This window comes from Paenibacillus sp. 1A_MP2 (genome assembly GCF_052244825.1).
Classification (GTDB): domain Bacteria; phylum Bacillota; class Bacilli; order Paenibacillales; family Paenibacillaceae; genus Paenibacillus; species Paenibacillus vandeheii.
On record NZ_JBQQCS010000001.1, the window covers coordinates 3169574 to 3400259 of the forward strand.

At 44.7% G+C, this 230686-nt stretch carries 189 protein-coding genes, 24 pseudogenes, 2 riboswitches and 1 other annotated feature (1 of these 216 only partly in view); of the genes and pseudogenes, 167 read left to right on the forward strand and 46 right to left on the reverse strand.

All coding sequences use genetic code 11. The features are described 5' to 3' along the window. Positions 1-233 precede the first annotated feature (233 nt). The 3 genes from ACTWJ7_RS15585 to ACTWJ7_RS15595 are packed head-to-tail and all read left to right on the forward strand — an operon-like array spanning position 234 to position 1646. Positions 234-683: a carboxymuconolactone decarboxylase family protein gene (locus tag ACTWJ7_RS15585; RefSeq protein ID WP_301877441.1), complete on the forward strand. Its 450-nt coding sequence runs from the start codon at positions 234-236 to the stop codon at positions 681-683. 37 nt (positions 684-720) lie between these two features. Further along, entirely contained in the window at positions 721-1323 is a 603-nt protein-coding gene (locus ACTWJ7_RS15590; protein ID WP_443145603.1) for a sigma-70 family RNA polymerase sigma factor, read from the forward strand. A gap of 17 nt (positions 1324-1340) precedes the next feature. Further along, a complete protein-coding gene (locus tag ACTWJ7_RS15595) occupies positions 1341-1646 on the forward strand; it encodes a hypothetical protein (protein WP_443145604.1) in 306 nt (101 codons plus the stop codon). A gap of 175 nt (positions 1647-1821) precedes the next feature. Here the strand turns inward: ACTWJ7_RS15595 and ACTWJ7_RS15600 are convergent, their stop codons facing one another. Beyond that, positions 1822-2466 (reverse strand): spore coat protein, encoded by a 645-nt coding sequence (locus ACTWJ7_RS15600; RefSeq protein ID WP_435874143.1) that lies wholly within the window; start codon positions 2464-2466, stop codon positions 1822-1824. Positions 2467-2597: 131 nt separating this feature from the next. Between ACTWJ7_RS15600 and ACTWJ7_RS15605 the strand changes: the two genes are divergently transcribed. Together ACTWJ7_RS15605 and ACTWJ7_RS15610 are read left to right on the forward strand one after the other, a co-directional pair. After that, a complete protein-coding gene (locus ACTWJ7_RS15605) occupies positions 2598-3131 on the forward strand; it encodes a hypothetical protein (protein ID WP_301877436.1) in 534 nt (177 codons plus the stop codon). Between the two features lie 34 nt (positions 3132-3165). After that, positions 3166-3864 carry a DUF1361 domain-containing protein gene (locus ACTWJ7_RS15610; protein ID WP_301877435.1) on the forward strand — a complete coding sequence of 233 codons (699 nt, stop codon included), beginning with the start codon at positions 3166-3168 and terminating at the stop codon, positions 3862-3864. 98 nt (positions 3865-3962) lie between these two features. Here the strand turns inward: ACTWJ7_RS15610 and ACTWJ7_RS15615 are convergent, their stop codons facing one another. Both ACTWJ7_RS15615 and ACTWJ7_RS15620 read right to left on the reverse strand, forming a co-directional pair. Next, the gene (locus ACTWJ7_RS15615) at positions 3963-4085 is read right to left on the reverse strand and encodes a hypothetical protein (protein ID WP_443145605.1); all 123 of its coding nucleotides are present in this window, start codon (positions 4083-4085) and stop codon (positions 3963-3965) included. Continuing rightward, on the reverse strand, positions 4079-4924 hold the full coding sequence (locus ACTWJ7_RS15620) for an alpha/beta fold hydrolase (RefSeq protein WP_443145606.1): 846 nt from the start codon (positions 4922-4924) through the stop codon (positions 4079-4081). Before ACTWJ7_RS15620 ends, ACTWJ7_RS15615 begins: the two co-directional genes overlap by 7 nt. Before the next feature lie 166 nt (positions 4925-5090). Here ACTWJ7_RS15620 and ACTWJ7_RS15625 point away from each other — a divergent pair, with 166 nt between their 5' ends. Then, positions 5091-5684: a TetR/AcrR family transcriptional regulator gene (locus ACTWJ7_RS15625; RefSeq protein WP_079349321.1), complete on the forward strand. Its 594-nt coding sequence runs from the start codon at positions 5091-5093 to the stop codon at positions 5682-5684. A 98-nt stretch (positions 5685-5782) separates the two neighbouring features. Here ACTWJ7_RS15625 and ACTWJ7_RS15630 read toward each other — a convergent pair whose 3' ends face one another. Both ACTWJ7_RS15630 and ACTWJ7_RS15635 read right to left on the reverse strand, forming a co-directional pair. Further along, on the reverse strand, positions 5783-6463 hold the full coding sequence (locus ACTWJ7_RS15630; protein WP_443145607.1) for a serine hydrolase domain-containing protein: 681 nt from the start codon (positions 6461-6463) through the stop codon (positions 5783-5785). A gap of 14 nt (positions 6464-6477) precedes the next feature. After that, complete coding sequence (locus ACTWJ7_RS15635; RefSeq protein ID WP_443145608.1) at positions 6478-6762, reverse strand: hypothetical protein; 285 nt, start codon at positions 6760-6762, stop codon at positions 6478-6480. Between the two features lie 310 nt (positions 6763-7072). Here ACTWJ7_RS15635 and ACTWJ7_RS15640 point away from each other — a divergent pair, with 310 nt between their 5' ends. The 6 genes from ACTWJ7_RS15640 (at position 7073) to ACTWJ7_RS15665 (ending at position 12011) form a co-directional block, all read left to right on the forward strand. Next, complete coding sequence (locus ACTWJ7_RS15640; protein WP_301877431.1) at positions 7073-7663, forward strand: hypothetical protein; 591 nt, start codon at positions 7073-7075, stop codon at positions 7661-7663. A gap of 169 nt (positions 7664-7832) precedes the next feature. Continuing rightward, positions 7833-8900: an ankyrin repeat domain-containing protein gene (locus tag ACTWJ7_RS15645; protein ID WP_301877429.1), complete on the forward strand. Its 1068-nt coding sequence runs from the start codon at positions 7833-7835 to the stop codon at positions 8898-8900. A gap of 297 nt (positions 8901-9197) precedes the next feature. Next, positions 9198-10502, forward strand: a complete 1305-nt coding sequence (locus ACTWJ7_RS15650) for an SPFH domain-containing protein (protein ID WP_079349318.1) — start codon at positions 9198-9200, stop codon at positions 10500-10502. A gap of 2 nt (positions 10503-10504) precedes the next feature. Then, positions 10505-11245, forward strand: a complete 741-nt coding sequence (locus ACTWJ7_RS15655; RefSeq protein ID WP_079349317.1) for a hypothetical protein — start codon at positions 10505-10507, stop codon at positions 11243-11245. 105 nt (positions 11246-11350) lie between these two features. Next, on the forward strand, positions 11351-11665 hold the full coding sequence (locus ACTWJ7_RS15660; protein WP_443145609.1) for a hypothetical protein: 315 nt from the start codon (positions 11351-11353) through the stop codon (positions 11663-11665). Positions 11666-11834: 169 nt separating this feature from the next. After that, positions 11835-12011 (forward strand): hypothetical protein, encoded by a 177-nt coding sequence (locus ACTWJ7_RS15665; protein ID WP_301877426.1) that lies wholly within the window; start codon positions 11835-11837, stop codon positions 12009-12011. Positions 12012-12066: 55 nt separating this feature from the next. Here the strand turns inward: ACTWJ7_RS15665 and ACTWJ7_RS15670 are convergent, their stop codons facing one another. The 3 genes from ACTWJ7_RS15670 to ACTWJ7_RS15680 form a co-directional block, all read right to left on the reverse strand. Then, on the reverse strand, positions 12067-12300 hold the full coding sequence (locus ACTWJ7_RS15670) for a hypothetical protein (protein ID WP_443145610.1): 234 nt from the start codon (positions 12298-12300) through the stop codon (positions 12067-12069). Between the two features lie 133 nt (positions 12301-12433). Continuing rightward, positions 12434-12787 carry a hypothetical protein gene (locus ACTWJ7_RS15675; RefSeq protein ID WP_301877424.1) on the reverse strand — a complete coding sequence of 118 codons (354 nt, stop codon included), beginning with the start codon at positions 12785-12787 and terminating at the stop codon, positions 12434-12436. A 285-nt stretch (positions 12788-13072) separates the two neighbouring features. Further along, entirely contained in the window at positions 13073-13243 is a 171-nt protein-coding gene (locus ACTWJ7_RS15680) for a hypothetical protein (protein WP_301877423.1), read from the reverse strand. A gap of 165 nt (positions 13244-13408) precedes the next feature. Between ACTWJ7_RS15680 and ACTWJ7_RS15685 the strand changes: the two genes are divergently transcribed. The 4 genes from ACTWJ7_RS15685 to ACTWJ7_RS15700 all read left to right on the forward strand — a co-directional run bounded on the left by ACTWJ7_RS15685 (position 13409) and on the right by ACTWJ7_RS15700 (position 16109). Further along, a complete protein-coding gene (locus tag ACTWJ7_RS15685; protein WP_443145611.1) occupies positions 13409-13624 on the forward strand; it encodes a helix-turn-helix domain-containing protein in 216 nt (71 codons plus the stop codon). After that, positions 13624-14214, forward strand: a complete 591-nt coding sequence (locus ACTWJ7_RS15690; protein ID WP_443145612.1) for an MmyB family transcriptional regulator — start codon at positions 13624-13626, stop codon at positions 14212-14214. Before ACTWJ7_RS15685 ends, ACTWJ7_RS15690 begins: the two co-directional genes overlap by 1 nt. Before the next feature lie 126 nt (positions 14215-14340). After that, positions 14341-15294, forward strand: a complete 954-nt coding sequence (locus tag ACTWJ7_RS15695) for an aldo/keto reductase (protein ID WP_443146382.1) — start codon at positions 14341-14343, stop codon at positions 15292-15294. 230 nt (positions 15295-15524) lie between these two features. Next, positions 15525-16109: a cupin domain-containing protein gene (locus tag ACTWJ7_RS15700; RefSeq protein WP_024630529.1), complete on the forward strand. Its 585-nt coding sequence runs from the start codon at positions 15525-15527 to the stop codon at positions 16107-16109. Between the two features lie 379 nt (positions 16110-16488). On the opposite strand, the gene ACTWJ7_RS15705 is transcribed toward ACTWJ7_RS15700, so the two are convergent. Further along, positions 16489-17376 carry a LysR family transcriptional regulator gene (locus tag ACTWJ7_RS15705; protein ID WP_024630527.1) on the reverse strand — a complete coding sequence of 296 codons (888 nt, stop codon included), beginning with the start codon at positions 17374-17376 and terminating at the stop codon, positions 16489-16491. Between the two features lie 112 nt (positions 17377-17488). On the opposite strand from ACTWJ7_RS15705, the gene zwf reads away from it, so the two are divergent. The 5 genes from zwf (at position 17489) to ACTWJ7_RS15730 (ending at position 23426) form a co-directional block, all read left to right on the forward strand. Beyond that, positions 17489-19006 (forward strand): glucose-6-phosphate dehydrogenase, encoded by a 1518-nt coding sequence (gene zwf, locus ACTWJ7_RS15710; RefSeq protein ID WP_301877420.1) that lies wholly within the window; start codon positions 17489-17491, stop codon positions 19004-19006. Between the two features lie 39 nt (positions 19007-19045). Further along, on the forward strand, positions 19046-19711 hold the full coding sequence (gene fsa / locus ACTWJ7_RS15715) for a fructose-6-phosphate aldolase (RefSeq protein WP_024630525.1): 666 nt from the start codon (positions 19046-19048) through the stop codon (positions 19709-19711). A 59-nt stretch (positions 19712-19770) separates the two neighbouring features. After that, entirely contained in the window at positions 19771-21189 is a 1419-nt protein-coding gene (gndA, locus tag ACTWJ7_RS15720; protein WP_024630524.1) for an NADP-dependent phosphogluconate dehydrogenase, read from the forward strand. A 283-nt stretch (positions 21190-21472) separates the two neighbouring features. Next, positions 21473-22579, forward strand: coding sequence for a metallophosphoesterase (locus ACTWJ7_RS15725; protein WP_301877419.1), 1107 nt, complete (start codon positions 21473-21475; stop codon positions 22577-22579). A 253-nt stretch (positions 22580-22832) separates the two neighbouring features. Next, positions 22833-23426 carry a 5' nucleotidase, NT5C type gene (locus ACTWJ7_RS15730; protein ID WP_301877417.1) on the forward strand — a complete coding sequence of 198 codons (594 nt, stop codon included), beginning with the start codon at positions 22833-22835 and terminating at the stop codon, positions 23424-23426. 31 nt (positions 23427-23457) lie between these two features. Here ACTWJ7_RS15730 and ACTWJ7_RS15735 read toward each other — a convergent pair whose 3' ends face one another. Next, the gene (locus ACTWJ7_RS15735) at positions 23458-23703 is read right to left on the reverse strand and encodes a helix-turn-helix domain-containing protein (protein WP_443145613.1); all 246 of its coding nucleotides are present in this window, start codon (positions 23701-23703) and stop codon (positions 23458-23460) included. Then, entirely contained in the window at positions 23601-24338 is a 738-nt protein-coding gene (locus ACTWJ7_RS15740) for an AraC family ligand binding domain-containing protein (protein WP_443145614.1), read from the reverse strand. Before ACTWJ7_RS15740 ends, ACTWJ7_RS15735 begins: the two co-directional genes overlap by 103 nt. 138 nt (positions 24339-24476) lie before the next feature. Between ACTWJ7_RS15740 and ACTWJ7_RS15745 the strand changes: the two genes are divergently transcribed. The 10 genes and pseudogenes from ACTWJ7_RS15745 to ACTWJ7_RS15790 all read left to right on the forward strand — a co-directional run bounded on the left by ACTWJ7_RS15745 (position 24477) and on the right by ACTWJ7_RS15790 (position 36650). Further along, complete coding sequence (locus ACTWJ7_RS15745) at positions 24477-27188, forward strand: alpha-L-rhamnosidase (protein WP_301877413.1); 2712 nt, start codon at positions 24477-24479, stop codon at positions 27186-27188. Between the two features lie 194 nt (positions 27189-27382). Then, positions 27383-27778, forward strand: coding sequence for a VOC family protein (locus ACTWJ7_RS15750; protein ID WP_079349305.1), 396 nt, complete (start codon positions 27383-27385; stop codon positions 27776-27778). A gap of 47 nt (positions 27779-27825) precedes the next feature. Next, the gene (locus tag ACTWJ7_RS15755) at positions 27826-28359 is read left to right on the forward strand and encodes a GNAT family N-acetyltransferase (RefSeq protein WP_301877411.1); all 534 of its coding nucleotides are present in this window, start codon (positions 27826-27828) and stop codon (positions 28357-28359) included. A 176-nt stretch (positions 28360-28535) separates the two neighbouring features. Then, positions 28536-29585, forward strand: a complete 1050-nt coding sequence (locus tag ACTWJ7_RS15760) for an acyltransferase (protein ID WP_443146383.1) — start codon at positions 28536-28538, stop codon at positions 29583-29585. A gap of 177 nt (positions 29586-29762) precedes the next feature. After that, positions 29763-30323, forward strand: coding sequence for an AAA family ATPase (locus ACTWJ7_RS15765; RefSeq protein ID WP_079349302.1), 561 nt, complete (start codon positions 29763-29765; stop codon positions 30321-30323). A 23-nt stretch (positions 30324-30346) separates the two neighbouring features. Further along, on the forward strand, positions 30347-30652 hold the full coding sequence (locus ACTWJ7_RS15770; RefSeq protein ID WP_079349301.1) for a hypothetical protein: 306 nt from the start codon (positions 30347-30349) through the stop codon (positions 30650-30652). A gap of 30 nt (positions 30653-30682) precedes the next feature. After that, on the forward strand, positions 30683-31474 hold the full coding sequence (locus ACTWJ7_RS15775; RefSeq protein ID WP_079349300.1) for a class I SAM-dependent methyltransferase: 792 nt from the start codon (positions 30683-30685) through the stop codon (positions 31472-31474). 576 nt (positions 31475-32050) lie between these two features. Next, positions 32051-32890 carry a BglG family transcription antiterminator LicT gene (licT, locus tag ACTWJ7_RS15780; protein WP_024630513.1) on the forward strand — a complete coding sequence of 280 codons (840 nt, stop codon included), beginning with the start codon at positions 32051-32053 and terminating at the stop codon, positions 32888-32890. A 366-nt stretch (positions 32891-33256) separates the two neighbouring features. Continuing rightward, a pseudogene (locus tag ACTWJ7_RS15785) lies at positions 33257-35172 on the forward strand (beta-glucoside-specific PTS transporter subunit IIABC). Positions 35173-35207: 35 nt separating this feature from the next. Continuing rightward, a complete protein-coding gene (locus ACTWJ7_RS15790; protein ID WP_079349297.1) occupies positions 35208-36650 on the forward strand; it encodes a 6-phospho-beta-glucosidase in 1443 nt (480 codons plus the stop codon). Between the two features lie 169 nt (positions 36651-36819). Here the strand turns inward: ACTWJ7_RS15790 and ACTWJ7_RS15795 are convergent, their stop codons facing one another. Together ACTWJ7_RS15795 and ACTWJ7_RS15800 are read right to left on the reverse strand one after the other, a co-directional pair. After that, positions 36820-37623 carry a S8 family peptidase gene (locus ACTWJ7_RS15795; protein WP_443146384.1) on the reverse strand — a complete coding sequence of 268 codons (804 nt, stop codon included), beginning with the start codon at positions 37621-37623 and terminating at the stop codon, positions 36820-36822. Continuing rightward, positions 37533-37979 carry a S8 family serine peptidase gene (locus ACTWJ7_RS15800; RefSeq protein ID WP_443145615.1) on the reverse strand — a complete coding sequence of 149 codons (447 nt, stop codon included), beginning with the start codon at positions 37977-37979 and terminating at the stop codon, positions 37533-37535. Before ACTWJ7_RS15800 ends, ACTWJ7_RS15795 begins: the two co-directional genes overlap by 91 nt. Positions 37980-38199: 220 nt before the next feature. Here ACTWJ7_RS15800 and ACTWJ7_RS15805 point away from each other — a divergent pair, with 220 nt between their 5' ends. From ACTWJ7_RS15805 to ACTWJ7_RS15855, 11 genes and pseudogenes are all read left to right on the forward strand, one after another. Then, a complete protein-coding gene (locus ACTWJ7_RS15805; RefSeq protein WP_443145616.1) occupies positions 38200-38736 on the forward strand; it encodes a GNAT family N-acetyltransferase in 537 nt (178 codons plus the stop codon). Between the two features lie 173 nt (positions 38737-38909). After that, positions 38910-39769: pseudogene (locus tag ACTWJ7_RS15810) on the forward strand (Cof-type HAD-IIB family hydrolase). Between the two features lie 33 nt (positions 39770-39802). Further along, a complete protein-coding gene (locus ACTWJ7_RS15815; protein ID WP_079349293.1) occupies positions 39803-40063 on the forward strand; it encodes a hypothetical protein in 261 nt (86 codons plus the stop codon). Positions 40064-40392: 329 nt separating this feature from the next. After that, complete coding sequence (gene fabD / locus ACTWJ7_RS15820; protein WP_079349292.1) at positions 40393-41598, forward strand: ACP S-malonyltransferase; 1206 nt, start codon at positions 40393-40395, stop codon at positions 41596-41598. Positions 41599-41891: 293 nt separating this feature from the next. Next, on the forward strand, positions 41892-42950 hold the full coding sequence (locus tag ACTWJ7_RS15825) for an AMP-binding protein (RefSeq protein WP_443145617.1): 1059 nt from the start codon (positions 41892-41894) through the stop codon (positions 42948-42950). Then, positions 42926-47302, forward strand: a complete 4377-nt coding sequence (locus tag ACTWJ7_RS15830; protein ID WP_443145618.1) for an aminotransferase class III-fold pyridoxal phosphate-dependent enzyme — start codon at positions 42926-42928, stop codon at positions 47300-47302. Before ACTWJ7_RS15825 ends, ACTWJ7_RS15830 begins: the two co-directional genes overlap by 25 nt. Positions 47303-47670: 368 nt before the next feature. Further along, complete coding sequence (locus ACTWJ7_RS15835) at positions 47671-49179, forward strand: condensation domain-containing protein (RefSeq protein WP_443145619.1); 1509 nt, start codon at positions 47671-47673, stop codon at positions 49177-49179. Then, positions 49160-52975, forward strand: a complete 3816-nt coding sequence (locus tag ACTWJ7_RS15840; protein ID WP_443145620.1) for a non-ribosomal peptide synthetase — start codon at positions 49160-49162, stop codon at positions 52973-52975. Before ACTWJ7_RS15835 ends, ACTWJ7_RS15840 begins: the two co-directional genes overlap by 20 nt. Beyond that, positions 52972-53778, forward strand: coding sequence for a condensation domain-containing protein (locus ACTWJ7_RS15845; RefSeq protein ID WP_443145621.1), 807 nt, complete (start codon positions 52972-52974; stop codon positions 53776-53778). Before ACTWJ7_RS15840 ends, ACTWJ7_RS15845 begins: the two co-directional genes overlap by 4 nt. 38 nt (positions 53779-53816) lie before the next feature. Further along, entirely contained in the window at positions 53817-63638 is a 9822-nt protein-coding gene (locus tag ACTWJ7_RS15850) for a non-ribosomal peptide synthetase (protein WP_301877400.1), read from the forward strand. A gap of 203 nt (positions 63639-63841) precedes the next feature. Then, positions 63842-64024, forward strand: a complete 183-nt coding sequence (locus ACTWJ7_RS15855; RefSeq protein WP_024630505.1) for a YjfB family protein — start codon at positions 63842-63844, stop codon at positions 64022-64024. Between the two features lie 101 nt (positions 64025-64125). Here ACTWJ7_RS15855 and ACTWJ7_RS15860 read toward each other — a convergent pair whose 3' ends face one another. The 4 genes from ACTWJ7_RS15860 to ACTWJ7_RS15875 form a co-directional block, all read right to left on the reverse strand. Continuing rightward, positions 64126-64860 (reverse strand): HAD family hydrolase, encoded by a 735-nt coding sequence (locus tag ACTWJ7_RS15860; protein WP_301877398.1) that lies wholly within the window; start codon positions 64858-64860, stop codon positions 64126-64128. Between the two features lie 69 nt (positions 64861-64929). Continuing rightward, a complete protein-coding gene (locus ACTWJ7_RS15865) occupies positions 64930-65979 on the reverse strand; it encodes a zinc-dependent alcohol dehydrogenase (RefSeq protein ID WP_301877397.1) in 1050 nt (349 codons plus the stop codon). A 34-nt stretch (positions 65980-66013) separates the two neighbouring features. Continuing rightward, a complete protein-coding gene (locus tag ACTWJ7_RS15870; protein ID WP_079349288.1) occupies positions 66014-67252 on the reverse strand; it encodes an aspartate aminotransferase family protein in 1239 nt (412 codons plus the stop codon). Positions 67253-67341: 89 nt separating this feature from the next. Then, a complete protein-coding gene (locus ACTWJ7_RS15875; protein ID WP_301877396.1) occupies positions 67342-68550 on the reverse strand; it encodes an MFS transporter in 1209 nt (402 codons plus the stop codon). 549 nt (positions 68551-69099) lie between these two features. Between ACTWJ7_RS15875 and ACTWJ7_RS15880 the strand changes: the two genes are divergently transcribed. Continuing rightward, on the forward strand, positions 69100-69792 hold the full coding sequence (locus ACTWJ7_RS15880) for a pseudouridine synthase (RefSeq protein ID WP_301877395.1): 693 nt from the start codon (positions 69100-69102) through the stop codon (positions 69790-69792). 92 nt (positions 69793-69884) lie between these two features. On the opposite strand, the gene ACTWJ7_RS15885 is transcribed toward ACTWJ7_RS15880, so the two are convergent. Next, on the reverse strand, positions 69885-70799 hold the full coding sequence (locus ACTWJ7_RS15885; RefSeq protein ID WP_301877393.1) for a DMT family transporter: 915 nt from the start codon (positions 70797-70799) through the stop codon (positions 69885-69887). Further along, on the reverse strand, positions 70796-71647 hold the full coding sequence (locus ACTWJ7_RS15890; RefSeq protein WP_301877391.1) for an AraC family transcriptional regulator: 852 nt from the start codon (positions 71645-71647) through the stop codon (positions 70796-70798). Before ACTWJ7_RS15890 ends, ACTWJ7_RS15885 begins: the two co-directional genes overlap by 4 nt. 212 nt (positions 71648-71859) lie before the next feature. Here ACTWJ7_RS15890 and ACTWJ7_RS15895 point away from each other — a divergent pair, with 212 nt between their 5' ends. After that, positions 71860-71997, forward strand: a complete 138-nt coding sequence (locus ACTWJ7_RS15895; protein ID WP_301877390.1) for a hypothetical protein — start codon at positions 71860-71862, stop codon at positions 71995-71997. Between the two features lie 69 nt (positions 71998-72066). Here ACTWJ7_RS15895 and ACTWJ7_RS15900 read toward each other — a convergent pair. Then, positions 72067-73319: pseudogene (locus tag ACTWJ7_RS15900) on the reverse strand (cytochrome P450). 390 nt (positions 73320-73709) lie between these two features. Between ACTWJ7_RS15900 and ACTWJ7_RS15905 the strand changes: the two are divergent. The 3 genes from ACTWJ7_RS15905 to ACTWJ7_RS15915 all read left to right on the forward strand — a co-directional run bounded on the left by ACTWJ7_RS15905 (position 73710) and on the right by ACTWJ7_RS15915 (position 75260). Beyond that, the gene (locus ACTWJ7_RS15905) at positions 73710-74306 is read left to right on the forward strand and encodes a hypothetical protein (protein ID WP_443145622.1); all 597 of its coding nucleotides are present in this window, start codon (positions 73710-73712) and stop codon (positions 74304-74306) included. 69 nt (positions 74307-74375) lie between these two features. Further along, the gene (locus ACTWJ7_RS15910; protein WP_079349281.1) at positions 74376-74921 is read left to right on the forward strand and encodes a PadR family transcriptional regulator; all 546 of its coding nucleotides are present in this window, start codon (positions 74376-74378) and stop codon (positions 74919-74921) included. Positions 74922-74960: 39 nt separating this feature from the next. Then, entirely contained in the window at positions 74961-75260 is a 300-nt protein-coding gene (locus ACTWJ7_RS15915) for a Dabb family protein (RefSeq protein WP_079349280.1), read from the forward strand. A gap of 144 nt (positions 75261-75404) precedes the next feature. Here the strand turns inward: ACTWJ7_RS15915 and ACTWJ7_RS15920 are convergent, their stop codons facing one another. Next, positions 75405-76028: a YczE/YyaS/YitT family protein gene (locus ACTWJ7_RS15920; RefSeq protein WP_079349279.1), complete on the reverse strand. Its 624-nt coding sequence runs from the start codon at positions 76026-76028 to the stop codon at positions 75405-75407. Positions 76029-76404: 376 nt separating this feature from the next. Here ACTWJ7_RS15920 and ACTWJ7_RS15925 point away from each other — a divergent pair. The 6 genes and pseudogenes from ACTWJ7_RS15925 to tyrS form a co-directional block, all read left to right on the forward strand. Then, positions 76405-77078 (forward strand): annotated as a pseudogene (locus ACTWJ7_RS15925) (HAD hydrolase family protein); the annotation flags it as partial. 80 nt (positions 77079-77158) lie between these two features. Beyond that, positions 77159-77797 (forward strand): sugar O-acetyltransferase, encoded by a 639-nt coding sequence (locus tag ACTWJ7_RS15930; protein WP_301877383.1) that lies wholly within the window; start codon positions 77159-77161, stop codon positions 77795-77797. 290 nt (positions 77798-78087) lie between these two features. Beyond that, complete coding sequence (locus ACTWJ7_RS15935) at positions 78088-79404, forward strand: nucleobase:cation symporter-2 family protein (protein ID WP_301877382.1); 1317 nt, start codon at positions 78088-78090, stop codon at positions 79402-79404. Between the two features lie 349 nt (positions 79405-79753). Further along, positions 79754-81226: a protein adenylyltransferase SelO gene (locus ACTWJ7_RS15940; protein ID WP_301877381.1), complete on the forward strand. Its 1473-nt coding sequence runs from the start codon at positions 79754-79756 to the stop codon at positions 81224-81226. 103 nt (positions 81227-81329) lie between these two features. Continuing rightward, complete coding sequence (locus ACTWJ7_RS15945; RefSeq protein WP_301877379.1) at positions 81330-81791, forward strand: Imm63 family immunity protein; 462 nt, start codon at positions 81330-81332, stop codon at positions 81789-81791. A gap of 155 nt (positions 81792-81946) precedes the next feature. Beyond that, positions 81947-82168 (forward strand) — a binding site (T-box leader). A 119-nt stretch (positions 82169-82287) separates the two neighbouring features. After that, on the forward strand, positions 82288-83547 hold the full coding sequence (gene tyrS, locus ACTWJ7_RS15950) for a tyrosine--tRNA ligase (protein ID WP_079349273.1): 1260 nt from the start codon (positions 82288-82290) through the stop codon (positions 83545-83547). A gap of 155 nt (positions 83548-83702) precedes the next feature. Here tyrS and ACTWJ7_RS15955 read toward each other — a convergent pair whose 3' ends face one another. The 4 genes and pseudogenes from ACTWJ7_RS15955 to ACTWJ7_RS15970 all read right to left on the reverse strand — a co-directional run bounded on the left by ACTWJ7_RS15955 (position 83703) and on the right by ACTWJ7_RS15970 (position 85908). Continuing rightward, positions 83703-83984, reverse strand: a complete 282-nt coding sequence (locus ACTWJ7_RS15955; protein WP_301877377.1) for a YxcD family protein — start codon at positions 83982-83984, stop codon at positions 83703-83705. Between the two features lie 5 nt (positions 83985-83989). Then, positions 83990-84496: a hypothetical protein gene (locus ACTWJ7_RS15960; protein ID WP_024630485.1), complete on the reverse strand. Its 507-nt coding sequence runs from the start codon at positions 84494-84496 to the stop codon at positions 83990-83992. A gap of 98 nt (positions 84497-84594) precedes the next feature. Then, a pseudogene (locus ACTWJ7_RS15965) lies at positions 84595-85160 on the reverse strand (PadR family transcriptional regulator). 184 nt (positions 85161-85344) lie between these two features. After that, positions 85345-85908 (reverse strand): beta-class carbonic anhydrase, encoded by a 564-nt coding sequence (locus ACTWJ7_RS15970; RefSeq protein WP_079349272.1) that lies wholly within the window; start codon positions 85906-85908, stop codon positions 85345-85347. 227 nt (positions 85909-86135) lie between these two features. Between ACTWJ7_RS15970 and ACTWJ7_RS15975 the strand changes: the two are divergent. From ACTWJ7_RS15975 to glnA, 20 genes and pseudogenes are all read left to right on the forward strand, one after another. Further along, a pseudogene (locus ACTWJ7_RS15975) lies at positions 86136-87649 on the forward strand (carboxypeptidase M32). 146 nt (positions 87650-87795) lie between these two features. Next, positions 87796-88800 (forward strand): ABC transporter substrate-binding protein, encoded by a 1005-nt coding sequence (locus ACTWJ7_RS15980; protein WP_301877374.1) that lies wholly within the window; start codon positions 87796-87798, stop codon positions 88798-88800. 30 nt (positions 88801-88830) lie between these two features. Continuing rightward, positions 88831-89624: pseudogene (locus tag ACTWJ7_RS15985) on the forward strand (ABC transporter ATP-binding protein). A gap of 38 nt (positions 89625-89662) precedes the next feature. Continuing rightward, a complete protein-coding gene (locus ACTWJ7_RS15990; protein ID WP_443146385.1) occupies positions 89663-90454 on the forward strand; it encodes an ABC transporter permease in 792 nt (263 codons plus the stop codon). A 458-nt stretch (positions 90455-90912) separates the two neighbouring features. Then, positions 90913-91890, forward strand: coding sequence for an aromatic acid exporter family protein (locus ACTWJ7_RS15995; protein WP_079349269.1), 978 nt, complete (start codon positions 90913-90915; stop codon positions 91888-91890). Between the two features lie 75 nt (positions 91891-91965). Next, a pseudogene (locus ACTWJ7_RS16000) lies at positions 91966-92525 on the forward strand (outer spore coat protein CotE). A 625-nt stretch (positions 92526-93150) separates the two neighbouring features. Continuing rightward, a pseudogene (locus tag ACTWJ7_RS16005) lies at positions 93151-93887 on the forward strand (putative amidoligase domain-containing protein). A gap of 200 nt (positions 93888-94087) precedes the next feature. Further along, a pseudogene (mutS, locus tag ACTWJ7_RS16010) lies at positions 94088-96889 on the forward strand (DNA mismatch repair protein MutS). Positions 96890-96910: 21 nt separating this feature from the next. Then, a pseudogene (gene mutL, locus ACTWJ7_RS16015) lies at positions 96911-99120 on the forward strand (DNA mismatch repair endonuclease MutL). A gap of 17 nt (positions 99121-99137) precedes the next feature. Beyond that, positions 99138-99923 carry a class I SAM-dependent methyltransferase gene (locus ACTWJ7_RS16020; protein WP_094937262.1) on the forward strand — a complete coding sequence of 262 codons (786 nt, stop codon included), beginning with the start codon at positions 99138-99140 and terminating at the stop codon, positions 99921-99923. Next, a pseudogene (miaA, locus tag ACTWJ7_RS16025) lies at positions 99907-100853 on the forward strand (tRNA (adenosine(37)-N6)-dimethylallyltransferase MiaA). Before ACTWJ7_RS16020 ends, miaA begins: the two are co-directional and overlap by 17 nt. A gap of 248 nt (positions 100854-101101) precedes the next feature. Next, positions 101102-101323 carry a hypothetical protein gene (locus ACTWJ7_RS16030; protein WP_301877370.1) on the forward strand — a complete coding sequence of 74 codons (222 nt, stop codon included), beginning with the start codon at positions 101102-101104 and terminating at the stop codon, positions 101321-101323. A gap of 234 nt (positions 101324-101557) precedes the next feature. Further along, a complete protein-coding gene (hfq, locus tag ACTWJ7_RS16035; RefSeq protein ID WP_017687918.1) occupies positions 101558-101800 on the forward strand; it encodes an RNA chaperone Hfq in 243 nt (80 codons plus the stop codon). Between the two features lie 168 nt (positions 101801-101968). Further along, a complete protein-coding gene (locus ACTWJ7_RS16040; RefSeq protein WP_301877355.1) occupies positions 101969-104632 on the forward strand; it encodes a PBP1A family penicillin-binding protein in 2664 nt (887 codons plus the stop codon). A gap of 284 nt (positions 104633-104916) precedes the next feature. Next, positions 104917-105480 carry a DUF402 domain-containing protein gene (locus ACTWJ7_RS16045; protein ID WP_024630470.1) on the forward strand — a complete coding sequence of 188 codons (564 nt, stop codon included), beginning with the start codon at positions 104917-104919 and terminating at the stop codon, positions 105478-105480. A gap of 109 nt (positions 105481-105589) precedes the next feature. Continuing rightward, positions 105590-106561 carry an AAA family ATPase gene (locus tag ACTWJ7_RS16050; protein WP_024630469.1) on the forward strand — a complete coding sequence of 324 codons (972 nt, stop codon included), beginning with the start codon at positions 105590-105592 and terminating at the stop codon, positions 106559-106561. A 120-nt stretch (positions 106562-106681) separates the two neighbouring features. Further along, positions 106682-107967: pseudogene (hflX, locus tag ACTWJ7_RS16055) on the forward strand (GTPase HflX). Between the two features lie 84 nt (positions 107968-108051). Further along, positions 108052-109305, forward strand: coding sequence for a methionine gamma-lyase family protein (locus ACTWJ7_RS16060; RefSeq protein WP_285080109.1), 1254 nt, complete (start codon positions 108052-108054; stop codon positions 109303-109305). Between the two features lie 83 nt (positions 109306-109388). Further along, positions 109389-109802 carry a MerR family transcriptional regulator gene (locus ACTWJ7_RS16065; protein WP_024630466.1) on the forward strand — a complete coding sequence of 138 codons (414 nt, stop codon included), beginning with the start codon at positions 109389-109391 and terminating at the stop codon, positions 109800-109802. Between the two features lie 129 nt (positions 109803-109931). Next, positions 109932-111260: a type I glutamate--ammonia ligase gene (gene glnA, locus ACTWJ7_RS16070; RefSeq protein ID WP_024630465.1), complete on the forward strand. Its 1329-nt coding sequence runs from the start codon at positions 109932-109934 to the stop codon at positions 111258-111260. A gap of 218 nt (positions 111261-111478) precedes the next feature. Here the strand turns inward: glnA and ACTWJ7_RS16075 are convergent, their stop codons facing one another. Continuing rightward, positions 111479-112138 (reverse strand): CatB-related O-acetyltransferase, encoded by a 660-nt coding sequence (locus ACTWJ7_RS16075; RefSeq protein ID WP_301877352.1) that lies wholly within the window; start codon positions 112136-112138, stop codon positions 111479-111481. A gap of 380 nt (positions 112139-112518) precedes the next feature. Here ACTWJ7_RS16075 and ACTWJ7_RS16080 point away from each other — a divergent pair, with 380 nt between their 5' ends. Continuing rightward, positions 112519-113820: an aldehyde dehydrogenase gene (locus tag ACTWJ7_RS16080; protein WP_301877349.1), complete on the forward strand. Its 1302-nt coding sequence runs from the start codon at positions 112519-112521 to the stop codon at positions 113818-113820. A 111-nt stretch (positions 113821-113931) separates the two neighbouring features. On the opposite strand, the gene lexA is transcribed toward ACTWJ7_RS16080, so the two are convergent. Then, positions 113932-114558, reverse strand: a complete 627-nt coding sequence (gene lexA, locus ACTWJ7_RS16085) for a transcriptional repressor LexA (protein WP_024630400.1) — start codon at positions 114556-114558, stop codon at positions 113932-113934. Between the two features lie 315 nt (positions 114559-114873). Here lexA and ACTWJ7_RS16090 point away from each other — a divergent pair, with 315 nt between their 5' ends. The 8 genes and pseudogenes from ACTWJ7_RS16090 to ACTWJ7_RS16125 all read left to right on the forward strand — a co-directional run bounded on the left by ACTWJ7_RS16090 (position 114874) and on the right by ACTWJ7_RS16125 (position 121906). Further along, positions 114874-115251, forward strand: coding sequence for a LysM peptidoglycan-binding domain-containing protein (locus ACTWJ7_RS16090; RefSeq protein ID WP_301877348.1), 378 nt, complete (start codon positions 114874-114876; stop codon positions 115249-115251). 96 nt (positions 115252-115347) lie between these two features. Beyond that, on the forward strand, positions 115348-115557 hold the full coding sequence (locus tag ACTWJ7_RS16095; RefSeq protein WP_079349256.1) for a DUF896 domain-containing protein: 210 nt from the start codon (positions 115348-115350) through the stop codon (positions 115555-115557). Positions 115558-115684: 127 nt separating this feature from the next. Then, entirely contained in the window at positions 115685-116197 is a 513-nt protein-coding gene (locus ACTWJ7_RS16100; RefSeq protein ID WP_024630397.1) for a hypothetical protein, read from the forward strand. Positions 116198-116225: 28 nt separating this feature from the next. After that, positions 116226-117031 (forward strand): annotated as a pseudogene (locus ACTWJ7_RS16105) (HAD family hydrolase). 581 nt (positions 117032-117612) lie between these two features. Continuing rightward, the gene (locus ACTWJ7_RS16110) at positions 117613-118542 is read left to right on the forward strand and encodes an ABC transporter permease (RefSeq protein ID WP_373456214.1); all 930 of its coding nucleotides are present in this window, start codon (positions 117613-117615) and stop codon (positions 118540-118542) included. A gap of 12 nt (positions 118543-118554) precedes the next feature. Further along, positions 118555-119423: pseudogene (locus ACTWJ7_RS16115) on the forward strand (carbohydrate ABC transporter permease). Between the two features lie 70 nt (positions 119424-119493). Further along, positions 119494-121125: an ABC transporter substrate-binding protein gene (locus tag ACTWJ7_RS16120; protein WP_285080103.1), complete on the forward strand. Its 1632-nt coding sequence runs from the start codon at positions 119494-119496 to the stop codon at positions 121123-121125. A 106-nt stretch (positions 121126-121231) separates the two neighbouring features. Further along, a complete protein-coding gene (locus ACTWJ7_RS16125; RefSeq protein ID WP_079349253.1) occupies positions 121232-121906 on the forward strand; it encodes a GntR family transcriptional regulator in 675 nt (224 codons plus the stop codon). 89 nt (positions 121907-121995) lie between these two features. Here the strand turns inward: ACTWJ7_RS16125 and ACTWJ7_RS16130 are convergent, their stop codons facing one another. Then, positions 121996-122541, reverse strand: coding sequence for a cupin domain-containing protein (locus ACTWJ7_RS16130; protein ID WP_301877345.1), 546 nt, complete (start codon positions 122539-122541; stop codon positions 121996-121998). A gap of 178 nt (positions 122542-122719) precedes the next feature. On the opposite strand from ACTWJ7_RS16130, the pseudogene metH reads away from it, so the two are divergent. The 27 genes and pseudogenes from metH (at position 122720) to ACTWJ7_RS16265 (ending at position 150139) form a co-directional block, all read left to right on the forward strand. Then, positions 122720-126159, forward strand: a pseudogene (metH, locus tag ACTWJ7_RS16135) (methionine synthase). A gap of 74 nt (positions 126160-126233) precedes the next feature. Continuing rightward, a complete protein-coding gene (gene rnz, locus ACTWJ7_RS16140) occupies positions 126234-127175 on the forward strand; it encodes a ribonuclease Z (RefSeq protein WP_301877343.1) in 942 nt (313 codons plus the stop codon). Positions 127176-127530: 355 nt separating this feature from the next. After that, complete coding sequence (locus ACTWJ7_RS16145) at positions 127531-128340, forward strand: TIGR01457 family HAD-type hydrolase (protein WP_024630388.1); 810 nt, start codon at positions 127531-127533, stop codon at positions 128338-128340. Between the two features lie 7 nt (positions 128341-128347). Beyond that, positions 128348-129169 carry an Fpg/Nei family DNA glycosylase gene (locus ACTWJ7_RS16150; protein WP_079349248.1) on the forward strand — a complete coding sequence of 274 codons (822 nt, stop codon included), beginning with the start codon at positions 128348-128350 and terminating at the stop codon, positions 129167-129169. Beyond that, complete coding sequence (locus ACTWJ7_RS16155; RefSeq protein ID WP_301878393.1) at positions 129159-130007, forward strand: deoxyribonuclease IV; 849 nt, start codon at positions 129159-129161, stop codon at positions 130005-130007. Before ACTWJ7_RS16150 ends, ACTWJ7_RS16155 begins: the two co-directional genes overlap by 11 nt. Positions 130008-130027: 20 nt before the next feature. Continuing rightward, a complete protein-coding gene (locus ACTWJ7_RS16160; protein WP_301247800.1) occupies positions 130028-130366 on the forward strand; it encodes a cyclic-phosphate processing receiver domain-containing protein in 339 nt (112 codons plus the stop codon). Continuing rightward, the gene (locus tag ACTWJ7_RS16165) at positions 130366-130683 is read left to right on the forward strand and encodes a thioredoxin family protein (RefSeq protein WP_024630384.1); all 318 of its coding nucleotides are present in this window, start codon (positions 130366-130368) and stop codon (positions 130681-130683) included. Before ACTWJ7_RS16160 ends, ACTWJ7_RS16165 begins: the two co-directional genes overlap by 1 nt. Beyond that, positions 130680-131458: pseudogene (locus ACTWJ7_RS16170) on the forward strand (ABC transporter ATP-binding protein). Before ACTWJ7_RS16165 ends, ACTWJ7_RS16170 begins: the two are co-directional and overlap by 4 nt. Positions 131459-131464: 6 nt before the next feature. Next, positions 131465-132513, forward strand: a pseudogene (locus ACTWJ7_RS16175) (SAM-dependent methyltransferase). A gap of 180 nt (positions 132514-132693) precedes the next feature. After that, on the forward strand, positions 132694-134172 hold the full coding sequence (locus ACTWJ7_RS16180; RefSeq protein ID WP_301877340.1) for a serine/threonine protein kinase: 1479 nt from the start codon (positions 132694-132696) through the stop codon (positions 134170-134172). Positions 134173-134198: 26 nt separating this feature from the next. Next, positions 134199-135221 (forward strand): SAF domain-containing protein, encoded by a 1023-nt coding sequence (locus ACTWJ7_RS16185; RefSeq protein ID WP_024630380.1) that lies wholly within the window; start codon positions 134199-134201, stop codon positions 135219-135221. 71 nt (positions 135222-135292) lie between these two features. Beyond that, complete coding sequence (locus ACTWJ7_RS16190; RefSeq protein ID WP_301877338.1) at positions 135293-136006, forward strand: hypothetical protein; 714 nt, start codon at positions 135293-135295, stop codon at positions 136004-136006. After that, positions 136003-136218: a hypothetical protein gene (locus ACTWJ7_RS16195; RefSeq protein ID WP_443145623.1), complete on the forward strand. Its 216-nt coding sequence runs from the start codon at positions 136003-136005 to the stop codon at positions 136216-136218. The genes ACTWJ7_RS16190 and ACTWJ7_RS16195 overlap by 4 nt, the downstream gene beginning before the upstream one ends. Before the next feature lie 104 nt (positions 136219-136322). Continuing rightward, the gene (locus tag ACTWJ7_RS16200; protein WP_443145624.1) at positions 136323-136832 is read left to right on the forward strand and encodes a hypothetical protein; all 510 of its coding nucleotides are present in this window, start codon (positions 136323-136325) and stop codon (positions 136830-136832) included. A gap of 7 nt (positions 136833-136839) precedes the next feature. After that, entirely contained in the window at positions 136840-138666 is a 1827-nt protein-coding gene (locus tag ACTWJ7_RS16205; protein WP_301877336.1) for an ATPase, T2SS/T4P/T4SS family, read from the forward strand. Next, positions 138656-140722, forward strand: coding sequence for a hypothetical protein (locus ACTWJ7_RS16210; protein ID WP_301877335.1), 2067 nt, complete (start codon positions 138656-138658; stop codon positions 140720-140722). Before ACTWJ7_RS16205 ends, ACTWJ7_RS16210 begins: the two co-directional genes overlap by 11 nt. A 59-nt stretch (positions 140723-140781) precedes the next feature. Beyond that, positions 140782-141267 (forward strand): hypothetical protein, encoded by a 486-nt coding sequence (locus ACTWJ7_RS16215; RefSeq protein WP_063562843.1) that lies wholly within the window; start codon positions 140782-140784, stop codon positions 141265-141267. Between the two features lie 16 nt (positions 141268-141283). Beyond that, entirely contained in the window at positions 141284-141682 is a 399-nt protein-coding gene (locus ACTWJ7_RS16220; protein ID WP_301877334.1) for a hypothetical protein, read from the forward strand. Beyond that, complete coding sequence (locus ACTWJ7_RS16225) at positions 141679-142230, forward strand: hypothetical protein (RefSeq protein WP_443145625.1); 552 nt, start codon at positions 141679-141681, stop codon at positions 142228-142230. The genes ACTWJ7_RS16220 and ACTWJ7_RS16225 overlap by 4 nt, the downstream gene beginning before the upstream one ends. Then, on the forward strand, positions 142217-143200 hold the full coding sequence (locus ACTWJ7_RS16230; protein ID WP_443145626.1) for a hypothetical protein: 984 nt from the start codon (positions 142217-142219) through the stop codon (positions 143198-143200). The genes ACTWJ7_RS16225 and ACTWJ7_RS16230 overlap by 14 nt, the downstream gene beginning before the upstream one ends. 132 nt (positions 143201-143332) lie before the next feature. Next, positions 143333-144883 carry an ABC-F family ATP-binding cassette domain-containing protein gene (locus ACTWJ7_RS16235; RefSeq protein ID WP_024630371.1) on the forward strand — a complete coding sequence of 517 codons (1551 nt, stop codon included), beginning with the start codon at positions 143333-143335 and terminating at the stop codon, positions 144881-144883. Positions 144884-145007: 124 nt separating this feature from the next. After that, positions 145008-145117: riboswitch (TPP riboswitch) on the forward strand. Between the two features lie 355 nt (positions 145118-145472). After that, a complete protein-coding gene (locus tag ACTWJ7_RS16240; protein WP_443145627.1) occupies positions 145473-146024 on the forward strand; it encodes a thiamine phosphate synthase in 552 nt (183 codons plus the stop codon). A 4-nt stretch (positions 146025-146028) separates the two neighbouring features. After that, a complete protein-coding gene (gene thiO / locus ACTWJ7_RS16245) occupies positions 146029-147258 on the forward strand; it encodes a glycine oxidase ThiO (RefSeq protein WP_301877329.1) in 1230 nt (409 codons plus the stop codon). Then, positions 147255-147458 carry a sulfur carrier protein ThiS gene (gene thiS / locus ACTWJ7_RS16250; RefSeq protein ID WP_079349231.1) on the forward strand — a complete coding sequence of 68 codons (204 nt, stop codon included), beginning with the start codon at positions 147255-147257 and terminating at the stop codon, positions 147456-147458. The genes thiO and thiS overlap by 4 nt, the downstream gene beginning before the upstream one ends. A gap of 3 nt (positions 147459-147461) precedes the next feature. Continuing rightward, the gene (locus ACTWJ7_RS16255; protein ID WP_301877328.1) at positions 147462-148229 is read left to right on the forward strand and encodes a thiazole synthase; all 768 of its coding nucleotides are present in this window, start codon (positions 147462-147464) and stop codon (positions 148227-148229) included. Further along, positions 148226-149275 (forward strand): MoeB/ThiF family adenylyltransferase, encoded by a 1050-nt coding sequence (locus ACTWJ7_RS16260; RefSeq protein WP_301877327.1) that lies wholly within the window; start codon positions 148226-148228, stop codon positions 149273-149275. The genes ACTWJ7_RS16255 and ACTWJ7_RS16260 overlap by 4 nt, the downstream gene beginning before the upstream one ends. 174 nt (positions 149276-149449) lie before the next feature. Next, on the forward strand, positions 149450-150139 hold the full coding sequence (locus tag ACTWJ7_RS16265) for a response regulator transcription factor (protein ID WP_301877326.1): 690 nt from the start codon (positions 149450-149452) through the stop codon (positions 150137-150139). A gap of 134 nt (positions 150140-150273) precedes the next feature. On the opposite strand, the gene ACTWJ7_RS16270 is transcribed toward ACTWJ7_RS16265, so the two are convergent. Further along, a complete protein-coding gene (locus ACTWJ7_RS16270; protein WP_053780904.1) occupies positions 150274-150774 on the reverse strand; it encodes a C40 family peptidase in 501 nt (166 codons plus the stop codon). 282 nt (positions 150775-151056) lie between these two features. After that, positions 151057-151698, reverse strand: coding sequence for a thiamine diphosphokinase (locus ACTWJ7_RS16275; RefSeq protein WP_301877325.1), 642 nt, complete (start codon positions 151696-151698; stop codon positions 151057-151059). Positions 151699-151885: 187 nt separating this feature from the next. On the opposite strand from ACTWJ7_RS16275, the gene ACTWJ7_RS16280 reads away from it, so the two are divergent. Both ACTWJ7_RS16280 and ACTWJ7_RS16285 read left to right on the forward strand, forming a co-directional pair. Beyond that, positions 151886-152554: a trimeric intracellular cation channel family protein gene (locus ACTWJ7_RS16280; RefSeq protein WP_024630362.1), complete on the forward strand. Its 669-nt coding sequence runs from the start codon at positions 151886-151888 to the stop codon at positions 152552-152554. Between the two features lies 1 nt (position 152555). Beyond that, complete coding sequence (locus ACTWJ7_RS16285) at positions 152556-153026, forward strand: low molecular weight protein-tyrosine-phosphatase (protein WP_301877324.1); 471 nt, start codon at positions 152556-152558, stop codon at positions 153024-153026. A gap of 157 nt (positions 153027-153183) precedes the next feature. Here ACTWJ7_RS16285 and ACTWJ7_RS16290 read toward each other — a convergent pair whose 3' ends face one another. Beyond that, positions 153184-153918: an alpha/beta hydrolase gene (locus ACTWJ7_RS16290; protein ID WP_301877323.1), complete on the reverse strand. Its 735-nt coding sequence runs from the start codon at positions 153916-153918 to the stop codon at positions 153184-153186. Between the two features lie 255 nt (positions 153919-154173). Here ACTWJ7_RS16290 and pdhA point away from each other — a divergent pair, with 255 nt between their 5' ends. From pdhA to ACTWJ7_RS16335, 9 genes and pseudogenes are all read left to right on the forward strand, one after another. Then, positions 154174-155241: a pyruvate dehydrogenase (acetyl-transferring) E1 component subunit alpha gene (gene pdhA / locus ACTWJ7_RS16295; RefSeq protein WP_024630359.1), complete on the forward strand. Its 1068-nt coding sequence runs from the start codon at positions 154174-154176 to the stop codon at positions 155239-155241. Between the two features lie 105 nt (positions 155242-155346). Continuing rightward, positions 155347-156324, forward strand: coding sequence for an alpha-ketoacid dehydrogenase subunit beta (locus ACTWJ7_RS16300; protein WP_024630358.1), 978 nt, complete (start codon positions 155347-155349; stop codon positions 156322-156324). Positions 156325-156499: 175 nt separating this feature from the next. Further along, positions 156500-157821, forward strand: a pseudogene (locus tag ACTWJ7_RS16305) (dihydrolipoamide acetyltransferase family protein). A 3-nt stretch (positions 157822-157824) separates the two neighbouring features. After that, positions 157825-159240 (forward strand): dihydrolipoyl dehydrogenase, encoded by a 1416-nt coding sequence (gene lpdA / locus ACTWJ7_RS16310; RefSeq protein WP_024630356.1) that lies wholly within the window; start codon positions 157825-157827, stop codon positions 159238-159240. 326 nt (positions 159241-159566) lie between these two features. Beyond that, positions 159567-160361, forward strand: coding sequence for a thymidylate synthase (thyA, locus tag ACTWJ7_RS16315; protein WP_024630355.1), 795 nt, complete (start codon positions 159567-159569; stop codon positions 160359-160361). Between the two features lie 207 nt (positions 160362-160568). Beyond that, entirely contained in the window at positions 160569-161057 is a 489-nt protein-coding gene (locus ACTWJ7_RS16320) for a dihydrofolate reductase (RefSeq protein WP_301877317.1), read from the forward strand. Positions 161058-161682: 625 nt separating this feature from the next. Next, complete coding sequence (locus tag ACTWJ7_RS16325; RefSeq protein WP_024633996.1) at positions 161683-163170, forward strand: glutamate synthase subunit beta; 1488 nt, start codon at positions 161683-161685, stop codon at positions 163168-163170. A gap of 300 nt (positions 163171-163470) precedes the next feature. Beyond that, positions 163471-163938 carry a ferric iron uptake transcriptional regulator gene (gene fur, locus ACTWJ7_RS16330; protein ID WP_024633997.1) on the forward strand — a complete coding sequence of 156 codons (468 nt, stop codon included), beginning with the start codon at positions 163471-163473 and terminating at the stop codon, positions 163936-163938. A 124-nt stretch (positions 163939-164062) separates the two neighbouring features. Then, positions 164063-166408 (forward strand): type IA DNA topoisomerase, encoded by a 2346-nt coding sequence (locus ACTWJ7_RS16335; protein WP_301877316.1) that lies wholly within the window; start codon positions 164063-164065, stop codon positions 166406-166408. Between the two features lie 90 nt (positions 166409-166498). Here ACTWJ7_RS16335 and ACTWJ7_RS16340 read toward each other — a convergent pair whose 3' ends face one another. Both ACTWJ7_RS16340 and ACTWJ7_RS16345 read right to left on the reverse strand, forming a co-directional pair. Further along, the gene (locus ACTWJ7_RS16340) at positions 166499-167263 is read right to left on the reverse strand and encodes an HAD family hydrolase (protein ID WP_301877315.1); all 765 of its coding nucleotides are present in this window, start codon (positions 167261-167263) and stop codon (positions 166499-166501) included. A gap of 43 nt (positions 167264-167306) precedes the next feature. Continuing rightward, complete coding sequence (locus tag ACTWJ7_RS16345) at positions 167307-168227, reverse strand: ArsR/SmtB family transcription factor (RefSeq protein ID WP_024634000.1); 921 nt, start codon at positions 168225-168227, stop codon at positions 167307-167309. Positions 168228-168428: 201 nt separating this feature from the next. On the opposite strand from ACTWJ7_RS16345, the gene ACTWJ7_RS16350 reads away from it, so the two are divergent. From ACTWJ7_RS16350 to ACTWJ7_RS16370, 5 genes and pseudogenes are all read left to right on the forward strand, one after another. After that, the gene (locus tag ACTWJ7_RS16350) at positions 168429-169628 is read left to right on the forward strand and encodes an MFS transporter (protein ID WP_443145628.1); all 1200 of its coding nucleotides are present in this window, start codon (positions 168429-168431) and stop codon (positions 169626-169628) included. 83 nt (positions 169629-169711) lie between these two features. Continuing rightward, a complete protein-coding gene (locus ACTWJ7_RS16355; protein WP_079349217.1) occupies positions 169712-170437 on the forward strand; it encodes a phosphonate ABC transporter ATP-binding protein in 726 nt (241 codons plus the stop codon). Positions 170438-170575: 138 nt separating this feature from the next. Further along, a complete protein-coding gene (locus ACTWJ7_RS16360) occupies positions 170576-171778 on the forward strand; it encodes a hypothetical protein (RefSeq protein WP_301877311.1) in 1203 nt (400 codons plus the stop codon). Beyond that, on the forward strand, positions 171771-172469 hold the full coding sequence (locus ACTWJ7_RS16365) for a response regulator transcription factor (RefSeq protein WP_024634004.1): 699 nt from the start codon (positions 171771-171773) through the stop codon (positions 172467-172469). Before ACTWJ7_RS16360 ends, ACTWJ7_RS16365 begins: the two co-directional genes overlap by 8 nt. After that, positions 172466-173964 (forward strand): annotated as a pseudogene (locus ACTWJ7_RS16370) (sensor histidine kinase). The gene ACTWJ7_RS16365 and the pseudogene ACTWJ7_RS16370 overlap by 4 nt, the downstream one beginning before the upstream one ends. A gap of 64 nt (positions 173965-174028) precedes the next feature. On the opposite strand, the pseudogene ACTWJ7_RS16375 reads toward ACTWJ7_RS16370, so the two are convergent. After that, positions 174029-175256 (reverse strand): annotated as a pseudogene (locus ACTWJ7_RS16375) (glucose-1-phosphate adenylyltransferase). Positions 175257-175451: 195 nt separating this feature from the next. Here ACTWJ7_RS16375 and glgB point away from each other — a divergent pair. The 3 genes from glgB to ACTWJ7_RS16390 all read left to right on the forward strand — a co-directional run bounded on the left by glgB (position 175452) and on the right by ACTWJ7_RS16390 (position 180692). Continuing rightward, positions 175452-177473 carry a 1,4-alpha-glucan branching protein GlgB gene (glgB, locus tag ACTWJ7_RS16380; RefSeq protein WP_301877304.1) on the forward strand — a complete coding sequence of 674 codons (2022 nt, stop codon included), beginning with the start codon at positions 175452-175454 and terminating at the stop codon, positions 177471-177473. Next, on the forward strand, positions 177470-178912 hold the full coding sequence (glgA, locus tag ACTWJ7_RS16385) for a glycogen synthase GlgA (protein ID WP_301877303.1): 1443 nt from the start codon (positions 177470-177472) through the stop codon (positions 178910-178912). Before glgB ends, glgA begins: the two co-directional genes overlap by 4 nt. Positions 178913-178985: 73 nt before the next feature. Next, positions 178986-180692 carry a NosD domain-containing protein gene (locus tag ACTWJ7_RS16390; RefSeq protein WP_301877302.1) on the forward strand — a complete coding sequence of 569 codons (1707 nt, stop codon included), beginning with the start codon at positions 178986-178988 and terminating at the stop codon, positions 180690-180692. An 88-nt stretch (positions 180693-180780) separates the two neighbouring features. On the opposite strand, the gene ACTWJ7_RS16395 is transcribed toward ACTWJ7_RS16390, so the two are convergent. Together ACTWJ7_RS16395 and ACTWJ7_RS16400 are read right to left on the reverse strand one after the other, a co-directional pair. Beyond that, the gene (locus ACTWJ7_RS16395) at positions 180781-182532 is read right to left on the reverse strand and encodes an alpha-glycosidase (RefSeq protein WP_301877301.1); all 1752 of its coding nucleotides are present in this window, start codon (positions 182530-182532) and stop codon (positions 180781-180783) included. Between the two features lie 243 nt (positions 182533-182775). Further along, entirely contained in the window at positions 182776-183951 is a 1176-nt protein-coding gene (locus tag ACTWJ7_RS16400; protein ID WP_079349210.1) for a M20 family metallopeptidase, read from the reverse strand. A 181-nt stretch (positions 183952-184132) separates the two neighbouring features. Here ACTWJ7_RS16400 and ACTWJ7_RS16405 point away from each other — a divergent pair, with 181 nt between their 5' ends. From ACTWJ7_RS16405 to ACTWJ7_RS16415, 3 genes are all read left to right on the forward strand, one after another. Next, a complete protein-coding gene (locus ACTWJ7_RS16405) occupies positions 184133-185596 on the forward strand; it encodes an ABC transporter substrate-binding protein/permease (protein ID WP_301877300.1) in 1464 nt (487 codons plus the stop codon). Beyond that, complete coding sequence (locus ACTWJ7_RS16410) at positions 185583-186305, forward strand: amino acid ABC transporter ATP-binding protein (protein WP_024634013.1); 723 nt, start codon at positions 185583-185585, stop codon at positions 186303-186305. The genes ACTWJ7_RS16405 and ACTWJ7_RS16410 overlap by 14 nt, the downstream gene beginning before the upstream one ends. Before the next feature lie 284 nt (positions 186306-186589). Then, positions 186590-186786: riboswitch (cyclic di-AMP (ydaO/yuaA leader) on the forward strand. Positions 186787-186788: 2 nt separating this feature from the next. After that, the gene (locus tag ACTWJ7_RS16415) at positions 186789-187457 is read left to right on the forward strand and encodes a 3D domain-containing protein (protein WP_079349208.1); all 669 of its coding nucleotides are present in this window, start codon (positions 186789-186791) and stop codon (positions 187455-187457) included. A 179-nt stretch (positions 187458-187636) separates the two neighbouring features. Here the strand turns inward: ACTWJ7_RS16415 and ACTWJ7_RS16420 are convergent, their stop codons facing one another. Then, positions 187637-188425: a polysaccharide deacetylase family protein gene (locus ACTWJ7_RS16420; protein WP_079349207.1), complete on the reverse strand. Its 789-nt coding sequence runs from the start codon at positions 188423-188425 to the stop codon at positions 187637-187639. A gap of 154 nt (positions 188426-188579) precedes the next feature. Here ACTWJ7_RS16420 and ACTWJ7_RS16425 point away from each other — a divergent pair, with 154 nt between their 5' ends. From ACTWJ7_RS16425 to ACTWJ7_RS16445, 5 genes are all read left to right on the forward strand, one after another. Continuing rightward, positions 188580-188927, forward strand: a complete 348-nt coding sequence (locus ACTWJ7_RS16425) for a prenylated flavin chaperone LpdD (protein WP_079349206.1) — start codon at positions 188580-188582, stop codon at positions 188925-188927. 128 nt (positions 188928-189055) lie between these two features. Further along, complete coding sequence (locus tag ACTWJ7_RS16430) at positions 189056-189727, forward strand: PspA/IM30 family protein (protein WP_024634017.1); 672 nt, start codon at positions 189056-189058, stop codon at positions 189725-189727. Positions 189728-189821: 94 nt separating this feature from the next. After that, positions 189822-190223: a DUF350 domain-containing protein gene (locus tag ACTWJ7_RS16435; protein WP_024634018.1), complete on the forward strand. Its 402-nt coding sequence runs from the start codon at positions 189822-189824 to the stop codon at positions 190221-190223. Between the two features lie 23 nt (positions 190224-190246). Further along, positions 190247-190753 (forward strand): DUF4178 domain-containing protein, encoded by a 507-nt coding sequence (locus ACTWJ7_RS16440; RefSeq protein ID WP_079349204.1) that lies wholly within the window; start codon positions 190247-190249, stop codon positions 190751-190753. Between the two features lie 11 nt (positions 190754-190764). Further along, positions 190765-191511 (forward strand): DUF4247 domain-containing protein, encoded by a 747-nt coding sequence (locus ACTWJ7_RS16445; protein WP_024634020.1) that lies wholly within the window; start codon positions 190765-190767, stop codon positions 191509-191511. Between the two features lie 110 nt (positions 191512-191621). On the opposite strand, the gene ACTWJ7_RS16450 is transcribed toward ACTWJ7_RS16445, so the two are convergent. Then, positions 191622-191912 (reverse strand): HNH endonuclease, encoded by a 291-nt coding sequence (locus tag ACTWJ7_RS16450; RefSeq protein ID WP_079349203.1) that lies wholly within the window; start codon positions 191910-191912, stop codon positions 191622-191624. Positions 191913-192083: 171 nt separating this feature from the next. Between ACTWJ7_RS16450 and ACTWJ7_RS16455 the strand changes: the two are divergent. Both ACTWJ7_RS16455 and mobB read left to right on the forward strand, forming a co-directional pair. Then, a pseudogene (locus ACTWJ7_RS16455) lies at positions 192084-193351 on the forward strand (molybdopterin molybdotransferase MoeA). Positions 193352-193357: 6 nt separating this feature from the next. After that, a complete protein-coding gene (gene mobB, locus ACTWJ7_RS16460; protein ID WP_079349201.1) occupies positions 193358-193900 on the forward strand; it encodes a molybdopterin-guanine dinucleotide biosynthesis protein B in 543 nt (180 codons plus the stop codon). 196 nt (positions 193901-194096) lie between these two features. Here mobB and xerS read toward each other — a convergent pair whose 3' ends face one another. Then, the gene (gene xerS / locus ACTWJ7_RS16465) at positions 194097-195188 is read right to left on the reverse strand and encodes a tyrosine recombinase XerS (protein WP_443145629.1); all 1092 of its coding nucleotides are present in this window, start codon (positions 195186-195188) and stop codon (positions 194097-194099) included. 175 nt (positions 195189-195363) lie between these two features. On the opposite strand from xerS, the gene ACTWJ7_RS16470 reads away from it, so the two are divergent. After that, positions 195364-195852: a GNAT family N-acetyltransferase gene (locus ACTWJ7_RS16470; protein ID WP_301247761.1), complete on the forward strand. Its 489-nt coding sequence runs from the start codon at positions 195364-195366 to the stop codon at positions 195850-195852. A 151-nt stretch (positions 195853-196003) separates the two neighbouring features. Then, positions 196004-196897: an aldo/keto reductase gene (locus ACTWJ7_RS16475; protein ID WP_301877293.1), complete on the forward strand. Its 894-nt coding sequence runs from the start codon at positions 196004-196006 to the stop codon at positions 196895-196897. Positions 196898-197338: 441 nt separating this feature from the next. On the opposite strand, the gene ACTWJ7_RS16480 is transcribed toward ACTWJ7_RS16475, so the two are convergent. Continuing rightward, entirely contained in the window at positions 197339-198217 is an 879-nt protein-coding gene (locus ACTWJ7_RS16480) for an aminoglycoside phosphotransferase family protein (protein WP_301877292.1), read from the reverse strand. 372 nt (positions 198218-198589) lie between these two features. Between ACTWJ7_RS16480 and ACTWJ7_RS16485 the strand changes: the two genes are divergently transcribed. From ACTWJ7_RS16485 to ACTWJ7_RS16530, 10 genes are all read left to right on the forward strand, one after another. Beyond that, positions 198590-198865, forward strand: coding sequence for a phosphopantetheine-binding protein (locus tag ACTWJ7_RS16485; RefSeq protein WP_079349196.1), 276 nt, complete (start codon positions 198590-198592; stop codon positions 198863-198865). Between the two features lie 7 nt (positions 198866-198872). Beyond that, positions 198873-200243 carry a hypothetical protein gene (locus ACTWJ7_RS16490; RefSeq protein ID WP_301877290.1) on the forward strand — a complete coding sequence of 457 codons (1371 nt, stop codon included), beginning with the start codon at positions 198873-198875 and terminating at the stop codon, positions 200241-200243. Between the two features lie 22 nt (positions 200244-200265). Continuing rightward, positions 200266-200892 carry a hypothetical protein gene (locus tag ACTWJ7_RS16495; RefSeq protein WP_443145630.1) on the forward strand — a complete coding sequence of 209 codons (627 nt, stop codon included), beginning with the start codon at positions 200266-200268 and terminating at the stop codon, positions 200890-200892. Between the two features lie 2 nt (positions 200893-200894). Further along, complete coding sequence (locus ACTWJ7_RS16500) at positions 200895-201371, forward strand: hypothetical protein (protein ID WP_443145631.1); 477 nt, start codon at positions 200895-200897, stop codon at positions 201369-201371. Continuing rightward, positions 201343-202518: a radical SAM protein gene (locus ACTWJ7_RS16505; RefSeq protein WP_024634099.1), complete on the forward strand. Its 1176-nt coding sequence runs from the start codon at positions 201343-201345 to the stop codon at positions 202516-202518. The genes ACTWJ7_RS16500 and ACTWJ7_RS16505 overlap by 29 nt, the downstream gene beginning before the upstream one ends. Positions 202519-202578: 60 nt before the next feature. Further along, entirely contained in the window at positions 202579-203562 is a 984-nt protein-coding gene (locus ACTWJ7_RS16510) for an ABC transporter ATP-binding protein (protein ID WP_094936151.1), read from the forward strand. After that, positions 203559-204395 (forward strand): ABC transporter permease, encoded by an 837-nt coding sequence (locus ACTWJ7_RS16515; protein WP_443145632.1) that lies wholly within the window; start codon positions 203559-203561, stop codon positions 204393-204395. The genes ACTWJ7_RS16510 and ACTWJ7_RS16515 overlap by 4 nt, the downstream gene beginning before the upstream one ends. Next, positions 204380-205183 carry an ABC transporter permease gene (locus ACTWJ7_RS16520; protein ID WP_301877286.1) on the forward strand — a complete coding sequence of 268 codons (804 nt, stop codon included), beginning with the start codon at positions 204380-204382 and terminating at the stop codon, positions 205181-205183. Before ACTWJ7_RS16515 ends, ACTWJ7_RS16520 begins: the two co-directional genes overlap by 16 nt. A gap of 66 nt (positions 205184-205249) precedes the next feature. Beyond that, positions 205250-205453, forward strand: coding sequence for a hypothetical protein (locus ACTWJ7_RS16525; protein ID WP_443145633.1), 204 nt, complete (start codon positions 205250-205252; stop codon positions 205451-205453). A 62-nt stretch (positions 205454-205515) separates the two neighbouring features. Then, positions 205516-206292 (forward strand): hypothetical protein, encoded by a 777-nt coding sequence (locus ACTWJ7_RS16530; protein ID WP_443145634.1) that lies wholly within the window; start codon positions 205516-205518, stop codon positions 206290-206292. 85 nt (positions 206293-206377) lie between these two features. Here the strand turns inward: ACTWJ7_RS16530 and nrdF are convergent, their stop codons facing one another. Genes nrdF through nrdI form a run of 3 tightly spaced genes read right to left on the reverse strand, consistent with a single transcriptional unit; the run spans position 206378 to position 209814 of the window. After that, entirely contained in the window at positions 206378-207340 is a 963-nt protein-coding gene (gene nrdF, locus ACTWJ7_RS16535) for a class 1b ribonucleoside-diphosphate reductase subunit beta (RefSeq protein ID WP_301877284.1), read from the reverse strand. 43 nt (positions 207341-207383) lie between these two features. Then, positions 207384-209468, reverse strand: a complete 2085-nt coding sequence (gene nrdE, locus ACTWJ7_RS16540) for a class 1b ribonucleoside-diphosphate reductase subunit alpha (RefSeq protein WP_301877282.1) — start codon at positions 209466-209468, stop codon at positions 207384-207386. Further along, positions 209455-209814: a class Ib ribonucleoside-diphosphate reductase assembly flavoprotein NrdI gene (nrdI, locus tag ACTWJ7_RS16545; protein ID WP_301878391.1), complete on the reverse strand. Its 360-nt coding sequence runs from the start codon at positions 209812-209814 to the stop codon at positions 209455-209457. The genes nrdE and nrdI overlap by 14 nt, the downstream gene beginning before the upstream one ends. 416 nt (positions 209815-210230) lie before the next feature. Between nrdI and ACTWJ7_RS16550 the strand changes: the two genes are divergently transcribed. From ACTWJ7_RS16550 to nspC, 14 genes and pseudogenes are all read left to right on the forward strand, one after another. Further along, entirely contained in the window at positions 210231-210959 is a 729-nt protein-coding gene (locus ACTWJ7_RS16550) for a response regulator transcription factor (RefSeq protein WP_301877281.1), read from the forward strand. Between the two features lie 28 nt (positions 210960-210987). Beyond that, positions 210988-211833, forward strand: coding sequence for a sensor histidine kinase (locus tag ACTWJ7_RS16555; RefSeq protein ID WP_301877280.1), 846 nt, complete (start codon positions 210988-210990; stop codon positions 211831-211833). Next, positions 211830-212483 carry a response regulator gene (locus ACTWJ7_RS16560; protein ID WP_024634089.1) on the forward strand — a complete coding sequence of 218 codons (654 nt, stop codon included), beginning with the start codon at positions 211830-211832 and terminating at the stop codon, positions 212481-212483. Before ACTWJ7_RS16555 ends, ACTWJ7_RS16560 begins: the two co-directional genes overlap by 4 nt. 179 nt (positions 212484-212662) lie before the next feature. Then, a complete protein-coding gene (locus ACTWJ7_RS16565; RefSeq protein ID WP_301877279.1) occupies positions 212663-214021 on the forward strand; it encodes a right-handed parallel beta-helix repeat-containing protein in 1359 nt (452 codons plus the stop codon). Continuing rightward, positions 214018-214605: a nitrous oxide reductase accessory protein NosL gene (locus ACTWJ7_RS16570; protein ID WP_367620501.1), complete on the forward strand. Its 588-nt coding sequence runs from the start codon at positions 214018-214020 to the stop codon at positions 214603-214605. Before ACTWJ7_RS16565 ends, ACTWJ7_RS16570 begins: the two co-directional genes overlap by 4 nt. Before the next feature lie 25 nt (positions 214606-214630). Beyond that, complete coding sequence (locus ACTWJ7_RS16575; RefSeq protein WP_079349182.1) at positions 214631-215452, forward strand: ABC transporter permease; 822 nt, start codon at positions 214631-214633, stop codon at positions 215450-215452. Beyond that, positions 215445-216158 carry a heme ABC exporter ATP-binding protein CcmA gene (ccmA, locus tag ACTWJ7_RS16580; RefSeq protein ID WP_301877278.1) on the forward strand — a complete coding sequence of 238 codons (714 nt, stop codon included), beginning with the start codon at positions 215445-215447 and terminating at the stop codon, positions 216156-216158. Before ACTWJ7_RS16575 ends, ccmA begins: the two co-directional genes overlap by 8 nt. A gap of 11 nt (positions 216159-216169) precedes the next feature. Further along, positions 216170-216736, forward strand: a complete 567-nt coding sequence (locus ACTWJ7_RS16585; protein WP_301877277.1) for a TlpA family protein disulfide reductase — start codon at positions 216170-216172, stop codon at positions 216734-216736. Positions 216737-217262: 526 nt separating this feature from the next. Further along, positions 217263-218633, forward strand: a complete 1371-nt coding sequence (locus ACTWJ7_RS16590) for a cytochrome ubiquinol oxidase subunit I (protein WP_301877276.1) — start codon at positions 217263-217265, stop codon at positions 218631-218633. After that, positions 218630-219646 carry a cytochrome d ubiquinol oxidase subunit II gene (locus tag ACTWJ7_RS16595; protein ID WP_301877275.1) on the forward strand — a complete coding sequence of 339 codons (1017 nt, stop codon included), beginning with the start codon at positions 218630-218632 and terminating at the stop codon, positions 219644-219646. The genes ACTWJ7_RS16590 and ACTWJ7_RS16595 overlap by 4 nt, the downstream gene beginning before the upstream one ends. A 69-nt stretch (positions 219647-219715) precedes the next feature. Next, positions 219716-221553, forward strand: a pseudogene (gene cydD / locus ACTWJ7_RS16600) (thiol reductant ABC exporter subunit CydD). After that, positions 221550-223282 (forward strand): annotated as a pseudogene (gene cydC, locus ACTWJ7_RS16605) (thiol reductant ABC exporter subunit CydC). Before cydD ends, cydC begins: the two co-directional pseudogenes overlap by 4 nt. Before the next feature lie 762 nt (positions 223283-224044). Beyond that, entirely contained in the window at positions 224045-225283 is a 1239-nt protein-coding gene (locus ACTWJ7_RS16610) for a saccharopine dehydrogenase family protein (protein ID WP_094936163.1), read from the forward strand. A 1-nt stretch (position 225284) separates the two neighbouring features. Further along, complete coding sequence (gene nspC / locus ACTWJ7_RS16615; protein ID WP_079349174.1) at positions 225285-226412, forward strand: carboxynorspermidine decarboxylase; 1128 nt, start codon at positions 225285-225287, stop codon at positions 226410-226412. 94 nt (positions 226413-226506) lie between these two features. Here the strand turns inward: nspC and ACTWJ7_RS16620 are convergent, their stop codons facing one another. Beyond that, positions 226507-227280 (reverse strand): SDR family NAD(P)-dependent oxidoreductase, encoded by a 774-nt coding sequence (locus ACTWJ7_RS16620; RefSeq protein ID WP_301877271.1) that lies wholly within the window; start codon positions 227278-227280, stop codon positions 226507-226509. Between the two features lie 109 nt (positions 227281-227389). On the opposite strand from ACTWJ7_RS16620, the gene ACTWJ7_RS16625 reads away from it, so the two are divergent. Together ACTWJ7_RS16625 and ACTWJ7_RS16630 are read left to right on the forward strand one after the other, a co-directional pair. Next, the gene (locus tag ACTWJ7_RS16625; RefSeq protein ID WP_301877270.1) at positions 227390-227746 is read left to right on the forward strand and encodes a MerR family transcriptional regulator; all 357 of its coding nucleotides are present in this window, start codon (positions 227390-227392) and stop codon (positions 227744-227746) included. A 121-nt stretch (positions 227747-227867) separates the two neighbouring features. Next, positions 227868-228740, forward strand: a complete 873-nt coding sequence (locus ACTWJ7_RS16630; protein ID WP_079349171.1) for a YitT family protein — start codon at positions 227868-227870, stop codon at positions 228738-228740. Between the two features lie 105 nt (positions 228741-228845). On the opposite strand, the gene ACTWJ7_RS16635 is transcribed toward ACTWJ7_RS16630, so the two are convergent. Both ACTWJ7_RS16635 and ACTWJ7_RS16640 read right to left on the reverse strand, forming a co-directional pair. Next, positions 228846-229664 carry a MerR family transcriptional regulator gene (locus tag ACTWJ7_RS16635; RefSeq protein ID WP_301877269.1) on the reverse strand — a complete coding sequence of 273 codons (819 nt, stop codon included), beginning with the start codon at positions 229662-229664 and terminating at the stop codon, positions 228846-228848. 20 nt (positions 229665-229684) lie between these two features. Continuing rightward, positions 229685-230221, reverse strand: a complete 537-nt coding sequence (locus ACTWJ7_RS16640) for a GNAT family N-acetyltransferase (RefSeq protein WP_301877268.1) — start codon at positions 230219-230221, stop codon at positions 229685-229687. A 267-nt stretch (positions 230222-230488) separates the two neighbouring features. On the opposite strand from ACTWJ7_RS16640, the gene ACTWJ7_RS16645 reads away from it, so the two are divergent. Further along, positions 230489-230686, forward strand: partial view of a cation diffusion facilitator family transporter gene (locus ACTWJ7_RS16645; protein ID WP_301877267.1) — the 5' end (the start) only. 699 nt of this gene lie beyond the right edge of the window; 198 of the gene's 897 nt are visible here — the first part of the coding sequence; the start codon lies at positions 230489-230491; its stop codon lies off the right edge, out of view.

The following is a 230686-nucleotide window of genomic DNA, read 5'->3' on the forward strand; positions in this document are numbered from 1 at the left end:
TTAAAATGACAAACAATACAGCGGACACCTAACATAAATACGGAATTATCTGCTTATACATAACGTTTTGCGTAAACTATATCCATGATGGGCAAGCTTCATTGAGGTTACTCATCTTACATAGTTGAGTTTTATGCTGTTTCAAATATGCTGAAGATTTTTTATAGAAAATGTCACAGATATGAGTCTTGATTTGTCTTAAGGTTGTAGACCAAAATGCGGAGGCGAATGAGATGAATTTAAGAGTGAATTATAGAGTGGCTAATTCGGGTGCTTTCAAAGCAATGATGGCATTGGAGCAGCATGTTTCGGGTCAGTTTGAAGATAATAAAGTGTTATATGAGCTGTTGAAAATCCGTGTGTCGCAAATCAATGGCTGTGCGTTTTGTCTCGATATGCATGCCAAAGATCTGATGAAGCTGGGAGATTATGCCGATCACATTTTGCTGCTGAGCGTGTGGCGCGAGGTACCTTTGTTTACGGAAAAAGAACGTGTTATGCTGGAGCTGGCTGAAGCTGTAACGCTTGTTTCGGAACAAGGCGTACCACTTGAATTGTTTGAAAAAGTGAAGGAACATTTCAGTGATGCTGAACTGGTGGATCTGATCATGGCGATCAACACCATTAATAGCTGGAACCGGATCGCAATTACAACAGGGATGTATCCTGGTTGCTTTAATTAAGTAAAGTTACGACCATCTGCCAGAGGAGGCCATTCTCATGAAATTGGATTCCCTCATCAATGAGCCAGAAGTGTCTTCTCTGGAAGTTGGTGAATTGTATATTCGTTATAAAGCCTACGCCTTTTCCATTGCTTACCGCATGCTCGGTAGTGTGGTGGAGGCTGAAGATTTGGTGCAGGACTGCTTTGCAGAGCTTCAGAGCAAGTCTCTTGATAATATCCGTAATCCTAAGTCCTATATTGCTAAACTAGTCGTAAACCGCAGTTTGAATCTGCTGAACTCTGCCCGCAATCAAAGGGAAAGTTATGTTGGAGAATGGCTCCCTGAGCCGATGAGTGACGGTGGAATAGGGAACGTTCCGGAAGCAACGATGGAGCAGAAGGAGATGATTTCCTACGCTTATCTGGTTATGCTGGAGCAACTCACCCCAATAGAGCGTGCTGTTTTTGTACTTCGTGAGGCGTTCCAGTATGAGTATGCGGAAATAGCAGATTGGCTGAGAAAATCCGAAAGCAATTGCCGTCAAATTTTTAGCCGGGCCAGACGTAAGCTTCCCGATCGTCTTCCCCGCTGGAACATCGTTCTGCTGATTATGCTGCCAAAGAAAAATTGCTGGCTCGTTTCACAACCGCTTTTCTAAATTATGATGTCTCCGAGATGCTGGAGCTGCTGGCCGAGCAGCCTGTATTTACTGCAGATGGCGGTGGACGTGTGCATACGGTCATGAGAACGATGAAAGTTCGTAAAGGTGTACTCGCTTTGTTGACCTCTCGCCGGGTGCTTACCCGATTGCGAGAACGAGATTGGGTGCACACATTCATCAATGGAGAGCCTCACCTTGCATTACTGGATAACGGTCAGTTGTCCGAAGTTCTGTGTCTCAAGCTGGACTCTCCAGGAGAGCGGATTGAGGGATTCTATCTCGTTGTGAATCCGGACAAACTTACATCGGTATCGACATAAAATACATTCTTGGAATGGAGCAAGAAGCGCTGAATGCATGCTAAAGCGGCACATCCATTAGAGAGGAGTGCTGCTTTTTTCACTTCTGGATCAAAGCCGTAGCAGCACAAAGAACAGCATCTTACAACCTTGGGGGTTGAAGATGCTGTTCTTTGTTGTTCTGGCTTATTTTAAATTAATGAAGAGGTGGTTTATTGTTCGTTGGCATTTGAGGTGCACCGGTTGCTGGGACATATGCTTGAAGCATCTGTGTCGTATCATTTGCATTCAGTTGAGGCACTTGATAATAAGCATGTTGATTTTGATACATGAAAATCTCGTAAGCCATCTCGATAAATTGTTGTACCTGCGAAGCAATAACTCGGCGTACGGTCCCATTCGTAATTTCAGGAGCAGACATGGCCAGCAGAGAGGCATGTGACTTGATCAATCCCAGCATATGACCACTGATGCCTGCATCTTTGACATCGGCTAGTGATTGATTCGGCTTTTTCGGTGCAGATGGCTTGAGGCCATATACGGGCGGAACGATGTTTGGAATCATGTAGGTTGCCGTCTCCTCATGCGGTTTCTGTCCAGTTGAGAAACATTCTGCCGTCAGATTGTACTGGGACAGCATGAAATTGTACTGACGATCAAGAAGTTGAAGCAGTTCAGTGTCCTGTACAAACGTTCTGAAAATCATGTATTGATCCAGCACGTTGATGGCCCCTGACAGAATTTCATGCATATCGAACATTTCATGTCCGCCATGGTTCATTTGAGGTGTGAAGCCTGGATTTGCGTTGTTTGCAGGTTGCATTCGGTTTGAAGGCTGCATTGAATTTGAATTCATGGTAAATTTGATTCTCCTTTGGGAAGTGGTATGATCCTAGTATGGTCTTCAACAGTAAATTTATGTAATGTGTTTTGGTTTTAAGCAAAAATAGAGACAGGTACGGTGGTGGTTGGATGGAAACGGACTGGAATGTTCCAAAAGCGTTATTCGTTAAGCATTATGGGAGCGCTGTACAGATGCATCGGAGTGGTGTTTATGCACAATATAAACAATGGGATGTGCCTCAAGAGCTGGAGCAGACATGGATGGAAGAAAGAATAGGTCAGTTAACCTCTGAATTATCTATCATGAACTGGGACGCGGTTGATGAGCTTACGTCGATTGCCAGATATCATGCTAATCCGCTGATTATCACTGCAATCACAGCATTTGCTTCAAGACAACTGACGAGTGCGGACAGTATGGTTCGTCTGGTGTATGCGGAACGTTTGATTGAGTTGATCAAGCGATATGAATCGATTATTCCGGTAGATGAGCTGCGGGAAGCCTATCAATTGACAATGAACTTGTTGGAGGATGTGGTAACCAAACCGTTGGTGCTTGATCCAGGACATGAACTACAGCAATATGGGTTAAAGGATAAGCGTGGGCTGAATTTGCGTGTGGAAAAGAACAGGGAAGAGATTATCCGATATTTTCGGAACTAAATGTATTTCATTGAATCAAGTGAGGTAAATATCATTGAGAAAACTGAATTATATCAAAATATTGATTTTCCTTAGTGTGGTCACGGTGGTGACCCTCGGTTTGTATTATGCAGCTGCAGATTGGTTGGATCAGCGCTATTTTCGCTTCCTGATCTGGAACCTGTTTTTGGGCTGGATTCCTTTTGTATTCTCCTATGTGGCTTATGGCTTCAGCCATGCCAAATGGAAAGGGGCGACATGGTTTGCCGTTGCAAGCGGACTGCTCTGGCTATTGTTCTTCCCGAACTCGTCCTACATTGTAACGGATCTCGTTCACCTGACGGCACGCAGTTCCCGCTATTATGGCGGAGGGGATGGATTGGACTACAAGTACTGGTATGACTTAATTGTGCTCTTGATGTTCGTTTGGACGGGCTTGTTGCTCGGATTCCTGTCGATGTATCAGCTTCAGGAAGTGATTCATCACAAAATGGGACGATGGTTTTCGTGGATTTTTGTGCTGGTAGGATGTGCTCTGGGTAGTTATGGTGTACTGCTGGGACGTGTGTATCGACTGAACAGCTGGGATGCGTTAACCAATCGTGAAACGCTGGTCAAAATTATGCATGAGAGTGTAAGTCGTCCGTCACTCGCTTTCTGTATGTTCTTTGGCACGTTTATTCTAACGATCTATGCAACGCTATACTATTTAATCAATACGAAATCTCCACATGCAAGGAAGACAGAGGTGTGATGTATATTTTGAAGGGGCTGTCCCAAAGTCATGAACATGACGGGACGCCCCTTTTGGTTTAATGAACACAGTTCACACTATTGGACAAGATTCTCCATTTATTTCTTATATGCTACTAAATCCAGAATGGTCTGCACAACCAGCTCGGGTTCATCATGAATAATCATATGACTGCTTTTCGTGGCAATGAGAAGCTGGCTATTCTCTGATATGTTCAACATATTACGCTGTCCCGATTTCCAGATGGATTCCAGTTCCTCTCCAACTTCAACTGAAAGTCCTGCCTGAGCGTAGTCTTGAGGGAGCCCGCGTGCAATGATTCGTACAGGGATTGATCTGAGCTTTTGCCCCCTAATGGCATCTTCTGTTGTATAGGCAAGAGTGGCTTCTCTCTCCTTGGCATAAAAAAGGAGGGGGTTGCGATTACATTGATAAACGCATCCCGATCTTGCTCTGCAACAAGCCCCTCAAGCATAAAGTTTGGAAACAGCCTGAAGCTCCCGAACAACTTCAGTAAGGATAAGAAGGAAGCAGGCGGGTTACCATGAAACTGAGCTTGTTCCAACAGGACTTTCGTATTCTTTTCGTCATCCTCAGGTCTCGCATCAATCAGGACAAGCCCCTGGATCTCTCTTATGTAGGTCTGTGTAAACAGCCTCGCATACATTCCACCCAGAGAATGACCAACCATAATATATGGTCCGCGGATGCCTTCTTTCTCCAAAGCATCGTGCAGCTCCTTAACGATGTTTGCGCCTGTGCGTTCTGATGGTGCAGACTCACTCCATGCATATCCCGCGCGATCATAAGTAACCACGGTTGCATGTTTTGCCAGTTCAAGTGGAATTTCTCTCCAAGACAAACTAGTCTCGCCACTGCCGGCCTCCATAATGATGGTTGGAGTACCGTTACCCTGTTGATGAATATGAAGCTTGTATCCTCCTGTTTCTACTAATCTTCCAGGAGGCGGATAATCTTCTCTGGCGTGATTAGAGGCATACCATTCATAGATGAAGCCTGCGCTCATAACGAATAGGACTGTAATGAATATTATAAGCATAAATTTTAGTGCTCTCCATTTTTTGGTGCGTGGCTTGTCTGAAACGCTGGTGTGGATCATATGCTAAGTCCTCTCTATAAATCTGTTCTTTTTAATACAAAGTATTAATAAAGGTTATTATAGCACTTTGTATTATAAAAAGAGAAGCTTGGTGTATAATGAAACTATGCCAAAAATCGTAGATCATGAAAAACAAAGAATAATCGTTGCTGACGCGGCCATTCGTGTCATCCGGGATAACGGACTGGATCATGCTACCGTACGAAATATAGCGAAGGAAGCGGGTTTATCTGTAGGTTCCATGAGGCATTATTTTGCCACACAGGCTGAACTCTTTGCCTTTTGTATGAACCTTTTTGCCGAAAGGGTGCAACAGAGAGTAGAAGCTTTACAGATGACTGATTCTGTATTGCAAAATATGAAACATTTGCTATTTTCCTTTCTTCCTTTGGATGAAGAAAGGAAAATAGAAATGGAGGTCTGGTTCTCTTTTTCAGCTAAAGTGCTGGTTTATCCCGAATTGCAGAAATTAAGTGATCAGATGCATCAAGGAATGTATCGGTCTGCTCAATTAGTAATTCAAGAATTGCAGAAACAGGGGATGACATGTACGGGAATGGATACAGAGATTGAAACAGAAAAGTTGTATGCCTTGATTGATGGACTTGCCATTCATATGTTGATGCAGCCAGAAAGGCTAACTGTTAAAAAGGTAGAGAACGTGATTGAACAACATTTGAGCATGCTTTGTCACGCATAACCGGAACTGAAATAGTGAATGAAATAACCCCATAGTTACCGGTTCGTGCCGGGTAAGCTATGGGGTTATTTCGAATGAATCAAGATCAAAGAAACTGTCTATAAGAGTTTCGCCAATTGAGGTGCAATCAATCTTGGGAACACATCGAGTGGAGGTTTTTCCTTCTTTCGTTTGTCGTTAGTGAGCACTGCAACGAGTTCCAGAGCCGGGACGATATATACAAATTGACCTCCAAATCCACGGGCATAGTAATAATGGAGTATGGGAGTGGGCTTTTCTGTAATCCCAGCCTCAGCCTCAGAAGTTTCGCTGGTATAGGCATCCACCCACCAGTGCCAAGCGTAACTACCATGATTGGGTGGGGTAACCGTAATGGCAGGCCTTGTAGAGCGGCTAACAAGATCGTTCGATATCAGCGACTGTCCGTTCCACATGCCTTGCTGCAAAAACAGCTGACCGAATTTTAACAAATCCCTCGGCAGCATCTTTAATCCGAACCCACCAGTATGTACACCCTGTGGGTCACTTTCCCATTCATACTCTTGAATCCCCAACGGGCCAAATAGATAACGTTCCGCGAACTCGGCTACGGACATCCCTGTACTTTGCATGAGGATGGCAGACAAGATCTGTGATACCCCGGAATTGTATTCCATATATGTGCCTGGCACATGACTTAAGCGTTGCTCCAGCGCAAAATTCACCCAGTGATCCGTACGTGTCATGCGCGGAAATGAATTCTGTCCACCAAACTCGTCCCAGTTGAACCCAGCTGCCATAGTTAATAACTGCTCTAACGTAATTTCCGGTTTACGTGGGTCAGGATCTGACCCCAGCTGTGGAAAAAGGTGGAGATTGGAGTAGACGCTTCGGGCAGCCAGCCGTGATCCATTGCAATACAAATGAGCGCCGACAGCACACTTTTGGTACATGAATTCACTTTGGCAATATGAGTTGCTGCTTCGAGATTACGGTAGTGCTCGTATATGATTTCGCCACGTACGCTGACAAGACAACTGCGCAGATCCAGCGGCGGGATGGTTTGCTGTAACATGGATGGTATGGATGAAGGGTTCATAGTGTCCTTTCTTAATTGGGACATATCCCATAAATTGAGTGTCGTTAGAAAAAGGTTTGAGCCATTATTTTATCACACGATTTAATAAGTTCTCAATGTATAACCTCAGACTCCGGCATTAGTTAAAACTGGACCACAGACTGATTCAGATGTTCGTGTTTATTGATACACTCGGTGCAGCAAATAAATGGGGGTATTTTACAGCAAAAAGGGATATTAACTTTGGTTCAGAAGGTTTGGCATACCGATAAAAGAAATTACATATAGTGTACCTGATTAATCCAAAGTAATGTTCCATGCAAAGGAGCAAATGGTTGTTCATGAGACGCTCATAGGTCCAATGATCCTATCCTTCTCTGAATCAAGAACGCTTGGAACATTTCAATCGGTGAGCGCAATTGGCATGTTGATCAGCAGTCTGTGCATTGGCATGTTCACCCTAAGTAAAAAATATTCAAAAATACTTGTTTGGGGTCTGATTATATCCGGATTGTCCTTCTCCCTTTTGGAATTTACAACAAATATATATTTCATTATCCTTGCAGGCTTCCTGTTTCTGTCCTCCCTGCCCTTTGTCAACATGAGTGCAGATGTATTGGTGCGTAATAACATATCCAACGAGAAGCAAGGCAGGGTGTGGGGCATCATCGGCGTTTTATCGCAATTAGGCTTTATCGTTTCCTACAGTATCGCAGGATTTTTGGCAGACCATGTCTTTAACCCATTGTTGGAGGAAGGTGGAGCGCTGGCCTCGACCGTAGGATCATACATCGGCGTTGGTCCGGGAAGGGGCATTGCGTTCTTGTTTATTATTGCAGGCGTGTTTGTTATCGTTATTGCAGCCATCACTTCCCAACTTAAATCCATTAAGGGGTTGGAGAAGGGCATTGATATAAAGTAGATGATAGCCCCGGAACTTTATGTTTCGGGGTTGGTTTGAGCTTTAGGACAAGAACCTGATTTTGGTAGAGGCTTTGTACAGATGAAAAGGTTAGCAGGTATACTATGAATAATGAGCATTACAGGACTTATAGTCGTGTAAATATTTAACCAGAGGGAGGTTATTACCTTTGTTCAAAATCGGAAATCAAGGAACGTTTGAAACGTTGCCTGATCACGCCATGGCGATTTATAAGGGAGACGTTACTGGTGTAGAAGAACTCATAAACCAGGGTATGGAGCTTGAAAAAGTGATTACGCTCAGCAAATACATAGCTTTGACACCACTGGATATTGCCCTAATCACCAATCAGCAGGCAGTGGTCAAGCTTTTGGTGGAGCGCGGAGTGAACCTGAATGTGAAGGATAATCCAGCAATCCTCAAGGCGGCCAGATACTGCGGGGAAGATACGGTTCGATATTTGCAGAAGCATGGAGCCAAATTGAATGGACTTAATCATGTGAAGTCGAGTGCGTACGACGAGGCATATTACGGTAACAAAAAGAACATCCCAGTGCTGAAGGACCTCGGACTGGATATTCGAAAATATGGTGGAAAAACGTTACGAAAAGCCGTTTCGAATCACGATATGAAGATGGTCCAGTATTTGCTGGACGAGGGCGTGGATATCAATTACAACGAGTCCGCTATGGTGTATCCATACAAGGCGACACCCCTTACAGTAGCCGCTCGTAACAACAATATGAAGATGGTTCGTTATTTGGTAGAGCATGGAGCGGATGTAACCATTCAAGAGAAGGATGGGGAGCGGGCGTATACGATCGCCATCAGTCAGAAAAATGAAGAAATGGCAGAGTATTTGAAATCTCATGAGCCGCAAGACTTTCACAATCTAAACAACAAATTGCATGCACTCAAATCGTACAAGCTACCTGATGAATTAATCCGTTTTCTAACGGAAGGTCAGCGTAGAATCGACTTGCCGGGCAATCCGTGCGGCGTGGGATACATCGAATTCTTCCATCTGATCGATACCGTGGAAATGAAGTTGGGCAGACAGAAACTGCTGCGCATATCCTCTGACGTGGATCAATACTCCCATATTCTGATCGTCTGGAATCCAAGCAAAAAAATGATTGGCTACGTAGACATTGAACATCAGGAGCATGGAACGATTTCCACGTTCGAAGCGTTCATGGGCGATGCCGCATCATATATGGAGAATCTCCTAAATTAACTGGAGGGCCTCCGCCATCACAAGAACCTCTTGCATATTGTCGATATACAGGAGGTTCTTTAATGTCTCTACCATTCATGTATAGGAAAAATATCTCATGAAATATGAACTATACTAGTGCGAAAGGAGGTTATAAATGGTAAAATAGCAATGCCCAAACATGAAAAAACATTTTTGTTGAAAGATTAGCAGGTAAGTAAGCTATGAAATGATTTAATTTTAGATTGTTAGCAAGCGATTGTTATACGATTGTTTCAATGAAATTATAGTATTCTACTACTGGAGTGAGGAAGAGAAATGGCCATTATTGACGTAATCAAGTATGACGGTTCACCTGATGTATTTGCTTGGAAGCACCCTGAGAGTGAATTGGGAACATGGACCCAGTTGATCGTGAATCAATCCCAACAGGCGATCCTCTTTAAGGATGGAAGGGCGCTTGATATGTTTGGGCCAGGAAGACATACGCTAAGTACGGCGAATATCCCGATCTTAAACCGCCTCGTTAACCTTCCGTTCGGAGGTAAATCACCTTTTGCAGCAGAAGTGTGGTACGTCAATCAAGTAAGCGCATTAGACGTGAAATGGGGAACAGCAAATCCAATTCAGATACAGGACCCAAAATATAATATTATCGTTCCAGTGAGAGCATTTGGGCAGATGGGTATAAAAATAGCGGACTCTCGCAAATTTCTTGTCAAACTTGTGGGAACGCTGCCTGAATTTAACCAGGTTAATATGGTCAATTATTTTCGTGGGCTAATTATTATGAACATTAACTCCATGCTGTCCTCCTATCTAATACATAGAAAAGTAAGTGTACTGGAAATCAATGCTTATATCGCCGAAATTTCACGGCATTTTGCTGATACGATCACATCTGCTTTTGAAGAGTTTGGTATTGAGTTAATTAACCTTTATATCCATAATGTCAATCTGCCTGAAGAGGACTCTTCGGTCATTCGATTGAGAGAAGCGTTGGCACGCAAAGCCGAAATGGATATTATCGGGTACACCTATCAACAGGAGCGTTCATTCGATACGCTTGAAGGTGCAGCCAAAAATGAAGGAAGCATGCAATCGGATATTATGGGTGCTGGGCTTGGAATGGGGATGGGGGTTGGACTGGGAGGATCGTTCAGCAGCGAGATGTCCCAGATGTCCAAAGTGATGGCTACTACGGAAACGCCTGCTATACGTATATGCAAGCATTGCAGTCATCCGAACCAGGAGCATAGTTCGTTTTGCAGCAAATGTGGCAATTCACTTGCCGAAAAATCAGCAACCACCGGTTGTAACAACTGTGGACATGCCTTGCAGAAAGGGACCAAATTTTGTCCCAATTGTGGTGACAAATATCATGCATGCCCATCCTGTGGGGCGGATAATGCGGAGAATGCTTTGGCATGTATTCATTGTCACGAACCGATGCCTAGTCCATGCCCCAAGTGCAATCATATGAATTCGGGTCAAACTAAATTTTGCGGCAATTGCGGCTCCAGTCTGTCCTTGAAATGCAGCCAATGTCAACATGAAGTGAAGCCCGGTCAGAAGTTCTGTCTGGATTGCGGAAACAATCTGCAAGATGGAGGGCAGGCATAGTTATGGTTAAACGGAGCAATCTTCTCATTTTAAATGCTATCTATCTGATCTGTATGCTGTTATCCTCAGTCGTTTCTTTTACGGTCTTTAGTCATGCCATTGTATCGCTTTCTTTCTGGATGAATCTTGTGGCTTCTTATGTCGCGATTACGGCGATTTGGATTTATGTAAGGCATGTCATGCTACATATGGATCGCTTTAAACGATTTGTCCCTGGTTACACAGCTATAGGTATCGTGTTGGTGATTTATCTGATTTGTGTGATGATGTACTCCCTGTTTACAGGATCAGCAGATCATGGTCTCCGCTGGTTCGTTTTGTTACATACGGTAACCCTAGCGCTGGCAGTAATTCTATGTGGAATTATATTGATCTATATCCGGAGTGCAAGTCATCATCAAGCAGATGAACAAATGAAAACGGCTAACTTGAGATCCATCGAAAATGCTTTGCAACAGTTGCTCCATACGATGGAGGATCATTCCATCCTGACTATGGAGGAGGACAGAAAGGCGGTTCAATCATTAGTTGAACTGGTAAAGTACAGCGACCCAATCACTCCTGTTTCACTTGAGTATAGTGACCGTCAGATACTAAACGATATTGAATTGTTGAACGGTGAAATTGCTACACAGTATGCGGCAGGAGGATTGGTAAATAGTGAACGTCTCACTTCGCAACTGTCCAGGTTAAAGTCCCGTTTGAAAGAGCGGAATCAACAGATCATGACAAGCAAATCATAAATTCATAGGAGGAAAAGCTGTGAAGAGATTTTTTGGAGTTATATTCATTATACTTTCATCTCTGACAATCTTGTTATCTTTAATAATAATTCCCAGGGAACCGATATGGCTATTATCGGTACGATTATTCTTTTTATACCCGGAGTAATCGTACTTGTTACAGGAATTAAAATGTGTAGACGACCTAAATTCCATCCTAAGGCTGATCATTATCAATATCATTACGACAGTGACGAGGAGTATGATGAAGAAGGGTATTATGAGGATGAATACCACGATCATGAATACCACGATCATGAATACGAGCAACCGCAAGAACCTGTATCTGTGAATTGTTCGGGGTGTGGAGCCAAGGTAAAGGTATATCCGAATTTGTCTGCGGACTGTGAGTATTGTGGAACAACGATGAGACTCTCCTAGCCTTACATAATAGACACCATGACTAATTTTGCTGATACGAGTTGTAACATCAGTTTTGCTCTATTTGTTATTTGGGGAATGAAGATGAGAGTGTTTTTTTGGACTCTTTTTATGTTCTTTGCAATTGCTATGCCGATCAGACTTCTTATGGAAGAGAATCTCATCGAAATTGGATATGGTCGTTGTTGTTGTCCGGGATGTGGGGCCAAGACGAAGGTATATCGGAAGCAATACACGGATTGTGAGTATTGTGGAACAACTGTTGAAGCATCGTAAAATGATTCAGAATGGATACGAAAAAGATAAAAGTCTGATTCCTACATGGAGTCAGGCTTTTATCTTTTAGCCCGTTTTGCGGATAAAAGTAAGAGAAAAAATCTCTTGTCTCATTCACCCTGAATCTAAAAATCTCTCGTGACGTTCAAACACCTCCCCAGCTCCTTGCGATTAACCTTTATAGCAGTTGTCTGGTCCATTCCTGGTTGTGATTCCAGTTGATCCAACAATCCAACAAGGGCGTTATAAATTTCTTCACGTTCCATTGTTTCAATAAAGTTAGCTTTGGCGTCCAACTGATAAACCGTCTCGGTGTACTTCTCTACTAATGACATCAGTTGTTTCTGTATAACGCCCAATCGCTCATATTTTGACTTAATCTTCGATTTTTTTGAGGTGTTGTTTGTAAGTTTGAGCTACTTTTTTGGCATGCGCTGCTTTGATGTGATCCCGTCCGTCCCAGTCTCGAAAAAGGGTTCGTTAGATTCTCTGCTAGCCCTCCGGTTTGCACGGTTTACTGATCTCGAGTTCAAGCCCGGATGCGGCCTCTTCTGCTGGCAAACTGGTTAACCAAAGTTTCGACAGTTTCGGGATTTCTTCCGGGTCAGGGAATTGTTCTCTGCTGAATCCAAACAAGTCATATGTACTGAAGTCCTGTAACGCCTTCAAATGTTGAATGGATTCAAGATGAATCAGATTGCCTGGTTTGCCCCACAAACGCAATTCCGTAAGTTCCGGATAACGTTTCACAAGGGGTGCCAAATCCAGCTCAGTGATTTCTCTAATATGTAATCCGTCAAGGCGTGGAATCCCGTTGATAAGTGGCAGACCCGCTGCAACATTCAAGCTTAACCACTTTCCATATGCATCAATACGAAAGGCCAGGAGACGGCTTTCCTGTGAAATTTAGACTTTTTATCTTGGTATTCAAAGTGAAAGTTCCAATCCGCTGACATCGATGACGATTTTGGTCAAATGACTCTTACTGAGGTCCGGCGACTTTTGACCGTGGTTCGTGATATGGAATTCAATATCGGCTCCTTGTTAAGGAATGGTATCAGTGATTCCGAATATCCGTCCATTTGAATATCTGTCAAACACGACAGTTTGGCTAGTTCTGTCACATCTTCTTCAGACTGTGGCCTGAAATTGCTGATTTCCTGTCCAGTCCAATTGCAGGATTGCGGCAAGCTGGCGTGGCCCCTTACTCCCGGTTTCTTTCAGGCCAGTAACCTGGCAATCGGCATATTGTTGTAAATTTTCGACGTATACACAGTAAATGTCTCCGATCGTTGGGACCATGATGTGCTCCTTTCGTTCTGCATGAATCAATGCTAAGCTTCTTGTAAACTAAGGATTTTGCAGAATGATAATAAAAGAATGATATCAAAGGCGTCTAATCACATCGATTTTGGATAGAGCCGTAATTGAATCCATAGAAATCTAAATATCTAAGGGAGGTTATTTATGACTACAGGTATTAGCCGAAGCAAAACACTGGGTGAATTTTTGAAATCTCGGAGGAGCCGGATTCAGCCAGATCAAGCTGGAATCAGCGGATCGTATGGACAGCGCAGAACGCCGGGATTAAGACGTGAAGAAGTTGCTGTACTAGCAGGTGTCAGTGCAACTTACTACACCTGGCTTGAGCAGGGAGAGAGGTTAACGCGTCTCGAGAGGTGATGGAAAGTATAGCGGGTGCGCTCCAATTAAGCGAGGAGGAGAAGGACCACCTATTTCGCTTATGGGACCCTAATGCAGAGCATGAATTTCCTGCCTCCTATTCACATCTCGAAGAGGGATGGCAGAGCATCATTAGTCAACTTGCATACCCTTCTTTTATTACGAATGAAAGGTCTGAAGTACTTGCATGGAATGAGGCAGCGAATGAAAAACTGTTCGCCTTTTCCTCGATGAACGTGAACGACCGTGTCATGATGCGAATGTTATTTCTGGATGCAACGCTCCGAGAACGTATGCATAATTGGGATGAATTTGCACGGCATTCGGTAGCGGTGTTTCGTACGTATTATGACAAGTATCCGGGTGAACCTGAGTTTTCCAAAATAGTTCAACAGTTGAACGAGGACAGCACGGATTTTCATAGCATTTGGAGCCTACACCAAATAAAACAGAAAAAAGTCAACCGGATCTATCTCGAAACAACAGATCGGGCGGATGGCATTGCCTATGCCTATGATATCTTTTCCATGAGCAATCTCAACGAACAGTCAGGTATTCATTGTTGTGTGTACATACCCGTTATGGAGTGACAGTAACGATCAGGGTGGTAATTCTAGTACTAGCATAAACAGACTGTGGTTGGGCCTCCGTTCTTGAAATAGAATGAGTACAAGTTCAATATCTTTCTATTTAATAACGAAAGAGGGAACCGCATGATTAAGACAAGAACGTTGGGAAGCGATCATTTGCAAGTATCCGGGCTTGGGCTGGGTGTAATGATGATGCCAGACAACCAAGATTTGGTGCATACAATTCATGGTGCGTTAGATGCAGGCGTAACGATGTTCGATACAGCCGATTTGTACGGTGAATATGAAAAGCAGCAGTTTGGAGGCAACGAGAAATTGCTTGGGCGTGCGCTTAAAGGGCGAAGAGCCGATGCTATTGTAGCGACCAAGTTTGGTATAACACATACCCAGGGTCCCAAGGGAGATCCGGCGTATATTAAAAAATCAGTGGATGCCAGTCTGTACAACCTGGGGATGGATTATATCGATCTCTATTATCAGCATCGTCCTGATCCCAATACTCCAATTGAGGAAACGGTGGGAACACTTGCCGATCTGGTTCAACAGGGGAAGATCCGATATATAGGTCTGTCTGAAGCGCCTACGGAGACGATTCGTCGTGCGAATGCCGTTCATCCAATCACAGCGCTCCAAACAGAGTATTCATTGTGGAGTCGTGAGCTCGAAGATGAGATTTTGCCACTGCTAGGCGAGTTGAACATTGGGCTTGTCCCTTACAGTCCGTTAGGGCGTGGTTTCCTGACAGGCCAGATCCAAACGATAGACGACCTGCCGGAGGACGATTATCGTCGTCATTATCCACGTTTCCAGGGTGAGAATTTCCAGAAAAATCTGGAGGTCGTGCGCCTGATCCAGGAGCTGGCTATGCAAAAAGGGTGCACTGCCTCTCAACTTGCACTCGCCTGGTTACTTGAAAAAGGAGAACATATCGTTCCGATTCCTGGTACTCGCAGTTTGGAGAGAGTTCACGAGAATCTTGGTGCTCTGCAGGTTTCTCTCACCATTGATGAATTGGCAGAGATTGAACGGATATCTCCGAAAGGATTTGCCGCCGGAGGAAGATACCCGGGAAGTGCTTAAGATATAGCAAGCTATAGATAAAGCACTTAACGCCCAGACCTGTTTTCAACAGGAAAAGGGCGTTTTTGTGTTTTACTTGAGAGTGAAGTTCTTCACTTGAACCTGATCGACAGATGAAGCTATACATTCGGATAAAAATTGAAATACAATCGTGTCCACGGTATTATCTCCGCGTATTAACGCATACAGTACAACAATGAGATGTGCGCCTATAAGGAGGAAACAGCGGTATGATTAATCCGATTCTGCAATCCCCGAATGTTCAACTGGCAGCCGATTCGACAACGGTTTTAAATTATCAGCGTGACTCGCGTAATTATATTACCCAGTTGTTTGGGGAGCAGTTGCCTACGATCAAAAATGGATTTTTCAACGTACACATGAGTAAAGGTATCATCGTTCAGCCACACTGGCATACCAATGTGACAGAGATGGTCGTTCTGATCAACGGTGAAGTTACCACCTCTGTCTACGACCCCTTTAAGCGGGAGCGGATAAGTTATCACTTGAAGCCTGGTCAAGTTTCGATATTCCCTCAAGGGTGGTTTCACTGGTTTGTGGCGGAGACCGACGATGTGCATCTGTTGACGATTTTTGATCAACCTACACCGGACATTGTGCTTGGGGCTGATTTTCTGGCTGCAACACCGCCTGAAGTTGCACATCGTGCATACTGCATTGATGAGGAGGCGTATGCAAAGGCAGTGGCTTCCATCAAGAATGACGCTATTTTGGGTCCGCCAATTGGATGCGTGGATTCTGTTTCCGATCAGGCGATCAAAGCTTCCAAATCATCCAAGAACTCAAAGGGATAACGATATAATTCCTTCTCCAATGAACGCATTCAGGCCCACGACCGGGAAATTCGGTTGTGGGCTTACGTTTTGTTCCAAATTAACACGGTCAGAATTCTCTACCTGCTGTGGAGTTTGAGGAATATGTGCTTGACCCCAATGTGTTTATGACCTGGGACCAACTGTTTGCTTTGATTCCTGGAAGAATTGAGGAAAGACTAAGAGAACTCGAAGTATGACATTGAATCCGTTTTTGATGTGAATGAAGAGGTGGAGTTATTTCAATGGATAATTTGATTTTCTTTATGATAATTTCTCGTTCGTCATTTTACATATGTATATAATAAAAGTGCTTCATCATCCGTATGGGTGATGAGGCACTTTTTGTTGACCCGAGAGTCTAATCGCATTTAAAAATGAGATCCATAAATCGGTTCGCTGCCAGGGAAATCGGCATATTCCGCTTTGTCATGATGCCTACATGGGATGGAGGCAGGGGAACATCCAGCTGAATTTCGAAGAGAGAGCCTTCCTCCAGCTCTTTGGAAATAAACTCACGGGTTACATACGATATGCCCAATCCTCGACGTGCAAATTCAATTAACAAATCCACACTGCCGACTTCAATCTCGGGTTTGAGTGTATAGCCATAGCTGTTGAACAATTCCGTAATCGCCATCCGCACCCGGCTGTTCCGGGAGAAGAGAATCAATTGATGCTCCAGGAGCATCTCCAGTGTCATGACTTTATCCTTCAGCTGAGCATAACGTTCACCCGCAACAAAGCAGTCCTTGAGCTGAATACTTTCCCGAACTTCCAGCTGCGGATCAACGATGGGCATTCGAACAACACCCAGATCAATTTTTCCTTCTTTCAGAAACGTGATGACTTCCGGCGTTGTTCCATGACTCAGATGCAGCTTGATGTTAGGATATAGGACATGAAATTCTTCCAGATATGCCAGCATGTAATGCTTAAACAATGAATCACTGCCGCCAATCCTCAGTTCTCCGTTGTCTAAACTCTTCAGGGCGGCCATTTTCTCCTCCGCCAGCGAGATCAGAATCTGGGATTGTTCGATATAGGAATACAGACTGACACCTTCCTGTGTCAGTGCAACTCCCTTGGAATTCCGGTAAAACAACGTGAGGCCAAAGCTTTCCTCCAGCTGTTTGATAGCATGGCTAACGCTTGGTTGAGTGATATATAGCGCTTTGGCAGCTTGAGTCAAACTTCCTGTTTTGGCAGCCCAGTAAAATACCTTATATAATTCATAATTTGTTGTCATAGATATGGTCTATAGCTCCTGTGAAATATATTAATTACTTGTATGGCTATGAAACGTATTATAGTGTAACTACAGCAAAGATACCAGAGTTACTTGGAAGGAGAACAGTGAGATGGAACCAACGACCATTATTTTATTTGGTGCGACTGGCGATTTAGCCAAAAGAAAAATATATCCAGCCTTATATAATTTATACATTGAGCAGAAACTCCCGGAATCCTTCTCGCTGATTGGCTTGGGACGCAGAGAGTGGTCTGATGAATTCTTTCAGGCACAAGTGGAAAAATCATTGAATGAATTTTCCAGACGCCCGGCCGATCCTAAAGTTGTGAAGTCATTCGTGCAGGCTTTCCGCTATAGTGTATTGAATATAAGCCATAAGGAAGATTATATAGAGCTGTTAAAATTGGTTGAACAGAGAGAGGCTGAACTTGGCATTCCATCCAATCGTTTATTTTATCTTTCGGTTGGTCCAGAATTCTTTGAACCGATTGCAGCGAACATTCAGGAAAGTGGACTTGGATCTACAGCGGGCTGGAAACGTCTTGTGATCGAGAAGCCATTTGGTCATGATCTGCAATCGGCTCGTGATCTGAATCGCAAATTAAGCGAGGCGTTTACCGAAGAAGAGATTTATCGAATTGACCATTATTTGGGCAAACCGATGGTACAGCGTCTTGAAACCCTGCATCAAAGCAATCCGATCATGAAGGCACTGTGGAACAACCGCTACATCTCCAATGTGCAAATCACCGCTAATGAGACTGTTGGTGTGGAAGAACGGGCATCCTATTATGACCATGTAGGCGCCGTGCGGGACATGTTCCAGAATCATATGCTGCAATTGCTCATGATGATGGCGATCCAGCTTCCGTATAACAGCACCACGGAAAAAGTCGGTTTGAAGAAAAAGCACATCATGGAATCGATACAGCCTTTGCAAAAGCAAACTGTGGGTGCAAGTGTTATTCGCGGACAGTATGCTGAAGGAAACATTCAAGGCAAATCCGTTAGCGGATATGCAGCTGAACCGGGTGTTGCCGAGAATACGATGAATGATACTTTTATTGCTGCAAAATTACAGATTGATGACTTCTTCTGGCGCGGAGTACCTTTCTATATCCGTACAGGCAAACGAATGAAGGAGAAATCAACTCGTATCGTCATTGAATTCAAGGAACCATCCGGACAGGCCAACGTGGTTAACGGTTCCAAACCGAACCTGCTTGTGATTGAGATGAGCCCTGACCAGAGCATGACACTGCAGCTGAATGCGAGCGACCCGCAAAACAAAGGAGAGTTCAAGCCGGTTCATATCGATCTGTCACCAGATCGTGAGGATCTGGCCGAAGCTTATGAGAACTTGATTCATGATGCATTGCATGGAGATCCAACGTTCTTTGCCCACTGGGATGAAGTAGAACTGTCCTGGGCATGGGTGCAACCTATCTTGGATGCTTTCCAGGAGAATTTGCTCCCACTTCATTTGTACCCTGCAGGAAGCTATGGACCTGTAGAGTCGGATGCTATGCTGGCTGCCGAAGGGCACCACTGGTGGTTTGATCAACCTGCCGATCAGCAGGCCGAAGTTGCAACTGAAATTCCTATGGCTGTTAATGCAAACCTGTAACATCAAAAAAACAAACATATCCCTTGGAGGTAATTGAATATGAAATTTTTCATCGATACAGCAAACTTGGTAGACATCAAAAAAGCGTATAAAATCGGCGTACTGTCCGGTGTAACAACAAATCCGTCATTGGTAGCCAAAGAAGGCGTGAAATTTGAAGACCGCATTGAAGAAATTTTGCGTGAGGTACCTGAAGTTGAATCCGTATCTGCGGAAGTAACACCAGATGCGATCACAGCCGAAGAGATGATTGCTCAAGCTGACGAACTGATCAAAATCAATAACAACGACAAAAACATCACAATCAAGCTGCCAATGACACTTGCAGGACTGGAAGCTTGCCGTTACCTGACCAAAAAAGGTGTAAAAACTAACGTAACGTTGATCTTCACAGTGAACCAGGCGCTGCTTGCTGCTCGTGCCGGTGCAACATATGTATCCCCGTTCCTGGGACGTCTCGACGACATCTCCGAAGATGGCGTGCAATTGGTTGCCAAAGTTGCTGAGCTGTTCCGTACACATAACCTGGATGCACAGATTATTGCGGCTTCTGTAAGACATCCGGACCACGTTACACGTGTAGCAATGGCTGGAGCACATATTGCTACTGTGCCATTCTCCGTCATTGAACAAATTTCCAAACACCCGCTGACAGATCAAGGTATGGATAAGTTTGCAGCTGACTGGAAAAAAACGGTTCAGTAATAAGGATTGTTGATCTCGAATTTTAACCTACTATATATAAAGAGTATTGGGAGGACATAATGAGTAAACAACAGATCGGTGTCATCGGACTTGCAGTAATGGGTAAGAACCTTGCTCTCAATATTGAAAGCAAAGGATTCTCGGTAGCGGTTTTTAACCGTTCCCCTGAGAAAACGAACGATCTCTTAAAAGAAGCTGAGGGCAAAAACCTGACAGGTGCGTTCACCATTGAAGAGTTCGTAGCTTCTCTGGAATCCCCACGCAAAATCTTGATTATGGTTCAAGCGGGTAAAGCAACGGACGCTACGATTGAACAACTGCTGCCACACTTGGACGAGGGAGACATCATCATTGATGGAGGGAACGCATACTTCCCTGACACCCAACGTCGCAGCAAAGATCTGGAAGCCAAAGGTTTCCGCTTCATCGGTGCGGGTGTATCCGGTGGGGAAGAAGGCGCATTGAAAGGCCCAGCAATCATGCCGGGCGGACAACAGAGTGCATATGAGCTTGTTGAACCAATCCTGACAGCCATTTCGGCTAAAGTGGGCGACGATGCTTGCAGCACATATATCGGACCAGATGGTGCTGGACACTATGTTAAAATGGTGCACAACGGTATTGAATACGGGGATATGCAGTTGATCGGTGAAGCGTATCACTTGCTCAAAGACGTGCTGAATGTTTCTGTTGAAGAACTGCATGAGATCTTCTCCGAATGGAATCAGGGTGAGCTGGACAGCTACCTGATCGAAATCACCGCAGACATCTTCTCCAAATACGATCCGGAAACGGGTAAACCAATGGTTGATGTCATTCTGGATGCAGCCGGACAAAAAGGAACAGGAAAATGGACTAGTCAAAGCGCGCTGGATCTGGGCGTACCTTTGTCCATGATTACGGAATCCGTATTCTCCCGCTTCCTGTCTGCGATGAAAGACGAGCGTGTGGCAGCGAGCAAAATCCTGAATGGACCTGCAACTGAAGCATTCTCCGGTGACAAAAAAGCATTCATTGAGAATGTGCGCAAAGCGCTGTTTGCAAGTAAAATCGTATCCTACGCACAAGGCTTTGCCCAAATGCGCGCTGCTTCGGACGAGTACGGCTGGGATTTGAAATATGGCAACATCGCGATGATCTTCCGTGGTGGCTGCATCATCCGTTCGCAGTTCCTGCAAAACATCAAGGAAGCATATGACAAAGACGCAGAACTGAAAAACCTGCTTCTGGATCCATACTTCCAAAACATTGTTGAATCCTACCAAGGCGCATGGCGTGAAGTCGTTGCTGCTGCGGTAACTCAAGGAATTCCGGTTCCTGGATTCTCCAGCGCGTTGTCCTACTATGACAGCTACCGTACAGAGCGTTTGCCTGCGAACTTGTTGCAAGCACAACGTGACTACTTCGGGGCTCACACCTTCAAACGTGTGGACAAAGAAGGTTCATTCCACTTCCAGTGGATGGATACCAACGAATAATTCGTAATGTATGAACAGCCGACCCTGTGTCCGTTCATGAGTTCAACTCATGTTTGGATACAGGGTCGGCTTTTTTGTGCTGCATGTGATTAATGTATTCCTATTAATGTCCGTTTATGAATGCTTGGAATTTAAGTATCAACAAATTGTAATAAAATGTACGTATCTATGATTCTAAACAGATGTTTTGACCCCCTTAACTACGTTATACTTGTTCAAACGGATAGGAAGCTTTCTAACTGAATTCAGCAATCAACTTATTGACGTGGAGGTTAACCGGGGCATGTTTGTACTTACAGGCATATTGTTTTTGATTGTATATGGTTTATTAGTGTTTTACATAGGGCGGAGCGGCTGGAGCTGGATGAAGCCTGTCGTCTCAGCGAGATTCCGTTGGTTTTACATCGTTGTGCTTGTCTTCTTTGCAGTATCCTTCATCCTGGCACGGTTGTTTGGAAGTTTCTCCTTCCTGAGCATAATCGGCTCATACTGGCTGGCTATCTTCTCATTGCTGTTAATGATCTTGCCGGTTGTTCATTTGACGTTATGGATTCTTAGACTGACAAGAATTCCAAGACATCATGCCCACAAATGGGCGGGTGTGGTTACACTTGTATTGTTGCTGTCTACACTGGGTTACGGTATCTATAACGCCTATAGTCCAGTTGTCAGGCAATATAATATTCAGATTGATAAAAAAGTGGAAGGTGTCGACAGCCTCAACATAGTTATGGCTGCAGATATGCACTTCGGACTGCTGTCTGGTCCTGCACACGCCAAACGTATGGTGGAGGAAATTAACGCACTGAAGCCAGATCTAGTGCTATATCCTGGTGATATTATCGATGACAACTTGGATATGTACCTCAAGAGTGGGATTGCGGATATTATCAGTGGCATTCAGGCTCCTTATGGAGTATATGCCTCACTGGGTAATCACGATAAATTCAATGGTCCGATCGAGGATTTAATTGCCGCACTGGAGAAGAGTAATATGCAGGTCCTGTATGATGAAAAGATTACCCTGGACGATAAGATTACTCTGATTGGGCGTAAAGACCGGACCGAGAAGGATCGGGCAGAAGTAGCAGCGTTGATGCAGGATACAGACCTGAGCAAGCCTGTGCTAATGATGGATCACCAGCCTTATGATTTGGATATTGCGGAGCAGAATCATGTGGATTTGGTTGTGTCCGGTCATACCCATCGAGGTCAGATCGCACCCGCTCAGTTTATTACTAAGGCCATATACGAGAATGATTGGGGTTATCTGCAAAAAGGGTCTATGCACTCTATCGTGACCTCTGGATATGGCTTCTGGGGTCCTCCGATTCGCACGAGCAGTCGATCCGAGATTGTACAGATTAACGTAACCTTCCAACAGAAATAAGGTTGTTGGCCTGAGCGAGTGGTGTAAATAGGCTACAATTTTTCTGCTTAAATCGCTGTATCTGACTCACTTCGCGCATTGCTAGAGGGAAGTGAGTTAGCGAAGCAGCCCGAAAATCTTATCCACATGTGGACAGGTTTCTGGGCTGCTTTGTTGTTGATCTCCCCAACAACGGTAGCAGCAGCTTTTTTTGTAAAAGATGGCTTCATAACATCGATGATGATATACTGTGATCCTATTGGAGGGGATAAAGATGAAGAAACCTATTATTGCTGTAGATATGGATGATACGATATGTCATCTGGTCAAGCGAGCCATATACCACAATAACATCAACTTTCCAACTCATCCGCTGCGATACGAGGATATGGTGCACTGGGATACATCCCATATTCGCCATCCGGAATGTACACATGATGTATTTTACGGTCGGCCAGGACTGTTTGAGGAACTGGAGATTTATGACGAATATGTGGTGGAAGAGGTGGAAAAGCTCCATCTAGCCTATGATCTGCTTATACTAACGGCGGCTGAACCCAAGACAGTTGTTGAGAAGTGGAATTGGCTCCAGAAGCATATGACATACATATCTCCAGAACAGTTTATAACCTGTAAACGGAAGAATCTGATTAATTTCGATTTGTTAATTGATGATGGAGCGCATAACCTGATACCTGCGATGAATGACGGAAAAAAAGTCATTTGCATCCCTCATCCATGGAATGTAAACGAGCGGGAGCAACATCAGTTTCCGTTAATGACCTCATGGAAAGGTGCAAAGGCATATGTGGATCGTCTGCTTGAAACAGAACATGAGCAGAGCAAGCTAGAATCGGTAAAGAGATGAACCCAGGGAATGGAGCAGAAGGCAGGAACACTTAATTCGATGGTTTAGCTCTGAAGTTCCTGCGATAACCCTGCGGGGTTTCTCCCGTAATGCGTTTGAAGACGGCGTAAAATGAATCTACATCCCGGTAGCCTACAAGTTCAGCAATTAAACTGACTTTATGTTGTGAATTCTTCAGCAATTCACAGCTTTTTGTATGCGCAAATGTTGCAGATAGGCACCAAACGTCCGCCCGGTGTGGGTCACGAACATACGTCCAATATGTCTTTGACTCCAACCGGAGATATTCACGAGTTCGCTTAGACGGATTCGTTCGTTAACATGTTGGTCCAGGTAATGAAGGATGTGTTCCATATCAGTTGTATTTTCCTTCTCATTGCAGGTGATTTGATGAATGTGTCTGTAGGTCGTTACGACGAGTTGACTAACGAGCGTATAAAGGATCGTGGATGAGCCGATTCCCGGAACGGCAGATTCGCGGTACAGCTTTACCATTAATTCTTCCATCCGTTGACTGTAATCAGTGATAGATACATAAGGAACCCGATTCTTTTCCAGATCTGTCAGATGGTTTCGAATCTCTGCCTCCTGAATAATGATGGACAGGGTGTGGATCAGTTCAGAATTGAACAGACAGTTATAGATAATCAGTGGATGCTCTGATACATTCGCTGTAGCCGGACGGAATACATGAGGAACGCCAACCGGAATGACAAACAGCATACCTTTGTGTACCGGAATAATATCTTCACCGATGTGATGAAAGCCCTTTCCTTCTGCCACGTAACTGTATTCAACAAATTCATGTGCGTGAAAGGGAACCACAAAATCCTCGGAACACCGGTTCACGAACAGCTTCAGATTATTCTGGAAAAAGGATTCGCTCTTGAACAGCTGGACGGTAGAATTCATAAGATAGCCTCCTCCGTTGAGAATGACCAGATAACCGGGTTAAACAGTCCTCTTCGCCAGGTATTTCCGAATACAGAATCGATATAATTATATCGTAACCTTGAATTGGAAACCACGATGGAAAGGGATGTTTCTCTGATGTTGATTGTAAATCATCTGCGTTGTGAGTATAAAATAAATCCGATTGGACTAGATATCACGTCTCCCAGAATAAGCTGGCATTTGCAATCCGATCGCAGAAATTGTGTACAGTCAGCTTATCAAATTCAGTTGTCACGAACAGAAGATTTGGACCAGATTGAATGGGATTCCGGCAAAATGAGCTCTGACCAGTCCATTCATGTTGAACTGGATCATTGGGTACCCGAAGCACGAACCCGCTACTATTATCGCATTCGTGCCTGGGATCATGCAGGAGATGAATCGAACTGGTCGGAGACAGCGTATTTCGAGACGGGATTCATGGGTAGTAAAGATGCCTGGCAGGCGGATTGGATTACAGTAGATCCATCCTCTCAGCAGGAGGAGTCTTGCCCACGACTGCGTACCTTGTTTGAACTGAAAAAACCTGTTGCAGCGGCAAGAATATATGTAACTGCACTTGGATTGTATGAACTTCATCTGAATAATCAGAGAGTTGGCGAAGCATACTTCACCCCGGGCTGGACCAGTTATGGGAAGCGGTTGCAATATCAGGTTTATGATGTAACTGATCAGCTTCAGAATGGACAGAACCTACTCGGTGCTTATCTGGGTGATGGTTGGTATAAAGGACATTTGGGATGGGATAAGAGGCAGAAGATCTACGGAGCAGACCATGCTTTACTGCTGGAACTTCATGTTCATTATGGGGATGGTTCGGAGGAACGCATTGTATCGGATCAAGACTGGGAGAGCGCGCCCAGTGCCATCCGCATGTCGGATATCTATATGGGTGAAACGTACGATGCTCGCCTGGAGTCCGAGTGGACAGATTCATCCTCAACGCCATGGTCACCCGTACGTGTGCTGGATTATACGAAAGAGATCATTGTTGCTCAGGAGAATGTGGCGGTAATGCAAGTACAGGAGTTGAAGCCGATCGCTTTGCTGACAACACCTCAAGGAGAGCGTGTGCTGGACATGGGACAGAACATGGTCGGCTGGATGAGATTCAGCATTCAGGGTGAGTCGGGTCATACGGTTGAATTACGACATGCCGAGATTTTGGATCATGCAGGTAATTTCTATACAGAAAATCTCCGTAGTGCCACTCAGTGCATCCGCTATACGCTAAAAGGAAACGGTGTGGAGACGTATGAGCCGCATTTTACGTTTCAGGGATTCCGTTATGTGAAGCTCATCGGGTTCCCGGATCACGTTAACCTGGAGGATTTCACAGGAGTTGTGCTGCATTCCAATATGGAGTGTACAGGTCACTTCAAGAGCTCTAGTCCTTTGGTGAATCAGCTTCATCACAATATATTGTGGGGGCAAAAAGGAAACTTTCTCGACGTTCCGACAGACTGTCCACAGCGGGATGAGCGACTAGGCTGGACAGGAGATGCACAGATGTTTATACGCACGGCCTCCTATCTGATGAACACAGCACCTTTCTTTACCAAATGGCTGCGGGACCTGGAAGCCGATCAGGGAGAAGATGGAGGTATTCCCTTCTTTGTTCCTGATCTGAGGAGTCCGATGTCTGAGGGATGGGGAGACACCAATCATTCTTCTGCCGCCTGGGGAGATGCTGCTGTCATCTGTCCATGGACGATCTACGAGATGTATGGGGATGTTAGGCTGTTGGCTGAGCAATATGACAGCATGAAACGCTGGATTAATTACATTCATGCTCAAGGGGAGAATCCTTACTTGTGGAATACAGGTTTCCACTTTGGCGATTGGCTCGGGCTGGATTCCAAGCCGGATAGCTATATCGGGGCCACAGACAAGGATTTCATAGCGACAGCATTTTATGCCTACTCTGTTTCTCTTACACGGAAAGCGGCAGAGGTGTTGGGGAAGAAGGAAGATGCAGTGTATTATGATAATCTTCATGACAACATTGTTGCTGCATTTCAGGATGAATTCGTGACACCTGCGGGCAAACTTGCCGTCCCCACACAGACAGCGGATGTACTTGCTTTGCATTTTGACCTCTTGGATGCTACAGCTCGGAAACGTACCATTGATCAATTGGGGAAACTGGTTGCGGACGCAGGGAACCATCTGACCACCGGTTTTGTGGGAACACCTTATCTGAATCCGGTACTGAGTGATACGGGACATCATGATCTGGCCTATACGCTACTCTTTCAGGAGGATTATCCATCTTGGTTATACCAAGTGACACAAGGTGCGACTACAGTGTGGGAGCATTGGGACGGAATCCGGGAGGACGGAAGTCTGTGGAGTGCTGATATGAACTCATTCAACCATTATGCATATGGAGCCATAGGAGAGTGGTTATATCGTTACGTTGCAGGGATTAATACGGATGAACATCAGCCTGGATTCCGGATTGTGCACATCAAGCCCAAACCAGGACCTGGACTGGAGTGGGTGGAAGCAAGTTTCGAGACGATGTACGGTTGTGTGACATCAAACTGGTATCGTCTTGAACATAACGAGATGGAAGTTCATGTGACGTTTCCTGCCAATACAACGGGTACAATCCTTCTTCCTGGAGCAGATGTACAGACCGTTCGGGAGAAAGGGAAAGCTTTGGACCAAGTAGCGGGTATTCATGATTTTCAAGCGCAGGGAACCGATGTACGAATTGCGCTGGGATCAGGAAGCTATCAATTCACTTACAAGATGCTTGGAGCGGATCAGGAAGTCTATGCACAACAGACGGAATCAGTATAACGGGTATGATTAGAGGAATCCGCCAACAGGATCGTGAACTAATATAGTAGCGAAAGCTGGACCTGAGTAGAGGATCTGCATACGCAGGTTCTCTTTTTATACTTGGATAAAGATACTGTTCTTCAGAAGAAACCGTTCTTCAGATCGATAAGAGGATCATAAGTTATTAATGCAATGAAGGGAGATTAATCAATTTGACGAGTGGAAAAATACTGGGCATTGCATACAATGTCATTCCTGTGACAAATGTAGAGCAGTCAGCAGCATGGTTTGTGAACCATTTTGGATTCAATATCAGGCAGCCTAGAGAAGGCTATATTAGCCTATTTAGAGACAATAGACCGATTCTCGATTTGATTGAAAGTGATCATGATTCCAGAGCCGTATTTCAAGTGAGGCAGAAAAAGAGATGGGTAATCACTTTTTTTACTGACGATATCATCAAACTCCATACTGAACTCACTGCTGGTCATGTCCGTGTTGGCAAAGTTAGTGATGAGGGTGTATACGGGAAGTTTTTTACTTTCGAGGATTTGGACGGTAATCTGTTCGACGTCTGGGAGCATCATGACTGTGAATTAGTATATTAGGTTGAAATAGCTGGGCAATCAATATGAGTGAGGAGGACGTGCGTAAAATGAGCAAAGAAAAAGTTAGACTAATCAAACCTTCAGCAGAATATAAAGAAACGTATATGGCATTTTATGAAGACTGGGTTGCAAGCGGAGAATCGATGGTACCGTGGGTCATTTCGAAAGAGCCCTACCCTTTTGAAGGGATGTTAGCTTTTTTGGAACGTAGTGAACAAGGCATTAATATACCGGAAGGCTGGGTTAGGGACAGTACATATTGGCTCGTGACGGAAAGTGATCGAGTGGTTGGAGCCGTGAATATACGACATGAGCTGAATGAGAAGCTGTTTCATAGCGGAGGACATATTGGTTACGGGATTCGTCCAGGCGAGCGGCAAAATGGATACGGTGCCGAAATCCTCAAGCTGTCCTTGGAAATCACGAAAGATCTCGGGATCACGAAAGTGCTGGTTGTATGTGACGCGCACAATGAGGCATCCAGAAGAGTTATTCTTCGTAACGGAGGGATTCAGGATCAAGACTATGTTGAGCCTGATGGGAATATCGTAGAGCGGTTCTGGATAGGTGATGTCGAATAATGTTGAGAAATGTTGTGATTTAACGAAAATAATATGGATTATGATTGTAATACCCACGTCTGCTGATTTAAAATAAAGGGTAGAATCTGGATTGCGGCCGGAAACTACCATTCTATCAGGCATAAGTGAGGTTTTATTATGAATCATCCGGTTAATCGGCCCGGCGTATTGAGTATCTGGATCTCTATCGTGCTTTTGCAATCATGGCTGTGGTTGCTATTCATGCGACTTCAACGGCAGTTGCCCATTATCCCAAGCACACGCTGGATCATGACTTTTATTATTTTTGGAACAGCTTTCTGCAATTCGCCGTACCCGCATTTCTGTTCCTCTCCTCGCTGGTGTTGTTCTACAATTACAGCTCCAAGATGAAGGAAAAGGGCTGGATGCCCACTTTTTATAAAAAGCGATTATTTTATGTTTTTGTGCCTTATCTGGCTTGGTCACTCATTTATTTTATCGTCAAGCAGTGGCTAGCAAACAAAGAGCCTTTGGCACATGTGAAGCAGTTCTCGGAGCAATTGTTAACCGGTACTGCACACACGCATCTATATTTTTTTCTAATTATTTTGCAATTTTATGTGGTATTTCCACTGCTTCTTTCGTTAACACGTTATCGTTTATTTAATCAATATTTACCGTTGTTCTTTATTGCGGCACAGGCAGTTTTTTACGCCCTGCATCTGCAGTTTCATTTCTCACGGATGGGGAGTTTGCTGCCAAGTTACTTGATTGTTATTGGATTCGGTGCCTGGATTGGGTTGAACTTCGATGCAGCAATGAAGAAACTGTTCTCCTACCGTTATGTGTTGATCGCTGCATTGTTGAGCGGAGGGGCCGTCTTTATTTATGGCAACACATATGTAAAAACGACTTTCGCCGCATCTCCGGCGCTAACCTATACGCTGCTATTTCTTTTCCGTAATCTGTTTACTCTTTCGGCCTGCTTGCTCTTGTTAATGACATGTGAACGAATGGGCGCTTGGAAACAGAGCAGATCTAATCGGGCAACTCGCATTTTGAACTCTTTGGGCACGGTGGCGTTTGGTGTATTCTTAATACACCCATTAGTACTGTTGTTCTGGAGAAGAGAACTCACCGTGGAGCTCGCTCCACATTTTAGCCTTGGCATTATGCTTTCTTATGTTGTAGCAATACTGCTCTCATGGATTATTGCCATGGGACTCCGACGTATGAAGTGGGGATGGGTTCTGATTGGACGTTAATGTGGGCACACTGTGAAACGATGAATATAAAGTAAAACCGAAAGAGAGATTTCAAGCCCTGAACTTTCAGTGGATGGCTTGAAATCTCTTTTTATTTGTCCACGAGGCGTTATTATGGATTAATGTCCATAAAATTCAAGTAATGGAATACATGTAACTGAAGTCAGGAGTGGTGGAATGAAGTTTATCATTATTTTTGGTCCACAGGCTGTAGGGAAAATGACGGTTGGTCAGGAATTGGAGAAGATCACTGATCTGAAATTGTTTCACAATCATATGACGATTGAACTGGTGTCGCCCTATTTCAGTTATGGTACGCCTCAAGGAAAGAGGCTTGTTAACCTGTTCCGTCAGGAGATTTTTGAAGAAGTGGCGAGGAGCGAGCTGCCCGGTTTGATTTTTACATTTGTATGGGCTTTCGATATGAAAGAGGATTGGGATTACATTCGAAAAATCAGTGCGTTGTTCGAGTCCGGAGGTGCTGAGGTATGCTATGTTGAACTGGAAGCTGATTCGACGGAACGTCTGGTTCGTAATAAAAGCCCACATCGGCTGCTGCACAAAGCAACGAAGCGGAATGTCGAATGGTCCGAGCAGGATCTGATTTCGAGCATGGAGAAATATCGATTGAATTCAGAGCCCGGAGAAATTACGCACGAGCATTATTTTCGAATCAATAACACGCATAAGAGTGCGACAGAGGTTGCTCAACTCATCCAAGAACGATTCAAACTGTAATTGAAAGAGGAGGCGAAAAAGGCATGTACTTTATTTTGGCTTTAGTAGTAGGAGTTGTTCTCTGTCTTCTGTTCCCATATGGTACGATTCTGGCAGGTGCTATTATATTTGCACTTGTTGCAGACAATTATCGTCAGACCATGAGTATGCGCGAGGATATTCGATCCATCAAGCATCATCTGGGACTGATGAACAAGGGTGAAGCGGAAGAATACAAGATAGATGAACAGTTGACTAATGTCGAACACTTGGATTCGGATCAGTTGAAAGTAATTAATCGCAGGATTGAAGCAGAGTTGGAGAAGGAAAGCCGCAACAATAAATCATGATGAAACGATTACACGAAAAGGGGGACATGAATGACTATTCATATAGATAATACTGAAGAATACGATAACCCTGCGTTATACGATCAGGAGAATAATGCATACCTTGAAGATGTGAAATTCCTTTCCCAATGGGCTGCATATACGGAGGGCGTGATTATTGATATCGCATGTGGTACAGGAAGAGCGACTATTCCATTAGCAATGGAAGGTCACCGTCTGGTTGGTATAGATATCCATCAAGGTATGTTAGAGGAAGCCAGAAACAAGACAGCTGATCTCCAGGTAGCTATTGAGTGGGTGGAACAGGATTGTACCAAACTGCAATTAAATGTGGTAAGCAGGCTGATCTACTCCATTGGCAATTCGTTTCAACATTTCCTGACCAATGAAGCCCAGGATGGATTGTTATCCTCAGTGAACAAGCATTTGGAGATGGGAGGTCTCTTTATTTTTGGTACACGCTTCCCGAGCACAGAGGAATTGTTGCAACCTCCGATTGAAGAATACTGGAGAAGCTATGTCGATAGTGAAACCTATAATGCTGTCGATGTATATACCGTCAGCCGATATGATTCAGTCCAGCAGATCCAGCACTATACTACAACAAGGAAGACGAAGGATGGAAATGGAAATATCATTAGTGAAAAAGGGACCAATATCCGTTTAAGATATACATATCCCCAAGAGATGGAGCGTCTATTACGTACAAATGGATTCAAAATACTACATCTCTACAAGGATTGGCATGGTACACCGCTAACTGAAGAATGTTATGAAATGATATATGTCTGTCAAAAATGTGAGCAAAGCGTGACGAAATAAAAATAATTAATTTTTTGTATGAAATTTTTCATTATTCGGACACATGAAGCCCTCTAAAATAAAGGGCTTTTTTTGTATATTTTTGATCCGAATTCAACTTGATTTTAAGAAGCATATAAATAAAAAAAAGGTAAATAAGTGCAAGCGTTTTCTGTCTGAAATGAAGCGGAATTATTTATGAACGTATCTATCAATTTTGGCTTCTATGCACAAAGTCAAGGGCCAGTAAAAGGTGTCTAATACAGACAGGTATTGAAATTAAGGAATTGGCGTTCCGGGTGTCAAGTATAATTCTCTGGATAAGGCGTCATGCTAAGGGAGTGGTCTTGATGGAAAGGCAGGAAAATACAGCTTGATTATACGCAAACAGAAAAAAATACAAAGCAGCTGAACAGATTCATTTAGACGTTCAACATGTGGTTTGTTAGCGATAAGGCATCATCGATTTTTTTGTTGCACATTGTAGAAAAATGTAATACCATGAACGCACATTAGTTAATATTGAAGTGAAAAGGCAAGGCCAGTGACCTCGTTGAAGGTACGGTTTGCCTTTTTCTGTATATTGGAGTGGATAAAGTGAAGATCGAGAAGGTGTTAAACAATAATGCTGTAGTTGCGATTAAAGACGAACGTGAGGTTATTGTCATTGGACGGGGCATTGCTTTTCAGAAGCGAGCTGGCGATGATGTGTCCGAGCAGCATATTGATAAGATATTTACTTTACAGAATGAAGATATCCAGGAAAATTTCAAGGCATTAATCGCGAGCATACCACTGGAATACATGAAAGTGTCTGAGGAGATTATTGCCTATGCCAAGCTGAAGCTGGGGAAAAAGCTCAACGAGAGCATCTATCTGCATCTGACAGATCATATTCATTTTGCCATTGAACGTTATCGTAACCATCTGCCTATCCGTAATGGATTGCTTTGGGAGACCAAGCAGCTTTACAAGGATGAATATGAGGTAGGGCTGGAAGCGCTGAATATGATTTGTGATCAGTTTGGTGTGCTTTTGCCGGAAGATGAGGCGGGTTTCATGGCACTTCATTTTGTAAATGCGGCACTAAACGAAGAGATGCCTAACATCCGAAGCATGACTCAAGTGATGCAGGAGATTTTGACGATTATTAAATATCATTTCAAAATGGACTTTGACGAGAACTCACTGAATTATTATCGATTTGTGACCCATCTGAAGTTTTTCGCCCAACGGCTGGTGAAAGGCAAGCATTACAAGAGCAACAACGACGATGAGTTATTTGAGATGATTCAGAAGAAGTATCCTGAAGCGCACAAGTGCTCGGAGAAAATTCGAAAATTCATTGAAAATAACTACACGTATCAACTGACTAACGAAGAAATGATGTACTTAACCATTCATATCGAACGCGTGGTACATGCCACATCAGAGTAACGATATTACAAAATAAAGATTCTTAAAAAAACGCTTGCAAAAGTTCAGAAGTTATTATATTATGAATTCATAAAGTAAGCGCATACATCAATCGGATTGTAACTGTTCAATCAGGCAATTCCGATACTTCCGACCACTCTGGGTCCGTAAAGATGGGTTGCAACTTACTTTAAGATGAAGTTGTTAGTGTAACAACTGAATATCGCTGTGTACAGCCTTACAGGGTTGCAACCGTTAAGGGCAAAACCTGAATTGCTGAATAACATGACTTATTTCCGAATTATCGGGAACGTTATGTATGTTCAGTAGTTCAGGTTTTCTTTGTTTCACAAGCATCGGGAGTCTACTTAGAGAGGGAGAATTACTATGAACTACGATCAACTGGCCAAAGACATCTTGTCTGGTGTAGGGGGAGCCAAAAACGTAAACAGTGTATTCCATTGCGTAACCAGATTGCGTTTCAAACTCAAAGATGAAAGCGTTGCTAAAACGGAGGAACTTAAAAATCTGCCAGGTGTTATTACCGTTATGCAGAGTGGTGGACAGTATCAGGTCGTTATCGGCAATGAAGTGCCGGATGTATATAAAGCAGTTGTTAAGGCAGGTAATCTGCCTGCTGAAGGACAGGTTGCAGAGGAACAGGAAGATTTGGGTAACAAGGGAGTTTGTTCAGTCGTTTTATCGACATGATCTCTGGTGTATTCACACCTCTGCTCGGACTACTCGCTGCGACAGGGATGATCAAAGGTTTTACAGCGATGTTTATATCCTTTGGATGGATAACGAATACATCAGGAACGTACCATCTGTTGAATGCAACGGGTGACTGTCTGTTCTACTTCTTCCCGGTATTCCTTGGTTATACTGCGATTAAGAAATTTGGCGGATCACCGTTCCTGGGTATGGCGATTGGAGCTACGCTGGTTTATCCAACGCTATCCGGGTTATCTACGGGAGATCCACTGTACACCCTGTTCGCAGGTACATTGTTTGAATCACCCATTCACATTACGTTCCTGGGCATTCCTGTTATTCTGATGAACTATTCATCATCGGTTATTCCGATTATTATCGCTACATTCTTTGCTGTAAAAATAGAGAGATTCTTCAAAAACGTCATTCCTAAAGTGGTTAGTACGTTCCTGGTTCCATTCTTTACATTACTTGTTATTGTTCCAGCAACATTCCTTGTAATTGGTCCAATCTCTACTTGGGCAGGTCAATTGATCGGTGCAGGAGCAACAGGCATCTATGAATTAAGCCCGCTCGTTACAGGTTTGGTCATCGGTGGTTTGTGGCAAGTGTTTGTACTGTTCGGTCTCCACTGGGGATTGGTGCCGGTTATGCTTCTAAACCTGAGCACGTCTGGATCCGATCCGGTGGTAGCGATGTCGTTTGCCGCTTCCTTTGCTCAAATTGGTGCAGTATTGGCTGTCATGTTAAAAACGAAAAATGCCAAATTGAAATCGTTAAGTATTCCAGCCTTCATTTCAGGTATTTTCGGAGTCACCGAGCCAGCCATTTACGGCGTGACGCTTCCGCTGAAAAAACCGTTTATCATGAGCTGTATTGCAGGTGGTATTGGTGGAGCCATCTTAGGGTTCTTCGGGTCTAAAATGTACATGTTTGGTGGACTTGGCGTATTCGGGTATCCAACCTTTATCAACTCAGCCACTGGCGTTGATTCCGGATTCTACATGGCACTTGTGGCAACAGCGGTTGCGTTCATACTTGGTTTTGTTCTTACCTACATCGTTGGATTCAAGGACAAAGTAGAAGCAACGCCAGTGTCTGCTCCAGCACCTGTGCTTGATCCAAATCCGAACAACAGATTCGAAATTTTCAGCCCAATGGCTGGTGAAGTGGTTGAACTGAAAGAAATCAACGACGTTACATTTGCTGGCGAGCATATGGGTAAAGGGATCGCCATCCGCCCAACCAGCGGCAGAGTGGTATCCCCGATTAATGGAGTTGTGCAAACCGTGTATCGTACGAAACATGCCATTGGATTGGTCACGGATGATGGTGTTGAGATGCTGATTCATATCGGACAGGATACGGTACAACTGAAAGGCCAACATTTCAATGCTCATGTGAAAGACGGCGACCGTGTAAATGTAGGGGATCTGATTATGGAATTCGATCTGCAAGCCATCAAGGATGCCGGATATGAGACGGTTACACCCATTATTATTACGAATACGTCGAATTATCTGGATGTCGTGGGAACCAAAGATGCCGTTGTGAATGAAAAAGACAAATTGCTTACAGTGCTCAGTTAATTGAATGTTTTCAATACGAATAGGAGGAATAGCCGATGTTTGAAAAATTAACAGCCTTCCCGGAGAATTTTCTCTGGGGAGGAGCAACGGCAGCGAATCAGCTTGAGGGAGCATATCTTGAGGGTGGCAAAGGATTGACTACCGTTGACCTGATTCCAACAGGTGCCAATCGATTCCCTATTGCGATGGGAAAGCTGGATTCTTATGACCCGAAAGCGGGGGAGTTCTACCCTTCCCATGAAGCAATTGATTTTTACCATCGGTATAAAGAAGACATTGCCTTATTCGCGGAAATGGGATTTAAGTGTTTCAGAATGTCCATTGCCTGGGCACGGATATTCCCAAATGGTGATGATGTTGAGCCGAATGAGGCAGGATTGCAATTTTACGATGATGTCTTCGACGAATTATTAAAATACAATATTGAACCCGTGGTCACCATCTGTCATTTTGATGTTCCAGTGCATCTGGTCGAGACTTACGGCGGATGGAAAAACCGCAAGATGATTGGATTTTTCGAGACTTATGCAAAGACGCTGTTCAATCGTTACAAGGACAAAGTGAAGTATTGGATGACGTTTAATGAGATCAACATGCTGCTGCATCTACCATATATCGGCGCGGGTATTGTACTTCAGGAAGGCGAGAACAAAGACCAGGTTCTCTATCAGGCAGCCCATCATGAACTTGTGGCAAGTGCCCTTGTCGTTAAGGCTTGTCATGAAATAATCCCCGGTGCTCAGATCGGTTGTATGCTTGCTGCTGGGATGGTCTACCCTTACACATCCAACCCAGATGACGTATGGAAAGCGATGGAGCAGGATCGGGAGTCCTTCTTCTTCATCGATGTTCAGTCCAAGGGAGCTTATCCAGGTTATACCAAGCGTTTCTTCAGAGAACATGAGATCCTGATTGATATGCAGCCAGAAGATGAACATATTCTCTTGCAAAATACGGTCGACTACATCGGTTTCAGTTATTATGCCAGTCGCTGCACAAGCGCGGATCCAGAGATTTTAAAGGATTCGACGGAAGGCAATGTATTTGGCTCGGTGAAGAACCCTTATCTTCAAGCATCGGAGTGGGGATGGACGATTGATCCCAAAGGACTTCGGATTACATGTAACCAGCTGTATGATCGCTACGGTAAACCGTTGTTTATTGTGGAAAACGGACTTGGCGCTACGGATGTATTGCTGGACAATGACACCGTTGAAGATGACTACCGCATTGAATATCTGAATCGTCATTTTGCCGAGATGGCTGAAGCCATTCAGGATGGAGTTGAGCTTCTGGGCTACACCAGTTGGGGACCCATTGATCTGGTCAGCGCAGGTACCGGGGAGATGAAGAAACGGTACGGCTACATTTATGTAGACCGAAACAATGATGGGACGGGCACACTTCGCAGAGTGAAAAAGAAAAGTTTCCATTGGTACAAAGAGGTTATCGCCAATAATGGCGCGCAATATTTCTGATTTGAGGTGTTGCTGCTTTTGAATAGACAAAGAGCAGTCTCGTTGACACGGGATTGCTCTTTGCTTTTCAGGATGAATTTGACCCATGATGTGTGTGGTTTTTTAATTTTTTTGTTCGTGAACATAGAAGAGGCTTTGCTTAATCCAAACATCAACGGATGTAGATGCATTAGGGGACTTGCAGACTTTGATAGGCATTCAGTCGCCCATATGTCCAGTAGATCCCGGAGCCTGATACAGGTTCCGAAGCGAAGCATAATGCATCCCGAATCTGAGCATTCGTTTTGCCCTGTGCAGCCAGCAGAGCCGCTACTCCCGCTACATGGGGAGCAGCCATGGACGTTCCACTAAGATAAGCATAAGAGCCACCCAGGTATGTGGACAAGATGGAATCCCCTGGCGCAGCCATATCTACCCAGGATCCATAATTGGAGAAATTGGATTTGAGGTCGGAAGGATTGGTTGAAGCTACTGCAATGACGTTGGGATAAGACGCGGGCACGATCGGATACGAAGTATTATCATTACCTGCTGCTGCGATGATGACAGCGCCTCGATCCCATGCATACTGCACAGCAGCCTGAAGAAAGGCTTCTCCCGTAGGCCCGCCGAGACTCAGGTTAACGACTTGAATACCATTGTTGGCGGCGTAAACAAGTCCGTTTCCGACGTTGCCCGTTGTACCTTGTCCATTGTTATCGAGTACACGGAGCGGAACAATGGAAGCAAGCGGTGCAGCACCTGCAATGCCCACTCCATTGTTGGTAATGGAAGCGGCGATTCCGGCAACATGCGTGCCGTGCCCGTTACCATCTTCAGGGATATTGTCGTAATCAACATAATCATAACCAGGCAGGATCTTGCCAGCGAGCTCGGGGTGATTCAGTTGTACGCCTGTATCAATAATCGCGATTTTGACCGAACGGTTACTCTGGGAAATATCCCAGGCAGCGGGAGCATTGATTTTTTGCAGGTTATATTGGTATGGAAAAAGGGGTCATTTGGCGAAAACGATGACTGAAGATAATAGTTGGGTTCAGCGTGTTCGATCAGCACATGATTCTTGTAATGCTTTAACATACGGTGCATTTTCTTTCTTGATTCGATGCGATACCATCCCAGACCTTCATACGTTTCGGCTACGCTGCATTTTGCTTTTTTATGCAAGGTGTTTATCTCGTCGGCTGTCGTACCTTCCTTGAACTTAATTAACAACTGCTTTGGCGCATGGGGATGAAACTTCTTGGTTGCGCGTTTATCTTCCACATAGCGATAGACAAACCCCAACGCAAGCAGGACTGCAGCAGAGATCCCTAGCGATAACCACATATGTTCTTCCCCCTCGAATTTGATTGATGACACGCCTTATAGTATGCGAACCCTATCAGATCGCGCGGGCTTTCTTCTATTTTGGTTAGTAGCTTAGATAGATTGATAGGGAAGGTTAAATTCGGTAAGATGAGAAGCAGAGGGCGAACATGCGTCTAAATGGGTTCGTAGATGGAGTTGTCATCAGACTCGAATATAACGAATAAGGAATGTGGTTTTTTTGGCACAGTTTCAGATAAAACCGAGAGTTATCGCTATTCAGGAGCACCTGATGAATGATGCAATTGATTTTGCCATGCGTGTACGCAGAGAAGTGTTTCCAATGATAGATCATGAGAGAATACCTACTGACTTGGAGCAATTCAGAGAACATTATCTGGATTCAGCCGATACGATCTTTCTTGTTGCCGTCATGGAAGACAATCGGATTGTGGGTTCCATTGGTATCCTGCCGTATGATGGGCGCATCGAAGCAATGGCAGGACGATACCCTTCGCAGTCTACGGCGGAAATTGTGAAATGCTATGTGGATTCAGAGTATCGCAGATATGGCATCGGTTCACTTCTCGTGAGAGAACTGGAGAAGGTGGTGGCAGAACTGCACTATACAACGTTGTATTTACATACGCATCGCTTCTTGCCTGGGGCCGTCGATTTCTGGAAACGTCAAGGGTATACGGTTATTGCTGAGCAGGACGATGACTGGCAAACCGTACACATGGACAAGTCAGTAGGCCAGTTATTTCAACTAATATAAGCCTCAGCAAGAGACTGCAAGATGGAATGACTTGAAGTGTATGCGGATTCCTTTGTGGGCTGACACAGAAACAATGCCTGTCGGCACTCGCGGAAATTATAATGAAGTAGAATAGCTGGATTTTAAATGGTTTGATATAACATAGACAAGCTACATGATGGGGGCAAACGCAGATGAGCACAACGAATCGAAAGATTGTTTTTATAGATATTGATGGCACACTGGTAGATGATGACGGCAACATTCCGGTGTCTGCACAACAGGCGTGCAAACAGGCGCGTGAAAATGGACATCTGCTCTATTTATGTACAGGACGATCGAAGGCCGAAATCTATGATTCTATTTGGGACGTAGGATTTGACGGTCTGATCGGTGCCGGTGGAGGATATGTTGAGTTTGGTCAGGATGTGTTATATCACAAAAGGGTAACAGCTGAAGACGTTCGGCATATGGTCGATTTTTTCAATGAACATCAGATCGACTTCTACCTGGAATCCAATTCGGCCTTGTACGCCAGCGCCAATCTTCAATCTCATCTGGAACGTCGCATCTATGGTGATGTGCATAATGATCCCCATGCCAGAGAGAAAAAGAACAAAAGCCACATCCGTTTATTGCCGGGTTGACGTATGGCGAAGCGGATTTATACAAGGATGACGTAAACAAGGTTTGTTTTCTGGAAAGCTCTACGATTCCATTCGACCGGATCAAGCAGGAATTCGAAGGCAAATTCGAAGTCATTCAGTGCACCGTGCCCATCTTCGGTGAAGGCAGTGGCGAACTGATGATCCCGGGCATTCATAAAGCCATTGCTATTGCGGATTTGTTGGAGCATCTGGGTATGTCCCGTAAAGATACCCTCGCCATCGGGGATGGCATGAATGATGCCGAGATGCTGGAGTTTTGCAACGTAGGGATTGCGATGGGAAATGCCAAGCCAGGTCTCAAAGCCATTGCAGATGATATAACCGGAACAATTGAAGAGGATGGTTTGTACCACAGTTTTGTGAAATATGGATTGATTGAGTTCTGATTAACCTTAAACAGAGTGGAAGAGGTGGCATAGATGTCGGAAGGAATAAAAGTTGAGCTGGAAGTTAGTGCATTCGGTCAGGAAACCGTTCCATCGTACGACGATTCGTTTCGTAAGCATGAGATTGCAAGAACTCGTATTTTACCTAGAGAAACAACATTGGCACAGCTTGAAGAAATGGTAAAGGAAATGATGGCGGAGATTAAAGTGGACTTTCAACAACCAGAACAGTTGTTAGCCAAAGTAACCCTGAGAGCCAATGAAACAGACGGGATACTGAAATATTTGGGTTAAGGCAGCATCTGTTTCATGAACAATGTTTTAGGCTCAGGATCGTTCATAAACAACCCTTCTCCATGAGTTAAACATATGAGCATTTTGCATAAATCCAAAGAGCGTCTTTTAATCAACAATACCTAAATCGAATGATGCAAAATGCTGGAATAAGAACGTAACAGGCATCTCCACGACAGGAGATGTCTGTTTTCGTTAACCCTCCAATTTTTTTATCATTGCATAACTTAAAATGAAAGTTTATTATATTTTTGAAAACAAGGGATTATATGGCTGGAAAAGAAACTTGAATAAACGAAATATAAAGTTGAACAAATGGGGGATGCTGGATGAGTAATTTAGCTTTACTGTTTCCTGGACAAGGTTCTCAGATTGTTGGGATGGGTAAGAGTTTTTGGAACCATTTTGATGTAGCTAAGAATCGATTTGAAGAAGCCAGCGACGCTATTTCTTTCGATTTAAGAAAGTTGTGTTTTGAAGGCAGCATGAATGATTTGACACTGACTATGAATGCTCAACCTGCCCTCTTAACTGTTAGTGTTATTGCTTTTCAAGTTTATATGCAAGAAATAGGCGTGGAACCCACTTTGTTGGCAGGTCATAGTTTAGGAGAATACTCGGCTCTTGTATGTGCTGGTGTTCTTTCTTTTCATGACGCCATTAAGCTTGTGAGACAAAGAGGCATCATTATGAACAATGCAGATCCGCATCAGCAGGGTACTATGGTAGCTATTTCTCAGATTAAATTAGAATCACTTCAAAAAATATGTGAAGAAGTTTCAACACAAGAACACCCTGCATGTGTGGCTTGTATGAACTCTGACCAGCAATTTGTCATTTCAGGACATCGTCAATCCATACAACAAATAATAAAAATGACGGAATCCATGGGCACTAAACATTCTTATTTGAACGTAAGTGGTCCTTATCATTCTCCTATGATGCAAATTGCAGGGGATCAATTTAAAGCAGAATTAGATCAAAAACAATATAAACAAGCTAAATATCCTGTTATTTCCAATGTTACAGCAGCACCGTATCAGCCTGATCTACCCGTCGTTGATTACTTAAATAGGCAAATGACTATGCCTGTAAGATGGTTAGAGTCTATGCTGTATTTGCTTGAACATGGGATTACAGAAGTGATCGAATTGGGGTCTAAAAATGTATTAGCAAGTCTGATGAATAAAATAACTAACAGGATAGTTCCATATTCATTAAATCAACCTTCTGATCTAATCATGCTTACGAATACAAATGAAAGAAAAAATAAGTTGTTAAATATACGTAAACATATATTATCTGAATTGATGGTGACCTCACTCATTTCACGGAACTATAACAAAGATTCCATAGCTTATACCCAAACGGTAGAACCCTTATTTCTAAAATTACAAAGGGTAAAAGAACAAGTAGACAACCATGAATATGAACTTAGTGAAGAAGAAATAAATCATTCCATGCAGATCTGTCATTCAATTCTCTCTGCGAAACAAATTACAAAGAATAAAACTTCATTGATTAATGCAATCTAATGTAAATAATACCAATGCTGTTATTTTGAAAAGTTTGTAAAACGTTCCAGGCTACCTCTTAAAAAGGTAGCCTTTTTGTCGTTTAGACAGATTAGTTTATAGTTTGAATTTGATGGGTATCCTCATTTTTTGTCATAAATATGTAAAAAATGTATTATTTAATTGCTAAATATTTTGTATTTTTTACATTACTATACTTGTTATTACATATATTACTATGGTAAAATTTCCTTGGAAATATGTGTAATTAAAATAGGTAAGCGTGAATGAGATGATAGATTTGGAGGAGACATATGTATACAAATCAATTTCTAACGTTAGTAGATGTCATACAGGACAGAAGTAAGATTACGGACCACGGTATACTTTTTATTGATGCGGATAAAATCGAAACCTTTATATCGTACAGTCAATTATTTAATGAAGCACTAGGATATTTGGGTTATTTACAAGAAATAGGGATTAAACCAAAGCAAGAGATTATTTTTCAGATCCAAGAGAATAAACGATTTTTAGTGGCATTCTGGGCTTGTATTCTTGGTGGAATGATACCTGTACCTGTAAGTATTGGTGAAGATGAAGAACAAAACTTGAAAGTGTGCCGTATTTGGGATTTGCTAAACAACCCCGTCATGATTGCATCTGAGAAGGTGTTGGATAAAATGAAAAAGTTTGCTTTAGAACATGAATTACTGGATTTTCATCATCAATTAGAAGCTAAAACGGAAATTATACAAGATACAGTCTATGATTATACAGATGTAACCTGTTATGAGCCTAAACCAGAAGAGCTGGCATTTATTCAATTTTCCTCTGGATCAACAGGTGACCCGAAAGGGGTTATGCTCACGCATCGAAATTTAATTCACAACGCTAGTGCTGCTATAAATGGTACAAAAATCAGTTTAAGCGATAGCTTTCTCTCCTGGATGCCCCTTACCCACGATATGGGGTTAATTGGATTTCACCTCGTCCCCCTCGTGGCAGGTATTCATCAGTACCTGATTCCAACTGAATTATTTATTCGAAAACCGATTCTATGGATGAAAAAAGTAAATGAACACCAAGCAACCATACTCTCCTCTCCTAATTTTGGATATAAGTATTTTTTGAATTTCTTTCGCGAAGAAAAAGCTGAGGGGTGGAACCTGTCATGTGTAAGAGTCATCTATAATGGGGCCGAGCCTATATTACCCGAAGTGTGTCATGAGTTTTTAAATGTATTGTCAAAATACCAATTGAAGAACACGGCCATGTTTACTGTATATGGATTGGCTGAGGCCTCTGTTGCTGTTGCTTTTCCCCTGAAGAAGAAGAATTTACTGCGGTGTACCTGCACCGGGATCATCTGAATTTCGGAGAGCATGTGATTGAATTAGACAAAAAAGATGAACACGTGGCGTCATTTGTCGCAGTTGGCAAGGCTGTGGATTATTGCCAGCTTAGAATCTGCGATGAGGAAAGGAACCTTCTTCCCGATTTTGTTATCGGCAAGATTCAAATCAAGGGGGATAACGTCACCCAAGGTTATTATAATAATCCACAAGAAACGAAGAAGTTATTGACGCATGATGGATGGGTGAACACAGGGGATCTCGGTTTTATCATGCAGGGCAATCTCGTTGTAACAGGGCGGGAAAAAGACATTATTTTCATCAATGGTAAAAATGTATACCCCCATGACATTGAACGTGTAGCGATTCAGCTGGATGACATCGAACTCGGAAGAGTTGCTGCTTGTGGTGTCTATGATCCGAATAGTGAAAGTGAAGAAATTGTTGTATTTGTAGTTTATAAAAAAAAGATTGAACACTTTCTGCCTCTCATTAAAGAAATAAAAAAACACTTATATGTACACGGAGGATGGAGTATCAAACAGGTACTGCCCATCAAAAAATTACCCAAAACAACAAGTGGCAAAATACAGCGATATCAGCTAGCCAAGCAATATGAAGCAGGTAAATTCTTAACAGAGTCCACATTTATTCATGAACGGATCATGAATGATAAAGCCAAAGAAACGGCTCCTGTCTCTGTTCGAGTTTTAGAAACAGAATTAATTTCATTATTTTCTGAAGTGCTGCTGGGGAAGAAGGTTGAACTTGAAGATAGTTACTTTGATATGGGGGCAACTTCATTAGAACTGGCTCAAATCGCTGAACGTATAGAACAAAAATATGGAGAAGAGCTTGCTGTTACTGACCTCTTTACATATCCCTCTATAACTGAATTAGCAAGATATTTGGCTAGAAGCCACGGCGAAACCATGCGCGAAAACCATATTATGAAAGAGGAGACATCAACAAAAGATGTTGCTGTTATCGGCATATCTTTGAACGTTCCGGGAGCATCGAATACGAATGAGTTTTGGAGCATTTTAGAAAAGGGCACGTATAACATTCATGATTATCCCGAAAGTCGGGTGAAAGACGCAGCTGATTATTTACAATCCATCCGAAGTAAGATGGATGAAACTCAATTTATCAAGGGTGGTTATTTTGATCAAATTGATCAATTCGATTATTCATTCTTTGGTCTAACACCGAAAACAGCACAATTTATGGACCCGAATCAAAGGCTATTCTTGCAAACCGCTTGGCATACGATTGAAGATGCAGGATATGCAGGCGAGGGCATCAATGGACGAAATGTAGGCGTATATGTGGGTTATTCGAAAGTTGGATATGACTATGAACGGCTTGTAACGGCTAATTACCCCGAAGAGCTCAAAAATTATATCATTGGAAATTTACCCTCTGTACTGTCGAGCAGAATCGCTTATTTTCTAAACCTGAAAGGTCCAGCGCTTACGATCGATACGGCTTGTTCTTCTTCACTCGTTGCTGTTCATATGGCATGTAAAGGGTTGCTCGCTGGAGATTGTGAAATGGCACTAGCCGGAGGCATCCGAACGGCATTATTACCGATAAGTATTGGATTGGATATGGAATCTCCTGACGGGCTAACAAAAACGTTTAGTGGAAATTCCGACGGTACCGGGTTTGGTGAAGGTGTTGGAGCTGTCCTGTTGAAACCATTGCAGCAAGCCATTAACGATGGCGATCATATCTATGGTGTGATTAAAGGGAGTGCGATTAATCAAGATGGCAGGACTGTGGGAATCACTGCACCTAATCCTGAGTCACAGACCAATGTGATTGAACAGGCATGGAAAGACGCAGGGATTTCTCCTGAAACGCTGCATTTTATTGAAGCACATGGCACAGGGACGAAATTAGGTGATCCCGTTGAGTTCAATGCGCTCCGTAAAGCTTTTGAGAAATATACAGATCGGAAGCAATTTTGTGCAATCGGTTCTGCCAAAACAAACATTGGGCATTGTTTCGAAGCAGCGGGAATAGCTGGATTAATCAAATCGCTCCTCATGTTTCAACATAAGAAAATCCCACCATTGGTGCACTTTGACAAACCTAATCCGTTGGTTAAATTTGAAGCTTCACCTTTTTATGTCAATCAAGAAGCAATGGCTTTTGGTGAAGAAGACAAGCCTTTACGCTGCGGGGTTAGTTCTTTCGGTTTCAGCGGGACGAATGCGCATGTGGTGCTCGAAGAATTTGTCCCTTTGCAGATCGAACATCCAAAAACTGCTCAAGAGCCTAATCTATTTGTCCTATCTGCTGTCAATGAACGAGCACTTGATGACCTGATTAAAAGTTATCATCAATATATAGACGATCACCGTGATGTTTCCATTCAACAAATTTGTTATACAGCGAGTACAGGAAGAGCTAATTTGGATTATCGGTTGGCCATCATTATAACCAGTACACAAGAACTAAGCCAAAAATTAAAACAAATCGCACGTGGAGAGGGTAAGCTGACCGATGTTTATTTTGGCTATGGAAAAAAAGACAAAACGCTTATCTCCGATCGTCTATATGATCAGGTAAAGGTAGAATCATTAAATCAATTCGGTGAGTTGTTTACCCAAGGGGCAGTGATTGATTGGGAGAAATTTTATGGACATGAGTTTATACCAAAAATTCCATTGCCGTTATACCCGTTTGAACAGAAGAGGTGTTGGATTGAAGTCAAGCATCCGATACCAACTGGGTACATTTCAGAGAGGAATGAGGTTCATATGGAGAGGTATACAAATGATATTGAATTAAAAATTAAAACAAGCATAAGTCGTGCTTCTGGATTGAAATTGGATGAGTTAGATATGCATGCTCATTTTCTCCAAATGGGGTTGGATTCCATCATTCTTGTGCAAATTCAGAAAGAAATTTTGGACATGTTCAGTTTGAATATCCCTATGGAGATGTTTTTTGATAACCTTACGAATATTAATCATCTGGTCCAATACGTGTCTGAGAATACGAAGGACAGCGTCGTGATTGAAAATATAATTGATAAACCTGATCAGGAACACAATGGAAATCATGCATTTGCAAGCAATACGGGCACGTTACAATCTTCCGCCAATATTTCAGAGCAAATCAAGATTTCGGCCATTCAGCTGATGGAATCACAATTAAAGAGCCTTAATTTACTGTTAGGTGAATCAATTGATACCGTTCCACCATCTCAAATCGAAGGTAAACATGATGAACTCAAAGAGTTCAAAGTAGTCAAAGAACTTAAAGCAATCAAACCAGTGACGGAATCAAAGGATGCCAAACCATTCATACCGTATCAATCATTGAAAATTCATGAAGAGAGTGGATTTACACATCTTCAGAACCAGTATTTGGAACAATTTATTGCAAAGTACACAGCAAGAACCAAAGGCTCGAAGTTAAAAACAGATCAAACTCGTTTGGTTCATGCGAATAATCGTAATGTATCCGGATTCCGTTCTTATTGGAAAGAACTTGTGTATCCCATTATTTCGGTACGTGCGGATGGCACCAAGTTATGGGATATGGATGGGAACGAGTATATGGATCTGACTATGGGATTTGGTGTAAATCTATTCGGTCATCATCCACCGTTTATCCAAAATGTAATGGCAGACAGCATTCAGGAACAGCTACCTCCACTAGGTCCGATGTCAGATCTGGCAGGCGACGTCGCAGAAAAAATCTGTGAGCTGACAGGAGTAGAGCGTGTCGCATTTTATAATTCAGGAACAGAGGCAGTCATGGTCGCGCTGCGCTTGGCGAGAGCGGTTACGGGCCGTTCCAAAGTCGTATTGTTTTCAGGATCATACCACGGAACGCATGACGGTGTGCTGGGTGTAGCGAACCCTGAGAATGCCTTATCGTCTGCTCTTCCCATGGCTCCAGGTATTGTAAATAGCTATATGGATGATTTGATTATTCTTAATTATAACCATCCACAAACACTCGATATCATTCAAAGTCTCGGTGATGAGTTGGCGGCTGTGCTCGTAGAACCAGTGCAAAGTCGAAGACCGGATATGCAGCCAAGACAATTTTTACAGGAGCTACGAGAGATTACGAAACGATTTGGAACTGCTCTTATTTTCGATGAGGTCATCACTGGATTCAGAATTGGTTTGGGTGGGGCGCAAGAATGGTTTGGCGTTCAAGCAGATCTGGTTACGTATGGGAAAGTGATCGGCGGCGGGATGCCGCTTGGCATCGTCGCAGGCCAAGCGGAATTCATGAATGCAGTGGATGGGGAATCTGGAATTATGGCGATCAGTCCTATCCGGAGGCTGCGGATAAGAAAACATTTGTCGGCGGAACATTTTGTACACACCCGCTTACGATGAGGGTAACGTTAACGGTTCTGGATTATCTTCAATCCCAGGGAGAAGGCTTATATAAGGAATTAAACGAAAAAACAGATTATCTGGTAAACGAGTTAAATGAGTTTTTCAAAACCTCCAATGTGCCAATACAAATGGTAAACTACGGATCGTTGTTTAGATTTATTTCTTTTGGCGATTTGGAGTTGTTTTTCTACCATTTAATTCATAAAGGTTTATATATTTGGGAAGGTCGAAACTGTTTTATATCGACCGTTCATACCCTGGATGACATGAATACCATTGTTAGAATCGTGAAGGAAACGGTGCATGAACTTCGCGAATTTGGATTTATTCCGGGTGACTTGCCTGTTCGGGAATATCAACTTTCGTTGGATCAAAAGCATCTGTTATTAACTTCACTGCATGGTGAAGTTGCGAATGCTGCATTAAATCAAAGCGTTATTTTAAACATGACAGGCTACGTAGAACCCTCAGTACTGAATGAGGCCGTGAATCAGATCGCTCAGAGACATGATGCTTTGAGAACGGTTATTCATGTAGATCGTGAAACACAACAAATTAGACCTGCAATCGAATTTCAATGCACATGTGTTGATCTCTCAGAGCATATTCACGAGAATCAAGAACTGGAAGTCTCCAATTGGTTATCTAATGATGCGAGTGAAGCATTCGATCTAAAATCTGGGGAGCCTTTATTTAGAATCACTTTGCTTAAAAAGGCAACGAATCAATATCTTATGGTGCTTACATTCCATCATATTATTGCAGACGGTTGGTCGATTGCTGTATTCATTCAAGAGTTGGAACAAACCTATTCCGCTCTTGTTCGAGGAGGACAAGTTTCATTACCTGAGGCTACTCCATTTCATGAATATTTAACATGGCAAGAGCTTGAATATCAAAAAGGTTCATTTACCCAAGGAATTCAGTTTTGGAAAGAGCAATTTTCCTTATCATTTCCCACAATAATGTTACCAACGGCGCAGTCCGGGGACACTCAGAAAGGATATTCAGGTGCAAGATATTCCATGAAGCTGGACCGTTCATTAGCAGAATCACTGCGAACGCTGAGTATGAATAATAAGAGTAGCTTGTTTGTAACCATGTTTGCAGCATTTCATGTATATCTGCATCAACTCACGGGTCAGTCTCAACTTGTGATCGGCGTCCCTACGGCGGGCCAGTCCCATATGAATAAACATGCACTGATTGGAAATTGCGTTAATATTGTACCTGTTTACAATACCTTGCACATGGAGCAATCCATTATAGACAATATGCTTCATATCAAAGAAACGTTAGCTCGGGTAATGAAATACCAGCATGTTCCCTTGTCAATTGTATCAGAGCACCTTTCCAACATGACAGCGCCGGATACCCGCATTTTATTTAATATGGATAGAACGATCCATCATCTTCAATTTGAACATATCGAGACTGAATTTATGTCGTATCCCATTAAACATATTCCTTATGATTTATTCCTTAATATTACCGATGTTAGCCGTGAATTGTACCTGGATTTTGATTATAATACTGACCTCATTGGACATGAGATGATGAAATTATGGTCAGAAGGGTTTATGGGTCTGCTGCAACATATGACTAGTCATCCAGAGACTGAAATTGCGTCTTTGACATTATTTTCATCGGAACAACAAGATCAATTACATGGAATGTACAGTCGTCTGGCCTATGAGCGCGTTCTTGGCGGTAAACATTCAGCCGTGTTCGAAGATCCGGCCAATGATACGGAGAGACAGCTGGCGTTGATCTGGAAGGAAGTATTATCCGTGGATCAGGTGGGAGAAATGATCATTTCTTTGATCTCGGGGGAACTCGCTAAAGGCGACGTTGATGCTTTCAAAGGTGCATGAGCAGTTCCAACATAGAATTTCGATTGTTCAATTTTTTGAGAATCAACATCTGAAGGAGCTTTCCAGTCTGATTTCAGGCGAGCAAGAGGATACGTTCATGCCGATTCCAGCTTTGGAAATTAAAGAATTCTATGAAACATCCGCTGCACAACAGCGAATCTATTTTCTGGATCAATTTGAGCCGAATAGCGTTTTTCAAAACATGTGCGGCCACATCACGGTCACGGGAAATATAGATGAAACTCAAATGATGTCATCATTGGAAAAAATGGTGCAACGTCATGAAGCATTTCGCACCAGTTTTCATCTCATTGAAGGAGAATTGTACCAAAAGATTGCCCCTTCGGTTGATTTTGAAGTGAAAAAGTCTCAAAAAAGTTCGGCTCAATTTGAACAAGATGTGAAGACGTTTGCCAAACCCTTTGACTTATCCATGGCACCATTAATCCGGGCTGAATTCATTCAAGTCGATCATGATCATGCAGAAATACTCATCGAGATGCATCATATTGTATCCGATGGTTACTCTGTCGGTATCCTTGCCAATCAACTTCTGGATGATTATGACGGAAAAAATACGCCGACGATTGAAGTTGAATACAAAGACTTTGCAGCTTGGCAGAAAGAATGGATGGCGGGAGAAGCCTATAAACAGCAAGAAAAGTATTGGCTGGAGCAATTCCAAGGGGAGCTACCAAACCTTAATCTGCCTACTGATTTTGTTCGAACCCCTCATTTAACTTCGGCAGGGTCAAGAGTGTCATTCGTTCTGGATCAACATTTGAAGCATTCGCTGGAACAGTTGGCTAAACAAACTGAAACCACTTTGTTTATGTTACTATTGGCCGCTTATAATGTGCTGCTTCATCATTATTCGGGTCAAGAAGATCTGATTGTAGGTACGCCAACTTCAGGAAGAAACCATCCTGATGTCGAAAACATGATAGGTGTCTTTATTCAGACGGTAGCCATTAGATCACAGCCGGCAGGCAATAAATCGTTTCGATCCTATCTCGAAGAAATTAAAAAACTATCCCTGGATGCATTGGATCATCAGGACTATCTTTTTGACAATCTCGTAGAGAAGTTAAACATGCATCGGCATACAACAGGGACAGCGCTATTCAATACGATGTTTATCTTTTTGAATACAGAATTGAATGCAAGACAAAAAACGGATTACACGTTTAAAGTGAGAGAATTAAATGTGGGCATATCGTTGTACGATCTTATGTTTATTGTTGAAGATGACAGCGAATGCCTGGAAATGCACTTTAATTATAAAACGGAACTATTCGAATGGGACACCATCGACAGGATGAAAACGCATTTGCTCCACATTCTCAGAGACATTGTGAACGAACCGGATGTTCACTTGTCAGACATTCAGATGATGTCTGAACGTGAGCAGAATCTTGTTTTACATGAATTTAACGACACAACGATAGATTATTCACGCGATAAGACCATCCATGAATTATTTGAAGCGCAGGCGGAACGAATACCAGATCAATTAGCTGTTGGGTATGGGGATCAGCGATGGACGTATCGTCAACTGAATGAACGGGCGAATCAGCTGGCGCGTAAATTAAGAGCTGAAGGGGTACAAGCGGAGCAAGCAGTAGGTATCGTGACCGATCGTTCCATTGATATGATCGTTGGCATCTTTGGAATTTTAAAAGCGGGAGGGGCATATGTACCCATTGATCCGGATTCTCCGGAAGAGCGTATCCGGTATATCCTGCATGATTCAGGAGCAACGGTGGTAGTCACCCAAAGGCATCTTCAGCATGTTGTATCTTTCCATGGCACAACGATTAATTTGAATGATGAATCAACCTACGCAGCGAATCTGTCGAATCTGGAGTCAGCAGGAGATTCCAAGCAGTTAGCTTATGTGATCTATACTTCGGGTACAACTGGAAAGCCAAAAGGCGTGATGATCGAGCACCGTCAGGTGCATCACTTAGTCAAAGCATTGTATAGCCAGGTTATTGAGAATCAGCATCAACATTTGCATATGGCTTTACTTGCGCCTTACTATTTCGATGCATCGGTCAAGCAAATTTTTGGCGCACTACTATCCGGGCATTCCTTATTTATAGTGAACAAGGAAACGATACTGGATGGACAAAATTTGATGAATTACTATCAACAACACCAAATTGATGTAACAGACGGTACGCCCGCACATTTGAAGTTACTATTAAAAGCCAAACATGTTCACGGGATATCATTAAAATACATGCTGATTGGTGGAGAGGCACTCTCTCAGCAAAGTGTGGTTGATTTAACATCCTTATTTTCGTTCTACCACATTACGCCACCAACTATTATCAATGTATACGGTCCAACAGAATGCTGTGTGGATGCTGCTACTTACCGTGTAACTCCAGAGCAGCTTGTTATCGGAAATAACCGGGCTTACGTACCGATTGGTCGAACATTAGGAAATAATCGGCTGTATGTGTTAGACCAACAGGAAAAAGTACAGCCTGTTGGCATCGTAGGAGAATTATGTATTGCCGGCGATGGGGTAGGCAGAGGCTACTTGAATTTACCTGAGCTGACCGCAGAAAAATTTGTGAGAGATCCGTTTGTCTATGGAGAAAAAATGTACAAGACGGGCGATCTGGTAAAGTGGCTTCCGGATGGCAATATCGAGTATTTAGGACGAATGGATCACCAAATCAAAATTCGCGGATATCGGATCGAAGTAGGGGAAGTCGAAGCAGCACTGTTAACTATAGAGAGTGTGGAAGAGGTCATCGTCATTGCACAAGAAGACAATCATGGGGACCCATCTTTGTGTGCTTACTTCACAGCGGTTAATACGCTTACGGTTAGAGATTTGAAAGAAAGTCTTTCTGCTATTTTACCGAGTTACATGGTCCCAGCCTACTTTATACAGTTAGATCAGATGCCACTGACATCAAACGGGAAAATGAATCGCAGGTTGCTTCCGCTTCCGGAAGAAAATATACAAACGGGAAGCGAATATGTAGAACCCCGAACATCGATGGAGAAACAGTTGTTGCCTATTTGGCAAGACGTGCTTGCCGTGAAAAAAATCAGTATAAAAGATAATTTCTTTGATGTAGGAGGTAACTCTTTACGAGCGACAAAACTGGTGTCCGCAATCAATCATAAACTTAATGTCAGTATGTCGGTAAGAAACGTCTTTGAATGGCAAACGATTGAACAGATGGCTCCGTTCATTGGAAATATGGAGCGAAGTGTATTGATTACCATTCCCAAAGCGGAGGAGAAAGAATATTATCCCCTTTCTTCGGCGCAAATGAGAATGTACATTATGAGCATCAAAGGCGGTAAGGAACTCACTTACAATATGTCAGGCATCTTTATGATAGAAGGATCGCTTGATCGTATGAGGTTAACAGAAGCCTTTCAACACTTGATTCGTCGTCATGAATCTCTTCGGACGGCATTTAAAATGATACACGGAGAGCCTAAACAAATGATATATCCTGAAGTGAATTTTGGAATGGAATGGTTCGTATCCTCGGACGAAGATATCGAAGACCAAATTCTACAGTTTGTTCGCCCATTCGATCTGGGTCAAGCCCCTCTGATGAGAGTGGGTCTTATTGAACTCCAGCAGGAGCGTCATGTATTGCTTGTAGATCTGCACCATATTATTGCAGACGGGTTATCCATCAACATTCTAATGACCGAGCTTAGCCAATTGTACAAGGGAGATGAGTTTTCCCCCTTCGAATCCAGTACAAGGATTACGCGGAATGGCAGCAAACTCAACTTCAAAGTGACGAGATGAAAAAGCAGGAGAAGTACTGGCTTGATGTCTTTAGTGGAGAGATCCCCCTTCTGGATCTGCCTACAGATTATGAGAGACCTGAAATCCTGAGCAATGAGGGAGATTTATTCGAAATTGCAATGGAAGAAGAACTCTTTACAGATTTTAGAAAGATGGAAGTTCTGACAGGAACGACGCTTTACATGATTATACTTGCAGCCTATACCATTTTATTATCCAAATACAGCGGCCAAGAAGATATCATCGTTGGGACGCCGATCGCAGGAAGGACCCATGCGGAATTGGAGCCGGTTATGGGGATGTTTGTGAACACACTTGCGATTAGAAACTATCCTGAGGGAGAAAAAACATTTACAGAGTACCTGCTTGAAGTGAAAGAACATATGTTAAGCGCTTATGAGAATCAGGATTACCCGTTTGAGGAATTGATCGAGAGAGTTCATATAACCAAAGATGTCCGCCGAAATCCGTTGTTTGACACCATGTTTGTATTGCAAAATACCGAGGCATCAGAGATTCAAATGGAGGGCGCAACCTGTAAACCTTATGCTCAAAATAATAAAGTATCCAAATTCGATTTAACCTTATATGCCACCATTTTGGAAAATGGACTGGAAGCCGCTTTTGAATACAGCACAACATTATTTGAGAAAACAACGATTGAAGCGATGTCCAAAAATTTATTATTAATATTAACAGCCATTTGCCAAAATCCTCATATTGAAATCAGCAAAATAAAATTGGTTGAAGAATTAATGAATCGGGATACGTTAGCAGATTTGATTGAAGTGGATTTTTTCTAATATATACCTACAAATTATAAATGTGATCGGGGTGCCGTATGTCTATTTTTAAGAAACAAGAAATGTATTGGGCAAATCGCTTTGAAGATGATGATTATCTGGTTCATTTGCCTTATTGTAAAACGACTTCAACGCACATAGACGATACACAGCATCAGAAGTATATATATAAGCCTTTGTCAACCCACGTGTCACATCAAATCAAGTCCATCTCGAAAAACGCTCCAATGGCGATTTATACGATATTACTAACTGGAGTTACGTGTCTGTTATATAAATACACCAATGAATCCAAAATGATTGTTGGCATGCCAACGCTGGAAGAAAAGAATAATGAACTTTCACTGTCCAATAAATATTTAATATTAAAAAATAATATCGATCGTACGATGTCATTTAAATACGTATTTAATCAAGTGAAGGTAAGTTTAAGTGAAGCCATCCAGCATCAACGATTACCCTTCAGAAAGATGGTCGAACATTTAAACGTTCAATATGATTCGAACCAGTTACCTATGATCCATTCGATGGTTTCTTTGAAAGAAATTCATCCAAACTTGGATGAGAATAACGTAAAAGCAGCGACAATGTTTCATTTTGATCTGGAGAACGATGGTGTTCAATTGAAACTCGCTTATGATGAAGAGCGTTATGATCGAGATTATATAGTCCAAGTTATAGAACATCTGGACCAATTGTTTTCTGTCATGTTGAGCCAGCCTGATTTGGAATTAAGTGAAGTGGAGATGCTTTCAGAGTTTCATAGAAACCAATTGTTAGTTGATTTTAACGATTCGGCCGCGGAGTATCCAAAGAACAAGATGATACACCAATTAGTTGAAGAGCAGGTAGAACGAACACCGGAGCATGCAGCTGTGGTATTTGAGAACAAACAGCTCACGTACAGCGAGCTAAATCAACGAGCAAACCAATTGGCCCGGACACTTCAATCCAAGGGTGTGCAGGCGGGTCAGTTGGTTGGGATTATGGCAGAACGCTCACTTGAGATGATCGTAGGTTTACTCGGGATTTTAAAAGCCGGAGGAGCCTATGTTCCTATTGACCCGGAATATCCGGAGGAGCGTGTTCATTTTGTACTAGATGATTCCAAAGTGAACCTCTTGCTACTGCAAAGTCATATACAGAAGCCGGCACATTTTGCGGGGACATGCATCATTCTTGATGATAAACAGAGCTACCACACCAATGCTTTGAACGTGGAGACTGAAACGAGTTCAACTAACTTGGCATATGTGATCTATACATCAGGCACAACAGGAAAACCGAAGGGCGTTATGATTGAACATAACAGCATTGCAAATTCTCTTCAGTGGAAATCGGAATTCTATAAATTCACTACAAAAGATCGGGTATTAATGCTGAATCCATTCGTTTTTGATTCATTTATTACCCATTTCTTTGGTCCGATTATATCTGGATCCACGGTGTATTTGTTAGATCAGCAACAATGTAAAGATGCTGTAGCAATCAATGCATTAATTAAAAGTCAGGAAATCACGCACATCCAAAGCCCACCCAGTTTTTTGATGACTCTATTGGATCAAGTAAACGCAGAAGACTGGGCTTCCATGAAAAATGTGGTTGCTGCGGGAGAGAAGATTGTTCCTGCCTTGATACACAGATTGCAGCACATCAAACCGCACATTGAAGTTTGCAATGAATATGGTCCAACCGAAAATAGTGTCGTATCAACGGTTCTTTCTATCACCTCCGTTGATCAAGATATTTCTATTGGCAAGCCTATTGCCAATAATAAAGTCTATATTTTAGGGGAACAAAATGCATTACAGCCTATTGGAGTACAGGGAGAATTATGTGTAGCGGGAGCAGGGCTCTCCAGAGGTTACTTGAACCGTCCAGATCTGACGGCGGAGAAATTCGTAGATGATCCATTTGTTATGGGAGCGAAAATGTACAGAACGGGTGACTTCGCAAGATGGTTGCCCGATGGGAACATTGAATATATAGGAAGGGTGGACCATCAAGAGAAAATTCGTGGATACCGGATTGAACTTGGCGAAGTGGAGACTGCCCTTTTAAACATAACCCACATACAAGAGGCCATCGTCATGGCCAAAGAAGATGAAACAGGAACAAAGCAATTATGTGCATACCTGGTCGGGAAGGAAGCAATAACGCTAGGAAAACTTCGGGAAGAGCTGTCCCAGCAGCTGCCAAACTATATGATCCCGTCCTATTTTATACAACTGGATCAGATGCCACTCACCTCAAATGGGAAAATCGACCGTCAAGCGCTGCTAGTTCCAAAAGAAAATATGTTGAAGGGAACGGATTACGAAGCACCACGAACGATTGCTGAACAACAACTCGCATCCATCTGGGAAGACGTACTTGGTGTTGAGAAGGTTGGGGTTATGGATAATTTCTTTGAGCTCGGAGGGGATTCGATTAAATCCATTCAAGTTTCTTCGAGATTATATCAAGCGGGCTATCAGGTTCAGATGGATCATTTGTTTAAATATCCAACCATAGCAAGTTTAATTCCCTATGTCCAACCGATTAGTGCGATGTCCGAGCAGGGAAGCATTACTGGTAAAGTGATGCTGACTCCAATTCAGCATTGGTTTTTTGAGCAATATAAAGTAGATGCCCATCACTATAATCAATCGGTTATGTTATATCGGAAGGAAGGTTTTCACGATGCAACACTTCGTCGTGCATTAAATAAGCTTAGTAAGCATCATGATGCCCTTCGTATGGTGTACCGCCAAACGGAACAGGGATATGAAGGATGGAATGAAGGGGAGGAAAAAGAACCTTTATACACGCTTGAAGTAATGGACTTTAAGACATTAGCAGAACCATCTCAACAGATAGAGAATAAAGCCAATGAAATTCAGAGCGGGTTCAAATTGGATAGTGATCCCTTGATGAGGTTAGGCTTGTTCCAATGTGCAGATGGAGATCATCTATTAATCGTTATTCATCATTTGGTCATCGACGGAGTTTCATGGCGAATTTTGATCGAAGACCTCTCTAGAGCATATGAACAATTAAGTCAAGAAGAACCAATTCAGCTTCCGCAAAAAACAGGTTCATTCCAATTATGGGCAGAAAAAATCCATTTGTATGCGGACAGTGAAGCGATAAAACAAGAGCTTGAATATTGGAATGAAATAGAACAGGCAGTATATAAGCCGTTGCCTAAAGATGACAGACAGGATTATGCACTGGAAAAAGACAGTGAAGAAATAACTGTGGAATGGACAGCAGCAGAAACGGAGCAGTTATTGAAACAGGCGAATCGTGCCTATAAAACGGAAATTAACGATTTGCTGCTTAATGCATTAGGCATGTCTATTCATCAATGGACAGGCGTGGATAAAGTTCTGATCAATCTGGAAGGGCATGGAAGAGAGCAGATTATACCAGATCTAGATATTACACGTACGATCGGATGGTTTACGAGTCAATATCCTGTTGTACTGAATATGGAAGCCAGTTCAAAAATGTCTCGTCTCATCAAGACAACCAAAGAAAGTCTTCGAAAGATCCCCAAAAAAGGCATTGGTTATGGTGCTCTAAGGTATCTAAGTGGAAATCAGAAAGAGGCTCCATTCACCTTGAATCCTGAGATCAGTTTTAACTATTTGGGACAATTTGATCAGGATCTTCGGAATAGTGCGATGCAGATATCACCTTACTCGGGCGGAGCGACAGCAAGCGAGAACCACAGAAGAAATCATCTTATTGATATTAACGCCTTAATTGTGGAAGGGAAATTGTCGGTGTCACTTCGGTATAGCCGCACACAATTTCGAAAAGAAACGATGGAGCAATTGACGAAATATTTCAGAGATTCTCTGCAAGAAATAATAATGCATTGCGTGACAAAAGGGGAACCTGAGCTCACACCAAGTGATGTTTCGTTAAAAGGAATCACGATTGAAGAATTGGAAGGATTTATCCATCAATCTGAACACATCGGAGAAATCGAAGATATATATGCTTTGTCGCCCATGCAAAATGGCATGTTTTTTCATCATCTTCTCCATTCAAATTCTGAGGCTTATTTTCTTCAAACGACACTTGATCTTCATGGGGCATTAGACGTAGAAGCATTCTCGAAGAGTGTGGATCATATGATGCAGCGGAATTCCATATTCAGAACGAACTTCCACAGCAAATGGAAGAATGAACCACTGCAAGTCGTATACCGTCATAAAAAGAATGGACTTATATACGAAGATTTGCGTGAAATGAATGAAGACGATCGTGAAGCATACGTGGCATCCTATACAAGAGAAGATAAAATAAAAGGTTTCGACTTGTCTCAAGATGTATTAATGCGTATCTCGATCTTGCATACCCATGATGAAACATATCGTTTTATTTGGAATTATCATCATATTTTGATGGATGGATGGTGTCTATCTCTTGTAATACAGGAGTTGTTTGACGGATATTTTGCTATACAAGAACAACGAAAACTTGAGGACAGGGTACCGATCCCATACAAACAATATATAGAATGGCTGGAAAAACAAGATCATGAGCAATCTTTGAAATACTGGAGTGACTATTTACAAGACTATGATGAGCAAACTACGTTGCCGAAAGACAATACAATAACGAATCGTGATGAATATCGTTCAGAGAATATTATTTTTACACTAGGTACAGAATTAACCGGGCAATTGGCACAAGTGGCCAGTCAGAACCAGGTTACGCTGAATACGTTAATGCAAACAGCATGGGGAATGTTACTTCAGAAATATAATGACAGTGAAGATGTTGTATTCGGAAGTGTGGTATCCGGCAGACCTGCCGCAATCGTCGGTGTTGAGAGCATCATTGGCTTATTCATCAATACAATTCCCGTACGTATTCAGGCCCAAGGAAACGAGACCTTCATAGAGATGATGAAGCGTAATCAGGAACAAGCTGTCGCTTCGCATCATTACGAAACGTATCCATTATATGAGATTCAAACGGTAACTCAGCAGAAACAAAATTTGATAGATCATATCTTGGTGTTTGAAAATTATCCCGTACAAGGCATTACGGAGCAGTTTGGGGATCAGAAGAAGACGGCTCTTCAGATTACCAATGTAGAAGCGGATGAACAAACGAATTATGATTTTAACCTGATTATCAAACCAGGAGAAGAAATGAAATGGATGTTCTATTACAATGCTAACGTCTATGATCGGGCAGGTGTAGAACGCATTCGAGGTCATTTGATTCAAATAATGGAGCAAGTGATCAACAATCCACATATCCGTATCGATGAACTGGAAGTCATTACAACCCAGGAGAAATCACAAATATTAGAAATTTTTAATGATTCCTTGGCTGACTATCCATTGGACAAGACGATTCATGGGCTGTTTGAAGATCAGGCGTTACGAAGACCTGAACAAGTGGCGGTTGTATTTGAGGATCAACAGTTGACCTATAAAGAACTGAACGAAAAAGCGAATCAATTGGCAAGAACGCTGAAAGTCAAAGGAATTCAGACGGATCAGCTCATTGGAATCATCGCTGAACGATCACTCGACATGGTCATTGGAATTCTCGCGATTTTGAAGGCTGGTGGAGCATATGTGCCTATTGACCCCGAATATCCAGAGGATCGTATTCGCTATATGCTTGAGGATTCCGGAGTAGATGTATTATTGCTGCAGAGTCATTTACAAGAACGCATATCTTTTGCAGGAGAGGTTGTCTGCCTGGATCGACCTGAGTTTTATCATGAAGATCATTCAAACTTGGGAACGATTGGTACAGCAACGGGCTTGGCATACGTTATTTATACTTCGGGAACGACAGGTAAACCGAAAGGTACGTGTATTGAACATAAAAATGTTGTTCGTTTATTGTTCAATAGTAAAAATTTGTTTGACTTTAATGCATCAGACACATGGACGTTATTTCATTCCTTTTGTTTTGATTTCTCGGTATGGGAAATGTATGGAGCGGTGCTCTATGGCGGTAAATTAGTCATCGTACCACAAATGACGGCCAAAAGTCCGGAACAATTTTTACAATTGTTAAAAGATGAACAAGTGACGATATTGAATCAAACGCCAACATACTTCTATCATCTTCTTCAAGAGGAACGGAAAGATCATGGAGAAGAATTAAAGTTGAGAACAGTGATTTTTGGAGGAGAGGCCCTCAATCCAGCGTTATTAAAGGACTGGAGGACTAAATATCCATTCATCCAGTTGATTAATATGTATGGGATAACCGAAACGACGGTTCATGTAACCTATAAAGAAATAACCGAAATTGAAATATTTGAAGGAAAGAGTAATATTGGAAAACCAATCCCTACGTTGCAAACGTATATTTTGGATAAACAACAACGGATTCAACCGATTGGCGTTCGGGGAGAGTTATATGTAGCAGGTGAGGGGCTTGCCAGAGGTTATCTGAACCGACCTGATTTAACAGCAGAGAAATTCGTAGATAATCCTTTTGTTACAGAAGGGAAAATGTACAGAACAGGAGATGCCGCGCGATGGCTGCCGGATGGAAATATTGAATATCTGGGACGGATCGATCATCAAGTGAAAATTCGCGGTTACAGAATTGAGCTTGGTGAAATCGAAACAGTGCTATTGAGAATAGACTCCATTCAAGAAGCGGTCGTTATTGCTCGTGAAAATGATGATGGATCAAAGCAATTGTGTGCGTATTGGAAAGGTGATAGCTCGTTAACAGCAAAGAAAATCAGAATGGCATTATCCCAGGAAATCCCTGATTATATGATTCCGTCCTATTTTGTTCAATTAGAACATGTACCGTTAACATCTAATGGGAAAATTGACCGAAAAGCCTTGCCATCTCCAGAGAAAAGCATGCAAATAGGAACAGAATATATGGCGCCGCAAAACGCTATAGAACAAACGATAGTCTCTGCATGGGAAGCTGTGCTTGGCATTCAAAAGATCAGCATATCCGATAATTTCTTTGAACTCGGGGGCGACTCCATTAAATGTATTCAAGTTTCCTCTCGTCTGCTTCAAGCTGGATATAAAGTGGATATGAAGCATTTCTTCACCTATCCGACCGTTGCGGAGTTAAGTGTACACGTTACATCAGTAAGCACGGCTTCTGACCAAGGGGAAGTTACGGGACAAGTCATACTGACGCCAATTCAGCGCTGGTTCTTTGATCAGAATATGGTGGACGCACATCATTACAACCAGGAAATGATGTTCTATCGAGAAAAAGGCTTTGATGTACAGTTCATTCACAACGTGATGAATAAGATTCTGAAGCAACATGATGCTCTTCGCATCGTATATCGTCAGGTGGCTGAAGGCGGATATGAAGCGTGGAATCGAGGGGGAGAGGAAGGAGAATTATTCAGTCTTGAAATCGTTGACCTTAAGAGAGAAGTAAATCCTGCACCAATCATCGAAAATAAAGCGAAAGAAATTCAGAGCAGTATAGATCTGTGTCAGGGGCCGTTAATCAAACTGGGCTTGTTCCAATGTGCTGAAGGAGATCATTTACTTATTGCCATTCATCATTTGTTGGTAGACGGGGTTTCATGGCGTATTTTATATGAAGATATTCAGGCAGGACATGACCAATTCTTAAGAGGTCAAGAAATCCAGATTCCACGGAAAACGACTTCGTTTAAACAATGGGCAGAACAATTGTCTATGTTTGCAGACAGCGCCTCGATGGAGCAAGAGAATAACTATTGGCGTCGTGTGGAGAAAGGGGAAATAAGTCCGCTGCCTAAAGATTTTGATTGTGATGAGACAATCGGAAAAGAAAGTGAAACGATAACCATTCAGTGGACAGCTGCGGAAACCGAGCAATTATTAAAGCAGACACATCGTACGTATAATACGGAAATTAATGATATATTGCTAACGGCATTGGGAATGGCTATTCATGATTGGACAGGCATGGAAGAAATCGCAGTAAATCTGGAAGGGCACGGTAGAGAAGCTATCATTCCGGACTTGGATATCACACGCACAGTGGGATGGTTTACGAGTATGTACCCAGTCATTCTTAAGATGGAAGCTGGGATTGATGTATCAAGGAGGATTAAGACCGTCAAGGAAGGACTGCGTCAGATCCCAAATAAGGGCATTGGTTACGGGATTTTAAGGTATTTGTCACACGGAGATGAAGGATTCATTTGGGAGAAAAATCCCGAGATCAGTTTCAATTATATGGGACAGGTGAATCAAGATTCGGACAAGGATGGAATTAAATTCTCATCTTATTCTAGCGGACCATCCGTAAGTGAGAACAACAAGAGACCGTTTGTACTTAATATCAATGGTATTGTTATTGAGGGAAGGTTATCACTGACCATTAACTATAGTCGAAGACAATATCGACGGGAAACGATGGAGCAACTGGCTTGTTTCTATAAGGATACTCTTAATAAAGTAATTGAACATTGTGTAATGAAGGAACAAGTCGAACTTACACCAAGTGATATTTCCTGCAAGTCATTAACCATGGATCAACTGGATCAAATCGTGGAACAAACTCGGCATATCGGTCAAATCGAAAATGTATATCCACTAACACCATTACAGAAAGAAATGCTGTACGAAAGTGAACGAAATCCAATATCGGGAGCCTACTTTGTGCAAATCATGTTTGATATGCGTGGGGATTTCGATGTTGCCTCTTTTGCACAGAGCCTGGATCAATTAATGCAAAGGCATGCAATATTGAGAACTAATTTTTATAGTCATTTCACGGATATTCCTTTACAAATTGTTTATCAAGAGAAGAGATTTGAATTTAACTATGAAGATGTAATCGATATAAATGAGGTGCAACGTAAAGCATATGTTGAAGATTATATAGAGCAGGATCAGGCAAGAGGCTTTGATTTACAACAAGATTCTCTAATTCGTATGTCTGTTTTACGAACCAAGCATGAGGAATACCGCGTCATATGGAGCTTCCACCATATTTTGATGGATGGCTGGTGCATGTCTCTTGTAAGTAAAGAGATTTTTGAGAATTACTTTGCGATACGGGAGAACAGAAAACCTGAAATGACTCTATTAACGCCGTATAGTCACTTTATTGAGTGGTTGGAACAGCAAGATAATGAAGGAGCAATAACCTATTGGAGTCATTACTTGGAAGGTTATGAAGGGCAAACGAAATTGCCCGGAGAAAGAATCAAAGCGAAGCATGCGAGACAAGATTCCAGAACACTAAACTGTTATTTAGATGATGGTTTAATCCAGCAAATGAAACAGGCTGCGGAGCAGCATCAGGTTACCATGAGTACGTTAGTGCAGACCGCCTGGGGTGTATTGCTGCAGCAATATAATGAAAGCAACGATATTGTATTTGGCAGTGTTGTATCGGGCAGACCGCCTGTCATTCCTGGCGTCGAAAGCATGATTGGATTATTTATTAATGCAATCCCTGTTCGTATCCACTCTAAGGGTGAAGAATCGTTTATATCCCTAATGAAAAGAAACCAAGCACAAGCTGTTGATTCACATGCGTATGATACGTATTCGTTATATGATATTCAAAATCTAACCGAGCAAAAGCAACCTCTGATTAACCATGTGCTTGTCTATCAGAATTTTCCTGAGAAAGATCGGATGGAGAATTTGGGTGAAAAAGGCGAAAGACCGCTTGAAATTATGAATGTCCAGGGTAAAGAGCACAATAGTTTTGATTTTACGTTGATCATAAAACCTCATGAGAACATGAAGATCATATTGATGTACAATGCTAATGTGTATGGCTTATCCACTATGCAACAGATTCAACAAGATTTTATTTCCATGATGAAACAAGTGGTCACGAACCCGGAAGTTAAAATAAACGAACTTGGATGGATTACGATGGGGCGTATGTAGACCACCTAAAAGTAAATGAATGATTCAATAGTCCTGAATGATTATTGAATCATTCTCTTATGTAATTCAGCGCTCACGATTTTGGGGTGGAAAATCACCTTAAAAGGCCTGAGCGTTTGTATCCTTCTTTCAACATTTGCACCTAGTTGTCCGATATATAATAAGTACGCCCAAATGACTGGAAAACGAAAGGAGTGCAGAATATGGATATTGCAGCATTATCAATGGCCATGAGTCAAGTCTCAGTGGCGCAGTCGGCGAGTTTGCAAGTTATGTCCATGTCGAAAGACATGGCAGAGCAGCAAGGTCAGCAACTAACAGAAATGTTAAAGTCGGTTCCGGCTCCTCATCCCAATCTGGGTGGCAGTCTGGATATTTCGGTTTAAAATGATCATCTGAGTAACCGTTCTTCGTTAAACTTGCAGCAAGCAAAGCCCAAACAGCTCCAATTCAATGAATTGAAGCCGTTTGGGTTATTTATTTTGTCTCAGTTCTTCGTCAAAATTGGTGATCTGCCTTCAAACGGCAGCGTATCCTTAAGGGTCCATAACTCATCATAACTGGAGATCTGAAGATCGGCTTTGGACAAGTCCTGATTGCCTGATCCCGGATTGTGATATCCGATACAGTGCATGCCTGCACTCTTGGCAGCCTGGACGCCATTACGCGAGTCCTCGATCACAAGACAATTCGATGGGGATACCCCAATCATTTCAGCTGTGGTCAGAAAAATATCTGGTGCTGGCTTTCCGTGAGCGACTTCTTCACCTGTCATTCGTACCTCAAAGTATTTTCCAAGTCCGGTCTTGTCCATGATCAGATCAATCAGTGCACGTGGAGATGAAGAAGCAACGGCTATCGGAATGTGCTGCTCATGCAGCCAGCTTAACCAGCGTTCCACGAAAGGCATGGCCGTCAGCTTCGGATGGGCCAGCATCGTCTGCATCACATTATGTTGATGGTAGGCGAGGGCTTCTTCTACGGTAGCCGTCAACTGGTGCTTGTCCAATACTTGCCGCCACATTGATTCCAGTGTAACTCCAACATAGGTGTGATGTTCTGCCTCTGTCATCATTGCGCCAAAATGGGCAAAGGAGTTGCGCTCAATCTCGAAATAAATCGGTTCGCTGTCAATCAGTACGCCATCCATGTCAAAAATGACCGCTTGAATGATGCCATCATTCGCCTCTGCCAATCCGCCAAACTCCTTATTTGCTACCATGTTGTATTCCTCCTCCAGGATTCTAAGCAATTATCTCTAATTTATCTCAATCATGGCGAACATTCCACTTTAGTAACTGGAATCGCTCGACTGCAGCACCACTTTGATGGCATGGGAAGAGGCTTGAAGTGTGCGTCCCTGAATATCGCAGCCGAGTGTGCGGAACGCCTCTTCGTAATCCTCCAACGGGAAGGAATGGGTGATGATTTTTTTCGCCGGAATGATCTGCTGCTCAATCATGTAATGTGCTGTTGCGAATGTGCCTAGGGAGTCGATGGAGCCAATGATTTTCAGGCTGCGGTCTACAACTTCCTTGGGATTGAAGGACGTGTTTCCATCTCTCAGACCGACCAGCATGAGATAACCGCCGCTGGCGAGCTGCGAAAGCACCTGTGTGCCTACGACGCCTGTCGTATCCACAATCATATCAACCTGATTGGTTGTAGGTGCCAGCGATTCTATTGCATTTTCAAAGGATGAATGAACCTCCCAGCGTTCCGGTGCAATCGACCCTGCAATAGCCAGGCGTTCTTCGGAGATGTCGACGAGACAGCCAGTTACGCCTTTGGAAGCGAGAGCGTAGCTGTATAGAATGCCAATCGGCCCCGCACCGAGAATAATCGTTCTGAAATTCGGCAGCAGATGGATCTGATTAATGCCCGTAAGCATGCAGCTCAGCGGTTCAGTCAGGGTCGCTTCCTCAAAGCTCACATGGTCCTTCAATTTGTACAAAAAGCGATCCTCAGTTACATAATAATCTGTAAATGTACCGTCAGCACTCACACCTGTCTCCGTAACCGACTTATGTGTGCAATGGTTTTGTCTGCCTGTTCTGCACATATCACATTGTCCGCAATAATAGGTAGGGTCAATGACAACCCGGTCGCCCGGCTGCAGTGTCGTTACAGCAGAGCCCACCGCAATGACTTCCCCGGCAGACTCATGACCAAGAATGACGGAAGGAACCGCATGATATTTACCGCTGACAATACCGAGGTCGGTACCGCATACTCCAGTCGCCCGAATTCGAACCAATACCTGATTGTCTCTTGTGATTTCAGGAACAGGTCGTTCCTCAAGCGCTACATCCCATGCCGATTTGTATACCAATGCTAACATGTTAAAACCTCCTTATAATAATATGAATTACGTACTAATGAACGCTGGCAAGCACCGAGTCCAGTCGCTCTACAATTTCAACCAATTCGTCTTCGGTAGTGGTAAGTGATGGTCTGACCTTAACGACGTTCCCGAAGCCGTAACGTGATCCTCTTAAAATCAGGCGTTCATCCGTGAAGGCACGGTCGATAATGGCGTTGGTTTTATCCGTATCCGGTTCGTTATTGTCACCGACCATTTCCAGGCCCCACATCAGCCCGACCCCGCGAGCTTCACCAATGCTTGGGTACTTCATCGCCAAATCCTGCAGCAATCCGCCCAAAATTTCACCTTTGCGTTTTACGTCATCCAGAAATCCGGGTTCGGATACAACCTCCAGGGTAGACTTGGCAGCGGTAACGGAGATCAGATTGCTTCCTGAGGTGAAGGAATGTTCATGCTTTTCAAGCACATTCAATCGGGACTGCATCAATACCGCAGCAACAGGTACACCGATTCCGCCAAGACCTTTGGCGAGGGTAATCATATCAGGCTGAATATCGAACAGTTCACTGGCGAACATGTACCCGGTACGTCCGATCCCGGTCTGCACTTCGTCAGCAATAAGAATGATGTTGTACTCATCACACAGTTTACGCAGGCGTTTGAAGTATCCCGCAGGAGGGATAATATTGCCGCCATTGCCGAGGATCGGTTCAATGATCATGCAGGCGACTGAGCCGGAGCTCGCATATTCTATGGCATCGGAGATAGCTTCAACACATTGATATCCGCAGTCTCCGCTTGAAGATTTGAATGGGCAGCGATAGCAGTATGGTGCAGGTACATGAACAGAGTTGGGAACAGCCGAATTTGGAAACCGTTTCCGCCGGAAGGCATTTCCCGAAATCCCGGTTGCAAATTGGGTCTGCCCATGATGGGACAGATACAGGCTGATAATGTCTGTGGATTGCGTGTATTTTTGTGCAATTTTGGTGGCACATTCATTGGCTGTTGAGCCCGTAATATCCCGCATCCATCCGGCATTAATGTCGTTTGGAGCATATTCAATCAGATGATCTAGCACTTCATCCACATACGGTTCTGTGAAGGAGGAAGACATATGCGTCAGATTGCCGACTTGTTCCTGAATTTTGCTCACGACATGCGGGTGATTGTAGCCCAGTGAAAGATTGAATGTACCGGATACACCATCCAGATACTCAACGCCTGCATCGTCAATCAACTTAATCCCTTGTCCGGTTCTGAAACGGTTTTTGGTTAAAGTTTGCATACGATTCCCTCCATAAATGTAATGTTCTAGCCTGACGAAGATCAAAAATTCCGGATTACGCAGGCATCACCCCTCTCAAGAAGCAGCGTTTAGATCTCTTTGCTTGGATGTGCGAGAGTCCTGCTTACGGTGCTATTCCTGACGTTCCAGAGCTGAGAGAGAATAAGGGTGAAGAGTAGTATCAGACAAAATCCGGCTAGAATCCAGATCGTATTCACTACAGGCCATGCGCTCATGCTCCAACCCGTTACATATTGCAAGATGGCACCACCAATACCGCCCGATGCAATCAGGATGCTGGTTGTTCTCTCGGTCATGCCGGGAATTAAAAGGTTGGCATAGACTAGGGCGATACAGAACAGCCCTGACATGAATAATCCAGTTCCGAAGATCAGTACATACGTTGCCCATTGGCCTGTCACGAACACCATGGCGACCGCGAACAGAAGTGTACCCACCGTACTCCAGATCAGAAAAGGCATATAGTTAACGGCTTCTGCAATTTTTCCAGAGAATAGACGGCCGATAATCATCGCAATCCATAGAATGGACACACTCAATGAAGCGACAGACTCCTGCAGCTGCAATCGTTCCACAAGGATAGAAGGCAGGAAGTTCATCAGCCCTAGCTCCAGCCCCATATAGATGAAGAAAAAGATGACGAATATCGTTAGCAACCCCAGATGTTTTCTGGAATACCTGGCTCTGCCTGCTGTATGTGAAGCTGTATTTTCACCGGCTTGTTTCAGATAAGAAGCGGCTGAGGTGGGCATGGTCACCCATAATAGCATGAGAACAAGGGATAACGCGGAAACGGTATAAAACGTGAGATGCCACAGGTCAAGCCAGATGTATAAGGCAGCAACTGCCGGAATGAGGAGTGCGCCCAGAGCGAAAAACACATCAAGCTTGGACATTGCGACCGCTTTTTGATTTTCAGTAAATTCTATCGTGAATGCACCAACGGAGGGCTCAATGATGCCTGAGCCAAAGCCAACGAGAATGGTCAGAAGAAGAACCACACTCCAGGATGGTAAAAATCCGAGAACAGCATAAGCCGCCACAATACAGATCAGTGCAATGGTCAACATGGATTTTCGACCGATGCGGACAGTCATGGAAGGAGCGACGAGCACCCCGACAAGAAAACCGAGGAATTGCAAAAATAACAAAAATCCGCCATCACTGTAACCACGCTCATAATGTGTCAATAAAACGGGTAGAAGTGCACCGAGCACAACGCTGGTTATACCGATTAACAGATAGAAACCGCAGCTTAAAGCGAAAATTCTTCTCATGAGTTATCCTCCTAAGATGGATATAAATTTTATATTTTGTAATAAATGTTTCTTTGATATATAACTTATACCATAATTATGCAATTGTACATGCTTTTTATTGTAAAATAATGTTAAATTTTGACGAATGTATGAGCTTACTCACACAATGTTCACCCTAAAACGATTTCGTGTCGAATGGGGTGAAGGAGAACAAATGATGTATTCCACGATAGTTGTATTGGAGTACAAAGTTTACTGGAGGAAAGTCTTCATAAGCATGGGTTCCAACCGGAAAGATGAAGAGTGATAGAAGTGAGAAGTGAGAAGTGAGAAAGAACGTAGTCGCTGGGCTGATTTGCGATCCTCTGGAGTCGGTATATTTCAAAATTCAATTTGGATTTCCGATGTACTCTCGTATAACAATTCATTGCTTCGTTTCAATATAAGTGAGATGATGTGGGATGAAAATCAGTACAAGGTACTGACCTATTGTACGAAGTAAATTACATGAGGATATGAATTCGCTAATGAAACAGCGGTAATATTACAGATGAGAAGTGGTGAAACATGCGCATTAACAAATACATAAGTGAAACGGGATACTGTTCCCGCAGGGAAACAAACCGATTAATTGCAGCCGGGCGTATTACAATCAATGGCGAAGTATGCGAAAAAGGAGCGGATGTTGAGTCAGAGGATATCGTGCTCATTGATGGCAAGGAAATTCCTCATGACGATAGTGAGCCTGTCTACCTTATGCTTAATAAACCGATGGGTATTGTCTGCACAGCAGCGAAACAGGTGGAGGGAAACATTATTGAGTATGTGAATTATCCATCGCGCATTTTTGCCATCGGCAGATTGGACAAAGCTTCAGAGGGTTTGATTTTGCTTACGAACGACGGAGGTATTGTGAACAAGATGATGCGTTCGGAGCATAACCACGAGAAGGAATATGTGGTGACAGTAGATAAACCCGTGACAGAACAATTCGTTCGGGCGATGTCGCAAGGAGTAGAGATTCTGGATGTGGTGACAAAGCCGTGTGAGGTGTATAAGCAGAGCGAGAACGTATTTCGTATCATATTGACTCAGGGGCTTAATTTGCAAATCCGCAGAATGTGCAAAGCCCTGGGTTACAGAGTGCTCAAGCTGGAGCGCATCCGCATTATGAATGTTACACTGGATGGAATGGAACGTGGACAATGGAGACATCTGGAGGAGCAGGAATTGGAACACCTTTTGTCCATGTTGGACTAAGAATTGAATTCAAATCATGTCTCTGGCACAATGAAGAGAGGCACTAATCCATCGTGGATTCAATGCCTCTTTTTGTTGAAAAGTTCAATGGGCTAGTCTAACAGGTTAAGTGTTTTTTTGCTTCGTACTTTCTTCTCTGAAACAAACGATCCGAGTAACGTTAGCAGCGTTCCAAGCAGTGTTATCCAGGTAATTCGTTCGTGCAGTATCAGAGCGGAAGCGATCAGGGTAATGACAGGTACCAAATAAATGTAGACACTTGTTTTGACGGCTCCCAGCAGATTCACTGCCCGGTTCCAGGTAACAAAACATAAGGCCGAGGCACCCAGCCCGAGAAAAAGAAGGTTTGAGAGGTTGGCCATGTTCGCGAAGCGTCCGAGATCGAAGTGAAATTCAAATAGGAACAAGGCTGGCAGCATGAATAATAGTCCATAAAAGAATACTTTGCGTGTAGCACCGATGGTGTGATACGGAAGTTTACCAATTTTTCGCATGAGTACAGAGTATATCGCCCATACAGCCGGTGCCACGAAAGCGAGCAGGTCTCCCAGCGGATTCAGTTGCAGGATGACACTGCCGTTGAGTCCAATCAGGATGATGCCGGTCAAGGCAATGCCGAAGCCCACAATAAACCGCCTGTGCAATCTCTCTCCATCCAGGAAGAAATGTGCGAGGACCGCAGTGAAGAAAGGGGCAATGGAGACAATAATGCCTACATTGGAAGCAAGTGTGTACACCAGTGCAATATTTTCAATGAGAAAATATAACGTGACCCCGCATAATCCAGCCCCGATAAACAGCCCTTCTTCTCTGAAAGACGTCATTCGCATTGAACGCGGATAGATCAGGAGCAGTACCACATAGCCAATCAGGAAACGAAAAAACAGAATTTCAACAGGCGTAAAGTCAAACAGTAGAACCTTGGTGGAGATGAACGTTGTTCCCCAGATCAGGATTGTAAGCAAGGCCAGCAGATGTCCGGTGGAGACTTTGTTCGGATCTGTCATGACATCTCATCGGTGGAGCGTTTTGATTCCACATCATGGTTGAAAATGCGTCTGTATTGCTTGGGTGTCAAGCCGATCAGCTTTTTGAAAAAATTCGTAAAATGACTCTGATCGCTAAATCCTGTTTGCGATGCGACCTCAATCGGGAGCTGTCCTTGTTCCAGTAACCGTTTAGCCTGATTTATGCGAATCGTTTCCAGGTAGCGGTAGGGAGATATTCCTTTTTGGCGAGTGAATAAACGCAACAGATGGTATTTGCTTAATCCTGTTAACTCCACCAATTGGTTCAGCGTAATACTCTCCATGTAATGAGACTCTATGTACTCGCATATGCGTCTGATCTCGATGGTGACGTCCTGGGCGGAAACGGGCGGTTCAGCATCCGCATATTCTCTTAGCAGCTGTTCCAGCAGAAAGAGTAACAACTCTTCTTTGTAGAAGTCGGATTGCTCTTCCAAAATCATCTGATGAAGCTCATGTAAGGAAGCAACATGTTCACTCTGGTAGAGGACAGGGGAAGTAAATCGGGGCAAGTAATCTTGTCTGGTAATTTCCTGTACATATTGGCGCATGATTTCAGGCTGAATGTTGATGCAGCGATAATCCAGGGTTCTGCCGTCCACCTGTTCGCAGGCATGGGGATCATGCGGATTAAAAATAATCATGTCTCCTGTGTTCAGTAGATATTCTTCGTTATTACATACGAGATGTCGTTTACCTTGCTCAATAAAACCAATGACGTAATAGTCATGAAAGTGATTGGGGAATTTCTGCATAATGCCTTCAAATTGATAGGCTTCAAGCTGCAGATCGGGATCAAACACAACGGTTCGCACTTCTGGAGTCACCTGCTGCACCTTCCTTCTGGTAAGTTAATGCCATTATAATATGAAAAGAAGGAACTTTCTTGGACGATATTGCTCGCTCCGTCATAGGTGGAAACGCATATAAAACCAACGTACCCGCTGCCTTCAAGGCATTGGAGCACATTGGTTTCGATGAAGTCCGACCAACAAGCTCTTAATGCAATGTGGCAAGCGCTTCTGGTGTAAAAGCTTATTTGGCAACTATGCTAAGCTGGTCCATCTATGGGGTGACGTATCGCTGGAATTTGGAAGAAAGACAGCAATCCCCGACTGAATTGGCCGAGGAGGTAGTTCCTTTTCTGTTGAACGGGGCCGGAATACTGAATAAATAACGCCATAGAAAAAGAGCAGATGATCTGCTCTTTTTCTTGTTATCTATAAGAAAATTCTACAGGATTGCATTACTTATATAGTTTAAGCGGCAAATGATTTAAGGATTGTCCGACGGCAGCTGGAACAAGGTTGTCCTCCAGAATAAATCCCTCCACGTTCTCAATGCGTGAGAAGGTCTGAATGAAGGTAGAGAGTGCGATTTTGGCCTCTAACCGGGCAAGTGGTGCGCCAAGACAGAAGTGTGTGCCATACCCAAAAGAAATCTGTTTGTTATTGTTGGAGCGATGAATATTGAATGTGAATGGATCTTCAAATACGCGTTCATCCACATTGGCTGCACTCATCCATGCAACAATGGCATCTCCTTTTTGAGATCAATCCCCAGCAGGTTGTTGTCCTTTTTGACCATACGATCCATCTTACTGATGTTGAAACGATATCTTAGCATCTCTTCCACCGCGTTCGGAATCAGCTCGGGATTTTTTCTTAACTCAGCATAGACTCCTGGTTGGTCATACAACATGGCATAGAACGAATTGGCGAGCAGGATACTCGTCGTTTCTACACCAGCACCCAATATAAACATCGTTGTCCGTACGATCTCTTCATCTGAAAAGTGGTCGCCATCTACCTCTGCCCGGATGAGATCAGATATGATATCTTCTCCCGGATTTAATCTTTTGGCGACAACGACAGGATACAGGTATTTGAAATATTCTTCTCCGGCCGTTTTTTTCATTTCGTTAATTTCAGCAAAGGTGGCATGGGTGGAGGGCAGAAAGAGCTGGTTAACCCATTCCTTGAACAAATGATGATCCTTCGAGGGAACGCCCAGCAGATCTGACATGATCATGACGGGGAATACGCTCGTATATGCCTCGACGATATCCACGACAGGTTGATGAGCAAACTTGGCTACCAGTTGTTCGGCAAGTGCCTGAATCCGTGGTTCCCATAACCGCAAGCTTCTTGGCGTAAATGCGTTGGCAAGTAATGATCTCCGTTTACGATGTTCCGGTGGGTCCACATTATGAATATCCAATCGATCCGGGATATGATGTTCCCCTTCGTTGTTGTTATCATCCTCGCTGATATACCCTACATTAACAATGGTTCTTTGGCGTTCACTGGAGAAATGCTCATGGTCATTAAGGACCGTTTTCACAAGATCATACCCAAATACATGCCATGAATCGGACGCTTCATTATAAACGACAGGGTCTTGCTTCAGCATGTGGCGATACCAATGGTGAGGACTGAATTCGTCTTCCTTGGACTCAAAGTCGGTCATTTCGGATAAAGAAATAATCGGGTTGCTCATTCCTTACGCCTCCTTGGTTCGAAGATTGGGTGAATCTGATCAAGAGGTCCTGCTTGATCGGATAGCAGATAGGGAGCGGGCCATAATATCTGTCTTCCTAAACTATCCTTGTTGACAAATATAACAAACCAGAATACTTTAATTCAAGTATAATAAATAGAAATTTGATTAATGAATCGAATCCAACAACCGTTACAAGCATGATGAAAACTGTCTCCACTGAAATCACAGCCGGACTTCAAGCGCAAGTTCAATCCCAGAGCTTAGAGAGTGTGCTAAACAGTATGCAGGTTCCTGCGGACCAATCCAAACAGATTGTGGAGGCCACGATGGGGAAAGTTTCCTCCAATCTGGTTATGACCAATCCGCAGCCAGCAGGAATGCAATCAGATGGCCCCAATGTTTATCACCATGGCACTCTATGTAGGAGCGATGATCTATTCCATGCAAAGTGTGGGCGGATTAAGATCATTGCAACAACAGATGGGAAAATGGAAGGCTTTTTTCTCCCTTCGTCTGGTTAATCTGCTCATCTCACTGATCGCTCCACTGATTGCCATAGGCATATATTTTATGGTTCAAGGGTATGGGATGGAGACATTTATGAAACTATGGTTACTACACAGCGTTCAGCTGTTCGTTTGCATTGAATTTACAAGTATCTTTATCATGCTGCTGGGTCAGGGAGGCATGCTGATTAACTTGCCGATTCTGCTCAGTCAGACGATTGCTAATGGCACAACCATGCCTCCCGAGATGATGCCAGGATATTTCAAATTCATGAGCCATATCACACCGATGTTCTATTCGACTCATCTGGACTACAATATACTCTTTGGTGGGGAAAACCTCGGATTACGGAATGGGTTTGGCGTTGGTTGGTCTTGCAGCATTGGCAATCAACATCGTAATTCATCAGTTCAAAAGTGCCCGCCAAACCGATGCTATGAAGGAGACTGTACAACAGTCTGTTATGGTTTAAAATAGAGAGAGAGGGCTGGTTCGTTGTGCTTCACTGTACTCGCCCTCTGGATTAGCAGAAATGGGGGCAGTCACATGTCGATTCAAATTTTTATACTTGGTACGTTAAGCGAGGAACAGTGCCATCCCTATGATATTAAGAAGAGAATTCTTAAACATCTGGATCAAACCGATGCCAAAGTAACGGAAGGCACGATTTATTATAATTTTGAAGTATTGCTGAAGAAGGGTCTGATCGAGAAAATCGAAATTATACAAACCGATAATCGACCAGATAAAACAACTTATGGTATCACTGAAAAAGGACGAGATGCCTTACAAGAGGGGATCTACGCGGCTTTTCAAAAATTCACGAACGTGCAATCCCTCTATGCAGCGCTGGTCAATCTGGATAAGGTGGACTTACACAAGATTGCATATCTGATTGAGGATATTCTTCGTAAACTGGAAAAAAGAATTGCTTATATTGAACGTGAAAGACCAGAGATTGAAGAGTTCGAGGTGGATTTGAAAGAAACATTGTTATTAATGAAAGATCATGCCTACCACTCCATTCAGAACGATATCACCTGGCTGCAGAAGCTGCTGCATCATGTTCAGAGCAGAGCTTTGAAGAAATAGGCAAAACACTTAAGAAATGTAGACAGGAGGAATGAAGAAATGTTCGAACATTTGGTTGTATTTAAATTCAACGATAAAATTACACCTGAGAAGCAGCAAAAATTGGTGAATCAATTATTGTCCCTGAGGGAAGAGATTCCGGGAATCACAGCATTGACTGCGGGAATTAACGTGACTGAGGAGACCGATAATATTCAAGGTTATACACTTGGACTAAGAGTTACTTTTACAGATCAGGAAGCTTTGCGTTCCTACGGTCCCCATCCTGCCCATCAGGCATTCGTAGCTTCGCTCGAAGGTTGGGTGGAAAATGTGATCGTAGTCGACTACCCAATCTAAAAGTTGGTTTCTGGGTGCCGAAAGCTGGAAGACATAAATAGCGTCACAATCGAAGTCGCCAATAGGCGACTTTTATTATTTTGGGGAAGGACCAAATGGTGGCTCAGATGTGTACACACATATCCATTTGAATATACAATATTTCTATGATTTCTGGGCTGTAATGACGTTATTACGATTCAATCTTTTCATGAAAAAATGAAGGATGGCTCCACCGAAACATACAGTCAATACGGTTCCGATCCCAATGGGCCCTTGAAACAAAAAGGCGAGAATCAAAAAAACAATATAGATCAACGTTCTGGAGTACATCACACTTTTTTTCGTTAAGAGCTGAATGATGACCATTAGATGATCGACGGGTATACGAGCAAAGCGAGCACGTAGATACATAGCTGTACCCCATCCGGAAACAAGCATGCCGACAGTAAAATAAATGAAGTTGACAAAGTGTCCTACCTGAAGCCAGTGTCCAATAACCCAGAGCCAGGTATCGATACACAAACCTGTTGCAAAAGCAGTAAGCAATCCCTTGAATTCAGGTTTCTGTCTAATGAGGACAGCATTGAGAAAAATCATGATCAGGGCAAGCAAAATCTCCCAACTTCCTACAGTAAGCCCCACATGCACGGATAACCCCACCAACAAGGCATCAAAAGGAGAGACGCCAAGCCCGGCCGTTATGGTTAATGAGATGCCCAGGGACAGAAGGATAATTCCGGTCCAAAAGTCAACAATTCTAGGTGATCTAAGTATAATACGATTCATGCCAGAGCGTGACATCCTTTCCAATAAGCACTTTTCTATATAATAAATCAGTTTTTATATGTTGTAAATGCAACATTTCACACCTCTTTAGGACAAAGGTTTACTCATGAATATCAGATAAGTTGATCTAACTACCTAAAAATAGATAAGAGAGATGGTGTTGACATGGAACCAGTTACATGAAATACACTGATGTTGTAGCAGATCGGCTCCCTGGGATTGACAAAGCGTGCCTCTCACTACATTATTTTATAGACACTTTATAAATAAACATTATAAAGTATGTATATATTCTTCTTACTTCTGAACTTATTTGAGAGGGCGGGTATGGGGTGGAATAAATGACACTACATTCTGGCAGCCACTAATTGGAGGAACCGGAAAACAATGTGAGCGTGTGGAGAAATTGTTCGGGAGCACGGAAAGGGAATCTGGATTCTTGGAGACAGTGCTGCCCGAATCAAGAAGGACAGAAAGGTTGTGAAGGAATTCAGCATCGAGCGGGATATCGCTCTGAGCGCTATAGAAGAGATTCAGCGATTCGCTGATAACATGACCATAATTGTATGCGCGAGCGATGCTGCATATGTGCATTCTTCCATTCCTGAAGACATGTACCAGGTTATTAAAGGCTCCTATGAACATGTCATTAAAATCGGTTCCTTCTCAGAAATCGATAGCCCGCTCATTAAAATTACGGTGTATGATCCTGAAGAGAGGAGTAGTGCACTGAGAAAGCATGTTGAATTAACGCTGGATGGACAAATCTACATCGTGGATTCAGAAGCAAGATGGCTTGATATTACGGCACTGCACACACATAAAGGCGAGACGGTAAAAAAACTACAAGAAATGTTGGGCGTAACAGCTGAAGAAACAATGTCATTTGGGGATGGAGAGAATGATGTGGAACTGATGGCAATTGCTAAATATAGCTATGCTGTTAGTAATGCCTGTGAAAATACTAAAAAAGCGGCAAGTTTCATTACCAAATCTAATCAAGAGAATGGAGTTCTTATTACGATTCAAAAAATGATGGACCTGTTCTAGATTTATGCCGTTACGAAATAATATTTATGTGATCGGAATCATACTGAATTTCAAAAAAAAGAATAACAGGAGCTGAAAAAATGACTGAAGAAGAACGGATATTGAAGGGGATTTTATTTAGTCCAAGTGATTCGGAATTGAAAGCGCTGAAACGGCGTTCGCATAACCTAAGCAATCAATATAGCCGTACATTTGAGGATCAAGTCGAGGAACGAGAATTGTTATTGAAGGAGCTGCTTGGTCGAAAAGGACAGGGCTGCTTCATGCAAGGACCGATTTTCTTTCATTATGGAGTGCATACCGAAATCGGTGATTATTTCTTTGGCAACTACAATCTCACCGTTCAGGATGATGCGAAAGTCACCATTGGTAATCATACGAGTTTTGGGCCCAATGTGACCATTGTTACGCCAATTCATCCATTCATCGCTTCGGAGCGCCGGCAGATGCTGGATCAACACGGTACACCCAAATCTCTTTGTTACGCCAAGCCTGTCACTATTGGAAACGATGTATGGTTATCTGCTAACGTAACTGTATGCGGTGGGGTAACGATTGGAGACGGATGCGTAATTGGGGCAGGCAGCGTCGTGACGCAAGATATCCCGGAGAACTCTTTTGCGGCAGGTGTACCGTGCAGAGTCATTCGTAAAATCACTGAATCAGACAGTATGCGATACAAACCGGAAATATTAGCGGATTGTCGTGTGATAGAATAAATGTTTTGAGGTAGGAATGTTGGCCCCTGTCATGGAGCGAACCATTTCTGCCTCTTTTTAATCCTGCTGGAACACTGTGTCACCCTTTACGTGTAATTTAACATGACATGAAATGAGCGTGAGCTACTTTCACTTTGTATAACATGCCCAAAAACATCGATTCTCTTTATATCCTCCAACAATCTTATGTTATGAATCATGGAACTTCCCCCAATTGTTTATATAATGTGAATCAACATAACATGATTTGCAGCGGTAACTGGATTCTAAATTACAGGGGGCAGGTTGGGATGAGAGAAACCAAGAGAATGAGGATTTTTTCACTGGGAATTCAGCACGTATTGGCGATGTATGCCGGGGCCATTTTGGTTCCGCTTCTTGTGGGAAGGGCGCTAAATCTGACTGCTGAACAGCTCGCGTATCTGGTATCTATTGACTTGTTAACCTGTGGGGTTGCAACCTGGCTTCAGGCACGCAAAGGAAAGTATCTGGGGATTGGATTGCCGGCGGTGCTGGGAAGCTCATTTGTTGCCGTGACACCCATGATTGCGATTGGCTCACAATACGGGATCCCGGCCATTTACGGTTCCATTATCGCAGCAGGGATATTCATCGTCATATGTGCTGTCTTCTTCAGTAAAATTGTCAAACTGTTTCCTCCTGTCGTAATCGGCACGGTGGTAACCATTATCGGTCTGGCGTTGATTCCAACTGGTATCAAGAACATGGCGGGTGGAGCAAACAGCGAGAATTTCGGAAGTCTGGATAACTTGGCGCTTTCATTCGGTGTGTTACTTTTTATTCTCATACTAAATCGCTATGCTCGCGGTTTTGTTAGATCCCTCGCAGTTCTCCTCGGCATTATTGTGGGCACCCTTGTTGCTGCTATAATGGGGAAAGTGAATTTCGCTTCCGTGCAGGAAGCCTCCTGGTTTCACTTGCCGCAGCCGTTTTATTTTGGATGGCCTACCTTCGAATTGGGCCCTATTATTACAATGATTATCGTAGGTACGGTTGTTATTATTGAGTCGACAGGTGTATTTATGGCTCTAAGCAAAATCTGTGATCAACCGATTAACGAGAAGGATCTGGCGCGAGGGTATCGTGCGGAAGGTTTAGCGTTTGTCCTTGGCGGTATTTTCAATGCCTTTCCGTATAACACATTTGCCCAGAATGTCGGTTTGGTTCAGCTCTCCAAGGTGAAAACGACCAATGTGGTTGTTGCGGCCGGAGGCATCCTGATTTTTCTCGGGCTCATCCCCAAAGTTGCGGCATTTGCAACGATTATTCCCAGCGCGGTGCTTGGAGGGGCAACGGTGGTTCTGTTCGGCATGGTGGTCTCATCCGGGATTAAAATGCTGCAACATGTCGATTTCGGCAAGCAATCCAATCTATTGATCGTTGCTTGTTCGGTTTCCCTTGGTCTTGGTGTAACTGCTGTTCCTGATCTATTTGCCCAGCTGCCTCAAAGTATTCGCATTATTGTCGGTGATGGCATTATCACAGGTAGTCTGTGTGCTATCCTGCTCAATGTCTTCTTTAACCTCGGATTCAAAAAGGAGAGTCTGCCGGTACAGCCCGTTCAGGCCCAAGAATCACATACTTGATTTAGTTTTGTTTACAGGCTTGTGACTCACAAGAATGGACCCAAGGCGGTTTCAACTGCGGTGGAATGACGGATTCTGACTCATTCACCAAAGAAACCTCTTGGGTTTTTAGTATGATTGGGATTGGGAAACAATATCGGGTGGGGCCATTCAACAGTCATCGTATAAATCACGAAAGTTACTGTAGGATGAATGCAAAAGGGATATAAATATGCTAAAGTTTCATCATGAACATGTTACATGTTCTTTCTGTTGAATTTCCATGCGACTACATAAATGAGCATTGGTTCACAAGGCTAAAATAAAATCAGGGATGTACCCTGGTTACAGAAAAGGAGTTGTGATCACCATGCAACAAGAAACGCAGAAAAAAGGATGGCATTTTGACAATAGTTATGCGCATTTGCCACAGGTTTTTTTTACAAAGCAGGGAGCGGTACCTGTTCAATCACCAAAGATGATCATCTTCAATACATCACTTGCTACCAGCTTGGGATTAAATGCTGAGGCGCTCAATAGTACTGAAGGAGCGGAGGTCTTCGCAGGTAACCTGATTCCGGAAGGAGCCGAGCCTCTGGCTCAGGCATATGCGGGCCACCAGTTTGGCAATTTTAACATGCTTGGTGATGGACGGGCTTTGCTGCTGGGAGAGCAGCTTACGCCGCAAGGCGAGCGAGTGGATATCCAGCTCAAAGGTTCGGGAAGAACCCCTTACTCTCGCGGAGGTGATGGACGTGCTGCCGTTGGGCCAATGCTGCGGGAGTATATTATTAGTGAAGCGATGCATTCACTGGGAATTCCAACCACGCGAAGTTTGGCAGTCGTTTCGACTGGAGAAAACATTATACGTGAAACAGAACGACCTGGTGCAATCCTGACGCGAGTGGCTTCAAGCCATTTGCGTGTAGCAACCTTCCAATACGCTGCCAGATGGGGATCAATCGATGATCTCAAAGCATTGGCTGACTACACACTGCAACGGCATTTTTCGGATATCGCCGAAGCCGACAATCGTTACCTCCTGCTGCTTCAGGAAGTGATTAAGCGACAGGCATCACTTATTGCCAAGTGCCAGCACGTTGGTTTCATCCATGGCGTAATGAACACGGATAATATGGCGATTAGTGGTGAAACAATCGATTATGGTCCTTGTGCTTTTATGGATGCTTATAATCCAGCGACGGTATTTAGCTCCATTGACACACAAGGCCGTTATGCCTATGGCAATCAACCGTATATTGGTGGCTGGAATCTGGCTCGGTTTGCCGAGACGCTTCTGCCATTGCTGCATGAGGATGAAGAACAGGCCGTACAAATCGCGCAGGATGCTATTGCTCAATTCTCTGAATTGTATCACCACCACTGGCTTTTGGGCATGCGGAGCAAGTTGGGCTTGTTTAATGAAGAGGCTGAGGATGAAGCGCTAATCAGGGATCTTCTTGAATTGATGGAGAAGCATAGTGCCGATTACACGAATACGTTCGTGGCGCTGACCTTTGACACACCGCTCAAGGGCTCACTATTGTTGGAAACTCCAGAGTTTGAGCAGTGGAATGAGCGCTATACGGCAAGATTGGGAAGACAGCAGCAAGGAAAAGAAGCATCACAACAATTGATGAGGAACAGCAACCCGGCGGTCATTCCCCGTAATCATCGGGTGGAAGAAGCGTTGGAACAAGCGGAGAATCACGGGGATCTCAGTGTGATGGAGAAGCTTCTTGCAGTGCTTTCAAACCCGTTTGCACACTCTCCTGAACAGGCTGAATACGCAGAATTGCCTGCTCAGTGCAATACCTCCTATCAGACGTTCTGCGGGACCTGATTGAAGAAATGCTGGGAAGAGGCTGCCATTTGGCAGCTTTTTCATTATCATGCCAACGCATACAGCGAATAAACGATGTGAAACTTTTCGAGGTGGTGAGTATATGTCCGACATACAAAGCAAACCAGAGATTGCAAAAACGTTATTACAGTTGCTTGAGCGTACATCCTTCCACAGGGAACAGTTGGAAAACTATGTTAACCGCTTGTTTGAGGCCTTTAAATGGGAAGGCGTTCCTTATGTAGAAATCGAAAATGATGTGTATGTTGTTCGAATATACGAGCGGGGTATTGTCATGCTGGAGAAACGGCTGAACCAGACGGATGAAGTCATCTACTGGCTGCTGGAGGATATCATTTTTACGGCGGCGCATGTAGAATTGCTGGAACAGCATGGTGTGGATAATAAACAGATATACTTGAACTATACGGGCGAAGTGATGCAAGAACTGGAACGAAGTGTTGAGAAGGCTTTCCAACAGATTGGTAATCCATACTTACATTGGCATAAGACGGGTAAACGACAGGAGCTGGAGAGGCTGAAACCAGGAGGTGAGCGTCTTTAATAATGGTTTTAGGCATATGAATATGATCACGGGAAGTTGACATGATGACTTTATAAGTCTGGAGCAGGCACTGATCTGATGTTCTATCTTAAGTTTGCTTACTTGCTCTTGCAATGATATTAACGTTCGGCTATACTGGCTATAAATTGAATACATGAATTACGTTGATAGAGCGCAGTAGCGGCTTTGTCCCTGTTACAGAAAGTCAGGGGTTGATGGAACCTGATACATACAAGGGCTGCGAATTACACTCTGGAGTACTTGGGTAATGCCAAGCGGAATGGCAAACGATATTTTGCCGAAAGCGGTATGGACAGCGTGTAAGCTGTTGTCTGTGCAAGTTGGGTGGTACCACGGTTATGATAATCGTCCCTATGTCTATTGAAGACAAGGCGGCGATTTTTTTGTGTCCAAAAAAGCCTCGCCCGGCTTAGCTGCTTGTGAATTAACGTAGATCATGGCCTAATACCAATGCATAGAGAAGGGGTTGTTTGTTTTGAATATTATTGATGAACTGGAATGGCGCGACGCCATTAACCAACAAACGGATGCGGAGGGTCTTCGTGAGCTAACCGAGACGACATCGGTATCGCTGTACTGTGGAGTTGACCCAACAGGAGACAGTATGCACATTGGACATTTGATTCCGTTCATGATGCTAAAACGTTTCCAACTCGCCGGCCACCGCCCGGTCATTCTGATTGGTGGGGCAACAGGAACTATTGGTGATCCAAGTGGTCGTCAATCGGAACGTTCCCTGCAAACGATGGAAGAGGTACAAGCGAACGTAGACGCGCTGACTGCCCAAATGAAAAAGCTCTTCGTAACCGATGGCGACAATCAGGTACGCATGGTCAACAACTACGACTGGACGCATAAAATCAATGTAATTGAATTTTTACGTGACTACGGTAAAAACTTTAATCTGAACACGATGCTGGCCAAGGACGTGGTTGCGAGCAGACTGGAAGACGGCATTTCGTTTACCGAGTTTTCCTACCAGATTCTCCAATCGCTCGATTACCTGCACCTGTTCCAACATGAGAATGTACAGCTGCAAATCGGCGGTTCCGACCAATGGGGCAATATTACAAGTGGCCTAGACCTCATCCGTAAAAAGGAAGGGTCCGAAGCGAAAGCCTTCGGTCTGACGATTCCGCTGATGCTCAAATCCGATGGAACGAAATTCGGTAAAACCGCAGGTGGAGCCATCTGGCTTGATCCAAATAAAACGACTCCATTCGAATTCTACCAGTTCTGGGCAAATACGGATGATCGTGACGTGATCAAATACTTGAAGTACTTCACGTTCCTGAGCAAAGAAGAAATTGAAGCCTTGGCTGAAAAGGTAGAAACGGAGCCGCATAAGCGTGAAGCACAAAAGGCTCTCGCTGAAGAAATGACGAAGTTTGTTCACGGTGACGATATGCTGGAGCAGGCGAAACGCATTACCGCCGCACTGTTCAGCGGCGACATTCGTTCCCTTACAGCAGACGAAATCGAGCAGGGCTTCAAGGAAATGCCGACCTTCGAGACCGATGGAGAAGCGAAAAATATTGTAGACTGGCTCGTGGACCTTGGGCTTGAGCCATCCAAACGTCAGGCGCGTGAGGATGTCACCAAAGGGGCTATCTCTATGAATGGTGAGAAAGTTACGGAGCTGGAATTCACGGTCTCTGCGGAGCACGCAATCGGCGGTAAATTCATCATCATCCGCAAAGGCAAGAAAAACTACAGCCTGGTGAAATTGAAGTAGCAAGAGGATTACAGAGTATGATTCGGGGGAAGGTAGAGGCGAAAGTTAAATCTTCTTCCCCAGCAACACAAAAGGACCGTCCCCATTCATGTCAGTGACATGATGGAGACGGTCCTTTATGCATGCCATCCGCAAATGGCTTATTAGTTATTAATTTATTGATTCACAATCGCTGCTGTGATTTCTTCATCCAGATCAAGTCTTACATTCTCACGGTAAGCCCGAATGTCGTATTCACTGTGCAGGTAGCGCAGGATGGCTTCAATCATGTTGGATTCGACCAAGTATTGACTGCGGCCTTGAATCCAGACTTCAGCGGAATATCCCGTATCTTCTTCCCAGCTCAGTTCCACATTGACATCGGTTGGGCGTACACCCTTGCGTTCCGCCATGTGAATACAAATCGCGTTTACAATTTCATCCATGCTTAGAACCATAGAGATTAGTACCGTCCGTTTCTGTTGCGATCATCATCATCACGATCATTTTTGCGGTCATAGCGACCATCGGCTGCCGGTTTACGGCGATTCGTAATGGCTCTGAACAGGGCCATCGCGAGCATCACGATCAGCATAATTGCAGCGACGTTTACGAGTAATCCGAGAATGTTACCCAGTGCTCCCATACCGCCGAACAATCCACCAAACATCATACCAGCCAGACCGCCCAGCATCATGCCTTTCATAAATCCACCGCCACCGCCGAAGAATCCGCCACGGTTGGTTGTAGCTGCTCCAGTGCTGGAGTTGTTATTCGTATTTGATTTGCTCACATTACTGTTGGAATCGGACTTCTTAGGTGTGTTAGTAAAGCTTTTTGTTCCCGATTTGAAACCGCCACCACGTCTAGCATCGGCAGAATCCGGATTTGCGACTCCGACTGTTGCGAACAATAATGTAAAGGCCATGAAAACCATCATAAGATGTTTGATTCCGAATTTTTTCTTCATTGTAAAGATCGTAACCCCCGATTAATTTGTTTGAATCACCCAAAATTGGGCCTTACTCAAGTAATACGGTCAACTTGCAGGAACGTTTCAAAATTTGTTTAATTTTCTGAATGAGTTGGACAAGGGTCCTGAATAGCGGCCTGACCATCGAGTAGTTGAGTAACCCAGTTACACCATTCGATGCCCGTTTGTGCGTTCATCAACCCTTTTTGTACCAGAATGTAGCTTCCGAATTCCCGACTGCCTACTCGCAAATTATCCTGAGGGATACGGGACTTCAAATCCTCGAAATAACGGATGCGTTCCAAAAACCAGTTTTTGCGTTCGTTCAGAATGCGTCTCATGCTTCCATCTTCCGCAATGCCTACACATAAAATACGCAGATTGAATTCGTCACGCGTAACCGGAGCGGTTACGGGAGTGATCATCCAATCCAGCAGTTTTTCAATACCTTTTTCCGTGACTGCATACATTTTTTGTCCGGTTTGTCAGACTGTTGCACCCAGCGGGAGGCTAAAAGCTCATCGTTTTCCATTTTGGAGAGGAGGGGATAGATCTGACTGTGTTTAGCCTGCCAATGTGGCTGGATTTTCAGCATTAGATCATAGCCTGATGACTCCTCGCGGGTAAGAAGCCCGAGCAATCCGTAGGAAAGTATGTTCATGCACATGTCTCCTTAATATTAGGGCTGGGCCAGCAAAAACAATAAAAATTGCTTTCTTTGACCGCTTTCATAAAAGTGTACACTGAAACTGTATGGTTTGACAACCTGACAGAACAACTGCCTCAATTTAGACAAAAAGAGTGCGGACCCGGAGGTCCGCACCCAAACCATTTAAGAGAGATGTCTATTGCCCATAGCCCTCTGCGACAAGATCAAGTTCACCTGTATAGGAATCGATGACCATGCCGTGTACGGGTACATTGGGCGGAAGCAATGGATGTTTCTTGATCACTTCCACAGTATGTTTTACCCCTTCTTCAACGCTGTCAAACCCGCGCAGCCACTTTTGCAAACGAATACCCGAGTTCTCCAGCGTGCTCATGACTTCCTCAGACACACCCCGTTCGACCATATGTCCAATCATGGTCTCAGCGTGTAGGGAAGCCATACCGCATTCCGTATGACCAACAACCAGTACTTCATCAGCACCAAGCTCATAGATGGCGACAAGAACACTACGCATAACAGACCCGAAAGGCTGAGAGATAATTGCGCCAGCGTTTTTGATAATTTTCACATCGCCATTCTTCAGGTTCATGGCCTTGGGCAGCAATTCCACCAGACGGGTATCCATACAGGTGATAATAGCCATCTTTTTGGTTGGAAACTTGCCAGCCGTATACTTTTCGTATTCTTTAGTCTCGACAAATGTTTTGTTGTAAGCCAGAATCTCTTGAATGTTGTTCATGTCCATTGCCTCCTGTTATCCAATACGATGAGCACAGCCACTTGCATCCAATGCAGCTTGTCCTACGTCCTTTGGTTTTATTTAGTTATATCACGGTCAGCAAATTGCATTATTCCGCGATTTAGAGGAATAATGCAATTTGCATCTGTTAAAAGTTGATTATACGCATTGCAAAAAGTATCATCAATAGGGAATCCAACATTTTTTTGAAGAGGTGAACGTTAACAATGGAACAACAAGCACAGCAACAGCTGGAATCCTTCCGTAATTTGGCTCGCAAAATCAAGAGTTACCATGAAGCCATTGGTTTGCTTCACTGGGATCTGCGCACAGGTGCGCCCAAAAAGGTGTACCAACACGTTCGGAAACACTTGGAATGCTGTCTACCGAAGCATTTAAGCTGCAAACCTCGGCTGACATGAAATCTTACCTGGATACATTAACAAGTCCAGAGGTGCTGGAACAGCTGGAAGATATCGACCGCCGTCAGGTGGAAGATTGTCAGAAAGAATATGATCGCAGTCAGTCCGTCCCGCCGGAAAAAGTACAAGCGTATACCGTACTTACCGCCAAATCGGAAACGGCTTGGGAAGATGCCAAGCATAATAGCGATTTTGCAGGGTTCTCTCCTTACCTCACCGATATTGTGAAGCTCAAGCAAGAGTTCATAGACTACTGGGGTGTGAAAGATACTCGTTATGATACCCTTCTTGATATGTATGAGCCGGAACTGACCGTTGAAAAGGTAGATGCGGTATTTGCCCGTCTCAAAGCACGTTTGGTTCCCCTGCAAGAGAAGATCAATGCGTCGGGCAATAAGCCGAACACGGAGTTCCTGAACCAGCTGTTTGACAAGGAACAACAGGAAAAATTCAGTCTGTTTATTCTGGGACAAATGGGTTATGATTTCGAAGCTGGAAGACTCGATGAGAGTGTTCACCCGTTCGCAACGGGCCTGAATCCGGGTGATGTGCGAATCACGACGAACTATTTGCAGGATGATGTGACGAGTGCGGTCTTCAGTTCACTGCACGAAGGCGGACACGCCCTGTATGAACAAAATATTGACGACAATCTGGCCGGTACTCTTCTTGCCGAAGGGACGTCCATGGGTATCCACGAATCCCAGTCGCGCCTTTGGGAAAATATGATTGGCCGCAGTCTTCCATTCTGGACGCGCTATTATAAAGATTTGCAACAGCACTTCCCTCAATTAAGCGAGGTGAAACTGGAAGACTTCTACCGGGCAATTAACCGGGTGGAAAGCTCTCTGATCCGGATTGAAGCCGATGAGCTGACGTACAATCTGCACATCATCATTCGTTATGAAATTGAGAAAATGCTGTTTAACGAAGGCCTGGAAGTCAAGGACCTGCCAGAGACCTGGAATGCCAAATACAAGGAGTATCTTGGTGTGGTGCCGCCGAATGATGGTATGGGTGTGCTTCAGGATGTTCACTGGTCGGGCGGTGACTTTGGTTACTTTGCTTCTTACTCGCTCGGCAATATGTATGCTGCACAGATTCTACATACACTGCGCAAAGAAATGCCGGAGTTCGATGCCCATATTGCCGAAGGTAACCTGATTCCCATCAAGGAATGGTTAACTGACAAAATTTATCGTTATGGCAAAAGTCGTACACCTTCCGAATTGATTGTGGCCGTAACGGGTGAAGAGTTGAACCCGGACTATTTGGCAGACTATCTGGAAGCAAAATATACCGAGATTTACAAGCTGTAGGACAGCTATAACATCAACATATAATTTTGAAGAGCGGGGCAGAATTGCCCGGCTCTTCTTTTGCATGCAAGTTCTTAACCTTTTGTTAGGCATCAGCATATCCATAGTAGAGAGAACAGCTGAAACCAGTGAAGGAGGGAAATATCATGAAATACACGCCATGGTTCATCCGGGCCATCGTCATTTTGCTCATTATCATTGTGGCTCTCACCAGCTGCAATAAAGATAAGGATGTAAACAAAATTACGATTGGTGAAGTCACACGTTCTGTATTTTACGCACCGGAGTATGTGGCTGTGGCCCAAGGTTTTTTTGAGGAGCAGGGGCTTGAAGTGGACATTCAGACGACGGCTGGCGGAGACAAAACGATGGCAGCATTACTTGCTGGCTCAGTAGACATCGCATTGGTTGGAGCAGAGACGTCTATTTATGTCTACCAACAAGGCGCAGAAGATCCGGTTATTAACTTTGCTCAGCTTACACAGACGGACGGAACGTTTCTGTTTGCCCGTAATCCCGATGGCGAATTTAATTGGGATCAACTGAAACAGAGTACATTCCTTGGACAAAGAAAGGGTGGCATGCCTCAAATGGCAGGCGAATTCACGCTGAAAAAACATGGCATCGATCCGCAGAATGATCTGGAATTGATTCAAAATGTGGATTTTGCCAACATTGCTTCTGCATTCGCTTCAGGGACGGGGGATTACGTACAGCTGTTTGAACCTCAGGCGTCCATCTTTGAGAAAGAGGGTCGCGGCAAGGTTGTAGCCTCATTTGGAACGGAAAGTGGCCATCTGCCTTACACGGTCTTCATGACCAAACAAAGTTATATCCATGATAACAAGGACATCGTTCAGAAGTTCACAAATGGCTTGCAAAAAGCACAAACTTGGGTAGATTCCCATACGGCTGAAGAAATCGCTGAAGTGATCAAGCCCTACTTCAAAGATATTGATCCGGCCATTTTGGTAAGCAGTGTGAACCGTTACAAGGAACAGGGCACATATGCAACCGATCCAGTCATTGATGAGGATGAATGGAATAACTTGCTGGACGTTATGAGTGCTGCGGGAGAACTGAAACAGCGGGTGGATTCTCAAACGATTGTCGATAACTCCTATGCTAAACATGCAGCATCAACGAAGTAACCAGGTATTCAGGAAAGGACGTGAGCATGTATGCCTGAATCCGAAACGGTGATCAGACTGGAAGGGATTTCGCAAGTCTATGTCAGCGAGCGCGAAGCATCATTGGTTATCGAGAATTTGAATCTTCAGGTCGAACAGGGAGAGTTTGTTAGTCTTGTCGGCCCAAGCGGATGTGGTAAAACTACATTGCTGTCGATCATCGCCGGGCTGCTCACACCGACCGCTGGCGAGGTCAAGGTTAAAGGGAAACGCATCGAAGGTCCATCTGCCCAGATCGGCTATATGCTGCAACAGGACTATCTGTTTCCGTGGCGTACCATTTTGGATAATGCCCTGATTGGGCTTGAACTGACAGGTACCCTTAATGAACAGAGTCGTGAGCGTACGCGTGAGCTGTTGGCAGGTATGGGGCTTGCTGGCACCGAAAGCCAGTATCCTTCCGAGTTATCCGGGGGCATGAGGCAACGGGTGGCTTTGGTACGTACACTGGCTACGGACCCGGAATACTGTTGCTGGATGAACCCTTCTCCGCACTCGATTATCAAACCAAGCTGCAGCTGGAGGATCTGGTTTCGGACACATTGAAGAAATCCGGCAAAACTTCGGTGCTTGTCACCCATGATCTGTCGGAAGCTATTGCCGTCAGTGATCGCGTCATTGTGCTGGATCGCAATCCGGGTCGCATTCGGCGAGAGTTCATCATTCCAGAAGATTTGCGGAATGCACAGCCTTTTTACGCAAGGGAGCAGCCAGGGTTCAATGAGCTGTTTCAGGCGTTATGGAGTGAACTGGATCAGTCCGGAGGAGGTGAGAAGAACGGGTGAATCAGACGAATCAGAAGCAGGAAATGCGTGATGATTGGATGAGACAGCTGCACCAAAGTCATATTCAGCATGTTGCCAGATGGCGACATAAAGTGCTGGCGGTGCAGCTGTCCATGCTGGTGTTTATGTTTTTGCTGTGGGAACTGGCGGGAAGGCTGCGCTGGATTGATGTGCTTTTGTTCAGTTATCCCAGCAAAATTTTTAATCAGATCTGGAAGGACATCGTCAGTGGAGAACTATGGGCGCATGTCGGGGTAACCGTAGGGGAAACGGCAGTCGGCTTTTTGCTGGGGACACTCGTCGGAACACTGCTTGCGGTTCTGATCTGGTGGTCTCCTTTTTTGTCCAAAGTGCTTGATCCCTATATGGTTGTGTTCAACAGCATGCCAAAGGTCGCGCTGGGTCCCATTTTTATCGTCATGTTTGGTGCAGGATTTACGGCCATTGTCATGACGACTTTGTCAATTACAGTCATTATTACTACACTTGTTGTGTATAACAGTTTTAATGAAGTAGATCAGAACTATATTAAGGTTATCCGTACGTTTGGTGGCGATCGCTCCGAAGTTTTCACCAAAGTAGTATTGCCCGCTTCCTTCCCAGCCATTGTCTCTACCTTAAAAGTAAACGTGGGGATGGCCTGGGTCGGTGTAATTGTGGGTGAATTTCTGGTCGCCAAGCAGGGGTTGGGCTATCTGATCATCTATGGATTTCAAGTATTCAACTTTACCCTTGTTTTATCGAGCCTGCTCATTATTGCCGCTGTCGCCACAGCGATGTACCAGCTCGTTGTATATGTAGAACGCAAGCTGCTGGCAGGACGCAGATAATGTTGTGAAGCATGCGCGTGTATAAAAAACCATTCACAATATGTATACAATTTCACAAGAGGTGTCACGTTGCCCGAACCCGTAAAATCAAGTACCATACAATTACGAATATTCCGCGCAGTCCGGAATGAATGCGACGATTGGAGAAGAGGGCCTAGAGGCTTTTCGTCGCATCAATCAAATTGCCAGCGTCCCTCATCCGGGGGCGCGTTATTGTGACCGACATGCATGCGCATGTCGGTTGATGCCGTTTATGAGTTTAATAGGTCATTGAGATATGCTGTTCTTGCAGATACAATTCTTTTGATTAGAGAAGAAATGGTTTTTGGCAGGATGTGTAATACTATGGATATGATATAGAACAGTAGACGCTATTAGGCAGTGGACAGGCGTTCACATGGATAGGTATGGCTCGCTTGCTTTGACATTTTTGCAGCTTAGAGGAGAGGGAATGTTAGATGGGTTTTAGGGTAATTAAAACCGCAATCGCCGCGCTGATGGCCGTGCTGATTGCGGACTGGTGCGGCTTGCCTGGACCAACATCAGCTGGCTTGCTAGCCATTCTTGGCGTTGATGTAACACGAAAAAGAAGTATTCGCACCATATCTGCCAGATTCTTCGCTTCCGTAGTGGGGCTTTTATTTGCAAGTGTACTTTTTCACTTTCTTGGTTTCCATTACTGGGTATTGGCAGTCTACATACTAATTGCGTTTCCCGTTATCGTTCGAGCCGGATTCAAGGAAGGCATTGTGACGGGATCTGTCGTAGTGTTCCGGGTATTTGGCGGCGGTGAGATGGATGTTCATGTGGTTTTGGTACAAATTGGACTGCTGCTGATTGGTCTCGGTTCCGCGATGGTTGTCAATCTGGCCTATATGCCGGCTGCGGACCCGCAGATGCTGCGTATTCGCAAAAGAATTGATGAATTATTCTCGGTCATCTTCAAGGAGTTTGCAGCTACACTGCGCAATCCGAATGAAGTGTGGGCAGGAAAAGAGCTGATTGAAGCCGATAAGGCTGTGCTAGGCGGCATTGAAGCAGCCAAACGCTCGTTGGAAAATCAGGTCATCCACCCGAACGAGGGATGGAGTGTTTACTTTTATATGCGCAAAACGCAACTGGATTCCATCCAGCATATGATGCATCTCGTATCCCAGATCTATCAGAAGATGCCGCATGCGGAAATGGTATCGGAGCTGTTCGACCAGCTCAGTCAGGATGTACTCACTGAATCTTACACCGGACGTACAGAAAAACTTCTCGCAGATGTGCAAGAAGAATTCAAACGAATGGAGTTGCCGGATACAAGGGAAGAATTCGAGATTCGTTCCGCGATTCTCCAGCTGTGCCGGGAACTCGCGCTGTATCTGAAAATAGCCAAGAAGGACAAAGCACCGTCTCCGATATCGGACCGGTCCCAATCTACAAATGAATAATAGAAAATAGTTGTCACCCTAGACGGATGCCCTGCATACACTTGTAAAGAATGATTGTATGGAGGAGGTTTAAAGATGTCATTGAGTCATAAACATCAATGTAGAGAGATCATCACGAAGGCGATCTGCGGCAAAGGTCGTAAGTTCTCTACCGTAACACATACCGTGACTCCGCCACATGGTCCGACCAGTATTTTGGGGGCTTGGATTATCAACCACCAATATGAAGCCGTATCAGCGGGGGACGGAATTGAAGTTATTGGTACTTACGATATCAACATTTGGTATTCCTATGACAAAACTCACAGACGGATGTAGCCAAAGAAACGGTGTCGTATGTAGAACATGTGCCTTTGTCCTATCTGGACCCGAAACACCGGGCCACCACGGTAGAGGTATCTGCGGATGCAACGCAGGAACCAAGCTGTGTGGAAGCCACGGTGTCGGCAGGTGGAGGCAGCGTAATTATCCGGGTAGAACGGGAATTCGCTGTTGAACTGGTCGCCGAAACCAAAGTTTGTGTGAAAGTGTGCACGGATGGCTGTGGAGATTATGAAGACAAGGATTATGACTTCGGCAGTGGAGATGGAGATTATGACGATCTCGATCCCGACTTGCTTGACGATGAGCTGTAAGCTTAGCGTTCTTGATTCATTAACTTAAGGTATCATATGCGCCGCGAGCGGCAGTGAAGAGGGCGTAAGCCCTCTTTTTTCATTTTGGGCGAGAAACGGGAGGATGGACAGGATGAATGTGATGGAAGAGGCCGAGGAGGCGGTGCGCCGATATGAACGCATGCTCCCTCGCGAACGGACAGATCGCCTGAAACGATCCGGGATTGAAGTGCATGCTTCGCGAGGCAGGCGTGATCGAGAGTTGGGATTGCGTGTTCGTTACGATGTAGAGATATGCTGTCTGCAAGCGATCCGTATCAAACGTAGGGACACCAGCGGTATGGGTGGAGCGCAAGAAAGTGTGCTGGATCGTGAAGCCGCATCAACGTTGTTCAGACGTATTGAACGGCTTGCAACCAAAACCTTGTATACGGTTGGACTGGATCACGGCGCAGTAAGACTGGAAGCCTCGGGAAAGAGCGGTTGTGCAGTCATTTCGATTGATCCAAGGCCATGGAAGGGCATGACTGATCTCTCTGCCATGTATCGTGCAGGCTGGAAGCAGCTTCAGACTGAGCTGGATGAAGAACTGCATCATAATGCAGCCCCGATACTTGGAATGGACCCCGAGTTCCTGCTTGTGCAGATGCCAGAGTCCAAAATCGTGCCCGCCTCCAGATTTCTCGAACGAACAGGCGTAGCTGGCTGCGATTCCGTGACGATTGGTGGACGACGAATATATCCTGTAGCCGAACTGCGACCTGCCCAAGCTCTGAACCGCGTGAACTGCTCGCTCATCTGATGAGAGCCTTTGCGGCCGCATCCCGAAGTATTAGTGATCATTCGCTGATCTGGCAGGCAGGGGGAATGCCCCAGCGCGGATTGCCACTCGGTGGACATGTTCATTTCAGTGGCGTTACGTTAAACGGAGAGCTGCTGCGTGCACTTGACAATTATCTGGCATTGCCACTCGCCGTTCTTCAGGACCCCCGAGGTTCTGGCAGACGTCCACGCTATGGGGCATTGGGGGATTTTAGGCTGAAATCCTACGGTGGATTCGAATACCGCACTTTACCTAGTTTTCTGGTATCTCCTCTGGTTGCCAAAGGTGTTGTTGCTCTGGCTGGTCTTATCGCAAAAGACTATCAGCAACTGCGTCAACGTCCATTGGCGAAGGCGGCTATTCATACTGCTTTTTATGAAGGGAACCGTGAGGTGATGCAAGCGTATATTCCGGCATTGCTGGATGACCTGACGAAAATGGATGGTTTTGAACGTTATGAACAATACGCGGCTCCTTTAATTAGCCAGCTAAGACAGGGTAGGACATGGGACGAGAGTCGGGATATACGTAAACTCTGGAATATTCGAGCAGGTTCATGAAGAGTGGGCACTTTTTTGGTATAATGAGAAATAAGTCGATTTTGATCATCGTTACGGAAGAAATGGAACAGCAACCTGTGAGGGACGCGGCGGATGGCCGAAACATGAGGCGGTGGCACGAATCAGTTGCCTGACCGCCTTATTGCTCCTTCCGGTACAGCGTCTCTTCCTGACAACATTGGAACGGATGGAGGATACTCATGGCTCAGTATACGCCAATGATTCAACAATATTTGCAAGTGAAGGCCGAAGCGCAGGACGCTTTTCTTTTTTTAGATTAGGTGATTTCTATGAATTGTTCTTTGAGGATGCGGTCAATGCTTCCCGTGAGCTTGAAATCACATTAACAGCTCGCGCTGGAGGTGGAGAAGATAAGATCCCGATGTGCGGCGTGCCTTATCATTCGGCTGACAATTACATACAGCGCTTGATTGAAAAAGGATACAAAGTGGCCATCTGTGAACAGATGGAAGATCCAACGGTAACCAAAGGCATGGTACGGCGTGAAATTGTACGAGTCATTACACCGGGAACGGTGATGGAAGGCAAGACATTGGGGATAAGTCCAATAACTATATGGTTTGCCTGACAGGAAACCAGAACACACTTGCACTGGCTGCCTGTGACTTGTCTACTGGGGAACTCTACGTGACCTCAGTTCCATACTCCCAAGAATGGCTCAAGGATGAAATCGGGATCTACGAACCTTCGGAACTGGTGGGGATGCTGCGCTGCTGGATACGGTGGCTACCCAGGCATCTCCAATTGGTCGACCTGTGGTGTACACGCCGTGGACGAAGAGTAAAGAAGATTTGGTGCGTCAGCAATTCGGCGAAGCGGTATGGGCACGTCTGGAGCCTGAACGCCAAGCGTGTATAGCGCGTCTTTTCTCCTATTTAAGTGAGACACAGAAGCGTTCACTCGGACAATTGACACAGGTTTCAACGTATGAGCCTGACCACTTTATGATACTGGACCCGTTTACTCGGCGTAACCTGGAACTGGTGGAAACCGTACGTGAGCGTTCCAAAAAAGGTTCGCTGTTATGGCTGCTGGACCGCACAGAGACGTCCATGGGTGCACGAATGCTGCGTCGTTGGGTTGATAAACCCTTGCTGCAAAAAGGAAAAATCAATGAGCGTTTGGAAGCGGTAGATACACTGTATAACCAGTTTATATTGCGGGAAGATCTGCGTGCTGAACTCAAAGACATCTATGATCTGGAACGTCTGGTGGGTCGAATTGCCTTTGGTAACGCTAACGGACGGGATCTGAATGCACTCAAGCTGTCATTGGACAAAATTCCGGGGCTGCGTCAGTATTGTGCAGATTCGCCTTCCACAACGCTGCAGCACATTGCTAGTGTTATGGATGATTGCAATGATTTGCGAGATGCAATCGGTCAGGCAATCGTTGATGAGCCGCCTGTGTCGGTACGAGATGGTGGCTTAATTCGCGAGGGGTATCATGAGAGGCTGGACGAGCTCCGGGAAGCATCGGTGAATGGCAAGCAGTGGATTGCAGAGCTGGAAGCCAGAGAGCGCGAAGCGACCGGCATTCGTTCTCTGAAAATCGGTTACAACAAAGTATTTGGATACTATATTGAAATTACCAAGTCGAATCTGGCTTCTTTGCCGGAAGGCCGTTATGAGCGGAAGCAGACTCTTGCCAATGCCGAGCGTTATATTACGCCCGAACTGAAAGAGAAGGAAACACTGATTCTCGAAGCGCAGGACAAGATGGTCGATATTGAGTACGGCTTGTTCGCGGAATTGCGTGAACGGCTCAATCAGGAAATCGCCAGGCTGCAGAAGTTGGCTGAGCTGGTCGCTGAGATTGATGTGTATCAATCCTTTGCGGTCATCAGTGCAGAGCGCAATTTCGTAAAGCCTACATTGACTGATGGGTATGATCTGGTCGTGGAACAGGGACGTCATCCGGTGGTTGAAGCGGTGATGCGAGATGGAGCTTTCATCGCCAACAATACTGCAATGCAGAAGGACGAGGCGCACATTCTGCTGATTACCGGTCCGAATATGGCGGGGAAAAGTACGTATATGCGGCAGGTGGCACTGATTTCGATTCTGGCTCAGATTGGCTGTTTTGTGCCGGCAGGACAAGCTGAAGTGCCGATCATGGATCGCATTTTCACACGAATTGGTGCAGCAGACGACCTCATTGGCGGGCAAAGTACGTTTATGGTGGAGATGGCTGACATTCAGGTGATGACGGATAAAGCAACACCACGCAGTCTGATTATTATCGACGAATTGGGACGTGGAACATCCACTAGTGAAGGTATGGCCATTGCTCAGTCCGTTATTGAATATGTGCATGATATCATTGGCTGCAAAGCGCTTGTATCCACTCATTTCCATGAGCTTGCTCATCTGGAAGAGAGTCTGGACAAGTTGGCGAATTACTCCATGGCCGTTCAGGAGAGTGGGGACAAGGTTAATTTCCTGCGCAAATTGATTGCCGGGGCTGCCAGCAGCAGCTATGGGATCTATTGTGCACGGCTTGCAGGTCTGCCAGACAGCATCATTGAGCGGGCGAATGGCTTGCTGCACGGTTTCGAACATGCGGCAGCCCAAGTTGCAGTCGGCAGCGAATATGCAGGGAATAGCAAACAGCAGATTGGCGTTGATGTGCGAGGCGGTGCGGAGTTCCAAGCTGCAGATCATTCGTCATTGATCCGGGAGAGCGAGTCTGCGGTACCTGCCGAGTTCACAGTTTCGAGTGAAGATTCAGCAGGTAAACAAAACGACAAGAAACAAAATGGCAAGCAGCAGTCGGGCTCCAAACATGCGGACGTGGTTCAACTGTCCATATTTGGTGATGACGAGCCAAGTGTAACTCCGAAACCGGATGTGGTTGCGGTTGACAAGCCCGCCCGGGAGTTTATCCGTCATATGAAAGATATTGATGTCATGAACATGACGCCGCTTCAAGCGATGCAGATATTGAATGATCTTAAGTTGAAGGCACAGCAACTATCCTGAGTATAGGGGAGGGGAAAACCTGTGGCGAAAATACATGTACTTGATGAACATATTGCCAACCAGATTGCGGCAGGTGAGGTCGTTGAACGGCCTGCTTCAGTTGTCAAGGAGTTGTTGGAAAACTCGGTAGATGCAGGTGCCACCAAAATTGAAGTAACAGTGGAAGAGGGCGGCCTGCTCAGCATTCGTGTCAAAGACAACGGTTCCGGTATCGAGGCTGAGGATATGGAAACAGCCTTTTATCGTCATGCAACCAGCAAAATAGCCCAGGGCCGCGATTTGTTCCAAATCACAAGTCTTGGATTCCGTGGAGAAGCCCTGGCGAGTATTGCCGCTGTATCTAAGGTAGAAGTGTTATCGGCCAGTGGAAATGACGGGCGAGGGCGCCGTATCGTAATTGAGGGCGGCAAACTTTGCTCCCATGAGGATGCAACCTCACCTCAAGGCACAGAGTTTGCAGTGAAAGAACTATTTTTCAATACGCCTGCCAGACTTAAATATATGAAAACGATCCAGACCGAGCTGGGTCATATCTCGGATGTACTTTACCGAATGGCGATGTCTCATCCAAACATTTCGTTTAGGCTGCGTCATAATGAGAATGTGCTGCTTCAGACGCTGGGGAACGGGGATCTGCTGCAAGTGGTGGCAGCGATCTATGGTACAAGTGCTGCCAAAGCGATGCTCCCGATCCAGGGTGAAAATCTGGATTATCGTGTGAGCGGGCTCATCAGTTTGCCGGAATGGACTCGTGCCAATCGTGGCGGCATGTCAACCATTGTGAATGGACGATATATTCGGAATTACGGTCTCAATCAGGCTATTCTAAAGGCGTATCATACCTTGCTGCCTATTAATCGGTATCCGCTTGTCGTGGTGCAATTGGAAATGCATCCGTCCCTGGTCGATGTGAACGTACATCCGGCGAAGCTGGAAGTTCGTTTCAGCAAGGAAGCAGAGCTGTACGAGTTTGTTGAAACTACACTGCGAGGTATATTGCGGCAGGAAGTGCTTATTCCACAGGTAACCAAGCAGCAAATCAGACGTGGAGACAACAGTTCCTTTATTCAGGAGCAATTCCTCTTTCCAAGAGGTCCTTTGAAGGATGAAACCGAATCGGCAGGTTATGGGCAACAAGGTCCGTTGGGGAAACAGCCTGAGCTTGGTAAATTGACTCCTGAGGATGATGATCTGGATGCTCCGGCCGATGTGCAATCAGGTCCTGATGGAAATGGTATGGGTCAGATGTTACCGTTGCCTGAAGCTCCACCTGAGATACCGCCCTCCTATGATCCATTTGGGATGATAAGCGGGGAATCAGGATCTAATGTACTGAAGCATAATTATAGTGATAACGAAAATTCCCATAGCGGTCCAGCTTCTGCTGTGAGTGGAAATAACGGTGCTGCTGAAGATCGTGCTTCGCAAGATGCCGCACCTTCCGTAGAGGATAATGGGCCATCTGCTCCTGCTACACAGGGTGCTGTTTCTGCCTATCGTTCCCATTCGGTGAATTCTCCGGTTAGAGAAGGTCGTTCATCTTATAATCCGTCTGCGCTGGGTGCAAAAGGAGAGCGGAGCTGGAAGGCTGCAAGTTTACCGGACCCGGCAAGACTGGCATCTGCTGTTAAATCAGATGTTTCGATGCCTGCATTTCCTGAATTAAGCCTGATTGGACAGCACCATGGGACGTATTTGATTGCCCAAAATCAAGACGGTCTATATCTGATCGATCAGCACGCGGCTCATGAACGAGTGAATTATGAGTATTACTACGAGCAGTTTGGCAATCCGGCTCAAGCTTCGCAGGAGCTGCTGCTGCCCATTACACTGGAGTTCACACCATCCGAGACCGAAAAGCTCAAAACAAGACTGGCTTGGTTCGAGCAGGCAGGTGTGTATTTGGAACATTTCGGCGGACAGACCTTCCGGTGCGTTCCCATCCGTTCTGGTTCCCCAAAGGGGATGAGAAGGACATTATTGAAGAGATGTCAGAATGGGTTCTGAGTGAACGTAGTATTGATGTTGCCAAGATGAGAGAAGCGGCGTCCATTATGTGCTCCTGCAAGGCTTCTATCAAAGCCAATCAGAAATTGACGGATCAGGAGGCGGAAGTATTGATTCAGCGTCTTGGTTCCTGCCGTCAACCATATACTTGTCCACACGGGCGACCGATTGTGGTGTCATTTTCAACCTATGATCTGGAGAAATTGTTCAAACGGGTCATGTAGCTATTTAGGAGGAAGTTATGTATATTACAACCGGTGAAAAGGAAGCAGGCCACCTTGTGGAACGTGCACGAAACCTTGCGGAAACAACGGGAGGGACCTATATATCGCGCCAAAAAATGTCTTTGCCTGCACTGGTCGCACATTATGGGATAGATGAGGTTCTGGTTGTACTTCAGGGTAAAGTACGTTTGTTTCGTCCGGATTCACCGCTGCTTGAGTTCCACCCCAGTATGGGATTTGTACGCGCCAAACGTGTGTTAAATGGAGAGGCTGACCCGATGCTGGAGGCGGGGGCTGTACTTGAAGGGGATACCGTTATCGACTGTACAGCAGGATTGGGCACGGATGCACTGGTATTCTCGGTTGCAGTAGGCAAAAGTGGCCGAGTGATTGCATGCGAAAGTTCCCTTCCGCTTTATACGCTGCTAGTAGAGGGAATGTCCCAATATGAGAGTATTAAGCCTGCGGTAAATGAAGCTTTCCGGCGCATTGAGCTGCGTCATGCAAATCATCTCGATTTACTGCGCTCCTTGCCGGATCGAAGCTGTGACACGGTCTATTTTGACCCCATGTTCCGTGAACCGATGATGGATTCAAGTGGCATCAAGCCTTTGCGGGATTATGCAAATCACAATGCATTGGATGAACAGAGCATTATTGAAGCGAAAAGGGTTGCCCGCAAGCGGGTGGTCATGAAAGAGAAGCGCGGCAGCGCGGAGTTTACGAGACTCGGTTTTGAAGTACACGACCGGGGCAATGCAAAAACACTGTACGGAGTGATTAATGTTGAAAGCGGAAGTTAAACCGAAGCTGCTTGTGCTGGTCGGACCAACAGCTGTAGGCAAAACGAGAATGAGTATTGAGCTTGCACAGGCGTTCAATTGTGAGATTATTTCAGGGGACTCCATGCAGGTATATCGCGAAATGGATATCGGGACGGCCAAAATTACTCGCGATGAAATGAAGGGTGTACCCCACCACCTCATTGACATCCATGAACCGGAATACCCCTATTCGGTGGCGGAATTTCAGGAGAGCTGCACACGTCTGATTGGGGAAATTCATGAGCGCGGCAAGTTGCCTTTTATTGTTGGGGGTACCGGTCTGTATGTGGAATCGGTAAGTTATGGCTTTCAATTCTCGGACAGCGGCTCGGATGAAGCGTTTCGGGATGAACAGTTCCGTTATGCCGAGCAGTATGGCCCGCAGGCGTTACATGATAAGCTAAGGGTCATTGATCCAGTTAGCGCAGAACGACTGCATCCGAATGACCAGCGACGAATTGTTCGTGCACTTGAGATTTATCACCTCACAGGTGAGAAGTTATCCGAGCAGCTGGCTACCCAGAAAAAGAGTCTCCATATGACCTGCTCATTGTGGGTTTGACGATGGATCGTCAGAAACTGTATGCCCGAGTGGAAGAGCGAATTGATCTTATGATCGAGCAGGGGTTGGTAGACGAGGTCAAGTCATTACTGGAGCGCGGCGTAGCGAGAGGGCATATCTCCATGCAGGGACTCGGCTATAAGGAAATTGCGGCTTATCTTCAGGGTGAAGTAAGCTGGGAGGCTGCTGTAGAGTGGCTGAAAAGGGATACGCGCCGGTTTGCCAAGCGGCAATTGTCCTGGTTCCGTCATATGAAGGACATTGAATGGGTAGATATGACGGATACCGAAGATTTTGCAGGCAATTATGCCCACGTATGTGAGCTGATCAAACGCAAATTTGACTGAATATAGAAGGTGGGTATTGCCACCTGTTTAGGACTATAGAACCTCTATCTTTTAGAAATGAAAGGTAGAGGTTTTTTATATGAAATCGTGATTACAATAAGGCAGTTATAGGAAGCCTGTGAGGATTCTATTGAAGAAAATTGTTGTAAAAAAATAACATAAATATTAAAATAATTAAAAAAATAAAATATTATAAAATGCGCTTGTTAGTTTGGGTGAAAGGCTTTACATCGGAAGGGGGAGATTGTATGAGTGCGGAACCGAGCGGAGTGGCAAGTTTATATTTCTTTTTCTCAGGATTATTTGGAATTGGGTTTGCCATTGCGGGTCTAGTTGCCTTGATTTGGTTAATTATCGTTCTAATCCATACCAATACATACCTGAAACTCTTAATCGAAGATAGAAGAAATCGGCAAAATATGACGTTAGCCAGCGAAGAAGGGAAACCGTTTACAGGTCAGGAGAAGTGAAGAGGAATGCAGGCGAAAAGGGAGAATTTGTCCCTCTTTTGCAATTCCGGCAAGCGGTGTATAATGGATAAGTCTTCTAGTTGCAGGCGAAGCGTTGGCAAAGGTGCAAAATAGCAGACAAGGGGTTTTTGTGGATTATATGAATCCGTTCATGATATAATAGCACGAAAGCTACTCAGCGATATTGAATATTACTTAAACACGAATTCAAATGAACCAATGGGGGTACGGCTAATGAACAAGTCCATCAACATCCAAGATACGTTCTTGAACCAACTGCGGAAAGAAAACATTCCAGCTACGGTCTATCTGACCAATGGCTTTCAAATCCGCGGAACGATCAAGGCATTTGACAATTTTACGATCGTCATTGACAGCGACGGACGCCAGCAAATGGTCTACAAGCACGCCATCTCCACGTTCACGCCGCAACGCAGCGTATCGCTGATGCAGCAAGATAATAGCGGCGAAGCTTAAAAAATTACGAAACCTTTTTATCAACCATTTCGTCTACACGTATAGGAATTGAAACAGAGCAACCTTAATAAGGGTTGTTCTTTTCATTCCGGGGTAAATAAGCTTTATAGAAGCTTGAGCCAGCAGACGAATAGAAATTATGCAACCGAAAGGGAGTCAGGAGGTAACATGCCAAACGATCCGTTGTCGAGGTCTAACAATCGCAACAGTAATAACAAGTCATCCAAAAAAGCGAAGCCAAAGACCTCTAAAAAGAAAAAAATTACGGGTAAACGCGTTGGATGGACACTGTTTTTTACCATGGCAATCGCCATATTCTGTGCACTTGGCGGATATTTATTTATTATGGTGAGTGGGGAAAAGCTGCTCAAAGCCAATATGGACAAAACAACAATCAATGAAACTTCGAAAGTATATGATCGCAACGGACAGTTAATGGGCGAGTTGTCCATTCAAAAGCTGGAGCCAGTCAAAGAAGAGGATATTCCGGAATTAGTAAAGGAAGCCTTTGTTGCGACCGAGGATAAACGATTCTACGAGCATCAGGGCGTGGATATCTGGTCCATCGGACGGGCGGCGGTAAAAGACGTCATGGCCCGCTCCATGGTGGAGGGCGGCAGTACGTTGACCCAGCAGCTTGCGAAAAATATGTTCTTGTCCCGTGACAAGACCTTCTTCCGTAAAGCAACGGAAGTATCCATTGCGATGGCATTGGAGCGCAAGTACACAAAAGACGAAATTCTGACGATGTATTTGAACCGGATTTTCTTCGGGCATCAGCGTTATGGGATTAAGGCAGCGTCTGAATTTTATTTTGGGGTATCTGACCTTAACAAATTAAAAATTTGGCAAATTGCTACGCTGGCAGCGATGCCTAAAGGGCCTTCTGCCTATAACCCGTTGAGCAATCCCAACGATTCCAAGGCACGCCGCGCCGTGGTATTGCAGCTGATGTATGAGCAAGGTTATATCACCAAGGCGGAGATGGATGAAGCCAAAGAAGTAGATTATGACTATACTCCACCTGAGAAAGAGCAGAAGTATCAAGCCTTTATTGACTATGTTCTGCGTGAAGCGGAAAAAGTGACTGGTAAAACGGAGGATGATCTGAATATCGGCGGGTACAAAATTTACACGACGATGGATGCTCAGGCTCAAACAGCCATGGAGAGTGCGTTCTCGGATGATAGCTTGTTTGAGTCAAGTAAAGATGATCAACCCGTTCAAGGCTCCATGGTAATTATGAACCATGAAAATGGTAGTCTCGTCGCTTTGCTGGGCGGACGGGATTATCAAACAAAGGGCTACAGCCGGGTAACACAGAGTCGCAGACAGCCTGGATCGGCATTTAAACCGATTGTGACTTATGCACCTGCACTTGAGTCAGGTGATTACAATGCAAACTCACCTCTCAGTAATGAAAAGCAGTGCTTCGGGAATTACTGTCCGGGTAACTTGCATGGTTATTCTTCAACCATTAGCATGACGGATGCCATTACAAAATCGGAGAACATCCCGGCAGTATGGCTCTTAAATAAAATTGGTGTGAATACAGGTGTTCAGTTTGCAAAAAGCGTAGGTATTCAGCTTACGGATGAAGACAAAAACCTGGCGATTGCGCTGGGTGGTCTTAGCAAAGGTACGAATACGCTGGAAATGGCGCAAGCCTATAGTGCATTTGCCAATCTGGGTGAGTACCAGCAGGCGTATTCCATTAAGGAAATTAAGGATAGTTCCGGGAAAACGACCTTTAAACATGATAAATCGGATACAACACGTGTCATGAGTGAGCAAAATGCATATTCCCTGACGCAGATGCTGCAAAACGTGGTGAATGACGGTACAGGTCGTTCCGCACGTCTGGATCGACCGGTTGCTGGTAAGACAGGAACCGTTCAAAGTGGTATTTCCGGCAACAGTGCCAACCGTGATGTTTGGTTTGTCGGATACACGCCAGAATGGACTGCTGCAGTATGGATGGGTTATGACAATCCTGATGCAAACCATATGCTCAAGAATAGCAGTAAGCTGTCAGCGGCGTTCTTTGCCAAGGTTATGGGGGATGCGTTAAAAGGAGTGCCTGTGAAGGACTTCAAAACTCCAGCAGGAGCCCAGACACCACCTCCGCCGGAAAAAGAACCAGAGCAACCATCGCTTTCTGTTAGCGGGTTGAATGGTTCTTACGATCCATCTACACAAACGGTGTCACTGAACTGGACTGCAACAGGCGATTCGTCAACACAGTATCGGATTTATCGGAAAGAATCTTCCGAAGGACAGTTCACCCATCTCATTGATGCTGTAGGTTCGACCAGTGCACAAGATTTAAGTGCGCTCCCTGGGCTTACTTATGAGTATTATGTAACAGCCTATGATCTTGCCTCTGGACTGGAGACGGATCCGTCCAATACCATATCGCTGATGATTGAAGCGGAGGAATTGGTACCGGAACAGCCAGATACGGGCACGGAGCCAGGAACGGAACCGGGGACCGGACAGCCGGGAACAGAAAATCCGGACAACGGTTCTCCGGGGAATGGAAGTTCTGAGGGGAACAATGGCAACGGCAACGGCAACGGAAATGAAAATGGCAACAATGGTAACGGGAATAATGGAAACAACGGCGGGACAGGTCAAGGTAACGGACAGACCGGAGAAGGAAACACGCCGCCTGGACAGGGAACAACAGAACCTGGAGGTACGGGTGAGGGTTCCAATGATGGGTCTGTAACGACACCGGGTGAGGTAGTCACACCACCAGATAGTGGAAACAGCGGTAACACGGGTGAGACGAATGCACCGCCAGATTCCCAAGCTGGAACCGGTGGTTAATGAGAATAAACCGCATTAAATAATTACAACCAAAAGCCTGCTCCCTGACGTTGGGGATGCAGGCTTTTGGGTTTGTGTAATGTTTGGAGTGGAACAAGAGCCCTGCAACAGATGGGACAAAGCTTGATTTTGAGTGTATAACTTAAATATGGTAAGCTGTAACTATTCGTAATACGTTGTGCAAAGTCGATTCAGGGACTTGTGGAATCGGTAATGCGGACGGTATTCGCTGTTCACCAATATTCAGCAGGTCACGGACCTGTAGTCGGCAAAGAGGGGTTCGTATGAAACGGAAATTCGGGGACCGCGCGAACTGGCGCCGGATTACGAACCGACAATTTACATGCCGGTTCGTTCAATCCAAAATTTTCACAGGTTACATTACGCTGTATACGATACAAGATTTGAAAGAGCCTTTGTGGAAAACCTATGGAGGAAGTACCTTCTGCATTGCGGATAAAGGTTATTCCTGGCTGCAGTATTATCCCAAAGGCGAGCATTTTGTTGTAACGGCTATGTTTGACGATCAGGAGCGGATTGTTGAATGGTATATTGATACTTGCCGCAGTCAGGGCATAACTGATCAGGGTGTTCCGTGGTTTGATGATCTGTATCTGGATGTCGTCGTCCTGAAGGATGGAGAAATATTTTTGCTGGACGAGGATGAACTTGAAGATGCTCTTTCACGTAAGCACATTACGACGGGGGATTACGATCTGGCTAACCGGACAGCAAAGGACTTGTTGCATGCCATTGATGCACATGTGTTTCCTTATTTCCAACTGTCTCTGAAGCATAGACAAACCCTGTTTGAGAATGGGGAGTTCAGAAAAAATATTCAGATTTGAGTCATGGAAAAGTCGTAGAATTCTTCATCATCCTTCTAATATTAGAGCACCTGATAGAATACATTAATAATCAGGAGAGTTCAGCCCGATAAAATAGAGGTGATGGCGAATGAACGGACGGGTCATGGCTGCAGGAGGGCAACCGGGAGGCAGACCATCCAGACAAATTAATGTTGTTTTGCGTAACCAGGAGCCTCAGATGCTGGTCAAAGAAGAAGAGACGGCAATACAGGCAGCAAAAGGCTTAGCCAAGCATGCGCACTTTCAGGAAATTCAAGGTGAATTGGAGCAACTGGTTGGACTGGAAAATATCAAGGATTTGGTATTTGAAATCTATGCTTTCTTACAGATTGCCCAGATGCGTACCGAAGCAGGACTGATAAGTGGGGCGCACGTGTATCATATGATTTTTAAAGGCAATCCGGGAACTGGAAAAACAACGGTAGCACGGATCGTTGCGAAGCTGTTTCAGAAGATGGGAGTTCTGAGTAAGGGTCATCTCATTGAAGTGGAACGTGCAGATCTGGTCGGGGAATACATCGGGCATACTGCACAGAAAACGAGGGATTTGGTCAAGAAGGCTTTGGGAGGAATCTTGTTTATTGACGAGGCGTACAGTCTGGCTCGCGGGGGCGAGAAGGATTTTGGGAAGGAAGCTATCGACACACTTGTGAAATCAATGGAAGATAATAAGAATCAATTTATCCTCATCCTGGCTGGATACTCGGAAGAGATAGATTTTTTTCTGCAGACCAACCCCGGATTACCTTCCCGTTTTCCGATCCAGGTTGAATTTCCGGACTATAGCATTGATCAATTGATTCAAATCTCTGAAATTATGGCCAAGGAACGTGACTATATTCTCATGCCACAGACCATACTCAAATTAAAGCAGCATCTGCTTCAGGAAAAAAATGAGTCTCTTCATGCGTTCAGCAACGCCCGATATGTCCGAAATGCCATTGAACGATCGATTCGACATCAGGCCGTTCGATTATTGGAGCAGTATACCCAGGGGAATCCGGGAAAACTAGAGCTGATGACCATCCGCACAGAGGATTTGAAGTTTGAGCAAAAGTAAGCGATAATATAATTTTTAACGCAGCCGGCCGGGTTAACCGGTTTCGGCTTAAAGCATGCCATGTAAGCATGGTGACACAGAATATATGCGGAGACGTAGTAGAAGGAGTGAATATACACGATGACAAATGGCACACATGATACAGATATGGTGAAGAAGGATCGCGCCGTGTTGGTGAGTCTGGTTACCGATGAGGTCAAACGTTCGGGTATTAACCCGGAGTACTCCCTTGAGGAGTTGGTAAAACTCGCCGAGACGGCAGGCGTGGAAGTGCTGAGTGTATTGTCACAGAACCTGAAAACCCGGGACACCAAATGGTTCATTGGTAAGGGGAAAGTGGAAGAACTTCGTGCAGTGGCTGAGGAAATGGGAGCAACAACAGCTATTTTTGACCAGGAGCTGTCCGGTGCTCAAGTTCGTAACCTGGAAGAAGCGTTGGATCTCAAAATTATTGACCGCACCCAGCTGATTTTGGATATCTTTGCGCAGCGCGCCAACACAAGAGAAGGTATTATCCAGGTTGAGTTGGCTCAGTTGAGCTATTTGTTACCACGTTTGTCGGGTCACGGGAAGAATTTGTCCAGACTTGGTGGCGGAATTGGAACGCGGGGTCCAGGTGAAAGTAAACTGGAGACGGATCGTCGACATATTCGTGGCCGTATAGATGACTTGAAGCGTCATTTGGAAGAAGTGACGCGTCATCGCAAGCTGCACCGGGAACGTCGTAAAAAGACGGGGATCGTTCAGGTAGCCCTTGTAGGTTATACGAATGCGGGTAAATCGACCTTGCTTAAACAATTAACGGCGGCAGATGTGTACATTCAAGATCAGCTGTTTGCCACACTGGATCCGACCTCACGGACGATGGAACTGCCAAGTGGTAAAGAAATCGTACTCACAGATACGGTAGGGTTTATACAAAACCTTCCTCATGATCTGATTGCCGCTTTCCGTGCAACGCTGGAGGAAGTGAATGAAGCGGACCTTATATTACATGTGGTCGATGCATCATCTGCAATGCGTGAAGACCAGATGAGAACGGTACACACGATTTTGCAGCAACTGGGTTCAGGGACAAGCCTCAATTGGTATTGTATAACAAAAAGGATGCTTGTACACCGGAGCAGCTGGAAATGCTTCCTTTGGATAAAGAACATATCAAAGTGAGCGCTCTGGATGCAGATGACTTGCTGAAAATTCGTGAGCTTATCCAGGCTGAATTGACTGGCGCTACCAAACGGTTCCGTATTCCGGCTGACCGTGGTGATCTTACATCTGTACTTTACAAAATTGGTGATGTAGTTGAGACCACATTTGAAGATAATGATGTAATTTATGAAGTGGAACTGCAAAAAGGCGAATATGAAAAATTCGGTTATTTACTTGAAGATTTCATACAACTGTAACGTCGATGACATATTTGTATGATAAGTTGACACGATAATTGATATTTGACGTCAGATTCGTGCTATGAAGGGGAATGAAGCAAGATGGCAAGTTTTGATTCAGAGATTATTGAACTACAACAACAGGTTGAACGTCAAATTGAAGGGCAATTGCAACAGATTGACCGTATCACCGATCATAACCAATGGAAAGTAATTAATGCTTTTCAGCGTAGAAAAGTCAGCGATTTTCACTTTGCGGGTTCAACGGGGTACGCTTATAACGATCGCGGGCGTGAGGTACTTGATGAAGTGTATGCCGATGTGTTCGGTGCAGAGGCGGCACTGGTGCGTCCCCATTTTGCATCAGGTACACATACCATTGCTACGGCTTTGTTTGGCGTACTCCGTCCAGGCGACGAATTGTTGTACATTACGGGTAAGCCCTATGACACATTGCATAAGGTCATTGGCAAGCCTGGTGATGGAACAGGATCGTTACGGGATTTCGGCATTGGCTATCAAGAGACGGCTCTGTTAGAAGATGGCGGAGTAGATTGGGTGGCGGTAGAGAAAAGTATCAATGCAGCGACAAAAGTCATTGGTATTCAACGCTCCAGAGGATATGATTGGAGATCTTCCTTCTGTATTGAAGAAATCTCTGATATGGTTACACGTGTAAAGGCGATCAAGGAAGATGTCATCGTTTTTGTGGATAACTGTTATGGTGAATTCACGGAGGAACGTGAACCAACTGAAATTGGGGTGGACCTAATGGCAGGTTCACTGATTAAAAATCCCGGTGGAGGTCTGGCGGAAACCGGTGGATACATATGCGGGAAGGAAAAGTACGTACAATTGGCTGCCTATCGTTTGACTGCGCCCGGAATCGGCGGTGAGGTTGGCGCGATGTTGGGAACAACTCGTGGCATCTACCAAGGACTTTACATGGCTCCGACAATTGTAGGACAGGCCATTAAAGGGAGCACATTCGCTGCGGCGATGTTTGCTGCATCCGGATTTGTAACCAAACCGGCATGGAACGAGATGCGTACAGATCTGATTCAGGCTGTACAATTCAGTACGGCCGAGCATTTAATTGCCTTTGTGCAAGGAATACAGCGGGCTGCTGCAGTAGATAGCCATGTAGTTCCTGAACCGTGGGACATGCCGGGTTACGAGCACCCTGTCATCATGGCGGCAGGTACGTTTATACAGGGTGGAAGTCTGGAATTGTCAGCAGATGCACCTATCCGTGAGCCTTATATTGGCTATATGCAGGGTGGTTTAACATACTCTCATGTTAAATATGGCGTTTTGATGGCATTACAGACGATGAAAGAACGCAAATTATTGTGAGTTTATCTAACACATCATTGACACTTAGTAATAACTAACTGTACAATAGAGTGAAGAAAAGATGACTGGAAGGTTGATGAATGATGGGTGACGAAATTCGCAGAAATATGGCCTTATTCCCGATAGGTATTGTAATGAAACTTACGGATCTGTCCGCGCGTCAGATTCGTTATTATGAGCAGCACAGCTTGATTGTTCCTGCGAGAACGTCAGGTAATCAGCGTTTGTTCTCTTTCAATGACGTAGAACGATTGCTGGAAATCAAGGCTCTGATTGAAAAAGGAGTTAACATCGCGGGTATTAAACAAGTGATGAATCCTGTATCCAAGGAGTCAGAAGAAGCGACTGTTATTACACCCGATACGGAAGTGAAACGCAGAGAACTTTCGGACTCCCAACTGCACCGTCTGTTGAAACAACAACTGGTGTCAGGTAAGAGACCTGGACAAGTATCTCTCATTCAGGGAGAGCTTTCCCGTTTCTTTAATAAAAAATAAATTCGTATAACCTCGTAGGTCAGGGGAAATCCTGCTTTTAGGTAGGAGGACTCCTTGACCCATGCAATATTCTAATGTACAAATATAACAGGCAAGCCAATTACGGAGAGAAGAAAGGGAGAGGGTATCGTGAGTTTTACTAAAGAAGACATACTACGCATCTCAAAAGAAGAAAATGTACGATTCGTTCGTTTGCAATTTACCGATTTGCTTGGAGCAATCAAAAACGTTGAAATTCCTGTGAGCCAACTTACCAAGGCTCTGGACAATAAAATGATGTTTGATGGTTCTTCCATTGAAGGTTATGTTCGTATTGAAGAGTCCGACATGTACCTCTATCCGGATCTCGATTCTTGGCTGATTTTCCCTTGGGTAGCCGAGAACCGTGTTGCTCGACTGATTTGCGACGTATATCTTCCGGATGGTAATCCGTTTCCAGGAGATCCGCGTGGCATCTTGAAACGAAACCTGAAAGAAGCCGAAGAAATGGGATTCACTTCCTTCAACGTCGGTCCTGAACCAGAGTTCTTCTTGTTCAAAACAGACGAAAAAGGAAACCCGACTAACGAACTGAATGACCAAGGTGGATATTTCGACCTTGCGCCTACGGATCTTGGTGAAAACTGTCGTCGTGACATCGTTATCACACTTGAAGAAATGGGCTTTGAGATCGAAGCTTCCCACCATGAGGTAGCTCCAGGTCAGCATGAGATCGACTTTAAATATGCTGATGCTCTAAAAGCAGCAGACCAGATCCAAACGTTCAAACTCGTTGTTAAAACGATTGCACGTCAGCATGGTTTACATGCTACCTTTATGCCGAAACCGCTGTTTGGTATGAACGGTTCCGGTATGCACTGTAACCAATCCTTGTTCCAAGGCAAAGTGAACGCATTCGTAGACGAGTCGGACGAGCTGGGTCTGAGCAAAACTGCACGTCACTTCATGGCTGGAACTTTGAAGCATGCGCGTGCGTTTGCAGCAATTACGAACCCAACAGTGAACTCATACAAACGTCTTGTACCAGGTTATGAAGCCCCTTGTTATGTAGCATGGTCCGCCAGTAACCGTAGCCCAATGATCCGTATTCCAGCTTCCCGTGGTCTGAGTACACGTGTTGAGGTTCGTAATCCGGATCCGGCTGCTAACCCTTACTTGGCTTTGGCTGTTTTATTGAAAGCAGGTCTGGACGGAATCAAACGTGAGCTTTCCTTACCAGCTCCGATTGACCGTAACATCTACATCATGTCAGAAGAAGAGCGTGTGGAAGAAGGCATTCCAAGCTTGCCAGCTGACCTGAAAGAAGCATTGAACGAATTGATCCGCAGCGAAGTTATCTGTGATGCTCTCGGCGACCACGCCCTGGCTCACTTCTATGAGCTGAAAGAAATTGAGTGGGACATGTATAGAACACAAGTCCACCAATGGGAACGCGATCAATACATTACATTGTACTAATAGCTCAATCCCTTGGCGCTCTAGCGCTGAGGGTTTTTTCTTTTTGTGGGCAAGGGAATGAAATTGACGATAAAAAGTAATGTCCCCCAAAATGGCTCCCAAAAAATAATGGTGATCAAGCATATCATTCGTGAATGCTTAACTTCCTTCATCAGCTTATTCGTTAATTAAAAAAGCCGGATAGAATATTATTCTATCTGGCTTTATATCTATAGGTCTTAGTCCTTAATTTCTGATAAATAGTAATCATATAACCCATCAATAGAAGAGCTAGAAAGTAAGTGAGTGGCTGCTTCAATCCATTCTCTCTTCCAATCAAACCAGCGCATTTCAATTAACTTCGTGATTTCTTCTTCTGAGAAACGCTTCTTTACTTCTTTTGCAGGATTGCCACCAACGATCGTATAAGGGGCAACATCTTTTGTTACAACAGAACCTGCTGCAACAATTGCACCTTCACCAATGGTAACACCTGGCATAATCATGGCATTCATGCCGATCCATGCATCGCTTTCGATAACGGTATCTCCTTTGGGTGAGAAGGAATGGCTAATTTGATCAGCAAACGGATAAACAGTGATCCACTCCGCATGATGATTGTTATTTCCTCCCATAAGAATGACGACACCGGCTGCGATACATACATAATTACCAATAATTAATCGATCTAATTGCCATCCAAATTCCTCAATCGGATTGAACAAGCTCCTCGATTTTTCATCTCCCCATAAATATCTCACACATCCGTCTTCAAAAGAAGAATTGTTATCGTAATAACCAGAGTAATAGGAGTAATCGCCGACTTCAATTAATGGATTAGTTACAATATCCTTCAAATACTTAATATCAGACCAGTGACTAAATTGGTTTATATTCATTTTAATTTCCTCGCTTCTAAGTTATATCTGGGCAACTTAGAAGCTTGATACGGTAGCTACATTCTTTAGCTTTTTTAGACGACGAACCATCTAAATCATCCTTCCTTAAGATATGAGGGCGATTATAGCAATGACCTCTTTTTGTCAATCCTATTCTCATAAAGAGATGTGTGTAAGTATTCTCGCTCAAAATGTATATGATGAAGAGAAAAATGTAGAATTTTAATTAGACGGAAAAGCGCGTCTATGAAAAAAGAGAACGTTCTAATTTTTTTCTCTGTTTTTACAGTATCTATATGTTGATAGTTTCATATAATTACAGTATAATTTATTTATATTTTTAGAAATTAAATTTTGAACAATTAATTGGAGATGTTGATATGGAACAAGAGAAACAACTCGTTGCCGCACAGCGGACATTTTTTTATACAGGTCAGACCAAGCCGATTGAGTACCGTATTCGTGCTCTTCAGCAATTAAGACAGGGAATTGAGAAGTATCAGCAACGTATTCTTGATGCACTTCGTGCCGATCTCAATAAATCCGAAACAGAAGCTTATGGCTCAGAGATTCGCATCGTATTGGGTGAACTGGATTTTGCATTGGAACACTTGGAGGAATGGGCTACACCAAAACCTGTGCCTACAAATTCTGCTATACCTGATGGCACAAGCCTGATTTATCCTGAACCTTATGGCGTTGCTCTTATTATTGCACCGTGGAACTATCCGTTCCAATTGGCCTTTGGTCCTCTGATTGGAGCCATTGCTGCAGGTAACTGTGCCATTATTAAGCCGTCGGAATTAACTCCTGCGGTATCACGTCTGACTTATGATTTGATTCATGAGATATTTCCTATTGAGTACCTGGCAGTTGTGGAAGGGGAAGTTGAGACAAGTACAGCATTATTGAAGGAAAAGTTTGATTATATTTTCTTTACAGGCAGTACAGGTGTTGGCCGTATCGTTATGAAGGCTGCTGCCGAGCATTTGACTCCGGTTACGCTTGAACTAGGTGGCAAGAGTCCGGTCATTGTTCACCAGGATGCAGATTTGCAGCTGGCAGCTCAGCGCATTGTTCGCGGTAAATTTCTGAATGCTGGACAAACCTGTGTCGCTCCGGACTACCTGCTTGTACACGAGAATGTACATGACAAATTACTGGAATTGATCGATGCAGAGATTCAGGATAAATTCGGAGATGATGTGATGCAAAACGCAGATTTTCCGCATATTGTCAACGGGCGTAACTTCGACCGATTATCGGTGTTGCTCCAAGATGGCAAAGCACTGATTGGGGGACGTTCTGAGCGTGATCAGCTGCTTATAGAACCAACAGTATTGGGACATGTGGATTGGAATTCCCCTGTGATGCAAGAAGAGATCTTTGGTCCGATCCTTCCTGTATTTAAGTTTAAAGACCTCAATCCTATGCTAGATGAGATTATTCGCCGTCCAAAACCACTTGCATTATATCTCTTCACTAAGGATGAGGCTCTGCAGGATCAGGTTCTGAATCAAGTATCTTTTGGTGGTGGTTGCATAAATGACACATTGTCTCATATGACTTCACATTATCTTCCGTTTGGCGGAGTAGGAGAAAGTGGAATGGGTTCCTACCATGGTCAACAGAGCTTTGATGTGTTTTCTCATCATAAGAGCATTCTTAAACGCAGTGAATAACAAGCTTACGTAGAGCAATATAAGCAGTAGGCAGAAAAGAGGTTGTCCCGTTCAACGGGACAACCTCTTTAAGTATCTTATTGTGAAACATCTAAGCTGCTTCAAAACATATTAATGAATATCACGGAAAAGCCCAATGACTTTGCCCAGAATGCTAACGTGTTTCAAACGCAAAGGTTCAAAAGTCGAATTTTCCGGTTGAAGACGAATATGATCTTTCTCTTTGTAGAACGTTTTTACCGTTGCTTCATCGTCTTCAGTCATGGCTACTACGATATCGCCGTTATCTGCAGTTTGCTGCTGACGTACGATAACATAATCTCCGTTAACAATGCCTGCTTCAACCATACTGTCTCCCACGACCGAAAGCATAAATACTTTCTGTTCGCCCACATAATGCGTAGGAAGAGGGAAATAATCTTCGATATTTTCTGTTGCTGTGATTGGAACCCCTGCAGTAACTTTACCCACGACAGGAATGCGAGCAACGCTGTGAGCAAACTGATGTGAATGCTCTGACTCTTCCTGGCTGAGAAGCTCAATGGCTCTTGGTTTGGTTGGGTCACGTCTAATTAGACCTTTCTTCTCCAAACGATCCAGATGTCCATGTACTGTAGAGCTGGAAGCCAATCCAACGGCTTCACCAATTTCGCGTACGGAAGGAGGATACCCCTTCAACCGGACTTCATTGCGTATAAACTCCAGAATAGCCTGTTGCCTGCTGGATATCTTCGACATACCGTATCAACCCCATTTTAGTAACGTTTGGGAAAATTATAACATAGAACCTCCGTTCGTACAAACATAAGTTCTAAATAAAATGCCATAAAATCAATGTTTTTTTGCGAATTTGTATGAAAATGAATTTTGCATCTAAGCAAATACTGCAAATGATAGTGCCATACTATAGAAGAAAGATAGTAAAAGAAAGATGAGTGATAGAACTCAATAAAAAAAAGCGAACAATTGTTCTAAAAAGTTATTGTGCAAAACAAGTGTTCGTGTTATATTGATTTTAACGGATAGGAACAAACGTTTGGAGGTCGATATTTAATGAGATATTCTACTTATCAAAGCATTTACGAACCGGTGCATTCAGAAGTGGTTGAAACTAACATAAGAAATTTTAAAAAGGTTTTTGCAATAGGTAATATCCCAACCTGGGTGTTGAAATTAATAATCGTATCATTAATTATATTGGTTGGTTGCAGTACAGTGCTAACAGTGTTTGCAGGCAATGAGAACGATTTGTTGCCTGGAGGAAAGATGGCAGTTTCACAAGGAGATACGCTGTGGAGTATATCATTGGATCATAAACCGGAAACGATGGATACACGTGTATATATAGAAGCAATTAAGAAAGTGAATCAACTTCAGTCCACTTCAATAAAGGTGGGGCAAGTCTTAATACTGCCACAATTCACAAAATAAAACTGCATATCCACACGCGCTAATGCGTGTCAGCTTGACAAGCTGCCTTTAACATGTCAAAGTTAATAAGACTTTGTATTTTTGGAGGGGACAAGCTTGGATATAGATAGTCTGGTAGCACGTATTAATGAATTGGCCCGTAAGCAAAAATCCACTGGATTGTCAGAGGAAGAGCTCGCTGAACGTGCCAAGCTTAGAGAGATCTATTTGAATAACATTCGAAGCAATTTCAGACAGCAGCTGGATTCGATTGAAATTGTAGATGATGAGAATGATCAAGGCCACCAAGGCAAACTCAAACATTAAGGAAACCTAATGATATCATATATGATATTTAGGTTTCTTCCTGTTATCTAGAGGTTGCAAATTATAGGGGGAAATGTTGGTTTGCATTTATGTAAGCCGATACAAAGAACATCTAAGGGGGATTCTCATGTCGCGTTCGTTCGAGAGAACAGTTCGGAAAAATTCTAAGCAGTTGAATCAGCAACGTAAAAAAAGCGGTCAACCGGTTTCCGGTACACCAGGTGAGGACGTATTCAAAGGACGCAGCCTTCTGTTTCCTATTTTTCTGATCGGACTAGCATTCCTGTATCTCTTTATGAGTACGTTTCTTGTTAAAGCGCCGATGACCACCTGGGACTGGGTAACCATGTTGCTGTATGTATTTTTGGCAGTCATCTTCATGCTCCGTCGTCCATATGTCAAAATAGGAACTAACCGGATTTTGACGACAAAGGGCAATCGCGAGCGTTCAATTGGAGTTGACGATATCGTGAAATTCAGAATTGAGCCAGGCACAGTTGTGATTGAGCATAATGCACGAGGTAAGAGATGGGTATTTACCAAACTACTCAATCGTTATGATACCGATGCAATTACTGAGCGTCTTCTGAAATTCGCCAAAGCACATCAGATCACCGTGGAAACTTACGAGAAAAAGTAATTATTGCATAAAGGGGAAGATGACCGAAATGGCGTTAAAAGCGATTTTGTTCGACCTGGATGATACTTTGCTGTGGGATGAGCGCAGTGTTCGAGAGGCCTTTCATGAGACTTGCCTGATCGCAGCGCAAGAGACTGGAGTTAAACCGGAAGATCTTGAAGAAGCTGTTCGTAATGAGGCACGTAATCTATATGAGTCCTATGAAACTTTTTCGTTTACCAAAATGATTGGGATCAACCCGTTCGAAGGTCTTTGGGCTAACTTCACGGGTGGGGATCAGCCGGAGTTTCGCCAGCTGGAGCAGATTGCACCTGCATATCGTAAAGAGTCATGGCGTCGTGGCTTGTTAAAGCTTGGTGTTGATCGTGAAGATCTGGCGGAAAGACTTGCCTCACAATTTGGGGCAGAGCGGAGATCGAGACCCCATGTCTATGAAGAAACGCTGGAAACATTAAGTCATCTACAAGGGAAGTTCAAGCTTTTGCTTTTAACCAACGGCTGTCCTGCGTTGCAACAGAGAAACTTGATGGTGTTCCGGAATTAGCTCCTTTTTTTGACGAAATTATTATTTCGGGTTCGTTCGGTAAAGGGAAACCTGACCCTTCGATTTTCGAGCACGCATTGAGTAAGCTGGGAGTACAGCCTGAGGAGAGCATGATGGTTGGAGATAAGCTTACGACTGATATTCGTGGAGCATTGTCTGCAGGCATTCAGTCTGTTTGGATTAACCGTGAGAATAAAGTTAATACCGAATCGTATGTGCCTGACCATGAAATCAAGCATTTATCCGAATTGGAACGCATTATTGCTGAATTTTCTATTAGTGCATCATAAATCGTATTTTTTTGTGTTCTGTCCAAACATTGTAAGATTTCATTAGATGTACTCCATCCATGAAACCTTACAATGTTTTTTGTTTTGGGGTAGCTAAAACTATACCGTATTAACGAATTTAAAATTTTTTACTAAAAGTTATTGAAATTATAGAACTGCTGATTTAGAATGTAACTAACATACTAGTATGACTAGTATGCGAATGAAAGCAGCGAATATCTGTTGACTTACTTGAATGAAGAGGGAGCGGGGGTTATTCGCTAATATTTTCATATTCGTTGTAAGCGCTTTACATAGTTGAGGGAAACCTATTAATTCTGGAAATATAACGGGCAACATGAAGTACCAAATGACAGTAAGCATCTTAAACAATGGATACCTCTAGGGATTCCCGAAATTGATATCGCTTACATTATCTCTTTAATTTATTCTGCTGTGGGGGTGAAGAAGTTCATCTGATTACTTGTCTTCTACGAAAAGAAGAGATGATGTGAAATGATCGAAAACGCTTTTAGTTTATCAAGCTAAGGATCGGAGTGAAATAACATATGGAGTCGGAAACCGCTAAAACCACACTAACGATGACTTCTTTACGTAAAGAAAGTAGGTTAAGAACGGCTGCAGCTCTGCTTCGTAAAGATTGGCAATTATACTCACTGTTAATTCTTCCAATTATCTATCTTATCATTTTCAAATACGGGCCAATGCTCGGAAATGTAATCGCCTTCAGACGATTTGTACCAGGAGGCAGTATTTTCGGAGAGACGTGGGTTGGATTCAGGTATTTTCAAATGTTTATCCAAGACCCAACGTTTTGGAAGGTATTTGGAAACACACTCATGCTCGGTGGACTCGCGCTACTGTTCACCTTCCCAGTTCCGATCATTTTTGCATTGCTGCTGAATGAGGTGAAAAGCAAACGTTTCAAAAAGTTTGTGCAGACCGCTTCTTATCTTCCGCACTTCCTGTCCATCGTTATCGTTGCCGGAATGATTCTGCAATTAACGGCAGTCAATGGCTCGATTAACGGAATGGTTTCTTTTTTCACCGGAGACAGTATTCCTTTCATGCAGCGAGCGGAATGGTTTAGAACGATTTATATCACCTCTGAGGTTTGGCAAGGTATGGGGTGGGGAGCGATTCTTTATTTGGCTGCATTGACGACAATTGATGATTCTTTGTATGAGGCAGCACGGATCGATGGTGCGAACCGATGGAAGCAAACCATCCACATAACCATACCGGGCATTTTGCCAACGATCGTTACATTGCTGATTTTGAACATGGGAAATTTCCTTGCGGTTGGATTTGAGAAAATTTTACTCCTTTACAATCCGCTGATCTACGAGACATCTGACGTGATTTCCACTTATCTGTACCGGGTAGGTTTGCAGTCCAGCAATTTCAGTTATGCTACCGCCATTGGTTTGTTCGAATCCATTATTGGACTGATCCTGGTATTCTCGGTTAATGCCATTTCACGCAGACTGACACAACGAAGCTTGTGGTAAAGGAGGAGCAATATGCTGGAATCAAAATCATACAAAGTATTTAAAGTATTCAACGCTATCTTTTTGCTGCTTGTGGTGTTCATCACGCTCTATCCGTTTTTGAATGTCGTGGCCCAATCCTTCAGTAGCGAGGCTTATATCAATTCAGGCAAGGTAAGTATTATCCCAAGAGGGTTTAATGTAGAAACCTACAAGACCATATCTCGAGACAGCATGTTCTGGACCAACTATAAAAATACAATTATATATACCGTTGTAGGTACGTTAATTTCCATGTTCATGACGACCATTTTCGCTTATGCCTTATCCAAAAAGAGATTAATGGGACGAAAGTTTTTGACCATGTTCGCGGTCTTTACGATGTTTTTCAGTGGCGGCCTGATTCCTAACTACGTCCTGATTAACTCCCTGGGCTTCAATAATACGATGTGGGCATTGGTTGTGCCTGGCGCAATCAGCATTTATAACATGTTAATTATGAAATCATTTTTTGAAAACATGCCTGAGGAACTTGAAGAAGCGGCAGCTATCGACGGTCTGAATACGTATGGCATTTTGTTACGGATTATTCTACCGCTGAGTAAAGCTGTCATGGCTACGATGGTTCTGTTTTACGCGGTAGGACACTGGAACTCCTGGTTTCCAGCCTTCCTGTATCTCGACAAAAGGAACTGTTCCCGGTTACGATCTACTTGCGCAACATGATTGCAGGTGCAACCGGTGGTGCTTCGGCTGGTGCTTCAGCCGATAATCTGACTCAAATTTCTGCAAATATCAAATCGGTCACCATGGTACTCACCATTTTGCCTATTTTAACGATTTATCCTTTTGTTCAACGGTACTTTGTAACCGGTATCATGTTGGGATCTGTTAAGCAGTAATCCTGACACTAATATAGTTCAACATCTTGATTGCAAGGCCAATCTAAACCACATTCAGGGGGAGAATTGAATGAAACAGAGACCACGTAAGCTGGTAGGCAAGTTGGTATTGGCAACAATGATGAGTGTCGTTCTGGCAGCATGTAGCAGCGGAGCTGGTGGAGAAAAAGTCGAACCAGAATCCAAGGGGGCCATGGAATCCTATGGTGTAGGAGAAACCTTTAAAGCCACTGAACCATTTAATCTGTCTATTCTTTACAGTGACCAGCCAGCATACCCGTACAAGAAGGATTGGCTTCTCTTCCAAAAAATCACGGAAAAAACCGGGGTCACGCTGGAGCCTACCATCGTTCCAATGAGTGACTATTCCCAGAAAAGATCCCTTTTGATTAGCTCAGGAGATGCCCCGCTGGTTATTCCGAAAACCTATCCAGGTGAAGAATCTGCTTTTGTATCCTCGGGTGCGATTTTACCAGTGAGTGACTATGTTGATTTGATGCCCAATTTCAAGGACAAAGTAGAGAAATGGGGTCTTCAGGATGAGCTTGAGGGCCTTCGACAAGAAGATGGGAAATACTACGTCCTTCCAGGTCTGCATGAAGAGGTATGGCCTGATTACTCACTCGTCGTGAGAACGGATATTTTCGAGAAAAACAATATTGCCATTCCGAAGACATGGGATGAATTGTATGATGCAGCCAAGAAGCTGAAAGAAATCTATCCAGATTCCATCCCATTCTCGGATCGATTCAAGTTCAACAGTACATTGAATATTGCTGCTACGGGTTTTGGAACGAAAGCTGGATGGGGATTTGGCAATGGTTTAACGTATAAAGAAGATCAGGATGAATTTGTATACACATCGACCACCCCGGAATACAAGGAAATGTTAACTTACTTTAATAAGCTTGTATCAGAGGGGCTGCTTGATAAGGAAAGTTTCACTCAGGATGATGATCAGGCTACACAAAAATTCGTTTCTGGTAAATCGTTTATTATTAATGGTAACTCCCAAACGGTTGTTCTTCACCGTAATGACATGAACAAAACATTAGGTGAAGGGAATTTCTCCATCGCTAAAATTACCGTTCCTGGTGGTCCAAAAGGACAGTTAATGTCTGGCTCCAGACTTGAAAACGGTGTCATGATTTCCGGGAAAGTTAAGGATAACGAAAATTTTAAAGCAATCCTGCAATTTATCGACTGGCTCTACTACAGTGATGAAGGTCAGGAATTTGCCAAGTGGGGTGTAGAAGGAGAAACCTTCACGAAACAGGATGGCGTCCGTAAACTGGCCGAAGATGTGAACTTTAACGGACTGAACCCAAAAGGTACGAAGGATTTACGTATTGATTACGGTTTCTCCGGTGGTGTATTTGCCTATGGCGGAACGACTGATTTATTGCAATCCATGTTTAGCGAGGAAGAACTGAAATTCCAGCAGGATATGAAAGATACCAAAGAAGTTGTTCCTGCTGAGCCGCCCATTCCTTACTCGGATATCGATCGGGAACAAGTGACGCTGCTTAGCACACCACTTAAGGATTTCTCAGATCAAAATACGCTTAAATTTATTTTGGGTGAACGTAAACTTACCGAGTTTGATGCGTTCGTAAAGGAATTAGAAAGCCAAGGCTTGTCTCAGTACATGCAGATTTCGAATGACACGTACAAGAAGTACAAAGAAAACAAGCAACAATAGTTGTAAACTGAAGTCTTCCCCAATTGCCGTTTCACTGAGGGAATTTTAGTGGGGCGGCAAATTGTGCTAAGATGGATGAATACGGCTGAGAGGAAGAGGTTAAGGAATGTCACTTAATCAAAAGATTAGAGGTTCAACCCGGGCTTATTCATACAATCTGATAAAGGAACGAATTCTGCACCTTGAACTTGAGCCTGGTACCAAGATTTCCGAGAAAGAAATTGCAGATGAATTACAAGTAAGCAGAACGCCAGTACGTGAAGCATTCATGAAGCTTGCCGAAGAGGAATTACTGGATATCATTCCACAGAGCGGAACCATTGTCTCCCATATTAATCTGGAGCACGTTGAAGAAGGCCGATTTATGAGAGAGAAGATGGAGAAGGAAATTGTCACACTGGCGTGTACAGCTTTTCCTGAAGAATTCAGATTCAGACTTGAAACCAATATCGCCATGCAGGAAGTATGCATAGGGAAGAATAATTTCTATCGTCTTTTTGAACTGGATGAAGAGTTTCATCAGATATTGTTTCAGGGCACAGGAAAAATGAGAACATGGAAAATGCTGCAGCAGCTCAATATTCCTTTTAATCGCCTTCGTTTATTACGCTTGTCTGAAGATTCCGATGCAGAGGTTATTATTTCACAACACAAAGAAATATACCGGCTTATCACGGAACGTGAGACCGATCGAGCTGTTAAAGTTATGGAAGCTCATCTCAGACTTGTTGTTGTGGAACAAGAGAAGATGAAAGCAAAGTATCCGCATTATTTTATATAGAGCTCGGATGTTGTATACTATCTCCATATGCAGAAACCCCTGTTCGAAATGAACAGGGGTTTGTTGAGCAAAGGATAGAATTCGCTTTATTATGCTTGTTTGATAAACGTTGGATCCGGGTATGGATCTGCAATCCAGCCATCTTTTTCAATGAACAGACGCACGGCAATGATTTGTTTGTTCTCCATTAATGTGAAGAAGTGTGGTGTGTTCTCAGGAACCGAGATTACGTCTCCAGGAGACAATTCTACATTAAAGTAGCCTACATCATCTGTAGCTTTGATGACAAAAATTCCTTTGCCAGCTACAATTGCACGGATTTCATCTTCAGCATGAGTGTGAATTTCTTCGAACTTGGCAAGCTTTTCTTCAATATCTGGTGTTTGTTCAGACAACGTAATTACGTCCCAGATTTGGTACCCGCGACGTGCAGCCAAATCTCTGATTTCATAGTCATATGTTTCGAGTACTTCTTCTTTTTGTTCATCCGTGAGTCCAAAGTTGTTTTGCAGATCCGTATTTAATTTGGAAGCGTCCCAGTTTTCATATAATACATCATATTTGTTTAAGAAATTTCGAACATTTTCGTCTCCAGTGATACGTTCGTTCGTATTTCGGATTACAATCTCAGCCATGTTCTTTCCCTCTTTTCCACTTGGTTTAATTGCTATTATATCGGATTCCTCTGTTTTTGTCGATTTGCAAATTCGTCCCGCCTTCACTTAAACCCGCTATGGGACTGATCAATCCCGATCTTTCACATTAAGTTAGTTTCTGTTAAACTAGGATTTAACGTTTTGCGGGGGTGACGATATGGATAAGCTTAGCTTACATGATGCATTAAAACAACGAATATTAATCCTCGACGGTGCAATGGGGACCATGATTCAACAAGTTGATCTCACAGGCGCAGATTTTGGCGGAGAAGACCTGGACGGATGTAATGAAATGCTTGTACTTACACGTCCAGAGCTGATCCAGCGCATTCATGAGGAATATCTTGAAGCCGGTGCTGATTTAATTGAAACGAATACGTTTGGTGCAACGTCTGTTGTACTTGCTGAATACGACATTCAGGACCGTGCACGTGAAATCAACCTCGAAGCAGCAAGGATTGCAAGAGCTGCTGTGGATCGATTCTCGACACCGGAGTCTCCGCGTTATGTGGTAGGTGCCATGGGACCTACAACCAAAACACTGTCTGTAACAGGTGGGGTAACGTTTCAGGAGCTCATCGACAGTTATTTCGAGCAAGCGCTTGCTTTAATTGAGGGAGGCGTTGATGCGCTGCTGCTTGAAACCTCACAAGATACGCTTAATGTAAAAGCAGGCAGCATTGGGATTCAGCAAGCATTCGAGCAAAGTGGCATCAAGCTTCCTTTGATGATTTCAGGAACGATTGAACCGATGGGTACTACCCTCGCTGGTCAAAATATTGAGTCTTTTTATATATCCTTAGAACACCTTAACCCAATTTCAGTGGGACTAAACTGTGCTACAGGTCCGGAATTTATGCGTGACCATATTCGCTCGCTTTCCGGGATGGCTTCAGTTGCGGTAAGTTGTTATCCCAACGCAGGTCTTCCAGATGAGAACGGTAATTATCATGAATCTCCTGATTCGCTAGCACAGAAGATCGGTGCTTTTGCCGAGCAGGGCTGGTTGAACATTGCGGGTGGCTGTTGTGGAACAACACCTGCACATATTCGCGCCATGCGTGATACGCTTGCCAAGTACCCTCCAAGAGAAATGAACGGAACACATCCACCAGCATTGTCCGGTATCGATCCAGTCTATGTTGAACAGGATAACCGTCCCTACATGGTTGGTGAGCGAACGAATGTTCTTGGATCACGGAAATTCAAGCGCCTTATTGTTGAAGGTAAATATGAAGAAGCGTCGGAAATTGCCCGGGCTCAGGTGAAAAATGGGGCACATGTTGTCGACGTTTGTGTTCAGGATCCGGACCGTGAAGAAGCTGAAGACATGGAGAAGTTCCTTGAGCTTGTTGTCAAAAAAGTAAAGGTGCCGCTCATGATCGATACGACAGATGCAGCCGTCATTGACCTTGCACTTCAATACTCTCAAGGTAAAGCAATAATTAACTCCATTAACCTTGAGGATGGCGAGGAAAAGTTCGAGCTGGTCACTCCGTTGTTGCATAAATATGGCGGTGCTGTCGTTGTCGGAACGATTGATGAACGCGGTCAGGCCATTAGTCGTGAGGACAAGCTGGAGGTAGCGAAGCGATCTTACGATTTGCTGGTGAACAAATATGGATTAAAAGCCGAAGACCTGATTTTTGATACCCTGGTGTTTCCGGTAGGTACGGGTGATGAACAATATATCGGTTCGGCTAAAGAAACCATTGAAGGTATTCGTGTCATTAAAGAAGCGATGCCTGAATGTCATACGATATTGGGGATCAGTAACATTTCATTTGGATTGCCTGAAGCAGGACGTGAAGTGCTGAACTCTGTATTTTTGTATGAGTGTACCAAAGCAGGTCTCGATTATGCCATTGTTAACACAGAGAAGCTGGAGCGTTATGCATCCATTCCGGAGGAGGAGCGCAGACTTTCGGAAGAGCTGTTATATAATACGAATGACGAAACACTGGCTGCATTCGTAGCCGCGTTCCGTAACAAAAAGGTTGAGAAAAAGAAAAAATTTCGAACCTGTCGTTGGAAGAACGCCTCGCATCGTATGTTGTTGAAGGTAGCAAAGAAGGCTTGCTGCCCGATCTGGAGCAGGCACTTACCAAATATACAGCCCTTGAAGTAATCAATGGCCCGCTGATGCGGGGAATGGAAGAAGTAGGGCGACTGTTTAACAACAATGAGCTGATCGTAGCAGAGGTGCTGCAGAGCGCGGAAGTCATGAAGGCTTCGGTAGCTTATTTGGAACAGTTCATGGAGAAGAACGAGACGTCAGTTAAAGGAAAGATTATTCTAGCCACGGTCAAGGGCGATGTACACGACATCGGCAAAAACCTGGTGGAGATCATCCTTTCCAATAACGGTTACCGGATCATTAATTTGGGTATAAAAGTACCACCAGAGCGAATTATCGAGGCGTACAGAGAAGAAAAAGTCGATGCGATCGGTCTATCCGGTCTGTTGGTAAAATCGGCGCAACAGATGATTCTTACAGCTCAGGACTTGCGCACAGCAGGTATTGACGTACCTATTATGGTAGGTGGAGCGGCACTGACACGCAAATTCACCAAAAATCGTATACGCCCGGAATATAACGGAATGGTTGTATATGCAAAAGATGCAATGGATGGCCTGGATCTGGCCAACAAGCTGATGAACCCTAGCACGCGTCAAGTGATGCAACTGGAGATGGACGCTGAAAAAGAGGCGGACGCCGCTGGTGCAGAAACCGTTACATCACTTCCCGAGCTTACCCGGGTAGAGCGTTCGGATATCGCAATAGACAACCCGGTTCTCGTTCCACCGGATCTGGAACGACATGTCATGCGGAACTATCCGCTATCCCACATATTACCGTATGTGAACATGCAGATGCTGCTCGGACACCATCTGGGTTTGCGTGGCTCAGTAGAGCAGCTGCTTGCTTCGGGTGATCAGAAAGCCACTGATCTGAAAGCAGTCGTGGATGATATTATGCAGGAGGCTGTGCGTGACGGGATTATTCAGGCGCACGCGATGTATCGTTTCTTCCCGGCTCAGTCCAGTGGTAACAGTGTCATCATCTATGACCCTGAGAATACCAATAATATCTTGCACACATTCACGTTCCCACGTCAAAAAGTCGAACCTTTCCTGTGCCTGTCCGACTTCTTGAAGCCGGTGGAATCCGGACAAATGGATTACGTGGGTTTCATGGTCGTAACTGCCGGGCATGGCGTACGAGAATTATCGACGGCCTGGAAGGAGAAGGGTGATTATCTCCGTTCACATGCTCTACAATCCGTAGCGCTTGAAGTAGCAGAGGGATTAGCGGAGCGGGTCCATCATATGATGAGAGATATCTGGGGATTCCCGGACCCAGCACAGATGACTATGAAGCAACGTCATGGAGCACGATATCAGGGAATAAGGGTATCATTTGGATATCCGGCATGTCCCGATTTGGAAGACCAAGGGCCACTGTTTAAACTATTACAGCCTGAGGATATTGGTGTGGAACTGACTGAAGGTTTCATGATGGAACCGGAAGCTTCCGTATCGGCGATGGTGTTCAGCCATCCGCAAGCGAAGTATTTTAACGTGGATAAGGCATAAAAGTAAAAGGTCAGGCAAAGCCCTCCGCATTGTCGGAGGCTTTTTGCTGGCAGCAGAAAGAGGTGCGATCCAGAGTGGAACTATATTTCCTGGGAACTAACGCTGGTGTACCTACGCTTCAGCGGAATGTAACTTCCATAGGGCTGCGCATGTTGGATGAGCGTAGAGCATTGTGGTTGTTTGACTGCGGGGAAGGAACCCAGCATCAGATTTTAAGTTCTCCGCTTAAATTGAGCAAACTGGAGAAAATATTTATAACCCATTTACATGGAGATCATGTATTCGGACTTCCAGGTCTGCTCTCCAGCAGAGCATATCAAGGCGGCACTACACCGTTAACGGTGTATGGTCCACCAGGAACAGAACGAATGATTATGACAACCATGGAGCTAAGCCAATCACGTCTCAACTATGATCTAAGCATTGTGGAACATACAGGCGGAGTGCTTTTTGAAGATGAGAGCTTTATTGTGGAATCGGCATTGCTGGAGCACCGTATTGACAGTTATGGGTATCGGATTACCGAAAAGGATCGTCCAGGCAGTCTGGATCCAGCGAAAATGGCTGAGTACGGTTTGAAGCCAGGGCCGCTATTTGGTCGCTTGAAGAGGGGAGAAACCATTACCCTCGACAACGGTGACTTGCTTCGGCCAGAAGATGTACTGGGAGCACCAAAGCGTGGGATGGTGATTACCATTTTGGGAGATACACGTCCATGTGAGAATGTACAGCCTCTAGCCCTCAATGCCGATGTGCTTGTACACGAAGCTACGTTTCTGCATGATTTGGCTGATACGGCTCATGAGTACTATCATAGTACTTCGAAGCAAGCGGCTGAGGCGGCGAGAGCGGCACATGCAGGACAGCTGATCATGACCCACTTTAGCTCTCGCTACAAAGATGAAGACCAGTTGCAGCCCCTGCTGGAGGAGGCACAGTCGATATTCCCGAATACGAAACTTGCGATTGAACATGAACTGATTCCAGTAGTTCACCGCAAGGATGAGTCTCATTAGTGGATGTGCCAAGCAAAACAGCAAAACACGACCGGAGAAGAAGCTCTTAATTGCACGGGACTGAGGGGAAGTTATTCCCGAGGTCCCTTTTGCAATCTGGCCGGAAAGCGTGTAGGATGGGCAATATAAACAGGGAAATGATTCATATTATTTTCCGGGAAAGCGCAGGAAATGACAAGCTTGTACAGAAGGCGCGCGAGGCCAGACGTCCGTATTCGATTTGGTTCGACGTGTTGCGTGCAGATGCGAGCATTCCATCTTTTTGCACTACTGTATACATAGGTTAGCATTGAAGTTCGAGACAAATGGTTAAGGGCAAGAAATGTTAATGGGATAAAGAAAGGAAGTGCTGTATATGATTAAGGCCTATCTGATTGACCTGGATGGTACGCTCTATCATGGCAGACATCGTATTGAAGGAGCCGATAAGCTTATTCGGACATTGAATGAACAAGGCATGCCTTATTTGTTTGTGACTAATAATTCTTCACGTACACCTCAAGGCGTGGCAGATCATCTCAACGGAATGGGAATCCCCGCCGAGGCGTCGCAGGTATGTACTTCTGCGGTGGCGGCTGCGGAATACGTGGCTAAAGAGACTCCAGGTGCGAAAGTGGCTTGTATCGGAGAAGAAGGGCTGCTGCAAGCGATTGAAGCTGCAGGGCTTAAACGAACAGATGATGAGCCTGAATACGTTATCCAAGGAATTGATCGTGAATTTTCCTATCAGAAATTGACCAATGCGCTTCGCTGGATCAACGGCGGCTCTAAATTTGTCATGACCAATCCGGATTTGCAGCTTCCTTCTGATGATGGACTTACACCGGGAGCAGGAACGATCGGGGCAGCGATAGAAGCTGCAACCGGAGTTCATCCTACTGTCATTGGCAAACCGTCAAGTATTATTATGAAGTCGGCCATTAGCCGATTGAACTTAAAGTCTGATGAAGTTGCTGTAATCGGAGACAATATGCGTACAGATATTGCGGCAGGAGCAGCAGCAGGATGCGAGACCCTACTGGTTCTTACCGGAATAACGACACGGGACAATATGGATAGCCACATCCAGGCGACCAAGGTTCGTCCTGATCATGTGTTTGAAGATTTGCATAAACTGATTGAGTGGCTGTCGCAGACGACAGGCCAAGCATCCAAGAAGGGGTAGATGTACGATGCCGGAATTACCGGAAATGGAAAACTACCGGACCTTGCTGTCCGAGAAAATACTTGATTTGCCCATTACAGGTGTGGTGGTTAACCGTGAAAAGTCGATTAATACTGATCCTGATGTGTTCACCCGTGAACTGACAGGGAATCGTATCATATTTGTAGAGCGCCGGGCCAAACATCTGATCTTTCATCTGGCTAATGGTAAGCGGCTTGTACTGCATCTGATGCTGGGCGGAATGATTTTCTGGGGCACGGAAGCTGAACGTCCTGATCGTTCCACTCAAGTGGAGATTCAGTTTGGAGAATATACGTTGTTCTTTATTGGGCTTCGTTTAGGCTATCTGCACCTGCTTACTTCCAAAGAGACGGAAGAGGCCATGTCTGACCTTGGACCTGAACCACTTGATCGGCGCATGAATGCAGAACGTTTTGCTGCCCTGTTGAAAGGACGCCGGGGTACACTCAAAACTACGCTGGTCAACCAGCACATTATTGCAGGCATCGGAAATTGTTATTCGGATGAGATTGCATTTGCGGCAGGTTTGAGACCAAGCTCCAAAACGCAAAATATTGCTGCTTCACCTGAGCTCACAGCACGTTTGTTCCATTCTGTACAATCCGTGTTGCGGGAAGCTGCATCGGAAGGCGGTTATATGGAAATGCCGTTGATGCAGGGAGATACCAAGACAGGAAGTTTTGATGAGCAGTGCCGGGTATATGATCGTGAAGGGGAAACTTGCCCTCGCTGTGGGGGAACGATAGCGCGTGTTGAAATTACGGGCAAGAAGGCTTTCTTCTGTCCGGATTGCCAGCATGAGGCCTAACAGCGGAATCGGGGCACATGTCAGCACCAAAGGCGGATTTCTTCAGGCAGCCAAGCGGGCATATGATATCGGGGCTACGGCATTTCAGTATTTTCCGAAGAACCCTCGAAGCCTTGGTCTGAAAGATCTGGATCTCAAGGATGCTGAACAGTGTCGGGATTGGTGTGAGAAGCAGGGGATGGCTTCCATTGCCCACTCACCCTATCCCACGAATCCGGCTTTGGGCAAAACCCGGGGAGAGGCGGGTTTTCATGCAACCATTGCATCAATACAAAATGATCTGAATATTGCGGATGCCTGCGGTTCAGTAGGAACTGTAGTTCACTTTGGACATATCAAGAGCAATGAACCACTTGAAGGATATCAGAATCTCATAACCTGTCTGGATACCGCATTAGCAGATTGGGATGGACAGGCTAAGGTTCTGCTTGAAAATCAGGCTGGAGATCATGGCCCGATGGGAACGACCATGGAAGAATTGATACAGATTCGCAAGTTAAGCCGGTTTCCCGAGCATATTGCTTTTTGCTTTGACACGTGTCATGCTTTTGCTTCAGGCATGTGGACGACTGGCAATGAGGCATCGATGCTGGAGAAAGGCAGACTGCTGGGATACTGGGATGCTCTTGCGGCTGTTCACTTTAATGATTCGAAATATCCTTCCAGTTCATGCAAGGACAGACATGCACGGATTGGACAGGGTTATATAGGAACAAAAGCGATGCAGGAACTGTTATGTGCGCCTGAATTTCAGCAAGCTGTAGTTGTGCTGGAGACCGAATCAGGCGAAGATGGAACACACCGTGGTGACATTGAGCTCATGCGTTCCTGGCTTTAATTGGGAGAGGAGCGATTGTAATGCATGTTTTTTTGGATGATTACCGGGCATGTCCGAAAGGGTTTGTTCTGGCTACCAATGCAGAAGAATGCCTGATGCTGCTTAGAGAAGGTGACGTGGATATTTTATCCCTGGATTATGAACTGGGTCCGGATTCGCCGAATGGCGGTGAAGTTGCTGCTTCAATCGTTCGGGAAGGTTTATTTCCGCGCCAGATCTATTTGCACACGTCCAGCATGTATGGCAAACGTCAAATGTACGAATTGTTGTACAGTAATAAACCAGACTCTGTCACCATTCATAATGGTCCGATGTCGGGTGAGGTTATGCTTCGTGTTGCTGAGGGAGAACAAAGCTGATGAAGCCGATTACGACCAAAATGTTAATGCGCGGCGTATGGGAAGGCATGCCTCAGGCTGTATTTATCTATACCCCGTTATGCGGAACTTGCGCGGCGGCACGTCGAATGCTTGAAATCGCCGAACATTTGCTGCCCGAAGGGATTTTGACCGAGATGAATATTCACGATATTCCGGAACTAGTGCAGCAATTTCAGATTTCGAGCGTCCCTGCGGTTATGCTGTTTAATGGAGAACATGATGTGCCAAAAATGGTCTATCGGATGAACTCTGTCGAGCATCTGTTAGGAGAAATCCGGAAGGCGGTGCTAAAATGAGTGTAATCTCGATGGAGCATGTCTCTCTAGACGAGAAGACAATCAGATTCTGGATGACGTCCATTTGCATGTTAAAGAAGGCGAGCATTGGGTGATTCTCGGGCGCAATGGTTCAGGTAAAACCACGCTGCTGGAAATGATGAATGGGTATATGTTTCCGAGTCAGGGGCGCATTGAGGTACTGGGTAACCTGTATGGGCGATGTGATGTTCGGGAGGTTCGGAAAGAAATTGGTTATATCAGCCAAACATTGATTGAGAAACTTACACTTCGGGATCCGGTGTGGGAAGTTGTTGCAACAGGCGCTTATGCCTTTTTGCGTTTCTATCAAACGATTCCGGATGATGTGAAGGCCAAAGCGATGAACCTGCTTGATGAAATGGGCTTTGCCAAGCTGGCTAATCATCCACTCGGCACCCTTTCTCAAGGAGAGCGCAAAAAAGTAATGCTGGCTCGTTCACTGATGGCAGATCCCAAATTGCTAATTATGGACGAGCCTTGTGCCGGACTTGATTTATACGAACGCGAGAAAATGTTGGCCGAAATTGATCGACTGCGTAAGCGTAATATTACTGTCGTTTATGTGACGCATCACGTCGAGGAGATCGTACCATTATTCACACATGTGGCCTTGATCCGTGATGGACGTATTGCTGCGGCAGGTCTCAAGCATGAAGTTTTAACACAAGATACAATTAAGTATACGTACGATGTTCCGGTTGATATCCAGTGGCATGATGGACGTCCCTGGATCCGCGTACGTTCTGGAGGGTAACACATTTTGAGTACACAGTCATCTTGGGGTGAAGGAGACTTTTCCCGTTTTATTTGCACAGCTAACCATGGTTTTGCGCCATATGCTCAAGAGGAATTGCGGCGCACGTTTGGTGCAGTCAAGAGCACGGTACTCGTACCGGGTGAAATTCTGCTTGCCGGTCTTCCGATCGCGGAAGAAGAGGTAGCGATAAAGCTGTTGCAAGAGAACCCGACGTTTTTACGTCATATTCAACCTGTTCAATTTCAGGAAAATACCGAAGATTCAGCGCAAGCGATGGAAAAATTGATTTCATTTGTACTGAATCATACCGAGTTAACAGGTACTAAAGTAACATTACAAGTTCGTAAAACCGAAGGGTCCTTCTGGCAGGAGAACGCTGTTTCTTTGAAACAACTGCTGACCGAGAAGCTGGATGACCTTGGCTGTGAGTGGGTTGTCCGTGAGGCGGATCATGTTATATCTGTCTTCGTTGCAAATGACATGTTATATGCCGGCGTTTCCAGACCTGATCAAAATCTGTCGGACTGGAGTGGTGGAGCCGTTCGTTTTCAGAAGGAAGAGGGGCAAATCTCGCGGGCCAAATTCAAATTGCTTGAAGCGGAGCAGACGTTTGGTATCGACTTTACTTCTTTCCACAAAGCATTGGATATTGGTGCTGCACCTGGTGGTTGGACCTCTTTCCTGCTTGAGCGCGGGCTCGAAGTTACAGCTGTTGATCCGGCCAAGATGGATGCGACCCTGTTGGAATCACCCAAGCTGACCTTTTTGAAAAAAAATGCAGGTGATGTACGCTTCCGCGAAGGGGAATTTGATCTGCTCGTATGTGACATGAGCTGGAGTCCCAAACTGATGAGCCGTCTGATATCGGACCTGTTATACAGCCTCCAGTCGGGGGAACAGCGGTTGTGACAGTGAAGTTACTGCATAAAAAGCCGCTTGCGCTGATTAAAGAAGTCATCGACACATTTGAGCGCTCACGGATGCAGATTCAACGCTCCAAACAGTTGTTTCACAACCGTGAAGAAATCACGTTATATATGATTAAGTATTAAGTCATTAATGGCATTAAATTTTATGCTTTACAATACCTAATTGCCTATACTATAATGATACCAATATTAACCATAACAAGTTGAGGGAAAGCATCCCGAAGTGAACGAGTCCGGATATCCGGTCTGTTCCGCTTCGGTGAAGCTTTCCCTTTTTGTTATGCATAACAAGGAGGAGTCTATATGAGACATCCGGCCAGGCTCGAGCGTGGAAGCCTGCTGGGGGCAAGATACCGTATCGTGTCCATTCTCGGTTCGGGTGGAATGAGCCATGTATATGAAGCAGAGGATTTGAAGTTGCCAGGCAAAACCTGGGCGATCAAAGAAAGCGTGACGGCATTGCCATACGAGGGCAGTATGGAGTCGGAAGCTGCTCTCCTGACCTCTCTGCGTCATCCCAGATTGCCGCAAATTGTAGATTTTTTTGTCCCGGATGAGCACGGGTATACGTATCTTGTGATGGAATACATTGAGGGATTGACTCTCAGTGACTATTTCAAGCAATGTCGCGGGAAGATTCCGCTTGAACATATGACGGGGTTTGTGCTTCAGCTGCTGGATGTACTAAGTTATTTGCACAGTCTGGACCCACCCGTCATCTATCGGGATTTAAAACCATCCAACATTATGATTACACCGGAACATGAGGTCAGACTGATTGATTTTGGGATAGCACGGAGTTATAAAGCACAAAGCGTCGATGATACGGTTAAATTGGGGACGGCCGGCTTCGCTGCACCGGAGCAATATGGTTCGGGACAGACGGATGCGCGTTCTGATCTGTATGGGCTTGGAGCATTGCTGCTCTACCTCATGACATGTGGAGCTTATACGGAATGGATTCAGGGAGTAGAAAGTTCCATTCGCAGTGATGTTCCACGTACCTATATTCCTGTTGCGAGAAGGTTGCTGCGACTGAATCCGAATGAGCGCTTTCAATCTGCTGATGAAGTTCGTAAAGAACTGCTGCGCAGACCGGGAATAGCGGCTGGTGGTTCAGAAACAACGGTGACGATAAGCGGAGGGACAAGAGTAATTGCTTTGACGGGCGCATCATCCGGAGTTGGGGTTACGCATACGGCCATAGCCATCAGTCACTATCTGGAGCGGCAGAACTTCAAAGTGGCCATAATCGAGATGTCGCCACGTTCTCAATCGTTTGCACGAATTCAACAAGTGGCGCATGCCGGTAAACCCGTGGCAGCAGGCAGACAGTTTGTAGTGGATGGTGTGCACTACTGGAAACAATCAGGACGCGCAGACATCCTGTCTTTGCTAGGTGGTAGCTATCAGTTCATTATAATGGATCTGGGTAGTGGTCAGGACCAGAACCGTCTCGAAGAGTTTCTCAGAGCCGATCTGCCCATTGTTATAGGTTCCGGTGCCGAATGGAGACAGGCTGAGATTGGATCTTTTGTCCGTTCTCACAACCGGTACCCGAGAGACAAATGGATCTACTGTCTGCCGCTTGCATCTGCTGATGCCGTTCAGCGCATGCGCAAAACGTTGGACACTTCCAGTGTCTACGGTCTGCCCTTACATATTGATCCCTTTGATCGCGAACCTCAGATGGATAAGGTTTTTGCTCATATTCTGACTCATATGATGGGGCAGCTTCCCAAGAAACGTTCATTTTTTGCAAGAAAAAGAGTACATGATTAGAAGAGATTGCGAAAGGAGAGCCTCTTTTGTCTAAATTAAGAAAACAAAGCCGTCAACTGATCTATGCTGGACTGACGGGAGCGGGAGCGATTGGTCTATTGTTTGGGGCATATGTCATTTACAATGTCAAAACCATGAGTGATACGAGGTCAGAAGTGGAAGCCCGTTACTCGTCAGCTTATGAACAAAAAGAAGCTGAATTGATGCAACAGTGGAACTCAGGGGCACAGGGATGGGTGACCGTACGGGATGTTGAAGCAGGGGAGCCGATACTGCCTGAGGATATCAAACTCATTGCAGTTCCGGATGCACAGGCACCAAGGAATCTGTGGTCCAGCTCCAAACAGATGGATGGTCAAGTGGCAAAAATAGAATTAAAAAAAGGAACAGCCATTACGACTGAAATGGTGTACGAGGATAGCCCGGCGCCGCCGGATTTAAGAAACCGTGAACTACAGGTCGTTTTATTGCCATCTTCACTCGTCAAAGGAGATAACATTGATATTCGTATTCAGTTTCCAACGGGTCAAGACTACATTCTCCTGTCCAAAAAGAAAGTCGAAAGATTAAATGCAGCTACCCTATGGATTACGATGACAGAGGAGGAAATCCTGTCCCTTTCAAGTGCAATTGTAGATGCCTATTTACATAAAGCTTCAATCTATGCCTTAACCTATGTAGAACCACAGTTCCAGACTCCAGCAATCCCGACATACCCTGCCAACAATGAAGTGCTAAAACTGTTGGAGAGTGATCCTAATCTTGTGCGTCGGGCTGAAGTGGAGTTAGCGCGGCAAGTACGGAGTTCGCTAGAAAGCTCACTCGCCGCATCCATGTCAGCGCCATCTCAAGGCGTGGAGCAGGATGTTGCACAATCCTCTGTCTCTTACAATAACCGTCCTGGAGCCAATAACTCTTCTTCTGCGGATGGTGTCATCTGGAATGATGGTTCAGGCAACGCAGGAACGACAGGCAATGGGAGCGATAATGGTTCAGCGTCAGCTTCGAGTGCGGATGAGCAGAAGAGCTTGCTGACGGGCGGAGAGTAAAATATGCAGGGAAATCGATTGATAATTCATATAACAGTGAGTATTGGAACTTTAAGGAGGCTTTGATAGCTATGCAAACATGGATTTTTGCCGGGCTATGTGAGAAGAATGACCTGATGCTGTACCTTTGCAAAATACTGGCAGCCTCCGGTAAACATGTCTTGCTCGTTGACGGAACATTACAGCAGAAATATGGATACGGCGTTGGGGAAAGCCAGCAATCTCTGCGCATTACAGAGTTTGAAGGTTTTGATATCGCTTGTCAATTCGTAACTTCAACAGCGGTTGAGAGCCATCTTGAAGCGAGTGGCGAGCAATTGGAGACCTATGATTACGTTCTTTACGACATGGAAACATCACACTTTGCATCCCGTGATCTATGGCTCACGGCAGATATCCGTATCTGGGTTAGTGATTATGAACGCTACAATCTGGAACGGGGCAAAGGCTGGCTTATGCGGTTACTGGAAGAGCAGTCCCTGCCAGCAGAACTGCCGTTTCAGCGCATCTTGATCAATGCTGTTGATTGCAAACTGGAAGCTCGATATTTGTGGGCATATCTGGAAGATAGTCCGTTTGTATGGACAGGTGAATCGCTAATGTTGCCTTGGGATGAACTGACTGCGGCAGTCAAACTGGAGAACGAGCACCATCGTCGAATTCTCCTTGGGCCATTGTCACGGAACTATAAAAAATCGCTATGCAGATTAGTGGAGCAGTTGACCGGATGGGAAAATGTCCAGAGTCGCCGGGCCATGAAAGAAGCAGAAAGGATGAGGGCATGAGCACCATTACGTTTTGGAGTCCTTTTTCAGGAACAGGCAGCACCTCAAGTGCGTTAATCGGTGCCTATTCGATGGCACTTCAATATAGGACAAGAATTTTGCTTGTAAATACAGGTCCAGTCGGGAGCAGCACTGAAGCTGCACTTCCACCCAAAGAAATAGAGGATATGGGTTCAGTATTCACATTTGAGGAGGGGGATGGGATGCTATAGAACGGCTGCATATAAGCGGGAGCCTGAACAAGCATAATTTGAGGGATTATACGAAGCCACTCCTTAAAGACCGTCTGGATTTGTTGACTGGCAGAATTAACCGGTTGGAGCGTACCTCACAAGAGCATGTGGAGACTTTAAAAAGGCTGCTGGATGTAGCCAATGAATACTATGATCTCGTTCTTCTGGATGCAGACCGCGCAGGCACAAGTGCCCAGATTCTGCTGGATCAAGCTGACTATGTTGTGGTAAACCTGAATCAAAATATGAGGGACCTGGAGCATTTTTTTGAAAAAATCAGACCTGAGAGTATGAGTGATCAAAAGCTGCATGTCGTACTGAATAAGTATGATCCACATTCACGCGCAACCATTACCAATATTCGTCGGCGTTTTCGATACAAGGGTTCGATATCGGTGCTGCCGTATACCACCGGATTTCTGGATGCCTTCAATCGTCGTGATGCGGCCGCGTACTTGCAATTGGAAGGTCTTAGCAACCATAAAGACATTCGTAAAGGGAGCTTTGCCGCAAGTATGGCTGAACTCGCTCGCCTCATTATGGACGGCGCAGGAATGCGTACCGTACTAAAGAGGTTGGAAAGGGGAGCCTGAACCTCCGATGCTCTGGAATTCCCTATGGTTAATATTAATTGTGCTGTTATGTCTTGCGTATGTTTGGTTCAAATATAGAGCTTTCCATCGTGAAAAGAATAACCGTGCTCCTGAGCGAGAATCCTTCACGATTGAAGTGCTGACAGAGAAAGTAAAAAACTCGCTTCATGAGCTTAGTCATAGCCAACTTGCTGATGCCGGGTTGCATGAAGAAGAATATCGTCGAAGAATCAATCAGCGTGCCGAGATGCGCAAGGCTCTTAAAGGTTGTGTATCAGGAAGCATCAGTGACAAAACGTATGTCAAAAATCTGATCGGTGATCTGCTCACTCGCAGCATAGGACTGAACAAGTCAAATATCGATGAAGTCATTTATTTTGGAGAAACGGAGTTGCTGACGATTCAGGATCAATTCGAAATCGTGTTTTATCTATACCGGCAGCAATTCGGTGTCGATGCCTTGTCACGCATGATTGATACTTATGACCTTGGCAGACTGAGGCTGGATGAAAATGCAGATGACGGAGGGAGTTATTATATCTCCGAAGAGGATATCCGATATGTGTTTGAGTGTGAGTATAGAGAGCTTGGATTTAGAGAAAAAACAGATATCATTGTTCAACGCATCTATCAACATTACAAAGGCTTCTCGGTTGTTGATGAAATAAGAGATCAACGGATAGATGGCGTTAGTGGTGGTGTTAGCGGCATGCTGGATGCAGTTCAGGATATGGGGCTACGACAGCCAGCTTCGTGGAACGATCTGTTGGAGGATGGACTTGAAGACGCTCCCCTCCAAGAACCACTTAGCGGAATGGAAAGTGTCTGGATTTTCTATAAAGGTAAGTCTATTCATCTGTCCTTCCTGTCATTTGGCAGTATCCGTGAACTGAAGAGGGTATGTCAAAATATTTATAAGTATAACTATCCGGGACAGCTTTCGGAAGCGAATGGGTACAAAGTGAACGAGATGAAGGACGGATCACGTGTCGTTGTTGTCCGACCTCCTTTTGCCGAATCATGGGCATTCTTTGTCCGGAAATTCGATATTCCCAATGCTTCACTGGAGCAGCTGATTACCGGAAACAACGCAGATCTGCCCATTACTTTGCTGCAATATTTGATGAAAGGCAGTCGAATAACAGCTGTAACTGGAGCACAGGGGTCGGGTAAAACGACGCTGCTTATGGCAATGGTGAAGCATATTTATGCTTCCTATACGCTGCGTGTACAGGAGATGGCTTTCGAGCTGCAGCTGCGGCGTATATACAGTCGGCGTAACATTCTAAGCTTCCGGGAGACGGAGCACATTTCAGGTCAACAGGGACTGGATTTACAGAAAAAGACGGATGGTACTGTTAACATTCTTGGTGAGGTTGCAAGTGACGAAGTAGCCGCGTGGATGATTCAGATGTCCCAGGTTGCCAGTCTGTTCACCCTGTTTACCCATCATGCCAAAACGTTTCGTGATCTGGTCTTCTCCCTCCGCAATTCACTGCTCAAAACAGGTATGTTCCAGCATGAACATATTGCTGAGGAGCAAGTAGTTAGTGTCATTAATTTCGATGTACATATGAAGAAGGATGCTGAGGGACGAAGATATATAGAACGAATCACGGAATGTCTGCCACGTGCGAATAAAGGAGACAGCGTTGAAGAACGGGCGGGTTTTACGTTTCGCAATGTAGTCGAATACAGGGATGGCAATTACGTCGTCACAGCTCCAATCTCAATGGGCAGTATCACAGATATGCGGGATCAGATGACACTACAGGACGCTGCGCTGTTCGAACAGTTCATCAAGCAACATTGGGGTGATATCTATGACTGTTAAGTTAGTTCTTCTTTTGGTGCTGGCGATATGTGCAGGTGGTCTGGTAATCACGCTACTTGTACTGAATCTGTTACGTCATAGAGGAGGTGATACTGCTAGTAAATCCATAGGGATCGCTACACTGAACGGAAATCGTACGCTGCGGTGGGGATCGTTCCTGCTACAGTCTTATCGCTGGGGCATGAAAGTGCCGCTGCTCTCTGTTTATATTTTACAAGTACAGAAACGAATCTCATATCGACATGTTGGCGACGAACCAGCATTAAGACGAATGACGATGAGTGTGGTTCTAATTATTTTCGCAGGATACGGGAGCATCAGTGTAATCCTGTTCCTTATGCAGCCGGGTATCGGCTTTGTCATATTGTCTGTACTCTGCGCTGTAGTTCTGAACAGTCTTGTGCTGGATATGTGTCTGAATCGTATGGAGAAGCGACTGTTGGTACAGATGCTGGATCTGTTTGCCGACGTGAGGCATCGGTACCACCAGCATGGAATGGTAGAGGAAGCACTGTATGAAGCAGCGGAAGCAGGTAAAGGAGAGGCTGCGGAGCAAGTGCTGTTGATCTATGAAGCATTGACTTCGCCGGACCCGAACGAAGCTTTGGAACGTTACTATGAGATTGCACCTAATCGTTTTCTTAAAGGTTTTGCCGGTATTTCATATATGGTGATGGAATTCGGTGATAAAGACAGAGCACAGGGTTCGATTTACTTGAAAGGTCTGGGGAATCTGACGCAGGAAATTCATCTGGAGATTTTGCGGCGGGACAAATTGGACTATCTGTTAAAAGGGTTAAATATCATTGCCCTAGCCCCCGTTCTGTTCACAGCTCCAATTGAACGCTGGGCCAGAGGAAGTTTTCCGACTATGGATGAATTCTATCGCAGCAAAATCGGGTTTGTTACCAAAATTTCAATCTATGTCATTATCATACTTGCCTATCTGCTTTTGCAAAGACTGCAGCAATATGATGAAACCCGATATCGGACTGGGCGCAAACACTCCAGGATCGATCAGTTCTTATACAAGCAGACATTCATCCGTAAAGTCGCGATGTTGTTCGCGGCCAAACCTGGCAGTACCAACTATAGTCAAACCGTAAGACTAATGCGGGAAAGCAGTTCGGAACTGAAATATGAATGGCTTGCAATACGAAGGCTGATGTTATTTGCAAGCTGTTTTGTCCTGACCATTGGCTGCGTCTTTCTGCTGCATCAGGTTGAACGAAATCATATCTTACATGATCCTGGGAGAGATGACCGGATGTTTGGCGCGATGGGAGAGGCGGAACTGAAGCAGGCTACGGAAAAGACAAACTTGGATCAAGCGGTACTTGAAAGCATCGAAATGAAGCGTGGAGCAACTTTTGATGAAGTCTCCAATGCATTGCAGTCTATGAATCCCGTGCAACTGGATCATGATACTCAGACGGAAACCGTTGCGCGCATCCTGCAGAAGCTGGAAGTATACAACAAGCAGTACCTCCACTGGTGGGAGCTGATTATTGCGATGATGATAGGTATAGCGGGTTATCACATGCCGATCTGGCTCTTGCTGTTCCAGCGCAAGATGCGCAGTATGGATATGAAACATGAAATCTATCAGTTTCAGACGGTAATCTCGATCTTGCGGGAAATGGACCGTATGTCTGTCGAGGAGATGTTGGAATGGCTCAATCGCTTTGCAGTCATTTTCAAAAGGCCGCTGCAAAAATGTTTGTTGCATTTTGAACATGGGCCGGAGCATGCACTTGAACAATTAAAAGAGGATGCAGGTTTACCTGAATTTCAGCGTCTGGTGGAAAAACTGCAACTTGCACTCGGGAAAATTTCAATTCGGGAAGCTTTTGACGATCTGGATAGCATGATGGCCTTTTATTTTGAACAACGCAAGCAGGAATATACCAAGATGATTGATGTCAAAGCATCCTGGGGTAGAATGATCGGATTTACACCGATGTATGCCTTGATCTTCCTCTATCTGGTCATTCCGTTGGTAGGTATGAGTTTCCTGCAAATGAACATTTATTATGAACAGATTCAGAAACTGTAACGGTCATGTACGTCACAGTCTGAAATAAATTAAAAACAATATATTTAGGAGGATTTATCATGAACAATGCATCAAGCGCTTTAAAGGTGGCAGCAGGCATCTTTCTGACCATCGCCCTTATTACGATTGTGGTTCTGTTGTTTATTTCGGCTCAGGAGGCGACCAAAACGGCACAAAACAATTTTGCGGATATTCAGACCGAGTTATCCCAAGCTGCATTTACGGTCTATGACGGAACTACCATTAGCGGATCACAGGTTACAAACGCGTTGCGTAAATATGCGGACAAGGATCAGTTCGGTATTCAAGTTATTACAGGTAAAAATAAAGGAGGCCAATGGTACGGTAATCAGTTAAACATCTCCCAGGATCTCAATAATGCGGATTATGGTTCAGTGATTTCTCCAGATGATAAAGTCGGCATTATTAATCAAACCATGAGTGAAAAAGATAATCAGTATGTCAATCCAAGCGGTAAATTCAAAGCGATTATTGTAAAAGACAGATCTAATGTGGTAAGAGGGCTTATTTTCCAGCAATCCTGACAGGAGTTGGTTTAAGATGTCCCAGAATACACAGCAGCTTATGTTGTTCTGTACGGCGGTTGTCCTTTTTGTGACAGCCTGCCTGTACGGGCAGCAAAATGTTAGGGGTCTATCAGACGCTCTGAGTCACATGGTGCAGACGACAACAGAGATGGAAGGGCGGCTGAACACTACTTTACGCATCAGTGAACCAACCCGTTATAGCGGTGCTGAGGTTTTACACACTGTGAGGCAGATGACAGGGACAACGGTCAGCGTAGAGGTAGACGGGAATGCATACGTCATTGATCCCCTTGTAAACAGAAGAGGAACCATACCTGTCCAGCTTGCAGCCTCGTATAGACCTGAGTTCATAAGAAGTGAGGCTGGTGAACTGCTGAAGATTGCATTTTGGAAGGAGGTCAGTACACCTTGATTAATGCCGCATCCAAGCTGCTAGCAGTTTTGCTGGCAGTGATTTTGCTTTATGTATACCCGGCAGCAGAGACTGCGGATCGACAGGATGACATGGCACGAATGACCGTTGTTCAGACGGTTACACGTTTTGTTGATGCGGTCAGAACAAAGGGATATATTTCACCTGGCATGTATGCAGAGTTCGAAGAGCAGATGGCTCGAACGGGTAACGTCTATGAGATTGCCATGGAGCATTTGCACAAAAAATATGTACCTCATTATTCAGATCCGATGGATCAGAGCACATTCTCAGGAACCTATGAAACTGTGCAGGATGGCTATTATTCAGCTCAGATTAAAGCAAAGCTGTTTCCTTCTTCTGGTTTGCTGGCTTCAGACGATCCAGGGCGTAGATATACACTGGCAATGGGGGATTTCTTCACAGTAACCGTCAAAAATACCAATCGTACACCTGCCATGCTGATTCGTGAGTGGTTGAACCGGTCTGCGCAGGCTGCAGCGGTGTTTACCACATATGGAGGTATGGTGCTCAATGAAGATTACTGATCTTTCCATTGTGTTTGTGCTTATCTTTTTACCTATATTTTGGGTTATATCTCACCATACAAACAATGCCCAAGAGGCTCAATATTTAAGCAATCGATATAAGATGGCACTTCAGACTGCTGTACTGGATGCAGGGGCTGTGATGCATCAAAATGAGAAGCAAAACGATGAAGCAGGGTATGATTCAACCAAATTTGTTAAAGCGGACAAAGAGCTTGCTTTGACTACATTTACCCAAACCATGGCACTAAATATGGGGATTCAGGATGACCCTGCTGCTATACGAACCATGTTTAATTACATTCCTGCAATAGTCGTGCTGGATTATGATGGTTACTATATTTTGGCGAACGAAACAGAAATGACCGGTAACCTTGAGGATACCTTCCGACAGGTTTGGAGTCCCAAAAAGCCCTATACATATTCGGATTCAAATGGTAGCAGTATTAACTTCACACTCGATGGGTATGTGTATGCCTATGATGCAGGCATGGGCAAGTGGGTGGAGGGTTTCCAGAAAGAATTGGCCTCCAGCACGCAAATCCCTCTGCTTCAGAATTCCGAGACGTTTGAGCAGGTCAGACGAAGCCGGATCGTGACAAGTGTGCAGGAAGATTTGGCAGATGTTATTAACAGGCATAATGAGTTTGCAAGAAGGAATGGTGTTTCCTACACCTTTACGATGCCTTTGATTTCTCAGGAAGATTGGTACAACTCGATTAATGATACGGGACTTATGGCTTTTATCCAAGGAATACCTGTAGGTAACCAAAAGATTAACAATTATGCCATTGGTGGTGGCAGACTGGTGAAGAAAACAGCGATTGTTGGCGGAGTTGATCCGTTGAGTGGAATCAAATATTATTACCCTTCCACATGTAGCAATGGTTACAGAGCCGAAGAAGTATTTATAAGTGCCAAACAAGCGGCAGGGCAAGGTTATTTTGAGTATAACTGTTCCAAGAATTAAAGGCAGTTTGTTTGTAATATAAAAGCGAGGTTGCATGAGATGTTTACATTACTTTCAGAAAAGGCAACACCTGTGCTAAAATAGGGTTTCGGAACGATAGTAATGTCCAATAGATAGGAGCAACCTCATCTTATGAGTTTATTGTCAGTAGAGAACGTGAGTCACAATTTTGGAGACCGTACTTTATTTAAAAATGTATCTTTTCGTTTACTTGCCGGAGAGCGTGTAGGCCTTGTTGGAGCAAATGGTGTGGGCAAGTCCACACTAATGAACATCCTTACCGGGAAATTGTTAAAGGACGAAGGGAAGGTCGAATGGACCCCCAAAGTTCGTTATGGATATCTGGATCAGCATACCAAGCTCACGCCTGGAAAAACGATTCGTGACGTGTTAAAGGATGCGTTCCTTCCCTTGCTTGAGTTAGAGAAAGAAATGATGTCCATCACGGATCAGATGGCAGACGCCGATCCGGACAAGCTCGAATTGTTGCTGGAAGAAATGGGTGACATTCAGGAGCAATTGGAGCAAGGTGATTTTTATCTGATTGATGTGAAAGTGGAAGAGATGGCGAATGGACTTGGCTTGTCAGCCATCGGTCTGGATCGTGACGTGGCTGCGCTTAGTGGTGGTCAGCGTACAAAGGTATTGCTTGCCAAGCTTTTACTCGAGAAACCCACTGCTCTTCTTCTGGATGAGCCGACGAACTATCTCGATGTGGAACACATTGAATGGCTGACGCGCTACCTGAAGGATTACCCGTACGCGTTTATTCTGATCTCGCATGATACGGAGTTTATGAATGAGGTCGTTAACGTTATTTATCATTTGGAGTTTGCCAAGTTGACGCGTTATGCAGCCAACTATAACAAATTCCTTGAAATGGCTGACATGAATAAGGCCCAACATATTGATGCTTATGAGAAACAGCAGGAGTATATCAAGAAGCAGGAAGATTTCATTCAGCGGAACAAAGCCCGCGCTTCCACTTCCGGTCGTGCCAAGAGCCGTGAGAAGCAGCTCGGCAAGATTGAACGGATTGATCGTCCAGACGAAGCAGCCAAACCCACGTTTAATTTCAAGGATGCCCGTGCGAGCAGTAAAACGGTCTTTGAGGGTATTGATTTTGAGATTGGATATTCGTATGCATTACTGCCCAAAATGACGATGACGATTGAGCGTGGCGAGAAAATTGCCATTGTTGGATGTAACGGTGTAGGTAAATCAACACTGCTCAAGACCATTTTGGGGAAAATTCCACCCCTCAGTGGTAAGACTTTCTTGGGTGATTATCTGGAAACCGCTTATTTCGAACAGGAAGTACGTGCAGGTAATATTACCCCGATCGAAGATGTTTGGAATGAATTCTCTCATCTGACACAGAATGAAGTCCGGGGCCATCTTGCACGTTGTGGATTGAAAAATGAGCATATCACCCGTCCGCTTAACGCGCTTAGTGGTGGAGAGCAAGCGAAGGTTCGTTTGTGTAAGCTTCTGATGCGTGAAAGCAACTGGATTTTGTTCGATGAGCCTACGAACCATTTGGATGTGACGGCCAAAGCAGAGCTGAAACGTGCCCTGCAAGAATTCAAGGGTACCGTGCTGCTTGTATCCCATGAACCTGAATTTTATGAAGGCTGGGTAACCAAAACGTGGGATGTTGAGGCGTGGTCCGAGAAACAATAGTTACTTCATACCAGACGAGCTATTTCGATAACTAGATTGTCTTCAGCAATGGATAAAGAACGTAATAAATGGAAAATGTACGGTGACAAAAAAGATGTCTATGGTAACATAGGCTACAGCTTCATATGAACACTAGGGGGGCCGCACGATGCGGCTGAGATGGAAGAATGCGATTCCGGACCCTTTGCACCTGATCTGGATCATACCAGCGTAGGGAAGTGGCGCGTTTCAGCTAATGACAAAGGGCGTTATCGTTGACTTTGCGATATTGCCTGCAAGATGAATCATGCGGTTTCTAGGTATACTACGTTGCGACTATGGATGGTTTTTATAGTTGGTTATACGTTATGTATAGAGTAATTGCATGCGACAGTCATTCAGTTGATCATGAATTTTAAATTCGTGGCCACTCCTCTACGGGAGTGGCTTTTTTTGTTGTTTTATACCAGCTTAAAGCACGCAAGAGGAGGGCGAACAGGACGGCAATCTTCCATGAACATGTAGGAGCACAATCATTTGAACTGCATGTCATTTCGCTAGGTAAGGGAGACATGTACTCTTTTCTAGATACGGCTAAGAAAGTATGGCGATGGATCGATTATATCCACATTCGGGAAAAAAGCTGACCCTAGAGCAGCAGATGTATTGGGCGCAAAGTCTAAAAACACAAGGTGTTCCATCTAAACGAATCGTTATGAACGGCTTAGATCAGCTGGCTCAACATGCGTGGTTGGGTGGTGTGCATTGGGGTCAAGCAGCTATTGAAGGCTATGATCTGGCTGAGTTAAATCGACTGAACCGGCTTCGTGTAGGCGTGTCAGTTCATTCTCTGAAAGAAGCAAAAGTTGCAGAAGAACGTGGAGCCGATTATCTCTTTTACGGGCATGTATACGAATCCGATAGTAAACCGAATTGCGAACCTAGAGGTCTTATTGCGTTGGCTGAAGTATGCTCCAATGTTTCGATTCCAGTGATTGCGATTGGCGGGATTAGACCGGAGAATATCAGGGCTATTCGTACTGCGGGTGCCAAAGGTGCTGCGGTAATCTCAACCATTTGGATGAACAGCAAGCCGGAGCTGGCTGCCGCTTCATTGCGGCAGGCAATCAGGGATTCAGAGAACGCCGAACCAAGGAGATGAGAACATGAGAGAGGAAGCAAGAAGCCAGAGCAGGAATCGTTCGGGTTATCATCCAGGAACAGTATTCAGGAGTAAAGGTGGAACAGAGATTCGAGGCAAGCTTCATGCGGAAACGATTATTGTTGGTGGAGGAGTTATTGGTAGTGCCATTGCATGTGAACTCGCCACCCGCGGTCACGACGTTCTTCTGGTTGAGCGTGCAAGAATAGGCGGGGGAACTTCCTGTGCAGCTGCCGGGATGCTTGCTGCGGACAGTGAGGAATTCACTCATGCTGTGATGGCGAAGCTTGCGCGGCAGAGCAGAGCATTACTTCACGAGCAGAAGGAGCGAATCCATTCACTTAGCGGAGTGGAAATGGGTTTGCAACAGCATGGATTTATTACTCCTTTTCGTTCATACAGTGAGGTCAGCAGCTACAAGAATAAACGATCGTCTTCCTTTTCTACAGAACATATTTGGTGGGATCGAGTGGCTGTCCAACAAGAAGCATCATGGTTAAACAGGGATACGTATGGCGCATATTACAGACCTTCCGAGAGCGAGGTTCTTCCTGTCAATCTAACGCAGGCTTATGTCAGATCGGCTCAGGCACTGGGTGCCAGGGTGATGGAAGGTGTACAGAATGTCTGTTTGCATACGGACATGAATGGAGTGCAAGGTATTGAGACTTCAATTGGAACAATGACTTCGAGAAATGTCATTATCGCTACAGGGTTACAAGGCGAAGAATTGATGAGACAAGTGGGCCTTGATACACCTGTTTTGCCTGTGAAGGGTGAAATTGCAGCCGTGCAGTTCTCACCCCACCATGTCGGTTACAGACCTGACAAAACGGTGTATGCAGAGGATATATATATTGTTCCCAAAGCGAATGGAGAAGTGTGGATTGGTGCAACAAGTCTTCCTGGAAGAACCGACATAAAGGTCTCCGTTCAAGGGATTCAGAAGCTGCTTTCAGCCGCGACAAATTGGCTGCCTGGTATGAAGGAAGCGCATTTTATCCGAGCGTGGGCGGGAGTACGTCCTTCGACTCCGGATGGGTTGCCTTATGTGGGTGCTTGTGAAAGTGTTCCGGGTTTATTCGCTGCTTTTGGACACTATCGTAATGGCATACTGCTTAGTGCGATCACGGGCAGCTTAATGGCTGACTTAATTGATGGTAAAACCTCGGAAGAGCTGGGTATTCAGGACCTAAGTCCGGAACGGTTACACCGAAAGGAGATATTGCAGTGAATATCATTGTCAACGGACAAAGCATGCATATTGAGGATCGTTTAAATCGTGTGGACAAATTACTCCATTCGTTTAATCTGCAAGTGAAAACCGTGGTAGTTGAATTGAATCGGCAAATTTTAACACGTGAATATCATGAAACGACAACGTTAAGAGACGGAGATCGAATTGAAATTGTACATTTTGTGGGAGGCGGTTGAACCATGTTGAGGATTGGAAAGTATACGTTTGAGTCCAGGTTACTGCTGGGTACAGGCAAATTTTCGGATTTGGAAGTGCAGAGCCAAGCGGTTGAAGCCTCGGGAACGGAAGTATTAACGTTTGCAGTTCGGCGTTTGAATCTGGAAGATCGCAACAAACAGCATTTTCTGGATACACTGGATTTGAAAAAGTATACCCTGCTTCCTAATACAGCGGGTGCTTCAACGGCAGAGGAGGCGGTGCGAATCGCTGAATTAGCTCGGGCTTCAGGACTTTGTGATATGATAAAAGTGGAAGTCATCGGCGATGGAATCACATTGCTTCCTGACCCGATTGAAACCTATAAAGCTTGCGAGATCTTGCTTGAAAAGGGCTTTACGGTACTGCCTTATATCTCGGATGATGTTATTCTGGCCAAACGATTGCAACTACTCGGCGTACATGCCGTTATGCCTGGGGCTTCGCCCATAGGGGCGGGGAGAGGAATTATTAATCCCTATAATCTGGAGATTATTATTGAACAAGCCGTCGTTCCTGTCATTGTGGATGCAGGACTTCGTGCACCAAAAGACGCTGCTCATGCGATGGAGCTGGGAGCTGACGGTGTATTGTTGAATACGGCTGTCTCCGGATCTGGGGACCCGGTAAAGATGGCAAAAGCAATGCTAATGGGGGTTGAAGCAGGCAGACTGGCTTATGAGGCAGGCATGATTCCCGTCAAGCGCTATGCAGCGGCGAGTAGTCCGGCGGAAGGAATGGTTCATACATGACTAATCAGACACAATCCTCTGAGCAGGGAGACCGCTATTCCAGACAGGAACGGTACACACCTATCGGTAAGGAAGGTCAGCATCGATTGAGTAACAGCAGAGTATTGATTGTTGGAGCTGGTGCGCTTGGCACGGGGATTGCAGAAACACTGGTGCGTTCGGGAATTGGCCATATTACCATTGCAGATCGTGATTATGTGGAGTGGAGCAACCTGCAGCGACAACAGTTATATACAGAGCAAGACGCCACTGAGCGAATGCCTAAAGCGATGGCAGCGAAGAAGCGCCTATCGGAGATTAACTCTACTGTTGAAGTTGTAGGTAGAGTGATGGACGTTAGAGTGGATGAACTGGAAGAATTGGTTCAGAATGCAGACTTAATCATGGATGCAACAGATAATTTTGATACCCGGCTTTTAATAAATGACATGTCTCAGAAGTATCGCATTCCCTGGATTTATGGCGGATGTGTGGGCAGTTATGGAATCACCTACACATTTCTGCCTGGAGAAACCCCTTGTCTAAACTGTTTGTTGGGTGAGGTTCCGTTAGGTGGGGACACCTGTGATACGTCAGGCATTATCCCTCAGGCAGTGCAGATGGTTACGGCGAATCAGACTGCTGAAGCGATGAAGTTTCTTAGTGGTAATCTAGATGCGCTTAGACGCAAATTGCTATCATTCGATGTGTGGAGAAATGAATATATATCCATTAACGTTGACGGTGCCAGAAAAGAAGATTGTCCTTCCTGCGGAGTAAAGGCAAATTATCCGTACCTCTCAGCCTCAAACCTGGAGAAAACAGATGTATTATGTGGCAGGGATACAGTACAGATTCGTCCTTCCCGGCGAATGAAACTGGATTTGCAGCATACGGCTGATCGCCTCGGCAAGCTGGATGAGGGCAAAGTGGAGGCCAATCCATTTTTGGTTTCTTTCACAACTGGAGCGTACAGGATGGTTATTTTTCAGGATGGGCGCGTCCTTGTTCATGGAACAAAAGACACGGCAGAGGCGCGTACGCTGGTTCATCGGTACTTTGGTTAAAGATAAAAACAAATGAATTCTTCGAGTCCGTTCCTTCCGGGAATGGACTTTTTCATTTTACGGCATGATAAACATACAAGAATGCTGCGATGCACAGTGGTCACAAGTATGTGGAGACCAGCTGTAGTTGAAACTAACCAAGGTAGCAGCGTATAAGACAGGCCGGGTGAAAACATGAAAACATCCATATTACTGGTTGGCAGGGGTGATCTGGTTTCTTTTATTCAAGGCATATTGGGTGCTGAAGGGTACCAAGTCGAGCAAATGGAATGGACCAAACTGCACGATCTTTCTGAACTAACACTAACGAATCTCAATATGATCATATTAATAAATGAAGGCTGTCATGAAGATAACCTGAAGAGTGGACTGGAATCTTTGGTACACATGGGTGTCACCTCTCCATTACTTGTGATTACTCCCAAGATATCGCCTGAATTAATTGTGGAATTACTCGATTACGGGGCTAATGATGTGATGGAAGCACCTATTCATGGTAATGTGATGATGGCCAGAATACGAAATCTTTTACGTGTGTTCTCACATGCTGCACAGGAAGATGAAGAAATCATTGTTGTGCATGATCTCAAGGTCAATCTGCGTTCACGTCGTGTAAGTCGTGCAGGTGAATATCTGGTATTGACTCCGAAAGAATACGAATTGCTGGAGTTTCTGGCCCGTCATGTGAACGAGGCATGTGCCCGGAGCGTTATTTTAAGGGAAGTGTGGGGGTATGATTTTGCAATGGATACCAATGTGGTGGATGTGTATATCAAACATTTGCGGGTGAAGGTGGATAAGGGGAGGAGCGTCAAATTAATTCATACCGTTCGGGGGATCGGCTATATGCTTCATTCTCATTAAAAAGGGTCGTAGCGGCGAACTCCATTTCTGTTTTCCACATTACTCCTGTTTGAACAGAGAACTTTATCGGGTAAATATAAAAGGACCGGATCATCAGATCCGGCCCCACTCGCTCGTTTTTTCTGAAATGTGAACTACAGTACGCGGCGAGCTTTAATATATGTTTTTTTCCAGTTTCCCGAGTTTAAGTCGGAAAGAGTAACACCTGGTGATCCGTACGTGTGCAGAACTTTTCCGTCTCCTGCGTATACGCCTACGTGAGTAATATTGGACCCTGTGGAACGACTGCCGCTGGAGAAGAAGACCAGATCTCCCACTTGCAGATTAGCTTTGGATACAGCTACGCCTTCTTGGGATTGCTTAACGGATGTACGTGGCAAATCAACACCATACTTTTTGAAGATGTATTTCATAAAGGAAGAGCAGTCAAAATTTTTGGTTGTAGAAGTTGACGCCCCAAATTTATATGGAGTTCCTGTAAAGGTTTTACCATAGTTCACGATTTGTTGTCCTGTGGATACAGAAGCGCTTGCTGCTTGTGCAACAGGTGCGTTAGTCATTAATACAGCTCCAAAACCTAGTGTAGCGCACAACCCGACGGTTACGGCCTTTTGGACAAAGATGTTTGTTTTCATGTGAGTACCTCCAAAATTCGTTTTCGTTTAGTTGCTAGAGCGAGTATAACAGCTTTGTAACAGCCTAGAAATTGGATGGAACCTGTTCGTCCTTAGAGCCGCAACGGTTTGGGTTTGTTTATTAAAATACCATTAAAAATGTCAAAAAATTAATCATTGACGAATCTTGAACATTATAAACATAGAAAAGACCCTTGATATATCAAGGGTCTTTGTTGTTTTATGCGATTATTTTTGATCTAAATCACAGGTTACAAAAACGTAATAAGTCTGCGCTAAAGCTTAATCTTTGCTCTGAATAATGAGTAACAACCCACTATCGATCGAGACGGTTCCAGACTTTCCGAGCAGTTTGTTGCTAATCCCCAAAGATTGCCCCATACGTATAGTGGCTTGCTCCAGCGGGTACATGAAACCTTCCAGCGTGATACCTGTAACTTCATTGGTGAGAGGGAGCAGGGAGACGTACTCATATCCACGGTCCTCCACAAAAGCTTCGGAGGTCGTTAGCATCATATAATTGTGTTCATCCTGCAGAGTACAGGAAATATGATGCTGCATAGCGCGGACCATAATATGTACGTTAGCCAGTGTATGATCCATGCGTGTACCCGTTGCGCCCAACAAGAGAATGTCTGTAGGCTCAAAATCCAGTGCTGTTTCGAATGCCATCTCGGTATCCGTCAAATCCTTATGCACAGGATCACAGGTGATTATCCGTTCGCTGTTATCTCGTACACTCTCCCGTTCCTGTTTGGTAATGGAATCAAAATCTCCTACAGAAATATGCGGCTGGATCCCATGTTCTATTAAAAATAAAGCTCCACGGTCGGCCGCAATAATGATGTCATCCTTACCGATTTCTTTCAGAAATTGAGGAGATAGGGTTCCACCCGTAAAAATAACAACTCGTTTCTTAGTCATTCTATTTCATCCTTCCTGATCAATGAAGAAACTAAATCACTTCTAATAATGTGATGAATTGATGTAAATATCATTCACAAAACCAGTATAATCCACAAAATGTGGTTGCACAATTTCAGCCTGCGCGGATACAATGGGTAGAGCAACATGGAGATGACTTGAAAAGTGAGGTTTGGACGGGTTGGACTTGCACATTTTTGAAGTATTCAGCATTATAGGTACCATTGCATTTGCAATGTCCGGTGCTTTCGTGGCAATGGAAGAGGAATATGATATTTTGGGCGTTCTGGTATTGGGACTCGTGACTGCATTTGGAGGCGGAGTTATTCGTAATGTTCTCATTGGTGTTCCTGTAACCATGCTGTGGAGCCAGGGAGCGCTGATTATGCTTGCCTTAGTATCTGTAGCGATCGCGTTTGTATTACCTCTTAAGTGGATTGGTCACTGGAAGCGAACAGAAGCGCTGTTCGATGCGATCGGACTTGCAGCATTTGCGATTCAAGGGGCGTTATATGCGGCAAATATGGGACATCCCATTAGTGCGGTGATTGTTGCCGCAATGATGACTGGTATAGGCGGTGGGATCATTCGTGATTTGTTGGCAGGCAGGAAGCCACTGGTACTGCGGGATGAAATCTATGCCGTTTGGGCAATAATCGCTGGTTTTGCCGTAGGCATGGGCTGGTTCACAACGAACGTTGGACTGTTAATATGTTTCGCTGCTGTTGTGTTTTTCCGGATGTGTTCTGTTCATTATAAATGGAAGCTGCCCCGTCGTTCTCTGGTACAAACGGAGAGTGTGAAACCTAAGACAGCAACAGCGCCACTTAACCGCACCTTGAGTAAGGGGGAATAACATGATTAACGTTTTGTTTGTATGTTTGGGCAATATTTGCCGATCGCCGATGGCTGAGGCCGTCCTCCGCCACAAAGTTAATGAAAGAGGACTGGCTCAACAAATTCGAGTGGACTCGGCAGGTACAGGCGACTGGCATGTCGGTAAACCTCCGCATGAAGGGACTCGGAAATTGCTTGATTCACGTCAAATTTCTTATGCAGATATGGCTGCAAGACAATTTGAGAGTGAAGATTTCGTACAGTTTAATTACATTATATGCATGGATGATTCCAACGCTGCTAACGTAAGAAGTGTTACCGGTGGTGAAGAAGCAGAAATTATCAAGATGATGGATATGCTGCCGGACGAGAAACTTCGTGAAGTTCCAGACCCGTATTATACGGGGAATTTTGAAGAAGTGTACAGGCTGCTTGATGCGGGCTGTGACGTGTTGCTGGATCGGATTGCGAAGGAGCATTCACTGGTATAACCAATGTGATATTTGCTGAACATTGACACATGTAATACAGGAGAAGAAGCTGGACGACCAAGCAGGAGAGCCTGCTTCTTTTTTGAATGTTTATGTAAGCGATATCATTGGATTGTAAAACAAAAGCGGCATTTCAGCCGCCTGTTCTATGATTGTGTTAGTTTTCCTGAAGAAAGTAAAGCAAAGCTTCCGGCAGTTCATTCTGCCAGAATCCCCATTGGTGACGCCCGTCTTTCTCCTGATAGGAGACGAGTGCACCTCGTTTTTCCAGCAAATCACGGGTATCCCGGTTTAATTGAACGAAATTATACGTTCCGGTGTCGGCTTCAAAAGCCGTCTCCTGCAAACCAACAATCATCCAAATGGATAACCAGGACAAGTCTTCAGCTGCAGCGTAGATTTCCTGAGAAGCGGAGTAGTAAGCACCAGACATGCTGATGACACGTGTGAACAGGTTCGGATAGAGTAGAGCAAGGTGAAGTGAGACGCTGCCACCCAGTGAGTCGCCGGCAAGAACACGTTCCTGCGGAGAGCGGCGCACAGGATATTTCTCTTCTACATAGGGAATAATCTCTTCAGCGAAGCATGCGGTATACGCCTTGAACCGATCGCCGAAAGGGGCGTATTCCTGAGTTCTTACAGACACGTCGACCTGAACTCCTACTATAATGAAAGGTTCGGCTCCCTCGTCGAGAATGATTCGGTTGGCCGTGGTGGCGATACGTCCAAAGTTGAAAAATTCTTCACCGTCCTGACAATAAACGACAGGGTAGCTAAGCAACTCGTTATAGCCAGGCGGAAGATAAATTCGAAGTGTGCGCTTCTCTCCGAGATAGCGGCTCTCAATCTCTTCCTTTACAATCGTGCGTTTCAAATAGCGGGAATCCGTCATAAAACGTCACCTTTCTCGGTAAATTTTTGCATTCGACCGCGCAATACGGTAAGATTAACCTTGTGCGAAGATGGGTCAAACACGCAAACATGTATTATGCTGTTATACCAATATTAAGCCCCTGTTATACATACAATCCGGAAGGAAACATAAAAAAATTACGGATATCTTTGACGTATGCAGTGAAACAGGTGTATAATAATATTATAACAGCGGAACTTGATATTCAAATTTTTTGTTGAGGTGAAGAAAAAAATGAGCAAGGTTCCTTATGAAGTATATACGGAGGATGTAGAAGCTCTGTCCGTGCTGTCTCCTGACGGCGAAATCGTTAACAAAGACATGATGCCTAAACTTTCCGACGATCAATTAAAAGAAATTATGTACCGCATGGTATTTACCCGTACTTGGGATGACCGTGCAGTAAACCTGGGCCGTCAAGGTCGTCTTGGTTTCTATGCTCCAGTATCTGGTCAAGAAGCTACAATGGTTGGTAGTGAATTTGCAATTGAAAAAGAAGACTTTGTATGTCCTGGCTATCGTGACATTCCGCAACTCGTGTGGCATGGACTTCCTCTTTATCAAGCGTTCCTGTACTCCCGTGGACACCAACATGGTGGACAAATTCCGGATGGCGTTAATGTATTGATGCCGCAAATCATCATTGGTGCACAAATCCTGCACGCAATGGGTATTGCTATGGGTTACAAGTTGAAGAAACAAAAACAAGTAGTTATTACGTACACAGGTGATGGCGGTTCTTCTGAAGGTGACTTCTATGAAGGTCTCAACTATGCTGGCGTTTACAAACTGCCTGTTATTTTCTTCGTACAAAACAATGGTTATGCCATCACAACTCCTTTTGCTAAACAAACGGCAGCTCTGTCCATCGCTCACAAAGCGGTAGCAGCAGGTATCAAAGGTGTTAAAGTTGACGGTATGGACATCTTTGCAGTTATCAAAGCGGTTCAGGAAGCTGCTGAACGCGGTCGCAACGGCGAAGGCGCAACATTGATCGAGGCTGTAACTTACCGTTTCCGTCCTCACTCCCTTTCTGATGATGCTTCCAAGTATCGTACAAAAGAAGAAGAGGCAGAATGGAACACTAAAGATCCAATCGCACGTTTCGCTAAATATCTGGAGAAAAAAGGTCTTTGGACTGAAGAAGATACAGCACGTGTGAAAGAAGAAGCAAAAGCTAAAGTGAACGAAGAGATCAAAAAAGCGGAAAAAACCGAGAAAATGACGATTTCAGGCTTGATCGACAGCATGTTCGAACAAACGCCTAAGCACTTGGAAGAGCAAAAAGCTGATTTCCAATAAGTTTTTTCCGATAAAGCATAAACATCCGGGACGGGTTCCGGTGTCCCGGTATACATGTATGAATTCAAATGTGAACTGTCAATGTTTAAGGAGGAAATGAAGCAAATGGCACAAATGAACATGAAAGAAGCAATCCGTGATGCGCTTCGCGTTGAGTTGAAACGTGATCCTAACGTTCTGCTTTTCGGTGAAGACGTAGGTAATGTAGGCGGCGTTTTCCGTGTAACGGAAGGTCTGCAAAAAGAGTTTGGCGAAGAGCGTGTATTTGATACTCCACTCGCTGAGTCCGCTATTGGTGGTCTGGCTGTAGGTTTGGGTGTTCAAGGTTTCCGTCCGGTTGCCGAGATCCAATTCGTTGGTTTTATCTTCGAAGCACTTGACCAAATGGTAGTTCAAGCCGCTCGTATGCGTTTCCGCTCCGGCGGTAAATACAATTCTCCAATCGTATTCCGTACACCATTTGGTGGCGGTGTAAAAGCGGCAGAATTGCACACAGATTCCCTGGAAGGTCTGCTTACGCAAACTCCGGGTATCAAAGTGGTAGTTCCTTCTAACCCTTACGATGCAAAAGGTCTGATGATCGCTTCTATTCGCGATAACGACCCTGTATTCTTCATGGAGCACTTGAACTTGTACCATGCATTCCGTGCAGAAGTACCTGAAGAAGATTACACTGTTGAGCTGGGCAAAGCGAACGTTGTTCGTGAAGGCTCTGATGTAACTATTATTACTTACGGTATGATGGTTCACACTTCTGTGAAAGCAGCAGATGAGCTCGAAAAACAAGGAATCAAAGTTGAAGTTATCGACCTTCGTACGGTTAGCCCGATCGATATCGATACCATCGTTGCTTCCATTAAGAAAACAAACCGTGCAATTGTTGTGCAGGAAGCTCAAAAGAGCGCAGGTGTTGCAGCTGAAGTCATTGCCCAAATCAATGAAAAAGCAATCCTGCACTTGGAAGCACCGGTTCTGCGTGTAGCTGGTCCGGACACTGTATATCCATTTGCACAAATCGAAGATACATGGCTGCCTAACCCGGCTCGTATCGTTGCCGCGGTTAATAAAGTCGTAAATTTCTAATTTAATCATCTGACATGCCGCAAGGCGCAGTATGGTGATCCACACCGCAGCGCAAGCTGCACTGTAAACAGCCATTAGCCCCTTGAGTAACAGTTTATTGCACTAGCAGTAACGGTTGTTTCTTGGAGTTAAGGGTTGTTTTCAGGATTGAGACATAATCAAGGAGGTTTTTCAGTTGGCTAAATTTGAATACAAATTCCCTGAACTGGGCGAAGGCCTTCACGAAGGCGAAATCATCAAGATGCACATCAAAGTCGGTGACAAAGTAACTGACGACGACATCATCATGGAAGTACAGAATGACAAAGCGGTCGTTGAAGTACCTTGTCCAGTTAACGGCACAGTAACAGAAGTATTCGCAAAAGATGGTCAAGTTTGCCACGTAGGCGAAGTTGTTGCAATCATTGACGCTGAAGGCGAGCTTCCTGAGCAAGACGATGCTCCTGCTGGCGATCAAGGCGAGCAAGAAAAAGATGCAGCTCAAGGCGGAGCTGACACAAGCGGTTCTTCTGCAGCAGCTTCTAGCTCGGATGCAGCTAAAGAAGGCGGCAACAACAGCGTTCCGGCAGTACCTGCTAAAGACGTTCTGGCAACACCAAGCGTGCGCAAATTTGCCCGCGAACAAGGCGTAGACATCGCTCAGGTTAACGGTACTGGCAACAACGGTAAAGTTACCAAAGAAGATGTTGAATCCTTCAAAAATGGTGGCGGTTCTTCCGCAGCGGCATCTTCCGCAGCTCCGGCTCAAGAAGAGAAAAAATCCGCAGCACCAGCAGCAGCTGCAGCTGATCAACGCCTTGAAGAAGAGCGCGTACCATTCAAAGGTATCCGTAAAGCGATCTCTAACGCAATGGTTAAATCGGCGTACACAGCACCTCACGTTACAATCATGGACGAAGTGGACGTAACTGAACTGGTTGCTTTCCGTACTCGCATGAAACCAATTGCTGAGAAAAAGGAACAAAAGTTACTTACTTGCCATTTATCGTTAAAGCATTGGTTGCGGCTTCCCGCCAATTCCCTGCTCTGAACGCAATGATCGATGAAGAAGCTAACGAAATTGTTTACAAAAAATATTACAACATCGGTATCGCTACAGATACAGAAAACGGCTTGATCGTTCCTGTTATCAAAGACGCTGATCGTAAATCCATCTGGATGATCGCTGATTCCATTCGTGATCTGGCAGCTCGTGGCCGCGATGGCAAACTGAGCGCGAACGAAATGAGAGGAAGCACAATCTCTATCAGTAACATTGGTTCTGCTGGCGGTATGTTCTTCACTCCGATCATCAACTTCCCTGAAGTTGCAATTCTCGGAACTGGACGCATCAGCGAAAAAGCCGTTATCAAAAATGGCGAAGTTGTTGCAGCACCTGTAATGGCTCTTTCCCTGAGCTTCGACCACCGTATTATCGATGGCGCAACAGCACAAAACTTTATGAATTACATTAAACAGCTGCTCGCTAACCCTGAGCTGCTTGTTATGGAGGTGTAAGATATGGTAGTAGGCGACGCTTCTCTCAATATCGACACATTAGTAATTGGTGCGGGTCCTGGTGGCTATGTAGCTGCCATCCGTGCCGCTCAACTGGGCCAAAGCGTATTGATTGTAGACAAATCGGAACTGGGCGGCGTTTGTTTGAACCGCGGATGTATTCCATCCAAAGCTCTGATCTCGGCTGCACATCAATATGAGTCTGCACTTCACGGTGAAGCATTTGGTATTTCTGCTGAGAACGTAAAAGTGGACTTCAGCAAAACTCAAGAATTCAAAAACGGCGTTGTTAAGAAAATGACTGGCGGCGTAGCTGGTTTGCTCAAAGGCAACAAAGTTGAAGTTTTCAACGGTGAGTGCATGTTCATCAACGAAAACGAAGCTCGTGTATTTAACGATCACGAGTCACCACGTTACAAATTTAAAAATGCAATTATTGCAACAGGTTCCCGTCCAATCGAACTGAAACCTTTCCCGTTTGGCGGACGCATTCTGTCTTCAACAGAAGCTTTGAACTTGCCTGAAGTTCCAAAAAGCATGATCGTTATCGGTGGCGGTTATATCGGTGCTGAGCTTGGTCAAATGTATTCCAAATTCGGTGCAAAAGTAACAATCATCGAAGGTTTGGATACAGTACTGCCAGGTTTTGATAAAGACATGACTAGCCTCGTAGCTAAAAACATGAAGAAAACAGGCATCGAAATCGTGACGGGTGCAAAAGCTGAAAGTGCTGAGCAAACGGATAAAGATGTAACTGTTAAATATTCCGTAAATGGTGAATCCAAAGAAGTAACTGCAGATTACCTGCTCGTTACTGTTGGACGTCGTCCAAATACGGACGGAGAGCTTGGTCTGGACCTGATTGGCGTAGACGTTGACGAGCGTGGATTCGTTAAAGTTGATCACCAAGGCCGTACCAGCATTCCTCACATCTTCGCAATCGGAGATATCGTATCCGGTCTGGCACTTGCCCACAAAGCTTCTTATGAAGGTAAAGTGGCTGCTGAAGCGATCGCAGGACAACCATCTGTAGTTGACTACAAATGTATGCCGGCAGTTGTCTTCACAGATCCTGAGTGCTCCAGCGTAGGTTACACTGAGAAAGAAGCTAAAGAAAAAGGCTACAAAGTAAAAGCTGGCAAATTCCCTTATGCGGGTAATGGCCGTGCTGTATCTTTGAACCACGCTGAAGGCTTCGTGAAAATCGTAGCTGACGAAGAAAGCGGCCTCGTATTGGGTTGCCAAATCGTAGGTCTGGAAGCTTCCAACCTGATTGCTGAGCTTGGCCTTGCAATCGAAATGGGTGCTACTCTGGAAGATTTGGCGCTGACTATTCACGCTCACCCTACTTTGGGCGAAATCGTGATGGAAGCTGCGGAACTGGTTATGGGTCACCCGATCCACATCATTTCCCGCTAATATCGTCTAAGCTTCGGATTCGTCCGGCATTATACGTAAATCAAGAAGGGATGGATAACGTGTTACAGCGTTGTCTATCCCTTTTTTGTATAAATACCTCAAGTGAGTCTGTTAAGACTCAAAATTACGGGTTTTACGTATATCTTTTTATCGATGAAGCATCATGCAATCTGAATCTCAATGTGGTACACTGTAACAACGAATATGACAGCATTGACCTTAACTCTGTGCTGTTTCAATAAGGCAAATTGGAGCAAACACAACCACTGTGAATGTTCTCGTTTGTTTTTATTGCTGTGAAATAAGAAGTGCGAGGGGATTATAATTTGAAGAACTATCTTGATTTATTACAGGATATCCTGGATAACGGCGTGCATAAGGGAGACCGCACCGGAACGGGAACCCAATCCGTTTTTGGCAGACAGCTCCGATATGACCTATCCGAAGGGTTCCCGCTTGTAACAACCAAGCGAATCCATCTGAAATCAGTCATTCATGAGTTGTTATGGTTTTTGAGCGGGGATACGAATATATCCTATCTGAAGGAAAATGGTGTGAAGATCTGGGATGATTGGGCTGACGAAAATGGTGATTTGGGTCCGGTATACGGATCTCAATGGCGTACTTGGGAAGCACCCAATGGAGAGAAGATTGATCAGATTGCAGCTGTTATTGATTCAATTAAAAACAATCCGGATTCACGACGTCACCTCGTTAGCGCCTGGAATGTGGCGGAGATTAACAACATGAAACTGCCCCCTTGCCATTTCGCGTTTCAGTTTTACGTGGCTGAGGGTAAACTATCATGTATGCTCACAATGCGTTCCGTGGATACGTTCCTGGGGCTGCCATTTAACATTGCCAGCTATGCATTGCTGACACATATGATTGCCCAGCAGTGTGATCTTGAAGTGGGAGAGTTCATCTGGTCCGGTGGGGATGTACACATCTACTCAAACCATGTGGAACAAGTGAAAACCCAGTTGGAGCGTGAACCATACGCATTGCCTAAACTGGTCATCAAGCGTAAGCCGGATTCCATTTTTGATTATACGTTTGAAGATTTTGAGTTTGAGAACTATCAGCACCATCCGGGTATTAAAGCCCCGATTGCAGTATAAGTACATGCTCAAATAGTCTGGTTTTCAGTGCCGAGAAGATGGAATGAAGCTAGAAATGAAGTAGCGGAGCGTAGGGAAAACTACGTTAGCAACGGACATTTCGGCTGAATTTCCATATTCGATGCTGATGATGCCGCTAGGCATCATTCGTAATCAAAAGTGGACTTTTTGAACAACCTATAAACAGACTGAAGGAGTGTGTAATCTTTGAGCATAGAACTGGTATGGGCGATGGGCGAGAACAACGTCATTGGATTGAATAATTCCATTCCATGGCGTTTGCCTAAAGATATGGCCTTTTTCAAGCAGCGTACGCTGAACAAAACGATTATTATGGGACGTAATACATGGGAGTCCTTTGGGGCCAAGCCACTTCCACAACGTCGAAATATTGTCGTAACCAGAGATCTGAACTACAAAGCGGATCAGGCTGAAGTGGTGCATACGATCGAAGAGGGGCTGGAAGTGACAAAAGGCGATGAGCTTTGCGTTATTGGCGGTTCCCAGGTCTATCGTGAGTTTTTGCCGCTCGCAGATCGGCTGGTGGTGACCAAAATCCATGAGGATTTTGAAGGGGATACCTTTTTCCCGGAAGTGGATTGGTCGGAATGGGAGCTAAAGGAACAGATTGAAGGCGAGCAAGACGAAAAAAATGTTTATGCGTATACGTTTGAGTTCTATGAACGAAAACGGTAACAGGGACATAAGATGAAGTAGAAGAGCCCAAACATATGCTGTAAACGAAATATAAGGGCGCTGATTTACGAAATATTCGTGAACAGCGTCTTTCTTTTTGAAAATAAAATGAAATATATGTGGAGTAACATATAAATAACACAAATATGACGTTAAAATAACGAACAATATAAATATAATACATAACAATAATCACGAAGTGGTAAAAAAGTATAAAAGTTATAGGGTTTCACCGTTGTAAAGCCCTAAAATGGAATGATATTCGGAATTGATCCCGCAAAGCTGCAAAATTTGTTGTATTAAATGGCAAATTACCTCACATTTAAATGACATTTTGTCGGTTTCTCCATTAATTAAAGACTTAATTTTGTGTATCCATACCTGATAAATAACCAATTTAAGGGTATTGACCATGGGTAGACTTGGGCGATATGATGTATAAAATACAAATAATTATGCGGATAATCCATTTAATATTCAGCAAGCAAAGTGCTACTATAATTGAAATATCTTCGAGAAGCTTTTGTGATACAATATACAAAAAAACTCAAACATGAGTAATCCATTTCATATAGAACCATGCAGATGAAGGGATTAAGACAAGAACGGATGGGGAAAACGTAAGATGTCTACACCTACTGGATTTATGGAATACAAACGGCAGCTGCCTGCGGACCGCCAACCAGCGGAGCGGGTCAAGGATTGGGAAGAGTTTCATAAACATATGGCTGAAGAAGAGCTCAGAACACAAGGTGCGCGATGCATGGATTGTGGCACCCCGTATTGCCATACTGGTATAGATATGACTGGCGGAACGTCGGGCTGTCCTGTGCACAACCTGATTCCAGAGTGGAATAATCTGGTGTATCGCGGTTTGTGGAGAGAAGCGCTTGATCGTCTGCATAAAACGAATAATTTCCCTGAGTTTACAGGTCGTGTCTGTCCTGCTCCTTGTGAAGGATCATGTACAGTAGGTCTTATCGGTGAACCTGTAACCATCAAAACAATTGAAGAAGCAATAATTGAAAAGGGTTTTGAAGAAGGCTGGGTTGTTCCCCAACCTCCAGAGAAACGTACGGGTAAACGTGTAGCAGTTGTAGGTTCAGGTCCTGCGGGACTGGCTACGGCAGCTCAGTTGAATAAAGCAGGTCATTCAGTAACGGTATACGAGCGCTCTGATCGTGTAGGCGGATTGCTGATGTACGGTATTCCTACGATGAAATTGGATAAAAACGTCGTTCAGCGTCGTGTTGATTTGCTGGAAGCAGAAGGCATTCAATTTGTAACCAACACAGAGATCGGCAAAGATATTGCTGCACAGCAGCTGGTAGATGATTATGATGCAGTTGTCCTGTGCGGCGGTGCAACCAAACCACGTGAGTTCAACATTGAAGGCAGTGATCTGAAAGGTGTGCACTACGCCATGGATTTCCTGAATGGCAGCATCAAAAGTTACCTGGACTCCAATCTGGAGGATGGTAATTACCTGTCAGCACAGGACAAGGATGTTATCGTAATCGGTGGCGGGGATACAGGTTCCGACTGTGTAGCTACATCGCTTCGCCACGGTTGTCGGAGCATTACCCAATTTGGTACACATACTCAAGCTCCTATGGAACGTGATCGCATTAACAATCCTTGGCCGCAATTCCCGAACGTATATACTCTTGATTATGCACAGGAAGAAGCGAAAGCACTGTTCGGTGACGATCCGCGTGAGTTCTCCATTATGACGACCAAATTTGTGGGTGATGACGAAGGTAATCTCAAAGAACTTCATACCGTTCAAATCGAGCGTATTGTAGATGAGACAGGGCGTAAGATCTATCAGCCGATTCCGGGTACAGAGCGCGTGTTCCCAGCTCAAATGGCAATGATTGCTATTGGCTTTGACGGACCGGAACAGACTCTTGTGGAGCAACTTGGACTTGCAACAGACCGTCGTACCAACGTTAAGGCACGTTACGGCAAATACAATACCAATGTGGATAAAGTATTTGCAGCAGGTGACATGCGTCGTGGTCAAAGTCTGGTTGTATGGGCAATTAATGAAGGACGTGAAGCTGCCCGTGAAGTGGACAAATACTTGATGGGTGCTACAGTTCTCGTATAACGAGTCGATAAGACACAGATCAGTATGGATTTGCAATATATGAATAAATTATAAAATTGATAAAGTGGAAGTCCTCGCAGTTTGCGGGGGCTTTTTTGTTATTTTATGATATTCAGATAAAGAACATTGACATTTATTTAGGCAAGTGTGCGGTATAGCATTGCTTTTTAGCTCCTAAAGATTTATTATTAGATTATAATGATTATAAATAAGAAACGCCATGACATTTAAAAACGACACGAATTGTGAAATGATAATATCTGGAGGTGCAACCTTATGACAAGTAACCGGGGCAAATCCATTTCAGAACAGATTGATGACATTAAGAAACAGTTGGTCGCAAAAGGTTATAAGCTGACACAGCAACGAGAAGTTACGGTACGTGTATTGCTTGAACATGAAAAGGATCATTTTAGCGCAGAGGAAGTATTTCTGCTAGTCAAGGAACAATTCCCCGAGATTGGCTTGGCTACGGTATATCGTACGCTTGAACTGCTTAGTGACCTTCAGGTCGTAGAAAAGATTAACTTTGGGGATGGTGCTGCGCGCTTCGATCTGAGAAGTACGGATGGCTCACATCACCATCATCATTTGATTTGCACGGAGTGCGGCACTGTGGAAGAGATTATGGAGGATGGCTTGCTTCGTCTGGAACAACAGATCGAGCGTCAGTACGGCTTTGCCGTTACAGACCACCGGCTTGATTTTCAGGGCGTATGCAAGGAGTGCAGAGCGAAGCAAGCTTTGAATGAACAGGCAGCTGGGTAAATGCAGCGGGGAGGATGCTCCGCAACCAAAATCTGATATAATAAGTTTTAGAAGCAAGGGGCTTCCGTGGGCGGAAGGCCCCTTTTTGCCGTCATGCGGACGGTGAAGGAGGAGAGATGGACGGATGAAGACACTGGTTATAGCGGAAAAGCCCGACATGGGCCGAACCATTGCCGCCGTCATAGAACCAAGAGCCAAGAACAATCGCAATTATTTGGAAGGTGAGCATTACATTATCACCTGGGCGATTGGTCATCTATTGGGACTTGCTGAACCGGATGCCTATGATTCAAAGTACAAGCGCTGGAATATCGGCGATTTGCCGATCATTCCGGATCAGTTCAAGATTGTGCCCAACCCCAGAACGAAAGATCAACTGAAAATGATCGGAGAACTTGCAAAAAGGGCATCGGCCATCGTTAATGCTTGTGATGCAGGACGAGAAGGACAGTACATTTTTGCCTTAATTCAACAACAGTTGAAACTGCGTCAGCCTGTAAAGCGTCTGTGGATATCGGATCTGACCGCAGAGAGTATTAAACGTGGTTTTGATGGTTTGAAAGATGCCTCGGAATTTGAGAATTTGACTCATGCTGCCCGGGCTCGTAGTGAAGCGGATTGGCTGATTGGTATGAATGCATCCCGGGCTTTTACGACTCGACACAATGCCTTACTTTCTGTAGGCCGGGTGCAGACTCCCGTGCTGGCTTTGATCTATGATCGGGAAATTGAGATTGAAGCGTTCCAGTCCCAGACCTTTTATGAAGTGGCCGCATGGTTTCGTCAAGAAGGAGTGGAGTACAGGGGATTACGTCAAGGGGACAAGCTGACCGACCCCGCCGTTGCTGAGTCGATTGCTGCCAGTGTGAAGGGGAAGACGGGACAGATTACCAAGTACGAAGCAAAACAGACCAAGGAGTATCCATTCCGATTATATGATCTGACCCTTTTACAGCGTGAAGCTAATGCCAAGTATGGTTATGGGGCGAAGAAAACGCTGGATATTGCGCAGGCGCTTTATGAGAAACATAAGGTGATCTCTTATCCACGGACCAATTCGAACTATGTTACGGAACAGAATATTGAAGGTATGCACAAAACGCTGAATTTGCTTAAAAATGGATCTTACAGTGAATTGGCGCTAGGAGCAAAACCTGAACTCGTTCATAAAAATAACAAGGGTGTATGTAACCCGTCCAGAGTTGAAGATCACCATGCGATATTACCTACTTTGAAACGACCAGGTACGTTATCCAAGGATGAACAAAATATCTATGACCTGATCGTAAGGCGTTTCTTATCCCATTTTTATCCACCAGCAGAGTACAAGCAGCATACCGTGCTCACGGAAGTGGAGAAGCACCAATTCAAGACATCTGTGAAAGAACTGCTCTCGCTGGGTTGGAAAGTGGTATTGGGATCTGCGGATCAGGAGCAGACAGGCAAGAAAAAGACGAAGAAAAACAGCAACGAAGAAGAGGAAGCAGAAGAATGGACGGACAAGGCATTTGCCGTTCAACCTGAATTGCCTGTTCAGTGTTCCAAAAGTGAATTCAAGGAGAAGGCGACACAGCCTCCTAAAAGTTATACCGAGGGTACATTACTGAAAGCGATGGAAAGTGCAGGTAAGCAGATCGAGAATGAAGAGCTGCGTGATGCAATGAAGGACAGTGGACTGGGTACACCAGCGACTCGTGCCGCAACGATTGAAAGACTTAAAAACGTGGGTTACATTACGATGCAGGGTAAAAAGATGCAACTGACGCTGAAGGGCCGGACAGCCATTGAATTGATCCGTAAGGCAGGTGTAGATTTGTTGACTTCGCCTGAGATGACGGGCCAGTGGGAAAGAAGATTGTATCAAATTTCCAAAGGTGAAGCCGGCCAGGACAAGTTTATGGAGAACGTCAAGAAATTTACCATGTCCATCATTGATAAAGTACGTGTGCAGGCACCGGCACCAGCTGATGCTTTTGGGGAAGATACGCGTGGGGGGCGGGGTAAAGGCAAGGGAGCCGGAGCCCAGAGAACCAGCGCCAGAACATCCGCCAAAACATCAGGTACCGGCGCGGGCACAAGTGTAGGTGCGAAGACTACACGTCAAACGTCGAGAGCGTCATCCAAGACTGGCAGTACCGCGAACTCGACAGCACAAACACGATCTTCGACTTCTAGCCAACCGGGTGTCCGTGAAATGCTGGCCTCCTGTCCATCACCGGGTTGCACGGGTCAGATTATTGAGGGCAAGAAAGGTTATGGATGTACACGTTTCAAGGAAGGCTGCGGGTTTGTCATTTGGAAAGAGTACGTCGGCAAGAAAATCACAAGTACGATGTTGAAAGCGTTGATTGAAAAGGGGAGTACTCAAGTACTTGCTTTTAAACGAAAAGACGGAAGTACGGTGAAGGCGCGTATTATTTTGCAAGATAAGGTAACAGGCAAACTATCCGCGGAGAAGCAAGATGCATAAGTTTTTGGATGTAATGTCTGAAAGAAGAACGAGAAGCCTAATGTACTAGTGCCACGTTCAATCATCATTAAATAAAACAAAAAATGACCCTTATCCAAGGGTCATTTTTTGTTGCTGCTGTTGTATATTTTCATGGATGACCTTCGGTACCTCTTCTAGAGCAGTGATGGTATACATCGATGTCTCGGGATTAGGTTGAAGCTCGACCATGTTGTATTGCCACTCGTTCGGCTGTTTAATATAGATGCTATGGATGCCGGCCGTCACGGCTGGCATAATATCCGTACGCAGTGAATTCCCAATCATCCACGTTGCACGACGCTCAAACGGGCCAGTAGAGAGAATACCTTCAAGTGCCTCAATGTTCTTATGTTGCCGAATGTAGATTCGGTCATCGAAATAAGCCGATAGCTTCATCTGATCAATCTTCCGCTGCTGAATGACAGTTTCTCCGCCCGTGTACAGGTAGAGGGCATGTCCAGCTGATTTAAGATTCTCTAGCGTTTCCACCATATGAGGATAAGGCTCAACCTCTTGGTCATATACACTCATTCCTAATTTGGTGAGGTAAGATTCCTCTTGGGGAGAGGTGGGTTTTGCGAACATCTGGGAGAAGTAACGGTAGGTATCAATAAGGGATTGCGGGAAATGGTGACTTGCAAATCCCAGTTTATTGACCCCGGTTACATCGATCTCCAGCTGTTTCTCCCTAATTTGTTGAACCGTCAGGGCATGTCCGTCAAACCACTCCTGCATGTTCTCGAAGAATTCACCAAGCACCAGATTGAAATATTTATTGCAGTACACAAGTGTATCATCGAGATCAAACAAAATATGTTGTTTTATTATTTTCATATCCAATTCACTCCTTGCAGCCAGCAGCACAGTTGTTCATATTTTATATGCGAATATAAGATTCCAGGAACATGTTCAACTCCGATACGCCATCTGGTCGAATACTGTACTTCTCTTTGCGATTACTGCCGAGCAGATGGGTTCGCAGCAGTCCAGCGATGCGCAGTGCCATAACCTGATCTTTAACCATATCCTCGTCCTTGCCCAGCTCTTCACACATCTCAGCGAGCGACTTTGGTTCACCTGACACGTAACGGAGCAGACGAAGTCTTTCCGGATCGGCCAGGGCATGTGTGAAACGAAGCAAACAGGTTGGTGGTTGGTCTTCATCCTCTTCAGGTGCATCCACAGGATACTGCATAATCATCATGCCCTCATAGAAGCAGTACATATTAATGGGACGGTTGTGAACGGTTGGAAACAGGATAACTTCATCCAGTCCAGGCATCGGTTCAACCAGAACACCCGCAGTAGCGTATTCAATAAGTAATTCAGGTCCCATTTTATCCAGCAGTATGCGCTTCTCTTCAGCATCTTCCTCCAACCAGATACGATAATCCTCACTCATATGCTGGCAGTAATGCTGATCCCAGAGTCGCAAAAGTGGTACATAGCTGTCCCGAATACGTGTAGATTCTTCTATTGTAAGATGGGGTAGCAGAGCAGAAATACGTGCGAACAGCTCTTCGGCTGTCTGTCCTGCAAGCATATCCAGAAAATCAATATTTTCATTGGAATCGTTCCGATAGGCCGCCCATGCAAACAAAACGTCAAAGTCATCAAAAGGCCATGTGGCAGCAGGTGCGAGCGCAGCTCGAACATTGGAACTTAGTTTGCCTTCCACCTCAATGATCCATTCAGGGCCAACATCCAGATGTTGAATCCACTTCTTCGTTACATATACCAAAAAGCTATTGAGCATTTCATATATCGGCGAAACATCGATTTTAACATGATAAGCCATATGATGCAGAATCCTCCCGTCACATCTAAATGTACGCAGCGACTTAAGTACTATTATGGCTTGTTTTGCAGGGCGTTGTCCACTATAATGTTCAAGTCCAGGGCAAAACCCCTGGCGTAACCATGCATGATCATCAGAATAGTTATAACATGCGAAAGGTCGTCAGAGATGGCGATTTTTCTTTGTATGCTTGCAGGAGGAATGATTCTTGTGTCATTGATAACCACCCCAAAATTGTCACATTCAACATCTAACTATCTTATCCTGATAACCGTTATAGTTGTGGCGGGGATCAGCCAGGGGCTTTTATTGCCTGTGCTATCCATATTTTTAGAGCAAAAAGGAGTCTCACCGGGTTTAAACGGATTGAATGCTGCCGCATTGTACGTGGGGTCCTTTGCGATGACCTTGGTGGCCGAACGACTGCTGGGAGCTATCGGTTTCAAAAAGCTGATTATTGGCGGACTGTTATTTGTCATGATTCCCCTAATCCTGTTTCCTTATTTTCCGGATATCAAAATTTGGTTCATTTTACGTCTCGTGGTCGGGATTGGTGATAGTGCACTCCATTATTCTGCCCAGTTGTGGGTACTTCTGGTGACCGCACCCGAAAAACGAGGACGATACATTTCTTTATATGGCATGTCCTATGGTTTGGGATTCAGTATCGGGCCACTGGGAATCAAGCTGCTCGGGTTTGGTGCTGCTGTTCCATTCTGGGTATTGTTTGTTTGTATGGCCGCAGTGCTGGTCCTTGTATTATTGAAGCTTCCCGATACGAAGCCGGAGAAGGCAGAGCATGGACAACTGCCTGAACGCCGTTTCCGTCGCAGTCTGGCCTGGGCATGGTATGCACTGTTGCCTGCTTTATTGTACGGGTACATGGAAGCCGGGATGAACAGCAATTTTCCCGTATACGGACTGCGTATTGGTTTGGATGCCAATCAGATATCGTCTTTGCTGCCATTTGTCGGAATCGGGGGTCTGTTCCTGCAATTACCTCTAGGCATGTTGAGTGACCGTTATGGTCGAAAGCAAACGTTGATGTTTGCCGGTATTACTGGTGGGATCATCTTCATGCTCGTACCATTGGCCGGCACACATTTCTGGTGGACGCTTGTGCTGTTGACCATAGCAGGAGGTCTCGTAGGTTCATTTTTCTCGCTAGGCCTGGCTTATGCCGCAGATATTTTGCCCAAAGCGCTGCTGCCCGCAGCGAACGTTGTGGCCTCATTTCATTTTACAATAGGAAGCATTATTGGACCGAATCTGGGTGGGCAAGTGATCAACTGGATTTCACCCGGAAGTATGTTTATTTTACTTGGATTCATGTATCTTCTTTTTGGTGCAGCAGGTGTATTATTTCATCATAAACCTATGCTTGAATCTGTGGTAAAATAGAAGCTGGTGTTCGCATGGAAATTGATGTCCATTTCCGAGTACACTAGTAGTAGGGAAAAACATGGACAAGAGGAGACATCGCGATGATCAGAGTTGAGGGTTTAAGCAAATCCGTTGGAGCGGATCGGGTTCCGGTTCTGCGGGATATACGATTCGATATGCAACAGGGAGAAATGATCGGCGTAGTAGGCTCAAGTGGAAGCGGAAAAAGCATGCTGCTTAAATGCCTTGCTATGATGGAAAAATGGGACAGTGGTCGATTTACGGTGGATGGAGCCGAGATTATAAAAGAAGGTTGGTCCGGAAAACGGAAAATTAAACGGGAATGGGCATACTTGGAGCAGAATCCGCAATTGTATCCGAGACGTACAGCTTTGAAAAATGTATTGATCGGTCGGTCTGGTCAAACCCCTTTATGGAGAATGGTGACAGGCATGGTTCGTTCCGATGATTATATGGGAGCAATGGATTATCTGGAAGGACTGGGGTTGCTGGATAAAGCACACCAGACGGCAGAGAAGCTCAGTGGTGGCGAGAAGCAGCGTGTTGCGATTGCCAGAGCGCTTGCACATGGTGCAAAAGTTGTTTTGGCGGATGAACCTGTCATTGGGCTTGATCCTCATACAGCAGATACGGTGCTGGAAACGCTGCGCAAATTGTGCGAAGAGGAACGTGCTACCGTAATTGCAGTATTGCCAATTGAATTGGCAGAGAAACATGCAACCCGCATCTGGGGTCTAGCGGAAGGCAAGATTGCTTTTGATATACGGGGACGTCGGTTGACACAGCAAGAAAAAAATATGATTTAAACTATTGAAAAGAGTGATGAATTTGCTTAATTCACGGTGGGGGCGCCTGTTAGCGGGGGAGCATTAACGATCCTGCTCGGTTCAGTCCTTAGCGGATGTACTGTCATAAGCGATCCTAAGGGTTTGATGAGAAAACCAATGATGTCTACAGATAAGGAAAAATTATTAAATGTGGTTCAGCGGGAACAGCCACCAGAAAGCAAATTAATTCGTCCCAAAGACATGAATAACACCAGTATGATTCGTGTTGAAGACTTAAACGGAGATGGTACTCGGGAAGCCATCGTTTTCTATGAGACCCCGAATGAGAATGTGCGAATTCATGGCATGTTATTGGAGGAGCAGGGGGATTCTTGGGTAAAGAAATTGACATTTGATGTTCCAGGAAATGAACTTCAATCGTTCAAAGTTTTGGACATTACCAATGATGGGAATCCGGATATCATCCTCGGTGTAAGTTTACAAGAACAGAGAGCGTTAACTGCTTATTCTTATAAAGCTGGGGCACTTGAACAAGTATTGGGTGGTGTTCCGTATAACCAATATATTATAGATAATGTTCAAGGGAACACCCTCGACTTAAACGGGGACAAGAAAAATGATTTCGCAATCGTATCTCTGAACAATAGCGGATTTGCATCTATTGCGTTGTATCAGTACGACGAAGGCAGCTTCAAGGAAGTTGACAGAATGCAGACGGATTACACTGTGAAAGAGATATATAATGCTCTCGGTGGTCAGATTGCCAAAGATAAAGTCGGTATCGTACTGGATTCGGAGCTGGATGACCGGAGTACATTCTCACAGATCATATACGTTAAAGATAACAAACTAGTGAATGCTTTTAAATCGCCTGATCAAACCTACAGAGATGACAAAATTTTAAGCGGTGATGTCGATAATGATGGTATTATTGAGTTTGGATTAAAGGAATCGCCAAAAGGATGGGAGCATTATGTATTTGATTCCCGGATGTGGTTTTATACCTTTTATCAATGGGATGGCAAGGATGATAAGAAATTTGTGTCATTCCAATATCGGGATGATGCTGATTTATTCCACTTGAATCTGAAGCCCGAGTGGTATGGGAAGATTACCATTGATACCAAATCGGAAAAAGAAAAATACATTCGTTTCAAAATGATTGATACCGATGAAACCGTAGGTGAAATTAAATATTTCACACTTTCCCAGTGGGAACAGGAAAAAGGAAAAGGTTGGAAGGAGATTACCCGGACAAATGATCGGGTTATTGCTTCGCGCGGTGCACAACTGGATGCCAACGATGGATTGCTTGACAATATACCGCAACTGAATAGAAAGGAAGAACTTAATGAGTAAAGTACTTATTCTTGAGGATGAAGAATCCATCCGCAGTTTTATTGTTATTAATTTGAAGAGAAACGGGTTCGAAGTGCTCGAAGCGGGAGACGGACACGAAGCGCTTCGTATTCTGCAAACCGTTCCAGATATTGATCTAGCTTTGCTGGATGTTATGGTTCCTGGCATTGACGGATTTGAAGTGTGTCGTCGCATTCGTGAAACGAATGAGCGGTTGGGTATTATTTTCCTGACAGCCAAAGTGCAGGAGCAGGACAAGGTATATGCACTCTCGGTTGGAGCAGATGATCACGTAAGCAAGCCGTTCAGTCCCACCGAGTTGATTGCACGCATCCAGTCCTTGTTGCGTCGGGTGAACGTTCACCGGGAGACGGCTGCCAAGGTAACGTTCCAATCGGGACCATTTTCACTGGATTTGATCTCCAAGCAATTCAAGAAGCAGAATGAATTAATTGAGTTAACACCAACCGAATTTTCGTTGATTCAATTCTTCCTGGAGAAAGAAAACACACCGCTTAGTCGAGATGTACTGCTGGATCATGTGTGGGGCAAAGAGTATATGGGTGATCCCAAAATCGTGGACGTAAACATCCGCCGCTTGCGCCAGAAAATTGAAAACAATCCTTCCGAACCTGAATACCTGCAAACTGTATGGGGTCACGGTTATAAATGGAAGGGCCGGGATCAATGATCAAAAAAGGCATCACACGGCAGATCGTACTACATTACTTTATTGTAGTTTTTCTAGCTCTGCTGTTGGTCGAATTCGTATTTATGCTGGCGGTGCAAAGATATTATTACGAAAGTATTTATAATACAATCAGTACCCATATCTCCAATTCAAAGGATTTTTTTGAGCCTCTAGCCCGAGAAAGCAATTCAGAAGATGGGAATAATCTGTCCAAACTACTTGTAAATTTGGAATTATCTAATACAGAACTTGAGATTCTAGATCTGAACGGTCATGTGCTGGCTAGTTCAACTGCTTTTGAATCTGACCGTGCCGTTCTGCAAACGAGTGATATTCAACAGGCTTTAAATGGCGCTATGGGACGTTGGGTAGGCAGACAACCAGCCACAGGGGAACAGGTCATGGCCGTTTCCCACAAGTTTGATCTAGGCGGCGAAAATACGTACGTTGTTCGATACCTAACATCGCTCGAAAATGTAAATTCCAAGTTGTGGTTCATGGGAATGCTTGCGATTGGAGTAGGTGTTGGTGTACTTGCAATTGTCTTGATCATTAGTATTGGTATGGCAAATTCCATAGTACGTCCAATCAACAACATTACGGCAGTGTCCGCTCAGATGGCCCGAGGACGTCTGGATGTTAGAGTTAAGGGGAATTACAAGCATGAATTAGGCGAACTCGCATCCACTCTGAATTTTATGGCACATGAAATTGTGCGCAGTAATCAGATCAAGGACGATTTTATCTCTTCGATTTCTCATGAATTGCGGACACCTCTGACCAGTATCAAAGGGTGGAGCGAAACCCTGGATTCTGGCGGATACGATCCGGATGAGACGAGAATCGGGATGAGTATTATTTCCAAGGAAACCGAGCGTCTGATCGGTCTTGTTGAAGAAATGCTTGATTTCTCCAAGTTGCAGCAAAATCAGATGAAGTTGGTGAAAGGGACAGTCAGCATTCGTGAGATTGTTCAGGAAACCATGTTGAATGTTTGGGCAAAAGCTGAACAAAAACAGATACACCTCAAGTTGGAAAGTGATGAAAATCGGGCTTTCAATGTTTTTGGGGATGGCAATAGGCTGAAACAAGTCTTTCTTAATTTGGTGGATAATGCAATCAAGTTTTCACATGAGAATTCCTGGATCTTCTTAACCGTTAAAGAAGAAGAGGGTCAGATTTTGGCCTCTGTGCAGGATACGGGGATTGGAATCAGTGAAGAGCATCTCATTAAAGTACGTGACCGATTCTTTCAGGTGAATCATCAGAACGGGGAACAGGGCTGGGACTTGCGATAACTCAGGAACTGGTCGAATTGCATGATGGAACAATCACAATGCAAAGTGAACTCGGGACGGGTACAACTGTCACGGTGTCGTTACCAGCTTTACCGGAGTATGAGACGGTGGTAGATCCCATTTTGCAGAATGATGAAGCCGAAGTGATTGTCGATCCGACAATAACTCAAGCAGAGTCTAATGAGAAAAAGCTTTGAATTCTTTATAAAGATTGTTTTTACATCAAAAAGGCGAGCCATAATGGCTCGCCTTTTCTTTATGTTATGAAGAAAGTTCACCTGTGCGCAGGCGTCCGCTTTTTTCATAAACATCTTTTAGCATACGTACCGGTTGTGTGCGTACAGCCGGTTTGGCGGAAACAATCTCATTAGGTCCGACAACCATAATTTCATCTGCTGTACCTTTGACAATGGCGCCGTCTTTGATAATGGCACCTTCACCAATAATGGCGCGTTCGATATGAACACCACGACCTACCCGTGCATTTGGCATGATCACACTGTCTTTCACCTCAGAACCTTTACCAACTTCGGCTCCGCAGAAAATAACAGAGCGTTCAGCACGGCCATCCATGGCGCAGGATTCATGTATCATGGATTGCAGAAGCTCAGCACGTGTATGACGCGCTTTATATGCACTCGGTTTGGTTCTCCAGTCACGAGTATACATCGGCCAGTCTTCTTTTTGCAGGCTCCAGCCTTCCTCATTGTGAAGCAGATCCATGTGTGCATCCCATAAACTTTTCACCGTACCCACGTCTTTCCAATAACCATTGAAGTTATATACGAAGAGGGGAGTGTTTTCATTCAACATTTGAGGAATTACATCTTTACCGAAGTCATGGCTGGATTCCGGATTAGCGGCATCTTCGAGCAGGTGGCGCTTCAGATATTCCCATTTGAACATGTAAATTCCCATCGACGCCAGATTGCTTTTTGGTTTCGGCCGGTTTCTCGGCAAATTCCGTTACTCTCAGATTTTCATCAGCTGCCATAATGCCGAAGCGGTGAGCTTCTTCCCAAGGAACTTCCATAACGGAGATGGTCGCTACCGCTTGGTTAGCTGTATGAGCTTCCAGCATTTCACGATAATTCATATGATAAATATGGTCACCCGACAAAATTAGAACATTTTCGGGGTTTTGTTGGTCGATATAGTCGATATTTTTATAAATAGCATCCGCGGTTCCCAAGTATTCGTCATTTCCTGTATGATAAGATGGAAGTAAGGAAATTCCTGCCTCACTTGAAGTCCCATGTCCCCAAGGTTCTCCGCCACCAATGTGATCATGCAATGAATCAGCTTGGTACTGCGTCAAAACACCTACAGTATCGATGCCTGAGTTTACGCAGTTGCTGAGGGGAAAATCGATAATCCGGTAGTGCCCGCCAAACGGTACAGCGGGTTTTGCGATACTTGAGGTTAAAGGGGCTAATCTCTTCCCCTCTCCTCCCGCCAACAGCATAGCGATGCAATCTTTATTAAACATAATCGTTTCCCTCCCAAGATATTTGTCCAGTGTAGTACATACATAAACGCAATGCGGAGCTATTGAAACGATGTATACTGTAAAAATCCTGAAAAATTACAACATTTTTTTACACACCGCATTTTTCTTTTCAACTTGGCTAGAATGGGGTAATGGTTACTGTTAAATCTATTTTCTGGAGAAGAAGGTGATCTCTTGGCCATTCAACCGTTAGCAAATCCGGAAATTTCGCCGGAGCACATTTATTTATTTCATGAAGGAAACCTTCATCACAGTTATCGAATAATGGGCGCACAGCCTGCGTTCGAAGATGATCGTCAGGGGTACCGTTTTACTGTGTGGGCTCCGAATGCCACAGAAGTAGGCCTGGCTTTAGACCGAAATGGATGGAAAGGTGAACAGGAACCTTTATATAAGATACCCGATTCTGGATTTTGGAGTCGTTTTATTCCGGAAATCGGTGAAGGAACTTTATACAAATTCCGTATATTAACGGAAGATGGTACAGAATTGCTTAAAGCTGATCCTTATGCTTTTCAGGCAGAAGTTCGCCCACGTACGGCATCTGTCACCAGTTCCATTGAAGGTTACAAATGGAATGATGGAGCATGGAGACGCAAACAACGAGGCGTGTATAACAAACCTCTACATATTTATGAAATGCATGCTGGAACCTGGAAAAGGAAAGAAGACGGTTCTCTTTACAGTTATCGTGAAATTGCGGACTTGCTTGTTCCTTATTTATTGGAGATGAAATATACCCATGTAGAGATGATGCCCCTGAGTGAACATCCTTACGACCTTTCGTGGGGATATCAGAACACAGGTTTTTATGCACCAACAAGCCGTTACGGGCAGCCTAAAGATCTGATGTATCTGGTGGATACTCTACATCAGGCGGGAATAGGCGTATTGCTCGATTGGGTCCCTGCACATTTTGCCAAGGATGCTCATGGCTTGCGTTTGTTTGATGGAACCCCTTTGTATGAATATGCTGATCCGCTGTTAGCAGAGAGACCAGGCTGGGGCACCCTCAGCTTTGACTACTCTAAACCCGAGATACGTTCGTTCTTAATTTCCAATGCGCTATACTGGATGGAAATGTACCATTTCGACGGACTCCGGGTCGATGCAGTAACTAGTATGCTCAAATTGGATTTCGAAAAGCAGCCAGGACAATACCGAACCAACAACGAAGGTGGCCTGGAAAACAAGGAAGCTGTTGCTTTTTTGCAGCAGTTGAATGAAACAGTCTTCAAGTACTTTCCATATGCACTGATGATGGCAGAAGAATCCAGTGCATGGCCGATGGTTACGTCGCCAGTGGATCAGGGCGGGCTGGGTTTCAACTACAAATGGAACATGGGTTGGATGAATGACACGCTCGATTACATGGAATCGGATTTTCACGAGCGTCCTTCCAAACATCATTTGCTGACATTCCCGGTCGTATACTCCTTTGCTGAAAATTACGTGCTTCCTCTGTCTCATGACGAGGTCGTTCATGGCAAAAAGTCACTCCTAGACAAGATGCCAGGAACATACGAGCAGAAATTTGCCGGCATGCGTGCCTTTATGGGGTACTTTATGACATTCCCAGGCAAAAAACTGCTGTTTATGGGTGGAGAATTCGGCCAGTTTATCGAATGGAAAGATGAAGATCAACTGGACTGGTTTTTGCTGAACTATGACAGTCACCGTAAACTCCACAAGTTTGAACGGGATCTGTCTGAGCTATACTTGGGCGAAAAAGCTTTGTGGGAGCTTGATCATTCCTTTGACGGTTATGAATGGATCACTCCGGATGATCAGGACCAAAGTGTCATTTCATATGTGCGCAAAGGAAAAAAACCTGCGGATACACTCCTTGTGCTCATTAACTTTCAGCCGATCAAGCGGGAGCGTTACCGGATTGGTGTCATGCGTCCCGGTATGTATACCGAAGTTCTGAACAGTGATCATTCCGATTACGGCGGATCAGGCATTATCAATGATATGCAGCTCACTACTGAAAAGATTCCTTTTCATGGGCAACCACATAGTCTGGAAGTTGTTTTGCCACCGCTAAGCGTAGTTATTTTAAAAAAGAACACACGTCGGAAAACGGATGCATCACCCCTTGAAGTTCAATCCGTCAGATCAAAAGCCAGTACAACTAAAACCAGTAAAACGAAGGATAGCACTGCAGTTAAACCCAAAAGGAGGACGAAGGCATGAATATTCTATTTGCTGCTGCTGAAGTACATCCATTTATTAAAACCGGAGGTCTTGCTGACGTCATTGGTGCGTTGCCACAGGCACTAAAGAAGAGTGGAGCAGATGTTCGTGTCATTTTACCCAAATACAAAAGCATTCCAGATGAATACAAAGAAGCGATGGAGCCTGTCATTACAACGGATGTGCCGCTTGGCTGGCGCAGACCTTATTGTGGAATAGAGATGCTGGTCCATGACGGAATTCCTGTTTATTTTGTGGACAATGAATACTATTTTGGACGGGATGGCGTGTACGGATATATGGATGATGGCGAGCGTTTCGCCTTCTTCAATCGTGCTGTACTGGACGTGTTGCCGCAAATCGAATTCAAGCCGGATGTGCTACACAGTCACGATTGGCATACAGGAATGATTCCTTTACTGCTGGAGGCTCACTACGCACATGATCCGTTTTACAGTGAGATGAGAACCGTATTTACGATACATAACCTGTTATATCAAGGTGTGTTTCCACATGATTTATTCAGTGATCTGCTTGAGCTGGACGATCGCTATTTCACGGCAGATGGCGCAGAATATTACGGTAACGTCAATTTTCTGAAAGCTGGAGTCGTTTTCGCGGACCATGTAACGACCGTCAGCCCTACCTACGCCAAGGAAGTACAAACCTCCTATTATGGCTATGGTCTGGATGGATTGCTCAGTTCTCTGGGGGATCGTTTCACAGGGATTGTCAACGGTATTGATACCAAGAGTTACAACCCGGCAGCGGATAACAAAATTGCAGTTAAATACAGAACGAGCCTGTCCAAGAAAATCGAGAACAAGATCGAACTGCAGAAGGAGTTAGGTCTGCCTTTACGTCCGGATGCCCCACTTATGGTGATGGTTACAAGGCTGGTCGATTCCAAAGGACTGGATTTGGTCTGTCGTGTATTGGATGAATTATTATATTATGATGACATTCAATTCGCAGTATTGGGCACGGGAGATCCGGCTTATGAGCACTGGTTCCGTGAAGCGGCTAATCGTTATCCACTGAAAATGTCTGCCCAGATTACATTCAACGATGGGTTATCCCGCCGATTCTATGCAGGCAGTGATCTGTTCCTGATGCCATCAAGGTTCGAGCCATGTGGTATTAGCCAGATGCTAGCACTCCGTTATGGCAGCGTACCGCTTGTCCGGGAAACAGGGGGTCTGAACGATACGGTGCAGGCATACAATGAATTCAGCGGTGAGGGGAATGGGTTCTCTTTCACCAGCTTTAACGCCCATGACATGATGAATACAATCCGCCGCGCCGAGGCGTTTTACCGACAGCCCGAGCACTGGAAAAAGATCGTGAAAAATGCAATGAGCGGAGACTATAGCTGGAACGTCTCAGCTGAAGAGTATATGGGTATTTATCGCCGCATAACGCTTGAATCTGTGAAATAGTTTGGGACAAATGAGCCGCAGTATATTCGTACTGCGGCTTTTTTGTACGATCATAAGAGGAGGCGAATTTAAAATGAACAACTACATTAATTTTACCTCTACTTACAATCCTAATTTGCAGGCTTTAAGCAGTTCCGACGGTTATGATGCCGTCAAAATGAATGACATGTTTGGTCAGATTATGGGCAATATCGCAGCCGTCCAATCTACGCTGACAGGCAGCATTATTGATGTCAGGAATTTTGCTCCAGGAGATGGAAGTGATCAGACAGCCCAGATCAAAGCTTTTTTTGACTCGGCACAGGAAGGGGATGTTTTATTATTAACGCCAGGGCATTATAAAGTCGTCAAGACGGGCTGGTTCTATACGTTTAGCGGCAGATCCGTGATCATTAAGTCCCTTCCAGGAGCAATCTTGGAGGTCTCGGATCAGGGAATCCGGATTGAAGGCAGCAATCATGTAGAGATAAGTGGTTTGACCTTGGTACGCACGACTCAAGCAGCTTGGAGTAAGAACAAGACAGGGCTGCAGATCGAAAATTCGAGCAATGTATTATTGCAGCACAATGATATCAGCAAGTTTACGGATGGGATCGGAGTCAATGGTTCAAGCAGTCAAGACAATCCCGCCCGAAATGTCGTTATACGAAACAACAAGCTGCATCACTTGGGAGAAGAACCGATTGCAGTTCGGAGTCATTTGGTTTTTGTGGTAATTCGTGAGAATGATTGTCACAGATATCTTGGGGATGGCATTTTGGTCAAGGCAACATGGCATGTTTCGATCACCGACAACTTTCTGCACACCCCTGTATTATCGAGTGATCCAGATTATGCTGCTTTTTCAGGCGGACAGCAAGTGAATAATATGCCTAAAGTCGGTGGTGGGATTACCTGTAACAATGAGGGAGGAGAGACCGGAGCCAAAAACCTGCATATTCATGGCAATAGCCTGATCGGAACAGCATTTGGTGTGGGGCTTATCGGATTCGAAGGCACGTTTGTGACCTCCAATTATTTTTATGATATCAAATTAACTTCTGTCATCTCCGTGTCTTTCTCCTCATCCATATATAATCCAAATAACGTAAGCAACCATCTCTTTGTAATCCAGGGTAACCTGATTGATACCATCACCAGACCAAGTGCTACCGCTGCCATTGAAGCAAAAACGAGTACGGGTGCAGAAGGCATGGACATCGGAATAATATCAGATAACATCATCATTCCAAGAGGGAAACACTGGGGAATTGTCGCGGATGGTCATATTATCGTAAAAGGCAATTATATTGCCGAAGCGGGCATAGCCATGGATATTGCCAATGGAGTGATTGCATCAAGCAACATCATCGAGCCTGGTTTTGAAACGACCAATCCTGACCGAATGGTGAGTTTGCATAATGACTGTACATTTTCTCATAATTCAATTACTGGAAAAGGTACGTGTCTTCAATTACGAGGCTCCAACAATATCATTACTGGAAATCGCTTGAAATATGAAGGGACATGGTGGGCGGTGCATCTGGACATTGTGAATAACACGGTGGAAGGCAACCTCATAAGAGACAACATGCTGATGGTTACCGCAAGTGCGGCGGGACGTTATCTCTTTGGCGCAACTCCTTCGAATAATGGGAAAAACGTAGTGGTTGATTTGGTTAAGGATACTAACGGGACGTTTTATCAGCTCGTCAATGAAATTGTTATGACGGGTGCGAATTCTACGCGATGGAGAATAACCGTGGATGCAAAAGGGGATTTGAAAACGACAAAGTTATAGCTAAGTTCAGTTCTTTGCTAGAAAACTCCTGAAGTATCCGAAGATCATTGAAGGTGTTTTCAATATTTCAGGAGTTTTAGGCATATGATCAGCTCGGTTCCAATTGTCTATACAAAATGCGGTAGCCGTAAGGATCAAGTTTAATATTCATCATGCCATTGGTAGGAACAACGGCATCCTCGGTAAGGGCATCCTTCCAGTCTTTGGTTTCCATCGGATGTGACAGGGTACGTTCTTGCGGAGTATTGTTCATCCACACCGTAAAGTGGAGAGTGTCATCCATACGCTCGTAAATGATGCATGGATCATTGTGATCGGCCTTCAGGAAACGAAAGCGACCTTTGCGCAGCGCTTCATTACTTTTTCGTAAATCAATCATCAGGCGGTAGAAGTCATATAGCTCCTGATCTTGCTTGGCAGGGTCCCACTGCATACATTTGCGGCAATCCGGATCACCTTCTCCACGTAGACCAACCTCATCCCCATAGAATATACAGGGCGTACCAATATAGGTGAAAAGAAATACAACCGACAATTTTAATCTGCGTTTGTCTTCTCCAGCCCGAGTTAGCAGACGTGGGGTGTCATGACTGCACAGCATGTTAAAGATGACTTCATTGGTTTGTTGCGGGTAACGCATAATGAGTGATCCCATCTCGTTTGCGAAGTTATAACCATCCATAGAACCGCAGAAGAATTCGAGTACTTTGTCGGCAAAAGGGTAGTTCATCACGGAATCAAATTGATCCCCCATGAGCCAGGTCAGGGAATCACTCCATACTTCGCCTACAATGTAGGCTTCCGGATTGGCGGTTTTGACCACTTTGCGGAAATCGCGCCAGAAGTGATTATCCACTTCATTGGCTACATCCAGACGCCAGCCGTCGAGTTTAATTTCCTTGATCCAGTATTCAGCGACATCGAGCAGGTATGCTTTGACCTCGGGGTTGGCGGTGTTGAACTTGGGCATATTGCCATAAAATCCAAATGTATCGTAGGTAGGAATACCATCTTTAATCCGCACTGGATATTCATTGATATGAAACCAGTCTGCATATTTGGAGTTTTTGCCGTTCTTCAGTACGTCCTGAAAAGGAGGGAAGTCTTCGCTGCAGTGGTTAAAAACCGCGTCAAGCATGACACGAATCCCACGGCGATGACATTGTTCGGCCACTTTTTTGAGCATATCATTGTCCCCGAAATGCGGGTCTACTTTTTTATAATCAATGGTATCGTATTTGTGGTAGGAGTTTGCTTGAAATAGCGGGGTAAAGTAAATCGCATTGACACCGAGTTTAGTTAGATCGTCCAGGTGATTGAGCACACCTTGCAGGTCTCCGCCAAAGTAGTTATCCAGTTCAGGTCGGCCACCCCATTCCTGGGTTCCTTCCGGGTTCAGATCGGGATTGCCATTGGCAAACCTTTCCGTCATGATCTGATAGAACACGGCTTCCTTGGCCCATTCGGGAACTTTAAATACATCAATTTCATGAATGTAGGAAAATTCATAATATCCTCCGGTAGCATATGGGAGAGCATAATGAATTCCGTTGTCAGCGAGATAAATATTCTCGGTACCGGCGGTAATGCGGAAGATGTAAGTCAGACGTTTGAATTTGGGCTTAACTGCAGTTTCCCAGTAATCAAACATACTGTCGGAAGCAGCTTTCTCCAATTGAATTTCCTTATAGGTTCCATTCCAATCGTATTTATCACCAGTCAGTGCAGTCACATATTGTACATCGTCTCTCTTCGTTCGTACACGCAGGTGGATTGTCGAGGGATTATAAGCATAAGCCCATTTATCGCGGGGAACGTGATACATCGCTTCGAGCAGCATGACAACACCTCCTGATTTTAAGATAAAGTTATAGCTATAAATAACCAAGTTAGACAGCATTTGAACCATGTAAACAGCGTGGGATGCAAAAATTTCAACATTTTTCAACGCTTTCTTTTCACAGCATTTCCAGCTGGTGTCCGTATATACGTGTTTATTATAAACCAAAAGGGTGCTCCTTAAGACCTTATATGCAGGTCTTGCGGAACACCCTAGTAATATATACAGTAGTTTGCGAAAAACTTAGCGACTTGCTTGCTTAAACTCGGTTTGAATGGTTTGCAGCAGCTCAGGCTTTGTAAGAACATCATAAGCAGTTGCAGCAATTGCCTTGGCTCCAAGAATCATGCCATCCAAGGCCCGTTCCTGTAGTGCCAAATCACGGAATTCAATGGAATGGAGGGTATGAACTTCGTCCACAACACGAATATAAGGGTGAATTGCAGGACAGCGCAAGGAAACGTTGCCGATATCCATGGAACCATGATCGTTACCCGTTACGATTTCCTCTTGAGAAATACCGAGCTCTAGCAGATTAGCACTGAAAGCGGCAGATAACGTTTCATTTGTAACCATTTCATCATAGGAAGTCTCGTAATTGGATGTAACCAGACGGCACCCGGTTTGGAGAGCAGAGCCTTCGGCAATCTGAATCACACGTTGGGTCAGGATATTTAATTCTTTTCTGGTCGAAGCACGTACATAGAACTGGGCCGAAGCATAATCAGGAATGATGTTGGCTGCCTGTCCTCCGCTATTAATAACCCCGTGGATTCGAACCGTACTCTTCACTTGTTGGCGGAATGCATTAATCCCATTAAACGTCTGGATGACCGCATCCAGTGCATTGATGCCTTCATGTGGACTTGCAGCAGCATGTGAAGATTTCCCATGGAATTCAAATTGTACGGCATCAATAGCCAGGGAACTGCCCGATTTCTCATAGGCGTAATAAGGATGAGCCATCAGCGCAACATCACAGTCATCAAATAACCCTGCCTCAGCCATAGGCACTTTGGCGCCCCGGGTTTCTTCCGCTGGTGTACCGAATACTTTCAATGTACCGCCTACTTCATCGAGTATGGACTTCAGACCTACCGCAGCTCCGAGGCTCATCATGCAGATTAGATGATGGCCACAGGCATGACCGATTTCAGGCAGTGCATCATACTCACAGAGAAGGGCAATAGTCGGACCAGGTTTGGATGCAGCATATGTACCGATAAATGCAGTGTGCAAGCCAAGAACAGGAGCTTCTACGGAAAAACCATGGAAGACAAGTTCTTCCCTTAACCGAGCAGAGGCGAGATATTCTTCATTACCAAGTTCGGGATTGGCACCGATGTATGATGAAATCTCCTTAAAACGGGAAGCATATTGATCAATTACAGTTAGAATTTGAGTTTTGGTATGTGTCATGGTGGACTCCTTAAGCAAAAATGAAAATAATTTAATAATTATATCATAGATGCAGTTATTTTTCAGAAACTAGTCAAGATTTATAATGTCGAAATGCATTGCATAATCATGCATTCTACTTTATAATGACTCAGGCATCAACAACAGAAAGCATACAAAGTATTATAAGGGGAGAACAGGGTTGAAATTGATTAGTCGTTACACCATGATGCTGATAGCTCTTGTGGTTTTGCTAACTACGGTTACACCGGTTGCGTCGGCAACGGGAACTACAGGCGACTCAGGCAGTAAAAAGCTGGTGCTCGGTACAAGCGCCGATTTTGCACCATATGAATTCCATAAAGTCATTGATGGTAAAGATCAAATTGTCGGCTTTGATATTTCGATTGCCAAAGAAATTGCTGCCGATCTTGGGGCAGAACTTGTAATAGAGGATATGGGTTTTGACGGACTTCTTCCTGCATTGCAGAGTGGTCGTGTGGATATGGTCATCTCGGGAATGACGCCAACGGATGAGCGTAAAAAAAGCATCGACTTCTCCGATACCTATTATAAATCGAAACAAGTTATCATGATTCGCAATGAGGATAAAGACAAATATTCAACCATGGCTGATCTGGAAAATGAAAAAATTGGAGTCCAAAAAGGTTCCATTCAGGAAACGATTGGTCAGGGAATCCCAGGCGCCAAACTGACAGCACTTGATAAAATATCTGATATCGTACTGCAATTACAGACCAATCGTGTGAATGCTGCGATCGTCGAAGATACAGTAGCTGCCGGCTATCTGGATGATGTTATCGGACTATCTGCTGCGATCCCGGATGAAGAGCAGGTCGAAGCGGCGATCGGGATTCGCAAGGGCAATACGGAATTACTGAATGCAGTCAACGGAACGCTCGAACGTCTGAAAAACGAAAATAAAATCGATCAGATGGTTACAGAAGCAAGCCAGTTGATGGCAGACAAGGTTAATAAAAGCCAAAACATTTTTGAAGTGTTCTGGCAGTACAAAAGCTTCTATGCGACAGGTGTGGGCTATACGCTCTTACTGTCTGCTCTCGGTGTAATATTCGGGGTCATTATTGGTTTGATCATCTGTCTGTTCCGTCTGCATGACGTCGCAATTCTGCGCTGGCTCGGAACAGCTTATGTTGAGGTTATTCGTGGTACACCAATGCTGGTTCAATTGATGATTATCTACTATGGACTTGCGTTGACACTTGGTATTAATTTTACGCCGCTTCAGGCGGGTATTATTACCCTTTCCATTAATAGTGGTGCCTATCTTGCCGAGATTTTCCGTGCAGGTATACAGGGTGTGGATCGCGGCCAGCTGGAAGCAGCCCGTTCCCTGGGGATGGGAAGAGGCGCCGCAATGCGCTACATCATCCTTCCACAAGCGTTCAAAGCGGTGTTGCCGGCGATCGGTAATGAGTTCGTGACAATTATCAAGGAATCCTCCATTATCTCGGTTATCGGTATGGTGGACATTATGTACCAGGCAAGTGTGGTCAAAAACATTACGTACCAAGGAATGAACCCATTCCTGATTGCAGCAGCCATTTACTTTGTGCTGACGTTCATTTTGTCCAAGCTGATGGGTCGACTGGAAAGGAAGTTGAGTGCAAGTGATAGACGTTAGACAATTACACAAATCATATGGAAGCAACGATGTGCTTAAGGGCATCAACGTAACAATAGGCAAAGGTGAGGTTGTCGTGGTCATCGGTCCGTCCGGATCTGGGAAAAGTACCTTCTTACGTTGTCTGAATCTACTGGAGCAGCCTACTTCTGGGGAGATTGATTTTGAGGGAGTATCGATCACGGGTCCCAAACATAACATTAATGCGACTCGTGAAAAAATGGGGATGGTATTCCAGCATTTCAATCTGTTTCCACATAAAACGGTGCAGCAGAACATTACGATTGCTCCCATTAAAGTGAAAAAACAGTCTGCACAAGAAGCGGAACAAATCTGTGAAGATTTGCTCAAAACGGTTGGCTTGTCCGACAAAAAAGATGCCTATCCAAACCAGCTGTCCGGTGGACAGAAACAACGGATAGCTATTGCAAGGGCACTTGCGATGCAGCCGCATGTTATGCTGTTTGATGAACCTACCTCTGCACTGGACCCTGAAATGGTCGGTGAAGTGTTGGATGTCATGAAACGCCTTGCAGTAGGCGGCATGACCATGGTCATCGTGACTCATGAAATGGGCTTTGCCCGTGAAGTAGGTGACCGCATTCTGTTTATGGATGGCGGGGTTATTGTAGAAGAAGGAACGCCGGATGAAGTGTTTGGTCAACCCAAACATGCACGTACACGTGACTTCCTCGCTAAAGTGCTTTAATACAACCAAATCCTAAAGGATGATGGTCAAGGTGGAAACAAAAATTCGTTCTGCGGATGAGAGTTCATCCGATTCATGCATCCCTGTCGACGCCCAGTCGGCAGGGATGTTTTGTTATGTGAGGATACGAACAGATTTACATAAAAAGTAACGTTTCTGTCATCAATGATTTAAGTCCAAATAGACAATTTATTGAAAAAAGTCGCTTGAATTCAGCATAAAAGTTGAAGTGAATTAGCCAGATGGTAACATTTACTACGACTCTTGGTTACAAAATTGTGATATATTTGTTCCTGCCGAAACTTCCGGAGGTGGGAGTGTGGGGGATGTAACGATGCAGAGTGTGCTTGGGGAAGAATCATTTGCACACGGCTTGGGGTGAATTAGGGCTACATAAATTATTCATGTAATTGAACCTATAGGGTGGTTTCCTCCATCCGAATCCGACAACTAACTTCGCAGGCATAATGAGGGAGGAAGACCATGATTAACAAGAAACGTATAGCCAAAACAGCAACAGCTTTGCTGACAGCAGCAATGCTCATTCAAGCCGTTCCGGCTCATGCTGATTCAGTTCATGTGGCCAAAGAGGGGGATACCTTCTACACCTTATCCAAACAATATGGAGTTGGACTTAACGCACTTATTAAAGCTAACAATGACATTTCAGCCTACAACATTTATGGGGGATTGAAAATTACGATCCCTGGTAACACAACGAACACAGCTTCTGCTGCAGCAGCAAAAACAGAGGCCAAAACGGTGACTGCCGCAAGTCTTGACGTAAATTCGGATAGCAAGGTGGTACAGGCCTGGGGGAAAACGTTTGATTACAGCAAAACTGTCGACGTAAAAGCAACAGCATACTCCGCGGATGCTTCCGAAAATGGAGGATGGGGTGCAGTAGATTACTTCGGTAATCCGCTCGAACTTGGCACGATCGCAGTAGACCCTAGTATCATTCCACTGGGTACAAAAGTACTGGTAACGGGTCATACACATCCAGGACTACCTAAACAGGCATTTGTTGCTACAGCCCGTGATGTGGGTGGTGCCATCAAAGGCCATAAAATTGATATCTTTATTCCTGGCAGCAAGCAATCCGTGAACACATTTGGTATTCAGGATGTTGAACTTTACATTTTGAAATAAAATCAAAAGAGTAGCTGCACATGAACATGTGAGACTACAACTGAACCTACATCAAACCGTAAAGGGTGTCCTTCAATCACAATATTGTGATTGAAGGACACCCTTTTGCATATCCGATTTCTGTAGCAACCCAAGCTGCTGGCGCTGCTGCTGAACGCGCTGCGCAGCGAATCTTGATCCTACTTGCCCTTGGGCAGTTCCAACAGTTCATCCAAAGTTACGAGCTCATACCCGCGGTTTCGCAGCTCCTCGATGACTTCAGGCAACGCCTCAATAGTACCATTTAATATCGATCCGACCCCGCCTCCTGCATGCTGCAGAACAATGGAACCAGGTTTGACGGCAGACAGGATGTTTTGTTTGACTTCCTCTTTGGAGAGACCCTTCCAGTCCAGGGAATCGACGTTCCAGTTCACAATGCTGTAATGTTGTTTGGCCGCCCATTGCAGCTGCTGCTCGTTAATGTCGCCATAGGGTGGACGAATCATTTTGGGTGTGTAACCTACCAGATTGCGAATAATATCCCCGGTATGTAAGATTTGTTTGCGAAATGCATTCATGGATAGCTTACTGAACTGGGGGTGATTGTAGCTGTGATTGCCAACAATATGCCCTTCCTTCACCATGCGTTTCACCAAATCCGGATGTTTCTCAGCGCGATGTCCCACGATGAAGAAGGTAGCCCGTACCTTGTATTTTTTTAAAATATCCAGCACTTGAGGGGTGAACCGCGGATCAGGTACATCATCAAAAGTCAGTGCGACCTTTTTTGTTGAAGGGCCGTTGGTTTTGAACGTATCCGCATATTTCTGTCTGAGCTGTCCCAGTGTCAGCTGTTCCTCTTCGGAAGAATCAGACTTCGAAGCAGGTTCGGTTTGCGGGCTTGTAGATGCCCATATCTGAGCAGGGGCGTAACTTCCTCCCAGAAGAATGAACATGATGGATATCATTATGAGGCGTATGCGCATGTTAGTGCCTCCTTTTCCCAAATTGCGTTCTCTTTGGTATGCCCGGGGGGATCCGTATTTATGCATGATGTGAGATGTTTCATTGTTGATTCATTAAATTGTAGCCATAATTCCACCATATATATTACATATAGAAAAGGACAGGTGGAGCAGGATGAATACATACGATTTAAATTCCGTTCGTTTACAGGTGATTGAGGCAGGGGAAGACAAAGTGTTTATGGTAACTGGAGGAAGATCACATATTGGGGCGGTAGCAACATTTTATCCGGACCGGGAACGGGTGAACGGGGCTACGGTGCATATCCCTGGGCATAAAGAACAAGAGCTGTGCGAGAGACTTGCACGTAGAGCTTCTCTGCATTTAAAGGTAACCGTGACTGTGATTATGGGCATTCACTTTGATGCTATTACGCGAATGCAGATTGATGAGATTGTGCAGACTGCAGAGAAGCTGCTGGATGAAGAGCTGTTGAGCCAAACCGGTCCACTGATCCAATAGCTCCAGGTAGGCTAAGTAGCTAAAATCGTTTTTTAAGATTTTTTTTGTTAAAATTGAAACGAGTAGAACATTGCCACGTATGTATGATTATATACAAGGATGAACTATCGACTAGGAGGAATACCATAATGTCCATTTTCAAACGATTGCGCGATTTAACGATGTCTAACATTAATTCCATTATTGACAAGGCAGAAGATCCAATCAAGATGACAGATCAATATATCCGGGATATGCAGGAAGATCTGGAAGATGCGGAGAAAGCTGTTGCCGCACAGATTGCTATTGAGAAGAAATTTAAGCAACTGTTCGAAGAACAGGAAGCTCTCGTGAAGAAACGTGAAGAGCAAGCACATACAGCTGCGCGTGCACAGAATATGGATCTGGCCCGTCGGGCACTGGAAGAGAAAAAAGTCGCTGAAGAGAAGATGGCTGAATACAAAACAAGCTATGATCAAAATAAAGCGTCTGCCGATAACCTTCGTGGCAAGCTGGACGAAATGCGCAAACAATTGACGCAAATGAAAAATAAACGCGAAACATTGGTTGCGCGCTACAATGCAGCAAAAGCTCAAACCGAAATCAACAAGGCACTGAACGGATTTGGTTCAGATACTGCTAGTGCCGGCATGAAGCGTATGGAAGAAAAAATGATGCAGATGGAAGCTCAGGCTGAAGCCAGCAATGAAATGTCGTCCAAAGGAAAATCGCTGGATGATGAGTTTGAGAAGCTGGGCAAGGATCAGGCTGTTGAGGATGAACTGGCAGCGTTGATGAAGCAATACGAAAATAAGAACTAAACCTTGTATGTAAGCAGGGCACCAGCGGAGGAGAGACCAGCGTTTCTCCTTCGCTTTTAATTGCGGTTCATGTTGATATGTGGGGGCTATGGTAATGGATTTGAACATTTTGGCAATGCTGGTCTGGACGTTATCGGGTTCGGTTTTGCTGTTTGTCTTGATGTATGTGGATTCGTTGTTCACGAAGTATAAGGATTTTGCCGAAGTAAAGGCGGGCAATATGGCTGTTACGACACGTATGGTAATGAAGCTGTTTGCTCAGGGTTATGTACTTGCTACCTCCATTTCGACAGCGGGTCACCTTGGAGAAGCGTTGTTGGTATCCGTAGTTTCATTTATTATTTTGCTTATTCTGGAGAGTGTGGTTCACTATATGATTCGGAGATGGGCGAACCTGGATCTGGATACGGGAATACAGCAGGGCAAGACAGGTTATGGCTTGTTCTCGGGTGCACTTCATATCGTGGGCGCATTAATTATTGCAGCTTGTTTATAAGATAAAGAACAGGAGTAATGGGCATGAGTGTGTGGAAACGGATTAAAGGAATACTAGCCAAACCTGAACCGCCCCAGGCAGAGAAAACAATGCTTCAGCTGGCACCTGGTGATATCTGTGAGGTTTCGCTGGTTACTTATGAAGTTGTTGGGCGGGTACATCATCGAGCACGGAATGCGGCAGTCCTCACGTTGCAGGATGGTACGTCTATCCGACATTTGCATATAGAAGAACGGGAAATGACCCGATATGCCCTCTATACACCAATTGATGGTCGTCTTGATGCACCGGATGAGGTGCCTACGTTACTGGATCTGGATGGACGTGCGTATCATCTGGAGGAAGAATACGGAGGAATGGTAACCACTACTGGCAGGACACCCTATGGTCAGGCTGGCGAACAATTAGTATGGCAATATCAGTCTGATGATAACATGCTTTTGCGTGTGGAGTGGCAAGACAGAAGATTTACGCTGTATGAGGGTGAGTCCATTCTTCCTGCGGATATCAAAGTGATTCGTTCGAGCTAGGAGAGGTTCCAATGAAAAAGCGCTTGGCACATGGATTAAAATTAATGCTGGTCCTCAGCCTTGTGATGTCGCTGCTGTCCGCGTGCGGAGCACCTTCCGTTCAGGACACATACCCGCTGGAATCGGTCAGCGGCAGTGGTAACACGACATCCTATGTGTACCGAGCTGCCGATCGTACCGTTCCAGAGGTCGCGCAGGAATTATCTGAACAGCGGAAGCCGGATCAGATCTCGGCGGAAAATACAGAGCGGATGTTCCTGGTATATCAGGACCAGTATTATCATTTGCAGCAAGATCCGAATAAAGCGGAAGACACCTTGGTTGAGGTGGATTCCAAGGAATATGTTCGGCAGAATTATGATTCGTCCTTTTTGCAAGGGTACTTAACCGCAACATTAATCGGTAGCTTGTTTGATTCTTTTGGGGGCAGCGGGTCTGGTAAGTATCGGGGATATACGAATAAAGACACGTACAAACCGAGTGCAGGTTCCTATCGAACACCGACGAGCAGCGATAAAAAGGTTGCCCCGCCCATTACTGTTGACCGTAAAGGGTCGATTACCCGGCGAGGCAGTGACAAGGATTCGAGCGTAGGCTCCGGTGGTGGATTATTCAGCCGAAATAAGGAGCAAAGCAAAGGCACAATTGATCGCAATAAAAGCAGTGGTGGCCTTGGCGGATTGTTTGATTCACCGAAGAGCTCTTATAAAAAGCCCAAAACGAGGGTTGGGGGCGGCCGAATTATGAGGCGTAGGTAGTACTACTCATAATCGGCGGTCCGCAATATTATTCGCAGAAGAACAGTGAAAAGGTAAAGTGGAGCGAGCTCTGCCACTGCAATATTACCTTGGCAGCTGTTCTTTTTGTTTTATGATTTGCGGACATGATGGGACTTTCGCACACGAGGTATGGTTGTAGCCGGCTGTTTGCGAATCCAGCGGATATAAGGAGCGATGCGCTCATCTTGCCTCAGTGCCTGCACGTCAGTTAAACCGTAGGTTATTATATCGCGATTGGTATATAGAGAATGAATTTGTTTATGGCAAGGGATACAGAGGTTGGCCTTAGGCATGTGCGTTCCGCCCATTTCTTTGGGTGTCAGGTGATGGACGGTTGTCTCGACAGGTTCCCTGCCACATAATTCGCATCGTTGGTTCATAAAGAGTCAGCTCCTTTTCTCGTACATATTATGGGCTGTCGATTTGTCTTTCATGTGGAACGTAATGGGGGAGTACTTGTCACAACCTGGCTTTCGGGCTACACTTTCTAAAACGATCAAATGTCCCAGGGGGTTCGAACACCATTGAAAATAAATTCTCATTCAACTGATATGACAACTGCGAAATTTAACCGTACAGCTATACAAGTCCCAGATGCGCAGGCTAAAGTTGCTGCTCATGTCAGTTCAGGTTCAATAGAAAAAGTAACACTTGAGCAAGCACATGGTCGAACGCTTGCGGAGTCGATTTATGCTCCCCATCCTTATCCCTTCTTTCGTCGCTCCGGAATGGATGGCTTCGCAATTCTAAGCTCGGATACGATTGGAGCATCCAGCGAGCAGCAGATTTGGCTTCGTATCATTGATGAAATTCCATGCGGGTATACATCGGATCAACGGATTACATCCGGTACAGCTGCCCGGATTATGACAGGAGCTCAGGTACCGGAAGGTGCAGATGCTGTTGTCATGATGGAAATGACTGAAAGTAAAGAAGAGAACGGGGAACAATTTATTTCCTTGAAGCGCCATATTCAGCCGGGGGCCAACATTACGCCAATAGGATTGGAAGTTGTTGAGGGACAGTTGCTGCTTGAAGCAGGAGTGATCATTCAGGCGGGTGAACAATCCGTGCTGGCAACATTCGGTGTAGGCCAAGTGCCTGTATACAAACGACCGAAGGTAGCCATTTTTGCAACAGGTACAGAATTGTTGGAAGTGGACGAGCCGTTGCAGCCAGGACGTATTCGGAACAGTAACAGTTATATGCTTCGTTCTCTGGTGGTTGAAGCGGGGGCGAACCAGTTATGTATGGTTCAATCGCTGATGATGTGCATACTGCACGTACGAAGCTTGCGGAAGCACTTGAACATAATGATATGGTGGTCACAACAGGCGGAGTATCCGTAGGAGATTATGATATTATGGGAGACCTGGTTCGGGAAGGGAATATGGAGATGCTGTTTAACAAAGTAACCATGCGTCCCGGCAGTGTTACAACGGCTGCTTTGGTCAATGACAAGCTGCTTTTTGCGCTTTCGGGCAATCCTGGAGCTTGTTTTGTGGGCTTTGAGTTGTTTGTTCGGCCAACGATTCGTACGATGCAGGCCGATGCTCATCCATATTTGGAAGAATGGACAGCCATATTGGATGATGACTATACCAAGGTCAACAATTTCACAAGATTTGTACGCGGACGGACAGAGATACGTAACGGAATGGTGTATGCTAAACCTTCTGCCTCGCGTGTGGACGAATCCAGTGTCATGATTACCATTAAAGATAGTGATTGCCTGATCGTTGTTCCGCCCGAGAAAAAAGGGATTCCTGCCGGTGAACAGGTTCGAATTCTCAGACTTCCCACGGGTCATGTCAGGTAGGCATATATGACTGAAATAAGCAGTATGCCGTATATCATGCAGATTGTTGGATATAAGAACACAGGCAAAAGCACCTTAATTGCTGCGCTTACCCGGTACCTTACCTCTACTGGACGAAGTGTAGCTGTAATTAAACATGATGGACATGATCATTTTGAGATGGATCACGAAGGAACCGATTCCTATAGCTTTGCTCAGGCAGGGGCCGATGCTGTCGTTGTCATGTCGGAGAAACGCACAGCACTGATTGAACGACGAGCGACTCCACTGGAAAATATGGTGAATTATCTGTCAGCGTACGACTGGATTCTTATTGAGGGATACAAGCAAGCTCCTTACCCCAAATTGGTCATGGTCCGTCAAGAGAAAGACCTCTCTCTGGTCGAAATGTTACAGGGTGTAATCGGGATTATCTCATGGCTAACGCATGACAAGATAGAGTACACGGGGCCCAAGGAGAACTGCGTTTGGCATTCTGTTCATGAGACAGAACATGTAGCAAGATGGCTGATCTCGCTTGAACATGATGAAGAGAAAAGAAAATTGTGACGAATGAAATATTATGTAAACTAAAATGAAAATGAGATGGAATGTAACGAAACAAAACGAAAATGCTTACTTTTATTATGCCAATGAATGAATATAAAAAAGCGATCCTTGCCAGGACATTTTCCTGGAAGAATCGCTTTTTTAAGTTACCTTGTAAGGAATCCAATCCATGCTTGAGCTGTTAAAGTAAATTAGATTACATACCCTCATCAGTGCGACGTTCAATTGCTTCAGACATCGTTTTATCCGTGAGATGCGCGTAAATTTCGGTCGTTTCCGTAGAGGCGTGTCCGAGCTGTTCTTTCGTTTTATAAATATCATTTTGCAAATAATAGTCAGTCGCAAAAGAATGGCGCAATTTATGCACAGTCAGGTACGGCTTGCCGAATTGCTTGGCATACTTCATGATCATAGCCTGTATGGCCCGTTTGGTCATTCGACTTCCCTCGGATTCTCCATTGCGAAGAGCGATAAACAACCCTTTTTCCCGCTTGGGTGTACAGTAACGTGACTGGCGCAGATTGATATAGGTTGCAAGCTCATCCTTGGCTTGTTCTCTAAAATAGACGGGCGTTTTAAATGTCTCATCATTATTACCTTTACGATATACATACAGCAGCTTATTATTCAGATCCAGATCATCCACGTTCAGGTTCACCACTTCAGACACGCGCAGCCCCGAATTCAGAATAAGGCTGGCAATGCAGGCATCCCGTTCTTTGTTTAGCTCATGCGAGTAAAGAGCCTGTTTGTTCTTTTCCATATCTACGGCATATCCCTCAAGAATATATCCAATAAACTCCAATAGCTCTTCTTCTTCCAGAAGTTTACCCTTTAATTTGGCTGCTGTATCTTTGGGTTTATGAGTACGTTTGATCTCAATCTTCGCCATAATGTTTCGTTTCAGAAGTGGGTAGAAATCTTCATCTTCCGCAATCTGACTTAAATAATGAAAGAGGGAACGAAGGGAAGAAAGCTTACGGGAAACCGTGATTCTGGAGTTCGCTCCTTCACGCTTGGTGGTCAGAAACAAACGATAAGATGTCACTGATTCCATTCGAAGTACTTCCAGCTCAGTCAATGTTACTTCCTTGTTGGAGCTGGCCACGGATAAACCTTCTGCGCGCAACCAGCCAAAGAAGGCTTCATAATCTCTTAAATATTCAAGCAGAGTAGAAGGAGATAAATCGGGTAATTTATAGTCAATGAATTGCTGAACGAACCAGGGCATGGAAGGTAGTTTGTCATCCAGCTTTCGTCGGTCAATCTCTTTTTGCACATTGGTCAAGTTCGGCACCCCCATGTTAAAATATTTTCAAAAATATGCTATATCTCAGTGTACCATATTTATATCGTAACAGCCTGTTCACGGAACAGGCATAATGCAGATTCATGCTTCCTTGCCCTTGTGGCTGTAAAGCTTTAAAGTATGAATTATAAGTAGAGCAGAGGAGGTGAACCGGATGAATATAAAAATAGAGCTGGTTCCCCGGGAACGCAGTCAGGTGATTCGGCATTTAATGCAATTTTATTTGTATGATTTTACCAAATATTTGAATATTGACGTGGATAGCAATGGTATTTTTCCGGAATATCCTGGATTGGACGCGTTCTGGTCAGAGGAAGACCGGAAGTTTCCTTTTTTGATTACAAGTGATGATGCGCCAGCTGGGTTTGCATTGGTAGAGCGTTGTGAACCAGGCAGCAAAGATAATGACTATTATTTGACCGAGTTTTTTGTAATGCAAAAATACCGACGTAGTGGAGTGGGTACCCGGGCAGCGTATGAGCTGTTTGAACGGTTTCCGGGAAGGTGGAAAGTAACTCAAGTTCGCAACAATGTCATTGCACAGGCATTCTGGCGAAAAATCATAGGGGAATATACGGGAGGCCGTTTTCGCGAGAAATTTCATCCGGAACTGGGGAACCCGAGTCAGTTTTTCGTAACCTGATTCAACCGATCAATCCCGCGTTCGAGGAAATAAGTAAGTTGAAAGAGTGGGTGTAATATCCAGCATAAGGGTAATACATACCGAAGGGGATTTGTACTATATATACTTTCATTATCTGTACCCAATTCACGAAGCTCGGAGGAGATTATCCATGGAACTGCGTAATTACGGAAACACTGGCATGAAAGTAAGTACACTTGGATTTGGTGGAGCGGAGATCGGCAAAAACGTATCCAAAGCAGATGTAGAAACATTGCTTAACAGTGCGTTGGATGCAGGGTTAAACGTCATTGATACGGCTGAATGTTATGGGGATAGCGAAGAGTTAATCGGAGATGTGCTCTCCCATCGCAGAGACGATTATTATTTATTTACCAAATGTGGACACGCTGCTGGGGTAGAAGGCCCCGATTGGGATGCCAAAGTATTAGAGCAAACGATTGACCGTAGTCTTAGAAGACTAAAAACGGAATACGTTGATGTGATTCACCTTCATAGTTGCTCCGAAGAAGTACTTCGGCAAGGAGCGGTCATTGAAGTGCTGCAGAGAGCCAAGGAGGCTGGGAAAACAAGGTTTATTGGATATAGCGGCGATACGACGGATGCTCTTTATGCGATACAGACAGGCGTGTTTGACAGCTTGGAAACATCGCTGAACATTGCCGATCAGGAAGCTATTGATCTGACGTTGCCTGAGGCGAGAAAGAGAAATATGGGTGTCATTGCCAAACGCCCTATTGCCAATGCGGCATGGACGTATGACTCGCTTGCCGAAGAAGCCTATCCCTTTGTATACTGGAAACGCTTAAACGAACTTGGCTATGGTTTTCTGAGCGAAGATGCACAAGCAGCAGTTGAAACCGCATTACGTTTTACGCTCAGTACAGACGGTGTAGACACGGCTATTGTGGGTACAGCCAAGCCCAACCGCTGGCAACAAAATGCCGATCTTGTCGCCAAAGGTGCGCTGACTAAGGAGTTATATGATGAGATCAGGGAACGCTGGAAAGAAATTGCGGGAGCTGATTGGACTGGACGAACTTAATCCATTTGGTTGGAAAATAGCTTGAGATTTTGTCAAAGTCGCCAAGGAGGCGGCTTTTTTCTTTGCAATAACCTATTATTTCATTATATGAAAAATTCACAACAACAAAATACACTGGTTATGTCCACTGGAGCGCATTCTTCCTTCAGATTTTGCCCCACGAATGAAGGGAAATTTACTTATGTAGCTTCAAATGTCAACTCGCTGTCTTTAAACAATATATTATTATTTCATTATATGAAAAATTCACAATAGAAAAATCAATTTACTCTCCCTAGCTCATACCTGCAATTCCACTACGTCATCTCACCAACATGTTACAACGAACTGCCTTATCCTCAGCTTCATGTCAACTGATTTGTAGTTAATTTTGCAAAGTTAAGTACAGAAAGTAAACCTTAGAGGGGCTCTGCGCCCGGTGGATTGGTTAGGTTCATAAGCTTAGAGCGATTTATAATCACGAATAATGACCTCTATTACATGCTTTCCCCAGTTCGAGGCTTCCGAGCCTTGTTCATTCCAATCGTAAGAGATGAGTGCTTTCCACAAAGCCCATCCACGTGCACGATCAACCGTATCCTGGTCAACATTCATACAGTTTAGAAATATCTTGCGACTTACATCATCAAAAAAGTTCCATGCCATCACCAGATCACTTGAAGGATCGCCCACGCCCATAGTTCCAAAATCAATGACCCCGCAAAGTCGCCCCTTTTGCACGAGCAGATTGCCTACTGCAACATCACCATGCAGCCATAAAGGTGCCGCTTGATATTTCGTTGCAAGGGCAAGCTCCCATATTTCTGTCATGAGCTTAGGATCGTATTGGCCGGATACCTTCTCAATGACGGTCCTAGTATCCGTATCGTAAACCGCCAGGTTCCCTCCACGATGAAAGTTTTGAATGCCTGCTGGTATGCCGTGACTTGCATCAATGGCTTCTAATTCTCTCAGAAATCTAGCGAGGTCTTCGGCAAATGCACCTAAATCGAGTACGTTGGCAGGCGAGACAGTTTTGCCCTCAATCCATCGGTTGATGGACCATGGAAGGGGGTATTCATTCGAAGGTTCACCTTGTGCAATGGGAGCAGGAATGGGCAAGGACAGGAGAGGCTTGAAAACAGGGAGCCACTTCAGTTCTTTTTCTACAGCAGAAGCGTAACGTTCGTGACTCGGTAAACGAACCGTCATTTCGTCTCCCAATCGATAGGTACGGTTATCGTGCCCGCTTTTTTCTACGGGGATTATCGCCAAGCCTTTCCATTTTGGAAATTGACGATCAATTAATTGCCGAACCAGTTCAATCGTAATTTCAATCATGTGCTCGCCTCATTTTCTATAAATGGTTGGGTCGTAATCGATAATACATAAATTTCAACCATTTGTCTTGATCGAATCAAAGGGGAAAAATTGTACAAAACGAAGGAGAGGACCTGATCCGAGAAAATTTCCAGAAAATCGCTTGAAATCCGCCCTAAATGGCGGTTTTTTAGTTGCTAAAAGCCTTGTTGTGAGTGTAATATCACAGGTTTTTATCCCTTGACATAAAATGTCATTATAAAGATAATAATTGTAACTTTGGAAGAGGGAGGAGAAAACAAAGCCGAAATCAGGTTTGATTTGAATGGCATCTGTAAGCGTAATAATTTCGGTTGTACCCTCACACAATTATCACTTTAAAGGAGTGTAGTCATGTACGATCAAATTGTAGATATTTTGTGCGCTATTAAAGAAGACCAACCGGAACTACGCCAATCCCTATCCCCAGCAACGGAACTGAATAACGATATTGGTCTTGATTCTCTGCAAATGATCCAGTTTATGCTCAAAGTCGAGGATCAATTAAACGTAATTATTGACTATGACGAATTTGATTATGAACACCTCCAGTCGATCGACACATTTATGACATTTCTGAAAAGCTGCCAGCCTCAAGAGCAATCATTGTACGAAGATGTCCAGAAGTGAAGCCGGTGTGACTCCAACGATTGTTATGGGGACATTTGATCCGGAAACGCGATGGAGGGATGAGAATTTAGCGAAGTTACCCGCTATGCCTGATAAGGATCGGGAATCCATTGTTTTATGTATGGACGAGCTGTTATTTCCATTTTGCGGACCAGACGATATTCTCTACAGCCGCTGCAAAATTGATCCAGGACTGTATGAATATCTGAACGGGTTAGGTTTTTATTTTCGTAGCCGTCATTACTTTGATTTGAGCGATGAGGAGAGGTCCCTACCCGAACCGGACCTTTTCAAGCAGTGCATGTTCAGTCTTGCATTAGACGGTCAACAGCATGAAGAGATATTAATTCACAACGTGAAACATCTCTCTCCTTATGCGATTACGGCTGATACGGAGGAGTACCTGCATGCGGCCGGATTGTTGGGTTCTTTGCCGGATCATGAGACGGTTAAACGTGTAAACTCCAAATTCTATTCCAACCGACTCCTCTCCAGGATCGGAGAGAAGTGCTATGGCACGGAAGTGAACAGCGCACTAGAAGTGCAGGCAGTCGGAAATACGCTGCTGAAGCGAGGGGCATATTTACTTAAAGATCCATTCGGGGTTTCCGGCAAGGGCAACATGCTCATTGAAAATGAAGCTATACAACGAAGGATAGCAGAGCACCTGGAAAAGCAGGAGAGAAGAGGATTGCGCTCGCAATTCCTGCTGGAACCTCTTCTGAGGAAAGAGACTGATTTCAGCTCACACTGGTTCATTCGAGAGAGTGGTGAGACCGATTTCATATCCGTTCAGCGCATGCTGAACCAACAGCAGAATTACGGCGGGTCTATCAGAGCGGATGAGGCTATGATCCTTTTACTGAGGAACGCGGGTTATTTTGACACGATGGAAAAGGCACTTCGGATATTGGCTGAGGACGGATATCACGGTTTCGTTTGCTTCGACTCGATGATTCTGGAGGGCGGGGATGTCGTACCCATTGTGGAGATTAACGCCCGTAAGTCGATGGGTCTCATTAATGCTTATCTCGATAAAGGCTGGGAGACATACGGCCATACCGGCTTGCTTACCTTCTTGTCTCTCGGTCTACCTGCAGGCTTTGCGTTCGAAAGGCTGCTGGACGCTCTGCATATATCCGGTCTTCTATTCACAGGTCAAGGTGCGTACGGAATTATTCCTATTTCATCTAACACCGTAATGGTGAACGAAATCCTGACCTCTAGACGTATAACCGAAGGAGTTCAGAGTAAGCGGGGCATGCCAAAGGGACGTCTGTATTTCTCGGTGGTGGGCCGTAATGACGAACATCGCAGTGAGCTGATTGTGAGCCTGAGGCAGGTACTCGCCGACTTGTCTATTAAAGTGTACAACTAAATCTGGAATGCGGAGGCTGCGCATGAATCCATCTTCGGTTACCCTGCTTGCGTCGGGCAATTCGCTTGGCGCATACATTCCGGCTATGCATCTGCACACGTACCTGCAAGGTAGAGGTGTCAGGACAGACGTTCATGTTCTGGAGAACCTGTACCATGATGAAATCAGGCGCAAGATTCATGCCACCAAAAAAGCATTTCATGCCGATTTTTCTGTTGCCCTTATGGGTCATAAATTGGCCAAGCCTGTTGACGCCTCATTGAATGAGGCGGAAGTCCAGCTGCTGTTGGACACCTGGATACGCGACGGTGTATGTCGCTTTGCTGTGTTTACCGGTTTTTGGCTCCCGATCCTGGAGCGTTACAAAACCATGGCGCAGACACCTCTGGATATTCAACTGATCCGGTTGGATGCATGCGATACACCATCGTTTAAGGTACACAAGTCCTTGTATCCCGACTACAATAACGTCTGGCTTTACGATGCTTCGAGGCTATCTCCAGACGGCTATATTGCTTCAGATGATATGGAACTCCTGCCTTATGCACAGCGAGCGGGACGTATTTTGATCCATGGCGGCGGCTGGGGATCGGGACATACACAGCAACGATCTCAGAGCTTCGTCAACTCGGTTACCCATTGGATGTGATCGTGTATGATCCTTCCGAGGTGGAAGAGGACGATGGGAGCACACGCTACTTCGGAACAGATGCTTCATGGAACCCGTGGAGCAGAGATGCTCAGGGAAAGCATTCGTTTCCGCCAATGAACCGATATGTGCGTGAAGATGGCATTCTCCGGGCCATTCCGCTCCGAGATTACTCTGTTTACACGGACCTGATGCGCAATTGCGCTGCAATAATCAGCAAGCCGGGAGGAGCGTCACTGAACGACTCGCTGTCTTACGGAATCCCTTTTGTCATGTTGGAGCCGTTTGGCGAGCATGAGCTTCAGAATTCAAACTATTGGGAGTCCTGCGGTTTTGGTATCCGATTTGCAGAATGGAAAGCCCGAGATTACTCGGGACAACATCTGGAGGAAATGTACAGACGTTTGTTGGAACAGCGATCAAAAATCATCCATATGGGGAGGAAAACGCATGCAGCCGAAAACAGCAGTTACGTTTGACCAGCAGACATTCCAAAATATGAAAAGAACCCTCGTTCCCTTAGCAGAAACGGGAAGGAAGCGCCGGGAAGACCCGACGTATGCCGCACCTGTGCCTTATGAGATCGGAATCAAGCTTAATAACGGTTGTAACCTGCGCTGCAAGCATTGTTTTGAATGGAACCCGGATGGTTTCCATCACGGCTTTGCCAGTGAAGTGAAGAGAGACGAGATTGAAATTCCCGTCGTGGAGAAACTATTGGCCGAAACGAGAGAACGCAAATCACGTGTATTCCTGTGGGGCGGAGAACCGCTATTCTACTCCAAGTTCGATGAACTGGCAGAACTGCTGGCTAAGGAAGATCGGCACACGACCATTTGTACGAACGCAATTCTTATTGAACAAAAGCTGGATTCTATTTTGAAAATGTCAAAGAATTTGGTCATGCTCGTCAGCCTGGAAGGCTTCGAGAAGGAGAATGACGCGATCCGGGGCAAAGGCACGTTCAAGAAAGTGATTCACGCCATACAGCTGCTGTTGGATCTGCAAAAGCAGGGCTTGTACAAAGGAAAAGTGTCCGTAGCTCTGACTGTAAATGACCAGATGGTCGACCAGCTGTATAACTTGATGGAATTCTTTGAAGAGATGGGCGTGGATTCCGTTTACTTCTGCTTCCCATGGTACATCCCTTCGGATACGGCGGAAAAAATGGACACCTACTTTGATGCCCACTTCCCGCATCTTGCCTCCCGCTTTGCAAGCGACCACAAGAACAGCTGGCACTCTTTCACGTTTCACATCTCGCCTGACCGTTTCGACACGTTAATCGAGGAATTTAAACGAGTCAATTCACGTGTGTGGAATGTACGTATCCGCTATCAGCCTGCGCTGGAGCCCGAAGAGGTAGAAGGATTTATTCGCGGTAGTGAAAAGCCAGCGATGAATCGGACCAAGTGTTTCTCAATTTCAAACCGGATGGATGTAATGCCAGACGGTAAAGTCAATCCATGCAAATTTTTTCCGGAATTCAGTGTCGGTAATTTGTACGAAGAAAGTGTGGCAGATATTTTCCACGGTGAGGATTTGCGAAAACAGCGGGAGATTCTGGCCTGTGGTCTGACACCGATTTGTTCGAAATGTGTGCTTCTGTATAATAACGGAGTTTAATCGCTTTAACTTTCAGCCGCCCAATAAGGGAAAACATGCAATCATTCAGGAGGAGCGGGGATGGACTTTATCCGTGTGCGGGAACTGCACAAATCGTTCGTATATTACCGGAAAGAAGCTGGACTCAAACATTCACTGAAAAACTTGTTTGCTCGCAAATCACTTGTGAAGGAAGCGGTTAAATCCGTTTCCTTCGATATCGGCCCCGGAGAGTGTGTTGGATTTCTGGGTCCAAACGGAGCAGGTAAAACCACGACTCTCAAAATGTTGTCAGGCATTCTATATCCCACAAGCGGAAAGGCTGACGTACTTGGCTATGTACCTTGGGAGCGAAAGAACGAGTTCAAACGGCTTTTCTCCATTGTAATGGGCCAGAAAAATCAGCTTTGGTGGGATCTTCCCGCCAGTGACTCGATTTATTTGAACAAATGTATATATGACGTGGAGGATGAGCTCTACCGTCGAAGTCTTGCCGAACTGTCGGAAATGCTTGATGTGCAAGACCTCCTGGATGTGCAGGTACGCAGGCTGTCCTTGGGTGAACGTATGAAAATGGAGCTGATCGCCGCTCTGATCCACCGACCGAAGCTGCTATATCTCGACGAGCCGACGATCGGCCTGGATTTTCCCTCGCAGAAGAGGGTGCGGGAGTTTCTGAAATACTATAATGAGCAGTTTGGCGCGACAATCCTGCTGACGAGCCACTACATGAAGGATGTAGAGGACCTGTGCAAGCGGACGATTATTATTAACGAAGGAAGTCTTCTATATGACGGAGATCTTCACAAGATTAATGATCTGTTTGGTGAGCACAAAATTGTGAAATTGCGATTCTCGGAGCCAGTTGCCGAGCAGCGGTTGGTCAAATTCGGGAAAGTAATCAGCGCAGACGAATATAGCGTTGTTCTGGAGCTGCCCAAACATCGCTTAAAAGAAGTGTCGCGGGCTGTGCTCGATTCGTTCCCGATTGTTGACTGGACGATTGAGGACGTGCCAATCGAGGAGAGTATCTCGATGCTCTACCAAAAGGAATCCGTCGGATGAATGGACGCAAATTGTATACGGCTGTTTTTTCGATGGGTGTGCAGCAATCGATGGAATACCGCTTTCACTTCTTTCTCGGTCTTCTCGGAGCCGCGTTTCCGATTCTTGTTCAGTATTTTATATGGACAGCGGTGTACCAACATTCTGGCGAAGCAGCGCTGTTCTCGTATTCATACAATCAAATTATATTGTATACCATCTTGGCGGGCTTGGTATCCAAGCTGATTGCTACCCAGTTCGAGCACCAGATTGTCGATGATATCAAAAACGGCGGTCTCAACAAGTATTTGATCAAACCAGTCAGCTACTTCGGGTATCGGCTAGTATCCTTTTTCGGACAGAAGGCGATTTATTACGGAGTTACAGCTGTGCTGCTCGTTGGAATTATATGGCTCGCATCTGCCGGGGGCGTGCTTGAGTTCCAAGTCATACGGCTGATCCTCTTCGTCGTCACACTGTCGGGGGCACTTTTGCTCAATTTCTTAATCTCCTACTGCATCTGCGCAAGCGCTTTTTATCTGAATGAAATCTCTTACTTTTTCGTCATTACCAGCCTGCTCATCAATATTTTGAGTGGAGGTATGTTTCCGTTGGAGATTTTCGGGGATTCGATTGTGGAGGCACTTCAGTACACGCCATTTCCATATACCATTTATTTTCCAGTTAATGTTCTCAGCGGCAAAACGGAAGTGGCGGCGATGTATCAGGGGGTGCTCATCCAGTGCGGATGGATACTCCTGTTCTTATGGCTATCCCGTCTAACGTGGCGGATATCTATGAAGAAATATTCGGCGGTTGGGGGTAGCTGGCATTCCATATGTTTAGAACCATGAGAAAATACGCACATTTGTACGGCATGTTCATCAAAAATTGTCTCATTGCCCAGATGGAGTTTCGGGGAAATTTCATGATGAGCCTGCTTGTGGAATCCGTCTACCTGCTCGCCAAACTGTTATATGTGCTCGTCGTGTTCCGCACCGATCTTCACGTAGACGGCATACCGCCTGAAGGGCTGCTTCTATTTATAGGCATGCACACTGTGGTGACAGGAATTTACGTGGGACTGTTTTTCACAAATTTCACGAAAATCCCGGAATATATTAAAGACGGCTCGCTTGATTTAATGTTAACAAAGCCGATTTCTCTTCAATTTATGGCTTCCTTGCGTTATGTCGATCTGGCACTGCCAATCCCTGATATTTTGGTTGGTTTCGTCATGATAGGTATTGGCTGGCATGCCATGGACATACCCCTGACATTTCTCCAGCTTGCCGGGTTTATGCTGCTATTATTCGTCTCCGTTATCATCACATACTGTCTAATGATTATCCCTGCGTTACTGTCATTTCGGTTCGTTCAGACGGGGTCTGCATCAGAAATCGCCCATTCCGCCTGGGACGCCAATAACTTTCCGATGGCGATATACCCGACTTGGGTCCGTCGGATTGGTACCTTTGTCATTCCGCTGTTCCTGATTACCAATTTCGGACCGATGTTCCTGCTGGGGCAGCTCAGCTGGCTCTATACAGGACTGGTGCTGGTCGGTGCGGTACTGCTCTTCATAGCTGTACGATTGCTTTGGAAACAGGCCGTGAAGGGATACAGCAGTGCAAGCAGTTAAGAAGGCTTCTGGGTCATAAGGTAGAGTAGCCGGGTAAAGTCTAAAAACTCAGAAGGGGGAGAAAGAATGAATGCTGTTCAGCTTCCTGTGTTGAGTCCGCCGCTTAAAGGATTTCTGCGGTGGGCTTACACGCTTTCGATTACCAGTGCACATGAGGAAACGATTCCTTGGTATTACAGCAATTTCATTCAGTTGTCCTGCAAGAAAACCTTTCTGGAAGATGGCAGACAGTTTTATATCGATTTTTTCCGGGCAAGCCCAATGAACTGAATTTCAACAATCCATTTCTACTGACATGCTCTGTGAATTATACGATTCTGGAGCATTTGGCGTTGGACGCTTGGCCTCAATTTTTCGCGGATCAGATTCGCAGCGGTTATTATTGCGTCGTATTTTTGGATGAAGCTCAGCTACCGCCAGCGGCGGCCTATCAGAAAGAACCGTTTCCTCATCATCTCTTTCTATACGGTTTTGATTGGGACAAACGTATTTTTGATGCTTCCATGTTCGATCATACAGGAGTTTACCGCAATTTGCAGATTTCGTTCACAGACTTCCAGGATGCTATCCATTCCATGAGACATCTGCTGAGAGAGGGGCTCACGGCAGATCACCACACGTATTTTTACAAATACGAGCCGCATTCCCCTTATCCTTTTGATCGAATCGTAGCGCTCGACCAGCTGCATGATTATCTGAACGGAGAGACCCATCTGAACCGCATTAATTACAATCCTGACCAAGAACAGGCTTTTGGCCTTGATGTCTATGACTATTTACAGATGTATTATGATGCCGTAGAGAGCAATGATCCCCGGCTTGGTGAACGTAACGATGTGAGACATCTTCATGTACTCTGGGAGCACAAAAAAATGATGAGCGAGCGGATTGGCTACTTGGTCGATGAGGGGATCATCCCTTACGACGAACAACTTGTGAATGGTTATCAGGATATAACTACAAGGGCAATGAAGTTAAGGGATCAATACATCCGACATGAAATACGTAAAGACAATGAAATATTTGCAAAGGTAAGACTCCGATTGGAGCAATTTCGAAAGGAAGAGCCTGTTCTCCTGCAAAGACTGATTTCATTTCTCGAAGATTAAATAAAGAAGGCTATTCCTCTGTGGGGAACAGCCTTCTTTATTTATATTCATTGGCTACACGTAGTCATTGTAATCAAGTAATGGCTTATTCGAACTTGAAATCATCATCCGTCAGGGGTTCCACATTCAGTGTGCGAATATAGCCGTTGCCTTTTTTAGAGAAAAAGTCATGCTGCTTAGTATGGGTACTGATTCCATTTAACACAATCGGGTTGACTTCCTCGTCTTCAAATAATGGCTCAAAACCGAGGTTCATCATCGCTTTATTAGCGTTATAACGAAGGAATGCTTCCACTTCCTCGGTCAAATGAATAGGGGTATATAATTCCTGCGTATATTGCAACTCATTTTGATGAAGAAGCTGTATTAAATCAACCAAACCTTGGTACACATCATTCCGCTGTGTTTCATCAAAGCTCGCGTATATTTCCTGGGCCAACACACCCACATATACACCATGAATACTTTCATCCCGCAGAATCAGATCAATGATCTCACCACTGCAGGTGAGTTTGCCTTGTCCAGCTAAATAGAGTGGATAGAAGAATCCGCTGTAAAACAAATAACTTTCCAAAAGTACGGAAGCGGCCATCGCCATATACAAATCTTTTGAAGTTTCAATGTTCATATAATACTGACGTATAACCGTCGCTTTGGTTTGCAGATATGGATTTTCTTCCACCCATTTAAATACACTGTCAATTTCTTCGGTTGATGCCAATGTGGTAAAAATACTGCTGTAGGATTTCGCATGAATCTGTTCCATCATCGCCATAAAGCTCAGTACAGCCTTGCGTTGCAGTCCATCCACATGCTCCATAATCTGCGGCATACCTACACCGCCCTGAATGGTATCCAGAAGGGTTAGGCCTCCCAAAACTTTCATATAAGCGTCTTTTTCTGTATCACTGAGCATACCCCAGGTCTTTTTATCATCGGATAAAGGAATCTCGTCATCGGTCCAAAATTGCATAATATTCTGATTCCAGAACATGAGAGTGAAATCATCATCTGCCCGATTCCAGTTCACAGCTTGAATTGCCGGCATGTTATATCAAACTCCAATCGTAATACCCAAAAAGGGGATTTGTTTATATTGAGCAAGCAATGCATTCTTCCATCGTTAGCTTGTTGGTTCTTGTATAATACAGAGATTTCAACCCTTTATGAGCAGCATACAGGTAGCAGCGAGCCAATTCTCGAGTGGATACATCACTGTTTACATGAAGAATTGTGGAGATTCCTTGGTCCACATGCGGCTGAATTTCCGCAATCAAATCGATCACTTTGAATTGATCCATCTGATACGCTGATTTGTAATAGAAGACGTTATCCTTTTGCAAATAGGGCATCGGATAATACGTGGTTGAATTGGCATAAGTTCGTGTCTCAATTTGTTCTACGATGGGCATTACACTGGATGTTGCATTTTGGATATAAGAGATGCTTGCTGTTGGAGCAATAGCCATGCGATAAGCATGATAGAGGCCATTTTCCATCACTTTAGATTTAAGCTGTTTCCAATCATCGGGCGAAGGAACATCAATTCCGTTAAACAATTGTTGTACTTTCGATGTGTTGGGACGGTAATCCGTGGTCACATAACGATCGAAATATACACCAGTCGCATAGTCGGACTTATCAAATCCATGGAACCGTTGGCCGGTTTGCATTGCAAACTCCATACTTTTCTCCAGAGAATGATAATTCATGGTCATAAAGAAGGTGCGTACAAAATCCTTGGCTTCCGTGCTCTCATAAGCAATCCTGTTTTTGGCTAAATAACCGTGCAGATTCATGGCACCCAAACCAACGGAATGCATTTCGGAGTTGGCTTTGGCTACACCTGGAGCATTGGCAACATGCGTCATGTCGCTAACGGAGGTCAGTGCGATCATTCCCTCATGAACGGATTCCTTGATCTTGCCGCTCTCCATAACATTAACAATATTGAGGGAGGCCAGGTTGCAGCTAATATCTTTGCGGATAATATCCGGTTGACCATAGTCTGTAATTTCAGAAGTCTCCTGAAGTTGGAAGATCTCTGTGCAGAGGTTGGACATTTTGACTTGTCCTACGTTTTTTAAGGCATGTGCTTGATTGGCATTGGTTTTATTAATGATATAGGGATAGCCGGATTCAAGTTGAATCATCGCTATTTTGGTCAGCATATCCCGTGCACTCAACGATTTTTTCTTCTTCACACGATCGTCAGCCAGCAACGTATCATACATCACATCCAGATCCATATCATCCAAATGTGTTCCATACGCCTTATAGACACTATAAGGTGCAAAGAGATACAGGGGCTCATTATCTTGAGCCAGCTTATAAAAACGATTAGGTACAATAAGTCCGATAGAGAGAGTTTTCAGACGGATTTTCTCGTCCGCATTGATCTTTTTACTGTCCAGCAGCTCCATAACGTCCCAACCGAAAATATTATAGTATGCTGCGCCAGAACCTTTCCGTTGACCCATCTGATCAGCGTAGGAGAAACCATCCTCCATCAGCTTGAGAACTGGCGTAATGCCTTTCGCAGCACCTTCGACACCTTTAATGACTTCTCCGCGAGCACGCAACTTCGACAGGTTGACAGCCACTCCACCACCGATTTTGGATAACTGCATACAAGTGTTCAGTACATAGTTTATGGAGTTCAGTGAATCATCCATTTCAAGCAGGAAGCAAGAAACCAGTTCACCGCGTCGACTTTTTCCGGCATTCAGAAAAGTGGGGGTCGCGGGTTGAAGACGCTGCTCCATCATAGAACGAGACAGCAAACAAGCCGTATCAAAATGTCCTTGACCCAGATGAAGTGCTACGGCTGCGACTCGATCCGCATATTGCTCAAGGTATGTTTTTCGGTCATATGTTCTCAACGCATAATCGGTGTAGAACTTGGACGCTGCCATATAGGAAGGAAACTTATACTGATAGCCGCGTGTAATTTCGAATACGGTTCTAACTTCGTCGGTTGTATAGGAAGCATAGAAATCCTCGTAATAATCATGTTCAATCATGAATTGGACTTGTTGATCAATGTTGGCGAATGCCATACTTTTATCTTTGATTTCTTTCATAAACTCCTCTACAGCCTCTTGATCCTTATGTAACTGGAAGAAGCCATTAGAGTCGCGCTTTAACAGCATGTTATTCAATTCAATATGGCGCAATGCGGCTCACCTCCTGTTCAAAATACTCCACATCTCTTTTGGAACCAGATAATTCAAATTTACTGATAACCGGGACGTTGTAAGAAGCAGATATCAAATCTGCACTTTTGGCAAAACGCTCACCCCAGTTACGGTTACCGCTGGCGGCCACGCCAATCAGGTATTCAGAGTTTTTTTGCAAAAAAGAAGACACCTTATCAGGTATCTGTCCAAAACCTGTTGTATATGTCACAAGTACGTACGGTTCATCAATCGTCATTTGATTCTGAATCTGAACAGCCGGCAGTTGAAGCTTGGAAATAAACCTCTTAACATTCCCGGTTATTGAATCATACACAATTAGCACTATCATATCCTCCTTGACAAATGAAAGGTGATCAAAAACAAACACTATATATAGATTATATTATTAATTTTATATCAATATATAGCTTTGTCAAATGCATTTCGGTATCGATTTTGTGAAAAACCTGAGGAATGGGCTCTATTACTAGGTTTAAAAAATTTGGGGCTTAGTAGATATCCATATTCGAAGCCATGATAATTGGTGCATGTGAGAATTGGGATTGTCATTGAGAATGATTAAGGTTGCCGACGATGTCGTAACAGCCGTCACCGGCAAGAAATAGCCTGAACATAATCGTTCATACATTGTCTACAATTCGAAAGTAGATTATCAAAAGGCATGGCTCTATGGAGTCATGCCTTTTAAGTGTGATGAAGGTATGCTGATTACATATCACAAAGAAGTGGAGGTAAAACATGAACGGGACCCTGCCGCAACATAGAATATTAATTGTAGATGATGATGAACGGGTCCGAAGACTTCTTCGAATGTATTTGGAGAAAGAACAATTTATCATCGAAGAGGCTTCGTTGGGCTGGCAAGCCTTAAGTAAGCTTCATCAGGAGTCGTATGCCATGATCATTCTGGATTGGATTCTTCCCGATGTTAAGGGAATTGAAATATGCCATTACCTGCGGACAAACTTCAGCATACCCGTCATGTTTCTGACAGCCAAGTCAGAAGAAGGAAATCGGCTTGAAGCTTTCAAAGCAGGGGCGGATGACTTTGTGATGAAACCATTCAGTCCGAGGGAAGTGGTGCTCCGTATCAAAACCATGATGGCTCGTTATAACGGATTGGTCGAGCCTGCGCCAAAAGATCATTCAGCGAGCGAGGTGCTGATTTCCTCCATTTTAATCAATCCAGCTTCCCGAAGGGTCACAATAGAAGAGGAGGAAATTCATATGACGCCCAAAGAATTTGATTTGCTTTATCATCTGGCGACACACTCGGAAATAGCTTTCTCCAGGCAGGACCTGCTGCGAATTGTTTGGAAAGTGGAGCATGAGGAAGATCTGGATTATCGAACTGTAGATACTCATGTGAAACGGCTGCGTGACAAACTATCCGAGCATGTGCCGAATCGGGAAGAGTTGATTCAAACCCTGTGGGGATTTGGTTATATTCTTCGTTTGCCTCACTGATTCTTATCTTGATATGTAGGAGGAGAATATGTCTTACAAACAAATCAAGTGGATGATTCTGCTCATTCCTACCTTGACCGTTGGACTCTGGGAATATGTACGACATCAGTTTTTGCTACCCTATATATCAATGGATCTGGGCAACTGGCTGACGCCTGTCATTGTATATGTTGTGAGCATAACGTTGTTAACTCGGTTGTTTCTCATGTTGGAACGTATCCAAAAAGAGCTGGAGCATGAGCGTGAAGTCAAAGCCGCATTTGAATCTCGGGAAAAGATGGCCAAGGAACTTCATGATGGAATTGCGCAATCCCTTTTTTTATTATCGGTGAAAGTCGGACGTCTGGAGGAGCAAGCTAAGCAGGATCAACAGCTGGACGATGTGTATTCAATCAAAAAAACGGTTCATGAAGTCAATCGTTATGTGCGTCAGGCCATTGCAGATTTGCGTTATGATCCTAACGTTGATCAAGCCTTGACTATGAACGAATCGGTCACATGGATTGGTCAAATTCGAAGAATTTCCAAAGATATCCCTGTCCGAATTGAACTGGACTGGAGCATCCCGGAGGATGCATTTACTGACAAAGAGAGAGTAGAACTGCTCGCTTGTATTCGGGAGGCTCTTTTTAATATTCAAAAGCATGCATCAGCATCCCAAGCATGGATTCAGGGAAAGGGACATAAGCAGTGCTGGAATATTGCGATTCGAGATAATGGAAAAGGGTTTGAGATGAATCCTTTTGAACGAAAGGATCGATATGGATTAAAAATCATGCGAGAGCGGATGAATGAACTGAACTTTAATATGCAATTCCGAAGGGAACAGGAGCATACCGTTGTCGAATTTTCAAAGGATGGTGAGATGCAATGAGCCATACTCGCGTACTTGTTGTGGACGATCACGCTCATGCGAGAGAAGCCATATGTGAAATTTTATCCATGGATCCCAGCTTCGAAGTGATTGGCGTCGTATCGGACGGTCAGCAGGCGATTGATTATACAGAACAGTGGCTTCCCGATCTGATCCTTATGGACATTCAGATGCCGATCCTGAACGGTCTGGAAGCAACACAACGGATCAAATTGGCCTTTCCTTATGTGAAGATTGTCATGATTACCGTCTCGGATGATGTACTTCACCTTTTGGAGGCGTTGAAGCGGGGGGCTCAGGGCTATCTTCTCAAAAACCTTGAACCGTCCATGTGGCTGGAATATCTTCATTCCATCGTTACAGAAGAAGCTCCTTTGAGCCGTGAGGTGGCATACCAAATCCTGAAGGACGTCTCACTAACGGAGAAAAAAGAGCCTGATGTTCCATTAACCACAAGAGAAAAGGATATTCTATATGGTGTAGCTGCAGGATGGACCAATAAAGAAATCGCTGCAAATTATACGATTTCAGAGTATACCGTCAAGAATCACTTGAAAAACATTTTGCAAAAACTACAGGTTCAAAATCGTGTTCAATTGACACGGTATGCACTGGAGCAAGGGCTTATTACAGACCATAATCGTCTGTAATAAGCTTTTTTATTATATCCGGGCGTTCTTTCTGGTAGTGGAATGTCATTCTTTTTGCTTTTAACTCCAACGACCTCACAAATTGGACACAAAAAGTACAGTTCTATAGCCAGAATGAGCTATATGGTAAAAATTTGTTTTTATGTACACTATGGGCAGTGTGTTTCATGAAGGAGGTTATGATGTTGAACAAACGGATTGTCCTAGGAATATTACTCATTCTGGGTATACTGGCGATCCTATTACCTTATCCGCTTGATGCTGCAAACGCTGCTTCTGGAACAAAAGACGCTATTCCACTCCAGCCACTCATTGATGGTTCTAAACCTGGTGAAGTGCTTGTACTTGAGCCTGGTATGTATGCTGGTCCCGTAAGTATAGACAAGAGTATATCCATTCGAGGGGACTCGTCCGTAACAGTATTGAATACAGAAGCTGAGTCCACGATCACCATTCATTCAGATGGAGTGACATTACAGGGGTTCACGATTCAGCACTTAACGAATGAACCCACTGCGGCGATTCAGGTTGAAGGAGATCGTGCAGAGATCAGGGACCTTGATATTCAGAGTCAAAGTTTCGGAATAGTGCTGCGGGGTTCCCGCGATGGGCTCGTACATAGCAATAACATTTCATGGGCTGGATCAGAATCGGCTTCCAGTGGTCAAAAAGGGAATGGCATTGACTTGTACAATTCCCATCGTAACACCATTGAAGAGAACCAAATTACGGGCATGCGGGACGGGATCTACTTGGAGAACAGTCGCAATCTTACGGTTAAGGGTAACACGCTGCTGCATACCAGGTACGGCATTCATTGTATGTATATTGATGGTTCTTCTGTTGTGGACAATGTGGGAGAGAACAACAGTACAGGGGCCATGGTGATGGGCGTCAAGAATACGGTTGTATCCGGGAATTCCTTTCGTAAACAGAGCGAAAATGTGCATTCACAAGGGATTTTATTGTATGACGTACAGCGATCCTCAATTCATAACAATGTTGTGGAAGGTAATCGTGTGGGCATGAACATTGCCGAATCCTCAGGAAATGAAATTCGCAGCAATGCGGTGCTTCGCAATTTCATTGGTATCCAGCTCGTTCTGGCAGAGGACAACCAGTTTACTAGAAACCAATTTGTTTCGAATGTGATTGAAGCTTCAGCGATGGACAGCCGGAACAATGAGATGAAGGAGAATTACTGGGATTCCTTTCAGGGTCTCGACCTGAACGAGGATGGAATCAGTGAACTTTCCTATGAGATTAATCCTTTCTATGAGCAAGTGGTCAACCGAAATTCGGCTTATCAGCTTTTCTTTCAATCACCAGGCATGCTCTTTATGAGCAGTTTGTTTACGGAAGGCAAGGAAGAGTGGACAACCGACAGATCACCGTTAATGAGCATGAAAGCGGAATCACTGACGACGGAAACAGGTGCACAAGCGGTGAAAGAGACAACTGAGGTTTGGATCATCGGATGTATCCTGCTGGGCATGGCAACTTTTATTATGATCTATATGGGGGGATTACGAAAATGAAAATGAGAACGAAAACAACAACAAGTTTGAAAACAGTCATGGTGCTTCTCTTTGGGGTGCTGTTATTAACAGCCTGCGGAAAAAAATACGAGGCGTTGCCCATTAATGAAGACGTGGATATCTGTGCCATATGCAAAATGCAGGTGAAGGATGATGCCTATGCCACGCAGCTTACCACGAAAGACGGTAAAAATTATAAATTTGATGATATCGGTTGCATGCACCAGTGGAAAGAAGAGAACGGAACAGATAACATCGGGATGGATTTTGTTCGTGACTATAATGACAAGGAATGGATTGAATACAGCAAAGCTACTTATGTATACGATGCTTCACTGCGTACACCCATGGCCTATGGCATCCTGAATTTTAAGGATAAACAATCTGCCGAAGCTTTTGTTACTGAGCAGGGTGTGGGAACGATCATGACCGCTGAAGACCTCGCCTCCCACGACTGGAAACAAAACACAGAGATGATGGATATGATGGGTGAGCATGGCCATTCCGAAGAGGGAATGGGTGAAGGCATGCATGAAGGAACACATGAGGAAAGCGAATCCACGGAAGATTCAGGCCACAAGTAATGGTCAATAAAGATGGTGATCCATGATGGGAGATATGTTGCAAGTCGTTCGACGAGAAATGAAAATGGGGTTTCGCAATCCTTGGGCCTATTCATTTTTGATTCTTTTCTGCGTATTTAGTCTGAGTTTGCTGATCATTAATTCTCAGAATTTTGTAGCAGGATACTCTGGCACGACAGGTTCCATGTTAAATCTTATTCTTTATCTTTTGCCGCTGATGACTCTCTTTCTGGGTTCGTTCTCGTTGACTTCTGAAAAGGAAGAGGGCAGTTGGCAGCTGTTGTCCACATACCCCATCGGCACGATGTCTTTTATCGTAGGAAAATATCTAGGTCTCTCGGTGGTATTAATGACTATAGTTACATTCGGATATGGATTGATGGGACTTCTTAGTGGATGGGTTGGCAGCCCTTTAGATGTGATGACCTACCTTTTGTTTCTGGTATTTTCCTGCGGACTGGTGCTGCTATTTCTGACGATTGCATTGTTCATCGGTTCGTTATCCAAAAATCGGTGGCAAGCGTTAACGATATCCGTATCCGTTTGGTTTTTCGCTGTGATCGGATGGCCGACACTTCTAATCTCCGTACTGGGACTTATGCCTTATCAGTGGGTAAAACCCTTACTCACCGTTCTAACCTTTATCAATCCGGCTGAGCTGGTACGATTGTTTGTTGTGATCAAACTTGGCGGAGGCTCCATACTGGGTCCTGAATATTATCAGTGGGTTGATTGGGTACAACCATCCAGCGGAAGCTGGATTTTTACGGGGATATGCCTGCTGTGGATAGCATGTTCTATTGTGGCAGTCTACGGGATCTGGGAGAGGGGGCGTTCTCATGGATAACGTGGAAGCAGAGATTGTTGGACTGTGCAAATCCATCAAAAAACAACAGATTGTTGAAGATATATCCTTTCGCGTTTCTTCTGGCCATGTGCTTGCCTTATGTGGAGGAAATGGGGCCGGAAAGAGTACTGTGCTGCGTATGATGGCAGGTATTCTTCAACCTACCTCGGGTGAAATCATGGTAAACAAAATGCGCTGGTCCAAGGAACGAAAGCGGTATTCGGAACAGATCGGATATATGCCGGATGATTATCATTTCAATCAGGGTCTGACAGCAGAGGAAGTGCTCCAGTTCTGGGCGGCGCTAAGAAAGGTCCCCAAAGCGCGAGTATCGGAAGTGCTAACCCTGGTAGGCTTGGCCGAGCAAAAAAACAAGCGGGTCACGACCTTTTCCAAGGGAATGCGGCAGCGTGTGTTATTTGCCCAGGCTCTGTTGGCCAAGCCTCCGCTGCTGATCATGGATGAGCCGACGAATGGACTGGACCCCTTCTGGATGCAGGAATTTGCAAATCTCATCAAACAAATCAAGGAGGAGGGACATATGGTCGTGTTCTCCACCCACCAGCTTGAGATTGCAGATGATGTTGCCGATCACATTGTTTTTATGAACAAAGGACGTAATGTAGGAGATGGCTCAACAGAGGACTTTCGTCAACAGTTTGGGTCGCTTCATGCCGCTTTTCATCATAGTCTCGGCTTGAAATGAAGGTGAATCAATTGGGAAAAAAAAGTGCAAAAAAAAGCGCGAGAATAAGACGTTTCATCACAATCCTGATTGGAATCGCTGCTTTGCTGACCGCTGCGTGGGCAATTTACCAAGGGAATTTATCATCAGATACCCAAAGAATCGGTGCTATTGAAATCGGTGCAGTTGCTCCTGAATTTACTGCCGTTAATTCAGCCGGAGAACAGGTGAAGCTCTCCGATTATCGGGGCAAAGTTGTGATGATTAACTTTTGGGCTTCCTGGTGTACCCCTTGTGTGAGGGAGATGCCGATGATTAATCAGATCGCTCAGACATATCAAGAAGACGTGCAGACCCTGTTTGTCAACGTAGGGGAAGCGAAGGGGACCATTCGTGAATTTATGAATAAACAGCAATTCGATTTCCCTGTAATCATTGATGTGACCGGAAAGGTCTCCGGCCTGTATCGCATCACCGGTCTGCCAGCGACCATGATCATAGATCAGGAAGGCATGTTCAGTCACATTTTGCTCGGTGAGTTGACCAAGGATATTCCCTTGCAGCAATGGCTGGAGGACACCGTCCAACAAAAGAATTGAAACCTTGTAAGATTTAAGAACAAAAGAAGCCGCTATATGAGCGGTTTCTTTTGTTTTTTGTAAGCTACAAGAGCCAGAACAACTGCAAACGGTTGGGTTTCGAAAACACCTTTCACCCATAGTGGAAATGAAATGCAATACCACGGTTCTGCCCAATGAATCAATAGCCCCTTTGGGTGCTTTTTACGCTTTTCACCGAGTTGTCGGAAAGAGTTGATCCTTTCTTGAACATTTAGGGACGAAGACGTGTCAGTGATTGAATTGCTCATTCACAAAGATATAATAATTTTAACTATTAGGTCTCGTTCAGAACTTGGTTGGGCAAAGACTCCTTCGTCACTAACTTTGTGAAAAAATTCTCTTTATACATACAACATCGGAGGAGCGCTTTTTAAACCAATTCTGAACCAATGGCGTAGCCGCCCAATCCTGATATTGAAAGTAGTTCAAGGGCTGACTGACCTAATGATTAAAAGCATCAAATCATTGCAAAAATCGAACAGAGTTTGAAAGGAGGCAGTAAAGAATGGCAATTGATACGGTGATGTGGAGCAAGCTGGTGACAGGCATGACGCTAGGGTTCCACGTTATTTTTGCGACACTTGGAGTCGGTGTGCCCCTAATGATCGCTATTGCAGAGTTCATGGGGATCCGTAAAAAAGATCCTCACTACACACTAATGGCGAAGAGGTGGTCACGAGGGTTTGTCATTTCTGTGGCGGTAGGTGTTGTGACCGGCACAGCGATATCACTGCAACTGGCCCTGGTATGGCCGAATTTTATGAAATTGGCGGGGAACGTCATTGCACTTCCGCTATTTATGGAAGTGTTCGCGTTCTTTTTTGAAGCGATCTTCCTGGGCATTTATTTGTATACGTGGGATCGATTCAAAAATCCGTACATTCACTGGCTGCTGACGATTCCGATTGTTGCCGGGGCAGGTATGTCTGCCGTCTTTATTACGACGGTGAACGGCTTCATGAACCAGCCTGGGGGCTTTGTCATGGAGGCAGGCCAATTCACAGCGGTTGACCCAATACAGGCGATGCTGAATACGGCGACGTTTTCCAAGGTGTTCCATGTATTAAGCTCGGCCTATTTGACAGGAGCTGCCCTGTTAGCCGGAATTGCAGCCTTTGCAATGCTGAGAAAAGGGGTATCCGCATACCACAAAAAAGCCTTGAACCTCATGATGGCGGTGGTGCTGCTGTTTGGCGTGCTGAACACGTTAGCTGGAGATGTGTCCGCCAAGTTCTTGGCAGAGCATCAGCCGGAGAAGCTAGCAGCGGCAGAGTGGCATTTTGAGACGGAAAGCGGCGCGGATTTGATTTTATTAGGCTGGCTGAATGCAGAGCATGAAATTATAGGAGCTCTTCACCTGCCGAAACTGCTCAGCTTCCTGGCCTTTAGTGACTTTAATGCCGAGGTAACCGGACTGGAGGAGTTTCCGAAGGACGAATGGCCGCCGCTGCTCGTTCACTACTTGTTTGATTTGATGGCTGGAATCGGATTTACTCTGCTGGCGATCTCGGTTCTGTATTTCCTGTTTGTGTTCTGGAAAAAGCGCAATGAACTGAACAAGTGGCTGCTTGGAATCATAGCCCTGGGCGCGCCAATGGCTTTTCTCGGGGTTGAGCTGGGCTGGTTCTATGCTGAACTTGGACGACAGCCGTGGATTATTCGAGGATATATGCGTGTAGAGGAAGCCGCCACTTCATCACCCAACATAAGAATGATCTTTTTCTTCTTCCTGCTTCTCTACATCGTTCTGGGAGTCATGTGTGTTCTCGTGCTAAGACGTTTGTTCAACAATAATCCGGCAGAAGTCGAGATGGAGAAATGGATGAGGGAAAAGGAGAAGAGCAATCCGACTACAGAAAAGGGTGAAAATGCATGATGAGTTACGAGCTGATTGGCATCTCGGTGCTCTGGCTGTTCTTGTATGGCTATTTAATTGTAGCCTCCATTGATTTCGGGGCGGGCTTCTTTGCCTTTTATGCACGCTTGACGAAACAGGATCACCTGATTAATCGTCTGATCTCCCGTTATTTATCCCCGGTATGGGAGATTACGAATGTATTTTTTGTTTTTTTCTATATTGGCATCGTTGGATTCTTTCCGGACACGGCATATTATTACGGATCAGCACTGCTCGTACCGGGAAGCATTGCGGTCATTTTGCTCGCCATTCGTGGTTCGTTTTATGCCTTTGAGAACTATGGCTCCAAAACTAATATCGTGTATCTGTTTCTATACGGGGCGTCAGGTCTGCTTATTCCTGCTTCGTTGTCAGTAGCGCTAACACTGTCTGAAGGCGGCTTTATCGTGAAGGAGGGTTCGACGGTTTCTCTGGATTTCTGGACGCTGTTTACCAATCCGTTATCATGGAGCATCGTTGGACTGGCGATTGTGTCCGTCTTGTTCATAAGCAGCTCATTTCTGGCCTTTTATGCATCTCGGGCAGAGGATCACTCTGCGTTGAAGCTGGTACGGAACTATGCCCTGTTCTGGAGTACACCGACGATTATTATCGCACTGACTGCATTTATATATTTGGGGCAGCACAATGAGCGACATTTTCAAAATATGATGGATTTATGGTGGCTGCTTGCGCTTTCCGTTGCATTTTTCATGATTGCGATGTGGCTGTTATACAACGGACGCCGTTACGGATTAGCGTTTATATGTATCATGCTGCAATTTTTCTGTGCCTTTTTCGCTTACGGAATTGGTCAATATCCTTATATCCTTGATCCGTACATTACAATTCAAAACAGCGTCACCTCACCAGCGATGGGCTTTGCACTGGTTGTTGTGTTTATCGGTGGCATGTGTATGTTGATTCCTTCCCTGCTCCTGGTCTTCAGACTGTTTCTGTTTGATGCGGACTATGTAAAGGGAAAAAAATAGAGTGAATTTATTTATGCAAAGTGAGGGAGTAGCCTGCCTCATAGGTTCATAGAAAGGAGGAGCGTTTGCATGAAGAGGAAAACAAGTCTGCTTGCTCAACAAATGTCTGGCCAGCGAAAACGTCTCGTGCTCATGGCTCTTATTTCACTCGCACTCGGTATAGCCATTGTGAGTCAGGCCGCACTGCTTGCTGAAGCAGTTCAACGGATTTTCGTGGAGAAAGCTTCCCTCTCGTCGGTCGTCATGCTGCTCGGGTTACTTTTAGCTGCCATGGTCGTACGTACAGGGTTGTCTTATGGGAACGGGAAGGTTGGTTTGCATATGGCTGCCAGTGCCAAGACGAATATGCGGGCAGCCGTGCTGCAACATTTGACCCATGCGTCGATGCCATCAACCCTTCGTGGGCAAACAGGGGAAAGGTCAGCGTTGCTCTAGATGCTGTGGATGAGGCTGACAGTTATTTCAGTCTGTATATGCCGCGTATGATGGAGGCTGCCATCATTCCGATTCTGATTTTAATTGTAACGTTTATGCAGCATGCCAATTCAGGCTTCATTATGCTGTTTACGGCCCCGTTTATTCCCTTGTTCATGATTTTGGTGGGACTAAAAACGAAAAACAAATCAGAGGAAAAATATGCGCAGCTGGCCGAGTTCTCCGGTACATTCCTGGATTCTCTTCAAGGGCTGGTTACGTTGAAGATATTCGGACGGGCACATCGCCAGCAGAAGAAAATTGAACGCAGCAGTCTGGATTATCGTGATGCCACGATGGGCATTTTGCGGATTGCGTTTACAAATACCTTTATGCTGGAATCGATCGTCATGTTAAGTATCGGTATCGTTGCTCTCGAACTGGCAATCCAGCTGCTTGTATTCAAATCGATGTCGTTCCACACCGCGTTTCTCGTGTTGCTGCTCGTTCCCGAGTTTTACAGTTTGTTGAAAAATACGGGAACCGCCTTTCATAGCGGGCGAACAAGTATGGGAGCGGTTCGTAAGGTAGAGCAGATGCTCGAGACAACGGCTGGAGAGAGCAAGTCGGTAGATGGAAAAGGAGGATTAGGTACATCCGATGGAATCGACGAGGTCGACAGCATGAATCGGATGGAAAGGGAGAACGGGATAGGTACATTGCAAATGGACATTTTCAATGACAGTTCCATGCCACCATCCATGACATTAAACCATCTCCGATTTCGATACGCGCTAGAATCATTTGAGCTTGAAACTGGGCGGGTCCAGCTTGATCCGGGAGAACATATTGCCATTGTCGGCAAAAGCGGCTCAGGGAAAACGACGTTACTTCATCTCATTGTGGGTTTGCTGAAACCAGCATCAGGAGAGGTTCTGGTCAATGGACAACCGCTATCCAAGTATGATGAGGCTGCATGGTTCGAACAGGTCAGCTACATTACACAGCATCCGTATATTTTTGCAGGTACATTTGCGGAGAACATTGCGATTGGTGCGGGTCGGAACGTCTCCAGGACTGAAATTGAGCAGGCGGCAGAAGATGCGGGGCTTGCCGAAGTGGCTGCACAATTGGAGCAGGGCTTTGATACCTTGGTTGGTGAAGGTGGCCGAGGTCTGTCTGGTGGGGAAAAACAGCGGCTTGCCTTGGCACGTGCTTTTTTGAAGCGGCCTTCCATCATATTGTTTGATGAACCCACGGTGGGTCTGGATCTGCACACAGAGCAGATCCTGCAACGCTCCATTGCCGCATTGGCAAAGAGGGCGACGATGATTACGGTGGCTCATCGGCTATATACCATTCAACATGCCGACCGCATATTGTTTATGGACCACGGTGTGTTAGTGGATACGGGACGCCATGAAGAGTCTCTGAAGCGACTACCCGCGTATGCGGAGATGATTGATGTTCAACGAAAAGGGGGCTTAGCATGAATGAGCTAGCGATTTTATCCAAAGCATTGATTCAGGAGCGAAAGGATATTATCCTTTCGATTCTAGCTGGGTTTATTGCCGGAATAGCAGGAGTGGCCCTCTTTTCCGCGAGTGGGTATATGATTTCGCAAACGGTCTTTGCTCCACCGCTCTACACCTTAATTGTACTCACCTCAATGGTCAAGCTGCTTGGCCTGCTTCGGGCTGCGAGTCGTTACGGGGAGCGCTTGTATTCCCACAGGGCAACGTTCTCCATGCTTAGCCGTTTGCGTGCATCCTTCTTTGCCCGACTCATTCCTTTAACGCCGGGTATATTGAACAAAAAGCGAAGCGGGGATCTGCTTGCCCGAATCGTTGGGGATGTGGAGAGTCTACAGCATTATTTTTTACGTGTTGCTTATCCACCGATCATTGTGGTCATGGTCTTCTTGGCTACGGTGTTGTTTACTTCAGCCTTTTCATTCTGGATTGCGGGTCTGTTTGTATTAGGCATGCTCACAACGGCATTGGTTGTACCGGGAGTGGTTTTGCTTGGGCAGCGGAAAATACATGGACGTGTTCGCGAGCAACGGGCGCTGCTTTCCACGGAAGTCACCGAAGTATTGTATGGATTTCGGGATTTGAAAGTGTACGGACAACTGGCACAGCGGGAGCAACAGCTTCAGCAGGCTTCTACGGCGTTGACGGTTCAGCAGCAGCGGGCTGCCGGACACTTGCTGCGCGGGCAATCCATGCACACATTGGTTACGTTTCTTATTTCGTGGGGCGTGCTGACGCTTGGAGCCTATCTTATTATTGACGGAGCGCTAGCTGGCGTGTTTCTTGCAATGCTGGTTATGGCCTCACTAACCGTTTTCGAAGAAGCTGCAGCAATGGCTACATTACCCTATTATAAGCAGGATAGCGAGCATGCTGCGAAAAGACTGACGGAAACCATACAGACCTCTGATGTACAGTCTGAGTCTGCGCAGCCCGACGGCGCGTTATCTGGTAATCAGGCGGTATCGCTTGAGCTCTCCAGTGTTACGTTTCAATACGAAGGGGAGTGGAGACCGGCACTAAAGGACATTTCGCTGCATATTTTACCGGGCTCCAAAACGGCAATTGTCGGACCGAGCGGATCAGGAAAATCAACGATTATTGAATTACTGCTTAAACTGCGAACACCCACGACCGGGGAGATCCGTTTAAACGACATTTCGGTGAATGAACTGGATGAGACAAGCATTTGGCAATCGGCTAATGTCGTGCTGCAGCAAAGTCATTTCTTCCGGGGAACGATCCGGGATAACCTGCTGTTGAATGATGAAGAACATTCGGATGAACAACTGGTAGATGTGTTGGAAAAAGTACAGCTACCCAATACATCTTTAACGGATGTAGTCTATGAAAAGGGGAAAACCTGTCGGACGGCGAGAAGCAGCGGCTGGCTCTGGCACGGGCGATGCTTCGCAAGGGACGGTTGTGGCTTCTCGACGAACCTACTTCCTCACTGGATTATGTTACAGAAGAACGTGTGATGAAACACCTCTATGCACAAGCGGCAGAGGATACGCTTCTAATGATCTGTCATCGCCTTACGGGTCTGGAAGAGATGGATCGGATTGTGGTCATGGAAGAGGGAAGGGTAGTGGAGGCCGGCCCCTATGCGGAGTTAATGGAGCGAAAAGGCTATTTTTATGAAATGAAGATGATTGAGCGGCAAATGATCGGAGTATCTGGAGTGTAAAGAGCAAGATATGCACTGATGCAAATGAAAGAGTGTACTTCATCGCAGATTTAACATTCGCCATACAAAAAAATACACTCGCACACGTTTACACTGTTATCACATCGTACGTGTGCGGTTATCCCAGAGCTGCCGGTCGCCGTAGACGTTGTATAGCAGAGAAAACCTGTTGTGGGATACGAGTAGAACGCGAGTTCCAAAATGATGAAATAAATAATTTTTAGTGATCACTTGATTTTTTTTAATGTATCTGATATCGTAAGACCTGTGATTTTGGAAAGCAGATATATCAACATAAATCAGGTCTTTCCAGCAGATAATTTTTGACCACTTCCCCAAAAGGAAGTTAAGGCCATACGGACAGCCGGGTCAAACGCCGATTGGCAACTTATGTTGCCTTATTGATTGAGTTAAAAGCTCAAATTTTATAAGTTGGTTACTTTACAACCAGTGCACCTGCACATCAACTTGTGAAACGGTCAATAAGAGTGGTAAAGGCGAATTATTTGCTATATAGACTCTGATCTGATATTGATATACATGAAGAAGCTTTCCGCTGGAGGAGTTCTTTTGAACTTTTTTAGTTATGGAGACTTTGCGTCTTTTTTATGATGTATATCGACAAGCAAGTGTGATGATGCGCGATTGTGGCATTTTTCACCTTGCTTTTTTTGTTGCTTCAAAACGGGCGAAAAGTGAAAAATGAGAAAAATAATAAAGTTAATTTTTAAAAAAATTCATATTGGGTTAGGAGAATGGAAAATGGGAAAAGCACTAATCATCGGCGCCGGCGGCGTAGCTTCAGTAGCAGTTCATAAATGCGTTCAAAACAGCGAAGTATTCGAGGAAATCTGCATCGCAAGTCGCACGAAATCCAAATGTGACGACCTTAAAGCCAAGCTGGACGGCGGTAAAACAAAAATTACAACAGCTCAAGTGGATGCTGACAACGTTGACGAACTGATTGCCCTCATCAACGAAGTTAAACCGGATATCGTCATGAACCTGGCATTGCCTTACCAAGACCTGACAATCATGGATGCTTGCCTTGCAACGAAAACAAATTACATGGATACAGCTAACTATGAGCCGGAAGATACGGCGAAATTTGAATACAAATGGCAATGGGATTACAAAGAGCGTTTTGAAAAAGCCGGAATTACAGCTCTGCTCGGCAGTGGATTTGACCCAGGTGTTACGGGTGTATTCTCTGCTTATGCGCTGAAGCATTACTTTGACGAAATTGAGTATATTGACATTCTGGACTGCAACGGCGGGGATCACGGCTATCCGTTCGCAACCAACTTCAACCCTGAAATCAACATCCGCGAAGTTTCGGCTAACGGAAGATATTGGGAAAAAGGCGAATGGATCGAAACTCAACCAATGGAAATTAAACGTGTCTATGACTTCAAAGAAGTTGGCGAGAAAGACATGTACCTGCTTTATCATGAAGAACTGGAGTCCCTGGCTAAAAACATGCCTGGTCTGAAACGTATCCGTTTCTTCATGACATTTGGTCAAAGCTACCTTACGCACTTGAAAGCCCTTGAAAATGTGGGCATGACATCGATCGAACCGATCGAGTACGAAGGCAAACAAATCATTCCGCTGCAATTCCTGAAGGCGGTACTGCCAGATCCGGCGTCCCTTGGACCACGTACTGTGGGCAAAACGAACATCGGCTGCATTTTCAAAGGTAAAAAAGACGGCCAAGACAAAACGTACTACGTGTACAACATCTGTGATCACCAAGAATGCTACAAAGAAGTCGGTTCCCAAGCTATTTCTTACACAACAGGCGTTCCAGCTATGATTGGTGCAGCAATGGTGATGACTGGCAAATGGAACAAACCAGGCGTATACAACGTTGAAGAGTTCAACCCGGATCCATTCATGGAAGAGTTGAACAAATGGGGTCTCCCATGGGTTGAAGATTTCAATCCGGTACTCGTTGACGAACTGCCAGAAGAAGCCAAAGAATCGGAGCTCGTTCGTTAAGATGCGGTTTGAGCAATTACCGACGCCATGCTTTGTTGTTGATGAGGGACTAATCGAGAAAAATCTCAAAATCCTGAACGGTGTCATGCAACGTACAGGAGCCAAAATCGTGCTGGCTCAAAAAGCATTTTCCATGACCACAATGTATCCGCTCATTGGAGAATACCTGAGCGGTGCAACGGCAAGCGGGCTGTATGAAGCCCGCCTCGGTCATGAGGAGATGGGCAAAGAGAACCATGTCTTCGCCCCAGCCTATCGTGAAGATGAGATCGATGAAATCCTTTCGATTTCCGATCATATTATTTTCAATTCATTCTCCCAACTGGAGAAATTTAAGGGCAAGGCACTTCAGGCTGGACGCAAAGTGGGCCTGCGTATTAACCCTGAATGCTCGACACAGGAGGGGCATGAGATTTACGACCCATGTGCTCCTGGTTCCCGTTTTGGTGCCAAACAAGAGGATTTCCGCGCAGAGCTGCTGGAAGGTGTCTCTGGACTGCATTTCCATACATTGTGCCAGCAAAATTCAGACGATCTGGAAACGACGCTGAATGCGGTAGAAGAGAAGTTTGGACAATGGCTGCCACAAATGGAATGGATCAACTTCGGCGGTGGTCATCACATCACACGCGAAGATTACGACATTCCAAGACTGGAAGCTTGCATCAAACGCATGCAGGAGAAATATGGCCTGGAAGTATATCTGGAGCCGGGCGAAGCAGTTGCTCTAAACGCGGGCTTCCTGGTCACTTCTGTGCTCGATTTCCACAAGAACGGTATGGACATTGCCATTTTGGATACCTCGGCCACATGTCACATGCCGGACGTGCTGGAAATGCCGTATCGCCCGCCGCTTATCGGTTCGGGAGAAGCGGGAGAAAAACCACACCTGTATCGTTTGGGTGGGCAAACTTGCCTGTCGGGTGATGTAATCGGCGATTATTCATTTGACCAACCACTCAAAACAGGTGACAGATTGGTATTTGAGGATATGGCGATCTACTCCATGGTCAAAACCAATACATTTAACGGCATGCCGTTGCCAGCCATTGCCGTGAAAAGAAAAGATGGCGATTGCGAAGTGGTTCGCGAGTTTGGCTATCAGGACTTCAAAATGAGACTGGCTTAATACTTTTTACAGATATAGCAAGAGCAAAAGGGAACCTGATCACAGGTTCCCTTTTGACGTTTAACATAGGATGGGTTAACGGCTATGTTTATGATTATTCGTTGGGTTTCGAGGCTGCTCTCGTTGCATACGGAAAGATCGGTTCTTTCAATTCAAATTCATAGGTTAATCCATTTACAATACCGACGACGCTTTCGCTGTCATATAATTCAAGCAAAAATCCAGCCATTTGTTCTGCTGTATGGAATTTGGGAACACGGCCCTCATATTCGAACTGGTCTATATCAAAAGATCGTTTTGCAAATTCCGTTTCCGTTGCAGCAGGCGCGAGTACTTTTGCTTGCATTGCTGCATGATTGCCTTTTAATTCTTGTGCAAGTCCTTCCGTAAAGGCACTTACATAGAACTTTGTTGCACAGTAGGTTACTGCATCCGCCACGATCGTATATCCACCACCAGAAGAAATGTTAATGAGCTGTGTGCCCTCTACCTCTGCATAATCACGTACATACAGGGAAGAAAGAATGGTTAATGCTTCTATATTCAGATGAAGCATCTGTTCGATTTTAGGTAGATGTTGTTCACCAACCGAAGCAAAATTTCCGAATCCTGCGTTGTTAATCCATGTTTCGATAGAGTAATGATGGAGACTTTCGTAGAATGCATGGACATTGGCAGCGATGGACAGATCCACCATGCGAATGACGATGTCCAGCTCAGGATCAATTTCAATTACTTTCGATTTTAACTTCTCCAGTTCGTCGCTTCTGCGTGCAGCCAGGATCAAATGTTTGCCGCGAGCCGCAAAAGCCAAAGCTGCTTCATAGCCAATGCCCGAACTGGCACCGGTAATCACTGTATATTTCATGGATATTCCTCCTGGATTTCAGTTCATTATTTATTGTGATATGACTACGTGTTGATTATACTGATTAGAGCTTACTCTAAGTCAAGCGGAATATAGAAGGAGGATCACCATGCATACAATCGGTGAAGTGGCTGAACTACTCGGTATCAGTGCCCACACATTGCGTTATTATGAGAAGGAGCAGATTATCATACCGCTCCGTGATACTAGTGGAGATAGACGATACAACGAATCGCATCTGAAATGGTTGCATTTTGTAATCAAACTAAAAGAGACTCAAATGCCCATCGCTATCATCAAAAAGTACGCATCCTTATTTCAGGAAGGTGAGCATACGGCTGCAGAGCGTTTAAAGTTGCTGGAAGAGCACAAAGAGGCGATTCAACAGCAGATGCACACACTTCAGTTAGCAGATCAGATGCTGGAGAATAAAATTACGGCATATCGAGTATTAATCGGGAAATAATGTAATCTGATCGAGGAACGAGCAGAGCGAATTCAGTGGTTGCATATATGACGATCTATTGCCAAAATAGTGAATTTTGTTATAGACTATTTTTTATGTTTGTTCATCAAGGGGAAAAGGAATGAATCAAAGGAACGTGCAAAAGTCTAACAAGCTGAAAATCATCTCCAAAGTATTGCTGATTATGATCGGGGCTTTTATTACCTCATATGGTCTGGAAGCCATATTAATTCCAAATAATGTATCAGACGGTGGTGTGACAGGTCTGAGTATCGTAGGCTCACAACTGTTTGGTTTACCGTTAGGGATGCTGATTGGTATTATCAATATTCCATTTGTCTGGTTAGGTTATAAACAGATCGGTAAAAGCTTCGCTATTTATTCCATCATCGGTATTGCCTCGTTAGCCGTGGGTACAAGCCTTATGCACCATGTACCTACGATTATTCAAGGGGATACGTTGTTAATTACCGTCGTGGGTGGTATTATCATCGGTTTTGGTATGGGTTTGGCGTTGCGTAATGGTGGGGCATTGGATGGAATAGATATGTTGGCTGTCCTGCTTTCACGGAAATTACCTTTTGGAACGAGTGATTTAATCTTATTCCTGAACATGTTTGTCTTTATTGTTGTTTCAACCGTATTTGGTCTTCAAGGGGCGATTCTGTCCGCACTTGCTTATTACATTGCTTCCAAAGTGATTCATATTGTTGAAGAAGGTTTGAGCGGATCCAAAACCTTTAAAATTATCACAAATCAACCTGAGATCATGGTCGAAACGATTCGCGACCGTTTAGGTCGTGGAGCAACCTATACCGATGCTTACGGGGGTTACTCCAATGAACAATTCAAAGAAATCACTTGTGTAATCAACCGTATGGAAGAAAGCAAGATCAAGGATATCATTCACGAAATTGATCCCAATGCTTTTGTTGTAGTTTATGATGTAGCCGAAGTGAAGGGTGGCAATTTCAAAAAGAAAGATATTCACTAATCCCTAAATATACATAGAAGTCGCTAATATAGCGGCTTTTTTGTTTTGGGAATAGAAGCTATTGTCTCAAGCCGAATCAATAACTTCTACTCCCTGTGGAGTTCTTCATTCCTTGGCAATCCGTAACTGTATTTCCGTCAGAAATTGCTCGGTAATGATCGTATCTCGATTATCAATTTCATAAATTTCAAACGGATCTCCCATTAAACGGAACCCATTTTCGTTGGCATATGCAACGACCTCAAGCATTTTTTCATGACTTTGACGGTAGTTACCCCGATAAAATAATGACAGATAATCGCCAGCTGGCAGGAAATAATCATATTCGATTTTTCCAGAATCGTCAGGACTAAAGATAAAGAAAACGGAGTTGAAAACATCCCGTACACCATGCTTTAATTCCTCAAGTGAGACGGATGCACCGTACAATTGGTTGCCGAAGTCGGGAATGTGACTATTATGCTTTTGATGCAGTTTTTTAATGGCATAATCCATCTCCTCGTCCCGCGTTATACGTGTATTGAGCTGCAGACAAGGCCGATCAGGATACGTTTTGATAGAGTAAACCCCCGTCTGAATGCTGCTTGCGTCAGTCAACACCTTGATTCTGCCCTGGATAATACGCTGCGTAGTTTCGAGCTTGGCGATTTGTTCCTTAATCAGCTCCTGTTCCGTGAATAACAATTCAAGCGTATTTTCGACACTTTGCTGATCCAAATACGCTTTGATCTGTTGCATAGTGAAATCCAACTGACGCAGGTCCCGGATGATATTCAGTTTATACATATCCTGGAGGCTGTACAGCCGATACCCGTTTCCGTCTCGCCGGGGCTGCAGCAGCCCTAATTTTTCGTAATAGCGAAGTGCGTCAACACCTATTCCGTAAAGCTTAGAAATCTCATTGATTTTATAATCATTTTTCATCGTTTTATCCTCATTTGCACTTAGCTATTATATGTGTGCGCGTAAGTTGGAGGCGCGCCATACACTTCCTTATACAGCAATTTTCTAACCATTTCAAATTGTGTCGAGGTCAACTTTGCCGGATAACTCATGATCTGTAATGACAAGTTTTGCTGCCTTACAGCACGAAGAGGTGGTTGAACATAAGAATGATCTCCCAGGTAGAATCCCAGGCGCTCATAAAATCCGATCCTTCTCCGCTTCAGCTCGTCTTCTGGCAATTCGACTTCCAATATAACCGGCTTGGCGGACTGCTTCATGAAACGCTCCATTAAGCGCTTGCCTATGCCGCCTCCACGAATGTTCGGGGAAACAGCGACATGCTCGACGTATCTGAACGACTCGAACTCCCAGCCTGCGAGAAAGCCAATCACTTCATTATGCTCATTCTCTTCTGTGAGAAGGTGATAGCATGAATTGGACAGCAGCTTCTTCTGTTCTGAATATTCCCGATATTCAGCTTCGGGAAACGACTGCTTCATAATTTCAAACACTTGGTCAAACTGTTTTTGCAACATCAACTGAACCACTCCTAATTTGTAAAAGCCATATTTGCGCTACATTCACGATAAACCCTGGTACGATACCAGAGTCAAGCAATATGGCAGAGATCACAATTCCTAAAGTAAGTTTACTTATTACAACTTTTTTTAGTCGGGGTCAAACTCTTTCATTGTACAGACATTGTTTTACTTGGTTCAAAACGTTTCTCTAGACCCACACAATATCGTGATGATACCATCGTAAAGTGCTAGAAAACAGTTAGAATCAGGGGGATTACGTTAGTGGAGCAAATAAAGTACGACAACTTAAAACTGGGAGAAAAGGGAGCAATCATCAGTATTATTGCTTATATTTGTCTGACTGCAATTAAAATGGTCATCGGTTATATGTCTAATTCGGAAGCTTTGAAAGCGGATGGGTTAAACAATGCTACCGATATTATAGCTTCAATCGCGGTTCTTATCGGTCTGAGACTTGCT

Excerpts from the sequence above, each read along its gene's own strand:
- ACTWJ7_RS15585 (WP_301877441.1), top strand. The coding sequence starts at position 234 with ATGAATTTAAGAGTGAATTATAGAGTGGCTAATTCGGGTGCTTTCAAA.
- ACTWJ7_RS15590 (WP_443145603.1), top strand. The coding sequence starts at position 721 with ATGAAATTGGATTCCCTCATCAATGAGCCAGAAGTGTCTTCTCTGGAA.
- ACTWJ7_RS15595 (WP_443145604.1), top strand. The coding sequence starts at position 1,341 with ATGCTGGAGCTGCTGGCCGAGCAGCCTGTATTTACTGCAGATGGCGGT.
- ACTWJ7_RS15600 (WP_435874143.1), bottom strand. The coding sequence starts at position 2,466 with ATGCAGCCTTCAAACCGAATGCAACCTGCAAACAACGCAAATCCAGGC.
- ACTWJ7_RS15605 (WP_301877436.1), top strand. The coding sequence starts at position 2,598 with ATGGAAACGGACTGGAATGTTCCAAAAGCGTTATTCGTTAAGCATTAT.
- ACTWJ7_RS15615 (WP_443145605.1), bottom strand. The coding sequence starts at position 4,085 with ATGTTGAACATATCAGAGAATAGCCAGCTTCTCATTGCCACGAAAAGC.
- ACTWJ7_RS15620 (WP_443145606.1), bottom strand. The coding sequence starts at position 4,924 with ATGCTTATAATATTCATTACAGTCCTATTCGTTATGAGCGCAGGCTTC.
- ACTWJ7_RS15625 (WP_079349321.1), top strand. The coding sequence starts at position 5,091 with ATGCCAAAAATCGTAGATCATGAAAAACAAAGAATAATCGTTGCTGAC.
- ACTWJ7_RS15630 (WP_443145607.1), bottom strand. The coding sequence starts at position 6,463 with ATGGCAGCTGGGTTCAACTGGGACGAGTTTGGTGGACAGAATTCATTT.
- ACTWJ7_RS15635 (WP_443145608.1), bottom strand. The coding sequence starts at position 6,762 with ATGAACCCTTCATCCATACCATCCATGTTACAGCAAACCATCCCGCCG.
- ACTWJ7_RS15640 (WP_301877431.1), top strand. The coding sequence starts at position 7,073 with ATGGTTGTTCATGAGACGCTCATAGGTCCAATGATCCTATCCTTCTCT.
- ACTWJ7_RS15650 (WP_079349318.1), top strand. The coding sequence starts at position 9,198 with ATGGCCATTATTGACGTAATCAAGTATGACGGTTCACCTGATGTATTT.
- ACTWJ7_RS15655 (WP_079349317.1), top strand. The coding sequence starts at position 10,505 with ATGGTTAAACGGAGCAATCTTCTCATTTTAAATGCTATCTATCTGATC.
- ACTWJ7_RS15660 (WP_443145609.1), top strand. The coding sequence starts at position 11,351 with ATGGCTATTATCGGTACGATTATTCTTTTTATACCCGGAGTAATCGTA.
- ACTWJ7_RS15680 (WP_301877423.1), bottom strand. The coding sequence starts at position 13,243 with ATGGTCCCAACGATCGGAGACATTTACTGTGTATACGTCGAAAATTTA.
- ACTWJ7_RS15685 (WP_443145611.1), top strand. The coding sequence starts at position 13,409 with ATGACTACAGGTATTAGCCGAAGCAAAACACTGGGTGAATTTTTGAAA.
- ACTWJ7_RS15690 (WP_443145612.1), top strand. The coding sequence starts at position 13,624 with ATGGAAAGTATAGCGGGTGCGCTCCAATTAAGCGAGGAGGAGAAGGAC.
- ACTWJ7_RS15700 (WP_024630529.1), top strand. The coding sequence starts at position 15,525 with ATGATTAATCCGATTCTGCAATCCCCGAATGTTCAACTGGCAGCCGAT.
- ACTWJ7_RS15705 (WP_024630527.1), bottom strand. The coding sequence starts at position 17,376 with ATGACAACAAATTATGAATTATATAAGGTATTTTACTGGGCTGCCAAA.
- zwf (WP_301877420.1), top strand. The coding sequence starts at position 17,489 with ATGGAACCAACGACCATTATTTTATTTGGTGCGACTGGCGATTTAGCC.
- fsa (WP_024630525.1), top strand. The coding sequence starts at position 19,046 with ATGAAATTTTTCATCGATACAGCAAACTTGGTAGACATCAAAAAAGCG.
- gndA (WP_024630524.1), top strand. The coding sequence starts at position 19,771 with ATGAGTAAACAACAGATCGGTGTCATCGGACTTGCAGTAATGGGTAAG.
- ACTWJ7_RS15725 (WP_301877419.1), top strand. The coding sequence starts at position 21,473 with ATGTTTGTACTTACAGGCATATTGTTTTTGATTGTATATGGTTTATTA.
- ACTWJ7_RS15730 (WP_301877417.1), top strand. The coding sequence starts at position 22,833 with ATGAAGAAACCTATTATTGCTGTAGATATGGATGATACGATATGTCAT.
- ACTWJ7_RS15740 (WP_443145614.1), bottom strand. The coding sequence starts at position 24,338 with ATGAATTCTACCGTCCAGCTGTTCAAGAGCGAATCCTTTTTCCAGAAT.
- ACTWJ7_RS15745 (WP_301877413.1), top strand. The coding sequence starts at position 24,477 with ATGTTGATTGTAAATCATCTGCGTTGTGAGTATAAAATAAATCCGATT.
- ACTWJ7_RS15755 (WP_301877411.1), top strand. The coding sequence starts at position 27,826 with ATGAGCAAAGAAAAAGTTAGACTAATCAAACCTTCAGCAGAATATAAA.
- ACTWJ7_RS15765 (WP_079349302.1), top strand. The coding sequence starts at position 29,763 with ATGAAGTTTATCATTATTTTTGGTCCACAGGCTGTAGGGAAAATGACG.
- ACTWJ7_RS15770 (WP_079349301.1), top strand. The coding sequence starts at position 30,347 with ATGTACTTTATTTTGGCTTTAGTAGTAGGAGTTGTTCTCTGTCTTCTG.
- ACTWJ7_RS15775 (WP_079349300.1), top strand. The coding sequence starts at position 30,683 with ATGACTATTCATATAGATAATACTGAAGAATACGATAACCCTGCGTTA.
- ACTWJ7_RS15790 (WP_079349297.1), top strand. The coding sequence starts at position 35,208 with ATGTTTGAAAAATTAACAGCCTTCCCGGAGAATTTTCTCTGGGGAGGA.
- ACTWJ7_RS15800 (WP_443145615.1), bottom strand. The coding sequence starts at position 37,979 with ATGTGGTTATCGCTAGGGATCTCTGCTGCAGTCCTGCTTGCGTTGGGG.
- ACTWJ7_RS15815 (WP_079349293.1), top strand. The coding sequence starts at position 39,803 with ATGTCGGAAGGAATAAAAGTTGAGCTGGAAGTTAGTGCATTCGGTCAG.
- fabD (WP_079349292.1), top strand. The coding sequence starts at position 40,393 with ATGAGTAATTTAGCTTTACTGTTTCCTGGACAAGGTTCTCAGATTGTT.
- ACTWJ7_RS15825 (WP_443145617.1), top strand. The coding sequence starts at position 41,892 with ATGTATACAAATCAATTTCTAACGTTAGTAGATGTCATACAGGACAGA.
- ACTWJ7_RS15840 (WP_443145620.1), top strand. The coding sequence starts at position 49,160 with ATGCTTTCAAAGGTGCATGAGCAGTTCCAACATAGAATTTCGATTGTT.
- ACTWJ7_RS15845 (WP_443145621.1), top strand. The coding sequence starts at position 52,972 with ATGAAAAAGCAGGAGAAGTACTGGCTTGATGTCTTTAGTGGAGAGATC.
- ACTWJ7_RS15850 (WP_301877400.1), top strand. The coding sequence starts at position 53,817 with ATGTCTATTTTTAAGAAACAAGAAATGTATTGGGCAAATCGCTTTGAA.
- ACTWJ7_RS15855 (WP_024630505.1), top strand. The coding sequence starts at position 63,842 with ATGGATATTGCAGCATTATCAATGGCCATGAGTCAAGTCTCAGTGGCG.
- ACTWJ7_RS15860 (WP_301877398.1), bottom strand. The coding sequence starts at position 64,860 with ATGGTAGCAAATAAGGAGTTTGGCGGATTGGCAGAGGCGAATGATGGC.
- ACTWJ7_RS15865 (WP_301877397.1), bottom strand. The coding sequence starts at position 65,979 with ATGTTAGCATTGGTATACAAATCGGCATGGGATGTAGCGCTTGAGGAA.
- ACTWJ7_RS15870 (WP_079349288.1), bottom strand. The coding sequence starts at position 67,252 with ATGCAAACTTTAACCAAAAACCGTTTCAGAACCGGACAAGGGATTAAG.
- ACTWJ7_RS15875 (WP_301877396.1), bottom strand. The coding sequence starts at position 68,550 with ATGAGAAGAATTTTCGCTTTAAGCTGCGGTTTCTATCTGTTAATCGGT.
- ACTWJ7_RS15880 (WP_301877395.1), top strand. The coding sequence starts at position 69,100 with ATGCGCATTAACAAATACATAAGTGAAACGGGATACTGTTCCCGCAGG.
- ACTWJ7_RS15885 (WP_301877393.1), bottom strand. The coding sequence starts at position 70,799 with ATGACAGATCCGAACAAAGTCTCCACCGGACATCTGCTGGCCTTGCTT.
- ACTWJ7_RS15905 (WP_443145622.1), top strand. The coding sequence starts at position 73,710 with ATGGCCCCAATGTTTATCACCATGGCACTCTATGTAGGAGCGATGATC.
- ACTWJ7_RS15910 (WP_079349281.1), top strand. The coding sequence starts at position 74,376 with ATGTCGATTCAAATTTTTATACTTGGTACGTTAAGCGAGGAACAGTGC.
- ACTWJ7_RS15915 (WP_079349280.1), top strand. The coding sequence starts at position 74,961 with ATGTTCGAACATTTGGTTGTATTTAAATTCAACGATAAAATTACACCT.
- ACTWJ7_RS15920 (WP_079349279.1), bottom strand. The coding sequence starts at position 76,028 with ATGAATCGTATTATACTTAGATCACCTAGAATTGTTGACTTTTGGACC.
- ACTWJ7_RS15930 (WP_301877383.1), top strand. The coding sequence starts at position 77,159 with ATGACTGAAGAAGAACGGATATTGAAGGGGATTTTATTTAGTCCAAGT.
- ACTWJ7_RS15935 (WP_301877382.1), top strand. The coding sequence starts at position 78,088 with ATGAGAGAAACCAAGAGAATGAGGATTTTTTCACTGGGAATTCAGCAC.
- ACTWJ7_RS15940 (WP_301877381.1), top strand. The coding sequence starts at position 79,754 with ATGCAACAAGAAACGCAGAAAAAAGGATGGCATTTTGACAATAGTTAT.
- ACTWJ7_RS15945 (WP_301877379.1), top strand. The coding sequence starts at position 81,330 with ATGTCCGACATACAAAGCAAACCAGAGATTGCAAAAACGTTATTACAG.
- ACTWJ7_RS15955 (WP_301877377.1), bottom strand. The coding sequence starts at position 83,984 with ATGGTTCTAAGCATGGATGAAATTGTAAACGCGATTTGTATTCACATG.
- ACTWJ7_RS15960 (WP_024630485.1), bottom strand. The coding sequence starts at position 84,496 with ATGAAGAAAAAATTCGGAATCAAACATCTTATGATGGTTTTCATGGCC.
- ACTWJ7_RS15970 (WP_079349272.1), bottom strand. The coding sequence starts at position 85,908 with ATGAACAACATTCAAGAGATTCTGGCTTACAACAAAACATTTGTCGAG.
- ACTWJ7_RS15980 (WP_301877374.1), top strand. The coding sequence starts at position 87,796 with ATGAAATACACGCCATGGTTCATCCGGGCCATCGTCATTTTGCTCATT.
- ACTWJ7_RS15990 (WP_443146385.1), top strand. The coding sequence starts at position 89,663 with ATGAGACAGCTGCACCAAAGTCATATTCAGCATGTTGCCAGATGGCGA.
- ACTWJ7_RS15995 (WP_079349269.1), top strand. The coding sequence starts at position 90,913 with ATGGGTTTTAGGGTAATTAAAACCGCAATCGCCGCGCTGATGGCCGTG.
- ACTWJ7_RS16020 (WP_094937262.1), top strand. The coding sequence starts at position 99,138 with ATGTATATTACAACCGGTGAAAAGGAAGCAGGCCACCTTGTGGAACGT.
- ACTWJ7_RS16030 (WP_301877370.1), top strand. The coding sequence starts at position 101,102 with ATGAGTGCGGAACCGAGCGGAGTGGCAAGTTTATATTTCTTTTTCTCA.
- hfq (WP_017687918.1), top strand. The coding sequence starts at position 101,558 with ATGAACAAGTCCATCAACATCCAAGATACGTTCTTGAACCAACTGCGG.
- ACTWJ7_RS16040 (WP_301877355.1), top strand. The coding sequence starts at position 101,969 with ATGCCAAACGATCCGTTGTCGAGGTCTAACAATCGCAACAGTAATAAC.
- ACTWJ7_RS16045 (WP_024630470.1), top strand. The coding sequence starts at position 104,917 with ATGAAACGGAAATTCGGGGACCGCGCGAACTGGCGCCGGATTACGAAC.
- ACTWJ7_RS16050 (WP_024630469.1), top strand. The coding sequence starts at position 105,590 with ATGAACGGACGGGTCATGGCTGCAGGAGGGCAACCGGGAGGCAGACCA.
- ACTWJ7_RS16060 (WP_285080109.1), top strand. The coding sequence starts at position 108,052 with ATGGCAAGTTTTGATTCAGAGATTATTGAACTACAACAACAGGTTGAA.
- ACTWJ7_RS16065 (WP_024630466.1), top strand. The coding sequence starts at position 109,389 with ATGGGTGACGAAATTCGCAGAAATATGGCCTTATTCCCGATAGGTATT.
- ACTWJ7_RS16075 (WP_301877352.1), bottom strand. The coding sequence starts at position 112,138 with ATGAATATAAACCAATTTAGTCACTGGTCTGATATTAAGTATTTGAAG.
- ACTWJ7_RS16080 (WP_301877349.1), top strand. The coding sequence starts at position 112,519 with ATGGAACAAGAGAAACAACTCGTTGCCGCACAGCGGACATTTTTTTAT.
- lexA (WP_024630400.1), bottom strand. The coding sequence starts at position 114,558 with ATGTCGAAGATATCCAGCAGGCAACAGGCTATTCTGGAGTTTATACGC.
- ACTWJ7_RS16090 (WP_301877348.1), top strand. The coding sequence starts at position 114,874 with ATGAGATATTCTACTTATCAAAGCATTTACGAACCGGTGCATTCAGAA.
- ACTWJ7_RS16100 (WP_024630397.1), top strand. The coding sequence starts at position 115,685 with ATGTCGCGTTCGTTCGAGAGAACAGTTCGGAAAAATTCTAAGCAGTTG.
- ACTWJ7_RS16110 (WP_373456214.1), top strand. The coding sequence starts at position 117,613 with ATGACTTCTTTACGTAAAGAAAGTAGGTTAAGAACGGCTGCAGCTCTG.
- ACTWJ7_RS16120 (WP_285080103.1), top strand. The coding sequence starts at position 119,494 with ATGAAACAGAGACCACGTAAGCTGGTAGGCAAGTTGGTATTGGCAACA.
- ACTWJ7_RS16125 (WP_079349253.1), top strand. The coding sequence starts at position 121,232 with ATGTCACTTAATCAAAAGATTAGAGGTTCAACCCGGGCTTATTCATAC.
- ACTWJ7_RS16130 (WP_301877345.1), bottom strand. The coding sequence starts at position 122,541 with ATGGCTGAGATTGTAATCCGAAATACGAACGAACGTATCACTGGAGAC.
- ACTWJ7_RS16145 (WP_024630388.1), top strand. The coding sequence starts at position 127,531 with ATGATTAAGGCCTATCTGATTGACCTGGATGGTACGCTCTATCATGGC.
- ACTWJ7_RS16150 (WP_079349248.1), top strand. The coding sequence starts at position 128,348 with ATGCCGGAATTACCGGAAATGGAAAACTACCGGACCTTGCTGTCCGAG.
- ACTWJ7_RS16155 (WP_301878393.1), top strand. The coding sequence starts at position 129,159 with ATGAGGCCTAACAGCGGAATCGGGGCACATGTCAGCACCAAAGGCGGA.
- ACTWJ7_RS16160 (WP_301247800.1), top strand. The coding sequence starts at position 130,028 with ATGCATGTTTTTTTGGATGATTACCGGGCATGTCCGAAAGGGTTTGTT.
- ACTWJ7_RS16165 (WP_024630384.1), top strand. The coding sequence starts at position 130,366 with ATGAAGCCGATTACGACCAAAATGTTAATGCGCGGCGTATGGGAAGGC.
- ACTWJ7_RS16180 (WP_301877340.1), top strand. The coding sequence starts at position 132,694 with ATGAGACATCCGGCCAGGCTCGAGCGTGGAAGCCTGCTGGGGGCAAGA.
- ACTWJ7_RS16190 (WP_301877338.1), top strand. The coding sequence starts at position 135,293 with ATGCAAACATGGATTTTTGCCGGGCTATGTGAGAAGAATGACCTGATG.
- ACTWJ7_RS16195 (WP_443145623.1), top strand. The coding sequence starts at position 136,003 with ATGAGCACCATTACGTTTTGGAGTCCTTTTTCAGGAACAGGCAGCACC.
- ACTWJ7_RS16205 (WP_301877336.1), top strand. The coding sequence starts at position 136,840 with ATGCTCTGGAATTCCCTATGGTTAATATTAATTGTGCTGTTATGTCTT.
- ACTWJ7_RS16210 (WP_301877335.1), top strand. The coding sequence starts at position 138,656 with ATGACTGTTAAGTTAGTTCTTCTTTTGGTGCTGGCGATATGTGCAGGT.
- ACTWJ7_RS16215 (WP_063562843.1), top strand. The coding sequence starts at position 140,782 with ATGAACAATGCATCAAGCGCTTTAAAGGTGGCAGCAGGCATCTTTCTG.
- ACTWJ7_RS16220 (WP_301877334.1), top strand. The coding sequence starts at position 141,284 with ATGTCCCAGAATACACAGCAGCTTATGTTGTTCTGTACGGCGGTTGTC.
- ACTWJ7_RS16230 (WP_443145626.1), top strand. The coding sequence starts at position 142,217 with ATGAAGATTACTGATCTTTCCATTGTGTTTGTGCTTATCTTTTTACCT.
- ACTWJ7_RS16235 (WP_024630371.1), top strand. The coding sequence starts at position 143,333 with ATGAGTTTATTGTCAGTAGAGAACGTGAGTCACAATTTTGGAGACCGT.
- ACTWJ7_RS16240 (WP_443145627.1), top strand. The coding sequence starts at position 145,473 with ATGGATCGATTATATCCACATTCGGGAAAAAAGCTGACCCTAGAGCAG.
- thiO (WP_301877329.1), top strand. The coding sequence starts at position 146,029 with ATGAGAGAGGAAGCAAGAAGCCAGAGCAGGAATCGTTCGGGTTATCAT.
- ACTWJ7_RS16255 (WP_301877328.1), top strand. The coding sequence starts at position 147,462 with ATGTTGAGGATTGGAAAGTATACGTTTGAGTCCAGGTTACTGCTGGGT.
- ACTWJ7_RS16260 (WP_301877327.1), top strand. The coding sequence starts at position 148,226 with ATGACTAATCAGACACAATCCTCTGAGCAGGGAGACCGCTATTCCAGA.
- ACTWJ7_RS16265 (WP_301877326.1), top strand. The coding sequence starts at position 149,450 with ATGAAAACATCCATATTACTGGTTGGCAGGGGTGATCTGGTTTCTTTT.
- ACTWJ7_RS16270 (WP_053780904.1), bottom strand. The coding sequence starts at position 150,774 with ATGAAAACAAACATCTTTGTCCAAAAGGCCGTAACCGTCGGGTTGTGC.
- ACTWJ7_RS16275 (WP_301877325.1), bottom strand. The coding sequence starts at position 151,698 with ATGACTAAGAAACGAGTTGTTATTTTTACGGGTGGAACCCTATCTCCT.
- ACTWJ7_RS16285 (WP_301877324.1), top strand. The coding sequence starts at position 152,556 with ATGATTAACGTTTTGTTTGTATGTTTGGGCAATATTTGCCGATCGCCG.
- ACTWJ7_RS16290 (WP_301877323.1), bottom strand. The coding sequence starts at position 153,918 with ATGACGGATTCCCGCTATTTGAAACGCACGATTGTAAAGGAAGAGATT.
- pdhA (WP_024630359.1), top strand. The coding sequence starts at position 154,174 with ATGAGCAAGGTTCCTTATGAAGTATATACGGAGGATGTAGAAGCTCTG.
- ACTWJ7_RS16300 (WP_024630358.1), top strand. The coding sequence starts at position 155,347 with ATGGCACAAATGAACATGAAAGAAGCAATCCGTGATGCGCTTCGCGTT.
- lpdA (WP_024630356.1), top strand. The coding sequence starts at position 157,825 with ATGGTAGTAGGCGACGCTTCTCTCAATATCGACACATTAGTAATTGGT.
- ACTWJ7_RS16325 (WP_024633996.1), top strand. The coding sequence starts at position 161,683 with ATGTCTACACCTACTGGATTTATGGAATACAAACGGCAGCTGCCTGCG.
- ACTWJ7_RS16335 (WP_301877316.1), top strand. The coding sequence starts at position 164,063 with ATGAAGACACTGGTTATAGCGGAAAAGCCCGACATGGGCCGAACCATT.
- ACTWJ7_RS16340 (WP_301877315.1), bottom strand. The coding sequence starts at position 167,263 with ATGAAAATAATAAAACAACATATTTTGTTTGATCTCGATGATACACTT.
- ACTWJ7_RS16345 (WP_024634000.1), bottom strand. The coding sequence starts at position 168,227 with ATGGCTTATCATGTTAAAATCGATGTTTCGCCGATATATGAAATGCTC.
- ACTWJ7_RS16350 (WP_443145628.1), top strand. The coding sequence starts at position 168,429 with ATGATTCTTGTGTCATTGATAACCACCCCAAAATTGTCACATTCAACA.
- ACTWJ7_RS16355 (WP_079349217.1), top strand. The coding sequence starts at position 169,712 with ATGATCAGAGTTGAGGGTTTAAGCAAATCCGTTGGAGCGGATCGGGTT.
- ACTWJ7_RS16360 (WP_301877311.1), top strand. The coding sequence starts at position 170,576 with ATGATGTCTACAGATAAGGAAAAATTATTAAATGTGGTTCAGCGGGAA.
- ACTWJ7_RS16365 (WP_024634004.1), top strand. The coding sequence starts at position 171,771 with ATGAGTAAAGTACTTATTCTTGAGGATGAAGAATCCATCCGCAGTTTT.
- glgA (WP_301877303.1), top strand. The coding sequence starts at position 177,470 with ATGAATATTCTATTTGCTGCTGCTGAAGTACATCCATTTATTAAAACC.
- ACTWJ7_RS16390 (WP_301877302.1), top strand. The coding sequence starts at position 178,986 with ATGAACAACTACATTAATTTTACCTCTACTTACAATCCTAATTTGCAG.
- ACTWJ7_RS16395 (WP_301877301.1), bottom strand. The coding sequence starts at position 182,532 with ATGCTGCTCGAAGCGATGTATCACGTTCCCCGCGATAAATGGGCTTAT.
- ACTWJ7_RS16400 (WP_079349210.1), bottom strand. The coding sequence starts at position 183,951 with ATGACACATACCAAAACTCAAATTCTAACTGTAATTGATCAATATGCT.
- ACTWJ7_RS16415 (WP_079349208.1), top strand. The coding sequence starts at position 186,789 with ATGATTAACAAGAAACGTATAGCCAAAACAGCAACAGCTTTGCTGACA.
- ACTWJ7_RS16420 (WP_079349207.1), bottom strand. The coding sequence starts at position 188,425 with ATGCGCATACGCCTCATAATGATATCCATCATGTTCATTCTTCTGGGA.
- ACTWJ7_RS16425 (WP_079349206.1), top strand. The coding sequence starts at position 188,580 with ATGAATACATACGATTTAAATTCCGTTCGTTTACAGGTGATTGAGGCA.
- ACTWJ7_RS16430 (WP_024634017.1), top strand. The coding sequence starts at position 189,056 with ATGTCCATTTTCAAACGATTGCGCGATTTAACGATGTCTAACATTAAT.
- ACTWJ7_RS16435 (WP_024634018.1), top strand. The coding sequence starts at position 189,822 with ATGGATTTGAACATTTTGGCAATGCTGGTCTGGACGTTATCGGGTTCG.
- ACTWJ7_RS16440 (WP_079349204.1), top strand. The coding sequence starts at position 190,247 with ATGAGTGTGTGGAAACGGATTAAAGGAATACTAGCCAAACCTGAACCG.
- ACTWJ7_RS16445 (WP_024634020.1), top strand. The coding sequence starts at position 190,765 with ATGAAAAAGCGCTTGGCACATGGATTAAAATTAATGCTGGTCCTCAGC.
- ACTWJ7_RS16450 (WP_079349203.1), bottom strand. The coding sequence starts at position 191,912 with ATGAACCAACGATGCGAATTATGTGGCAGGGAACCTGTCGAGACAACC.
- mobB (WP_079349201.1), top strand. The coding sequence starts at position 193,358 with ATGACTGAAATAAGCAGTATGCCGTATATCATGCAGATTGTTGGATAT.
- ACTWJ7_RS16470 (WP_301247761.1), top strand. The coding sequence starts at position 195,364 with ATGAATATAAAAATAGAGCTGGTTCCCCGGGAACGCAGTCAGGTGATT.
- ACTWJ7_RS16475 (WP_301877293.1), top strand. The coding sequence starts at position 196,004 with ATGGAACTGCGTAATTACGGAAACACTGGCATGAAAGTAAGTACACTT.
- ACTWJ7_RS16480 (WP_301877292.1), bottom strand. The coding sequence starts at position 198,217 with ATGATTGAAATTACGATTGAACTGGTTCGGCAATTAATTGATCGTCAA.
- ACTWJ7_RS16485 (WP_079349196.1), top strand. The coding sequence starts at position 198,590 with ATGTACGATCAAATTGTAGATATTTTGTGCGCTATTAAAGAAGACCAA.
- ACTWJ7_RS16495 (WP_443145630.1), top strand. The coding sequence starts at position 200,266 with ATGAATCCATCTTCGGTTACCCTGCTTGCGTCGGGCAATTCGCTTGGC.
- ACTWJ7_RS16505 (WP_024634099.1), top strand. The coding sequence starts at position 201,343 with ATGCAGCCGAAAACAGCAGTTACGTTTGACCAGCAGACATTCCAAAAT.
- ACTWJ7_RS16510 (WP_094936151.1), top strand. The coding sequence starts at position 202,579 with ATGGACTTTATCCGTGTGCGGGAACTGCACAAATCGTTCGTATATTAC.
- ACTWJ7_RS16515 (WP_443145632.1), top strand. The coding sequence starts at position 203,559 with ATGAATGGACGCAAATTGTATACGGCTGTTTTTTCGATGGGTGTGCAG.
- ACTWJ7_RS16520 (WP_301877286.1), top strand. The coding sequence starts at position 204,380 with ATGTTTAGAACCATGAGAAAATACGCACATTTGTACGGCATGTTCATC.
- ACTWJ7_RS16525 (WP_443145633.1), top strand. The coding sequence starts at position 205,250 with ATGAATGCTGTTCAGCTTCCTGTGTTGAGTCCGCCGCTTAAAGGATTT.
- nrdF (WP_301877284.1), bottom strand. The coding sequence starts at position 207,340 with ATGCCGGCAATTCAAGCTGTGAACTGGAATCGGGCAGATGATGATTTC.
- ACTWJ7_RS16550 (WP_301877281.1), top strand. The coding sequence starts at position 210,231 with ATGAACGGGACCCTGCCGCAACATAGAATATTAATTGTAGATGATGAT.
- ACTWJ7_RS16555 (WP_301877280.1), top strand. The coding sequence starts at position 210,988 with ATGTCTTACAAACAAATCAAGTGGATGATTCTGCTCATTCCTACCTTG.
- ACTWJ7_RS16560 (WP_024634089.1), top strand. The coding sequence starts at position 211,830 with ATGAGCCATACTCGCGTACTTGTTGTGGACGATCACGCTCATGCGAGA.
- ACTWJ7_RS16565 (WP_301877279.1), top strand. The coding sequence starts at position 212,663 with ATGATGTTGAACAAACGGATTGTCCTAGGAATATTACTCATTCTGGGT.
- ACTWJ7_RS16570 (WP_367620501.1), top strand. The coding sequence starts at position 214,018 with ATGAAAATGAGAACGAAAACAACAACAAGTTTGAAAACAGTCATGGTG.
- ACTWJ7_RS16575 (WP_079349182.1), top strand. The coding sequence starts at position 214,631 with ATGGGAGATATGTTGCAAGTCGTTCGACGAGAAATGAAAATGGGGTTT.
- ccmA (WP_301877278.1), top strand. The coding sequence starts at position 215,445 with ATGGATAACGTGGAAGCAGAGATTGTTGGACTGTGCAAATCCATCAAA.
- ACTWJ7_RS16590 (WP_301877276.1), top strand. The coding sequence starts at position 217,263 with ATGGCAATTGATACGGTGATGTGGAGCAAGCTGGTGACAGGCATGACG.
- ACTWJ7_RS16595 (WP_301877275.1), top strand. The coding sequence starts at position 218,630 with ATGATGAGTTACGAGCTGATTGGCATCTCGGTGCTCTGGCTGTTCTTG.
- ACTWJ7_RS16610 (WP_094936163.1), top strand. The coding sequence starts at position 224,045 with ATGGGAAAAGCACTAATCATCGGCGCCGGCGGCGTAGCTTCAGTAGCA.
- nspC (WP_079349174.1), top strand. The coding sequence starts at position 225,285 with ATGCGGTTTGAGCAATTACCGACGCCATGCTTTGTTGTTGATGAGGGA.
- ACTWJ7_RS16620 (WP_301877271.1), bottom strand. The coding sequence starts at position 227,280 with ATGAAATATACAGTGATTACCGGTGCCAGTTCGGGCATTGGCTATGAA.
- ACTWJ7_RS16625 (WP_301877270.1), top strand. The coding sequence starts at position 227,390 with ATGCATACAATCGGTGAAGTGGCTGAACTACTCGGTATCAGTGCCCAC.
- ACTWJ7_RS16630 (WP_079349171.1), top strand. The coding sequence starts at position 227,868 with ATGAATCAAAGGAACGTGCAAAAGTCTAACAAGCTGAAAATCATCTCC.
- ACTWJ7_RS16635 (WP_301877269.1), bottom strand. The coding sequence starts at position 229,664 with ATGAAAAATGATTATAAAATCAATGAGATTTCTAAGCTTTACGGAATA.
- ACTWJ7_RS16640 (WP_301877268.1), bottom strand. The coding sequence starts at position 230,221 with ATGTTGCAAAAACAGTTTGACCAAGTGTTTGAAATTATGAAGCAGTCG.